This is a genomic window from Bradyrhizobium sp. BWA-3-5 (assembly GCF_032917985.1).
Classification (GTDB): Bacteria; Pseudomonadota; Alphaproteobacteria; order Rhizobiales; family Xanthobacteraceae; genus Bradyrhizobium.
In genome coordinates this window covers 4,063,606-4,287,248 of record NZ_CP136626.1, presented here as the reverse complement: position 1 = coordinate 4,287,248, position 223,643 = coordinate 4,063,606, and the positions used below count along the sequence as shown (strand labels likewise).

Annotated in this window: 225 protein-coding genes and 3 tRNA genes (2 of these 228 only partly in view); 107 read left to right on the top strand and 121 right to left on the bottom strand. The window is 63.6% G+C overall.

Translation table 11 applies throughout. The features are described from left to right. Together RX331_RS20720 and RX331_RS20715 are read left to right on the top strand one after the other, a co-directional pair. Window positions 1-364, top strand: partial view of a DMT family transporter gene (locus RX331_RS20720; protein ID WP_317251770.1) — the 3' portion only. The gene continues 533 nt to the left of window position 1, outside the view; 364 of the gene's 897 nt are visible here — the last part of the coding sequence; the start codon falls outside the window, past its left edge; its stop codon occupies window positions 362-364. Window positions 365-548: 184 nt separating this feature from the next. Then, window positions 549-1,613 carry a ketopantoate reductase family protein gene (locus RX331_RS20715; protein ID WP_317251769.1) on the top strand — a complete coding sequence of 355 codons (1,065 nt, stop codon included), beginning with the start codon at window positions 549-551 and terminating at the stop codon, window positions 1,611-1,613. Window positions 1,614-1,747: 134 nt separating this feature from the next. On the opposite strand, the gene RX331_RS20710 is transcribed toward RX331_RS20715, so the two are convergent. The 5 genes from RX331_RS20710 to RX331_RS20690 all read right to left on the bottom strand — a co-directional run bounded on the left by RX331_RS20710 (window position 1,748) and on the right by RX331_RS20690 (window position 5,420). Next, the gene (locus RX331_RS20710) at window positions 1,748-2,041 is read right to left on the bottom strand and encodes a type II toxin-antitoxin system RelE/ParE family toxin (RefSeq protein ID WP_317251768.1); all 294 of its coding nucleotides are present in this window, start codon (window positions 2,039-2,041) and stop codon (window positions 1,748-1,750) included. Beyond that, window positions 2,038-2,268, bottom strand: coding sequence for a hypothetical protein (locus RX331_RS20705; protein ID WP_317251767.1), 231 nt, complete (start codon window positions 2,266-2,268; stop codon window positions 2,038-2,040). The genes RX331_RS20710 and RX331_RS20705 overlap by 4 nt, the downstream gene beginning before the upstream one ends. Window positions 2,269-2,336: 68 nt before the next feature. Further along, window positions 2,337-2,675 (bottom strand): HNH endonuclease signature motif containing protein, encoded by a 339-nt coding sequence (locus tag RX331_RS20700; RefSeq protein WP_317251766.1) that lies wholly within the window; start codon window positions 2,673-2,675, stop codon window positions 2,337-2,339. A 96-nt stretch (window positions 2,676-2,771) separates the two neighbouring features. Then, entirely contained in the window at window positions 2,772-5,006 is a 2,235-nt protein-coding gene (locus tag RX331_RS20695; protein WP_317251765.1) for a CHASE3 domain-containing protein, read from the bottom strand. A gap of 9 nt (window positions 5,007-5,015) precedes the next feature. Continuing rightward, complete coding sequence (locus RX331_RS20690) at window positions 5,016-5,420, bottom strand: response regulator (RefSeq protein ID WP_317251764.1); 405 nt, start codon at window positions 5,418-5,420, stop codon at window positions 5,016-5,018. 280 nt (window positions 5,421-5,700) lie between these two features. Here RX331_RS20690 and RX331_RS20685 point away from each other — a divergent pair, with 280 nt between their 5' ends. Then, the gene (locus RX331_RS20685) at window positions 5,701-6,498 is read left to right on the top strand and encodes a DMT family transporter (protein WP_317251763.1); all 798 of its coding nucleotides are present in this window, start codon (window positions 5,701-5,703) and stop codon (window positions 6,496-6,498) included. 61 nt (window positions 6,499-6,559) lie between these two features. On the opposite strand, the gene RX331_RS38865 is transcribed toward RX331_RS20685, so the two are convergent. Next, window positions 6,560-6,931 carry a BA14K family protein gene (locus RX331_RS38865; protein WP_410707917.1) on the bottom strand — a complete coding sequence of 124 codons (372 nt, stop codon included), beginning with the start codon at window positions 6,929-6,931 and terminating at the stop codon, window positions 6,560-6,562. Window positions 6,932-6,966: 35 nt separating this feature from the next. Continuing rightward, the gene (locus tag RX331_RS38860; RefSeq protein WP_410707915.1) at window positions 6,967-7,101 is read right to left on the bottom strand and encodes a hypothetical protein; all 135 of its coding nucleotides are present in this window, start codon (window positions 7,099-7,101) and stop codon (window positions 6,967-6,969) included. Between the two features lie 379 nt (window positions 7,102-7,480). On the opposite strand from RX331_RS38860, the gene RX331_RS20675 reads away from it, so the two are divergent. Continuing rightward, entirely contained in the window at window positions 7,481-7,891 is a 411-nt protein-coding gene (locus RX331_RS20675; protein ID WP_317251761.1) for an NADH:ubiquinone oxidoreductase subunit NDUFA12, read from the top strand. A 498-nt stretch (window positions 7,892-8,389) separates the two neighbouring features. Here RX331_RS20675 and RX331_RS20670 read toward each other — a convergent pair whose 3' ends face one another. Then, entirely contained in the window at window positions 8,390-9,091 is a 702-nt protein-coding gene (locus RX331_RS20670; RefSeq protein ID WP_317251760.1) for a DJ-1/PfpI family protein, read from the bottom strand. Window positions 9,092-9,222: 131 nt separating this feature from the next. On the opposite strand from RX331_RS20670, the gene RX331_RS20665 reads away from it, so the two are divergent. The 3 genes from RX331_RS20665 to RX331_RS20660 all read left to right on the top strand — a co-directional run bounded on the left by RX331_RS20665 (window position 9,223) and on the right by RX331_RS20660 (window position 10,691). Then, window positions 9,223-10,161: a GlxA family transcriptional regulator gene (locus RX331_RS20665; protein ID WP_317251759.1), complete on the top strand. Its 939-nt coding sequence runs from the start codon at window positions 9,223-9,225 to the stop codon at window positions 10,159-10,161. Window positions 10,162-10,282: 121 nt separating this feature from the next. After that, entirely contained in the window at window positions 10,283-10,369 is an 87-nt protein-coding gene (locus RX331_RS38855; RefSeq protein ID WP_410708299.1) for an Lrp/AsnC ligand binding domain-containing protein, read from the top strand. Window positions 10,370-10,400: 31 nt separating this feature from the next. Then, on the top strand, window positions 10,401-10,691 hold the full coding sequence (locus RX331_RS20660) for a Bug family tripartite tricarboxylate transporter substrate binding protein (protein ID WP_410708298.1): 291 nt from the start codon (window positions 10,401-10,403) through the stop codon (window positions 10,689-10,691). Window positions 10,692-10,773: 82 nt separating this feature from the next. Here the strand turns inward: RX331_RS20660 and RX331_RS20655 are convergent, their stop codons facing one another. From RX331_RS20655 to RX331_RS20615, 9 genes are all read right to left on the bottom strand, one after another. After that, window positions 10,774-11,283 (bottom strand): hypothetical protein, encoded by a 510-nt coding sequence (locus tag RX331_RS20655; protein WP_317251757.1) that lies wholly within the window; start codon window positions 11,281-11,283, stop codon window positions 10,774-10,776. Between the two features lie 105 nt (window positions 11,284-11,388). Further along, window positions 11,389-11,799 carry an endonuclease/exonuclease/phosphatase family protein gene (locus RX331_RS20650; protein ID WP_317251756.1) on the bottom strand — a complete coding sequence of 137 codons (411 nt, stop codon included), beginning with the start codon at window positions 11,797-11,799 and terminating at the stop codon, window positions 11,389-11,391. Continuing rightward, window positions 11,790-12,224 carry an endonuclease/exonuclease/phosphatase family protein gene (locus tag RX331_RS20645; RefSeq protein WP_317251755.1) on the bottom strand — a complete coding sequence of 145 codons (435 nt, stop codon included), beginning with the start codon at window positions 12,222-12,224 and terminating at the stop codon, window positions 11,790-11,792. Before RX331_RS20645 ends, RX331_RS20650 begins: the two co-directional genes overlap by 10 nt. A gap of 104 nt (window positions 12,225-12,328) precedes the next feature. Continuing rightward, the gene (locus RX331_RS20640; protein ID WP_317251754.1) at window positions 12,329-13,213 is read right to left on the bottom strand and encodes a hypothetical protein; all 885 of its coding nucleotides are present in this window, start codon (window positions 13,211-13,213) and stop codon (window positions 12,329-12,331) included. A 175-nt stretch (window positions 13,214-13,388) separates the two neighbouring features. Then, window positions 13,389-13,685, bottom strand: a complete 297-nt coding sequence (locus RX331_RS20635; RefSeq protein ID WP_317251753.1) for a hypothetical protein — start codon at window positions 13,683-13,685, stop codon at window positions 13,389-13,391. A gap of 184 nt (window positions 13,686-13,869) precedes the next feature. Continuing rightward, entirely contained in the window at window positions 13,870-15,090 is a 1,221-nt protein-coding gene (locus RX331_RS20630; protein WP_317251752.1) for an SLC13 family permease, read from the bottom strand. A gap of 59 nt (window positions 15,091-15,149) precedes the next feature. Further along, window positions 15,150-16,097: an alpha/beta hydrolase gene (locus RX331_RS20625; RefSeq protein ID WP_317251751.1), complete on the bottom strand. Its 948-nt coding sequence runs from the start codon at window positions 16,095-16,097 to the stop codon at window positions 15,150-15,152. A 110-nt stretch (window positions 16,098-16,207) separates the two neighbouring features. Then, window positions 16,208-16,987 (bottom strand): SDR family oxidoreductase, encoded by a 780-nt coding sequence (locus tag RX331_RS20620; protein ID WP_317251750.1) that lies wholly within the window; start codon window positions 16,985-16,987, stop codon window positions 16,208-16,210. 237 nt (window positions 16,988-17,224) lie between these two features. After that, on the bottom strand, window positions 17,225-18,967 hold the full coding sequence (locus RX331_RS20615) for an adenylate/guanylate cyclase domain-containing protein (protein ID WP_317251749.1): 1,743 nt from the start codon (window positions 18,965-18,967) through the stop codon (window positions 17,225-17,227). 499 nt (window positions 18,968-19,466) lie between these two features. Between RX331_RS20615 and RX331_RS20610 the strand changes: the two genes are divergently transcribed. Beyond that, window positions 19,467-20,456, top strand: coding sequence for a DUF2155 domain-containing protein (locus tag RX331_RS20610; protein ID WP_317251748.1), 990 nt, complete (start codon window positions 19,467-19,469; stop codon window positions 20,454-20,456). A gap of 41 nt (window positions 20,457-20,497) precedes the next feature. On the opposite strand, the gene aat is transcribed toward RX331_RS20610, so the two are convergent. The 7 genes from aat to RX331_RS20575 are packed head-to-tail and all read right to left on the bottom strand — an operon-like array spanning window position 20,498 to window position 25,836. Continuing rightward, on the bottom strand, window positions 20,498-21,172 hold the full coding sequence (gene aat, locus RX331_RS20605; RefSeq protein WP_317251747.1) for a leucyl/phenylalanyl-tRNA--protein transferase: 675 nt from the start codon (window positions 21,170-21,172) through the stop codon (window positions 20,498-20,500). Window positions 21,173-21,224: 52 nt separating this feature from the next. After that, on the bottom strand, window positions 21,225-22,100 hold the full coding sequence (locus RX331_RS20600) for an amidohydrolase family protein (RefSeq protein ID WP_317251746.1): 876 nt from the start codon (window positions 22,098-22,100) through the stop codon (window positions 21,225-21,227). A 20-nt stretch (window positions 22,101-22,120) separates the two neighbouring features. After that, window positions 22,121-22,504 carry a RidA family protein gene (locus RX331_RS20595; protein WP_317251745.1) on the bottom strand — a complete coding sequence of 128 codons (384 nt, stop codon included), beginning with the start codon at window positions 22,502-22,504 and terminating at the stop codon, window positions 22,121-22,123. A gap of 26 nt (window positions 22,505-22,530) precedes the next feature. Continuing rightward, complete coding sequence (gene hpaH / locus RX331_RS20590) at window positions 22,531-23,334, bottom strand: 2-oxo-hept-4-ene-1,7-dioate hydratase (RefSeq protein WP_317251744.1); 804 nt, start codon at window positions 23,332-23,334, stop codon at window positions 22,531-22,533. Window positions 23,335-23,337: 3 nt separating this feature from the next. After that, a complete protein-coding gene (locus RX331_RS20585) occupies window positions 23,338-24,192 on the bottom strand; it encodes a fumarylacetoacetate hydrolase family protein (protein ID WP_317251743.1) in 855 nt (284 codons plus the stop codon). 41 nt (window positions 24,193-24,233) lie between these two features. Then, entirely contained in the window at window positions 24,234-24,851 is a 618-nt protein-coding gene (locus RX331_RS20580) for a flavin reductase family protein (RefSeq protein ID WP_317251742.1), read from the bottom strand. A 7-nt stretch (window positions 24,852-24,858) separates the two neighbouring features. After that, a complete protein-coding gene (locus tag RX331_RS20575) occupies window positions 24,859-25,836 on the bottom strand; it encodes a tripartite tricarboxylate transporter substrate binding protein (RefSeq protein WP_317251741.1) in 978 nt (325 codons plus the stop codon). A gap of 170 nt (window positions 25,837-26,006) precedes the next feature. Here RX331_RS20575 and RX331_RS20570 point away from each other — a divergent pair, with 170 nt between their 5' ends. Beyond that, entirely contained in the window at window positions 26,007-26,798 is a 792-nt protein-coding gene (locus tag RX331_RS20570) for an IclR family transcriptional regulator (protein ID WP_317251740.1), read from the top strand. Here RX331_RS20570 and RX331_RS20565 read toward each other — a convergent pair. From RX331_RS20565 to RX331_RS20525, 9 genes are all read right to left on the bottom strand, one after another. Continuing rightward, window positions 26,795-27,886, bottom strand: coding sequence for a sensor histidine kinase (locus RX331_RS20565; RefSeq protein WP_317251739.1), 1,092 nt, complete (start codon window positions 27,884-27,886; stop codon window positions 26,795-26,797). The genes RX331_RS20570 and RX331_RS20565 overlap by 4 nt on opposite strands. After that, window positions 27,883-28,323 carry a response regulator gene (locus RX331_RS20560; RefSeq protein WP_317251738.1) on the bottom strand — a complete coding sequence of 147 codons (441 nt, stop codon included), beginning with the start codon at window positions 28,321-28,323 and terminating at the stop codon, window positions 27,883-27,885. The genes RX331_RS20565 and RX331_RS20560 overlap by 4 nt, the downstream gene beginning before the upstream one ends. After that, a complete protein-coding gene (locus tag RX331_RS20555; RefSeq protein WP_317251737.1) occupies window positions 28,320-29,864 on the bottom strand; it encodes a sensor histidine kinase in 1,545 nt (514 codons plus the stop codon). The genes RX331_RS20560 and RX331_RS20555 overlap by 4 nt, the downstream gene beginning before the upstream one ends. A 98-nt stretch (window positions 29,865-29,962) precedes the next feature. Continuing rightward, window positions 29,963-31,324, bottom strand: a complete 1,362-nt coding sequence (gene accC, locus RX331_RS20550) for an acetyl-CoA carboxylase biotin carboxylase subunit (protein ID WP_317251736.1) — start codon at window positions 31,322-31,324, stop codon at window positions 29,963-29,965. A gap of 83 nt (window positions 31,325-31,407) precedes the next feature. Beyond that, a complete protein-coding gene (accB, locus tag RX331_RS20545) occupies window positions 31,408-31,902 on the bottom strand; it encodes an acetyl-CoA carboxylase biotin carboxyl carrier protein (RefSeq protein WP_317258196.1) in 495 nt (164 codons plus the stop codon). Between the two features lie 83 nt (window positions 31,903-31,985). Next, a complete protein-coding gene (gene aroQ, locus RX331_RS20540; RefSeq protein ID WP_317251735.1) occupies window positions 31,986-32,465 on the bottom strand; it encodes a type II 3-dehydroquinate dehydratase in 480 nt (159 codons plus the stop codon). Window positions 32,466-32,844: 379 nt separating this feature from the next. After that, window positions 32,845-33,648, bottom strand: a complete 804-nt coding sequence (locus tag RX331_RS20535; protein WP_317251734.1) for a DUF1236 domain-containing protein — start codon at window positions 33,646-33,648, stop codon at window positions 32,845-32,847. Between the two features lie 253 nt (window positions 33,649-33,901). Then, window positions 33,902-34,669 (bottom strand): DsbA family protein, encoded by a 768-nt coding sequence (locus tag RX331_RS20530; protein ID WP_317251733.1) that lies wholly within the window; start codon window positions 34,667-34,669, stop codon window positions 33,902-33,904. Window positions 34,670-34,817: 148 nt separating this feature from the next. Then, complete coding sequence (locus RX331_RS20525) at window positions 34,818-36,224, bottom strand: M48 family metalloprotease (protein ID WP_317251732.1); 1,407 nt, start codon at window positions 36,222-36,224, stop codon at window positions 34,818-34,820. A 226-nt stretch (window positions 36,225-36,450) separates the two neighbouring features. Here RX331_RS20525 and RX331_RS20520 point away from each other — a divergent pair, with 226 nt between their 5' ends. The 3 genes from RX331_RS20520 (at window position 36,451) to RX331_RS20510 (ending at window position 39,754) form a co-directional block, all read left to right on the top strand. After that, window positions 36,451-37,638, top strand: a complete 1,188-nt coding sequence (locus RX331_RS20520; protein ID WP_317251731.1) for a pyridoxal phosphate-dependent aminotransferase — start codon at window positions 36,451-36,453, stop codon at window positions 37,636-37,638. A gap of 70 nt (window positions 37,639-37,708) precedes the next feature. Further along, complete coding sequence (locus tag RX331_RS20515) at window positions 37,709-38,311, top strand: biotin transporter BioY (RefSeq protein WP_410708297.1); 603 nt, start codon at window positions 37,709-37,711, stop codon at window positions 38,309-38,311. Window positions 38,312-38,422: 111 nt separating this feature from the next. Then, window positions 38,423-39,754 (top strand): dicarboxylate/amino acid:cation symporter, encoded by a 1,332-nt coding sequence (locus tag RX331_RS20510; protein WP_317251729.1) that lies wholly within the window; start codon window positions 38,423-38,425, stop codon window positions 39,752-39,754. A 71-nt stretch (window positions 39,755-39,825) separates the two neighbouring features. On the opposite strand, the gene RX331_RS20505 is transcribed toward RX331_RS20510, so the two are convergent. Next, on the bottom strand, window positions 39,826-42,915 hold the full coding sequence (locus tag RX331_RS20505) for an Rne/Rng family ribonuclease (RefSeq protein ID WP_317251728.1): 3,090 nt from the start codon (window positions 42,913-42,915) through the stop codon (window positions 39,826-39,828). 839 nt (window positions 42,916-43,754) lie between these two features. On the opposite strand from RX331_RS20505, the gene RX331_RS20500 reads away from it, so the two are divergent. The 6 genes from RX331_RS20500 (at window position 43,755) to RX331_RS20475 (ending at window position 53,651) form a co-directional block, all read left to right on the top strand. Continuing rightward, entirely contained in the window at window positions 43,755-44,984 is a 1,230-nt protein-coding gene (locus RX331_RS20500) for an N-acetylmuramoyl-L-alanine amidase (RefSeq protein WP_410708296.1), read from the top strand. 252 nt (window positions 44,985-45,236) lie between these two features. Then, the gene (locus RX331_RS20495; RefSeq protein ID WP_317251726.1) at window positions 45,237-47,756 is read left to right on the top strand and encodes a penicillin-binding protein 1A; all 2,520 of its coding nucleotides are present in this window, start codon (window positions 45,237-45,239) and stop codon (window positions 47,754-47,756) included. A 204-nt stretch (window positions 47,757-47,960) separates the two neighbouring features. Then, complete coding sequence (locus RX331_RS20490) at window positions 47,961-50,495, top strand: penicillin-binding protein 1A (RefSeq protein WP_317258195.1); 2,535 nt, start codon at window positions 47,961-47,963, stop codon at window positions 50,493-50,495. A gap of 176 nt (window positions 50,496-50,671) precedes the next feature. Next, window positions 50,672-51,803 (top strand): peptide chain release factor 2 gene (prfB, locus tag RX331_RS20485; RefSeq protein ID WP_317251725.1). Its coding sequence is split into 2 segments (ribosomal slippage): window positions 50,672-50,740 and window positions 50,742-51,803, totalling 1,131 coding nucleotides; the frame shifts between segments, so codons are not numbered across the junction. A 3-nt stretch (window positions 51,804-51,806) separates the two neighbouring features. Beyond that, window positions 51,807-52,676: an NAD(P)-dependent oxidoreductase gene (locus tag RX331_RS20480; protein WP_317251724.1), complete on the top strand. Its 870-nt coding sequence runs from the start codon at window positions 51,807-51,809 to the stop codon at window positions 52,674-52,676. 72 nt (window positions 52,677-52,748) lie between these two features. Continuing rightward, on the top strand, window positions 52,749-53,651 hold the full coding sequence (locus tag RX331_RS20475) for a DMT family transporter (protein WP_317251723.1): 903 nt from the start codon (window positions 52,749-52,751) through the stop codon (window positions 53,649-53,651). Here the strand turns inward: RX331_RS20475 and RX331_RS20470 are convergent, their stop codons facing one another. Further along, window positions 53,652-55,715, bottom strand: coding sequence for a carbamoyltransferase C-terminal domain-containing protein (locus tag RX331_RS20470; RefSeq protein ID WP_317251722.1), 2,064 nt, complete (start codon window positions 55,713-55,715; stop codon window positions 53,652-53,654). Window positions 55,716-55,990: 275 nt separating this feature from the next. On the opposite strand from RX331_RS20470, the gene RX331_RS20465 reads away from it, so the two are divergent. After that, on the top strand, window positions 55,991-57,214 hold the full coding sequence (locus RX331_RS20465) for an ABC transporter substrate-binding protein (RefSeq protein WP_317251721.1): 1,224 nt from the start codon (window positions 55,991-55,993) through the stop codon (window positions 57,212-57,214). Between the two features lie 40 nt (window positions 57,215-57,254). On the opposite strand, the gene soxR is transcribed toward RX331_RS20465, so the two are convergent. Beyond that, a complete protein-coding gene (soxR, locus tag RX331_RS20460; protein WP_317251720.1) occupies window positions 57,255-57,701 on the bottom strand; it encodes a redox-sensitive transcriptional activator SoxR in 447 nt (148 codons plus the stop codon). Window positions 57,702-57,754: 53 nt separating this feature from the next. Between soxR and RX331_RS20455 the strand changes: the two genes are divergently transcribed. Next, on the top strand, window positions 57,755-59,164 hold the full coding sequence (locus tag RX331_RS20455) for an MFS transporter (RefSeq protein WP_317251719.1): 1,410 nt from the start codon (window positions 57,755-57,757) through the stop codon (window positions 59,162-59,164). Between the two features lie 79 nt (window positions 59,165-59,243). On the opposite strand, the gene RX331_RS20450 is transcribed toward RX331_RS20455, so the two are convergent. The 3 genes from RX331_RS20450 to RX331_RS20440 form a co-directional block, all read right to left on the bottom strand. Further along, entirely contained in the window at window positions 59,244-59,693 is a 450-nt protein-coding gene (locus tag RX331_RS20450) for an SRPBCC family protein (protein ID WP_317251718.1), read from the bottom strand. Between the two features lie 214 nt (window positions 59,694-59,907). Continuing rightward, the gene (locus RX331_RS20445; RefSeq protein WP_317251717.1) at window positions 59,908-61,257 is read right to left on the bottom strand and encodes a M23 family metallopeptidase; all 1,350 of its coding nucleotides are present in this window, start codon (window positions 61,255-61,257) and stop codon (window positions 59,908-59,910) included. A 99-nt stretch (window positions 61,258-61,356) separates the two neighbouring features. Continuing rightward, window positions 61,357-62,136, bottom strand: coding sequence for a peroxiredoxin (locus RX331_RS20440; RefSeq protein WP_317258194.1), 780 nt, complete (start codon window positions 62,134-62,136; stop codon window positions 61,357-61,359). Window positions 62,137-62,352: 216 nt separating this feature from the next. Here RX331_RS20440 and RX331_RS20435 point away from each other — a divergent pair, with 216 nt between their 5' ends. After that, window positions 62,353-66,018: a DUF3971 domain-containing protein gene (locus RX331_RS20435; RefSeq protein WP_317251716.1), complete on the top strand. Its 3,666-nt coding sequence runs from the start codon at window positions 62,353-62,355 to the stop codon at window positions 66,016-66,018. A 52-nt stretch (window positions 66,019-66,070) separates the two neighbouring features. Here the strand turns inward: RX331_RS20435 and RX331_RS20430 are convergent, their stop codons facing one another. Together RX331_RS20430 and bla are read right to left on the bottom strand one after the other, a co-directional pair. Continuing rightward, window positions 66,071-66,487 carry a hypothetical protein gene (locus RX331_RS20430; RefSeq protein WP_317251715.1) on the bottom strand — a complete coding sequence of 139 codons (417 nt, stop codon included), beginning with the start codon at window positions 66,485-66,487 and terminating at the stop codon, window positions 66,071-66,073. 7 nt (window positions 66,488-66,494) lie between these two features. Next, window positions 66,495-67,388: a class A beta-lactamase gene (gene bla, locus RX331_RS20425; protein WP_317251714.1), complete on the bottom strand. Its 894-nt coding sequence runs from the start codon at window positions 67,386-67,388 to the stop codon at window positions 66,495-66,497. Window positions 67,389-67,501: 113 nt separating this feature from the next. Here bla and RX331_RS20420 point away from each other — a divergent pair, with 113 nt between their 5' ends. Continuing rightward, on the top strand, window positions 67,502-68,398 hold the full coding sequence (locus RX331_RS20420; RefSeq protein ID WP_317251713.1) for a LysR family transcriptional regulator: 897 nt from the start codon (window positions 67,502-67,504) through the stop codon (window positions 68,396-68,398). An 8-nt stretch (window positions 68,399-68,406) separates the two neighbouring features. Here the strand turns inward: RX331_RS20420 and RX331_RS20415 are convergent, their stop codons facing one another. Both RX331_RS20415 and tyrS read right to left on the bottom strand, forming a co-directional pair. Continuing rightward, window positions 68,407-69,654, bottom strand: coding sequence for an MFS transporter (locus RX331_RS20415; protein ID WP_317258193.1), 1,248 nt, complete (start codon window positions 69,652-69,654; stop codon window positions 68,407-68,409). Window positions 69,655-69,724: 70 nt separating this feature from the next. Continuing rightward, a complete protein-coding gene (gene tyrS, locus RX331_RS20410; RefSeq protein WP_317251712.1) occupies window positions 69,725-70,978 on the bottom strand; it encodes a tyrosine--tRNA ligase in 1,254 nt (417 codons plus the stop codon). A gap of 178 nt (window positions 70,979-71,156) precedes the next feature. Between tyrS and RX331_RS20405 the strand changes: the two genes are divergently transcribed. Together RX331_RS20405 and RX331_RS20400 are read left to right on the top strand one after the other, a co-directional pair. Beyond that, complete coding sequence (locus tag RX331_RS20405; RefSeq protein WP_317251711.1) at window positions 71,157-72,257, top strand: anhydro-N-acetylmuramic acid kinase; 1,101 nt, start codon at window positions 71,157-71,159, stop codon at window positions 72,255-72,257. Window positions 72,258-72,476: 219 nt separating this feature from the next. Beyond that, window positions 72,477-73,154 carry a glutathione S-transferase family protein gene (locus RX331_RS20400; RefSeq protein WP_317251710.1) on the top strand — a complete coding sequence of 226 codons (678 nt, stop codon included), beginning with the start codon at window positions 72,477-72,479 and terminating at the stop codon, window positions 73,152-73,154. A gap of 160 nt (window positions 73,155-73,314) precedes the next feature. On the opposite strand, the gene RX331_RS20395 is transcribed toward RX331_RS20400, so the two are convergent. Continuing rightward, on the bottom strand, window positions 73,315-73,962 hold the full coding sequence (locus tag RX331_RS20395; protein WP_025589847.1) for an alpha/beta hydrolase: 648 nt from the start codon (window positions 73,960-73,962) through the stop codon (window positions 73,315-73,317). A 274-nt stretch (window positions 73,963-74,236) separates the two neighbouring features. Here RX331_RS20395 and RX331_RS20390 point away from each other — a divergent pair, with 274 nt between their 5' ends. The 8 genes from RX331_RS20390 (at window position 74,237) to RX331_RS20355 (ending at window position 81,880) form a co-directional block, all read left to right on the top strand. Further along, on the top strand, window positions 74,237-75,388 hold the full coding sequence (locus RX331_RS20390; protein WP_317251709.1) for a cysteine desulfurase family protein: 1,152 nt from the start codon (window positions 74,237-74,239) through the stop codon (window positions 75,386-75,388). A gap of 86 nt (window positions 75,389-75,474) precedes the next feature. Beyond that, window positions 75,475-76,971 (top strand): Fe-S cluster assembly protein SufB, encoded by a 1,497-nt coding sequence (gene sufB / locus RX331_RS20385; RefSeq protein WP_317251708.1) that lies wholly within the window; start codon window positions 75,475-75,477, stop codon window positions 76,969-76,971. Between the two features lie 62 nt (window positions 76,972-77,033). Next, a complete protein-coding gene (gene sufC / locus RX331_RS20380) occupies window positions 77,034-77,786 on the top strand; it encodes a Fe-S cluster assembly ATPase SufC (protein ID WP_317251707.1) in 753 nt (250 codons plus the stop codon). Window positions 77,787-77,803: 17 nt separating this feature from the next. Continuing rightward, window positions 77,804-79,129, top strand: a complete 1,326-nt coding sequence (sufD, locus tag RX331_RS20375; RefSeq protein ID WP_317251706.1) for a Fe-S cluster assembly protein SufD — start codon at window positions 77,804-77,806, stop codon at window positions 79,127-79,129. Next, the gene (locus RX331_RS20370) at window positions 79,126-80,373 is read left to right on the top strand and encodes a cysteine desulfurase (protein ID WP_317251705.1); all 1,248 of its coding nucleotides are present in this window, start codon (window positions 79,126-79,128) and stop codon (window positions 80,371-80,373) included. Before sufD ends, RX331_RS20370 begins: the two co-directional genes overlap by 4 nt. Next, window positions 80,370-80,741, top strand: coding sequence for an SUF system Fe-S cluster assembly protein (locus tag RX331_RS20365; RefSeq protein ID WP_317251704.1), 372 nt, complete (start codon window positions 80,370-80,372; stop codon window positions 80,739-80,741). The genes RX331_RS20370 and RX331_RS20365 overlap by 4 nt, the downstream gene beginning before the upstream one ends. Window positions 80,742-80,873: 132 nt before the next feature. Then, window positions 80,874-81,260, top strand: coding sequence for an iron-sulfur cluster assembly accessory protein (locus RX331_RS20360; protein ID WP_317251703.1), 387 nt, complete (start codon window positions 80,874-80,876; stop codon window positions 81,258-81,260). Between the two features lie 176 nt (window positions 81,261-81,436). Further along, window positions 81,437-81,880 (top strand): TfoX/Sxy family protein, encoded by a 444-nt coding sequence (locus RX331_RS20355; protein WP_317251702.1) that lies wholly within the window; start codon window positions 81,437-81,439, stop codon window positions 81,878-81,880. A 6-nt stretch (window positions 81,881-81,886) separates the two neighbouring features. Here the strand turns inward: RX331_RS20355 and RX331_RS20350 are convergent, their stop codons facing one another. Both RX331_RS20350 and RX331_RS20345 read right to left on the bottom strand, forming a co-directional pair. Continuing rightward, complete coding sequence (locus RX331_RS20350; protein ID WP_317251701.1) at window positions 81,887-82,954, bottom strand: GGDEF domain-containing protein; 1,068 nt, start codon at window positions 82,952-82,954, stop codon at window positions 81,887-81,889. A 129-nt stretch (window positions 82,955-83,083) separates the two neighbouring features. Then, window positions 83,084-84,574, bottom strand: coding sequence for a DEAD/DEAH box helicase (locus RX331_RS20345; RefSeq protein ID WP_317251700.1), 1,491 nt, complete (start codon window positions 84,572-84,574; stop codon window positions 83,084-83,086). Window positions 84,575-84,958: 384 nt separating this feature from the next. On the opposite strand from RX331_RS20345, the gene RX331_RS20340 reads away from it, so the two are divergent. Beyond that, window positions 84,959-86,458 (top strand): caspase family protein, encoded by a 1,500-nt coding sequence (locus tag RX331_RS20340; protein ID WP_317251699.1) that lies wholly within the window; start codon window positions 84,959-84,961, stop codon window positions 86,456-86,458. A gap of 171 nt (window positions 86,459-86,629) precedes the next feature. Here RX331_RS20340 and RX331_RS20335 read toward each other — a convergent pair whose 3' ends face one another. Further along, on the bottom strand, window positions 86,630-87,862 hold the full coding sequence (locus RX331_RS20335; protein ID WP_317251698.1) for an NAD(P)/FAD-dependent oxidoreductase: 1,233 nt from the start codon (window positions 87,860-87,862) through the stop codon (window positions 86,630-86,632). A gap of 139 nt (window positions 87,863-88,001) precedes the next feature. Between RX331_RS20335 and RX331_RS20330 the strand changes: the two genes are divergently transcribed. Then, window positions 88,002-88,748: an alpha/beta hydrolase gene (locus tag RX331_RS20330; RefSeq protein WP_317251697.1), complete on the top strand. Its 747-nt coding sequence runs from the start codon at window positions 88,002-88,004 to the stop codon at window positions 88,746-88,748. A 37-nt stretch (window positions 88,749-88,785) separates the two neighbouring features. Here RX331_RS20330 and RX331_RS20325 read toward each other — a convergent pair whose 3' ends face one another. Together RX331_RS20325 and mddA are read right to left on the bottom strand one after the other, a co-directional pair. Next, window positions 88,786-89,772, bottom strand: a complete 987-nt coding sequence (locus RX331_RS20325) for an NADPH:quinone oxidoreductase family protein (protein ID WP_317251696.1) — start codon at window positions 89,770-89,772, stop codon at window positions 88,786-88,788. A gap of 1 nt (window position 89,773) precedes the next feature. Beyond that, complete coding sequence (mddA, locus tag RX331_RS20320) at window positions 89,774-90,538, bottom strand: methanethiol S-methyltransferase (RefSeq protein ID WP_317251695.1); 765 nt, start codon at window positions 90,536-90,538, stop codon at window positions 89,774-89,776. 116 nt (window positions 90,539-90,654) lie between these two features. On the opposite strand from mddA, the gene RX331_RS20315 reads away from it, so the two are divergent. Continuing rightward, window positions 90,655-92,190, top strand: a complete 1,536-nt coding sequence (locus tag RX331_RS20315; protein ID WP_317251694.1) for an alpha/beta fold hydrolase — start codon at window positions 90,655-90,657, stop codon at window positions 92,188-92,190. Window positions 92,191-92,232: 42 nt separating this feature from the next. After that, the gene (locus tag RX331_RS20310) at window positions 92,233-93,453 is read left to right on the top strand and encodes an FAD-dependent oxidoreductase (protein ID WP_317251693.1); all 1,221 of its coding nucleotides are present in this window, start codon (window positions 92,233-92,235) and stop codon (window positions 93,451-93,453) included. 165 nt (window positions 93,454-93,618) lie between these two features. Here the strand turns inward: RX331_RS20310 and RX331_RS20305 are convergent, their stop codons facing one another. From RX331_RS20305 to RX331_RS20295, 3 genes are all read right to left on the bottom strand, one after another. Next, on the bottom strand, window positions 93,619-94,425 hold the full coding sequence (locus tag RX331_RS20305) for a porin family protein (RefSeq protein ID WP_317251692.1): 807 nt from the start codon (window positions 94,423-94,425) through the stop codon (window positions 93,619-93,621). A 279-nt stretch (window positions 94,426-94,704) separates the two neighbouring features. Further along, the gene (locus tag RX331_RS20300) at window positions 94,705-95,475 is read right to left on the bottom strand and encodes an SDR family NAD(P)-dependent oxidoreductase (protein WP_317251691.1); all 771 of its coding nucleotides are present in this window, start codon (window positions 95,473-95,475) and stop codon (window positions 94,705-94,707) included. Between the two features lie 119 nt (window positions 95,476-95,594). After that, the gene (locus RX331_RS20295; RefSeq protein WP_283027884.1) at window positions 95,595-95,780 is read right to left on the bottom strand and encodes a hypothetical protein; all 186 of its coding nucleotides are present in this window, start codon (window positions 95,778-95,780) and stop codon (window positions 95,595-95,597) included. Between the two features lie 410 nt (window positions 95,781-96,190). Here RX331_RS20295 and RX331_RS20290 point away from each other — a divergent pair, with 410 nt between their 5' ends. After that, window positions 96,191-96,592, top strand: a complete 402-nt coding sequence (locus tag RX331_RS20290; RefSeq protein ID WP_317251689.1) for a hypothetical protein — start codon at window positions 96,191-96,193, stop codon at window positions 96,590-96,592. Window positions 96,593-96,684: 92 nt separating this feature from the next. On the opposite strand, the gene RX331_RS20285 is transcribed toward RX331_RS20290, so the two are convergent. Continuing rightward, a complete protein-coding gene (locus RX331_RS20285) occupies window positions 96,685-97,491 on the bottom strand; it encodes a porin family protein (protein ID WP_317251688.1) in 807 nt (268 codons plus the stop codon). A gap of 234 nt (window positions 97,492-97,725) precedes the next feature. After that, window positions 97,726-99,774, bottom strand: a complete 2,049-nt coding sequence (parE, locus tag RX331_RS20280) for a DNA topoisomerase IV subunit B (protein ID WP_317251687.1) — start codon at window positions 99,772-99,774, stop codon at window positions 97,726-97,728. Between the two features lie 363 nt (window positions 99,775-100,137). On the opposite strand from parE, the gene RX331_RS20275 reads away from it, so the two are divergent. From RX331_RS20275 to RX331_RS20250, 6 genes are all read left to right on the top strand, one after another. Continuing rightward, on the top strand, window positions 100,138-100,668 hold the full coding sequence (locus tag RX331_RS20275; RefSeq protein WP_317251686.1) for a DedA family protein: 531 nt from the start codon (window positions 100,138-100,140) through the stop codon (window positions 100,666-100,668). 188 nt (window positions 100,669-100,856) lie between these two features. Then, on the top strand, window positions 100,857-101,846 hold the full coding sequence (locus RX331_RS20270) for an MBL fold metallo-hydrolase (RefSeq protein ID WP_317251685.1): 990 nt from the start codon (window positions 100,857-100,859) through the stop codon (window positions 101,844-101,846). 343 nt (window positions 101,847-102,189) lie between these two features. Then, window positions 102,190-102,876, top strand: coding sequence for an FMN-binding negative transcriptional regulator (locus tag RX331_RS20265; RefSeq protein ID WP_317251684.1), 687 nt, complete (start codon window positions 102,190-102,192; stop codon window positions 102,874-102,876). After that, on the top strand, window positions 102,873-103,853 hold the full coding sequence (gene argC / locus RX331_RS20260; protein ID WP_317251683.1) for an N-acetyl-gamma-glutamyl-phosphate reductase: 981 nt from the start codon (window positions 102,873-102,875) through the stop codon (window positions 103,851-103,853). Before RX331_RS20265 ends, argC (RX331_RS20260) begins: the two co-directional genes overlap by 4 nt. Window positions 103,854-103,865: 12 nt before the next feature. Then, window positions 103,866-104,915: an N-acetyl-gamma-glutamyl-phosphate reductase gene (gene argC, locus RX331_RS20255; RefSeq protein WP_317251681.1), complete on the top strand. Its 1,050-nt coding sequence runs from the start codon at window positions 103,866-103,868 to the stop codon at window positions 104,913-104,915. Between the two features lie 14 nt (window positions 104,916-104,929). Then, window positions 104,930-105,523: a class I SAM-dependent methyltransferase gene (locus RX331_RS20250; RefSeq protein ID WP_317251680.1), complete on the top strand. Its 594-nt coding sequence runs from the start codon at window positions 104,930-104,932 to the stop codon at window positions 105,521-105,523. A gap of 38 nt (window positions 105,524-105,561) precedes the next feature. Here RX331_RS20250 and RX331_RS20245 read toward each other — a convergent pair whose 3' ends face one another. After that, entirely contained in the window at window positions 105,562-106,107 is a 546-nt protein-coding gene (locus RX331_RS20245; protein ID WP_317251679.1) for a hypothetical protein, read from the bottom strand. A gap of 575 nt (window positions 106,108-106,682) precedes the next feature. Between RX331_RS20245 and RX331_RS20240 the strand changes: the two genes are divergently transcribed. Next, on the top strand, window positions 106,683-108,089 hold the full coding sequence (locus RX331_RS20240) for an outer membrane protein (protein WP_317258192.1): 1,407 nt from the start codon (window positions 106,683-106,685) through the stop codon (window positions 108,087-108,089). A gap of 82 nt (window positions 108,090-108,171) precedes the next feature. Here the strand turns inward: RX331_RS20240 and RX331_RS20235 are convergent, their stop codons facing one another. Together RX331_RS20235 and RX331_RS20230 are read right to left on the bottom strand one after the other, a co-directional pair. Beyond that, on the bottom strand, window positions 108,172-108,570 hold the full coding sequence (locus tag RX331_RS20235) for an MAPEG family protein (protein ID WP_317251678.1): 399 nt from the start codon (window positions 108,568-108,570) through the stop codon (window positions 108,172-108,174). Between the two features lie 70 nt (window positions 108,571-108,640). Continuing rightward, window positions 108,641-110,446, bottom strand: coding sequence for a class I poly(R)-hydroxyalkanoic acid synthase (locus tag RX331_RS20230; protein WP_317251677.1), 1,806 nt, complete (start codon window positions 110,444-110,446; stop codon window positions 108,641-108,643). A gap of 323 nt (window positions 110,447-110,769) precedes the next feature. Here RX331_RS20230 and RX331_RS20225 point away from each other — a divergent pair, with 323 nt between their 5' ends. The 5 genes from RX331_RS20225 (at window position 110,770) to RX331_RS20205 (ending at window position 115,878) form a co-directional block, all read left to right on the top strand. Continuing rightward, a complete protein-coding gene (locus RX331_RS20225) occupies window positions 110,770-111,072 on the top strand; it encodes a hypothetical protein (protein ID WP_317251676.1) in 303 nt (100 codons plus the stop codon). A gap of 278 nt (window positions 111,073-111,350) precedes the next feature. Then, on the top strand, window positions 111,351-112,571 hold the full coding sequence (locus RX331_RS20220; RefSeq protein ID WP_317251675.1) for an LL-diaminopimelate aminotransferase: 1,221 nt from the start codon (window positions 111,351-111,353) through the stop codon (window positions 112,569-112,571). Between the two features lie 27 nt (window positions 112,572-112,598). Beyond that, on the top strand, window positions 112,599-113,918 hold the full coding sequence (locus tag RX331_RS20215; RefSeq protein WP_317251674.1) for a homoserine dehydrogenase: 1,320 nt from the start codon (window positions 112,599-112,601) through the stop codon (window positions 113,916-113,918). Between the two features lie 79 nt (window positions 113,919-113,997). Further along, on the top strand, window positions 113,998-114,999 hold the full coding sequence (gene glpX / locus RX331_RS20210; RefSeq protein WP_317251673.1) for a class II fructose-bisphosphatase: 1,002 nt from the start codon (window positions 113,998-114,000) through the stop codon (window positions 114,997-114,999). A 159-nt stretch (window positions 115,000-115,158) separates the two neighbouring features. Then, window positions 115,159-115,878: a haloacid dehalogenase type II gene (locus tag RX331_RS20205; protein WP_317251672.1), complete on the top strand. Its 720-nt coding sequence runs from the start codon at window positions 115,159-115,161 to the stop codon at window positions 115,876-115,878. A 12-nt stretch (window positions 115,879-115,890) separates the two neighbouring features. Here RX331_RS20205 and RX331_RS20200 read toward each other — a convergent pair whose 3' ends face one another. Continuing rightward, a complete protein-coding gene (locus RX331_RS20200) occupies window positions 115,891-117,405 on the bottom strand; it encodes a PLP-dependent aminotransferase family protein (protein WP_317251671.1) in 1,515 nt (504 codons plus the stop codon). 74 nt (window positions 117,406-117,479) lie between these two features. Between RX331_RS20200 and RX331_RS20195 the strand changes: the two genes are divergently transcribed. After that, window positions 117,480-118,109 carry a pyridoxamine 5'-phosphate oxidase family protein gene (locus RX331_RS20195; protein WP_317251670.1) on the top strand — a complete coding sequence of 210 codons (630 nt, stop codon included), beginning with the start codon at window positions 117,480-117,482 and terminating at the stop codon, window positions 118,107-118,109. A 48-nt stretch (window positions 118,110-118,157) separates the two neighbouring features. On the opposite strand, the gene RX331_RS20190 is transcribed toward RX331_RS20195, so the two are convergent. After that, on the bottom strand, window positions 118,158-119,255 hold the full coding sequence (locus RX331_RS20190) for a methyl-accepting chemotaxis protein (RefSeq protein WP_317251669.1): 1,098 nt from the start codon (window positions 119,253-119,255) through the stop codon (window positions 118,158-118,160). 259 nt (window positions 119,256-119,514) lie between these two features. Here RX331_RS20190 and recJ point away from each other — a divergent pair, with 259 nt between their 5' ends. Then, a complete protein-coding gene (recJ, locus tag RX331_RS20185) occupies window positions 119,515-121,353 on the top strand; it encodes a single-stranded-DNA-specific exonuclease RecJ (RefSeq protein WP_410707899.1) in 1,839 nt (612 codons plus the stop codon). A gap of 33 nt (window positions 121,354-121,386) precedes the next feature. Then, a complete protein-coding gene (locus tag RX331_RS20180; RefSeq protein ID WP_317251668.1) occupies window positions 121,387-122,181 on the top strand; it encodes a glucose 1-dehydrogenase in 795 nt (264 codons plus the stop codon). A gap of 131 nt (window positions 122,182-122,312) precedes the next feature. On the opposite strand, the gene RX331_RS20175 is transcribed toward RX331_RS20180, so the two are convergent. Then, a complete protein-coding gene (locus tag RX331_RS20175; RefSeq protein ID WP_317251667.1) occupies window positions 122,313-123,542 on the bottom strand; it encodes a lytic murein transglycosylase in 1,230 nt (409 codons plus the stop codon). Window positions 123,543-123,696: 154 nt separating this feature from the next. On the opposite strand from RX331_RS20175, the gene RX331_RS20170 reads away from it, so the two are divergent. Further along, window positions 123,697-124,176: a carboxymuconolactone decarboxylase family protein gene (locus RX331_RS20170; protein ID WP_317251666.1), complete on the top strand. Its 480-nt coding sequence runs from the start codon at window positions 123,697-123,699 to the stop codon at window positions 124,174-124,176. Between the two features lie 102 nt (window positions 124,177-124,278). Here RX331_RS20170 and RX331_RS20165 read toward each other — a convergent pair whose 3' ends face one another. Beyond that, the gene (locus RX331_RS20165; RefSeq protein ID WP_317251665.1) at window positions 124,279-125,214 is read right to left on the bottom strand and encodes a LysR family transcriptional regulator; all 936 of its coding nucleotides are present in this window, start codon (window positions 125,212-125,214) and stop codon (window positions 124,279-124,281) included. Window positions 125,215-125,421: 207 nt separating this feature from the next. On the opposite strand from RX331_RS20165, the gene RX331_RS20160 reads away from it, so the two are divergent. Then, on the top strand, window positions 125,422-126,405 hold the full coding sequence (locus RX331_RS20160; RefSeq protein ID WP_317251664.1) for a tripartite tricarboxylate transporter substrate-binding protein: 984 nt from the start codon (window positions 125,422-125,424) through the stop codon (window positions 126,403-126,405). A gap of 125 nt (window positions 126,406-126,530) precedes the next feature. On the opposite strand, the gene RX331_RS20155 is transcribed toward RX331_RS20160, so the two are convergent. The 3 genes from RX331_RS20155 to RX331_RS20145 are packed head-to-tail and all read right to left on the bottom strand — an operon-like array spanning window position 126,531 to window position 128,932. After that, window positions 126,531-128,090: a M23 family peptidase gene (locus tag RX331_RS20155; protein ID WP_410708295.1), complete on the bottom strand. Its 1,560-nt coding sequence runs from the start codon at window positions 128,088-128,090 to the stop codon at window positions 126,531-126,533. A 48-nt stretch (window positions 128,091-128,138) separates the two neighbouring features. Beyond that, window positions 128,139-128,705: an elongation factor P gene (efp, locus tag RX331_RS20150; RefSeq protein WP_317251662.1), complete on the bottom strand. Its 567-nt coding sequence runs from the start codon at window positions 128,703-128,705 to the stop codon at window positions 128,139-128,141. Continuing rightward, window positions 128,702-128,932: a hypothetical protein gene (locus RX331_RS20145; protein WP_317251661.1), complete on the bottom strand. Its 231-nt coding sequence runs from the start codon at window positions 128,930-128,932 to the stop codon at window positions 128,702-128,704. The genes efp and RX331_RS20145 overlap by 4 nt, the downstream gene beginning before the upstream one ends. 203 nt (window positions 128,933-129,135) lie before the next feature. Here RX331_RS20145 and epmA point away from each other — a divergent pair, with 203 nt between their 5' ends. Genes epmA through RX331_RS20125 form a run of 4 tightly spaced genes read left to right on the top strand, consistent with a single transcriptional unit; the run spans window position 129,136 to window position 131,778 of the window. After that, a complete protein-coding gene (gene epmA, locus RX331_RS20140; RefSeq protein WP_317251660.1) occupies window positions 129,136-130,188 on the top strand; it encodes an EF-P lysine aminoacylase EpmA in 1,053 nt (350 codons plus the stop codon). Next, the gene (locus tag RX331_RS20135; protein ID WP_317251659.1) at window positions 130,185-131,276 is read left to right on the top strand and encodes a lysine-2,3-aminomutase-like protein; all 1,092 of its coding nucleotides are present in this window, start codon (window positions 130,185-130,187) and stop codon (window positions 131,274-131,276) included. Before epmA ends, RX331_RS20135 begins: the two co-directional genes overlap by 4 nt. 6 nt (window positions 131,277-131,282) lie before the next feature. Next, window positions 131,283-131,489 carry a hypothetical protein gene (locus RX331_RS20130; protein ID WP_317251658.1) on the top strand — a complete coding sequence of 69 codons (207 nt, stop codon included), beginning with the start codon at window positions 131,283-131,285 and terminating at the stop codon, window positions 131,487-131,489. A gap of 28 nt (window positions 131,490-131,517) precedes the next feature. Then, complete coding sequence (locus RX331_RS20125) at window positions 131,518-131,778, top strand: hypothetical protein (RefSeq protein WP_283027854.1); 261 nt, start codon at window positions 131,518-131,520, stop codon at window positions 131,776-131,778. Window positions 131,779-131,829: 51 nt separating this feature from the next. On the opposite strand, the gene RX331_RS20120 is transcribed toward RX331_RS20125, so the two are convergent. Continuing rightward, a complete protein-coding gene (locus RX331_RS20120) occupies window positions 131,830-133,020 on the bottom strand; it encodes an MFS transporter (protein ID WP_317258190.1) in 1,191 nt (396 codons plus the stop codon). Window positions 133,021-133,162: 142 nt separating this feature from the next. Further along, on the bottom strand, window positions 133,163-134,065 hold the full coding sequence (locus RX331_RS20115; protein WP_317251657.1) for an SDR family oxidoreductase: 903 nt from the start codon (window positions 134,063-134,065) through the stop codon (window positions 133,163-133,165). 99 nt (window positions 134,066-134,164) lie between these two features. On the opposite strand from RX331_RS20115, the gene RX331_RS20110 reads away from it, so the two are divergent. Beyond that, a complete protein-coding gene (locus tag RX331_RS20110; RefSeq protein WP_317251656.1) occupies window positions 134,165-135,001 on the top strand; it encodes a helix-turn-helix transcriptional regulator in 837 nt (278 codons plus the stop codon). A gap of 94 nt (window positions 135,002-135,095) precedes the next feature. Then, window positions 135,096-135,473 (top strand): Plug domain-containing protein, encoded by a 378-nt coding sequence (locus RX331_RS20105; RefSeq protein WP_317251655.1) that lies wholly within the window; start codon window positions 135,096-135,098, stop codon window positions 135,471-135,473. Between the two features lie 35 nt (window positions 135,474-135,508). Here the strand turns inward: RX331_RS20105 and RX331_RS20100 are convergent, their stop codons facing one another. The 7 genes from RX331_RS20100 to RX331_RS20070 all read right to left on the bottom strand — a co-directional run bounded on the left by RX331_RS20100 (window position 135,509) and on the right by RX331_RS20070 (window position 142,551). Continuing rightward, window positions 135,509-135,838 carry a hypothetical protein gene (locus tag RX331_RS20100; RefSeq protein WP_317251654.1) on the bottom strand — a complete coding sequence of 110 codons (330 nt, stop codon included), beginning with the start codon at window positions 135,836-135,838 and terminating at the stop codon, window positions 135,509-135,511. 288 nt (window positions 135,839-136,126) lie between these two features. Next, complete coding sequence (locus RX331_RS20095) at window positions 136,127-137,215, bottom strand: 3-deoxy-7-phosphoheptulonate synthase (RefSeq protein ID WP_317251653.1); 1,089 nt, start codon at window positions 137,213-137,215, stop codon at window positions 136,127-136,129. Between the two features lie 219 nt (window positions 137,216-137,434). Beyond that, window positions 137,435-138,019, bottom strand: a complete 585-nt coding sequence (locus tag RX331_RS20090; RefSeq protein ID WP_317251652.1) for an HdeD family acid-resistance protein — start codon at window positions 138,017-138,019, stop codon at window positions 137,435-137,437. Window positions 138,020-138,136: 117 nt separating this feature from the next. Further along, window positions 138,137-139,180, bottom strand: a complete 1,044-nt coding sequence (locus RX331_RS20085) for a PrsW family glutamic-type intramembrane protease (RefSeq protein ID WP_317251650.1) — start codon at window positions 139,178-139,180, stop codon at window positions 138,137-138,139. Between the two features lie 161 nt (window positions 139,181-139,341). Beyond that, window positions 139,342-140,562 (bottom strand): MFS transporter, encoded by a 1,221-nt coding sequence (locus RX331_RS20080; RefSeq protein ID WP_317251649.1) that lies wholly within the window; start codon window positions 140,560-140,562, stop codon window positions 139,342-139,344. Window positions 140,563-140,580: 18 nt separating this feature from the next. Then, a complete protein-coding gene (locus tag RX331_RS20075; RefSeq protein WP_317251648.1) occupies window positions 140,581-141,813 on the bottom strand; it encodes a Zn-dependent hydrolase in 1,233 nt (410 codons plus the stop codon). A 507-nt stretch (window positions 141,814-142,320) separates the two neighbouring features. Then, on the bottom strand, window positions 142,321-142,551 hold the full coding sequence (locus RX331_RS20070; RefSeq protein ID WP_317251647.1) for a hypothetical protein: 231 nt from the start codon (window positions 142,549-142,551) through the stop codon (window positions 142,321-142,323). A gap of 454 nt (window positions 142,552-143,005) precedes the next feature. On the opposite strand from RX331_RS20070, the gene RX331_RS20065 reads away from it, so the two are divergent. Next, window positions 143,006-143,155 carry a hypothetical protein gene (locus RX331_RS20065; RefSeq protein WP_317251646.1) on the top strand — a complete coding sequence of 50 codons (150 nt, stop codon included), beginning with the start codon at window positions 143,006-143,008 and terminating at the stop codon, window positions 143,153-143,155. 91 nt (window positions 143,156-143,246) lie between these two features. After that, window positions 143,247-143,531, top strand: coding sequence for a hypothetical protein (locus RX331_RS20060; protein ID WP_317251645.1), 285 nt, complete (start codon window positions 143,247-143,249; stop codon window positions 143,529-143,531). A gap of 105 nt (window positions 143,532-143,636) precedes the next feature. Here the strand turns inward: RX331_RS20060 and RX331_RS20055 are convergent, their stop codons facing one another. The 4 genes from RX331_RS20055 to RX331_RS20040 form a co-directional block, all read right to left on the bottom strand. Beyond that, window positions 143,637-143,861: a hypothetical protein gene (locus RX331_RS20055; protein WP_317251644.1), complete on the bottom strand. Its 225-nt coding sequence runs from the start codon at window positions 143,859-143,861 to the stop codon at window positions 143,637-143,639. A gap of 467 nt (window positions 143,862-144,328) precedes the next feature. Next, complete coding sequence (locus tag RX331_RS20050) at window positions 144,329-144,628, bottom strand: DUF2061 domain-containing protein (RefSeq protein WP_317251643.1); 300 nt, start codon at window positions 144,626-144,628, stop codon at window positions 144,329-144,331. Between the two features lie 464 nt (window positions 144,629-145,092). Continuing rightward, window positions 145,093-145,650 carry an RNA ligase family protein gene (locus RX331_RS20045; protein ID WP_317251642.1) on the bottom strand — a complete coding sequence of 186 codons (558 nt, stop codon included), beginning with the start codon at window positions 145,648-145,650 and terminating at the stop codon, window positions 145,093-145,095. An 88-nt stretch (window positions 145,651-145,738) separates the two neighbouring features. Next, complete coding sequence (locus RX331_RS20040) at window positions 145,739-146,092, bottom strand: hypothetical protein (RefSeq protein WP_317251641.1); 354 nt, start codon at window positions 146,090-146,092, stop codon at window positions 145,739-145,741. Window positions 146,093-146,209: 117 nt separating this feature from the next. On the opposite strand from RX331_RS20040, the gene RX331_RS20035 reads away from it, so the two are divergent. Both RX331_RS20035 and RX331_RS20030 read left to right on the top strand, forming a co-directional pair. Beyond that, window positions 146,210-146,395 carry a DUF3606 domain-containing protein gene (locus RX331_RS20035; protein WP_317251640.1) on the top strand — a complete coding sequence of 62 codons (186 nt, stop codon included), beginning with the start codon at window positions 146,210-146,212 and terminating at the stop codon, window positions 146,393-146,395. A gap of 805 nt (window positions 146,396-147,200) precedes the next feature. After that, complete coding sequence (locus RX331_RS20030; RefSeq protein WP_317251639.1) at window positions 147,201-147,455, top strand: DUF6894 family protein; 255 nt, start codon at window positions 147,201-147,203, stop codon at window positions 147,453-147,455. Here RX331_RS20030 and RX331_RS20025 read toward each other — a convergent pair. Beyond that, window positions 147,449-147,637 carry a hypothetical protein gene (locus RX331_RS20025; RefSeq protein ID WP_317251638.1) on the bottom strand — a complete coding sequence of 63 codons (189 nt, stop codon included), beginning with the start codon at window positions 147,635-147,637 and terminating at the stop codon, window positions 147,449-147,451. The two genes, RX331_RS20030 and RX331_RS20025, sit on opposite strands and share 7 nt — an antisense overlap. A 9-nt stretch (window positions 147,638-147,646) precedes the next feature. Continuing rightward, window positions 147,647-147,850: a hypothetical protein gene (locus RX331_RS20020; protein WP_317251637.1), complete on the bottom strand. Its 204-nt coding sequence runs from the start codon at window positions 147,848-147,850 to the stop codon at window positions 147,647-147,649. 243 nt (window positions 147,851-148,093) lie between these two features. On the opposite strand from RX331_RS20020, the gene RX331_RS38850 reads away from it, so the two are divergent. Next, the gene (locus RX331_RS38850; RefSeq protein WP_410708294.1) at window positions 148,094-148,393 is read left to right on the top strand and encodes a DUF2934 domain-containing protein; all 300 of its coding nucleotides are present in this window, start codon (window positions 148,094-148,096) and stop codon (window positions 148,391-148,393) included. 268 nt (window positions 148,394-148,661) lie between these two features. Here RX331_RS38850 and RX331_RS20015 read toward each other — a convergent pair whose 3' ends face one another. The 3 genes from RX331_RS20015 to RX331_RS20005 form a co-directional block, all read right to left on the bottom strand. Next, window positions 148,662-149,324, bottom strand: coding sequence for an SOS response-associated peptidase (locus RX331_RS20015; protein ID WP_317251636.1), 663 nt, complete (start codon window positions 149,322-149,324; stop codon window positions 148,662-148,664). Then, window positions 149,317-149,739, bottom strand: a complete 423-nt coding sequence (locus tag RX331_RS20010) for a hypothetical protein (RefSeq protein WP_317251635.1) — start codon at window positions 149,737-149,739, stop codon at window positions 149,317-149,319. Before RX331_RS20010 ends, RX331_RS20015 begins: the two co-directional genes overlap by 8 nt. 132 nt (window positions 149,740-149,871) lie before the next feature. Beyond that, window positions 149,872-149,946: transfer RNA gene (locus RX331_RS20005), tRNA-Glu, on the bottom strand. 218 nt (window positions 149,947-150,164) lie between these two features. On the opposite strand from RX331_RS20005, the gene RX331_RS20000 reads away from it, so the two are divergent. Continuing rightward, on the top strand, window positions 150,165-150,425 hold the full coding sequence (locus RX331_RS20000) for a PilZ domain-containing protein (protein WP_410707892.1): 261 nt from the start codon (window positions 150,165-150,167) through the stop codon (window positions 150,423-150,425). A 95-nt stretch (window positions 150,426-150,520) separates the two neighbouring features. On the opposite strand, the gene RX331_RS19995 is transcribed toward RX331_RS20000, so the two are convergent. Then, on the bottom strand, window positions 150,521-151,342 hold the full coding sequence (locus RX331_RS19995; RefSeq protein ID WP_317251634.1) for a phosphotransferase: 822 nt from the start codon (window positions 151,340-151,342) through the stop codon (window positions 150,521-150,523). 209 nt (window positions 151,343-151,551) lie between these two features. Between RX331_RS19995 and RX331_RS19990 the strand changes: the two genes are divergently transcribed. After that, a complete protein-coding gene (locus RX331_RS19990; protein WP_317251633.1) occupies window positions 151,552-151,803 on the top strand; it encodes a hypothetical protein in 252 nt (83 codons plus the stop codon). A 6-nt stretch (window positions 151,804-151,809) separates the two neighbouring features. Here the strand turns inward: RX331_RS19990 and RX331_RS19985 are convergent, their stop codons facing one another. The 3 genes from RX331_RS19985 to RX331_RS19975 form a co-directional block, all read right to left on the bottom strand. Further along, window positions 151,810-152,457: a glutathione S-transferase gene (locus RX331_RS19985; protein WP_317251632.1), complete on the bottom strand. Its 648-nt coding sequence runs from the start codon at window positions 152,455-152,457 to the stop codon at window positions 151,810-151,812. 328 nt (window positions 152,458-152,785) lie between these two features. Further along, entirely contained in the window at window positions 152,786-153,001 is a 216-nt protein-coding gene (locus RX331_RS19980) for a hypothetical protein (protein ID WP_317251631.1), read from the bottom strand. 4 nt (window positions 153,002-153,005) lie between these two features. Beyond that, entirely contained in the window at window positions 153,006-153,458 is a 453-nt protein-coding gene (locus RX331_RS19975) for a VOC family protein (RefSeq protein ID WP_317251630.1), read from the bottom strand. Window positions 153,459-153,776: 318 nt separating this feature from the next. On the opposite strand from RX331_RS19975, the gene RX331_RS19970 reads away from it, so the two are divergent. Further along, on the top strand, window positions 153,777-153,947 hold the full coding sequence (locus tag RX331_RS19970) for a hypothetical protein (protein ID WP_317251629.1): 171 nt from the start codon (window positions 153,777-153,779) through the stop codon (window positions 153,945-153,947). Window positions 153,948-153,954: 7 nt separating this feature from the next. Here the strand turns inward: RX331_RS19970 and RX331_RS19965 are convergent, their stop codons facing one another. Continuing rightward, window positions 153,955-154,113: a Flp family type IVb pilin gene (locus RX331_RS19965; RefSeq protein ID WP_317251628.1), complete on the bottom strand. Its 159-nt coding sequence runs from the start codon at window positions 154,111-154,113 to the stop codon at window positions 153,955-153,957. Between the two features lie 250 nt (window positions 154,114-154,363). Here RX331_RS19965 and RX331_RS19960 point away from each other — a divergent pair, with 250 nt between their 5' ends. Both RX331_RS19960 and RX331_RS19955 read left to right on the top strand, forming a co-directional pair. Beyond that, complete coding sequence (locus RX331_RS19960) at window positions 154,364-154,519, top strand: hypothetical protein (protein WP_317251627.1); 156 nt, start codon at window positions 154,364-154,366, stop codon at window positions 154,517-154,519. 61 nt (window positions 154,520-154,580) lie between these two features. Further along, the gene (locus RX331_RS19955; RefSeq protein WP_317251626.1) at window positions 154,581-154,877 is read left to right on the top strand and encodes a putative quinol monooxygenase; all 297 of its coding nucleotides are present in this window, start codon (window positions 154,581-154,583) and stop codon (window positions 154,875-154,877) included. Between the two features lie 41 nt (window positions 154,878-154,918). Here RX331_RS19955 and RX331_RS19950 read toward each other — a convergent pair whose 3' ends face one another. The 4 genes from RX331_RS19950 to RX331_RS19935 form a co-directional block, all read right to left on the bottom strand. Further along, on the bottom strand, window positions 154,919-155,146 hold the full coding sequence (locus tag RX331_RS19950; protein WP_317251625.1) for a hypothetical protein: 228 nt from the start codon (window positions 155,144-155,146) through the stop codon (window positions 154,919-154,921). A gap of 189 nt (window positions 155,147-155,335) precedes the next feature. Next, window positions 155,336-155,530 (bottom strand): hypothetical protein, encoded by a 195-nt coding sequence (locus tag RX331_RS19945; protein ID WP_317251624.1) that lies wholly within the window; start codon window positions 155,528-155,530, stop codon window positions 155,336-155,338. 138 nt (window positions 155,531-155,668) lie between these two features. Next, window positions 155,669-155,815, bottom strand: coding sequence for a hypothetical protein (locus tag RX331_RS19940; RefSeq protein WP_317251623.1), 147 nt, complete (start codon window positions 155,813-155,815; stop codon window positions 155,669-155,671). Window positions 155,816-156,556: 741 nt separating this feature from the next. Continuing rightward, entirely contained in the window at window positions 156,557-156,727 is a 171-nt protein-coding gene (locus RX331_RS19935; RefSeq protein WP_317251622.1) for a hypothetical protein, read from the bottom strand. Window positions 156,728-157,116: 389 nt separating this feature from the next. Between RX331_RS19935 and RX331_RS19930 the strand changes: the two genes are divergently transcribed. The 6 genes from RX331_RS19930 (at window position 157,117) to RX331_RS19905 (ending at window position 160,450) form a co-directional block, all read left to right on the top strand. Further along, window positions 157,117-157,878, top strand: a complete 762-nt coding sequence (locus RX331_RS19930) for an SIR2 family NAD-dependent protein deacylase (RefSeq protein ID WP_317251621.1) — start codon at window positions 157,117-157,119, stop codon at window positions 157,876-157,878. 209 nt (window positions 157,879-158,087) lie between these two features. Then, on the top strand, window positions 158,088-158,753 hold the full coding sequence (locus tag RX331_RS19925; protein WP_317251619.1) for a cold-shock protein: 666 nt from the start codon (window positions 158,088-158,090) through the stop codon (window positions 158,751-158,753). A 127-nt stretch (window positions 158,754-158,880) separates the two neighbouring features. Further along, a complete protein-coding gene (locus tag RX331_RS19920) occupies window positions 158,881-159,372 on the top strand; it encodes a DUF192 domain-containing protein (protein ID WP_317251618.1) in 492 nt (163 codons plus the stop codon). A gap of 67 nt (window positions 159,373-159,439) precedes the next feature. After that, a tRNA-Pro gene (locus tag RX331_RS19915) sits at window positions 159,440-159,516 on the top strand. A 75-nt stretch (window positions 159,517-159,591) separates the two neighbouring features. Then, window positions 159,592-160,167 (top strand): CAP domain-containing protein, encoded by a 576-nt coding sequence (locus RX331_RS19910; RefSeq protein ID WP_410707888.1) that lies wholly within the window; start codon window positions 159,592-159,594, stop codon window positions 160,165-160,167. A gap of 55 nt (window positions 160,168-160,222) precedes the next feature. Then, a complete protein-coding gene (locus tag RX331_RS19905) occupies window positions 160,223-160,450 on the top strand; it encodes a hypothetical protein (protein WP_317251617.1) in 228 nt (75 codons plus the stop codon). A gap of 379 nt (window positions 160,451-160,829) precedes the next feature. On the opposite strand, the gene RX331_RS19900 is transcribed toward RX331_RS19905, so the two are convergent. The 6 genes from RX331_RS19900 to RX331_RS19875 form a co-directional block, all read right to left on the bottom strand. After that, window positions 160,830-161,222, bottom strand: a complete 393-nt coding sequence (locus RX331_RS19900) for a UbiX family flavin prenyltransferase (RefSeq protein ID WP_410708292.1) — start codon at window positions 161,220-161,222, stop codon at window positions 160,830-160,832. A 66-nt stretch (window positions 161,223-161,288) separates the two neighbouring features. After that, window positions 161,289-162,056, bottom strand: coding sequence for an ABC transporter permease (locus tag RX331_RS19895; protein ID WP_317251616.1), 768 nt, complete (start codon window positions 162,054-162,056; stop codon window positions 161,289-161,291). Continuing rightward, window positions 162,053-162,817 (bottom strand): ABC transporter permease, encoded by a 765-nt coding sequence (locus tag RX331_RS19890; protein ID WP_317251615.1) that lies wholly within the window; start codon window positions 162,815-162,817, stop codon window positions 162,053-162,055. Before RX331_RS19890 ends, RX331_RS19895 begins: the two co-directional genes overlap by 4 nt. After that, a complete protein-coding gene (locus RX331_RS19885) occupies window positions 162,814-163,617 on the bottom strand; it encodes an ABC transporter ATP-binding protein (RefSeq protein ID WP_317251614.1) in 804 nt (267 codons plus the stop codon). The genes RX331_RS19890 and RX331_RS19885 overlap by 4 nt, the downstream gene beginning before the upstream one ends. Before the next feature lie 4 nt (window positions 163,618-163,621). Beyond that, a complete protein-coding gene (locus RX331_RS19880; protein WP_317251613.1) occupies window positions 163,622-164,317 on the bottom strand; it encodes a GntR family transcriptional regulator in 696 nt (231 codons plus the stop codon). Window positions 164,318-164,326: 9 nt separating this feature from the next. Further along, window positions 164,327-165,250: an ABC transporter substrate-binding protein gene (locus RX331_RS19875; RefSeq protein ID WP_317251612.1), complete on the bottom strand. Its 924-nt coding sequence runs from the start codon at window positions 165,248-165,250 to the stop codon at window positions 164,327-164,329. An 87-nt stretch (window positions 165,251-165,337) separates the two neighbouring features. Between RX331_RS19875 and RX331_RS19870 the strand changes: the two genes are divergently transcribed. From RX331_RS19870 to RX331_RS19860, 3 genes are read left to right on the top strand one after another with little or no spacing between them, the layout of a single operon-like run. Next, window positions 165,338-166,321: a fumarylacetoacetate hydrolase family protein gene (locus RX331_RS19870; RefSeq protein ID WP_317251611.1), complete on the top strand. Its 984-nt coding sequence runs from the start codon at window positions 165,338-165,340 to the stop codon at window positions 166,319-166,321. A 46-nt stretch (window positions 166,322-166,367) separates the two neighbouring features. Next, a complete protein-coding gene (locus tag RX331_RS19865) occupies window positions 166,368-167,144 on the top strand; it encodes a cyclase family protein (RefSeq protein WP_317251610.1) in 777 nt (258 codons plus the stop codon). Between the two features lie 41 nt (window positions 167,145-167,185). After that, window positions 167,186-168,283: an amidohydrolase family protein gene (locus RX331_RS19860; protein WP_317251609.1), complete on the top strand. Its 1,098-nt coding sequence runs from the start codon at window positions 167,186-167,188 to the stop codon at window positions 168,281-168,283. Between the two features lie 121 nt (window positions 168,284-168,404). Here the strand turns inward: RX331_RS19860 and RX331_RS19855 are convergent, their stop codons facing one another. After that, complete coding sequence (locus RX331_RS19855; protein WP_317251608.1) at window positions 168,405-168,686, bottom strand: hypothetical protein; 282 nt, start codon at window positions 168,684-168,686, stop codon at window positions 168,405-168,407. Window positions 168,687-169,020: 334 nt separating this feature from the next. Between RX331_RS19855 and RX331_RS19850 the strand changes: the two genes are divergently transcribed. Then, window positions 169,021-170,832, top strand: a complete 1,812-nt coding sequence (locus RX331_RS19850; RefSeq protein ID WP_317251607.1) for a carbamoyltransferase — start codon at window positions 169,021-169,023, stop codon at window positions 170,830-170,832. A gap of 16 nt (window positions 170,833-170,848) precedes the next feature. Here RX331_RS19850 and RX331_RS19845 read toward each other — a convergent pair whose 3' ends face one another. Continuing rightward, entirely contained in the window at window positions 170,849-172,006 is a 1,158-nt protein-coding gene (locus RX331_RS19845; RefSeq protein WP_317251606.1) for an OpgC domain-containing protein, read from the bottom strand. Window positions 172,007-172,233: 227 nt separating this feature from the next. On the opposite strand from RX331_RS19845, the gene RX331_RS19840 reads away from it, so the two are divergent. Beyond that, window positions 172,234-172,539 (top strand): ETC complex I subunit, encoded by a 306-nt coding sequence (locus RX331_RS19840; RefSeq protein ID WP_317251605.1) that lies wholly within the window; start codon window positions 172,234-172,236, stop codon window positions 172,537-172,539. A gap of 41 nt (window positions 172,540-172,580) precedes the next feature. Here RX331_RS19840 and RX331_RS19835 read toward each other — a convergent pair whose 3' ends face one another. Next, the gene (locus tag RX331_RS19835) at window positions 172,581-173,072 is read right to left on the bottom strand and encodes an Lrp/AsnC family transcriptional regulator (RefSeq protein WP_317251604.1); all 492 of its coding nucleotides are present in this window, start codon (window positions 173,070-173,072) and stop codon (window positions 172,581-172,583) included. Between the two features lie 7 nt (window positions 173,073-173,079). Continuing rightward, on the bottom strand, window positions 173,080-173,748 hold the full coding sequence (locus RX331_RS19830) for a TetR/AcrR family transcriptional regulator (protein ID WP_317251603.1): 669 nt from the start codon (window positions 173,746-173,748) through the stop codon (window positions 173,080-173,082). A gap of 186 nt (window positions 173,749-173,934) precedes the next feature. Here RX331_RS19830 and RX331_RS19825 point away from each other — a divergent pair, with 186 nt between their 5' ends. From RX331_RS19825 to RX331_RS19810, 4 genes are all read left to right on the top strand, one after another. Then, on the top strand, window positions 173,935-175,107 hold the full coding sequence (locus tag RX331_RS19825) for an isovaleryl-CoA dehydrogenase (protein ID WP_317251602.1): 1,173 nt from the start codon (window positions 173,935-173,937) through the stop codon (window positions 175,105-175,107). A gap of 112 nt (window positions 175,108-175,219) precedes the next feature. Continuing rightward, window positions 175,220-176,824: a carboxyl transferase domain-containing protein gene (locus RX331_RS19820; RefSeq protein ID WP_317251601.1), complete on the top strand. Its 1,605-nt coding sequence runs from the start codon at window positions 175,220-175,222 to the stop codon at window positions 176,822-176,824. A 2-nt stretch (window positions 176,825-176,826) separates the two neighbouring features. Further along, on the top strand, window positions 176,827-178,833 hold the full coding sequence (locus RX331_RS19815; RefSeq protein WP_317251600.1) for an acetyl/propionyl/methylcrotonyl-CoA carboxylase subunit alpha: 2,007 nt from the start codon (window positions 176,827-176,829) through the stop codon (window positions 178,831-178,833). Continuing rightward, entirely contained in the window at window positions 178,830-179,738 is a 909-nt protein-coding gene (locus tag RX331_RS19810; RefSeq protein WP_317251599.1) for a hydroxymethylglutaryl-CoA lyase, read from the top strand. The genes RX331_RS19815 and RX331_RS19810 overlap by 4 nt, the downstream gene beginning before the upstream one ends. A gap of 5 nt (window positions 179,739-179,743) precedes the next feature. On the opposite strand, the gene RX331_RS19805 is transcribed toward RX331_RS19810, so the two are convergent. The 4 genes from RX331_RS19805 to RX331_RS19790 all read right to left on the bottom strand — a co-directional run bounded on the left by RX331_RS19805 (window position 179,744) and on the right by RX331_RS19790 (window position 183,641). Continuing rightward, complete coding sequence (locus RX331_RS19805; protein ID WP_317251598.1) at window positions 179,744-180,670, bottom strand: dihydrodipicolinate synthase family protein; 927 nt, start codon at window positions 180,668-180,670, stop codon at window positions 179,744-179,746. A gap of 73 nt (window positions 180,671-180,743) precedes the next feature. Then, entirely contained in the window at window positions 180,744-181,727 is a 984-nt protein-coding gene (locus RX331_RS19800; RefSeq protein WP_317251597.1) for a TRAP transporter substrate-binding protein, read from the bottom strand. A gap of 25 nt (window positions 181,728-181,752) precedes the next feature. Continuing rightward, window positions 181,753-183,018, bottom strand: coding sequence for a TRAP transporter large permease (locus tag RX331_RS19795; RefSeq protein ID WP_317251596.1), 1,266 nt, complete (start codon window positions 183,016-183,018; stop codon window positions 181,753-181,755). Continuing rightward, a complete protein-coding gene (locus RX331_RS19790; protein ID WP_317251595.1) occupies window positions 183,018-183,641 on the bottom strand; it encodes a TRAP transporter small permease in 624 nt (207 codons plus the stop codon). Before RX331_RS19790 ends, RX331_RS19795 begins: the two co-directional genes overlap by 1 nt. A gap of 177 nt (window positions 183,642-183,818) precedes the next feature. Here RX331_RS19790 and RX331_RS19785 point away from each other — a divergent pair, with 177 nt between their 5' ends. Further along, window positions 183,819-184,493 (top strand): GntR family transcriptional regulator, encoded by a 675-nt coding sequence (locus RX331_RS19785; protein ID WP_317251594.1) that lies wholly within the window; start codon window positions 183,819-183,821, stop codon window positions 184,491-184,493. Between the two features lie 70 nt (window positions 184,494-184,563). On the opposite strand, the gene RX331_RS19780 is transcribed toward RX331_RS19785, so the two are convergent. The 3 genes from RX331_RS19780 to dctP are packed head-to-tail and all read right to left on the bottom strand — an operon-like array spanning window position 184,564 to window position 187,506. Further along, a complete protein-coding gene (locus RX331_RS19780; protein ID WP_317251593.1) occupies window positions 184,564-185,922 on the bottom strand; it encodes a TRAP transporter large permease in 1,359 nt (452 codons plus the stop codon). 10 nt (window positions 185,923-185,932) lie between these two features. Then, window positions 185,933-186,487 (bottom strand): TRAP transporter small permease, encoded by a 555-nt coding sequence (locus RX331_RS19775; protein ID WP_317251592.1) that lies wholly within the window; start codon window positions 186,485-186,487, stop codon window positions 185,933-185,935. Continuing rightward, window positions 186,484-187,506 carry a TRAP transporter substrate-binding protein DctP gene (gene dctP / locus RX331_RS19770; RefSeq protein WP_317251591.1) on the bottom strand — a complete coding sequence of 341 codons (1,023 nt, stop codon included), beginning with the start codon at window positions 187,504-187,506 and terminating at the stop codon, window positions 186,484-186,486. The genes RX331_RS19775 and dctP overlap by 4 nt, the downstream gene beginning before the upstream one ends. A gap of 399 nt (window positions 187,507-187,905) precedes the next feature. On the opposite strand from dctP, the gene RX331_RS19765 reads away from it, so the two are divergent. Further along, window positions 187,906-188,145: a pentapeptide MXKDX repeat protein gene (locus tag RX331_RS19765; protein ID WP_317251590.1), complete on the top strand. Its 240-nt coding sequence runs from the start codon at window positions 187,906-187,908 to the stop codon at window positions 188,143-188,145. Between the two features lie 151 nt (window positions 188,146-188,296). Here the strand turns inward: RX331_RS19765 and RX331_RS19760 are convergent, their stop codons facing one another. Beyond that, entirely contained in the window at window positions 188,297-188,650 is a 354-nt protein-coding gene (locus RX331_RS19760; RefSeq protein ID WP_317251589.1) for a DUF6481 family protein, read from the bottom strand. Between the two features lie 216 nt (window positions 188,651-188,866). Next, complete coding sequence (locus tag RX331_RS19755; RefSeq protein ID WP_317251588.1) at window positions 188,867-189,097, bottom strand: hypothetical protein; 231 nt, start codon at window positions 189,095-189,097, stop codon at window positions 188,867-188,869. Window positions 189,098-189,296: 199 nt separating this feature from the next. On the opposite strand from RX331_RS19755, the gene RX331_RS19750 reads away from it, so the two are divergent. The 4 genes from RX331_RS19750 (at window position 189,297) to RX331_RS19735 (ending at window position 192,071) form a co-directional block, all read left to right on the top strand. After that, window positions 189,297-189,545 carry a hypothetical protein gene (locus RX331_RS19750; RefSeq protein WP_317251587.1) on the top strand — a complete coding sequence of 83 codons (249 nt, stop codon included), beginning with the start codon at window positions 189,297-189,299 and terminating at the stop codon, window positions 189,543-189,545. 95 nt (window positions 189,546-189,640) lie between these two features. Then, a complete protein-coding gene (locus tag RX331_RS19745; RefSeq protein WP_317251586.1) occupies window positions 189,641-189,898 on the top strand; it encodes a hypothetical protein in 258 nt (85 codons plus the stop codon). A 1,403-nt stretch (window positions 189,899-191,301) separates the two neighbouring features. Next, the gene (locus RX331_RS19740; RefSeq protein ID WP_317251585.1) at window positions 191,302-191,436 is read left to right on the top strand and encodes a hypothetical protein; all 135 of its coding nucleotides are present in this window, start codon (window positions 191,302-191,304) and stop codon (window positions 191,434-191,436) included. A gap of 311 nt (window positions 191,437-191,747) precedes the next feature. Further along, window positions 191,748-192,071, top strand: a complete 324-nt coding sequence (locus RX331_RS19735) for an H-NS histone family protein (RefSeq protein ID WP_317251584.1) — start codon at window positions 191,748-191,750, stop codon at window positions 192,069-192,071. Between the two features lie 617 nt (window positions 192,072-192,688). Here RX331_RS19735 and RX331_RS38845 read toward each other — a convergent pair. Continuing rightward, on the bottom strand, window positions 192,689-192,940 hold the full coding sequence (locus RX331_RS38845) for a PilZ domain-containing protein (RefSeq protein ID WP_410707880.1): 252 nt from the start codon (window positions 192,938-192,940) through the stop codon (window positions 192,689-192,691). Between the two features lie 259 nt (window positions 192,941-193,199). On the opposite strand from RX331_RS38845, the gene RX331_RS19725 reads away from it, so the two are divergent. Further along, window positions 193,200-193,475: a hypothetical protein gene (locus RX331_RS19725; RefSeq protein WP_317251582.1), complete on the top strand. Its 276-nt coding sequence runs from the start codon at window positions 193,200-193,202 to the stop codon at window positions 193,473-193,475. 18 nt (window positions 193,476-193,493) lie between these two features. Here RX331_RS19725 and RX331_RS19720 read toward each other — a convergent pair whose 3' ends face one another. The 3 genes from RX331_RS19720 to RX331_RS19710 form a co-directional block, all read right to left on the bottom strand. Further along, window positions 193,494-193,772: a DUF3551 domain-containing protein gene (locus tag RX331_RS19720; RefSeq protein WP_317251581.1), complete on the bottom strand. Its 279-nt coding sequence runs from the start codon at window positions 193,770-193,772 to the stop codon at window positions 193,494-193,496. A 95-nt stretch (window positions 193,773-193,867) separates the two neighbouring features. Continuing rightward, window positions 193,868-194,125, bottom strand: a complete 258-nt coding sequence (locus RX331_RS19715; RefSeq protein ID WP_283027786.1) for a hypothetical protein — start codon at window positions 194,123-194,125, stop codon at window positions 193,868-193,870. Window positions 194,126-194,727: 602 nt separating this feature from the next. Next, window positions 194,728-194,804 (bottom strand) — tRNA-Arg (locus RX331_RS19710). A 343-nt stretch (window positions 194,805-195,147) separates the two neighbouring features. Between RX331_RS19710 and RX331_RS19705 the strand changes: the two genes are divergently transcribed. The 6 genes from RX331_RS19705 (at window position 195,148) to RX331_RS19680 (ending at window position 206,332) form a co-directional block, all read left to right on the top strand. Beyond that, the gene (locus RX331_RS19705; protein WP_317251580.1) at window positions 195,148-200,358 is read left to right on the top strand and encodes an alpha-2-macroglobulin; all 5,211 of its coding nucleotides are present in this window, start codon (window positions 195,148-195,150) and stop codon (window positions 200,356-200,358) included. Then, window positions 200,355-202,511, top strand: coding sequence for a penicillin-binding protein 1C (gene pbpC, locus RX331_RS19700; RefSeq protein WP_317251579.1), 2,157 nt, complete (start codon window positions 200,355-200,357; stop codon window positions 202,509-202,511). Before RX331_RS19705 ends, pbpC begins: the two co-directional genes overlap by 4 nt. 79 nt (window positions 202,512-202,590) lie before the next feature. Beyond that, entirely contained in the window at window positions 202,591-204,333 is a 1,743-nt protein-coding gene (locus tag RX331_RS19695) for a glycosyltransferase family 39 protein (protein ID WP_317251578.1), read from the top strand. Continuing rightward, complete coding sequence (locus RX331_RS19690) at window positions 204,334-205,179, top strand: phosphatase PAP2 family protein (RefSeq protein WP_317251577.1); 846 nt, start codon at window positions 204,334-204,336, stop codon at window positions 205,177-205,179. 71 nt (window positions 205,180-205,250) lie between these two features. Then, complete coding sequence (locus RX331_RS19685; protein ID WP_317251576.1) at window positions 205,251-205,994, top strand: glycosyltransferase family 2 protein; 744 nt, start codon at window positions 205,251-205,253, stop codon at window positions 205,992-205,994. Next, complete coding sequence (locus RX331_RS19680) at window positions 205,994-206,332, top strand: lipid-A-disaccharide synthase N-terminal domain-containing protein (RefSeq protein ID WP_283027780.1); 339 nt, start codon at window positions 205,994-205,996, stop codon at window positions 206,330-206,332. Before RX331_RS19685 ends, RX331_RS19680 begins: the two co-directional genes overlap by 1 nt. On the opposite strand, the gene RX331_RS19675 is transcribed toward RX331_RS19680, so the two are convergent. Then, window positions 206,333-208,021 (bottom strand): Na/Pi cotransporter family protein, encoded by a 1,689-nt coding sequence (locus RX331_RS19675; protein WP_317251575.1) that lies wholly within the window; start codon window positions 208,019-208,021, stop codon window positions 206,333-206,335. Window positions 208,022-208,279: 258 nt separating this feature from the next. Between RX331_RS19675 and RX331_RS19670 the strand changes: the two genes are divergently transcribed. Together RX331_RS19670 and RX331_RS19665 are read left to right on the top strand one after the other, a co-directional pair. Next, entirely contained in the window at window positions 208,280-208,528 is a 249-nt protein-coding gene (locus tag RX331_RS19670; protein ID WP_317251574.1) for a PilZ domain-containing protein, read from the top strand. 191 nt (window positions 208,529-208,719) lie between these two features. Continuing rightward, on the top strand, window positions 208,720-209,496 hold the full coding sequence (locus RX331_RS19665) for a tetratricopeptide repeat protein (RefSeq protein WP_317251573.1): 777 nt from the start codon (window positions 208,720-208,722) through the stop codon (window positions 209,494-209,496). Window positions 209,497-209,532: 36 nt separating this feature from the next. On the opposite strand, the gene RX331_RS19660 is transcribed toward RX331_RS19665, so the two are convergent. The 5 genes from RX331_RS19660 to RX331_RS19640 all read right to left on the bottom strand — a co-directional run bounded on the left by RX331_RS19660 (window position 209,533) and on the right by RX331_RS19640 (window position 214,821). After that, window positions 209,533-210,819 (bottom strand): CpaE family protein, encoded by a 1,287-nt coding sequence (locus RX331_RS19660; protein ID WP_317251572.1) that lies wholly within the window; start codon window positions 210,817-210,819, stop codon window positions 209,533-209,535. After that, entirely contained in the window at window positions 210,816-211,559 is a 744-nt protein-coding gene (locus RX331_RS19655) for a CpaD family pilus assembly protein (RefSeq protein ID WP_317251571.1), read from the bottom strand. Before RX331_RS19655 ends, RX331_RS19660 begins: the two co-directional genes overlap by 4 nt. 40 nt (window positions 211,560-211,599) lie before the next feature. Continuing rightward, complete coding sequence (locus RX331_RS19650; RefSeq protein ID WP_317251570.1) at window positions 211,600-213,060, bottom strand: type II and III secretion system protein family protein; 1,461 nt, start codon at window positions 213,058-213,060, stop codon at window positions 211,600-211,602. Between the two features lie 17 nt (window positions 213,061-213,077). After that, window positions 213,078-213,875, bottom strand: a complete 798-nt coding sequence (gene cpaB / locus RX331_RS19645; protein ID WP_317251569.1) for a Flp pilus assembly protein CpaB — start codon at window positions 213,873-213,875, stop codon at window positions 213,078-213,080. Between the two features lie 283 nt (window positions 213,876-214,158). After that, entirely contained in the window at window positions 214,159-214,821 is a 663-nt protein-coding gene (locus RX331_RS19640; RefSeq protein ID WP_317251568.1) for a GntR family transcriptional regulator, read from the bottom strand. 122 nt (window positions 214,822-214,943) lie between these two features. On the opposite strand from RX331_RS19640, the gene RX331_RS19635 reads away from it, so the two are divergent. From RX331_RS19635 to RX331_RS19610, 6 genes are read left to right on the top strand one after another with little or no spacing between them, the layout of a single operon-like run. Then, on the top strand, window positions 214,944-215,744 hold the full coding sequence (locus tag RX331_RS19635) for an enoyl-CoA hydratase/isomerase family protein (protein ID WP_317251567.1): 801 nt from the start codon (window positions 214,944-214,946) through the stop codon (window positions 215,742-215,744). Between the two features lie 8 nt (window positions 215,745-215,752). After that, window positions 215,753-217,003 carry a CoA transferase gene (locus RX331_RS19630; protein ID WP_317251566.1) on the top strand — a complete coding sequence of 417 codons (1,251 nt, stop codon included), beginning with the start codon at window positions 215,753-215,755 and terminating at the stop codon, window positions 217,001-217,003. Between the two features lie 54 nt (window positions 217,004-217,057). Continuing rightward, on the top strand, window positions 217,058-218,050 hold the full coding sequence (locus RX331_RS19625; RefSeq protein WP_317251565.1) for a Bug family tripartite tricarboxylate transporter substrate binding protein: 993 nt from the start codon (window positions 217,058-217,060) through the stop codon (window positions 218,048-218,050). Between the two features lie 13 nt (window positions 218,051-218,063). Beyond that, window positions 218,064-218,546 (top strand): tripartite tricarboxylate transporter TctB family protein, encoded by a 483-nt coding sequence (locus RX331_RS19620; RefSeq protein ID WP_317251564.1) that lies wholly within the window; start codon window positions 218,064-218,066, stop codon window positions 218,544-218,546. Window positions 218,547-218,557: 11 nt separating this feature from the next. Continuing rightward, window positions 218,558-220,084, top strand: a complete 1,527-nt coding sequence (locus RX331_RS19615; protein WP_317251563.1) for a tripartite tricarboxylate transporter permease — start codon at window positions 218,558-218,560, stop codon at window positions 220,082-220,084. After that, complete coding sequence (locus tag RX331_RS19610) at window positions 220,081-221,112, top strand: 4-hydroxythreonine-4-phosphate dehydrogenase PdxA (protein WP_317251562.1); 1,032 nt, start codon at window positions 220,081-220,083, stop codon at window positions 221,110-221,112. The genes RX331_RS19615 and RX331_RS19610 overlap by 4 nt, the downstream gene beginning before the upstream one ends. Before the next feature lie 126 nt (window positions 221,113-221,238). On the opposite strand, the gene metC is transcribed toward RX331_RS19610, so the two are convergent. After that, complete coding sequence (metC, locus tag RX331_RS19605) at window positions 221,239-222,432, bottom strand: cystathionine beta-lyase (protein ID WP_317251561.1); 1,194 nt, start codon at window positions 222,430-222,432, stop codon at window positions 221,239-221,241. Between the two features lie 341 nt (window positions 222,433-222,773). On the opposite strand from metC, the gene RX331_RS19600 reads away from it, so the two are divergent. After that, on the top strand, window positions 222,774-223,643 hold the 5' portion of the coding sequence (locus RX331_RS19600) for an amino acid ABC transporter substrate-binding protein (protein ID WP_317251560.1). Its footprint extends 147 nt past the window's final position; only the first 870 of its 1,017 coding nucleotides appear in the window; it begins with the start codon at window positions 222,774-222,776; its stop codon lies off the right edge, out of view.

The following is a 223,643-nucleotide window of genomic DNA, read 5'->3' as shown; positions in this document are numbered from 1 at the left end:
GCTGGCCAAGAAATTGCCGGTGCCGCTGCCGCCGATCCCGGCTGCGGCCTGGCAGATCGGGCTGGGATGTTTTCCAATCGTCATCATCGGCCTCGTCTTCGAGACCACGCATATCGAGAAGGTGACGACGCTCGGCTGGTGGCTGCTGATCTATTCGACCGTGATCCAGTTCTGCATCGCCTATGTCAGCTGGTTCGCCGCGCTCGCCCGCCTGCCGGCATCAGTGGCGGCGATCGGCACCATGGCCGTGCCGGTCATCGGCGTCGTGGCGTCGGCGATCGCGCTTGGCGAGCCGCTCGGGCTGGTCCAGATCGTGGCGCTCGTGTTCACGCTGGCGGGGGTGGTGCTGGCGACAAGGTCGTGAGCGCCAATAAAAGGAAATCTCTCCGCATCGTCATGCCCGGGACAAGCCCGGCCACGAGGGAGAGAGGGGAAGCCCTCCTATCCAATTGTAATCCTTCCCGCTTTGCAGTACGCATCGGGGCGGAAAGTTCTGGTATAATGGGTGCCAGGCCTGACGGCCCGGCTTGATAGGTGAAAGAGAGAGTATGGCGCACAACATTCTGATCCTCGGGGCCTCCTATGGCTCGCTGCTGGGGACCAAGCTTTTGATGGCCGGTCACAACGTGACCCTGGTGTGCCGGAAGAAGACGGCCGAGCTCATCAACCGCGACGGCACCGAGGTCCGTATCAAGCTGCGCGACGAGGCGGTGCACCGTGCGATCTTCTCGCGCGATTTGCCGGGCAAGCTCGATGCGGTGACGCCGCAGGACGTCGACATCGCCCGCTACGATCTGGTCGGCTTGGCGATGCAGGAGCCGCAATACACCAACCACACGATCCGCGTGCTGATGATCAAGATCGCCGCGGCGGGGTTGCCCTGCCTGTCGATCATGAACATGCCGCCGCTGCCGTACCTCAAGCGGATCCCGGCGCTGGCGGACATGGATCTCGAGGAGGCCTACACCAACGCCCGGGTCTGGGAGCGCTTCAAGCCGGGGCTGGTGTCGCTGTGCTCGCCCGATCCGCAGGCCTTCCGTCCGCCGGAAGAGGCGGCGAACGTGCTGCATGTCGGCCTGCCCACCAACTTCAAGGCCGCCGCTTTCGAGAACGAGAAGCACAACAAGCTCCTGCGCGAACTGGAAGCATCGATCGACGCGGTGACGCTCGACGGCCACGATGTGCCGGTGAAGCTGAAGGTATTCGACTCTCTGTTCGTGCCGCTGGCCAAATGGTCGATGCTGCTGACCGGCAATTACCGCTGCATCACTCCGCACGAGCCGCAATCCATCCGCGACGCCGTGCACGGCGACCTCAAGCTGTCGCAGTCGATCTACGAGCATGTCGACGGCATCGCCCGCCGTCTCGGCGCCGATCCGGCCGACCAGGTGCCGTTCGGCAAATACGCCAAGGCGGCGGAAAGCCTGCTCAAGCCGTCCTCGGCGGCCCGCGCGGTCGCCGCCGGCGCACCGTTCATCGAGCGCGTCGATCTGCTCGTGAAGTTGATCTCGCACCAGCTCGGCGTGCCCAGCGCCGAGATCGACCGCACGGTCGACACCGTCGATCAGAAGCTGAACGAGAAGATCGTTGCGGGCGGATCAGGGGCGCAGTAGCGGGGGGCGGTCGGCCCCGAGTTCGAATTGCCACGGTGTATTGAGGATTAGCGCTCGTTCGCCGCGATGATTTGGTTTCCAACTTTGTGAGGCTGTGACGGATAGGTTCTTCCTGAGTTCGGCTGCATCGAGATTTACTCCGATCGCATCTCCTCGGGAGGTTCGCGTGCGCCGTGTCGCGCAGCGTGAATAACAATCTCATTATCGGTTATTTCGTAGAAGATGAGACATGGGTAGGGTCTCGCGATCATGCGCCGAATGGTAGGATCGTCTGTCGCTGCGCCAGCCAGCGGATAGAGCGGCAGCAGATCGATGACTGCTCGAATTCGAGCGTGAACGCGCGCGGCTCCTTGTGGAGAGCGATCTGCGAGGTAGTCTAAAATCAACGTAAGGTCGGTAAGCGCAGGAAGTGTGTAGCGCAACCTCATAGGCCGTGTTTGGCCCATACGGCACGCACCTGTTCGTCAGTTGCGAACTCACCCCGCTCGGCAGCAGCTTTGGAGCGCGCAATCGCCTCTCGCTCGTCCGGAGAAAGCGCCACCGGTCCAGCAAGATCAGAGCCCGCAAGGCGCATAATGGCCCGGGCGATATCATCCTGCTCGGCCGACGGCAGGCGACGCACGGCCTCCACAGCCTCATCGAGGAGCTTTGTCATGGCCATAATATACGATGTAGACGGGTCTAAGTCGAGCGAACGCGATGATCAGCGGCCAGGGCCGCGGCTCACCCCTCTATCCCAAGCTGCTTCACCAGTTCCGGAACAAGCTGTCTGAGCTTACCGTGACTGAGCATCGGTGACGCCGCGATGGCGGCGAGCCGGCGTTCGACCTCGGGCCATTGGTTGGTCTCGCGCGGGTCGGTGTCGCCCTTGGCGAGGTTGCAGGGGTAGCAGGCCAGCACGCGGTTGCTTCGGCCGTTCGGGCCGCCCTTCGAGAGTGGGATGAAATGGTCGATGCTGGCCTTGATCTTGCCGCCCGTCTTGCACCGGGACAGGCCAACGTCGCAATAGGCGCATCGTCCGGCCCAGTCGAAAAAGAGGCGCTTGTAGATCACGTCGGCCATCCGTCCTGGCTCTTCCCGCGAATCCTGTGGTTCAACGACTCACTTATCCATACATCAAGGAGACATCGAAAACGACGACGCGCGGCGCCGCCGTGCTCACGCGGACAGCGCGCGGCGGACCATGTTGGCCAGCTGTGACTTGCGGTACGGCTTGGTCAGCAGCAGCACGCCGGCATCGAGCCGGCCCTGGTGCACGATCGCGTTATCGGTATAGCCTGATGTGTACAGCACCTTGACGCCGGGGCGGCGCTTGATCGCTTCGTCAGCGAGTTGCCGGCCGGTCATGCCGCCGGGCATGATCACGTCGGTGAACAAGAGGTCGAACGGCTTGTCGTCGGCGATCAGCGCCATCGCCGCCGGCCCGTTGGCGGCAGCGACCGTCCGATAGCCGAGGCTCTGCAACTGCGCGATGACGAAGTTGCGCACCAGCGCGTCGTCTTCCACCACCAATATGGTCTCGTTGCCATGTGGCAGCGCCGCGGCCGCGGCCGGGGCAGCCTCGATCTCGCCGCGGGCCGGGGGCAGATAGAGCTTGATCGTGGTGCCGTGGCCGACCTCGCTATAGATCCGGATATGCCCGCCGGATTGCTTGACGAAGCCGTAGACCATGCTCAGCCCGAGGCCCGAGCCCTTGCCGACCTCCTTGGTGGTGAAGAACGGCTCGAACACCTTGTCCAGCACCTCCTGCGACATGCCCGCGCCATTGTCGCTGACCGCGAGCATGACGTAGGGGCCGGGCTTCACGCCCGGGTTGGCCTGCGCATACGCCTCGTCGAGCACGACGTTGCGCGTCTCCAGCAGCAGCTTGCCGCCGTTCGGCATCGCGTCGCGGGCGTTGATCGCCATGTTGAGCAGGGAGTTGGCGAGCTGCGAGGCGTCGATATGGGCAACCGCCACCTCCTGCTCGAGGATCGAGTTGACCTCGATCTGCTCGCCAAGGGTCGGGCGAAGCAGTTTTGCAATATCGACGACGGTGGCGTTGATGTCGACATTGCGCGGCTGCAGCGGCTGGCGGCGGGCGAAGGCGAGCAGATGCTGGATCAGCTCGCTGCAGCGTTCCGCCGCCTGGTCGATCAGTTCGGCGGTCTTCTGTAGTTCCGGCTCGTGGGCAAGGCCGGCGACCAGCGTCTCGGTCGTGCCGGTGATGACGGTGAGCATGTTGTTGAAGTCATGCGCGACGCCGCCGGTGAGCTTGCCGATCGCGTCGAGCTTTTGCGATTGCAGCAGCTTGTGCTCGGTTTCGCGCGAGGCGGTGGCATCATGGTAGACCAGCGCCGCGCCGCTGATCGCGCCCGAGCTGTCGCGCAGCGGCCGGCCGCTGATGATGAGATGAACGGGCGGATTGCCGCTGACCGGGCGCACCACCATTTCGCTGGCATCGAAGGTTTCGCCACGCAGCGCGCGCGAGGCCGGCATGTCCTCGACCTTCAGCGGCGTGATCCCGTCGGCTTGGAAAACCGTGCTGAGCGAACGCAGCAGTTCGACCGTCATGCCCGGCCGGAAGCGCAGCATCTTTTGGGCCGCCGGATTAGAGAGCAGGACCTCTCCCTTGGTGTCGATGACAAGCACGGCCTCCGCCATGCTGTGAAAGGTGCTGCGCAGGACGGCGGCCGAAAGACGAAGTTCATCATGCGCGGCGACCAGGTGCTCGGTGCGTTCGGCGACCGCTTTCTCCAGCGCCTCGTTGGTTGCCTGGGTGGCGCTGAGCGAATCCTGCAGTTCCCGGCGAGAACGGCGGGCCGCCAGCGTCAGAACGGTCGCCAGGATCAGGATTAGCAGGACCCCGGCGAGATCGATCGCCAGCAGGACTAGCCCGCTGGTTTCGGACTCGGCGCGCCTGGCAAAAAGCAGCCGGCGCTCTTCTGCTACCGCCTTCGCCAGGTTTGCCCCGATCGTCGCGGTCGCCTCGCGATCTTCCTGGCTGACGAGCGCTGCGACACCGGCGCTGTCTCCGGCATTCCGTAGCCTGATCAACTCGCCATTGACGGCAATCTGACGCTCCACCAGCGCCTTGGTCTGTTCGATCAACTCCTTTTCGGTGGCATTATCCTTGACGGCGTCGATCAGCAGCGCCAGCGCTGGCAGGATGGCGTCGCTGGCCTCGTGATATTCGCGAGCGAATTCCTGATTTCCGGTCAGTGCGAAGGCGCGCGCAGCGCTTTCCGCCCGCTGCAGCATCGGGCGCATATCGGAGAGCTTGCTGAGAATTCCGAGCGCGCGGTCGACGGTAGCGGAGTCGGCCCGAGACTTGAGGTCCAATCCAATCGAGGCAGCGCCGATAACAAGGAGGATCGCAAGACCAATTCCGAGAATGATACGCTGCGAGGGCATTGCAAATCGTTATTTCGAGTGGCGCGCGGATGCTTCTGGTTTGGTGATGCATTGATTGACCGAGGTCAACAGCGCGTCGGGCGTGAACGGCTTGCGCAGACAGCATGCCGCGCCGAGCTCGATGGTCATGCGCAGGAAATCCGGTGCACGTTCGGTATTGGCAAAGGCGTAGCCGGACATGGCGACGATCGGTATGTCCGGCTTGCGCTCGTGGAACATCCGGATCGACTCGAAGCCGCGCATATGCGGCATGAACACGTCGATCAGCATGACGTCAAAAACGGCGGTTTCGAGCGCGCGCATTCCTGCCTCACCACTGTCGGCGACGGTGACCTCGAAACCCTTGCGCGTCAGACAGACCTCGATGGCGACGCAGACCATCGGGTCGTCATCGACCACGAGAACGCGCGGCACGATGCTTCCTTCCTTGGGCGGCGGACGGACAGGTCGCACATCCCATGTGACGATTAAGTCGAAACGCCGACAGGTCGTCTGTAAGATAGAGTGCACATAAAAGTTGCCGAGGGCAATTCCGTTTCGCTGTATCAGAACGAGAACAACGATAACAAATGTATTTCCGGTTCCGGATCTAAGCCTGCGATGACACCGATCAATGACACGGGGCGGCCGTCGCCGCTCGGGCTCATCCTGCTTGCGATTACGTCGGTGGGGTGGGGCCTCAATTTCCCGATTTATGAAACTTTTACTGACCGAATGGCCGCCTTTGTCGTCGCGGGGCCTGGCCGGTGTTGCCGGTGCCACGGCGCTGGCGCTCGTCGCGCTGGTGCGGAAGCAAAAATTGAGCGTGCCGCGGCCGATGTGGTCGCGGCTGCTGCTGGTCTCCATGCTGTCGATCAGCGGCTGGGTTGCATTCATGGGGCTCGCGCTGCTGTGGCTTAGTGCCGGCGAGGCCGCGGTGCTTGGCATATCGATCCCGGTCTGGGTGGCATTTTTGGCATGGCCGATCCTGGGTGAGCGGCTGTCGCCGCTTCGCGCCGTCTCGCTGATGATAGCGCTGGCCGGCATCGTCGTGCTGATCGGCGGCAATGGTTTCGAGGCCTCAATCGAAAAACTGCCGGGCGTTGCGCTGGCGTTGGCGGGCGCGATCGGCGTCGGCCTCGGCACCGTGCTGACCAAACATTTTCCGCTCAAGATGCCGCCGCTGGCGCTGGCCGCCTGGCAGGTCGGGCTCGGCTGCCTGCCGGTCGCGCTCGTCGGCCTTGTGGTCGAGCAGCCGCAACTGGCGGCACTGTCGTGGGTCGGCTGGGCCGCGCTCCTCAATATGACGCTGATCCAGTTCTGCCTCTGTTACGTCTGCTGGTTTGCGGCGCTGGAACGGCTGCCGGCGGCCACGGCTTCGATCGGAACCTTGCTGGTCCCCGTCGTCGGCGTGCTTGCGGCGGCCGCGATGCTGCGTGAGCCGCTCGGCCTGCGCGAGATCGCGGCACTGACGATCACGCTTGGCGGCGTCGCGGTGGCGCTGCGGTCCTGATTCCAAAAATGAAAAGGGCGGCGCACCGAGATGCGCCGCCCTTCTAACTCACGATATTGTGTTACTGCGCCGGGCAGGGGTGACGCTGGCCGTCATAGCCGAGATACGTTCCCGATGCCGGGTCATAGGATTTGTACCGGCGCATGCAGTAGGCGACGGCATCATCACCGACCGGAGGCGCCGCGGCGACCACCGTATCGTCGTAATAATAGGGGTCGTCGTAATAGTAGTTATTGCCGTAATAGCCGTAGGCTGAACCAATTCCGGCGCCGATCGCGAAGCCCGGCCAGAACCCGCCATGGTGATGATGGCGACCACCATGCCAGCCACCACCAGACCAATTGCCGCGGCCAGACCAATTTCCGCCACCTGCTACGACGCCTCCTCCAGCGCCCGGGCGAACGCCCGGTGACGCGACAGGGGCTCCGGCCATTCCACCGCCTCTGATCCCAGCGCCGCCACCGGCCGCTACGGCGGGGCCACCACCTCTAAAACCGCCACCTGCACCGATTGCCGCACCACCGCCGCCGCCGCCTCTGCCGCCGCCACCGCCGATAGCCGCGCCACCACCGCCACCACCACCACCGACAGCTGCGCCGCCACCGCCGCCGCGGGCGCCCATACCTTGCGCCTCAGCGGCGTTGAAGCTTGGTGCGGCGAGCGGCAAGACAAGCGCTATCGCTGCCGCTGTACTCAAAACCTTAAGACTGATCATTGTCGGCTCCATTTGCGGGAATACAGGGGCCTAACCCCATCGCGGGATGGTGGTTCCCAGGCCCGTACATTCATTGCCTGCCACCTTCAGCCTGCCGGATCGGAACTGTATCCGGCATGAACGGATTGCGCCGATTCCGCGGCCATGGCGCTGCTATCGGGCGGGGCAAAATCCGCGCGGCAAGGCAGGAATATCAGCCTTTGTCTGGACAATCCGGCCCTCGGATGGCATCAGAGCGGCACGTTATTCTCGAACCGGCCGAGTCCCATGAAGCAGTTTTTGCTGAAGTTTTTCACCTGGTGGAACGGCCAGACGTTCGGCACGCAATTGTGGACCTGGCGATTTGGCGAACTGGTCGGCGAGGACGAGCAGGGCAACCGCTACTATCGCACCAAGGGCCGCAAGATCGATCCGACGCTCGGCTTCGAGCGGCGCTGGGTGATCTATAATGGCTATGCCGAGGCGAGCCGCGTGCCGCCGTCATGGCATGGCTGGCTGCATCACGTCGTCGATCTCCCGCCCACCGAGACCAGCTACACGCCGCGCGAATGGGAAAAGCCGCATCAGCCGAACCTGACCGGTACGCAAGCGGCCTACCGCCCGTCCGGTTCGACGCTGGCCAGCGGCCGCCGTCCGCAGGCGACCGGGGACTACCAGGCCTGGACGCCGGGAAGCTGACGCAATCGTCATTGCTGCGGTTCATCGCTGCCGAAGGCGTGGCGGCGTCCGTTGCATGCGCTTCGGCTTACAACCATCCCTGTGAATAACGGGATCAGCGGGGACATCCGCGGCCGCCTTCTTGTGCCTTCCGCGCTGTCGCGGCTTAATGAAGCCATCTTACGGAGATGGGAAACCATCGCGTCGGTGTCGGGCTCCAGTCGCGACTGCCCCGATTTGCAGCGGTCACCGAGTAGGACACGGCCGGGAGATAGGCCCCTGGTGCGGAGGTTCTGAAATCGCCCGCTAATGTGTGACTGCCGTAGGACAGGAAAGGCCGCTTGGGCAACCAGGCGGCCTTTTTCTTGTGTCCCGGTTTCATGTCCCGGACACGGTGCCGCGTGCAACGCTGCTCCGCAGAGCCGGGACCCAGCAGAACCGTAGGTCCCTGCGGATCGGCACTTCGTGCCGCGTCCGGGACACGAACGTTCCGTGCCGATGTTTAACGAACTCTCGGTATCACCCCAGCCGCGCCGCGGCGCGGTCGATCATCTCGGTGCGGCGGGCCTGCGCCTGCGCGATCCGCTCCCTCATAATGGCCAGCACTTCCGGCGGCGCGGTGTCGGGCGAGCCGGAATTGAATGGCGGCGCCGGATTGTATTCGAGGCGGAGCTGGATCGCTTCCGCCGTCCGCTGGTCGCGCAGGAGCGAGACCAGCGTCAGCGCGAAATCAATGCCGGCGGTGACGCCGCCGCCGGTGACGCGGTTGCGGTCGACGCAGACCCGCGTCTTGGTCGGGATCGCGCCGAAGGCGCTCAGGAAATCCATCGCCGTCCAGTGCGTCGCCGCGCGATAGCCCTTCAGGAGGCCGGCGGCGCCGAGCACAAGCGAGCCCGTGCAGACCGAAGTGATGTATTTCGCAGCCGGCGCCTGCCTGCGTAGAAAGGCCAGCATCTCCTCGTCGTTGATCATGTCATCCGTGCCGAATCCGCCGGGCACGCAGATGACGTCGAGCTGCGGGCAGTCGGCGAAGGTCGTGGTCGGCGTCAGCACCAGCACGGAATCGCTGGTGACCGGCTCGATGCGCTTCCAGATCAGATGCACGGTGGCGCCGGGCAGGCTGGAGAACACCTGCAACGGCCCGGTGAAGTCGAGCTGGGTGACGCGCGGGAACAGCACGAGACCGATTTGCAGCGGCGTCGGCGTTGGCGATGCGGACATCGTGACCTCCGGAAAATTTGCCTTGACGGAACGCATCCTGCCATGGTCGCCTCATGTCCGAAACGGCATATTTCCCTCATTTTAGGACATCGGCCAAAGATCCGGCCGGAGCTCAACACAGGATCAGCACGATGATCGGCGTTCTCATCTTTCCGGATTTCCAGTTGCTCGATGCGGCCGGGCCGATCTCGGCCTTCGAGATCGCGGCGCGCTATGCCACCGGCGCGCCAGCGATCAGGGTTCTGGCGGTCACGCCGGGCCCGGTGCGCTCGTCGTCGGGCGTCGAAATCGTGGCGAGAGGATTGAAATCGGCGGCGGCGATCACGACGCTGATCGTCACGGGCGGTGAGGGCGTGCGCGAGGCGGCAAGGTGCGAGAAGACGCTCGGCTTCGTGCGCGCGGTCGCACGGCGCGGCATCCGCATCGCCAGCGTCTGCTCCGGCGCCTATGTGCTGGCGGAAGCCGGCCTGCTCGACGGCCGCCGCGCCACCACGCATTGGCAGCGCACGCGGCATTTCGTGAAGACTTATCCGCAGGTGAGACTGGAGCCGGACCGCATCTTCGTGCGCGACGGCGACGTCTGGACCTCGGCCGGGATTTCGGCCGGCATCGACCTTTCGCTCGCGATGATCGCGGAAGATTATGGCGAGGAGATCGCGCAGAACACCGCCAAGCAACTCGTGCTGTACCACCGCCGCAGCGGCGGGCAGTCGCAATTCTCCTCGCTGCTGGAATTGAAGGCGCCGAACGGCCGCTTCGGGCCGCTGCTCGCCTGGGCGCGCGAAAATCTCGACGCGCCGCTGACGGTCGAGGATCTCGCCGAGCAGGCCGGCATGAGCTCGCGGCATTTCACCCGCGCCTTCATGGCGGAGACCGGCACCACGCCGTCCAAGGCGGTGGAGCGGCTCCGCATCGAGGTAGCGCGGCAGCGCGTGCAGTCCTCCAGTGAGGCAATCGAGCGCGTCGCGCAGACCACCGGCTTTCGCGATCCGGAGCGGATGCGCCGCGCCTTCATCCGAGCCTTCGGCCAGCCGCCGCAATCGCTGCGCCGCGCAGCGCGGGCAGGGTAGGCCGGCAAGAGCCGGGATTCGAGCTTATGATTTCACCTTGATGTAGCTGGTTGGGACGTCAGCTTCTGCGCGATAATGCGAGCGACGCCGTCGGGCCGCGTGGCTGCAGGCATTCCGCCGGGTGATCGCCGATATCCCCGAGATTGTCGAAGCCTGGCGGCTCACTGGAGAAGCCGACTATCTCCTGCGCACGCGATGGACGAGTTGACGTCGAAACGTACGATGCGGTCTACCAGCGGATGATCAAGCGGCTGGAATTCTCCGACGACGTCGCCGAATCCGGCATGAAGGGTTTCGATTTCGCCTCCTGGTACGGGTTGTGGGCGCCGAAGGGTCTTCCCGCTGATCTGGTGACGAAGATTCAAGGCGAGGTGGCGAAAATCGTGGAGCGGCCGGACCTCAAGGAAAGGCTCGGGGTGCTCGGCTTCGAACCGATCGGCTCCACGCCGGATTACTTCGCCAAATACATCAAGGACGAGATGACGAAATACGAGCAGATCGTCAAGGACGCCAACATCAAAGCCGAATGACGGCAGCAAGAGCCTGATGGCCTCATGCGGATCGCGCAGCTGACATCGTCGTCGCGCGATGCGAGCAGGGTGGGCGGATGTGCTATCTGCGGAAATCCACCCGGCCTTGCGAGAAGTAGCCGTCGACTCGCCGGTAGTTCACGACAAGGCCGACCCAGGGCACGGTGATCTCCGGATTGTTCAGGTTGATGTACTTGCCAACCAGCCGGTGCGCGCCTTCGCGCCGCGCCTCGATCAGGCCGCGGCGCTTGCCCGAATCCCAATCGAACAGCAGGTAGACGCGGTCGCCGACGATCCGCGCTTCGCCGAGGCCCTGCTTCCAGTTGTCCGGCGTATCGCCCGGCATGGTCGGGTCCGCGGCGCCTTTCCAGCGGCTGGACCACTGACCCTCGATCGAACCGCGCGGATAGCTGCCGCCGCTGCTCCACGGCGTCGCATTTTCGTCGGTCGACAATTCTTCCGGCATCGTGGTGCGGGCGAACCGCATCACGTCGTCGTCCTCGGGATGCGGAACGTCCATGACGCCGAACGGATTGCGGCAGACAGCATCATTGTCGGATGCCAAGTATAGTGTGGCGCGTTCGGATTTCATGGATGACTCCAGCTGCGATGGTGTTGCCGTTGAATGACTGGAATCGCAGGTTGGAAGGGTGGCGGCCACCCGATTTCCGCGAGGAACCGTAAGCCGCACAATGGTTCAGGACGTGGCGCCGATTTCGAGATCAGCAACGACGCCGAAATGATCGCTGAGCCAGACGCCGTCCACCGGCCGGTCGAAGGCCAGCGAAACGGTCTGAACTTCACAAATTGCCTTGGGATGAGCGTCCCAAGAGCCGACGAATATATAATCGACGCGGCGGCGATGATGCGGCTGGCGGACGATCGCGCCGATCTCCGATTTCGCGTTCGGATTGTCGACGCTCCAGGTATGGCCCGGGCCCTCGCCGGCGACCTCCCACGCGTCGTGATACCTGACGCTGCGTCCGCTGAGCGATTGCAATCCCCTTAGGTAGCGAATGCTGGCTGCGTCCGGCGTCGCGTTGAAATCGCCGGCGATGATGCTGGGAAGCGTCCGGCGGTGGCGCGCATCGAGATCGGTCAGCGCCACCGTCTGACGCTCTCGGGCCGCTTCCGCCGATAGCCGCCACGACGTTGTTGTGGCGATGAACAGAAGCTCGCCTGCGCCGGCAACGACACCGTGACCGCCAGCGAGCACCAGGGGATGTCGCTTGCATCCGACATGCGCAGGTCCAGCACCTCTTCGACGCGATGCGGCCATCGCGTCGCGACAGCATTTCCGCCGAAGCGATCGGCATGAGGCGGCGCGCTGCGCAGAATGTCGGCCTGATGCGTCCCGTGCAGTCCGGTGTCGTGGATCAGTTCGTCGAGCTGCGACCGCTCCGGCGATTGGACGACCTCCTGGAACGATACCAGATCGGGCGCGAGCTTGCGCAGTTCGCGGTTGATCAGGCCGGTTCGTTTCGGGTCACCTTGCCGGTTCCAGACGTTGAACGTGACAACGCGTAGCCGCATGGCCTGCTATCCGGTTTCAGGAATGAACCCAGACAACGTTTCGCGGAGGGGTTTGGTTCAGCACTGGCTCGCAATCCGGCGCCCCGTGAGCGAGCGCCTATCGCTCAGGCAACGTCGGCTTGTGCGCTCGGCTGTTCCTCTGCCAGCAGGGCATCGAGATCGACGAGCTGCGGATCGTCGTCCTGCGGTTCGCCATTCTGGCCGGCACTGCCGTGAAGATGCATCAGCGTCTGCACGCGACGGGCGTTGAGATGGTCGACATGCTGATGCTGCAGCGCTACCGCCAGCAGCGCCTTCGGCAGCCCGACCAGCGCGAAGGCCGGAGCCTTACGCACCTCCTCTCCCTCGCGCCAACGCAGGGGATGCAGCGTGTAGATCAATTGCCGGTCGATCTCTGCCGATGCGGTCTGCCCGGCTTCGGCGAGCGCGATGCTGGCAAGGTTGGCGTTGCCGGCGCGGGTGCGTACCGCAGCCGAGCGTAGCTCCCAGCAGATCAGGTCGGTCGCGGCGCGGACTTCGCTGCGTACCGCATCTATGCTGCTCGAGAATCGGGTGGCCTCCGGTATCGACAGCGTGCTCGTGGTGACGGCCTCGACCAGCGAAGTCGCCCCGGCTTCGAATCCAGGCGCGGCCCGTTCGATCGCGGTTGCCATCGCTTCGATCTGGTCGGCCAGCGCGTCGCGGTCGCGCTGCGCCTTGGCGTCGGCGAGGGCGCGCTCGGCGGAGGCGACCTGATCGTCGACTTCGACCAATTCGGCGCGCAGCGTCTTGGCGCGGTCTTCAACCGTGCGCATGCTGGCTTCGGCGCGATCGAGCCGGGAATTATTGGCACCGGCGACCGCCAACTGTTCGGCAGCCGCGCGCTTTTCAGCAAGTTCCGCCTCGGTGACGCTGAGCCGATCGGCCAGCTTCTGCCGCGCGGAGAGTTTCTCTTTCAGCGCGACCTCGAAGCGCTCGATCGGGCTGAGTTCGCGCTTGAAAAATAACATGGCGGTTCCTCGCGAGGTTGCGGCCATCCGCCAGAATCACCTGGCAGATTCGGTTGCGTGCCAGAACTAGTGCGAAACTTGGATAACATTGCGGCCTGAGTCGGACCAGTTGCGACGACCGGGATAAACCGGCCGTCGCAGATACCGTGGGCAGTCGTGATCCGTGCGGTGCGAATCAGTGCCGCTTCAGGAAGATGCGCGAGCTCTGGATGTTCTGCGCGGCGTGGATGCGGGCGCGCTCCAGCGGGGTGATGACGCCTCCGCTGGCGAGCGCCTTGTTCTTCATGTTCTGGACGCGCATCTGGCCCTTTTGGAGCTTCAGCGCGTCGTTGAAGTTCAGGTCGCCCTGCTGGATGCCCTTGAAGATACGATGCTGCTGGGCGTTCTGGCGCGCGTCGATCAACGGCGTTGCGGCGAAGCCCGAGGCCGTGGTCACGGCCAGAACCAGCGAAGCAAGAATAATAGTCCTCATCACAATTCTCCTTTGCGTTGCTGCCCGCGGCGGCGACGACACCATGTCGGCGCTCAGTCCCGCGAACCCGCAAAGGATGCGTGAGGCGGGCCCAAACGAATGCGCGTGCCGTCACGAAATCACGTTGAATTACAAAGGTTTAATGGCCATGAAGATGAATGGATCTTCAGAATTGAACGTGGCCTTAGAGCGGCCTGTCGGGATGCCAGCCGAGCACCGCCAGCATCACGAAAAATCCGGCGACATAGGCTGCTACCACCGGCCAGCCTTGGGCGATCCAGTGGCCGACCGACTTCGCCTCCGGGTACATGTTCGATAGCGCGACGCCCGCCGACGATCCGAACCAGATCATCGATCCGCCGAAGCCGACCGCATAGGCGAGATAGCCCCAGTCGTAGCCGCCCTGTTTCAGCGCGAGCGCGGTGAGGGGGATGTTGTCGAATACGGCGGAGACGAAGCCGAGACCGAGCGCGGTCGGCCATGATGCGGCCGGCAGCTTTTCGACCGGCATCAGCGAGGCGGCGGCGACGAGCGAGAGCAGGAAGATCGTGCCCTTGAAGGTTTCCGGCATCACCTTCCAGTCCGGCGCGCGCAGTCCCGCTGTCAACAGGATAGCCGCCCAGACGGCGATGCCGAGCACCGGAACGGTATCCAGCAGCGCAGGAAATTTCAGGTTTGCGGTGACGTTGGCCACGAGCGCTGCGAGGAGAATGACTGCGACGATGAATACCCGGGTCGGGTCAATGCTCAGGCCCTTTGCCGCATCTTTCTGAATCGGCGAATAACGCTGCTGCTGGATGGACGCCGGGATTGCAAAAACCAGCATCGCAACGACCGCGGCGATGTAGGCTTCGACGACGCTGAGCGGACTGACGCCGGCAATCCACATCATGGTGGTGGTGGTGTCGCCGACGACGCTGCCCGATCCGCCGGCGTTCGAGGCCGCGACGATCGCGGCGAGATAGCCGATGTGAACCTTGCCGCGGAACACGTGCCGCGCCACGGTGCCGCCGATCAGGGCGGCGGCGATGTTGTCCAGGAAGCTCGACAATACGAACACCAGAACCAGCAGCAGGACGCCGCCCTTCCAGTCGTCGGGCAGCAGCGCCGGCATCTCGTCCGGTATCCGGCTCTCCTCGAAGTGCCGGGACAGCAGCGCGAACCCCATCAGCAGCAGGAACAGGTTGGCAAGCGTGACCCATTCATGCGCCATGTGATGGCCGAAGCCGCCGAGGCCCGTGCCGTATTTAAAGCCGGTGAAGATCAGCTTGTAGATGACGATCGCTGCAAGGCCGGTCAGCGCGACCTGCAGCGTCTTGTGATGGAACAGTGCGACGCCGAGCAGCGTCAGTGCAAACAGGACGAAATCGACGGGTATGCCGAATACAAGGATTGGTTCGATCACAGCGGCCTCAAACACACGCTGGAGACATTCACGAATTCACGCAAGAGCGGCAATCTGCATCATTTCAGTGTCTTGAGCCAATCGGCGATTTCGCTGACCGCGACATTGGCCTGCTGCAGCAATTTGCCCATGGTGAAGAAGCCGTGGAACTGGCCGGGGAAGTGCCGGTAGGTCACGGGCACGCCGGCTTCCTTCAGCCGGGCGGCATATTCGGCGCCTTCGTCGCGCAGGGGATCAGCCCCCGCGGTCAAGACATAGGCGGGCGGCAAGCCTGCGAGCGTTTTGGCGCGCAAAGGCGAGGCTTTCCAGTGATCGATGTCGGCGGTGCTGCTCAGATAATGATTGCAGAACCATTTGATGACGGAGTGCGTCAGCAGGATGCTGGTCTCCGGCTCGCTGTGCGAGGGGTGCTTCATCGCGAAGTCGGTGGCGGGATAGACCAGCACCTGGCCGGCGAGCTTTGGGCCGTCGCCGTCGCGCGCGGCCAACGCCACCACGGCGGCGAGATTGCCGCCGGCGCTGTCGCCGCCGACCAGCAGATGTCCGGCGTCGATGCCGAGCTGGCCGGCGTTGGCGGCAATCCATTTCGCCGCGGTAATGGCGTCATCGGCGGCGGCGGGAAATTTGTGCTCGGGTGCCAGGCGGTAGTCGACCGAGATAACGATCAGTTCGCCCTCATGGGCCAGCTTCTGGCAGACCACTTCGTGGGTATCGAGATCGCCGATCACCCAGCCGCCGCCGTGAAAGAACACCAGGCACGGCGCGATGCCGTTATTCTTGCGCAGCGTCTTCGGCGTGTAGATGCGCGCGGCAAGCGCGCCGTGCGGCGCGGGAATATCGATCGGCGTGGTCGATTCAAGCGTGGGCGGCTCGGGGTTCATGACGACACGGGCGGCCCGATAGTACTCGCGCGCTTCCGGTGCGCTCAGCGTCTCATAGGCGGGACGACCTGCTTCCTGGAAGGCCTTGTAGATGGCGGCGGCATCGGGATCGAGCGTGACGGGCATGAGACCTCTCGTTTTAGGTTGTCATTCCGGGGCGCATCGGAGATGCGAACCCGGAATCTCGAGGTTCCGGGTTCAATGCTTCGCTTCGCCCCGGAACGACGAGTGTGGGGTTAAGCAGCAGTCCGGCCGCCGTCGACCGTGTAGGCGGATCCTGACACGTAGCTCGCTTCATCCGAGGCGAGGAACGCCACGATGGAGGCGACTTCGGAGGCCCGACCGAGCCGCCGCGCCGGAATCCGGTCGACGATCTTGTCGATCGGCGGCGGCTCGTTACCGGGATTGCGGCCCTGCAGAATCGTGCTCAGCATCCGGCTGTCGATCAGGCCGGGGCAGACGCAGTTCACCCGCACGCCGGTGCCAGTGCATTCCCAGGCGGCGCTCTTGGTCAGGCCGATCACGGCATGCTTGCTGGCGCTGTAGACCGCGATCATCGGCGATCCGATCAGGCCGGCGATGGAGGCGGTGTTGATGATGCTGCCCTTGTTTTGCTTCAGCATCACCGGCAGTACGTGCCTCATGCCGAGGAAGACGCCGACCACGTTGACGTCGAGCACGCGGCGAAAGCTCTCCAGCGAATATTCCGGGATCGGCTTGATGTCGCCCTCGATGCCGGCGTTGTTGTAGAAGACGTCGATGGTGCCGAACCTGTCGACGGCAGCGCGGACATATTCCGCGACGTCTTCTTCCCGGGTGACGTCGGCCGTGATCGCGAGCGCTTCGGCGGAGGCGGGCAGGCCGCTGATGGCGGCCTTGAGGTCGTCTTCGCGGCGGTCGACTGCGACAATCCGCGCGCCACGTTCGGCGAGCAGGCGCATGGTCGCGGTTCCAATGACTCCGGCGGCGCCGGTCACGACGGCAACCCGGCCATCGAGGCGAATTCGATCGGGCATAGCTTAAGGTTTCCTCTGGCTCGTCCGGTTGTCCCGGATTTTGATGGTTTTCGCGCGTGGCCGCGCCGACGGATGCGACTATTTCATCTGAAGCGGGGCATGGCTAGATCACGTTTCCCTGGTCTGAAAGCGGGTTTCGCGTCATTCCGGGCCGGAATTCACTACGGCGGAAGGGGGCAGCAAGCGCCCTTTTCGTGGCGTTATCTCGATGATTGGCCGCGAAGCGCCGCGTGGTGGTCATTCAGGTAGACCTGAGGCGCGCATTGCTTCGATAAGAGGCCCAGCGAGCATCGGCACGCAACCGATGGCGGAGCACTGACCGGTGCTGCTGAAGTTGGGTTGGAGTTGCATTACGCGGTCGGCAGCCACTTTCGCATCTTCCATTCGACCGAGTTTAGCAAGCGCTGCTGCCAGGAACATGTGGGAGACACTGAAACCCGGTTTGCTACGAATGGCCCGTTGCGCTGCCACCGCAGCATCTTCATAGCGTCCTCGAAGAAAGTGACCCATGCAAATGCCGTGCAGCGCCGCCGTAATCCACGGATCGAGTGGGCTAAGGCGGATGCCCCGCTCGCCCCAGTCGATTGCATGCTCGGCTTCCCCGCCCCAGCCCAAAATCAACGCGCCCCAAGAATATGCCCATGCTGCCGATGGGGAGATTGCAAGAGCGGCCTCGAACGTCTCCTGAGCCAAGGCACGGTTATGTTCTACAAGACCAATCGCGATCGCGGCATAAACAAGTGCGGGAGCATCGTCGGGGCCAAGCGCCACCGCAGTATGCGCGTGCCGTATCGCAGCTGCGCGATTCTCTTCACGCCTTCCCGCTCGGAGATATAGTATCTCATTGCAAAACGCCGTTTGGCCGTGCGCAAGCGCGTAGTTCGGCTCAAGCAAAAGCGCGCGCTCAAGGAGTGGCACTGCCTGCGACGCGCCTTCCGGCATTCCAGTATCCACTAAAGGCGTCGCACGTAGCAGAAGGTCGTAGGCGTCGAGATTTTCGGGCCGTTTGCGCTTGGCCCGTTCTATTTCGGCTTGGCGCACGCTGGGCTCAATTGCGGCGACGGTGCTTAGTGTAATCTCATCCTGCAAGGCAAAGATGTCATCGACCGCGCGGTCGTAACGATCTGCCCAAATATGTGCGCTGGTCTCTGCATCAATGAGCTGCGCCGTGATCCGTACCCGTTCGGTCGCCTTTCGCACGCTTCCTTCTAGCACATAACGAACGCCTAGTTCCCGTCCAACTTGCCTGATGTCGACGGACCGTCCTTTGTATGCGAACGTTGAATTGCGAGCGATCACGAACAGCCATTTAAAACGAGACAGCGCGGTGATGATGTCTTCCACCATACCATCAGCAAAGTATTCCTGTTCTGGATCACCGCTCATATTTTGGAAAGGCAGCACGGCAATGGAGGGTTTGTCAGGGAGTGATAGCGGTTTGAAAATGTCTGTGGATCGCTTTGTAACCAGGCCGACAGTTTCACTGAGCCCAGTTGCTGTGTACGCCCTCACTGGCTCTTCGATGTTCTTGACCTGCTGTGCCCCAAGATCAGTGAAGGCGACGGGCAGAACCTTTCTGACTTGCCCGTAGGTCTCGCCAGAGACGCAAACGCCTCCCGGTTGGGCCAAGGCTTGCAACCGTGCCGCGATATTCACGCCGTCCCCGAACAGATCGCCAGCGCGTACCATCACATCCCCCACGTGAATGCCGATACGGAAGTTGATGCGTTTGTCGGGTGACAGCCCGGCATTCTCTTCCGCCAAGGCGGCCTGCGCCTCGACCGCGCACTGCACGGCGTCGACAGCGCTCCCGAACTCCGCAAGCACACTGTCGCCGGCCGTATTTGCGATGCGGCCCCGGTGCTCAGCAATGGCCTTGTCGAGGATCGCGCGGCGATCGGTCAGCCCCCTCAGCGTCCCGACCTCGTCAGCACCCATCAGGCGGCTATAGCCTTCCACGTCTGCCGCGAAGACCGCCACTAGCCGCCGCTGGACGTCATTTAAGTCCGACAGAGCAATGCTCCCGAGTGTGGAGGACTATTCTGCGGCTCGCCTTACAACCCCGTCAACGGGAACAGGCACACCGCCAAGGGGAAAATAGATGCCTGCTTAATACCAGTGGCAACGCCGCCGCTCAGGGTCACCTGCGACGACGGCGGATGTCACTTTCGCCGAATGGCGCCTCCAAACTCGAGGCTATCGCTGAGGACTGGTCAGAGAGGGGACACTGCCGTCGACAAGCGGCAAAGAACCATGTTTCTTTGGGTCGGATCGCCTTTGCGCCTGGATGCCGCACTAGAAACGTACCGGAAACCCCGGTAAGAGATGAGACGAAATGGCGTCGGACTCGTTGAAATGACAGCACAAATTGCTTCGGTCGCAAACCCGCCGTATTCGCCGTGTTAACCGGAGGGCACGCGAGCGGCGGATTAGTCTGTACTATGTCGCGAGCCCGATTCGCCCTTTAAAGCCGCGCGAGATGCTTCGAACCATTGCCCTGACCGGACTTGCGGCCCTGATCGCCGCCACCACGGCCTCGCTTGCGCCGCCCGCGCAGGCGCAGATCGGCAATATCTTTTCCGATCCGCCGCTGCGGCCGCCGGGCGCGATTCCGCGCGGCACTCAGCAGCAGCAACAAATCCCTGACGACGACGAGGAAGTGCCGGAACTGCCGCGCGGCAGGCTGTTGCCGACCCCGAACCGGCCGCCGCCGGGGCAGGGTGCGCCGCCGCCGGGCAGCTTCCAGTCGCAGCCGCTGCCGCCGCCGCCCGGTACACCCCAAGGTACGCCTCAAGGCACCCAGCCCGGGGTTGCCGTTCGACCGCCGCCCCCCGGCGGTCCCGGTGTCGCCAACGCGCCGCCCGCACAGGGCCAGCCGCCGGCCAAGGGCGTGCCGAGCTCGCCAGCGACGCTGCAGCCGGGCGACGAGGTCGTCTCCGAGCCGCCGGCCACCAAGATCACCAACAAGAAGGCGAGCTTCTCCGGTCTCGACAAGATCACCGGCCGCATCATCAATTTCGACGAGGATATCGGCGAGACCGTGCAGTTTGGCGCCCTGCGCGTGAAGACCAGTGCCTGCTACACGCGCCCGTCGACGGAAGCCGCCAACACCGACGCCTTTGTCGAAGTCGACGAGATCACGCTGCAGGGCGAGGTGAAGCGGATCTTCTCGGGCTGGATGTTTGCCGCCAGCCCCGGCCTGCACGGCGTCGAGCATCCGGTCTACGATATCTGGCTGACCGACTGCAAAGGGCCGGACCAGACCATCGTCAGCGCGCAGCCCGATCCGCCGAAACCGGCTGCGCCGCCACCGGGCGCCAAGCGTCCGCCGCCATCGCCGAAGCAGGCCGCGCCGCGTCCACCGGGACAGCCGCCGCAGCCGCAATTCCAGCAGCCGCAACAGGCGCCACCGCCGCCTCCGCCGCAGCAGCGTCCGGGCGGGCTGTTCGGCGGATTGTTCGGGAATTAAGCCTTTGAAACGTAGCCCGAAGCGAAATCCGGGCTACGCGCTCAGCCGCGCTTCGCGATAATCGCGAGCGCCTCCGCGCCGTTGATGCTGGGCGCCAGCCGCATGAAATCCGCAGGCTCGCCGGTAATCGCCTTGTCGAGCAGGGCGCGATAGCGGCGGCGCGGAATTTCGACCGCGCCAAAACTGCGCAAGTGTTCGGTGACATATTGCGTGTCGAGCAGCTCGAATCCGCCGGCGATCATCCGCGCCACCAGATGCACCAGCGCTACCTTCGAGGCGTCGCGGGCGCGGTGAAACATGCTCTCGCCGAAGAAGGCGCGTCCCAGGCTGACGCCATAGAGGCCGCCGGCGAGATCGCCGTCCTGCCAGACTTCGACGCTGTGACAGTGCCCGAGCTCGTGGAGCCCGAGATAGAGGTCGCGGATGCGCTTGTTGATCCAGGTGTCGTCGCGGCCGGGCTGCGGCGCCGCACAGCCGGCAATCACCGCCTTGAAGGCGGTGTCGACGGTGACGCTAAACGCGTCCGAGCGTACGGTGCGGGCAAGCCGCGAGGCGATGCGGAAACCGTCGAGTGGAATGACGCCGCGCATTTCCGGCTCGACCCAGAACAGCGTCGGATCGCCGGCGCTCTCGGCCATCGGGAAGATGCCGCAGGCATAGGCCCGCAGCAGCACTTCGGGCGTGATTTCGGAAGCAGCGGACTCGCGCGAGGTCATGGAGCGATGATAGCAGGACGCGCGGGGGCTATGCTACTCGCCGAAATGACCGCTAGTTCTCGAACCCGAACAGTTTTGCCGGATTGCTCACCAGGATTTTCTTAAGTTCCGCCTCGTCGTTCACGTAACGATAGAGTAGCTCGAGCAGGTCCGCATCGTTCGGCGGCTGCACCACCGAGACCGGATGCGGCCAGTCGCTGGCCCAGACGCAGCGGTCGGGGGCGGCCTCGATATAGGCGCGCGCGATCGGAATAACGTCGTCCCAAGGCGGGCCCTTCTTTGAAGTCTTTTCGCCGAGCGAGAGCATCACCCAGAAATTGCCCTTCGACAGAAGCTCCAGCATCTTCTTCAAGTTCGGATCGTCCTTGCCGCCGGTCGGGTCAGGGCGCGCCATGTGATCAATCAGCACGGGGACGTCGAGGTTTTCGTACTTGGCGGCGCTGGAGACGATGCCGTCCTTCTCCGGCTGGATTTTTGCGTACCAGCCGAGCTCGCGAATCCGCGCGATGGCGCGGGCGAAATCCTTGTCTGACAGCACTGCGCCCAGTTCCTGCCGGAAGCTGAAGCGGGCGCCGCGCACGCCGGCATCGTGCAGTTTTGCGAGATAGGTATCATCGGCTTCGGCGAACACCAGCGCATTGGCACAGCCGCGGTAGTCCGGTCCCATCGCCGCCAGGCCGTCGAGCACCACGGCATGGTCGGCGCCATAGGTCGTGGTCTGCACGATGATGCCGCGCTCGATGCCGAGCGCCTTGTGGACGCGCAGCGCCGCTTCCCAGGTCGCTGACGGCATTTGATAGGCAGCGCCCGGCCGCACCGGGTATTTCTCCAGCGGGCCCAGCACGTGAAACTGGCTGTCGATGCTCTTCGGCGGCGGCAGTTTCGACGGGCGGCGCGGGTTCGGGTCGAACGGCAGATAGGTCGGCATGTCAGGTTCCTCGGTAGCAGTCAGCCGATCACGGCGGTGAAATCGCATTGCACGAGCGCGCCGTTCTCCATCTCCATCTGCAGCGCATGGCGGGCGGGGCGGGAATGCTCGTCGGGAAACATCTTTAGCCACTCGACATTCACAGGCGCGCGCTGCTTGCGGTCCTGCAGCCACACCGTCATCTTGATGATGTCGTCGGTGGTGCCGCCGCCGGCTTCAACGATCGCTTTCATGTGCGCGAACATGTTGGCGCACTGGTCCTCGATCTTCTCCGGCATCGCGCCGGTGGTTGGATCGCGTCCGAGGATGACGCCCGATATCAGGAGGTTGCCGATGCGGCAGGCGTTTGGAATGGGATTGGCGTGCTTGAACTCGCCGATATGAATGCTCTTGCGCCTTGTCATCTCTTCCTCCGCGGACGCTTTCTTGTTCAGACGAACTGGCAGGACACCGATCCGAACCGGCCGTAATCGGCATGAAAGGTATCGCCCCTGGTGATCTCGACCGGGCGCGTGAACGAACCGGCCAGCACCACTTCGCCGGCTTCGAGATATTCGCCCTGGGCGGCGAGCCGGTCGGCGAGCCAGGCCACGCCGTTGGCGGGATGGTTGAGGACGCCGGCGGCGATGCCGGTCTCCTCGATCTGGCCGTTGCGGAACAAAAGCGCGCCGATCCAGCGCAAATCCGCGTCGAGAGGGCGGATCGGCCGGCCGCCGACGACGAGGGCCGCATTGGCGGCATTGTCCGAGATCGTATCCATCACCTTGCGCGGCGCCTTGGTAACGGGGTCGACGCGGTGCATTCGCGTTTCCAGGATTTCGAGCGCCGGCGTGACGTAGTCGGTGGCGTTGAGCACGTCGAACAGCGTGCAATCCGGCCCCTTCAATGGCGTCTTCAGCACGAAGGCCAGCTCGACTTCGATGCGCGGTGCGCGAAAGCGGTCGAACGGGATCGGCAAGGCGTCGGGATAGAACATGTCGGCGAACAGCACGCCGTAATCAGGCTCGGAAATGCCGACCGCGTTCTGCATCGCCTTCGACGTCAGGCCGATCTTGTGGCCTTTGACGACGCGGCCGCGCGAGAGCTGCAGCCTGGTCCAGGCGCGCTGAATGGCGTAGGCGTCCTCGATGGTTAGGTCAGGATATTCGCACGTGAATGCCGAGATCAGCGACTTGCTGCGCTCGGCCTCATCCAGCCGCTGCGCCAGAACTTCGACCGTTTGCTGATCGAGCATCTTCTATCGCTCCGCCGCGACGGTGTTGCGGAGGATGCCGATCTTGCCGGACTCGACCTCGACGACGTCGCCGACCTTGAGCCAGCGCGGCGGGGTGAAGCGGGCGCCGGCGCCGGTCGGGGTGCCGGTCGCGATCATGTCGCCGGGCTTCAGGGTGGCGAAGGTCGAGAGATAGGCGATCAGGAAATCGAACGGGAACATCAGCCGCTCGGTGGAATCGCTCTGCCGCACCTCGCCATTGACGCGGGTGATGATGTCGTGCGGGCCGCGCGGATCGCATTCATCTGCGGTGACGATCCACGGCCCGATGCTGCCGGAGCGGTCGAAGTTCTTTCCTTGCGTGACGTTGAACTTGCCGTGGTGCAGCCAGTCGCGAACGCTGCCCTCGTTGCACAGCGTCATGCCGAAGACGTGCTCAAAGGCGCGCTCGCGCGGGATGTGCCGACCTTTCTTGCCGACCACGATCACCAGCTCGCCTTCATAGTCGAGCTGTTCGGAGATTTTTGGCTTCTCGATCGGCTGGCCGGAGCCGACGACGGATGAGGGGTTGCGAACGAACAGGCTCGGATATTTCGGCAGGTCCGAATTGTCCTTGTACTCGGCGTTGCGATCCCTGTAGTTGACGCCGATGCACCAGAGCTTTTCCGGGGCAGGGACCGGCGGCAGCAGAACAATTTCTTCGAGCGCATGGTCCGGCTTCTGACCAGCCACGGCCTGGCACGCGATATCGAGACCGTTCCCGGCAATCAGGGCGCGCAGGTCGACAAACTTCGTTCGTTCGGTGAGGTCGACGACCCCGCCTGCGATGTGCGCGCCAAAGCACGGCTTGCCATTGAAGAGATAGCTCAGAAGGTGCATGCGATCGGTCTTTCGGATCAGCGCGGCGCGAAAAGCGCGCTTCAGGATTCGGTTTTGGAGGTCTGGAATACGGGTTTCAAGGTAACGATCTCGCCGAGCCTAGCGTAACGCGGCCCCGCGATGCGCGCGATCGGATCGAGCGCCTCGGTTTCGATCTTGCCGTTGTTCAGGAGTCCGTCCCTGATGTGGAAGACCAGCACCTCGCCGACGATCAGCCGAGAGCGGGTCTCGCCGAATTCCAGGCATTGCCGGAAACGGCATTCCATCGCGATTGGCGCGGCGGCCAGACGCGGCACCTTGATGCGTTCGCCCGGCAGCGTCGACAGCCGCAGTTCCTCGACCTCGCTGACCTCTGGCGGATGCTCGGTGGAGCTCTCGTGCACCGCGTTCATCAGGCTGGAATCCACGATGTGAACGACATATTCCTCGTTGTTGAGGATGTTCTGCGCGGTGTCCTTGTAGGTCTTGCCCTTGCGGCCGACGCTGATCGCCAGCATCGGTGGCTTCGGCGCGACAAAGGTGAAGGCCGAGAACGGGGCGAGGTTGAGGACGCCGCCGTCTGACAGGCTGGTCACCCAGGCGATGGGGCGGGGCACCACGACGCCGGTGATCAGCCGGTAGGCTGTTTCGGCGTCGAGATATGCAGGATCGATCCGCATCGGAGCTTCAATCGGCCTTGATGTTGGCTTTGCGGACCACCGGGATCCACTTGGCGTCCTCGCGCTCGAGGTAGCTCGTGAACTCCGCCGGCGTCATCGACACCGCCTCGGCGCCGAGCGCGTTGAACTTTTCGACGATGGCCGGATCTTTCAGGATCTCCGCCAACGTTTCGTGCAGCTTGGTCACGATCTCGGGCGGCGTGCGCGCAGGCGCGAACAGGCCGGTAAAGGTCTGGCCGTCGAATTCCTTGTAGCCGAGCTCGGTGAAGGTCGGCACATCAGGCAGCCAGGAGGCGCGGTGGCTTCCGGTGACAGCGAGCGCGCGCAGCATGCCGCTCTTGATGGACGGCAGGCCGACCGAGATCTGGTCGAGGGCGAACTGCACCTGTCCGCCGATCAGGTCGTTCAATGCCGGCGCGTTGCCGCGGTAGTGCACCGTCAGCCATTCCAGGCCCAGCGTCGACTGCATTAACTCGCTGAGCAGATGGTTGGTGGTGCCCTGGCCTGGCGAGGCCATCGTCAGCTTGCCGGGATCGCGGCGGGCCAGATCGAGGAACTCCTTGAGATCCTTGGCCGCCAGCGACGGATGTACCTCGAGCACCAGAGGGGTCATCGTGATCGAACTGATCGGAACGAAATCGCGCTTCCAATTATAGGCCTCGCGCTTGGCGATTTCGGGGGCGAACAGCACCGGGCCGTTGGCGCCGACGAATAGCGCATAGCCGTCGGGCGGCATTTTCGCGAACGCCTCGCCGGCGATCAGGCCGCCGGCGCCCGCCTTGTTTTCCACGATGAAGGGTTGGCCGAGTTTGGCCTGAAGACGGTCGGCGATAACGCGCGCCGCGCTGTCGACATTGCCGCCCGCGGGGTAGGGCACGATCAGGCGGACCTGCCGCGCCGGCCATTGCTGCGCGTCGGCGGTGGTGCTGAGCGAAGCCGTGAACAGTGCCGAAATAGCGACGCCTGCGATTGCGAAAAACTTCATCGCATTCTCCCGAAGAGCGGCCGATCTGCCGCTGATTTTTTGCTTTGCGCGCGCCCTGTCCCAGCAGCACGCGCATTGATTGTTCCGCGCTGCGGATTTTGCGCGAGGCCCTTTCGCTGTCGACCAAATTGTGGTGTTTCTGTCCACATTGTGGACGCAGGGTGGCGCGTATGACAAACAGTCGGTTAAGGGTGCACAGGCGCGAGCCACTTCAGGGAGGGCAGGCGATCCGCCGCGCGCTGACGGTGCTGCGTACGCTCGCAATTGGCGGAGAAAGAGGCGTACCCCTGGCTGAAATCGTGCAGGCGACGTCGCTGACGCGGCCGACGGTGCATCGCATCGTGCACGTGCTGATTGAGGAGGGCATCGTCGAGCGCAGCGAACGCACCGGCAATTACATCGTCGGCCGCCAGGTGCCGGAACTGGCGCTGGCGCGTCCCTCACGTTCGCCGTTGATGATCGCGGCCGAGCCGCATCTGGCCGCGGTATCGGCAGAGCTCGGCGATACCCTGTTCCTGACCGTCCGTACCGGTCTCGACACGCTGTGCGTGGCGCGCCGCATCGGCAGCTATCCGATCCAGGTCCTATCGATCGAGGTCGGGGTGCGGCGTCCGCTGGGCGTCAGCAGCGCCGGGGTTGCGATCCTGGCCGCCATGCCGGCCGCCGAGGCGCGCAAGATCGTGCTCGCCAATGAAGCGCGGTTTGGCGCCTACCGGACCGACGCGGCAACGGTGCTAGGGCAGGTCCAGCTTGCCCGCCGCAGAGGCTACAATCTGCGGGAGATCGGGCTCGTGCAGGGGACGAAGTCGCTGTCGGCTTGGATCAGGACGCCCGACGGCCAGCCGGCGGCGGCGATCACGCTGTCCGCCATCCGCAACAGAATGAATCCGCGCCGCGCGATCGAAGTGGCTGACGTTCTCGTCGCGGCTGCCCGCGCGATCGAAGCGGCGACGCCGGCCTAGCCCGCCGCAGCGGTGGCCGGCTTTGCCGGTGCTGCGGGGACGCGACTGAAGCGAAGCACGATCCGTGTCCCGCCGTGGCCGGGATCGCGCTCGGCCGTGGCATCCAGCTTGGCTGCCATGGCGCTGACGATGCGTTGCCCCATGCCGGTAGAGCGCGGATCAGACTTGACGTTGAGGCCGACGCCATCATCCGCGATCGCGACCACGAGGTCTTCGCCGTCCGCCTTGAGCTCGACGTGAATCGGGCCGGCGCCGTCGGGATAGGCGTATTTGACTGCGTTCATCACCAGCTCGTTGACGATGATGCCGATCGCCACGGCGCGGTCGGGATCGATCTCGATCGGCTCGGCATCGAGCGTCAGGCGCGACATCTTGTTGCCCTCGGCCGAACGCCGCAGGTCCTCCAGCAGCGCTTCGAGATACTGGTTCAGCAGCACGCTCTTGAGGTCGTGCGAGGTGTAGAGGCGGCGGTGCACCTGGGCTACCGCGGCGACGCGGCCCATCGCGTTGGTCAGCGCCGCCTTGACGTCGTCCTGGGTCGCGGAGTTGGCCTGCAAATGCAGCAGCGACGCGATGATCTGCAGGGAATTGCCGACGCGGTGGTTGACCTCGCGCAGCAGCACTTCGCGTTCGGCGGCCAGTGCCGCATAGCGGTCACGCGAGGCATGGACTTCGGCTTCGGCCTCATCGCGGGCTTTCTGAAGCGCGGCCTGGCGCAGTGCGCCGTCGATTGCGACCTGGAGCAGCGGAATGAATTCGCCCCTGACGTCCTTGACCAGATAGTCGGCGGCACCGGCCTTCAGCGCGGTGACGGCGATCGCCGAATCCTGCGCGGCGGTGACGAACACCACGGGCGGGGCGTCCGCGATCGCCATGATCCGCTCCAGCGTTTCGAGGCCGTCAAGGCCGGGCATGAATTGGTCGAGCGCAACGACGTCGATGCCGCCCTGCGCGAGCCGCGCCAGTCCGTCCTCACCGCTGGCCGCATGCACGACCTTGAATCCTGCCCGCGTCAGGCCGCGATCGACCAGCCGGGCGAGACCGGCGTCGTCGTCGATATACAGCAGTGTGGGCGTTGCAAGTTTCATAGGGCGGCCGGAGGGACCTGAATGACGGAGAAGAACAGACCGAGCTGGCGAATGGCGTTGGCGAAGCTCTCGTAGTTCACGGGCTTGGTAATATAGACGTTGCAGCCGAGTTCGTAGCAGCGCTTGATCTCCTGTGAATCGTCTGTGGTGGTCAGGACCACGACCGGAGTGGCCTTGAGGTACTTGTTTTCCTTGACCCGCTTCAGGATGTCGATGCCGGACGTGTCGGGCAAGTTGAGATCAAGCAGGATCAGGAGCGCGCTGCCCTTGTGGTCGAGGCCCGTCCCATCCTTGCCGAACAGGTAGTTCAGCGCAGCTGTACCGCTGGTGAACGGGATGATCTCATTGTTGACACCGGATCGGCGGATGTTCCGTTCGATCAGGCGGGCATGGCCCTCGTCGTCCTCGATCATGATGATGGTGACTGGATTACTCATTTCCGTGTGTTCCGGTTGGCAGACCAATTTATGGGCAACGTGATCGTGAACGTGCTGCCCTGGTTAAGTTCCGATGCGACCGACATGGTTCCTCCCAAGCGTCGCACCAAGGCGCGGACGTGGGCAAGTCCAATTCCCTGTCCCGGCTTGTCCTGGGTGCCTGCGCGGCGGAACAGATCGAAAATGCGCTGATGGTCCTTGGGATCGATGCCGCGCCCATTGTCCGATATCTCGAAAATCGCAAAGCCAAGCTTGGTGCGGCCGCGCACCGCGATTTCGCCGGGAACCCCCGTCTTGAGGTATTTAAGTGCGTTGTCGATCAGATTGGAGAAAATCTGCTCCAGCGCAAGGCGGTCACTGACGATATTCGGCAGCGCGTCGATCCGGATCTGCGCCTGGGCTTCCGCCGCCTGATGCGCCACGGTGGTGACGATGGCCTCGATCAGCTCCTTGGTGTCGATCCAGACCGGCTCGAATTCGCGGCGTCCTTCGCGGGTCAGGTTGAGGATCGCCGAGATCAGCCGGTCCATCTTGCCGATCGACGATTTGATGAAAGCGAGCGCTTCTGAGAAGTCTTCCGAGAGCTGCTTGTCGGTACCCTCGAGCTCCGGCTCGGCGGTGTCGGTGGCATTCTCCGCAGTCGCCGGCGCGGCGGACTGGACGCGGGAGAGCTGTGCGATCCGCCTGAAGATATCGCCGCGCAATTCCTCCAGCTCGCTGGTGAACCCCATGATGTTCACCAGCGGCGAGCGCAAATCGTGGCTGACGATGTAGGCGAAGCGCTGGATCTCGTCATTGGCTTCGCGCAGGTCGGCGGTGCGTTCGTCGATCGTGGCCTCGAGGTTGAGGTGACTGTCGCGCAGCCTGGCGTCGGCCCGGTCGCGCGCTTGCGACGAACGCCGGACTAGGAAAATTGCGATGCCGGCCAGCGCGATCACGAGGCCCGATCCCGCCACCGTCACCAGCGCGGCAAATTGCTGCGTGCGATCGGCGGTTGCGGTGCGCGTGATGAACAGCCGGTCTTCCTCGGCGCGCATTGCCTGCGCGACCTCGCGGATTGTGGTGTTGGTGTCGGCGGATGCGGCTTCGCGCACCAAATTGGTGGCCTTGGCGGGCTGGCCCTGTTTGACTAAATTCATTTCCTCGGCGAATTGTCCGAGCCGGATCTCGATTGCGGACCGCAGCTTTTTCACATGCTCCATCTGCGCGGCATTGTCGCTGACCGATTGCGTCAACCTGTCGAGGTACGGCAATACGTTCGCGACGGCGGCTTCATGACTGCGCAGAAATTCCGGTCCCGACGTGAGCAGATAGCCGCGTGCGTTGCTCTCAGCGCGACGGAGCTCGAGCAGCAGCTCGTTGATGTAATTTTCTACCTCGACGGTATGGACCACACGCGCGCTATCCTTGCGCGCCTCGTTGACGAGGACGACGGAGGTCGCGCTGATCGCCACCAGCACCAGAAATGCCGCGGCGAGCAGCAGGATTTGTCCCACGGCGCGGCGTCGGCGCTGAGCGTCAGCAGTCACGATGGTCGTCATGAAACGGAATAAGCCGCCCTGCCAGAAGGGACCCAACCCATCTCAACGCCGGCGGAGGCGATGGGTTCCATGCCGGCCGGCGGGGTTTTGGCAGCTTATCAGCCTTTATTGGCGTCCACCGGCTGGCCGGCGAGATACTGCTCGAGCCAGTGGATGTGGTAATCGCCGTTGATGATGTCGGTCTCCCGCACCAGGGCACGGAACAGCGGCAGCGTGGTCTCGATGCCGTCGACGACCATCTCATCCAACGCCCGGCGCAGCCGCATCAGGCATTCGGCGCGGGTCTTGCCGTGCACGATCAGCTTGCCGACCAGCGAGTCGTAGTAGGGCGGAATCACGTAGCCCTGGTAGACGGCGGAATCGATCCGCACGCCGAGCCCGCCGGGCGGGTGGAATTGTGTGATCTTGCCGGGCGAGGGACGGAAGGTCTGCGGGTTCTCCGCATTAACGCGGCATTCGATGGCATGACCGATGATGGCGATCTCTTCCTGCTTCGCCGGCAGGTCACCGCCGGCGGCGATGCGGATCTGCTCCAGCACGAGGTCGATGTCGGTGATGCTCTCGGTGACGGGATGCTCGACCTGGATGCGGGTGTTCATCTCGATGAAGTAGAACTCGCCGTCCTCATAGAGAAACTCGATGGTGCCGACGCCGAGATATTTCATGTCCCGCATTGCCTTGGCGCAAGTCTCGCCGATCTTGGCGCGGGCGGCGGCAGCGAGAACCGGCGAGGGGCCTTCTTCCCAGACCTTCTGATGGCGGCGCTGCAGCGAGCAATCGCGCTCGCCGAGATGGATGGCGCCGCCGCGGCCGTCGCCGAGAATCTGAATCTCGATATGGCGCGGCTTCTGCAGGTATTTTTCCAGATAGACCGAGGCGTCACCGAAGGCCGACTTGGCCTCGTTGCCCGCCGTCGTCAGCGCCATCATCAGATCATCGGCGGTTTGAGCGACCTTCATGCCGCGGCCGCCGCCGCCGGCAGCCGCCTTGACCAGCACCGGGAAGCCGATTCCCTTGGCGATCGCCATCGCGTCGTTGTCGGAGGAGACTGCGCCGTCGGAGCCGGGCACCACGGGGATGCCAAGCCGCTTGGCGGTCTTCTTGGCCTCGATCTTGTCGCCCATCAGGCGGATGTGCTCGGCCTTCGGGCCGATGAAATGCAGATTGTGCTCGGCGAGGATTTCGGCGAAGCGGGCGTTCTCCGACAGGAAGCCGTAGCCGGGATGCACGGCGTCGGCGCCGGTGATCTCGCAGGCCGCGAGCAACGCGGGGACGTTGAGATAGGAATCTTTCGACGGCGGCGGGCCGATGCACACGCTCTCGTCGGCGAGCCGCACATGCATGGCGTCGGCGTCGGCGGTGGAATGCACCGCGACGGTGGAGATGCCGAGCTCCTTGCACGCGCGCAGCACGCGGAGCGCGATCTCGCCGCGATTGGCTATGAGGATCTTGTCGAACATGTTTTTCCAAGCCGCGAGTAGCGAATGGCGAATAGCGAGGATGCTCTCTTGTCCATTCGCTATTCGCTACTCGCCATTCGCCTCTACTCGATTATCACCAACGGCTCGCCGAATTCGACCGGCTGGCCGTCCTCGACGAGAATTTGCGTCACCGTGCCGGCGCGCGGCGAGGGGATCTGGTTCATCGTCTTCATCGCTTCGATGATCAAAAGCGTCTGCCCGGCCGATACCCTGGTCCCGACGTCGATGAACGGCTTGGCGCCGGGCTCGGGCGCCCAATAGGCGGTGCCGACCATCGGCGAGGGGACGACGCCCGGATGCTTGGCGAGATCGGCGACTGCCGCGGGCGCTCCGGAAACGGCGACAGGCGCGGCCGCCGGCTGGAAGCTCGCGGGCATCGCCGCTGCCACGGTGACGTTGCGCGCGACCCGCAGCCGGAGGCCGGCGCGCTCGATCTCGATTTCGGTCAGGCTGGTCTCATCGAGCAGCAGCGCGAGTTCGCGAATGAGCGCTGAATCGTCGCTCTTCAGATTTGCGGCTGGTTTGTCCGCTGACTTGGTATCGGGCTGGCGGGCCATGATCTCGATCCGGAATTCTCGGGTGTGGGTGCTCAACGTCAGGCTTGTCGTTCGACGTCAGGTTTTGAGGTCAGTGTTTGAAGTCAGTTTTGCGCCTTGATGCTGAGCTTGGCGGCAAGGCCTGATATCGCGAGGCGGTAACCGTCGATGCCGAAGCCGCACAGCGATGCGAAGGCGGCCTTCGCGGTGAAGGAATGATGACGGAAGCTCTCGCGGGCGTGGATGTTGCTAATATGCACTTCGATGGTCGGAATCTTCACCGCGACCAGCGCGTCGTGCAGCGCGATCGAGGTGTGCGAATAGGCGCCGGCATTGATGATGATGCCGGCCACCTTCTTCGCGTGCGCCTCGTGGATGAAATCGATCAGCTCGCCCTCGCGGTTGGACTGCCGGCAATCGGCTTTCAGGCCGAACTGCGCGGCAGTTTCGACGCACAGTTTTTCGACATCGGCCAGCGTTGCATGGCCATAGGTTTGCGGCTCGCGGATCCCGAGCATGTTGAGGTTCGGGCCGTTGAGCACATAGATCGTCGCAGCAGAGGCTGGGGTATTTCCTTGGACCATCCGGATTCCAGCAAAGAGGGGCGGGCAAGTCGCGGCGTTATAGGTAACAACGCGGCCAAGGGGAAGCCTTTAGGCCGCGCCAAGCCCTTTCAAGGGCCTCATCCTGTTCATAAAAAGGCGGGTAGAACCCGCTGATTCCACTGATTAACCAAGGCCGCCGAATCGCCGCAGGGCCGGTCCGAGGCCGCGATTCTCCAACGACTGTTGCCGTCCGGCCGGTCGCGCAGGCCGAACGCGGCGAAGACAATGCTGCTCAAAGGCGAAGGTTGGGCCTGACGCGTCAATCAGGTTGTGGCGCCATTCCGGCCGCAGCCGTCACAGCCCCGCGCAACGAAAGGGCGGGCATTGCCCGCCCTTTCTTGGGTACGAAAGTCTGCGATCAGGATTCAAGAACGGCCACGATCTCGTAGGTGTTCGGGTCCACGATCACGATCTGCTCCTTGACCAGGATGAACTTGTACCTGCGCCATTCCGGATAGATCGTCACCACCCGCTCTGGCAGGGTATGGAACGTGACGTCGCGCGGCACGCGGGTACCGACCGACACCGAGAAGTTCACGTTGGTCACCGGCTGCACGTGCTGCTCCTTGATCACGCTCGTGATCTGGGTGCGCTGCTCGGTCGAGAGCTTGGCGCCCGCGCCGGCCTGACCCGTCGTTGTGGTGCTCTGGCCCGCGGCTCCACCCTGGGTCTGGGTCTGCGACTGGGTGCGGTCCTGTTGGCCCTGAGCCTTCTGGTCGCGGTTCTGCATCTGGTCGCGGTCGCGGCCCTGGGTCGTCTGGTCACGATGCTGCATCGTGCCCTGATCCTTCTGCATCGTGCTCGAGCCGGTGCCCTGACCAGTCGTCTGGCCCTTTTCGGACTTCATGCCGCCGCGGTCTTCCTTGCCCTCGGCCTTCATGTCCTTGCCGCCCTTCATGTGGTCTTCGGCGCGCTGGCTCTTTTCAGCGCCCATCGACTTCGGCTCGGACTGCGCCCCCTTCATGCCGGACTTGCTGCTATCATCGCGATGCATGGCACCACCGGACGAGGCGCCGCCGCCGCGCTCAGAAGAAGGCGCGCTCTGCTGCGCTGCGGAACCGGCCGATCCCGCGCCGCCGCCAGGCGCCTGCTGCGCACTGGCAAGCCCGCTGCCGGCGATCAGGGCCGCGGTAGCGACCGAAATCAGAAAGCGATTACTCATTGAATGTCTCCTCACGTATCTGCATTGCCCGCGCCGACAACGAAAGGAATTGCCCGATGTTCCGATTTATCCCAGGTTCCTGCAGTTTTGTTTTCTGAATGCGGGATGAATATGGACCTCTGCAAATACACGGGTTTGCCGAGATGGGGCGCTTCGCGGAAGCCTGGCGTTTCTCAGCGCTCCAGTCAGCGGCCAACAAAAATCCGGCTGCGCCGCAGCCGGATTTTTATCACGGGAACGAATTAGTCGTGCTTCAGCAGGTCGCCTTGCCGCAGCGCGCGTTGCTGATCTTTTCGCGCAGGCTCTCGACGCCGACCGCGCCGACCACGACCTGCTTGCCGATCACGTAGCTCGGCGTGCCGTTCATGCCCATCGCCTCGGCGAGCTTGAAGTTCTCCTCGAGCGTATTGCGCACCTCGGCGCTCGAGAGGTCCTTCTCCAGCTTCGCCATGTCGAGCCCGGCTTCCTTTGCGGCCGCCATCGCGCGCGCCTTGTCGGCGGCGCCGCGGCCGGTCAGCAGCTTCTGGTGGAAGTCGAGATATTTCTTGCCGGTCGGATCCTGCATGCGCACGGCAACGCCGACCTGGGCGGCTTCGACCGAACCCGCGCTCAAGACCGGAAATTCCTTGAGCACGATCTTGAGCTTCGGATCGGCCTTCATCAGCTCCATCATGTCGGCCATCGCGCGCTTGCAGTAGCCGCAATTGTAATCGAAGAACTCGACGAAGGTGACGTCGCCGTCCTTGTTGCCGAGCGTGACGCCGCGCGGCGAATTGAAGATTGCCTCCGCGTTGGCGGCGACGCCGGCCTCGTGCTTGGCGGCTTCCGCGGCGGCCTGGCGCTTGCTGAGCTCGGCCATCGCTTCTTCGAGCACCTCGGGATGTGCGAGCAGGTAGTTGCGGACGATGGTCTCGATGTCGCCGCGCTGCGCGTCGGTGAAGCTCTGTGCGGAAGCGGCATGCGGTGCGCTGCAAAGCGTCAGGGCGAGCAATGCGGGGGCGAGAAGGCGGAACGAGGGCATCGGTAAGTCCTTATGCGGCGGTTTCCGGGCAATCCTGCTGAAGGCCGGCTCCTGGAGAATATCTGTTCGTCGTAGCCAAGGGGCGCCGAATGCTGGTACTTCAAGTGTTCGGCGACCCGGTCCGATTATAGCCGAATGCGGTTGATTTCTAGTTGCTCTTCTGGCCGGGCAGCGGCTTGGCGCTCACAATGTCGTCAGCTTTGACCCAACCCGGCGTGCCGATCGCGAAGCGCGTTTTGGCGCGCGAGGCGAGGTCGCGCGCGGTCTTGCTGTCGCCGCGCAGGTAGGCGGCCTGGGCGGAGGCCAGATCGGCCTGCGCATAGTCGCCCTTGCGGCCATAGGCGATCGCGAGCTGGGTGTAGCCGATCGGCGCTTCGCTCTCGCGGGCGACCGCCGCACGCAGGATCGCGATAGCCTCGTCGGTATAGGCGTTGTTGCCGGTGGCGACGAGGGCCTGCCCGAGCATCATCTCGATCAGCGGTGAGTTATTGGAGAGCGCCACGGCCTTCTTCAGCGGCGCAATCGCCTCCTGCGGCTTGCCGCCCTCCAGCAGCGCCTGGCCGCGCACCTCGTGGAAATAGGGATTGTTGGGCTGCTGCTGGATCAGGCCGTCGATCTGTGCAAGCGCGCTACGCAGGTCGCCGTGCCGATAGGTGGCAATGGCGTGGGCATAACGCGCCGGCAGACTGTTGTTGGACATCGGATAGCGCCGATACACGGTATCCTGTCGCTCCATGAACGCCGAGATCTTGGCCCGCACCATGTCGTGGCGAAGCTGCAGGGCAGGGTCGTCCTTCTTGTCCCAATAGGGGCTCGATCGCGCCAACTCCTGCAGCGCGGCGACGCGCTCGGATGGCATCGGGTGCGACTGCACGTAAGGGTCGGAGCCGCGCGCGGCGAACAGGCTCTCGTCGGTGAAGCGCTTGAACGTCTCCCACATGCCGCGTGAGGATTGGCCGGTGGCGTTCAGGAATTTCACGCCGGCCTTGTCGGCGTTTTCCTCCTGCTGGCGCACATAGGAGAGCAGGTTACGGCGGATCACCTCGCCCTGCGCTGAGAACATCGCCGCGCCGGCATTCGTCAGTCCGCTGTTGCTGCCGCCGCTTCGCGCGCCCGCGACCATGGCGCCGGCACCGAGCAGCATGGCAATGATCATCTGCGTCTGGGCCTGCGCCATCTGCTCGCGCATCTTGGAGAGATGGCCGCCGGCGAGGTGACCAGTTTCGTGGGCCATCACGCCGATGATCTGGTTCGGCGTCTCCGACTGCAGGATCGCGCCGTAGTTCACGAAGATGCGCCGGCCATCGGCAACGAAGGCGTTGAACACGCCCTGGTTGATGATCACCATCTGGATGTTCTGCTTTTCCAGACCGGCGGCGCGCAGGATCGGGCGGGTATATTCGCGCAGCAGCTGCTCGGTCTCGGCATCGCGCAGCACAGGCGGACCCCTGTTCTCCTGCGCCGTCGCCGCCAGGGGCGCAGCGGCGAGCGCAAGGGCCGTGGTCAGCGCGGTCAATTTCAGGAATTTCTGGCGGAGGGCGATACGGAGCAGCATGAGCGGTCTTTGGTGATGGGCGACGCATCCGGAGTTGCCCGGATGCCGATTCGGCTTCCGATCAGATCGGATACGAGCCAGTTGGTGTTTCAACGCGTTTCTTCATCCGAGCCGGTATCACTTCGCTTGAAAACGCTATAACAAGCGACCGAATACGGCCAGTCCGGGGCGCCGGCCGGTTCGGGAACCCGAATTCGGGCGGCGCCCGTGCACATAGCAGATATCGATGCAGGAATCGACACTTAGAGACCGCGCTAAAGCACTGCTCACGCCCTCGGCGCGGAGCGATGTTCCGCCCTTCATGGTGATGGACGTGATGGCGGCCGCCGCCCGCATCGAGGCGGCGGGCGGCCACGTGATTCACATGGAAGTCGGGCAGCCGGCGGCGCCGGCGCCACGCTGCGCGATTGCTGCCGCGCACCGGGCGCTCGATGAGACGCGGATCGATTACACCTCGGCCCTCGGCATGCCCTCGCTGCGCGAGCGCATCGCCAGGCACTACCGCGATAGTTACGGCTGCACGGTCGACGCCGACCGCATCGTGGTCACGACCGGCTCCTCCGGCGGATTCATCCTGGCGTTTCTGTCGATGTTCGAGCCGGGCGATCGGGTTGCGGTGACGGTGCCGGGCTATCCGCCGTATCGGCATATCCTGACCGCGCTGGGCTGCGAGCCGGTGCTGATCGAGACGTCGAGCGCGACGCGCCATGCGCTGACCGGCGAGGCATTGCTGGCCGCGCATCGCAAGGCGCTGCTGAAGGGCGTCCTGGTCGGCAGCCCGGCCAATCCCACGGGCACGATGATGTCGCGCGAGGCGCTCACCGGGCTGATCCATGCGGCGGAGAGCGCGGGCATCCGCTTCATCTCTGACGAGATCTATCACGGCCTCGACTATGCGTTTCCGGCGGTGACAGCGGCGGAACTGTCGCCGCAGGCGCTCGTGATCAACTCGTTCTCGAAATATTTCTGCATGACGGGCTGGCGTGTCGGCTGGATGGTGGTGCCGGAGCCGTTGGTGCGGCCGATCGAACGGCTGCAGCAGAACCTGTCGATCTCGGTACCGACGCTGTCGCAGATCGCGGCCGAAGCGGCGTTCGAGGGCCGCGAAGAGATGGAAGCGATCAAGCACGGTTATGAGGAGAACCGCCGCATTCTGATCGAGGGATTGCCGAAGGCTGGCCTCACCAAGTTCTTGCCCGCGGACGGCGCCTTCTACCTCTACGCCGATGTTTCGGATTTCACGTCAGACAGTTTCGAATTTGCCGGCCGCATGCTGGAGAAGGCGCATGTGGCGGCAACCCCGGGCGTCGATTTCGATCCGATCCACGGCCGCAACTTCATCCGCTTCTCCTATGCGCGCTCAGCCGACGAGATGCGCGAAGCGGTGACGCGCATCGCGCGCTGGCTGCGCTAGCGCAGCCACAATCTTCATCCACGTCAATCCTGTCTTCTTAACCGGGGAGCTATCCGTGTCCGCCAGAACCATGCCCGAAGCGGCCGTCCCGTCGCATTTTCCGCTCGCAGCCGTGCTGTGGCCGCATCGTGCGGACGGTTCATCCGGCGTGTTCCGTAGCGTGATCCTGATCGCGCTGGGAACGGCGCTGCTGACCTTGTCGGCCAAGGTCAATCTGCCGTTGCCCTATGTGCCGATGACGCTGCAAACGCTGGTCGTGCTGATCATCGGTGCGGCCTATGGCTGGCGGCTCGGCAGCGCCACGCTGCTCGCCTACCTCGCCGAAGGGGCGATCGGATTACCGGTCTTCGCCGGCCCTGTCGGCGGCCTTGCGCCATTGGTCGGTCCGACCGCAGGATATCTCTTCGGTTTCGTCGGCGCGGCCTTCATCACGGGATGGCTCGCCGAGCGCGGCTGGGACCGGTCGGTACTATTTCTGTTCGTTGCAATGGCACTCGGACACCTTCTCATCCTCGCCGCCGGATTCGGCTGGCTGGCGTTCGGCATGAAGCTTGGCGTGGAAAAGGCGTGGCTGGTCGGAATTGCACCGTTCATTGCGGCATCGCTGATCAAGAACGCGCTTGGCGCTGCACTGGTGCCGGCGATCAGACGGATGTTCGATTCCCGCGATTAGGCGGGGGTCACTTCCCGGACGCCATTGACTCCGCTCGCCCAAAGGATTTTGGCTGTGTGCGACGGATTGGCGCATGTCGACCAAGCCGCACACCTGAGGGGAGTAAGCGTCATGGCGGCAACGATTGCGACCGAAGCACCCGCGAGCGCGGCAAAAAAGCCCTGGTATCGGGTTCTTTATGTCCAGGTCCTGATCGCCATCGTGCTGGGCGCGCTGGTCGGCTGGCTGTGGCCGGCGCTCGCAACCAACGACTGGATCAAGGCGCTCGGTGACGGCTTCATCAAGCTGATCAAGATGGTGATCGCGCCAATCATCTTCTGCACCGTGGTCTCAGGCATTTCGCATATACAAGATGCCAAGAAAGTGGGCCGTATCGGCGTCAAGGCGCTGGTCTATTTCGAGGTCGTCTCGACCTTCGCGCTGGTGATCGGCCTTCTCGTCGGCAACGTCGTCCGGCCCGGGCACGGTTTCGGCGGCAGCATGGCGAACGCGCAGGCGGTCGCCGGCTTCGCCAAGCAGGCCGAAGCTCAGAAGTCGGTCGATTTCTTCCTGCACATCATTCCCGACACCGTGGTCGGCGCCTTCGCGCAGGGCGAAATCCTTCAGGTGCTGCTGTTCTCGATCCTGTTCGGCTTTGCGCTGATGGGGCTCGGCGAGCGCGGCCATACCATCCGCGCCTTCATCGACGATGCTGCGCATGCCGTGTTCGGCGTCATCGCCATCGTGATGAAGGCCGCGCCGATCGGCGCGTTCGGCGCGATGGCCTTCACGATCGGCAAGTTCGGCACCGGCGCGATCCTGAACCTGCTCGGACTGATCGCGACCTTCTACTTCACTGCGGCGCTGTTCGTGTTCGTGGTGCTTGGCGTGATCGCGCGGATTGTCGGTTTCTCGATCTTCAAGTTCCTGGCCTATATCAAGGACGAATTGTTGATCGTGCTCGGCACGTCATCGTCGGAAAGCGCGCTGCCGTCCTTGATGGAGAAGCTTGAGCGGCTCGGCTGCTCCAAGTCGGTGGTGGGCCTCGTGGTGCCGACCGGCTACTCCTTCAACCTCGACGGCACCAACATCTACATGACGCTCGCGACTTTGTTCATCGCGCAGGCACTCAACTTCGATCTCACCTTCGGCCAGCAACTGACCATCCTGCTGGTGGCAATGCTGACCTCGAAGGGCGCCTCCGGCATCACCGGCGCCGGCTTCATCACGCTGGCGGCGACGCTCGCGGTGGTCGACCCGCGGCTGGTGCCGGGAATGGCGATCCTGCTCGGCATCGACAAGTTCATGAGCGAATGCCGCGCGCTGACCAATCTGTGCGGCAACGGTGTTGCCTGCGTCGTGGTGTCATGGTGGGAGGGCGAGCTTGATCACGACCGGCTGCTCGCCAATCTCAACAAGGAGATCGATCCGACCGACGTCGAGACCGCGATCACCACCGGCTGACGAGCGCAGCGTTTCGCAAACAAAAGAACCGCCCGGTTTTCGCCGGGCGGTTTTCTATTGGTTCGATTGCTCTACTCGCCGCCGCCGAAGCGCCGCGACCACCAGCCGGCCTTGCGTGGCGCTGCTTCGTCCGATGCCGCCGGCGCCGGCTCGGCCGGAGCGGGCGCGGGCGTTGCAACCGGCTCCGGTGCACTCTGGCTGACGGCGGGTGCCGGTTCGGCCGGCGCGCTGGTCACGAAGCTAACCTTCTCGCGCACGGTCGAGCGCCGCCGCGCCGCTGCGCGTTCGGTCTCTTGCGCGGTTTCTTCAGCGGCCGGGGCGGGTGCGCTGGCAACTGGCTCCGGCTGGACGTCGGACGCAGGCTGCATCGGTGCCGGTTCGGCGACCGGTTCGGGCTGAATGTCGGTCTGTGCCAGCGACGGCGCGGGCTCGGCCGAGCCACCGTCGAAATCGGCAACCGCGCTGGTTGCTTCCGGCGCCGAGGTCGGCCCGAGTTCGTCGGCGATCGATCCGGCAAGGCCATCTTCCAGACCGCCACGCCGGCGGCGTCCGCCACGGCGACCGCGGCGGCGCGGACGCCGCTCGCCGGGTGGCTGATCGCCACGGGCCTCGCCCACGTGTTCGTCGCCTTCGTCCTCGTCGGCTTCACCGTCCTCGACGGCCGCGCCTTCGACCAGCTCGCCGGACGCGCGAACCGCATCACCGTCCTCGCGCGGGGCTCCGCCTTCGCGCGGCTCGCCGCGGCCACGGCGGCGGCGGCGCCGCCTGCGGCGATGACCGTCGCCTTCGCCGGACGCCGCTTCAGCGCCATCCTCGGCCAGGCCCTCCGTCTCCTCAGTCTCGACCTCGGATTCGGTTTCGATGTCGTACTCGTCCTCATCATAGGCTTCCTCGACCTGCGGCGGGGAAGCGGCGGCCTGCGCTGCCAGCAGTGCCTTGGCGGCCTCTAGCGTATGGACCTGCTCGCCGCGGTCGATGATGTAGGACTGCTGGCCGCTGACGGTGGCGTCGGCCACGACGGCCAGCGATACCTTGAAGGCGTTCTCGAGATCGCGCAGATGGCCGCGCTTGTGGTTAAGCACATAGAGCGCGACATCGGTACGGGTGCGCACCACGAGATTGTGGGTCGCGCCCTTCATCAGGATTTCCTCGATGCCGCGCAGCAATTGCAGCGCAACCGAGGATACCGAACGCACGTGGCCCGAGCCGCCGCATTGCGGGCAGGGCTCGGTGGAGCTCTCCAGCACGCTGGCGCGGATGCGCTGGCGCGACATTTCCAGGAGGCCGAAATGCGAGATGCGGCCGACCTGGATGCGCGCGCGGTCCTGCCGCAGGCAGTCGGAGAGCCTGCGCTCGACCGCGCGGTTGTTGCGCTTCTCGTCCATGTCGATGAAGTCGATGACGATCAGGCCGGCGAGGTCGCGCAGACGCAATTGCCGGGCGACTTCCTCGGCCGCCTCCAGATTGGTCTTGAGCGCGGTGTCCTCGATGTGGTGCTCGCGGGTCGAGCGGCCGGAGTTGACGTCGATCGAGACCAGCGCCTCGGTCTGGTTGATGACGACATAGCCGCCGGAACGGAGCTGCACGGTCGGCGAGAACATCGCGTCCAGCTGGCTCTCGACGCCCATCCGCGAGAACAGCGGCTGGCCGTCACGATACTGTTTCACCGCCCGCACGTTCGAGGGCATCAGCATCTTCATGAAGTCGCGGGCTTCCTGGTAGCCGGCTTCACCGGCGACCTGGATCTCGTCGATTTCCTTATTGTAGAGGTCGCGCAGCGAGCGCTTGATCAGCGAGCCTTCCTCATAGACGAGGGTGGGGGCCTGCGAGCGCAGCGTCATGTCGCGCACCGTTTCCCACATCCGGATCAGATATTCGAAGTCGCGCTTGATCTCGGGCTTGGTGCGCGAGGCGCCGGCGGTGCGCAGGATGATCCCCATGCCCTCGGGCACATCGAGGTCCTGCACCACTTCCTTCAGCCGCGAGCGGTCCTGGGCCGAGGTGATCTTGCGGCTGATGCCGCCGCCGCGGGCGGTGTTGGGCATCAAGACGGCGTAACGGCCGGCCAGCGACAGATAGGTCGTCAGCGCCGCGCCCTTGTTGCCGCGCTCTTCCTTGACGACCTGAACCAGCATGACCTGGCGGCGCTTGATGACTTCCTGAATCTTGTACTGGCGGCGCGGACGGAACGGCCGCTCCGGAACTTCCTCCAGAACGTCGTCGCCACCGACGGATTCGACGACTTCCTCTTCGGCGTCCTCGTCGTCCTCGTCGTCATGGCCCTCGTCACCTTCCGGCGCGGGGGCGAATTCATCCGTTGCAGCCGCGGCATATCCTTCGCCGGCGTGCTCGACATGCGGCGGCTCATCGGCATCGGCCTGGTGTTCGTGCACCTGATCCTGCTCATGATGCTCGTCCTGCGCGGCGTCGGCAGCGGGTGCCTGCTCGGCCGCCGCCTCCTCGGCAATCGGCGTCACGGATTCCGGGGCGGCTTCCGCGACAGGTGCGGCGCTGACCCTCTCCGCAGCCTCGTTCGAACGCGGCGCATCGTCCTCATGATGATCGTGCGGATGATCCGCGTCGTGGCCTTCCGCCGTGTATTCATGCGCCTCGTATTCATGCCCTTCATGGTCATGATGGGGCGCATCATCGCCATGTCCGGCGTCGTGCGCCTGCGCCTCACCGGCATAAATGCCTTCGTGGTCATGCACCTCGCCTTCATAGGGCTGGGGCGCCTGCGAGGGATCCTGGCCCGCACTCTCGATCACGTCGCTCTGGACGCGGTCGCCATGGCCGCGGCGGCGGGCGTTGCGGTGACGCGAGCGGCGACGATGGCTGGAGCGGTTCTCGCTCTCTTCCTCGGCCTCGCGGTGAGCGCGCTCGTCGGCCTCGATCAGCGCCTGACGGTCGGCGACCGGGATCTGATAGTAGTCCGGATGGATTTCGCTGAAGGCCAGGAAGCCATGGCGGTTGCCGCCATACTCGATGAACGCCGCTTGCAGCGACGGCTCCACCCGCGTGACCTTGGCGAGATAGATATTGCCGCGCAGCTGCTTGCGCTGGGCGGTCTCGAAATCAAATTCTTCGACGCGGTTGCCGCGGACCACAACGACCCGCGTCTCTTCCGGGTGGGTCGCGTCGATCAACATCTTGTTGGGCATTTTGGAACTCTTGACGGCGGGCGCGGTGCATGGCGCGCGCAAATTGCGCGGCCCGGTGACGCGACGGTCCACCTGATTCGGGGGTGAGGGGAAGGCCAAAACGCACTTCTAGGCGCCGAGCCGAACGGGGGCCCACCAGAACAACGCAACGTGCGAAGCTTTCGCCTCGCGTCGGCGCGATCGTTCCATGGATCCTGGTCGGCAACACAGTCTGGCGCATCAAGCGTCGGCCCGTCTGAACATGTTGGCGGAAAATGATACCGCCGTATCTATCGCTGAAAGCCCGGTTTGGCGCCGAAGCACCTGCCGGCCATCGCATATCGGACCGTTTGGGGTCCGGATAATCAGTTTTGCCGTGTTCTCAAACCGTCCCTGGAAAAAGACCTGGGACCGGACGCCGCTCGGGCTCGAAACCGCCGCTCCATGTCAGCCGCGCGCGGCGCTGGCTGGGGAGGGATCGGGAAAGACGCAGGTTCCTCCTGTCAGGAGGTTCCGGCGCTGCACCGGGAGGCTGAACGCGACACAACCGGGAGTATTAGCCGTCAGCCCCCCGTACATACGTGGATTGGGGGCTGCGTGCAAGGGAAGCGCTTCGGAACCGCAAGGACCGCGTCGCACTGCGGCAACACTAGCTTCTTTTCGCCAGTCATGGCTTAAGGTCCGATTAACCGTATGGTCCTAATGCGGTAAGGGAAGGCTCCTCCGGAGGCACCGAATCGTTGGCGAGCCGCGCAAACCATCTTGTTTTGCTGGGATGTGGGCTATTATGCGCCGCAACATTGCCGTGCACCCCCGTGATCGGCCCCAGTGTAGCCCAAGGGACGGCTTTGCCGCCGGCGGTGCAAGGGCCGGCCACCGTTCCTGCCGTTCCCGGTCTGGCAGCGGTACCTACTTTCCCGATCGCCTCCGATGCCCGGCTGGCGGGTGATAGCAGGCAGACCCGTTTCATCCTCGACCTCGACAAGCCGGTCCAGTTTCGCGCCTTCACGCTGGCCGACCCTTATCGCGTCGTGGTCGACCTTCCCCAGCTCAATTTCCAGCTTCCCGGCGGGGTCGGCACCGCGGGGCGGGGCCTGGTCAAGGCGTTCCGCTATGGGGTCGTCATGCCGGGCGGGTCGCGGATCGTGTTCGACCTGACCGGGCCGGCCAGAATCGCTAAATCCTATGTGCTTGAGGCGGCCAACGCCCAGCCGCCGCGGCTGGTGCTCGAACTCGAGCAGGTCGACCGCACCGCCTTCGTCCAGGCGCTGGCGCCGGAAAGCCGTCCCGAATTGCGGCCCGCGATCGCGGAGGCGAACGCTGTCACCGCGCGGCCGGAGGAGCGGGCCGTGTCGCCTGCGCCGCCACAAACGGCCGACAAGCGGCCGGTGATCGTGATCGATCCCGGGCACGGCGGCGACGATAACGGCACCCAGGCCGGCGGCGCCGACGTCATGGAAAAGAATCTGGTGCTGACGTTCGGCCTCTCGCTGCGCGACCGGCTCGAGAAGTCCGGTAAATATCGTATCGTTATGACCCGGACGGACGATACCTTCATTGCGCTCGCCGACCGCGTCAAGGTCGCCCGAAGCGAGGGGGCGGCGTTGTTCGTCTCGATCCATGCCGACGCGTTGCCGCGCGGCGAGGGCGACGCCCAGGGTGCCACCATCTATACGCTGTCCGACAAGGCCTCGGACTCCGAGGCCGAGCGGCTGGCGGATGTCGAAAACAAGTCGGATGCGATCGGCGGCGTCAGCCTTGCCGACGAGCCGACCGAGGTTGCCGATATCCTGATTGACCTCGTGCAGCGCGAGACCAAGACCTTCTCGAACCGTTTCGCGCGAATCTTGATGAATGAGATGAAGACAACAGTGCGGATGCACAAGCATCCGCTGAAATCGGCCGGTTTCCGGGTGTTGAAGGCGCCGGACGTACCCTCGGTCCTGGTCGAGCTTGGCTACGTCTCGAACAAGGGCGACCTTGAGCATCTGGTGTCGGAAAATTGGCGGAACAAGACGGTCGGCTCGATGGCGCAGGCGATCGATACGTTCCTGGCGAAACGGATGGTAACCGCCGGGCCCGGCAAGTGAATTGCCGGCGTGCGAAATGTATAAAGTCGCCTGAAATGCCGGCCATCCGACGGCCCAAGCCCTAGTTTGGCCACAGCGGCGACGGTATAGAAACGGTATAGAAGTTGACTGCTGGTCTTCGGAATCGGTCAGTATTGTCCGCCGGACCTTATTTGGATTGTTCGACCGCGTAGCGGCAGGCCGTTTGGCCGGATTGCCGTGCTAGGATAGCCGCTGAGTTCGGCGCTTGAGGGTTGGAACGGAACTTCGAACATGCGCTTGCTGGTCCGGTTTTTTGGTTTCCTGTTTGCTGCCGGGACGGTCGTGTTCCTGGTCGGCGTTGCCGGCGTCGCGGGCGCGATCTGGCACTTCTCCAAGGATCTGCCGGACTATTCACAGCTTCAGGATTACGAGCCGCCGGTGATGACGCGCGTGCATGCCTCCGACGGGGCGCTGCTCGGCGAGTATTCCAAGGAACGCCGGCTCTATCTGCCGATTCAGGCGGTGCCGAAGCTGGTCATCAACGCGTTCCTGGCGGCCGAGGACAAAAACTTCTACGAGCACGGCGGCATCGACTTCACCGGCATGGCGCGCGCGGCTGTCCTCTATGCGCAGAATTTGGGCTCCAACAAGCGTCCGCAGGGCGCCTCGACGATCACCCAGCAGGTCGCGAAAAACTTTTTGCTGACCAACGAGGTCTCCTTCACCCGCAAGATCAAGGAAGCCCTGCTGGCGATGCGCATCGAGCGGGCCTACTCGAAGGACCGCATTCTCGAGCTCTATCTCAACGAAATCTATCTCGGCCTCGGCGCCTACGGCATTGCCGCGGCGTCGCTGGTCTATTTCGACAAGTCGGTGAACGAGCTGACGATCGCGGAAGCCTCGTATCTCGCGGCGCTGCCGAAGGCGCCCGCGGCGCTGCATCCGGTGCGCAACCGCGACCGCGCGGTGGAACGGCGCAACTACGTGGTCGACCGCCTGCTGGAGAACGGCTGGATCAAGCAGGCTGACGCGGACAAGGCGCGCAAGGAGCAACTCAACGTTACCAGCCGCGGCAACGGCGCGCATATCTTCGCCGGCGAATATTTCGCCGAGGAAGTCCGCCGCGACATCTTCGAGCGCTACGGCGAAAAGAAGCTGTATGAAGGCGGCCTGTCGGTTCGCGCGACGCTCGATCCGAAAATGCAGGTGATGGCGCGCAAGACCATGGTGGCCGGTCTCGTCAGGTATGACGAGGCGCAAGGCTGGCGTGGCGCGCCCTCGAAGCTCGACATAGCGGGCGACTGGGGCGTCAAACTCGCCGATGTCAAATCGCTCAACGACATCTCGCCGTGGCGGATGGCGGTGGTGCTGGAGACATCCGACCAGTCGGCGCGGATCGGTTTCCAGCCGGGCCGCGAGCTCGGTGGCGCCGTGAGCAAGCAGCGGCAGACCGGCATCATCACGCTCGAAGGCGTGCGCTGGGCCAAGGCGGCCTCGGGGCCGGCAAAAGGCAGGACGCCGACCTCGGTGGCGCAGGTATTGTCGCCGGGCGACGTGATCTATGCCGACCCGCTGTTCGACAAGGAGGGCAAGCCGGTCGAGGGCCAGTATCGCCTGCGGCAATTGCCGGAAGTCTCGGGCGCGATGGTCGCGATGGACCCCTGGACCGGCCGCGTGCTGGCGATGGTCGGCGGCTTCTCGTTCGACCAGAGCCAGTTCAACCGCGCCACCCAGGCCTATCGGCAGCCGGGCTCGTCGTTCAAGCCGCTGGTCTACTCGGCGGCGATGGACAATGGCTATACGCCCTCGACGGTCGTGGTCGATGCGCCGATCGAAATCGACCAGGGGCAGGGCGCCGGCGTGTGGCGTCCGGAAAACTATTCATCCGGCAAATACGGTGGGCCGACGACGCTGCGCAATGCGCTCCGCCAATCGCTGAACACGGTGACGGTGCGCCTTGCGCAGGACATCGGCATGCCCTTGATCGGCGAATACTCGAAGCGCTTCGGCGTCTATGACGAGCTGCCGAACTATCTGTCCTATGCGCTCGGCGCCGGCGAAACCACCGTCATGCGCATGGTCACGGCCTATTCGATGTTCGCCAATGGCGGGCGCCGCGTGAAGCCGACCCTGATCGACCGCATCCAGGACCGCTACGGCCATACGATCTACAAGCATGACGCGCGCGAGTGCCGCGGGTGCGATGCGCCCGGCGGTTGGAAGAGCCAGGCCGAGCCGCAGCTCGTCGACCGCCGCGAGCAGGTGCTCGATCCGATGACCGCCTACCAGATCACCTCGATGATGGAATATGTGGTGCAGGCCGGCACGGCGACAGTGGTCAAGGAGGTCGGCAAGCCGATCGCGGGCAAGACCGGCACCACCAACGATGAGAAGGACGCCTGGTTCATCGGCTTCTCGCCGGACCTCGTGGTCGGCATCTATGTCGGCTTCGACAAGCCGCGCAACCTCGGCCGCGGCATGACCGGCGGCCATCTCGCCGCGCCGATCGCCAAGGATTTTCTCAAGCTGGCGCTCGCCGACAAGCCGCCGATCCCGTTCAAGGTGCCTGCCGGCATCAAGCTGGTCCGCGTCGATGCCAAGAGTGGCATGCGCGCCGGGCCGGGCGAGGGCGGCCGCACCATCCTCGAAGCCTTCAAGCCGGGCACCGCGCCGCCGGATAACTACTCCGTCATCGGTGTCGCCGACGTCGATGGCCGGGCGCCGCAGGGATACCCGCAAGGGTATCAGCAAGGCTATCAGCAGCCCGAAGGCGGCTACATCATGCGTCCGGGGACCGGCGGGCTTTACTAGCGGACTGCCCCACGACAATCTCAGGCGGTGCCTTGGCGCGCCCTGAACTTGACGGGGCGTGCTCGGCGGGTAACACGGGAAGCGAATTGCCCGATTTCGACCATGTGAGCATGGGATAGCGTCAGAGGGCGAATCTCTCGGCAGAGAGCCTCCGCACGGCAGTGCACGTCAGGATGACGCAACAGTTGGAATGAGACTTTGATAATACGCTTTCTGTTGCGGTTTACCGGCTTCCTGTTCGCGGCCGGAAGTGTGGTGTTTCTGGTGGGCGTCGCCGGCGTTGCAGCCGGGATCTGGCATTTCTCCAAGGACTTGCCGGACTATTCACAGCTCCAGAATTACGAACCGCCTGTCATGACGCGGGTGCACGCCGCTGACGGCGCGCTGCTCGGCGAATACGCCAAGGAGCGGCGCCTCTATTTACCGATCCAGGCAATGCCGAAACTCGTCACCAACGCCTTCCTCGCGGCCGAGGACAAGAATTTCTACGAGCACGGCGGCCTCGACTTCACCGGCCTGGGACGGGCCGCCGTTCTCTATCTGCAAAATCTCGGCTCCAACAAGCGTCCGCAGGGCGCCTCGACGATCACCCAGCAGGTCGCGAAGAACTTCCTTCTGACCAACGAGGTCTCCTTCACCCGCAAGATCAAGGAAGCCCTGCTGGCGATGCGCATCGAGCGCGCCTACTCGAAGGATCGCATTCTCGAGCTCTATCTCAACGAGATCTATCTCGGCCTCGGCGCCTACGGCGTCGCCGCGGCGTCGCTGGTCTATTTCGACAAATCGGTGAACGAACTGACGATCGCGGAAGCCGCCTATCTTGCCGCGCTTCCGAAAGCGCCGGGCACATTGCATCCGGTGCGCAACCGCGACCGCTCGACCGAGCGGCGCAACTACGTGATCGACCGTCTCCTGGAAAACGGCTGGATCAAGCAGGCCGACGCGGAGAAGGCGCGCAAGGAGCCGCTGGTCGTCACCAGCCGGTCCAACACCGGGCATACCTTCGCCGGCGAATATTTTGCCGAGGAAGTCCGCCGCGACATCTTCGAGCGCTACGGCGAAAAGAAGCTGTACGAGGGCGGCCTGTCGGTCCGCACCACGCTCGATCCGAAGCTGCAGGTCATGGCGCGCAAGGCCGTGGCTGCCGGCCTCGTGAACTTTGACGAGGCGCAGGGCTGGCGCGGCGCCATGAGCAAGCTGGACATTTCCGGCGACTGGGGCGTGAAGCTCGCCGAGATCAAATCGCTGAGCGACATCTCGCCCTGGCGGATGGCCGTGGTGCTGGAGACATCCGACCAGTCGGCCCGCATTGGTTTTCAGCCCGGCCGCGAACTGGGCGGCGCCATCTCCAAGGAGCGGCAGACCGGTCTGATCACGCTGGACGGTGTCCGATGGGCGAAGCCGGTCGCCGCTGCGGCGCGCGGCAAACCGGCGACGGCTTCGGTCTCGCAGATTTTGTCGCCGGGTGACGTGATCTACGCCGATCCGCTGTTCGACAAGGAAGGCAAGATGGTCGAGGGCCAGTATCGCCTGCGGCAATTGCCGGAAGTGTCCGGCGCGATGGTCGCGATGGACCCGTTGACCGGCCGCGTGGTCGCGATGGTCGGTGGCTTCTCGTTCGACCAGAGCCAGTTCAATCGCGCGACCCAGGCCTATCGGCAGCCGGGCTCGACCTTCAAGCCGCTGGTCTATTCAGCGGCGATCGACAATGGCTACACGCCGGCCTCGATCATGATCGACGGCCCCATCGAGATCGATCAGGGGCAGGGCAACGGCGTCTGGCGGCCGGACAATTTTTCGGTGGGCAGCTATAAGGGTCCCATCACACTGCGCGATGCCCTGAAACACTCGCTCAACACCGTCACGGTGCGGCTGGCGCAGGATGTCGGCATGCCCCTGATCGGCGAATATGCCAAACGCTTCGGCGTTTATGAGGAATTGCCGAACTATCTTTCCTATTCGCTCGGCGCCGGCGAAACCACGGTGATGCGGATGGTGACGGCCTATTCGATGTTCGCCAATGGCGGCCGGCGGGTGAAGCCGACCCTGATCGACCGTATCCAGGATCGCTATGGACGCACGATCTTCAAGCATGACCAGCGCGAGTGCCGCGGTTGCGACGCGCCCGGCGGTTGGAAGAGCCAGCCCGAGCCCCAACTCATCGATCGTCGGGAGCAGGTGCTCGATTCGCTGACCGCCTACCAGATCACCTCGATGTTGGAGGGAGTGGTGCAGGGTGGCACGGCGACGATCCTGCGCGAAGTCGGTAAGCCAATCGCAGGCAAGACCGGCACCACCAGCGACGCAAAAGACGTCTGGTTCGTCGGCTTTTCGCCCGATCTCGTCGTCGGTCTCTATCTTGGCTATGACAAGCCGCGCACGCTGGGCAGGGCTGCGCAGGGCGGCCGCATCGCCGCGCCGATCGCCAAGGATTTCATGAAGCTAGCGCTGGCCGACAAGCCGCCGACCCCGTTCAAGGTTCCTCCCGGGATCAGGTTGGTCCGCATCGATTCGAAGAGCGGCATGCGCCCAGCACCCGGCGACACCGGCCGTACCGTTCTGGAAGCCTTCAAGCCGGGCACCGCGCCGCCGGAAAATTACATGCCGGCCCCCGTCGGTGTCGCGGATGGAGAAGGACGGGTACCGCAGGGATACCCGTCGGAATCCGGCAGCATTCAGGGGAATTTGCCTCCCGACGCCGGCAATATCACGCGGCCGGGTACTGGGAGGTTTTACTAAAGCGCGATGAACCGTCATCGCGCTTTAGGTCTTTGTTTGAGCATGATCTTTTCGGAAAACCGCTTCACACTTTTCCGGATCATGCTCTAGCGGATTGCGCTTTGTTGCGTACGTCGCTACATCCGCCCGGTCGAACGTTTATCCAGCAGCGGTTTGAACCGCAGACAGAAGAGACCATGCGCGCGGAAGTCGAACGCCTCGTAGAAGAGATCAAGCAGTCGGTCGGGCTGCTGAGGAGGCATCTTTGACGTCGAGAAATCCACGGCCCGGCTCGCCGAGCTGAACTCGCTCGCCGAAGATCCCAATCTCTGGAACGATCCCCAGAAAGCCCAGAAACTGATGCAGGAGCGCACCTCGCTGGTGGATGCGCTCGAGGGCATCGGCAAGGTCGAGCGCGAGCTCGACGACAATGTCGAGATGATCGCGCTTGGCGAGGCCGAGAACGACGAGGGCGTCGTCGTCGAGGCTGAGAACGCGCTGAAGGCCCTGAAGAAGGAAGTCGCGCGCCGCGAGCTGGAAGCGCTGCTATCCGGCGAGGCCGACAAGTTCGATTCCTATCTCGAAGTGCATGCCGGCGCCGGCGGCACCGAAAGCCAGGACTGGGCCGCGATGCTGCTGCGCATGTATACGCGCTGGGCAGAAAATCACGGCTTCAAGATCGAATATCTCGAAGAGTCCCAGGGCGAAGAAGCCGGCATCAAGTCCGCGACGATCCAGATCAGCGGGCACAATGCCTATGGCTGGCTGAAGACCGAGGCCGGCGTGCATCGCCTGGTGCGGATTTCGCCGTTCGATTCCAACGCGCGGCGCCACACCTCGTTCTCGTCGGTGCAGATTTTTCCTGTGATCGACGATTCCATCAAGATCGAGATCAAGGAATCCGACGTGCGCACCGACACCATGCGCTCCGGCGGCGCCGGCGGCCAGCACGTCAACAAGACCGAATCGGCGGTGCGCCTGACCCACATTCCGACCGGCATTGCGGTGGTCTGCCAGGCCGGCCGCTCGCAGCACAAGAACCGCGCGCAGGCCTGGGACATGCTGCGCGCGCGGCTCTATGAAATCGAATTGAAAAAGCGCGAAGAGCAGGCCGCCGCCGATCAGGCCGCCAAGACCGATATTGGCTGGGGCCATCAGATCCGCTCCTACGTGCTGCAGCCCTACCAGATGGTCAAGGACCTGCGCACCGGCGTGCAGACCTCCGACACGTCAGGCGTGCTCGACGGCGACCTCGACGAGTTCATGGCGGCGACGTTGGCGCAGCGCGCATTCGGCACCGGCCCGGGCAGTGTCGAGGACGTGGACTAGCCGATGGCCAAGGTCGGCTTCATCGGGCTCGGCCGGATGGGTCATGGCATGGCCGGCCGTTATCTTGATGCCGGCTTTGACGTCGCGGTGTCGAATCGCAGCAAGGCAAAAGCCGACGATTTGATCGCGCGAGGCGCGCGTTGGGCGGCGTCGCCGGCGGAGGCGGCCGATGGCGCCGATGCCGTCGTGAGCATGGTCGCTGACGATGAGGCATCGCGCGCCGTCTGGCTTGGCGACAACGGCGCAGCCGCCAAGATGAAGCCGGGCAGTCTCGCGATCGAGTGTTCGACCGTCTCGCACCAGCATGCGCTCGACATGGCACGAGAACTGCGGGGACGCGGTTTGATCTATATCGATTGCCCCGTTACTGGCCTGCCGCAAGCGGCGGCGGCCGGCAAGCTGACCCTGCTCGTTGGCGCTGACGCGGCCGATCTCGCTTCCGCAGAGCCATATCTCGCGCCGATCGGCGACGTGATCAGGCATTTTGGTGCTGTCGGCACTGGCACGGTGTTCAAGCTGATCAACAATCTGATGGGAGCGGTGCAGATCGCGAGCCTCGCCGAAGGCGTCGCCATGGCTGAACAGGCCGGGCTCGATATGAAGCTGGTGGCCGAAGCGCTCTCGAGCGGCGCAGTGGCATCTCCACAGGTGATCCGCCACTCAAAGCGCATGGTGGCGCGGGACTTCGCTGGCGCGTCCTTCACATCCGCACTCCGTCACAAGGATGCGGCCTATGCGGTGAGGCTGGCCGAAATGCTACTGCCCGACGTGCCCGTCAGCCGCGCCGCGCTTGCCGCCTATGAAAAGGCGAAGGCAAACGCGCCCGACGATGACGAAGGAAAGATGATCGAGATCGTGTCGCGGCCGAAATAGTCTTCGGAAACCGGGTGGACGGCGACGAGCGTCTGGCCTAGCTGTTGCGCGACTTCACCGGATTCTTGCGAAATGACAGTCAGTGATGGCCGGATCGACGCCCGCGACTGGGTGTTGCTCGCCGCATTGTCGGTGCTCTGGGGCGGATCGTTCTTCTTCAATAGCGTGGTGCTGCGCGAGTTGCCGCCGTTCACGCTCGTGTTGTTGCGCGTAGCGCTGGCCGCCATGATCCTGCTACCAGTGCTTTGCGCGCAGCGGCTGCCGTTTCCGAAGGGGTGGGCGGGCTGGCGGCCATTCTTCCTCATCGCCTTGTTCAACAATGTGCTGCCGTTCTCGCTGATCGTCACCGGACAGGTGTACATCCCGAGCGGGCTGGCTTCGATCCTCAATGCCACCACGCCGTTATTCACGGTGGCGGTGATGGCGACCGCAGGCGAGGAGAAGCTTATCGTCAGACGTGTCGCCGGTGTGATCGCCGGCCTCGCCGGCGTCGTGATCCTGCGCGGCGGGCTCGGCTTTGCCAGCGGGCAGGGGCTCGGCGTCCTGCTCTGTCTTGCGGCGGCGCTGGGCTACGGCATCTCCGCGCTGATCGCCCGGCGCGCGCTCTCGAAGTCGCCGCCGCTTGCGACCGCGACGTTTCAACTGATGGCATCGAGCCTGATGATGGCGGTCGTCGCCGGCATTTTCGAGCGTCCCTGGCGATTGCCCATGCCTGAGGCCGCGACATGGCTCGCCGTGCTCGGTCTCGCCGGCCTGTCGACGGCGCTGGCCTATATCGTTTTCTTCCAGATCTTGCGGCGCTCCGGCGCCACCAATGTCATGCTGGTGACGTTGCTGGTGCCGGTAACGGCCATCCTGCTCGGCGCGCTCGTGCTCGGCGAGCAGATTTCGCCGCGCGAGATCGCTGGTGCGCTGGTGATCGGCAGCGCGCTGCTGCTGATCGACGGTCGCGTGCTGAAGTTCTTTCAGAGGTGATTACGCCCGGCGAGCCTTCCATTCCGCACGCCAGCCGGTGAACCTGCCGCTGTCGCGCTCGCCGCCATGCCAAGCCGCGGTCACCGTGCCGTCGCTGGCGACCAGCACCACGACATCGAGCCCCTTGGAGCGGCGCAGCGTGTCGATCGCCTGCTGCGGCGTCTGGGCGATCGGACCGGCGACATTGAAAGACGTGTTGACTGATAGCTCGACGCCGATATGGCGGCCGAGCGCCTTCAAATAAGCGTAGGTGAGGGGATCGTCGCCCGCACGCACGATCTGGATGCGGCCGGTGCCGTCGGCGTGGACGACGGCCGGAATTTTTTGCTGCGCATGCGACTTCGAATGCGCCGTCAGCACCATGTAGTTGTAGGCGTTGTAGTCGCCGTCGGAGGCGCCGGGCAGCAGCTCGAAATATTCCTGCGCCGCCTCCGGCGTCGCCATCGGCGCCAAGGGGCGAATCGCCTCGCGGTATTTGACGCGGGCGTTCAGGAGTTCGCGCACGGCGGGGTCGCAGGGGTTGGCGAGGATCGAGCGGTGGCCAAGCGCGCGGGGGCCGGTTTCGGCTGCGCCCTGATACAGCGCGATCACGCCGCCTTTCGCCACCATGAACGCCATCAGGTCGGCGACGGCGTCGCGGCCTTCAGGTGTCGAGATGTCGCCGATCTGTTGCGAGGCAATGTCGTCAGCGGCAATCGCGCTAACGATGTCATCCTGCGAGGCCGGCGTGCCGCAATAGAAAGCGTGTGTCATCGGCGCGCCGCGCGGAGCACCCGCCAGATGCGCGAAGAGAAAGGCCGCGCCGATGGTGACGCCGGGATCGCCGGGGACCGGCGGCACCCACAGTTGCAGGCGAGCATTGCGCCGCTGCGTCTCGGCGAACCAGGCTTCATCGAAATGTTCGAGCAGCCGCATGTTGCCGACCGCATTGAGCGCGACACCGCCGGTCAGCACCAGGCGATTTGCGCCGGTCGTGCGCAGTAGATGATCGACGACATGGCGCATGGCGTCCTCGAACACCAGTTGCGTCGCCGCGGCCTTGTCGAGCCGGTCCTTGGTGTCGGGCCGGTGGTGGATATCCTCCACGCGCAGCACCGCGTCCGGATTCCAGAGTTGCTCCGGCCGGAGCGGCTCACCGAGGGTGTCGGTCAGCGCCTGCTTGTAGGGATGATCGAAGGGATCGCAATACCAGTTGGCCAGCGCGCGATTGAGCCGGACCTCGCCATTGGCACCGAAATGCAGCACCTCGCGCAGCCGCGCATAATAGGGATTGCTAGCGCGGCTCATGTCGCCCCAGGCGGCCGCGCCCATGTAGCGGCCCTCGCAGGAAAGCCAGGTCCAGCCTCCTTGCGTCGACGAGATCACGCTGTAGAACGCGCCGAGCGAATCGAACATGCTGTCATTGCAATAGAGCCGGCGCATGGCGCCGTGCTCGACGACATAAAGCGAGATCGAGCCCTGGTCGCCGGTACCGTCGAGCACCGCGATCGCTGTCGGTTCGCCGTCGTCGGCGAACGGCGAGGCGGCATAAGAGAACCAGGCGTGGTTGTCGTGGTGCGGCAGGCAGATCAGCGGCACGCGTTCGGCGAGCCCGAGCTGGCGCGCCAGGATCTTTGGCGTCCGCGTCATCTGATCGAGGCGGCGGCCATCGAAGCCGGCGGCCTCGGTGGTGCGCAACAGCTTCAAACTCTGCGGCAGTTCCTCGAGCACCGAGCGCGCCAGCGTGCCGGCGAGCATTGGGTAATCCCAGCTTGTCAGCCAGGCATCGATATCGCCGATGTCGCGGCCCATACCCCGCAGCGTTGCCACCGCGGCATCGATCGAGAGTTTTGGATACTCCGTCGTGTGCTTGTTGCCGGAAAAACGCTCTTCCTCGTTGTTGACGATCAGCCGCGGCCCATGCGCCTGCGTCACCTCGACCAGTGCCAGGCCGGAATTATGCGTGCCGGGCGCGCCAAGGCCGGCGAGATAGGCGGTTTCACCGCGCGACAGTTTTTCCCTGACATGCGCGAGCCGCGCGTCGGCGAAGGCGGAGCCGAGCTGGTGAAATCCCGCGGCACGCATGGTTTTCGCCGCGAGCCAGCGCGCGAAGCTGTAACCGGCGGCCGCGAGCCTTCGATGTCGCGGAGCAATTCGTAAGTTCTGTTTCAACCCGATCAAACCTCTGGGCGTGCCATCACGCCGGGGGATGGCGCCAGGGTGCATCAACCACAATTGGCGCTCGCCAACAATCCCGTTTCGTCATGCGGAATAAGCACATGCTTGCAAGCATTGAAGCGGCTTGCGAGACTTCATCGGAACAAGGCTTGATCAGAACAAGAAACGATGGGGAGAAGACGATGCCGGTTCGCGTGAGAAACCTTGTTGCCCTGACGGCGTTCACTGTGGCAGCTGCACTCGCCACTACGGCGAACGCGCAGAAAAAATACGATCCCGGCGCCAGCGACAGCGAAATCAAGATCGGCAACATCATGCCCTATAGCGGCCCGGCGTCGGCCTATGGCACGATCGGCAAGGCGCAGGCGGCCTATTTCAACAAGATCAATGCCGAGGGTGGCATCAACGGCCGCAAGATCAACTTCATCAGCTACGACGACGCGTTCAGCCCGCCGAAGGCGGTCGAGCAGGCGCGCAAGCTGGTGGAGAGCGACGAGGTGCTGCTGATTTTCCAGCCGCTCGGCACGCAGTCCAATTCCGCAATCCAGAAATACATGAACGCCAGGAAGGTGCCGCAGCTCTTTGTCGCAACCGGCGCGACCAAATGGGGCGATCCGCAGAACTTCCCGTGGACGATGGGCTGGCAGCCGAACTACCAGAGCGAGGGCCGCATCTATGCCGCCTACATTCTGAAGAATTTTCCGAACGGCAAGATCGCCGCGCTCTGGCAGAATGACGATGCCGGCAAGGACCAGATGAAGGGCCTGCGCGATGGGCTTGGCGCCAAGGCCAGCATGATCATCGCCGACAAGTCGTACGAGGTCTCCGATCCCACCATCGATTCGCAGATCGTCGCGCTGAAGGATTCCGGCGCAGACATCATGATGACCTGGGCGGCGCCCAAGGGCGCGGCGCAAGCGATCCGCAAGGTCGCGGAGCTCGGCTGGAAACCGGTCTTCTTCATCGGCAACGTTTCGACGTCGGTCGCGGCGGTGCTGAAGCCGGCCGGCCTCGACAATTCCAAAGGCATCATCTCGACCGCCTATCTGAAGGATCCGACCGACCCGCTCTGGAAGGACGATGCCGGCATCAAGGCCTGGCTAGCTTTCATGGACAAATATTTCCCCGACGGCGATAAGACCAACGTCAACAATATCTATGGCTATGCGACGGCACAGACCATGGTCCAGGTGCTCAAGCAGTGCGGCGACAACCTCACCCGCGAAAATGTCATGAAGCAGGCAGCCAGCCTGAAGGACGTCACCAGCGATGTGCTGCTACCCGGCATCAAGATCAACACGGCGGCGAACGATTTCTTCCCGATCGAGCAGATGCAGCTGATGAAGTTCAACGGCGAGGCGTGGGAGGTGTTCGGCGACATCATCACCGGCGAGGTCGGGCATTAGTCGCGCGTTGGAAGGCAGACAATCGATACTTTCTCTCGGTTCAATGGGAAAGGGGGCGCCGTGCCTTCAGCCGCGCCGGGCCGGCGCCTTTGCTTGAAAGCCTGTCGTCCGGGTTGAGCAGGTTGCAGCGATCGAGCGAGAGACAGCCGCAGCCGGTGCAGTCACCGAGGTTCGCTCGCAGTTTCTGCAAGGTGACGATTCGGCGGTCGAGATCATTGGCCCAGAGTCTGGAGATGCGTTCCCAGTCCCGCCTTGTGGCGTGGCCTCCTTTGGGCAAACTGCCGAAATGGTGGGCGACTTCCGCGAGCGGGATGCCGACCTCCTGCGCGATCCTGATGATGGATATGCGGCGCAGCACATCCGTCTCATAGCGGTGCTGGTTGCCGGTTGTGCAACGGCTGGCGATCAGCCCCTTGCGCTCATAGAAGTGAATGGCGGATATGCTGATGCCACTCCGTCTCGAAAGCTCGCCGACGGTCCATTCCATGTTGCAGGTTCTCCTTGACCTCAACCATGGTTGAGGTTGTAGCACCAGCCTGCATGATTGACGAAATCCCTCCTGAGGCTGCGCCTGGCCGCTGGCGTGAGCTGCTTTCCCGTCGGCATCTCTTTGCAACGGTCACCGTCTCGCTCGGTATCGTGCTGTTTGCGTTCAATGCCTTTCTGGTGGGGACGGCGTTGCCATCCGCCATCACCGGCCTGGGCGGTGCGGAACTGCTCTCCTGGGCGACGAGCCTCTATCTCATCTTCTCGATTGTCGGCGGGTCGAGCACCGCCACCCTCATGCACAGGCTGGGACCACGGAGGCTTTTCAGCCTTGGCGCGCTGGCCTTCCTTGCCGGAACGCTGGCGGCGGGGCTTGCGCCATCCATGCCGGTATTGCTGGCGGGCCGGGCCTTGCAGGGGCTTGCGGCAGGCGTGATCGAGGCGGGCTGCTATGTACTGATACCCCGCCTGTTTCCGTCCCGCCTCATTCCCAAAGTGTTTGGCGTTGAAGCCATCGCCTGGGCGCTCGCCGCCTTCGGCGGGCCCGTGCTCGCGGGGTGGCTCGCTGTATCAGTTTCATGGCGGGCTTCCTTCCTTGCCGCGGTTCCCATGGTGCTGGTGTTCTGGGCGATGGTGCCGATCGTGGTTCCGCCGGGAAGAGGCGAGAAGAGCGAGAGGCAAGTGCCTTGGCTCGCGCTTGCGGCCCTCGCGCTCGGCATGCTGCTGGTCACGCTCGCCAGCATCGTGACCAGCAATGCCGGCAAGATGGCCGTGCTTGCCGTCGCAGCGGTGGTGTTCTGGGTCACCGTGGCGGGTGACGGGCGCGGCGGAATCCGGCTGTTTCCGGCGACCGCATTTCGGTTCACTTCAGCGGCGGGCCTTGGGTATTGGACTGCGTTCATCATGCCGATGGCGCAGGCATCCGAAAGCGTATTCCTGATCTATAGCCTGCAATATCTCTGGGCTTATTCTCCGCTCGAGGCGGGGCTGGTGGCTTCCGTCATGGCTCTTAGCTGGAGTGGTGCACAGTTTCTGCAGGCCAGCTTCGGATCGCCGGCGTTACGGCGCCATTTCATCTGGCTTGGGCCCGTCCTGCTGATCGTTGGGCTTGCTGGCGTCATGCTTGCATTGCCGCTTGGCAGCCTGCCGCTCATTGTGATGGCGCAGGTAATGGTCGGGGGCGCCTTCGGTCTGAACTGGAGCGCGCTGAGCCAAACGATGATGGAGGCAGCAAGCCTTGACGAGCGGGATGCCACGTCTGCGCTGCTCCCTACCGTGCAGGCCGCCGGCTATGGAGTTGGGGCTGCGGTGTTTGGCGTCATCGGAAACATGCTGGCCTATGCGCAGGCAGATACTGCCGCCTTGCTCGGCGACATGATGGTTGTCTTTGCGGCCGCCACCGCACTCTCCGCGCTGGCACTGGTGACGGCGGCCGGCATGGTCAAACGGCTGGTAAGGCCATAACGCGCAACAGTGCCACTGCCGACCTGATGCCTTAGTAGAAAAGAGGCACCTCGGCGTGGTGCCTCTTCCTCGATTGATCTTAGCCGGGAATTTCCGGCTCGACGAGCAGCGCGAGCTGGGCGAGCGATTGCTGCCAGCCGAGATAGCAGGCCTCGACCGGGATAGCCGCCGGCAGGTTCGACTGTTCGATGTTGATTTCGGTTCCGACCAAGACCGCCTTCAGGATCACGGTGACCTCGATGACGCCGGGCAGATTGGGATCGTCGAACCGGTCCGTATAGCGGATGCGCTCGTTGGGCACGATCTCCAGATATTCGCCGCCGAACGAATGGCCAGTATTCGTGGTGAAATTCGAGAACGACATCCTGAATGTGCCGCCGACTTTTCCCTCGAAATGGTGGACCTTGCAGGTGAAGCCATAGGGCGGCAGCCACTTGGCGAGGGCATCCGCATCGAGGAAGGCGCGAAAGACCTTTTCGGGTTTGGTGGCGAGGACGCGATGCAAACGAACCGTATTGCCTTGGGACATGACGTTATATTCTCCATTACCGAGCGGAGGCGCCGGATTTGGCTGGATGAGCTCAGTCTATGCCACAAGGACGGCTGGCCTGCATGTGAGCCGACATGTGGCCGAAAAGAATTTTGCTGTTGTCGGTTTCAGCTTCGACGATGGTCAGGCGTGGAGAGAGTCAGATGATGCGCGCGCGATGCAGGTCCGCACGCTAACTGAAGTTCGCGATGTGCTAGCCAGCGCTGAGCCTGACGCCCGCGCGCAAAAACTTCTGCGGGTCGACGGCGTCGCCGTCGATCCGCGTTTCATAATGCAGATGTGGGCCCGTCGAGCGGCCGGTCGAGCCGACCGCGCCGATCACCTGGCCGATCTTGACCACATCGCCGACCCTGACGTGAATTTCCGACAGATGGCCGTAGCGGGTCGACAGCCCGTTGCCGTGGTCGACCTCCACCATGCGGCCGTAACCGCCCTGCCACCCCGATGAGACCACCTTGCCGTTGGCGGTCACACGAACGGGATCGCCGGTGGCGGCGCGGAAATCTAGACCGGTATGCATGGCGGGGCGGCCGAGGAAAGGATCGCTGCGAACACCAAAGCCCGAGGTGAATTCGACCTCGCCGACGACGGGCTTGCGGTAGGGCACGAGGGCCAGCGTGGCATTAAGGCGCTGCATCTGGAAGCGTGCGATGTTGATCCGGTAGAGCTGGCGCTCGAACGCGCCGGCATCGGCCGATAGTTTCACCGGCACGAATGGGCCGCCGATCGCCGAGCGCGGCGTTGCCGCCTCGAGTTGCGCCATGTCGAGACCGAGATCGGTGAACACGCCGCGCATGCGGCGGACACGCGATTCCATGCCGTCCTCGACCGCGCTCAACGCCGCCATCTGGCGCCGCTCGACGGTGTCAAGCGAGGTTTGCAGGCGCACCAGCACGTTGTCGACGCCTTGAACCTTGGCGAATTGATTCGGCTGCGGCTTGACGACGGGCGTGCGCGATTCGAGTCGCGCTTCTCGGTCCGGAGGAGCGACGAAAATCACGGTGTCGCTAATCGGCGAGGGTTTTAGGGTGCCGGAGGCGGGCGTCTCCACTGCCGCACCGCGCGCCGGCGGACGTATAGCGCCAGTGGCTGCCGCATCGGGAATCGTGCCAAGCGCCGTGGCGCGCGATTCGAGCGCGGTCTGGCGGCGCATGATCTGGTCGAGCTTCTGGTCGAACTGTTCCTGATCGAGCAACTGGCGGCTGGTGGTGCGATCGACCTTGGCGCGCAGTTCTGCGATGCGGTCCTCATAGGCGTATTGCATCTCGGCCTGACGGGCGATCAGCCGGGTCAGGACGTCATCGCGAAACGCAAAATAGGTAGCGGTCGCCGCCGACCACATGCCGAGCAGCACGATGGTGCCGACCACGATCCAGAACACGACGGGGCCGAGCCGGACCTGCTTGCCGGCGTGGACAATGGTGTAGCCATCCGCGTCCAGCGTGGCGGCGCGGGCGGCCTGGGGAGCGGGACGGCGCGGCGGCGTCCGGCCGTAATCCTGGGGATGGTGGTGATCAGAATAATGACCGGAACGGTACGACATCGGCACTCCCGCGCCGGTCGGAGGTGTTCCGTACGGCTTGATTTGCGAGGCCGATTTGACCTTCTCATGGTTAATTTTTGGAAAAGGGAACCGGTACAATCATAGGGCGCGGACGGCTTCCAGCACCTCGTCGGCATGGCCATCGACCCGCACATTGCGCCAGATCCTGCCGATGCGCCCGTCGGCGCCGATCAGCACTGTCGTTCGAATAATTCCCATGAAGGTCCTGCCATACATCGATTTTTCGCCCCAGGCCCCGAAGGCTTCCAGCATTTCATGCTGCTGATCCGAGATCAGAGGAACCGATAGTTCATGCTTGTCGCGGAACGATTCCTGGGCCTTTACGGTGTCGGCGGAGATGCCGAGCACCACCGCTCCCGCCTCGGCAAAGGCGTCGTTCAGCCGCGTGAAGTCGATCGCCTCCCGAGTGCAGCCGGGCGTATCGGCCCGGGGGTAGAAAAACAGCACCAGTTTCCTGCCGGCATAGTCGGCCAATGACACGGTGCCGCCGCCGTCGCGCGGCAGGCTGAAGGCGGGCGCCATGGCGCCTTCGGTCAAGGAGGTTCCGCCAGCTTCGGCCGGGGCCGGTCGGTTGGATTTTATTAACTGTTTAGGTGTCCGCTTATGCGAAGATTTGGATGATGTGGTTTTGGTCGCCGTTTTGGCCGCCTTGGGCGGTTTTTTGACGGTTTCCTTGGCGGCGGGTTTCACAGCCTTGGAGGCTCCCTTTGTAGCTGCCTTGGCGGGTTTTTTGACAGCTGCTGCCGTGTCAGGGCGGCTGGTCTTGCGGGCGGCCTTGGCCGCGGCCGGTTTTCGGGCGGGCGTCGTGCGGCTTTTGGAGGATGGCTTGGAGGATTTCTTGCGCGTTTTCTTGGACATACGCCTTCCTTTCGTCGCTTTCCGCAGATCAACCATTAGGGTATTGCGGGTCTCGCCTTTGACCGTCGGATTCGCTCCGGCTGCCGGGCAAGTTTGATGACCCCGGAGTATGGTACCAAGGAATTCGACGCTACACCCGTCCGCTCGTCGATGGGGCCGCCTAATCAGTCCTTGGGCCCGACCACGAGTAACAGTAATAATCGAGGATTGGCAGCGATGCCGGCACAGGAGCGCTCGATACGAATCGATGGGCGCGGCCTTGGCGGCGATCAACCTCAGCGCCCGCACCGAGAGGCAATGGCTAGGAATACTTCGCCAAACGGGTCGAATCGGCGTGCCGAGGCCCAGCAATGGGATGACGCGGCGGGCTGGGAGCAGGAAGAGGCGGCGGGCCATCGTGCGCGGCGGCTGCTGTCGCGCTCCGATTCTAAGCTTCACCGCGTCGGCGACCGCGTCTCGGCGCTGCAGCTCTGGATGAGCGGCGAGCGCTGGGTCAAGCGGCTGGCGATCGTCATCGCCATCCTCGTGATGATTTTCGCCGGCTGCTTCGGCGGACTGTGGTGGCGGCTCGGTGCCGGACCCATCAACCTCGATGTGGCGACGCCCTGGCTCGCGGCCGCGATCGAGGAAAATATCGGCCACGGCAATACGGTTGCCGTCGGCGGCACGCAGATCGAGCGCGCCGGGCGAATTCGTATCGCGGTGCGTATACGCGACATCGTCGTGCGCGACCGCGACCAGGTCGTCGTTGCGACGGCGCCGAAGGCCGAGGTGAAACTGTCAGGCACGGCGCTCTTGATGGGCCGGCTGCGCGCCGAGAGCCTCAATCTGGTCGATGCCGAACTTTCGGTGCGCATCACGCCGGACGGTCAGGTGACGGTGTCCACCGGCGATACGGCCAAACCGCTGGCGACCGGCGTTGCCTCCAAGCGCGATGCCGGCCTGGCACCGACATTCCCGCGCCAGCAGCCGGCGCCGGCCGCCGACGTCGCCGCGATGTTGCCGGATACGACGCAGAGCGGGTTGCTGGCGGGCCTCGACTGGCTCGACAGCCTCAGCCTGACCGGACTCGACGGGCAGAATCTGAATGAGATCGGCCTCAAGAACGGCAATCTCGTCGTCGACGACCAGCAGCGCGGCAACAAATGGACGTTCGAGAATATCAGTCTCAGCATGCGCCGGCCGAGCGGTGGCGGCGTCGCGGTGAGCCTCGGCGAGGAGGGTGCGCGCCCATGGTCGCTCAAGGTCGTGGTCGGGCCGCCGCAGAACGGCGTGCGCTCGGTCGATCTGCGCGCCGACAAGGTGCCAGCCGCCAACATCCTGCTGGCGATGCGGGTCAAGGATCTGACCTACAGCGCCGACCTGCCGCTCTCCGGCGAGCTCAAGGGTGAATTGGGCCGCGACGGCGTGCCGACCTATTTGCGCGGCAAGGTCACGGCGGGCGCCGGACACCTCATCGACAGTGATACGCCTGACTATCCTATGCCGATCGATTCGGCGGAGATGAGCGTCGAATGGGATGCCGGTCGGCGCGTGCTGGTGGCGCCCTTCAAGGTCGTTTCCGGCGCGAACCGGATTACGCTGCTCGGCCATCTCGAGCCGCCGAACGGCGCCACCACCGAGTGGCAAGCCGGCCTGAGCGGCGGCACGATTCTCCTGGCCGGCACCGACAATGAACCGCCGCTGATCTTCAACCGCATCGCGATCGGGATGAAATTCGACACCGACCGCAAGCGCGTGACGCTGACGCAGGCCGATATCAGCAACGGCGAGATCGGCATCGCCGGTACCGGCAGCATCGATTATGCGAACGAGGCGCGCCTCCAGCTCGGCTTCGCGGGCACGCCGATGTCGGCTTCGGCGCTGAAGCGGATCTGGCCGATCCTGATCGTGCCCGAAGTGCGCGAATGGGTGATCGAGCGGATAGAGAAGGGTACGCTTCAGCGCATCGAGGTCGGCGTCAATTCGCCGGTGCGTAATCTACCGCGCAAGGGGCCGCCGATTCCGGATGACGGCCTCGCGGTCAACATCGTTGCGTCGGGCGTCACGGTTCGCCCAGTCGACGGCATGCCCGCGGTCCGCGACGCGGATTTGAAAGCGCGTGTGACCGGCCGCACCGCCACGGTGACGATCGGGCAGGGCGTTGCCGACACGCCCGCCGGCCGCAAGATTAACATTTCCGATTTCAGCTTCGAGGTGCCGGACATGGCGCCGAAGCCGTCGCCGTCGAAGGTCAGATTCCGGGTGGATTGTCCGGTGCCGGCAGCGGCCGAGATTCTGGCTTCCGACCGCATCAGCGATCTCTCCGGCACGCTGGTCGATCCGAACGCCAGCAAGGGAACGGTTGCCGCCACCATCACGCTGGCCATGCCGGTCAAGGGCTCGATGACCAAGGCAGACACCGTCTACACGGTGATTGGCGACCTCAACGGCTTTGCCGCCGACAAGCTCGTGATGAACCAGAAGCTGGAAGCCAACGCGCTGAAGGTGCTGGCCAACAATGCGGGCTACCAGGTCAGGGGCGACGTCAAGATCAACGGGCAGGCGGCGTCGCTCGACTATCGCAAGCCGAGCGAAGGCGACGCCGACATCCGCCTGCAGGCGACGCTGGATGATGCCAGCCGTGCACGCCTCGGCATCGATCTCGGACCCGCCGTGAGCGGCTCGGTCCCGATCAAGGTGATCGGCAAGATCGGCGAAAATGACAGCCGCGTCGGCATCGAGGCCGACCTGACGTCACTGCGGCTCGACAACATCCTGCCCGGCTGGGTCAAGGTGCCCGGCAAATCGGGCAAGGCGACCTTCAACGTCGTGAAGAAGGAGCAGTCGACGCTGTTTCAGGACATCGTGGTCGAAGGCGGCGGCGTGTCGATCAAGGGATCGCTGGAGGTCGACCAGAACGGCGACCTCATGACGGCGAACTTCCCGGTCTACGCGCCGTCGGATGGCGACAAGACGTCCTTGAAGGCCGAGCGTGGCGCTGACGGAGTCGTCAAGGTCTCAATGCGCGGCGAGGTGTTCGATGGCCGCGGCTTCCTCAAATCGGCGATCTCGGGTCGAGACGATCCCAAGAGCAAGTCAAGGAACGTCGATCTCGACATCGATGTGAAGCTCGGCGCGGTCGCGGGTTTCAACGGTGAGGCGCTGCGCAGCGTCGACAGCAAGTTCTCGCGCCGCAACGGCATCGTCAAAAACTTCACGCTGTCCGGCAAGGTCGGGCGCGACACGCCTGTGACGGCGGACCTGCGTGGCCGCGGAGCGGGGCAGGGCCGCGACATCATCATCCTGCAGACCAACGATGCCGGCGCCTTCTTCCGCTTCACCGACATGTATTCCAAGGTGATCGGCGGGCAATTGTCGCTCGCCCTGGAGCCGCCGACGGTTGAACCCAGCGCCAAGGAAGGCCTGATCAACGTCCGCGACTTCTCCATCAAGGGCGAGACTTCGCTGGACCGTGTGGCCGCGGGTAATTCCACCGGCACGCAAAGCGGCGTTTCCTTTACCGCATTGCGTGCCGAGTTCACCCGGCAGAACGGTCAGATGTCGATCCGCGATGGCGTCGTGAAAGGACCGATGATTGGCGCGACCATCGAAGGCAGTATTGATACCGTCGCCAATCAGGTGCGGATGAGCGGCACCTTTGTTCCGATGTACGGATTGAACAACATGTTCGGCCAGATTCCCGTGCTCGGCCTGTTCCTCGGCAACGGAAACAATGAAGGGCTGATCGGCGTGACCTATGAAGTGGTCGGCACGCCCGGTCAGCCCGTGCTGCGGGTCAATCCGATTTCGGCGATCTTCCCGGGCGTGACGCGGAAGATCATGGAATTCAACACCGGCAAGCAGAACAACAACCCGGTCGAGCTTCCGCCGAACAATTAGCCGCGCTGCGCGCGAGCAGGGCCGAAGCTGGATCACACCGGCATCTCGGAGATCACTGCTCTGGCCGGTTTGCCAGGCAAGGATCCAACTGGACATGGTTGGCGTCGAGCCGCCGATAGCCGCCCTTGACGATGACCCTGTCGCCGACCGCCATGCCGTTGGATTCATAGGTCACGCACATGATCCTGATGTCCGGCGACGAGCACAGCACGAGATACCACAGCACGCCGTCGGTCTGCACCGCCATGAGGCTGCCTATCGCCGAGAGATCGATCCGGTAATCGAGCACGGGAAGGCCATCCCCCATCCGCCTGACATCGCTGCATTCGGCCGGCCGCTGCACCGGCTGCTCGGCTTCGGAAAATGCAGGCCTGCCGGCGAATACATCGCCGGCCGCGATCGATGGACCGGACGCCGCAAGGCACAGCACGATGGTTGCGACAAGCGAGCCTTTTGTTGCAGGCTGCATTCCGCACCTAGCCAGACAGCATCGCCGACACCGCCCGCGCGACCGAAGCCACGGTCGCGTTTTGCTCCGCGGCTGAAACGGTGGCCCCCGTCAGGTAGGCGGTGATCACGATGGGAGCCTTGTTGGGCGGCCAGATCACGGCGATGTCGTTGTTGGTGCCGCGGGCGCCGGTGCCGGTCTTGTCGCCGATACGCCAGTCCTTGGCGAAGCCGGCGCGCAGCCGCGTGTCGCCGGTCTTGTTGCCGAGCAGCCATGCCGTCAGTTGCTCGCGGGAAGGGGCCGACAGCGCCTTGGTTCCGAGAACGAGGGCTTGCAAAGTCGAAGCCATTGCATTCGGCGTCGTGGTATCTCGGGGATCGTCGGGCAAAGCTTCGTTGAGCGAGGGCTCATTGCGGTCCAGGCGCGTGAATTGATCGCCGAGACTTCGTAGAAAGGCCGTCAGTCCCGAGGGGCCACCGATGGCGGCGAGCAGCAGATTGCCGGCGGTATTGTCGCTCAGCGTGACGGCCGCCTCGCAGATTTCGGCGACCGTCATACCGTCGCCGACGTGCTTTTCGGTCACGGGCGAGTAGGTGACGAGCGCGGAGGCATCATAGGTTACGCGTCGCGTCAATTGCTCGTTGCCGGAATCCACGCGCGCCAGAACGGCCGCGGCGGCGAGCGCCTTGAACGTGCTGCACATCGGGAAGCGCTCATCGCCGCGATGGGCGTGACGGCCACCCGTCGCGGTATCGAAGACGCAGACGCCAAGCCGGCCGCCACTCTTGCCCTCCAGGCGCTTGATCTCATCGATCAGTTGTTGATCGGCGATCGATGCGCGCATTACTTTCGGCCGGATCGTCAAAGCCGTCGCTATCAATGCCGTGCCAAGTCCCAACTGGAACTGTCTTCTGCTGATCATTGTAAATCCCCTTCGTGCGGTGGTGGGAAAGTGACGACGCGCCGCAGTCTTGACAAACGATCAGTTCTGCGGGCAGGCATAAGAAAAACTAGGGTCATATCATGCGGCGCCCGATGAAGCTTTCGCACCTTCCGCTCAATGCGCTGCGGGCCTTCGAGGCGACGGCGCGCCATCTCAGTTTCACCCGCGCTGGCCTCGAACTTCGCGTCACGCAGGCAGCCGTCAGCCAGCACGTGAAAGGGCTGGAAGACCGGCTCGGCATGCAGTTGTTTCGACGGCTGCCCCGCGGCGTCGCGCTCACGGATGAAGGGCAATTGCTGCTGCCCAGCATTGTCGAAGCGTTCGGCCGGCTCACCGAAACGCTCAACCGCTTTGAAGACGGCCGCTATCAGGACGTCATCTCGGTCGGCGTGGTCGGCACCTTCGCTTCCGGATGGCTGCTGCCGCGGCTCGACGCCTTCCGGAAGGCCCATCCGCGGATCGATCTGCGCCTGTTCACCAACAACAACCGGATCGACATCGCTGGCGAAGGGCTCGATTACGCGATCAGATTCGGCGACGGCCTCTGGCACGGCACCGAGGCGACCCATTTGATGGGCGCGCCTTTTTCCCCGTTCTGTGCGCCTTCGTTGGCGCGAAAGCTGAGCAGGCCGGCCGATCTCAAGCGCGAGGTGCTGCTGCGTTCCTACCGCCAGGATGAATGGCCGCGATGGTTTGCCGCCGCGGGACTGCAGAGCCCGGTGCTCAAGGGAATGGTGTTCGATTCATCCGTCACGATCGCCAGCGTGGCCGCGCGCGGGTTCGGTGTTGCGCTGTTGCCGGCGGCGCTGTTTCAGGACGAGATCCGTGAGCGCCGGCTGGTGCGTCCGTTCAAGATCGAAGTCGCGCTCGGCGATTACTGGATTACGTCGCTGCATTCCCGGCAGCCGTCAGCGGCGATGCTCTCCTTCAAGAACTGGCTGCTTGAAACGATCGCAGCACAAGCGGGAAATCCTGACGGGCAGGGCTAAATTTAAAGCTAGCGCCGCAGTGCCGGTACGACCAGGAACGGAATCATCCCGAGTACCACCGCCACCAGCGCGAACGCGATCACCGGGTTGTAGCTGTGGGTCCAGTCGTGGATCAGGCCGCCGGCCCAGGCGCCCAGGCCCGAGCCCAGGCCGCTGCCGATCGAGATCGTGCCGTAGATGGTGCCGACGCGCTCGCCGCGAAAGATCTTCATTGCAGTTGCCGTGATCAGCGGTCCGCGCGAGCCGATCATGCTGCCGAAGGAGACGACGAACGCCGCCAGCAGCCAGAAGTTCGGATGGAATTGCAACAGCCAGAGCAGGATGATTCCAAGGATCGAGATGGCATAGCTGAGCAGCACCGACGGCCGCCGTCCGATGATCGTATCGAGTTGGGTCACGCCAAGCATGCCGAACAGCAGCACGACGCCGGAAAAACCCCAGGCGGTCGCGGCCTGCAGCGGCGGGAAGCCAGCATCGATCAGATAGGCAACGATCTGCGCCGAGATCGCGTACATGCCGACGGCGGTGAAGAAGAAGGTCGAGAATAGCGCCCAGAACGCGTGATGGCGCATCGCGCTGCCAAGCGTCCAGCCGCCGTCGACGAAATCGGGATCGGCCTTTTTGGCAACGTGCGGCGAACCTGTGGCGAACAGCCGCCACGGCAGCAAAAGCAGCGGCACCAGCAGGCACAGCGCGATGATGCCGAAAATCTGGTGGGCGCCACGCCAGCCGACATGATCGATCAGGAGCTGCGACGCCGGCAGCAGCACCAGCACGCCGGCGCCGGTCGCGGAATAGACGATCGCCATCGCGGTCGGCAGGCGAGGGCCGAACCAGCGGCCGAGCAGGATCGAATTCGGCACGTTGCCGATGAAGGCGATGCCGATTCCCACGCAAAGGCCGATGCTGAGCTGTAATTGCCATAGCGCCTGCGCGCGCGAGGCAATCAGGAACGCGCCACCGAGCAGGAGCAGCCCGAGCGAATAGACGGTGCGGGGGCCGTAACGGTCGAACAGGCGGCCGACCACTGGGGCCATCAGTCCGCCGGCCAGCCAGGTCAGCGAATAGACCGAGACGATTTCCGCGCGGTCCCAGCCGAAATTCTCCGTGACCGGTTTCAGGAAAACCGTAAAACTCTCGCCGAGGCCGCGGCCGAGCAGCGCCAGGGTAAAGCACAGCGCCAGCACGTTGAGCGCAACCCGCTCCGGCTTGAGCGGCCGGTCGAGGGCGTCTTCCTCTGGCGTCTTGTTATCCATGGCCATGCAGGGAGCGCGTTTCCGCATCTTCCTGCAAGCCTCAAAAGCGAATGCGCCTATGCACGCCTGATCAGGCCGGCTTGAGCAGGACGTGCTTTTTCTTCCCCATGGAAAGCTTGATGACGCCTTCCGGCGTGAGGTTGGACGGTGTCAGCACCATCTTCTCGTCGGTCACGGCCGCATCGTTGACGCGGAGGCCACCGCCCTTGATCTGGCGCCGTGCCTCGCCATTCGAGGCGACGAGGCCCGCCTTGACGAAGAGCCCGACCACGCCGGCACCGGCCTCGAGCTCGGCGCGCGAAACTTCCACGGTGGGCAGGTTCTCGGCGATCGCGCCTTGCTCAAAGGTCCGGCGTGCGGTTTCGGCGGCCGTGTTGGCGGCGTCGCGGCCGTGCAGCAGCGCGGTCGCTTCCGTCGCCAGCACCTTCTTGGCCTCGTTGATCTCGCCGCCTTGCAGCGCCGCCAGCTTTGCGATCTCGCTCATCGGCAGGATCGTGAACAGCTTTAGGAACTTGATGACGTCGGCGTCCTCGACGTTGCGCCAGTATTGCCAGAAGTCGTACGGCGAGAACTGGTCGGCGTTGAGCCACACCGCGCCCTGCGCGGTCTTGCCCATCTTGGCGCCGGACGCCGTCGTCAGCAGCGGCGTGGTTAGCGCGAACAATTGCGGCGTGCCCATGCGGCGGCCGAGATCAACGCCGTTGACGATATTGCCCCATTGATCGGAGCCGCCCATCTGCAGCCGGCAGCCGGTGCGCTTTGCCAGTTCGACGAAGTCATAGGCCTGGCAGACCATGTAGTTGAACTCGATGAAGCTCATCTCCTGCTCGCGCTCGAGCCGGAGCCGCACCGAATCCATCGTCAGCATGCGGTTGACGGAGAAATGCCGGCCGATGTCGCGCAGCATTTCGATCCAGTTCAACTTGGTCAGCCATTCGGCGTTGTCGAGCATGATCGCGTCGCTCGGGCCGTCACCATACCGCAGCACCTTCGAAAACACGCCGCGGATCGAGGCCTTGTTGGCCTCGATTTCCTCGACCGATCGGATCGCACGCGTCTCGTCTTTGCCGGAGGGGTCGCCGACCATGGTGGTGCCGCCGCCCATCAGGGTAATCGGCTTGTTGCCGCTCCGCTGCAGCCAGTAGAGCATCATCATGGTGAGGTAGTTGCCGATGTGCAGCGAGGGCGCCGTGCAGTCGTAGCCGACATAGGCGGTCGCCTGGCCCTTGGCGGCCAGCGCGTCCAGGCCCTCGAAATCGGAGCATTGGTGGATGAAGCCGCGTTCCTGTAAAATGTTCAGGAAATCTGATTTAAATGCGGTCATTGGCCGGCTGCTCTGATCATTCTATTTTCACTGTAATTGTAACTGTCTGCGGGAACCCTGCCGGAACGGGCTGCCGCATCAGGGTCTGCTGTGGCATTATAAGATGTCCGTGTTTGGCACAAGCTGATCGTCGTCGGCGGGACGGTTCGAGCAGGGCGTTGCGAAGGCACGAATTGCCATGATGTTGACGGCACTAGGTCTGATGAGCGGCACCTCGCTGGACGGGGTCGATGTCGCTTTGATCGAGACCGACGGCCGTCGGGTGAACGCCCTCGGGCCGTCCGGATACCGGCCCTATACCGACACCGAGCGCGGCCTGCTGCGGCAGGCGCTGTATGAAGCCACCGACCTGCCGGATCGCGCGGCGCGGCCGGGCTGCCTGCGCGAGGCCGAGCGGGTGGTCACGGCAGCGCATGCCGAGGCGGTGGCCGCCTTCACCGCGCAGCACCGGATGCGTTTCGACGACATTGATATCGTCGGCTTTCACGGCCAGACCGTGCTGCATCGGCCCGAGAAGAAGCTGACGGTCCAGATCGGCGACGCCAACACGCTCGCCAAGCTGATCCACATTCCAGTGATGTACGATTTCCGCGCGGCCGACGTCGAAGCCGGCGGGCAGGGCGCGCCCTTCGTGCCGGTCTACCACCGCGCGCTTGCCCAATCGCTGGACTGGGAGGGGCCGACCGTCGTGGTCAATATCGGCGGGGTCGCCAACATCACCTATATCGACGGCGACACGCTGATCGCCTGCGACACCGGCCCGGGCAATGCGCTGCTCGACGACCACATGTTCCGCCGCCTGAACCAGCGCTTCGATACCGAGGGCCGCACGGCGGCGCTGGGCAAGGTCGACGCGGCCTGGATCAGCCGCGCGTTGCAGATGCCGTTCTTCGCGCTGCCGCCGCCAAAATCGCTCGATCGCAACGATTTTGCGGGACTGAAGCTCGGCGATATGCCGCCCGAGGACGGCGCAGCGACGCTGACGGCATTTACGGTGGCCGCAATCGCCCGCGCGGTGCCGCTGCTGCCGAAGGAGCCAAAGAACTGGATCGTGGTCGGCGGCGGCGCACGCAACCTGACCATGCTGCGGATGCTACGGGAATGCCTGGCGCCGGCGACGGTCCGCGCGGCGGATACGCTGGGCTGGGCATCTGACGCAATCGAGGCTCAGGCCTTCGGCTTTCTGGCGGCGCGTGGCCTGAAAGGCCTGCCCCTCAGTTACCCCGCCACGACGGGCGTGCCGTTCCCGATGACCGGCGGCATCATCGTACGGCCCTAGCTCAGATAACCGCTGGGCGGACCCCGCGGGCTCAATCCCAAAATATCGAAAACAACCCCATGCACAGTAGCAATGGGCCGCTTCCTGCCGCCTGCGTCCCAGGCGCGAGCCAGTCCGTCGTGCAGCCGTGACCCGATCCTGCCCTGCGGGCGCCGGGCGGTTGACAGATCAATGCACTTGCATCTAAATAGATGCAGTTGCATTAATTGGAGGATGGCCATGGCCGCTGCCCTGAAACTGATCAGCCACAAGCTCTGTCCCTACGTGCAGCGCGCGGTGATTGCGCTGACCGAAAAGGGCGTTCCGTTCGAGCGGATCGATATCGATCTCGCCAACAAGCCGGACTGGTTTTTGAAGATTTCGCCGCTCGGCAAGGTGCCGGTGCTGCTTGTCCAGACCGGAGAGGGCGAGGTGGCGCTGTTCGAGAGCAACGTGATCTGCGAGTACATCGAGGAGACGCTGGGCGGCGCAAGACTGCACCCGCAGGATGCGCTGGCGCGCGCGCAAGCCCGCGCGTGGATGGAATTCGGATCGACGATTCTGAGCGAGTTATGGGGCCTGGAGACGACGGGCGACCCTGCGATCTTCGAGAGCAAGCGGCAGGCGATTGCAGCGAAATTCGCCCGCGTCGAAGCGGCCTTGGGCGCCGGGCCGTATTTCGCCGGAGAAACGTTCAGCCTGGTGGATGCGGTGTTCGCGCCGATCTTCCGCTATTTCGACGTGTTTGATCAGCTCACCGATCTATCGGTGTTTGCCAAGACGCCGAAGGTTCGCGCATGGCGAAAGGCATTGGCGCGGCGGCCGAGCGTGCGCACGGCGGTCGGGCCCGACTATCCGCAATTGCTGCATGCATTCCTGGTGCGCCATGATGCGCATATGCTGAAACTGGCAGCATAGCGCTTTGCCGGCATGTCGCATGTCCCGGGCACGATGCGGCGCGCAGCGCTGCTTCGCAGAACCGGGACCCATGCCGCCAGCGGAAACAACAGAAAGGATAGGCCCCGGCTCTGCGGTGCATCACTTCGTGATGCACCGCGTCCGGGGCACGGGCCGGACGTCAGCGCACGTTCGCGAGGCGCATGTCGAGATAGCCGGTCACCGTCTCCATCAGCGGCTCCAGCTTGCCGTCGAAGAAATGGTTGGCGCCGGGAATGATCTGCTGATCGATCACGATACCCTTCTGCGTCTTGAGCTTCTCGACCAGCGTGTTGACGTCCTTCGGCGGCACCACCGCGTCCTTCTCGCCGTGCACGATCAGGCCTGAGGACGGGCAGGGCGCGAGGAACGAGAAGTCGTAGAGGTTGGCGGGCGGCGCGATCGAGATGAAGCCTTCGACTTCCGGCCGGCGCATCAGGAGTTGCATGCCGATCCAGGCGCCGAACGAGAAGCCGGCGACCCAGCAGGCGCGCGCTTCGGGATTGATGGTCTGCGCCCAGTCGAGCGCGGAGGCCGCATCCGACAGTTCGCCGGTGCCGTGATCGAACGAGCCCTGGCTGCGGCCGACGCCGCGGAAATTGAAGCGCAGCACCGAGAAGCCGCGATGCGCAAACGCGTAGTAGCACTGGTAGACGATCTGGTGATTCATCGTGCCGTGAAACTGCGGATGCGGATGCAGGATCATCGCGATCGGCGCGTTCTTCTGCTTGGCCGGATGATAACGGCCTTCGAGACGGCCCGCGGGGCCGGTGAAAATAACTTCAGGCATTTTTATCCCTGGGCAGCGGACGTGATCCGGCGGAGGAGGATGTCATCTGGCGTCGCTGGGCGATGCGCGAACGACGCTTCTGTGAACTGGTGCGGCCTTCTAGCATGAGGCGAGGGGCAAAAAGCAAGCATCTTGAACATCTCAAAGGCAGTTCAAGGCGTTACGCTGCAATTGTAGAAGACGGCGCGATCCCCAATTGCCATAAGGCGTGCAGCGCCGGGACGTGGCAGAGATCGCAGGGGTTTCGGGGCCGGATAGGTAGTATTTTACTGAAATGCCTGAAAGAATCTATCTCGACTGGAATGCGACGACGCCGCTTCGGCCCGAGGCGAGGCAGGCGATGGCGGCTGCCTGGGACATCGCTGGCAATCCGTCCTCGGTGCATGCGGAGGGACGGCAGGCCCGGCGGCTGGTTGAGGACGCGCGCGCCGCGGTCGCGGCCACCGTCGGTAGCCGTCCGCAGGACGTGGTGTTCACTTCGGGGGGGACCGAGGCGAATGCGCTGGCGCTGACGCCAGGTGTGCGTCGAGGCTCGGGGCAACCGGCGCGTCGGCTCCTGGTCTCGGCGATCGAGCATACGTCGGTGCTCTCAGGCGGGCGGTTCCCGCCGGAGGCGTTCGGTACGATCGAGGTCACCGCATTGGGCTTGGTCGACGTCGACCACTTGCGGGCGCTGCTGGCTGAGGGACCACCCGCACTGGTTTCGGTGATGCTCGCCAACAACGAGACCGGCGCCATTCAGCCAATTTCACAGGTTGCTGACGTCGTGCATGAAGCCGGCGGGCTGCTGCATGTCGACGCGATCCAGGCGCTTGGAAAAATACCGTTTGAGATCAAATCGATGAAAGCCGATTTGATCACGCTGTCTGCGCACAAGATCGGCGGCCCCAAGGGCGTCGGGGCGCTGGTCCTGGGCGACGACGTGCAGGTCGAGGCGCTCTTGCGGGGCGGTGGCCAGGAGCTTGGCCGCCGGGCCGGCACCGAGAACGTCGCGGGGATCGCCGCCTTCGGCGCAGCCACGTCGGCTGGCATGGCCGCGCTGGCGCCGCACGCCCCGCGGCTACGGTCCCTGCGCGCACGGCTAGAGAAGGGGTTGATGCAAACCCCTGGTATGATTGTCTTTTCCGCCGATGCGCCGCGGTTGCCAAATACCACTTTGTTCACGGTTCCGGGCCTGAAGGCCGAAACCGCGGTGATCGGCTTCGACCTGGCCGGAATTGCGGTATCATCCGGTTCCGCCTGCTCATCCGGCAAGGTCCAGCCCTCGCACGTGCTGGCAGCCATGGGGGTGCCTAAGGATCTGGCGCAGGGAGCGGTGCGGCTCAGTCTGGGCTGGTCTACCTCGGAGGCAGACATAGATTTGGCCCTTCAGGCTTGGCGAAAGCTTGCCGATGGCTTACTTAGAGGGCGACGAAACACGGCTTGAACCGTTCTAAGCGCGTTTCGTTGGTAGACCGAATTCGACTTTGATTGTTCCACCGCGGTCCTTGAAACCGCGAGCGGAGGATGTGAATGCCAGCCGTACAAGAGACGGTCGAGCGCGTCAGGCGCATCGACGTCGACCAGTATCGATATGGGTTTGAGACTCTTATCGAGTCCGAGAAGGCGCCGAAGGGACTCTCGGAAGAAACTGTCCGCTTCATCTCCGCCAAGAAGAACGAACCGGCTTGGATGCTGGAATGGCGCCTGGAGGCGTATCGCCGCTGGCTGACCATGACCGAGCCGACCTGGGCGCGCGTCAACTACCCCAAGATCGACTACCAGGACATCCACTATTACGCAGCGCCGAAGCCGAAGAAGACGCTGTCGTCGATCGATGAGATCGACCCCGAAATTCTCAAGACCTACGAGAAACTCGGCATTCCCTTGCGAGAAGTCGCCATTCTTGAGGGCGTTGAGCCGCCGCCCGGCGGCGAGCCGTCGGCCAACCGCAAGATTGCGGTCGATGCGGTGTTCGACTCGGTTTCGGTCGCGACCACGTTCCAGAAGGAGCTGAAGGCCGCCGGCGTGATCTTCATGCCGATTTCGGAGGCGATCCGCGAACATCCCGAGCTGGTAAAGCAGTATCTCGGCTCGGTCGTGCCGACCTCGGACAACTATTTCGCGACGCTTAACTCGGCGGTGTTCTCCGACGGCTCGTTCGTCTACGTGCCGCCGGGCGTGCGCTGTCCGATGGAGCTGTCGACCTATTTCCGCATCAACGAGCGCAACACCGGCCAGTTCGAGCGCACGCTGATCATCGCCGACAAGGGATCTTACGTCAGCTATCTCGAAGGCTGCACCGCGCCGCAGCGCGATGAAAACCAACTCCATGCCGCCGTGGTCGAACTCGTTGCGCTCGATGACGCCGAGATCAAGTATTCGACAGTGCAGAACTGGTACCCCGGCAACTCCGAAGGCGTCGGCGGCATCTACAATTTTGTCACCAAGCGCGGCGACTGCCGCGGCAACCATTCGAAGATCTCCTGGACCCAGGTCGAGACCGGCTCGGCGATCACCTGGAAATATCCGAGCTGCATCCTGCGCGGCGACAATTCGCGCGGCGAGTTCTACTCGATCGCGATCTCGAACGGCCACCAGCAGGTCGATAGCGGCACCAAGATGATCCATCTCGGCAAGAACACGTCGAGCCGAATCATCTCCAAGGGCATCGCGGCCGGCGTCTCGCAGAACACCTATCGCGGCCTCGTCACCGCCCATCGCAAGGCGACTGCCGCGCGCAACTATACCGCCTGCGACTCGCTCCTGATCGGCGACAAGTGCGGCGCGCACACCGTGCCTTACGTCGAGGCGAAGAACTCGTCGGCGACCTTCGAGCACGAAGCGACGACCTCGAAGATCTCCGAAGACGTGCTGTTCTACTGCACCCAGCGCGGGCTTTCGCAGGAAGAAGCCATCGGCCTCGTAGTCAACGGCTTCGTCAAGGACGTGCTGCAGCAACTGCCGATGGAGTTCGCGGTGGAGGCGCAGAAGCTGATCTCGATCTCGCTGGAAGGATCGGTCGGTTAATTGCCGATCCTCGCGGTGCGCTTCGGCGCTCTATGCAACATTTGAATAGACTGGAAACCAAAATGGCGTTGCTTGAAGTGAAAGATCTGAAGGTCCGTGTCGAGGAGCGCGAAATTCTCCACGGGCTGACGCTGACGGTGAACCCCGGCGAGGTGCACGCGATCATGGGGCCGAACGGCTCCGGCAAATCGACGCTCTCCCACGTCATCGCGGGCAAGCCGGGCTATGAAGTCACCGACGGCCAGATCCTGTTCAGGGGTGAGGACCTCCTGGAAATGGAGCCGGACGAGCGCGCCGCCAAGGGCGTGTTTTTGGCGTTCCAGTACCCGGTCGAAATCCCCGGCGTCACCACCTGGAATTTCCTGCACACCGCATTGAACGCGCAGCGCAAGGCGCGCGGCCAGAGCCAGCTTTCGTCGCCGGAATTTCTCAAGAAGGTCCGCGAGGTCGCCAAGTCGCTCAACATTCCGCAGGACATGCTCAAGCGCGGCGTCAATGTCGGCTTCTCCGGCGGCGAGAAGAAGCGCAACGAGATCTTGCAGATGGCGCTGTTCGAGCCGGCCGTCTGCATTTTGGATGAGATGGATTCCGGCCTCGACATCGACGCGCTCCGGATTGCGGCCGATGGCGTCAATGCGCTGCGCTCGCCCGAGCGCGCGATGGTGGTCATCACGCACTACCAACGGCTGCTCAACTACATCATCCCTGACTTCGTGCACGTGATGTCGAAGGGCCGGGTGGTCAAAAGCGGCGGCAAGGATCTGGCGCTGGAGCTCGAGGCTTCCGGCTACGCCCAGTTCGAAGACGCAGCCTGACGCAAAGCGGATTTGTGATGAACCTGGTTTTGGCAAAGAACGAGACGGGACGCGCGCTGAGCGACAGCTTTGCCGTCGCGCGCGACCGGCTGCCCGGCACCGGCACAGTGGCGGAGGCGCGAAGCGCCGCCTTCGAGGCCTACGAGCGCGTCGGCCTGCCGCATCGCCGGATCGAAGACTGGAAATATACCGATCTGCGCGCGCTTGTGCGCGAGGTGCTGCCGCTGGCGCCTGCGCCGGATGCTGCCGCGCTGAAGCGAGCTGCCGCGGCCGTCAAGCTGCAGGCGATCAAGGGCGCGCGTCAGCTCGTCCTCGTGGACGGCGTGTTCGTGCCAAAGCTTTCCGACGTCGGCGGTCTGGAGAAGGGCCTTACGGTCCGCACGCTGCGCGACGTGCTGGAGGCGGGCGATGTCGCGCTGCAGGCGCAGCTCCTCACGCCCGACAACGCCAACCCGATGGTGGCGCTCAATAGCGCGATGATGACCGACGGCGTGGTGATCGAGATCGCTGATGGACTCGTGCTGAAGCAGCCGCTGCAGATCATCCATGTCGCCAGCGGGCCGGCGCCGGCGGCGATGTTCACGCGCTCTCTGCTGCGCCTCGGCAAGGATGCCGGCGCGACGCTGGTCGAGAGCTACATCGCGGCCGATGGCGCCAAGGTCTATCAGACGCATGATTCGCTGGTTGTCGCGATCTCTGATAATTCGCGGCTCGATCATATCAGGCTGGTCGAGGATAGCCGCGAGGCCATCAACGTCTCCTCCGCCGTCGTCACGCTGGGCGCGCACGCGCATTACAATACGTTCGGCATGACCTCCGGCGCGGCTGTCAGCCGCTACCAGGCGACGATTGCGTTCGCCGAAGAGCACTCCCGGGTCGAGACCAACGGCGTCAATCTGCTCAACGGCCGTCAGCACGCCGACACTACGCTGTTCATGGACCACGCGGTGCCGCATTGTGCCAGCCGCGAGGTGTTCCGCGCCGTCGTCGACGACCGCGCCCATTCGGTGTTCCAGGGCCGCATTGTCGTGCGCCCCGACGCGCAGAAGACCGATGCCAAGATGATGACGCGGGCACTGCTGCTCTCCGACGATGCTGAGGCTGACAACAAGCCGGAGCTCGAGATCTTTGCCGACGACGTCACCTGCGGCCATGGCGCCACCACCGGCGCGCTGGACGAGAGCCTGCTGTTCTATCTGCGCGCCCGCGGCCTCTCCGAGAAGGAGGCACAAGCGCTGCTGATCCAGGCGTTTGTAGGTGAGGCGATCGAGTCCATCGTCAACGACGATTTGCGCGAACTCGCAATTGCAGCCACGCAGCGCTGGCTGGAGGCACGGTCATGACGCAGCATCCAGCGGTCAAGAACGGCGCCTATGACGTCCAGCGCGTGCGCGAGGATTTCCCTGCACTTGCGATGAAGGTCTACGGCAAACCGCTGGTCTATCTCGACAACGCGGCGTCCGCTCAGAAGCCGACCGCCGTGCTCGACCGCATGACGGAAGCTTATAAAAGCGAATACGCCAACGTGCATCGCGGGCTGCATTACCTCGCCAACGCCGCGACCGAGGCTTACGAGGGCGCCCGCGCCAAAGTGGCGAAGTTCATCAATGCAGGGCGCAGTGAAGAAATCATCTTCACCCGCAATGTCACCGAGGCCATCAATCTGGTGGCATCGTCCTGGGGCGAGCCCAACATCAAGCAGGGCGACGAGATCGTGCTCTCGATCATGGAGCACCACTCCAACATCGTGCCCTGGCATTTCCTGCGCGAGCGCCATGGCGCCGTGATCAAATGGGCGCCGGTCGACGACGACGGCAATTTCCTGATCGAGGAATTCGAGAAGCTGCTGACGCCGCGCACCAAGCTCGTCGCCATCACCCAGATGTCGAACGCGCTTGGCACCTTCGTCCCGGTCAAGGAAGTCGTGAAGCTCGCCCATGACCGTGGCATTCCGGTGCTGGTCGATGGGGCGCAGGGCGCCGTGCATTTGGCGATCGACGTGCAGGACCTCGATTGCGATTTCTATGCCTTCACCGGCCACAAGGTCTATGGCCCGACCGGGATTGGGGCGCTCTATGCCAAGCATGAGCACCTGGTCGCGATGCGCCCCTATAATGGTGGCGGCGAGATGATCCGCGAGGTGGCCAAGGACTGGGTCACCTATGGCGACCCGCCGCACAAGTTCGAAGCCGGCACGCCGCCGATCGTCGAGGCGATCGGCCTGGGGGCTGCGATCGACTACGTCAGCTCGATCGGCAAGGAGCGGATTGCCGCCCACGAGCACGATCTTCTGACCTATGCCCAGGAGCGGCTGCGCGAAATCAATTCGCTGCGCCTGATCGGCACCGCCCGCGGCAAGGGGCCGGTGATCTCCTTCGAGATGAAGGGCGCGCATGCCCATGACGTCGCGACCGTGATCGACCGGCAGGGCATCGCGGTGCGCGCCGGCACCCATTGCGTGATGCCGCTTTTAGAGCGGTTCAATGTCACAGCCACCTGCCGAGCCTCGTTCGGCATGTATAATACAAGGGAAGAAGTCGACGATCTGGCACAGGCGCTGATCAAGGCGCGGGATTTGTTCGCATGAGTGACACGGCCGAAATCAAGTCAGCCAACATGGAAACCCATTCGGCGCTGCCGCCGGACGAGACCGAGCGGCTCGGCACGGAGATCGTCGCCGCGCTGAAGACGGTGTTCGACCCGGAAATCCCGGCCGACATTTACGAGCTCGGCCTGATCTACAAGGTCGACCTCAAGGACGACCGCAGCGTCGACGTAACGATGACGCTGACCACGCCGAACTGCCCCGCGGCCGGCGAATTGCCGACCATGGTGGAGAACGCGATTGCCAGCGTTCCCGGCGTCGGCGTCGTCAATGTCAATCTGGTGTGGGATCCGGCTTGGACGCCGGATCGGATGTCCGACGAGGCGCGCCTTGTCCTGAACATGTGGTGAAGAGGCCCGTTGCAAACCGTCCGGTGTCATTGTCGGGTGTCATGGAGACCGCACCTTCACAGCTGGAATTTCGTTGTTATTTTAGTGCCATGATAACTCGTCGCCTTGAACGACGCTGGAGATCAAACTGCCATGGATACCACCGTCCAGTCCAAGCCGAAGCCGAGGCCCCGGCCGCAGGTCATGAAGCTGACCGACGCGGCGGCGGCGCGGATCACCGAGCTGACCAGGCGCGCCGATTCCGAGATCGTCGGCCTGCGCGTCGGCATCAAGAATGGCGGCTGCGCCGGGCAGTCCTACACGGTCGAATACGCCCATGAGATCCGCCCGACCGACGAAGTGGTCGAGGACAAGGGCGTCAAGATCCTGGTCGACCCCAAGGCGGTGCTGTTCCTGCTCGGCACCGAGATGGACTACAAGGCCGACAAGCTGCAGGCCCAGTTCATCTTCAACAATCCGAATCAGATTTCCGCCTGCGGCTGCGGCGAGTCGGTGCAACTGACGCCGGCGAAGGTTTAGGTCTCGTGTCCCGGACGCGCTGCAGCGTGCTTACGCTGCTGCGCAGTGCCGGGACCCACGATTACTGTCTGCCCAGTGATGGGCTCCGGCTCTGCGGCGCACCGCCATAGCGCGTCAAAGACGCGCGTGAACGCGCTTATGGCGCTGCGCCGCGTCCGGGGCACGAGCCGTAAGCCATGGATCGCGATTTCCTCATCGACCTCTTCGCCGATTTCGGTCCAGTCACCATCCGCCGGATGTTCTCCGGCCATGGCATCTCCGCCGACGGCACCAACTTTGCGCTGTCGCTGCGCGCCGGCCTCTATTTCCGCGCTGACGAGTCGACCATTCCGCAATTTGAAGCGGAAGGCTCGAAGCCGTTTCAATATCAGACGCGGACCAAAACGGTCACCGTGAACTCGTACTGGCAATTGCCGGCTCGGCTGTTCGATGATTCCGAAGAACTGGCTGAGTGGGCGCGGGCCGCGCTCGCCGCGGCGCAGCGCGCGGCCGTTCGCAAGCGGCCCAAGGCGCGCAAGGTGGCGAGGCCGAAGGTGTCGAAGAAGGCTGCGAAGAAGCCCGTTGCTAGCCGCAAGCCCGCAGCAAGGCAGCGTACGGTGAAGAAGGCGCGGCGCAAATAGCCGGCGTCAGGCGACCTGGCTGCGGGTCTCGTCGGCGTATTCGGGATCGACTTCGCAGACCACGCGGTTGCGGCCGTTGCGTTTGGCGGCGTAGAGGCAGCCGTCGGCACGTTCGATCAGCGAATCCGTGTCGTCGTCCGGCTTGAGCATGGAGACGCCGACCGAAATGGTAACCCGGCCGAGAATCTCGCCGGTCGATTTCTTCTTCAGTTCCTTTGCCATCACCGCACGGCGGATGTGGTCGGCGACCGTCAGCGCCTGGCGCAGGCCGGTGTTGGGCAGCACGACCGCGAATTCCTCGCCGCCATAGCGAGCCGTGATGTCCTGGCCCTTGATGGTCTGCTTCAGCGATTGTGCGACGAGCCGCAGCACCTGGTCGCCGGTGAGGTGGCCGTAGGAATCGTTGAACGATTTGAAGTGGTCGATGTCGAACATCATCAGCGACAGCGGTTCGCCATTCGCCAGTGCCGTCCGCACCGCCATCTCGATCGAGCGATCGAAATATTTGCGGTTGCCGAGCCCGGTCAGCGGATCGGTCAGGCTCTCGGCGCGGATCGCCTCCAGGCTGTGCTGAAGGTTGCTGATCTCGGTCTTCGACAGCGCCAGCCGATTCTCCAGCGCCTTGTTGGTTTCCTGCATTTCGCGCGTCGATTTCATCAGGCCGTCGACGACGGCCTTGATCTCATCGCGGGTCTTGGCGTTCCTCAGCTTCTCGCTCGCGCCGGACAGCTTGGCGTCGTAGTTCTGCGACTTGCCGAGCGCCTCGGTGATCAGCGTCATCACGTCGTCGATTTCGCCGATTACCCGCGCGCCGACCTTGTCGATGCGGTCGGAGGCCTTGATATGCGAGAGATAGGTTTCGTAGATCTGCTCGAGATCGGACTCGCTGAGCTTGCCGTTGCGCGCCAGCGTCTCGTTGATGATCTTGTTGAGGGGAGCGTTGTATCCGGTCGCGTAGACGTACCAGATTTCATAGTTGCGCGGGACGGCGGTCTGACGCAGGGATCTGATCTGGCCCATTGCTACTTCGGCAAACGCCATCGTGCGTTCGTGTTCGTCCAGCAGCTTGACCACTGATCCGTCCCCAATATCCGAGCAGCGCCGGTCGTTGCCGTGCAGCAATGACTAAATTATCGGCGCCACGGTAGTGGAGGAGGATGAACGGCCGGTAAACACTTCCGGCCGCAGGTCATCGAGGACAGGTCAGACGCGGGCGCGAACGGGCCGCAACAGAAATGCGGGAAGGTGCGAGTGATCGCCGGGCTCCGATTCGACCTCACGCTGCGTGCGCCGCGGCTCGGGACGGCCGATCGAGGGCACGCGCGAGGACGGTGCGGCTGCCGGCGGCGTGAAGAGTGCAGCCGGCGCCTGCGAACCGCCGTTGCGGTTCGCGCCCTTGCCCGGCCGCGGTTCGCGATTGTTCTGTCGCGGTTCGCGATCAGCGCCCTTGGCGTGGCGCGGCTCGCGTTCACGTCGCTTGCGTCCGCCGCGCGAACCGTCCCGGGAGCCCTCGCGTGCGCGATGTTCGCGCGGCTGCTCGCCATCCTCGGAGGCGTCCGAATGCACGGTATAGTCGCCTTCGGCAGGCGGAATGGTCTTGCCGATCAGCCGTTCGATCGCGGCGATCGACTTGCTGTCGAGCGAGGTGACGATCGAGATCGCGGTGCCGGCGCGTCCGGCGCGGCCAGTGCGGCCGATGCGGTGCACGTAATCGTCGGCATGGTGCGGCACGTCGAAATTGAAGACGTGGCTGACGGCGGGAATGTCGAGGCCGCGGGCGGCGACGTCGGAGGCCACGAGCAGCGGAATCTCGCCCTTGCGGAATTGATCGAGCGCCGCGGTGCGCGCCGACTGGTCCATGTCGCCGTGCAAAGCGCCGACGCTGAAGCCGTGCTTCTGCAGCGACTTGTGAACGATCGCGACCTCGCGCTTGCGGTTGCAGAAGATGATCGCGTTGTTGAGGTCCTTGGCGTCGCGCAAGAGGCGGCGGAGCAGTTCGCGCTTCTCATGCGGCTCGCGGCCGCCGGTGACCTTGAATTGCGATACGCCGGTCGCCGTGGTTGCCGGCTTGGAGACTTCGATGCGTTCGGGATTGTGCAGGAAGGTTTCGCTGATGCGGCTGATTTCCGGCGGCATCGTCGCGGTGAAGAACAGCGTTTGCCGCGTGAATGGCACCAGCTTGCAGATGCGTTCGATGTCGGGGATGAAGCCCATGTCCAGCATGCGGTCGGCTTCGTCGATCACCAGCAGTTCGACGCCGGTGAGCAGAAGGCCGCCGCGCTCGGTGTGGTCGAGGAGGCGGCCGGGGGTTGCGATCAGGACGTCGACACCACGGGTCAGTTTGGAGTCCTGATCGCCGAAGGAGACGCCGCCGATCAGGAGGGCGACGTTGAGTTTCTGGCCGGCGCCGTATTTGTCAAAGTTCTCTTTGACCTGGGCGGCGAGTTCGCGGGTCGGCTCGAGGATCAGGGTGCGGGGCATTCGGGCCCGGGCGCGGCCCTTTTCCAGAAGCGTGAGCATGGGCAGGACGAAGGCGGCGGTCTTGCCGGTTCCGGTCTGGGCGATGCCGAGGACGTCGCGGCGGGCCAGAACGTGCGGAATGGCCTGTTCCTGGATGGGGGTAGGGGTGGTGTAACCGGTGGCCGCGACTGCGGCGAGGACCTTATCTGAAAGGCCGAGATGGGAAAAAGACATTGAGCCTCTGGTCGACACCGCCGTTCGGAATCGAGGGTAAAAAGGCTGTCGCGTTTTGCCCCGAAACGGCGCGCTTTTAAGAAGCTGGGGGCTCTGACTTACGCAGACGAGCGGCTAACGATGAATCGCGCTTCGATCCAGGGCCGCGTTGAGCGCGAACATAGGGTCGAAATCGCCAAAGTCAATCTTGGAACAGGCATTGGAGCCCAAAAAGCTTAATGTTTTCGCACAAATAACGGCAAAAACCGCCGTTTGGCGGCCAAACAGGGCCGCAGTCCTGCTATCAATCGACGCCGTTGAACCGCCGGCTTTCCGCTGCCGACTATGGCAATAAGCGGCTATGCACGGCCCGGAAGAGGACCATTGGTGCACTTGGGGAATTCGATGAAGGGTTGGCTTTCCAGACTGCTCGTGGTGACGAGCCTAGCCACGTGCATCGCGGCCTTGGCCGCGCCCGCCTACGCCGAAAAGCGCGTGGCGCTCGTAGTCGGTAACAATGATTACCGGAACGTGCCCAAGCTGCAGAAGGCGGTCAACGATGCCCGCACCATGGGCGATACGCTCAAGCAGCTCGGCTTCACGGTGATGGTGGCGGAAAACCAGAACCGGCAGGCGTTCAGCCAGACGCTGCTGGCCTTCGACAAGGCGGTCGAAGCCGGCGACACCGCGTTCTTCTTCTATGCCGGCCATGGTTTCGAAATCGCCGGCCAGAACTTCCTGCTGCCGACCGACGTGCCGGCGGCGACCGAAGGACAGGAAGAGCTGGTGCGCGACGCCTCGGTTCTCGCCGACCGCATCATCGAGCGGCTGCAGAACCGCAAGGTGCGCACCGCGATCCTGGTGTTCGATGCCTGCCGCAACAATCCGTTCGAACGGCCCGGTACGCGCGCGGTGGCCGGCGGCGGCGGCTTGGCGCCGATGACGCAATTGCCGGAAGGCGTGTTCTCGATCTTCTCGGCGGGGCCGCGGCAGACGGCGCTCGACCGGCTTTCCAATGACGACACCAATCCCAATTCGGTGTTCACGCGCACCTTCGCCAAGGAGCTGACGCAGCCCGGCGCGAACCTCGTTCAGGTCGCGCAGCGCACGCGGCGCTCGGTCAGCGAGCTCGCCGAGACTGTCCGTCACAAGCAGATTCCGGTTTACTTCGACCAGATGGTCGACGACGTGTTCCTGAATGGCGTGATCAAAGGCCAGCCTGAAGTTGGGGCGAAGCCGGCCGAGCCGGCGCAGCAGCTCGCGGCACTGTCGCCGGTGCAGCGCCTGCAGCCGCAGAAGGAATCGCTCAATGCGCCGATCGCATCGTTCTCGCGCCATAATGGCGGCTGGTCGGTCGTGTTCTCGTTTGCCGATCCGACGCTTAGCATTTCCTGGCGGCTCGGCGAGGCCGGCGACTTCCGCGAGACCGGTTTCATCGACACGCTCGATCCGCGCACCCGCAAGCGGATGCCCAATCCGTCGATCGAGCTTCCGGCCGATGCTCCGGCGGGCAACATCCAGGTGCGCTATGTCGATACCAATGGCGATCTGCAGGGGCCGTTCCCGATCCGCTTCGATCCCGAAGCCGCGCTGATCCGTGACCAGCGCAAGATCCTCGACATGACCGCGACGAGCTGGCTGTCATTCCGCGAGTTCAATGGCCTGCTGGTCTATTACACCCACCTGATGTCGTATCGCTGCGCGATCCGCGAAGTGCGCGTTGGCATCGACTCTGCGGTGCCCGACAAGGTGTTGAAAATGCCGCCCTGCGATATCAGAGATCCAAGCGTCATCCCGCACGACGCCAACCCCTATCTGAAGCTCGCACCGCAGACCAGATCGGTCTCGGTGGAGCTGACCTATCGCGACGGCAGCGTCTCGGAGATCAAGAGTTTTCGGCGGTAGGAAGCTGTACGATCTGGCCGCCGTCGACGGCGTCATCCCTCTGCGCGGGGGATCCAGCACGCCGCGACTTATCGGGTCAATCATTGCTGTCTCTGGAATACTGGGCCACCCGCCCCAGTGCGCAATTGCGCACAAGACGGGTGACGACAGCTGAGGACGAGCAGCAACGGCCTACGGCGCGATCAAGAGGTTGATCGTTTCGGGGGTGTAGGCTTCGGCTGGCAGCCGTTCCGGGCCGATAATTGCCGCCGGCAAGGGAGAGAGCTGACGTTCCAGCATTCTGTTGCTGACCCTTGCGCGCCGCTGCCTGGCAGCCTCGCCAAATTCGACGCGTATCCTGGTTGCGAAGCCAGCGGCGATCCTGAGGCGACGCATCCGCTCCCGTCGTTCGTCGGCATAGGGTGCGAAGTCGATGCGGTCCCAGTCTTTTGTTGAAAGCAGAATATCGGAGACGATGCGTACGTCCCTGATGGCAATGGACAACCCTTGCCCCATGATCGGATCATTGTGGCCAGCGGCGTCGCCAATGAGCACCGCGCCGGGCATCGCCGGATCATCGATCCAATGATCTTCGTTCGAGTAGGCATGGAATGGACTAACCGGCGTTCCCTTTAGGATTGCCTCTGCGTAGGGCAAACACTTCAAGCGAAAGGCCTGCAACAACCGGGCTTCTCTTTCCGGGCCGGCGAATCTTTGCCGGTCCTCGAAATCAAAGCAAGCATAAAGCCGAACCAGGTCCTTCCCTTGCGGAAAGACGAAATAATGAAATCGATCCTCCGTTCCTATCGCCTGCACTTCACGAGGCCATTCGGGAACGTTTGCGACGAGCATCCCGCCGAGAAGATTATGTGGTTCGTCGGCCTGCACGGAAAACCCGAGCTGTCTTTTCAGAACGGAGTTGCGCCCATCGGCTCCTATGACGAGTCGCGGCCTGAGCTGTAATCGCTCGCCATTTAATAAGCAGGATACGGCAGGTCGTGCACCGGCCGTCACCTTCACGTCGCTAACGCCCGTCAATACCTGCGCGCCGGCCGCTTCCGCTGACGCTGCAAATGCACGGCACATGGCCGGATGGCCGATGCAAAGAGGAAGCGGGAGATCGGGTGGCAATGCGCTGAAATCAAGCGCGCGCTTTTCCGCAACGTCCGGCGCCCAGTTCTCGTCGTAGGGCACGTTTCGCTTTACGGGAATGGCGCCAGTGTCATGAAGCAGTTCGAGTAGTCCCAGGCGTTTGAACTCGACGACCCCCCAAGGGGCAATCCATTCCCCTCGCACGCGATCCGGATAGATGGTTTCGCGCTCCAACACGGAAACTTGCAAACCGCGTTTGGCAAGCACCGTGGCCATGGTGCCGCCTGCAATCCCGCCACCAACGATCACGACATCCGGCGCCAGATTTGTCATGCACGCCCCCCCGGGGGAAAAAAGGAAAGCAAAAACAAAAAAGCAATGGTCGAGTATGGCCATTGGCCGCGGTAGAATTCAAACATAAAATGGCAAGAACCGCGCCCGTAGGGCAAACTCTGTCGGGGAGAAACTCGTCATGGCTATCGTTCTCGTCCACGGAAATCCTGAGACCGAAGCGGTCTGGGACGATCTCGTTCCGCATCTGCGCGACCAGAACATCATTCGTCTCTCTCCACCCGGGTTCGGGTCGGCGATCCCTCCCGGCTTCGACTGCTCTGTCGATGCTTATCGCGACTGGCTTGCGGGCGAGCTCAGGAAGCTGGCGCAACCGGTCGATCTCATCGGGCACGATTGGGGCGGAGGACATGTCGTGCGCATCGCGATGGATCATCCGGATCTCATACGGTCCTGGTCGTCAGATATTCTCGGCGCATTCGATCCTGATTACGTTTGGCACGAAATGGCGCAGGTCTGGCAGACGCCAGAGGCCGGCGAGCAGGCGATCGCGCAGATGGCGGGCGCTCCGGCCGAGGCCCGGGTCGAGCGTTTTGAGAGCCTGGGTATGACCGCGGCGATCGCCCGGAAAGTGATTGCCGGTACGAACCCGGATGTGGGCAGGGCGATCCTTGCGGTTTACAGATCGGCCGCGCAGCCGGTGATGCGAGATTTCGGGACCGGTTTGTCACGCGCCTCCGCAAAGCCCGGTCTGGCCGTGATCGCGACGGAAGATCATTACTGCGGCGGGGAGACGCTCGCTCGCCGCAGTGCCGAGCGAGCCGGCGCTGAGGTCGCCATTTTGAACGGCGCGGGTCATTGGTGGATGTGCCAGCAGCCGAAGCTAGGTGCGGACGCGATCAACGCGTTCCTGGCAAAGCTGAACTAGGTAGCTTCGCTCGGCGGTAATATCCCGTCTCGACCGGTCACGCCCCGTTTCTTACCTCCAACACAATTCGTCCCATCGCGCTGCGGTTGGCAACCAGGCTCATCGCCTCGCCGGCGCGCTGGAGCGGAAGGATCCGGTCGACCTGTGGGCGGAGCTTGCCTTCGCCGACCCTTGCCATGATAGCCTGGCTCGCGCGGGCGGCTTCGTCCGGATAGCGCTCCATCCAGGCGCCGACGAAGACGCCGACGACCGAATAGTTCTTGAGCAGGGGCAGATTCATGGCGAGCGAGGGAATCTCGCCACTGGTGAAGCCGATCGGGAGCAGCCGCCCGTTCCAGCCCATCAGCCTCGCAAGCGTGGCGAAGAGCGCGCCGCCGACATTGTCGATGCAGACGTCGAGGCCTTTGTCTCCGGCCAGCGCCTTCACGCGATCGCGCACGTCTTCGCAGGAATGGTCGACGGCTTCACTGGCACCATGCTCGCGGACCATGGCCGCCTTCGCAGCGCCGCCCACGACGGCAATGACGCGCGCGCCGATCATATGCGCAATCTCGACGCAGGCGAGGCCAATACCGCCTGCGGCCCCTGTCACCAGCACCGTCTCACCGGCCTGCAGCCGCGCCCGCTCAATCAATGCGTACCAGGCCGTGAGATAGGTGTGCATGATCGTCGACCCTACGGTGAAATCAACGCCGGCCGGCAGCAATGCGACGCTGGTTTCCTTGGCGACCATGCGCTCCGCAAATGCGCCGAACCAGTTTCCGCAACTGACCCGATCGCCGGGCCGGAAGCGTGTGACGCGCTCGCCGCAGGCCAGCACGACGCCGGCGGCGTCCGTTCCCGGCACATAGGGAAGGGCCGGCCGCATCTGATAGCCGCCACAACTCATCAGATAGTCCATATAGCTGACGGACGCAGCGTGGACATCGACGAGAACTTCGTTCGCCGCCGGGCGCGGTTCGGCGGCCTCGGCGAATTCGAGGGCTTCGACGCCTTTGAAGGCCTTGCAAAGGATGGCGCGCATCTCAGCCTCCGCGACGGGCTTCTGAAGCAGTGGCGCCGCGGCCGAAGAGACGCGGCAACAGCATCGGAACACGCTCGCGATAGTGCTCGTAGCTCGCGCCGAATTCCGCGACCAGGTCTCTTTCCTCGAGCCTGACGCCGATGAGGATGTAGGCGGTGTTCATGACGGCAAACAGCAGATGGCCAGCTGTCATGTGCGGCGTCGCCCAGAAGGCGAGCAGGAGACCCAGCATCAGCGGGTGACGCACCAGACGGTACAGCAGCGGCATCTTGAGCGCTTGCACGCGGCCGGCTGCTCCGCGCCATACGTCGGCGACCTGGCGCAATCCGAACAGCTCAAAATGGTCGATCTGGAACGTCGAAGCGAGCGCGATCACCCAACCCGACCCGAAGATCGCCGTCAGCATGGCGGCCGGCCAGCCCTCGACGCGCCAGATGGTCGGCGCGATCGGGCGCCACTGCCAGAAGATCAGGATCAGCAGAAGGCTCGAGATCAGCACATAAGTGCTGCGCTCGCAGGGCGCCGGGATGATGCGCGTCCACCAGCGCTTGAACGCCGGTCGCGCCATAATGCTGTGCTGGATCGCGAACAGGCCGAGCAGGATCATATCGATCAGGACCGCTTGCGCGCGCCCGCTCTCCGGTCCGACGTCAATCGTCTTCGGGACGAGGAAGTTGCCGATAAAGGCTGGCGTGTAGGCAAATGAAAGCGAGAAGATGAGATAGCTCGCGAGGCCGTAGATGAGCGCGGCGGCGCGTCCGGTCATGACGTTTCTCCAGAAGGTGACGGTGCGATGCCGCCGGTGCTATCATCGCAGCGTCCCCTCAGCGTCCCCGGGCCCCTTGGGTGTCGCGGACGCCATTACCGAAGATCGCACCGCCAATGGTTTCGTTCAGCGTCCGGACGCTCGGGTTCCCGGAGGTACGTTGTGATGATCGCCCGTGCCAGTTGGCCCTGCGCAAGGGCCTAGCGCTGCTGGTCTATCTGGCTGAAGCGAAAGGCCCGGTCGGGCGCGATGCGATTGCCACCATGCTGTGGCCGGATAGCCCAGCGGAGGTGGTCAAGGCACGGCTGCGCCGGCTGTTGCACCGCCTCCAGCTCGCGCTCGGCGATGTCCTTACATCCGACAGATCCACGGTCCGGTTGTCGGCGGCGATCCATCTGGTCGTCGATTCACGCCAGTTTGAAGAGGCCTGTGACAGCGGCGAGTTCGAGCGTGCCTGCGGTCTCTATCAAGCGGACTTCCTCGACGGCTTCTCGCCCGGCGACTGTCCAGAGTTCGACGAGTGGGCGTTCTTTCGGAAGGAGGCCTTGCGCGGCCGCGCGATCCAGGCACTCGAACGGGTGGTGCAGGAGAAGCACGCGGCGGCCGATTACGCCTCCGCCGCCGCGCATGCCGGCCGCCTGGCAGCGCTCGATCCGCTCAGCGAAATCTATGCCCGCCACCTCATCCGCAACCTCATCCTGAGCGGCGATCGGGCCGGGGCCGCGCGCCAGCTCGAGGCGCTGAGCCAGCGCTTGCGCGAAGAGCTCGACGTCGCGCCCGAGGCCGAGACGCGCGCGCTGCTCGAGGCCGGCACGGCAGAGCCGCCTCCGACGCAATATGTCAGCGGCGACGGCGTGCATCTCGCGTTCCAGACCTATGGCAGGGGCAAGACCGACATTCTGATGCTGCCCGGCTTCGTGTCCCATGTCGAACGCGCCTGGGAGGACAAAGGGTGCCGCGCCTTCCTGGCCTCGCTTGCTGAGATCGGCCGTCTTGTCCTGTTCGATCGCCGCGGCGTCGGCCTGTCCGACCGGGTCGGGTCCAGCCCCAGCGTGGAAGCAACGGCGCAGGACGTCTGCACGGTGCTTGATGCCGCGGGCTCGAGCCGGGTCGTGCTGTTCGGCGCATCCGAAGGCGGACCGGCCTGCATCACCTTCGCGGCTGATCATCCCGACCGCGTCGCCGGGCTGATCCTGTTCGCCTCGCTCGCGAAGGGAAGTGCTGCACCGGATTATCCGCACGCGTTGCGCGCCGATCAGTATGCGGCGTGGCTGCAGCAGCTCGTTTCGGCCTGGGGCGGGCCTGCCGGCATCGAAACGTTCGCGCCCAGTCTCGCCGGCGATGCCAAAGCGCGAGCCTGGTGGGCTGGCCTGCTTCGTGCGGCTTCGAGCCCGGGCGCCATCAAAGGCGTGCTGGAGGCCTTGCGCGATACGGATGTGCGGCACCTGCTGGGGCGTATCGCCGTGCCGACGCTGGTGCTCCATCGCCGCGGCGACCGCGCCGTCCGCATCGGCGCCGGCAGACATCTCGCCGACCACATTCCGCGGGCGCGATTCATCGAGCTCGACGGAGACGATCACTTTGCCTTCGCCGGCGATCAGCAAGCGGTGCTTGATCGCGTCAGGCAGTTCGTTCACGGTCTCAGGGGGTGACGTTGTCAGGCTGGTTGTCTTTGCGGCGTTGAGGAGCGAGCTATGAAAACACGTTGTTGCATCGTCGGCGGCGGGCCGGCCGGCATGATGCTCGGATATCTGCTCGGACGCGCCGGCATCGATGTCGTGGTGCTGGAGAAACACGCCGATTTCTTCCGCGATTTTCGCGGCGATACCGTGCATCCATCGACGCTGCAGGTGATGGACGAACTCGGGCTGATCGACGGATTTTTGAGGCTGCCGCATCAGCGATTGCAGAAGATGGAGGGAAAGTTCGGCGGCGAAACGGTGCGGATCGCCGATCTGAGCCGGCTGAACGTGAAGTATCCCTTCATCGCCTTCATGCCGCAGTGGGACTTTCTCAATTTCCTCCGCGAGGCCGGCAAGCGGTTCACCTCGCTGAAAGTGATGATGTCGACGGAAGCGGTCGATCTGTTGCGGGACGGCGAGCGCGTCGCTGGCGTGAGGGCGAGGACGGCCGATGGCGTGATCGACATCGAGGCCGAGCTGACGGTCGCCTGCGACGGCCGCCATTCGCTGCTGCGCGAGCGCGCGGGCCTTTCTGTCGAGGAAATCGGTGCACCGATGGACGTGCTGTGGTTTCGCGCCGGCAAGCGGGCAGATGACAACGAAAGCCTGTTTGCCCGCGTCGATCCCGGCAAGATGATGGTGACCTTCGATCGCGGCGACTACTGGCAATGTGCGTTCGTCATTCCCAAGGGCGAGTACGACGCCGTGAAGGCGAGAGGGCTGCCCGCGCTGCTCGATGACGTCGCGCGAATGGCGCCGGTCCTCAAATCCGGACTATCCGAAGTGAAGAGCTGGGACGACATGAAGCTGCTGACCGTTGCAATCAACCGGCTGAAGCGCTGGACACTGCCGGGGCTGCTCTGCATCGGCGACGCCGCGCATGCGATGTCGCCGATGGGCGGCGTCGGCGTCAACCTGGCGGTGCAGGATGCGGTGGCGACCGCAAACCTCTTGGCGGCGAAGCTTGAGCGTGGCTGTCCATCGGAAGACGAACTCGACGCGGTCCGCCGACGCCGCGAATTCCCGGTTAAGATGACGCAGCGGATGCAGGTGATCGCGCAGGACAACATTGTTAGGGCCGCACTGAGGGGCGGCGATCAGGCGCTGAACGCGCCGCTGGTCATGCGTCTCGTCACCGCTATCCCGTGGTTACAGGGGATTACCGCGCGATTCGTGGGCGTAGGCGTGCGGCCGGAGCATGTGCAGTCGCCACTCGCTGTCAGAGTCGAATAACGTCGTTACATTGCAAAAGCGACTGGAAGGCCAGGCAACAGCAGCCCAGTTGCGGCTGTAGCGCTCACAGCACGACCCAGAGCGCGCGGGAGGTTGATTCTGCAATCGCAACGAAAAAACCCCGGGCAGTGCCGGGGCTTTTGTTTTGTCGGAGAATATCGCAGATCAGTACCTGGCGACGACCGGACCACTGAACTGGTAGTTAATACCAGCGCGGGCGATGCTGCCGCGGGTGTTGAAGCTGTAGGTTGCGAAGTCCACGCCATTGACCGGGTTGGTCTGATTGCCCCGGATCGTGTGGCTGCCGAGATCGTAGTAGAGATATTCGCCCTTGATGCTCCAGTTCGGGGCGAACTTCCACTCCGCGCCGGCACCTACCGTCCAGCCATAACGAATTTCATCCGCACTGGCCCGGAACTGGCGGCCGATTCCGAAGAACTCGTCGACGTTGGCGTTGCTCTTCACATTGGCATAGGCCAGACCGCCGGTCACGAACAGCAGCAACTGGTCGGTAGCAAGACCACCGAGACGGCCGCGGACCGTGCCGAAGAAGTCAATATTTTGGCTGGCCGACGTTCTCACAGTCGGACCGGCGGCCGGAAGATCGATGAAGCGCGAATCCCTAATGTCGGCCCAATCGAAGTCAGCCTCTATGCCGACCAAGCCGCGTCCGAACTGCCAGTTGTAGCCAACTGTGCCGCCGGCCAAGCCACCCTCAGGCTTCAGACCGCGCACGGCGAAGGGGACCGTAAGAGGCTGCGCAGCGGTAATGAGTGGGCTGCCCGAGACGGCCACGTCCTGGGAGTCATTCCATGCATAGCCGCCGTTAACGCCGATGTAGAAACCGGTCCAGTTGTAGACGGCAGCGACCGGCACAGGCGCCTTGGTATAGGGGCGGGCCGCGAGATCGGCGGCTGAGGCACTGGCAGTGCCAAGAACCAAGGCAGTAGCGGTGATAGCGAGCTTTTTCATTATCTTCCCCAATCCAGACAAGTAATGCGCGGAACTAATGTGCATGCAATATAGCCTAGGAACCGCAGCGGGGCTGTCACTTGCACGCCACAGTCGTGGAGCTTCGACGCCTTCGACGCCTTTGCACCAATAGATTGCCGAGGAACGGCCGCGATTCGGCTCGGAAGATGAGAAAACGGCGAGATTTGAGAGACTAAGCAGCTCGGTTGACACCGGGAACCCATCTTCCCGGCGAATCGCTTTCCCTCAGCATTAAGGGCCGCCTAACGACCAGCACGCCTATCCCATAACAGAATACCCGCCGTCCACTGGAATCGCCGTGCCCGTGAGGAAGTCCGAGGCAGATGAGGCGAGGAATACGGCGATGCCGGCAAAATCCTCGATGGCGCCCCAGCGGGCCGCGGGCGTGCGGGCCAGCACCCGCTCGTGCAGGCCGCCGATCTCCTGGCGCGCGCGCTTGGTGAGGTCGGTGTCGATCCAGCCCGGCAGCACGGCATTGGCCTGGATGTTGTCGGCGGCCCAGGCGCAGGCGCAGGAACGGGTGAACTGCACGATGCCGCCCTTGCTGGCGGCATAGGCCGGCGTGAAGCTAGCGCCGAAGATCGACATCATCGATCCGATATTGATGATCTTGCCGCCTCCCGCGGCCTTCATGGCAGGATAGACCGCCTGCGAGCACAGGAAGGCGCTGGTGAGGTTGGTCTGGATCACGCTGTCCCACTCGGCGATGTCGAGGGCATGCGGCGGCTTGCGGATGTTGACGCCGGCATTGTTGACGAGGATGTCGATCCGGCCGAGCTCGGCGGCGACGCGGCTTGCCATGGCGGCGACAGCCGCCTTGTCGGTGACGTCGGTGGTCACCGCGATCGCCCTGGCGCCGCCCTGCGCGAGCTGGGCGACTGCGGCAGCCGACTTCGCTTCGTTGCGCCCGACGATCGCAACCGCTGCGCCGGCCTGGGCAAGGCCGCGGGCCATGCCGAGCCCGATGCCGCCATTGCCGCCGGTGACGATCGCGACCTTGCCGGAGAGGTCGAAGAGTTTTGTTGCCATTGTAGTTCCTTTCCTTGCGATGCGGGAGCTTGTCCCGGACATCCATACGTTTCTTATCGGGTGTGGCTGAAGACGTGGATGGCCGGAACAAGCCCGGCCATGACGAGAGAGGTCCGCGTCTAGCGATTGCCTTGCCAGATCAGGATCAGGCCGACGGCGCCGAGCACCGCGCCGTATCCGGCCCATTGCAGCTGATTGATCATGAAGCTCGACCGCGGCCAGGCAATCGCGCCGGTGCCCTGGCCGATCCACAACAGACCGATCGCGAGCGCCAGAAAGCCGATGATCGAAAGCGATCTGGCCATGGCTTCCTCCCTTGTTGCCGTTTCGCGGAGGCATGATGCTGCCTCATCTTTGGGCGACCGCGAGAAACCATTGCCGGTGGCGGCCGTAGCTTCCGATCGAACAGAAAGCCGGCCGGCTACGCAAGGCCGGAAATTCCGCTGCATCGCATCCTCAAGGGCCGTCCTGAACCGCCGAACGGTCAGTCACAGGCTCGGATTTGGCGTAGCGCTCGTCCAGGGCGCCACGATCGCTTGCGCGTCGTGGCCGCGGAGGGCGGATCTGCGCGGCTTCGAGCCGGCGGAATCGCACGGCTGGAGACGGCGATGTGGCGCGACTATTACGACAAGCACTATGGCGCGCTGTTCTATCACCTCTACGCGCTGTCGAGGACGCAATTCGGCTTCTCGCCGCTCGACAGCCTGCGAATCGCATGGGCGGCGCCCAGGCCGCGAAAGCCTTCCAGCCAACGCGTTCGCGCGAGGCGGCCAATGTCGCGCTGCCGCCACTCGTGACCCACTACCGCCTGCTGGCTTCCGCCGCGCCCGGCGGTTTCGGCGTTGAAGAGGCGGCGCGCCTCGAGCTCGACTGGTGGCAGGCGCGGCGCGAAGCCGTCGGCCCGGAGCAGTACGGCGTGACGGTCGCCCGCGTGGCCGCGATCACCTATTGCAAACAGCCGGACGAGCCGTCGCTCCTGATCTCGGGAATCGGTCGCACCGAGGCGACGGCCTACCGCGATGCGCGCGCAGGCGATGACGATCAGGACTGGAGCAAGATCGAATGTAGACTGCGTCGCGCGTATGAATCGCTGAAAGCAACGGTGGCTGGAGGCTGAGGACCGCTGTCTGGAACTGCTGCCCGCAAGGCAACAAAAAAGCCCCGGACAATGCCGGGGCTTTTGAGCTCCTGAATTCGCTTAGACCGAGATCAGTACTTGGCTTGGATCGGAGCACCGCCCCAGTTGAAGCGATACACCAGCGAGGTGCTGATGGTCTGTGTCCAAGGCTTGAAGGTAACAGCTTGGCCCGTCGGTCCAACAACACCGCAACCTGCAACCGTACAGGTCTCCGGGAGAGTGACCCGGTCGTAGAACGCAGACCGATATTCGGTCTTCATGAACCAGCCGGGCGCCGAAATACCAAAGATGTCCAGATTGTTCTCGACGCCGCCGCCAATGAACCAGCCATTACGCTGGAAAGAGCCCGTGGTGGCGAGAGTCGGGCCGCCGCCTGCAGCCAGAGTCGACATGCTCGTGCCTGACCACTCTGAACCCGAATAACCGCCGTTCACGTAGGACAAGACGTTCGGAGCAACCAGGTAACCAAGTCTGACGCCAGCAGCGTAGCTGGTCTCAAGCTTCGCGCGGCCTTCGATAAAGTTAAACGGATCACTCAGGGAACCGCGAATGTCGCCGAACTGCCCGTCACCGAAGATACCAGCCACCCACCGGCCGCCGAATTGCCAGTCGTAACCGATACCGACAGTACCGAACCAGCCGCTGCCACCCAGACGCTGATCCCGGGTAATGGGAACGCCGCCGGGGAAGGTCTGCACATTGCTGTCGGCATTCCACAGGCCGCCGCCGCCACCGCCGAAGATGTAAAACCCGGTCCAGTTATAGGTCGGCGCGACCGCGACCGGAGCCTTGGTGTAGGGACGCGCGCCGAGATCTGCGGCCGAAGCCGATCCGGTGAACGCCGCCAGCGCGGTCAGAGCGAACAGCACCTTTTTCATTTTCGAATTCCTCACCCTAAATGCCCCAGTTAGACCCCTCTAACGGGGTGCGCGAGCGCCGATTCCCAAAGTCCAGTAAGGCGACTATACGCACTTCAAGGGAAAATGCTGTTGCGGGCGGAACACAGGTGCCGGAAAACGAATGCCGGGAATTTGCCCGGGAAACGGGCAAATCCGAGCGATTTCAGGCCTGAAATCCCCGAAATTGCCCGAAAAATGCCTGTACCGGTAAAATCAAACGTCCAGCAGCTCGTCGCTGGCGAATTCCGCCTTGTCGGAGATGAAGGCGAATCTGGCCTCAGCCTTGGTTCCCATCAGCCGCTCGACAGAATCGGCCGTACCTTCGCGGTCATCGGCCAGCAGTACCACCTTCAGCAAGGTTCGCTTGGCCGGATCCATGGTGGTTTCCTTGAGCTGCGCCGGCATCATCTCGCCGAGGCCCTTGAAGCGGTTGACCTCGACCTTGGCGTTGGCGTTGAACTCGCTTTTGAGTAGCGCGTCCTTGTGTGCATCGTTGCGGGCATAGACCGACTTGCTGCCGTGCGTCAGCTTGTAGAGCGGCGGCACCGCCAGGTAGAGATGCCCTTCGTCGATCAGCCGCGGCGTCTGGCGATAGAAGAACGTGATCAGCAGCGATGCGATGTGGGCGCCGTCGACGTCGGCGTCGGTCATGATGATGATGCGCGAGTAGCGCAGATCCTCTTCGCGATAATGCGCGCCGGTGCCGCAGCCGATCGCCTGCATCAGGTCGGCGAGCTGCGCATTCTGCATCAGCTTGTCCTTGCCGGCGGAGGCGACGTTGAGGATTTTTCCGCGCAGCGGCAGCACCGCCTGGGTCTTGCGGTCGCGCGCCTGCTTGGCGCTGCCGCCGGCCGAGTCGCCTTCGACGATGAAGAGCTCGGAGCCTTCGGTCGCGGTGTTCGTGCAGTCGGCGAGCTTGCCGGGCAGGCGCAGCTTCTTCACCGCGGTCTTGCGCGAGGTCTCCTTCTCGGCGCGGCGGCGCAGCCGCTCGTCGGCGCGCTCGATGACGAAATCCAGGAGCTTGTTGGCCTGCAGCGGATTGCCCGACAGCCAGTGATCGAACGGGTCCTTGATCGCTTGCTCGACGATCTTCTGCGCCTCAGCGGTCGCCAGACGATCCTTGGTCTGGCCCTGGAATTCCGGCTCGCGCACGAACACTGAGAGCATTACGGCGGCGCCCACCATCACGTCTTCCGACGTCACGGGCGCGGCGCGCTTGCCCTGGCCGATACGTTCGGCGTGATCCTTCAGGCCGCGCAGCATCGCGCTGCGCAGGCCGGATTCGTGCGTGCCGCCGTCGGGGGTCGGCACCGTGTTGCAGTAGGAGGAGAGGAATCCGTCGGCATCCGCCGTCCACGCGACCGCCCATTCGCAGGCGCCATGCGCCCCGTTGCGGCCGGACTTGCCGGAGAAGATGTCCGGGTGCACCAGCGTGTCGGCATGAATGGCGGCGCCGAGATAGTCCTTCAGGCCGCCCGGGAAGTGGAAGCTGTCCTCGGCGGGCACGTCCTCGATGCCTTTCAGCAACGCGGGATCGCAGCGCCAGCGGATCTCGACGCCGCCGAACAAATAGGCTTTCGAGCGGGTCATCTTGAACAGGCGCTGCGGCTTGAAGGCCGCCTTGGCGCCGAAGATGTCGGTATCCGGCTTGAAGCGGATGCGGGTGCCGCGGCGGTTGTTGATCTTGCCGAGGTCTTCCAGCTTGCCCTTGGGATGGCCGCGCTCAAAGCTCATCCGGTAGAGCTTTTGGCTGCGCGCGACTTCGACCTCGAGCCGCGAGGAGAGGGCGTTCACGACGGAGACGCCGACGCCGTGCAGGCCGCCTGAGGTCTCATAGACTTTGGAGTCGAACTTGCCGCCGGAATGCAGCGTGCACATGATGACTTCGAGCGCGGACTTCTTCGGAAATTTCGGATGCGGATCGACCGGGATGCCGCGGCCGTTATCGGTCACGGTCAAAAAGCCGTCGGCGGTCAGTTCGACCTCGATGAAGGAGGCATGCCCGGCCAGCGCCTCGTCCATCGCATTGTCGATGACCTCGGCGAACAGATGATGCAGCGCCTTCTCATCGGTTCCGCCGATATACATGCCCGGACGGCGCCGTACCGGCTCCAACCCCTCCAGCACCTCGATGTCGGCCGCGGTGTAGCCGGCCTCGGCGCTACTCGCCCGTGAGGCTGCCTTGGGCGCGACCCGGCCCTTCGGTTCCGCGCCGAACAGATCTGGCTTGGATTTTGCTGCTGATTTCAATGGTTTGGACATGGCTCTTTAGATGTTGCGCGCGAGGTCGCGCGAGCGAATCGGTCGCTCTGACTATGCCACGGATGGGCTTAAAAGGTGACGATGGGCAAGACGCCAGGCGCCTTCTCCGCCCTATCGTGCCTGGTTGCAGCGCTGTACCAGCCCGCAGCGGCGTTGAACAGATGACAGAGGCACCCCAGCTATGATCCGGATTGATCACGGTTTTTTGCTGGGCATTAATCGTTGGCGCTGGTACCGGGATGACGGCTATCCCGGTGCTGCAACCTTTGTGACTTGATGTCACGCAACTGGCTGGCTTAGCTGTCGCGACCTTGAACCAGCTGAAATTCATCAGCGCGAACGAGGCGGGAAGGCACTTCGGACATGCAAGACTTTGCGCGCGCTCTGGCTGATTTCGTGCGCGACAATCAGGCCTGGGCCGCTCCGATCGTCCTGGTCCTGGCATTCGGCGAGTCGCTGGCCTTCATCTCGCTGCTGGTGCCGGCCTGGGGGGCGCTGGTCGCGATCGGCGCGCTGATCGGCGTCAGCGGCATCAGCTTCTGGCCGGTGTGGCTCGCCGGCGGCATCGGCGCGGCGCTCGGCGACTGGGTCTCGTACTGGTTCGGCTACCGCTACAAGGAGCGCGTCGCCGAGATGTGGCCGCTGTCGCGCTATCCCGAGATCCTGCCGCGCGGCGAAGCCTTCGTGAAAAAGTGGGGCGTGCCTTCGATCTTCATCGGCCGCTTCTTCGGGCCGCTGCGCGCCTCGGTGCCGCTCGCCGCCGGCATCTTCGAGATGTCCTACTGGCCCTTCCAGATCGCCAACTTCGTTTCGGCGCTGATCTGGTCGGCGGCGCTGCTCTTGGTCGGCGACGTCATGGGCAAGCTCGCCGAATGGGTGTGGCGGGTGGTGTAGCGCAGGCTGGAATAAGCCGACGGTCAGGGTGTTAGCGCTCAGGATACTGCCATCTTTGCGGTCCCGACGCTTGGCCGACTTCGCGCGATCGCCGAATCGCTGATAGGTGCGGCAACAACCGAATCGGCGGCAAGCAACAGGACATCCCGCAGAACCGTATCCATCGTCTCAACTGGGAGGACATCACCATGGAATTGACACGTCGTCACGCACTCGCCGGGGGCGCGGCACTCGCCGCTACGCCGCTGTTGCCGCATGCGCCGGCCAAGGCCGCCGCGCCGGTCGCGGACAAGCAGGCGCCGAGCTTCTATCGCTACAAGGTCGGCGATGCCCAGGTGACGGCGATCTCCGACGGCGTCAACAATTTCGCGCTGCCCGACACCTTCGTGCTCAACGCGAAGAAGGACGAGGTCAACGCGGCGCTGGAAAAGGCGTTCATGCCGAAAGACAAGATGTCGATCCAGTTCGCGCCGCTCGTCATCAACACGGGCGGAAAGCTCGTGGTCGTCGACACCGGCAACGGCGCCGCCGCGTTTGCGTCGAGCAAGGGCAATGTTGGGCAGTTCGGCGCCAACATGGTCGCCGCAGGCTTCGATCCCAATGCGGTCGACATGGTTGTGATCTCGCACTTCCACGGCGATCACATCAACGGCCTGCTGACCGCCGACAACAAGCCGTCATTCCCCAATGCCGAGGTGCTGGTGCCGGCGGCGGAGTGGAAATACTTCATGGACGACGGCGAGATGAGCCGTGCGCCGGAAGGGCGGATGCAGACCGTGTTCAAGAACGCCCGCCGCGTGCTCGAGGCGGGCTTGAACAAGAAGGTCACGCCCTATGAGTGGGGCAAAGAAGTCGCGCCCGGGCTGACGGCGATGGAAACCATCGGCCATACGCCGGGCCACACCTCCTACGTTCTGGCGTCAGGCTCCGACAAGGTGTTCATCCAGTCCGACGTCACCAACCTGCCGGCGCTGTTCGTCACCCATCCGGGCTGGCACCTGATGTTCGACCAGGATCCGGCACTGGCGGAAAAGACCCGGCGGCGGGTCTACGACATGCTGGTGGCCGACAAGATGCGGGTCCAGGGCTTCCACTATCCGTTCCCGGCCAACGGCTTCGTCGAGAAGGATGGCAATGGTTACCGGCTGATCCCCGCGCCGTGGAATCCGGTGATCTGACCCCATAGGCGTCATTCCGGGGCGCCCGCAAAGCGAGCGAACCCGGAATCCAGAGGTTGTAGCTCGAGATTCTCAGGTGCGCGATTGCGCGCCAGGGTTCGATGCGCCGCATCCCCGGAATGACGGTGCATCTCTTGACGCCAGGCGGGCGCGGCCTTATAGCCGCGCCCATGATCAACGCTTCGACCATGTTCGCCGCTCGCCGCCGCCGCATCATCGCGGTTCGGGCGGTTGTCTGCGTTTAAGATCATCGCCCCTGCCGCCGGATCCGGTCCCGCGGCTTCTTCCTCTTCCAGAAAACGCGGTCTGAACTGGCGGCTCCTACGTCAAGCAGGAGTTTGAGATGTATACGCCTCCACCGTTCAAGTCCGACCGCGCCGCGAGCCTCGCGTTCGCGGAAGCGCGCGGCTTTGGGCTGGCCTGCGCGTGGGACGGCGACAAGCCGGTCGCCTCGCCGCTGCCATTTTACCTGACATCGGCCAATGACGGCACGCCGCGCGCGGCGTTTCACGTCGCCCGTCACAATCCGCTGGTAAAGCTTGCGAACGGAACGACCTCCTGGATGCTGGCCGTTACCGGCTCGGACGCCTATGTATCGCCGGACTGGTACGTCTCGCCGGACCAGGTGCCGACCTGGCTCTATCAGTCGGTGCATCTGACCGGGCCGGTGCGGGCGATGTCGGACGACGAACTCGCCGCGCAGATCGAGGCGCTGAGCGCCAAGTTCGAGGCGCGGCTGTTGCCGAAGAAGCCCTGGCTGTCATCAAAAATGACGGCCGGGCGGCTGGAGGCGATGAAGAAAGCGATTGTGGGCCTCGAGATGACGGTTGAAGAGGTGGAGGGCAGCTTCAAGCTGAACCAGCACAAATCCGAAACCGACTATGCAGCGGTTGCCGGCGCGCTTGCTGCGCAGGCCGATGCCGGCGCACGGCAGATTGCGCATTTGATGCGAGAGGCGCGGCCCAACGTATTTGCAGACCAAGCGGCCTTTGCCGGCGAAACGAACCAGATCGAAAGGACCGTCCCATGACCCTCACCGATAGCCGCGAGCACAAGACCGCCGGCGTCGCGACCAAGCCCGCCGTGTTCGTTGACGGCGCGTCCGGAACGACGGGCCTCGGCATTGCCGAACGCCTGCGGCAGCAGAACGACGTCGTCGTGAAGAGCATTGCGGAGGACAAGCGCAAGGATGCCGGCGCCAAGCGGGCGCTGATGGAGGAGGTCGATCTCGTCATCCTCTGCTTGCCTGACGATGCGGCGAAAGAGACGGTCGCCCTGATCGACAGCATGGGCGCCTCGGCGCCTAAGGTGCTCGACGCCTCGACGGCGTTCCGCGTTGCACCTGACTGGACCTACGGGTTTCCCGAACTCGCGCCTGACCAGGTCGACAAGATCCGGGCGGCGCGAAAAGTCTCCAATCCCGGCTGCTATCCGACCGGAGGCATTGCGCTGCTGCGGCCGCTGGTCGATGCCGGCCTGCTGCCTGCGGACTATCCCGTCACCATCAATGCGGTGAGCGGCTATTCGGGCGGCGGCAAGTCGATGATAGCCAGTTACGAGGACGGCAGCGCGCCGTCGTTCGAGCTCTATGGCCTCGGCTTCGAGCACAAGCATCTACCGGAGACGCAGCTTTATTCGAAGCTGACGCGGCGGCCGATCTTCGTGCCGTCGGTCGGCAATTATCGGCAGGGCATGCTGGTCTCGGTGCCGCTGCATCTGGACACGCTGACGGGCAAGCCTGGCGGCGCCGATCTGCACGCCGCGCTGGCAAAGCGCTATGCCGGGAGCACCTACGTCTCGGTCATGCCGCTGGAGAATGCGGCGACCAAGAGTGGGCGGCTGGAGCCGGAAGCGCTGAACGAAACCAACAAGCTCGAGCTTTATGTCTTTGCCAGCGACAAGCATCGGCAAGCCGTGCTGATTGCGCGGCTCGACAATCTCGGCAAGGGCGCGTCCGGCGCGGCGGTACAGAACATGCGGCTGATGCTGGGCCTGGCCGATAAATAGTAGGAACGCGCAATGAGCTCGAAGAAGATCGGCATTCTCGGCGCGTCTGGCTACACCGGAGCCGACGCGGTGCGCCTCTTGGCACGGCATCCGAATGCCGAGATCACGGCGCTCACCGCCAACAGCCATGCCGGCAAGGCCATGCGCGATGTGTTTCCGCATTTCTTCATGCTCGATCTGCCAGAGCTTGTGGAATGGGAAAAGGTCGATTGGACCAGCCTCGATGCGGTGTTCTGCGGGCTGCCGCACGGCACCACACAGGAAATCATCGCCGCCGTCCTCAGGGCCAACCCCAAGATCAAGGTCCTCGACATGTCCGCCGATTTCCGGCTGCGCGACAAGGACACCTATGCGCAATGGTACGGCCATGAGCACCGGGCGCTCGAACTGCAGGCCGAGGCGGTCTACGGCCTGACCGAATTCTACCGGGATAAGATCACATCGGCGCGGCTGGTCGCCTGTCCCGGCTGCTATCCGACGGCGGTGCTGCTCGCGCTGGTGCCGCTGGCGAGAGCAAAACTGATCGACATCGACGATATCGTCATCGACGCCAAGTCGGGCGTCACCGGCGCCGGCCGCGGGCTGAAGCAGAACACGCTGTTCGGCGAGGCGGGCGAGGGGCTGTCACCCTATTCGGTCGGCACCCACCGGCACGCGCCCGAGATCGAGCAGGAGATCGGCGTCGCGGCCGGGACGGCAGTGACGGTGAACTTCACGCCGCATCTGATCCCGATGGCGCGCGGCGAGCTGTGCACGTCCTACGTAAAGCTCGCCGGCGGCGCGACGCCGGATGATCTGCGGGGTGCGCTGGAGAGGGCCTACGCTAACGAGCCGTTCGTGCATGTCGCCAGGAAGGGCGTGCTGCCGCAGACGCAGAACGTGCGCGGCTCGAACTATGTCCAGATCGGCGTCATCGCCGACCGCATCAAGAACCGGGCGATCGTGATTTCCACGCTCGACAATCTGGTAAAGGGCTCGGCCGGACAGGCGATCCAGAACATGAACCTGATGTTCGGCCTGCCCGAGACGGCGGGGCTGGAGCAGATCGCGCTGTTCCCGTGATGTGAGGTGCTGCGGTGGACCAAGCGACGCTGCAATTCTACCAGACCAATGCCGAAGCCTATGCCAAGCGCACATTCACCTCGCGCCAGGCGCGGCTGATGGCGTTTCTGGCGCTGCTGCCGCCGGGCGCCGCCATCCTCGAACTCGGGTGCGGCGCAGGCGGCGACACCGCGGAAATGCTGGCGCGGGGCTTCAACGTCCGCCCGACGGACGGATCGCCGGAAATGGCCGCGGTGGCCGCCAAGCATCTCGGTCGCCCGGTCGAGACGCTATTGTTCCACGAACTCGATGAGGTCGGGGCCTATGAGGGGGTCTGGGCCAACGCCTGCCTGCTGCATGTTCCGCGCGACCAGCTTGCCTCCGTTCTGTCGCTGATCCGGCGCGCGTTGAAGCCGGGCGGCGTGTTCTATGCCAGCTACAAGGAAGGCGAGACGGCCGGACGCGACACGCTCGATCGCTACTACAACTATCCCTCGCAGGACTGGTTGCGTGCGACCTACGCCGAGGCGGGAAACTGGAACTCGCTGGCGATGGAGCGCGGCGAGGTGAGGGGATTCGACGACAAGATGGCGCCGATGCTCTTCGTTGTTGCTCGAAAAGCCGGCTGACGATCGGCTTCCGGGGAAGAGCACGCCGCTGACAGCGATCAGTTTCCAAAGAAGGTGCCCGCGCCGCGAGATTGATCGTCGTCACGGCCAAACGCCAGGATCCCTGGCTGCTGCCGGGATGGTTGCTGCTCCTGCTGCTGCTGTGCTGCGAGTCGGGCGGCTTCGCGCCTCGCTTTGCGTTCCGCGTATTTCCGGCGGCGCGTCCGTTCCTCGGCTTCCGCTTTGTGGCGCTCGGCCCGCCCTGCCTGCTTGTCTTTTTCCGGAGCCCGCTGCGCTTCCTTGACCGGCGCGGTCGGGGCGGGCGCTTCGGAGGCAGCTACGGCTTGATGCGGCACCTGTTGTTGTGTCGCGCGTCCTTGGTCGGCCACAGCGCGAGCGTCTTCTGGCTGCTGAGAAGGCGTCGCGGCTTCAGCGGAGGCCGGAAGAATGATTCGCGCAGGAGGCAAACGGTCGACCAAGGAGCGACTGGGCGCTGCGGGTTCCACGGCGGTCTTTGCCAGCATGAGACCGGCACCGAAGCCAATCGCTAGAATGAAGAAGGTCGTGCCGACCCCTGCGAAGAAAATGCGCGCGCTCGATGCCATTGCCCGTCTCCAAATTATTCCGAAACGAACGCGCGAATCCGGGCCCGCGTTCCCGACAACAGAACAGGCAGCAAGACTTTTGCGGCACCAGCTATCGATGCCGATGCCGATGCAGGAACGATTGCCAAGTTTTCCCGTTTTCTTTAGAGGCGCTCCTGGCCGCCTCCCGAGCCTTGCGCAAGCGACACGAGGACGAACTGGCATCAGATGAAAGACAGGCTGCCCAGCGTACGCAACGCCACGTTGCTTCTAGCGGTGATAGCGGGCTTGGTCGCGTGGATCGTCACTCAATGCTGAGGCAGTTTTTGGTTGATCGGCGCATGGCCGAAGAGACGCCAGGTTAGCCGTCCATTGCGCTGTTCGCGGTGGTCGAAAAAGGGCTAAAGATTGGCGGTCAACGTCATAGTATTGTTAGGAAATCACCTCGCCTGTCGTGGCGATTGAATCTGCGCAAAGATGTGGCCGACGCGCTACAGCATTCACATGCGAATCCAGTAGAAACACGGACCAAGTACCGGCAGCACCTGTGTCGGCACGTTGTTTGAAATGCCGGACTGGGAATGCCGTTAATGAAAATGAAGAAGTTTCTGCTGGCCGCCGCGCTCGTTGGCCTGGGCTCCGCCCCGACGCTCGCCGCAGACCTCGCCGCCCGCCCTTACACCAAAGCCCCCGCACTGGCCGCCGTCTACGACTGGACCGGCTTTTACATCGGCGTCAACGCCGGCGTCGGGCTTGGCCGTGATCGTTTCCAGCACGATTGGCTCGGCGTGGGATCGGTCAATTCCTTCTACGCCTCGCCGCAAGGCGGCTTTGGCGGCGGCCAGGTCGGTTACAACTGGCAGACCGGTTCGGTGTTCGGGCCGATCGTGTTCGGTGTCGAGGCCGATATTCAGGCTGCCGACCTCGGCGATAATCGCACGACGTTCGGCGAGGGCGGCGTCCTCAGAAACTACAGCCAGAAGCTGGATTGGTTCGGGACGGCGCGCGGACGCGTCGGCATCGCGAATGGTCCGGTGCTGAGCTACGTGACCGCCGGCTTCGCCTACGCCAACGTCAAGACCAACGCGACCGCGTCGTTCGGCGGCCTCACCAACACGTTCTCGAACGAGCGCACGGCCGGTGGCTGGGTGGTCGGCAGCGGCGTCGAAGCCGGGCTGGGCGGCAACTGGACCGGAAAGATCGAGTATCTCTACCTCAATCTCGGCAACAGAAGCGACCTTGCCACGCTTGGCGCCACCACGCCGATCCAGACCGAACTTCGCGAGAACATCTTCCGGGTCGGTCTGAACTACCGGATCAACGGCAGGCCTTACGCGCCGGTCGCGGCGGCCAACTGGGCCGGGTTCTATCTCGGCGGCAATTTCGGCTCCGGCACCGGGCGGGACCGCAGCACGTTGAGCATTCCCGCGGTGCCGATCGCCACGAGCTTCAACCTCGCGCCCGACGGCATCAATGGCGGTGTCCAGGCCGGCTACAACTGGCAGGCGGCCAACTGGGTGTTCGGTCTCGAGGCCGATATCCAGGGCAGCACGCAGCAGGATAACAAGACCTGCATCCTCGGCTGCACGCCCGGGCTTACGGTGGCCTATGATGCCACGCTGCCGTGGTTCGGCACGGTGCGCGGCCGTCTCGGCTATACGGTCGGCTCGACTCTGTTCTATGCGACCGGCGGTCTCGCCTACGGCAGCGTCAAGACCAAGATCAACACGACCTCCTTCGTCGGTCCGGTGACGCAATCGTTCGAGCATACCAAGACCGGCTGGACCGCGGGTGCGGGCATCGAGACGCCGTTCACGCTGCTCGGCCTGCTCGGCCCGAACTGGACGACCAAAACGGAGTATCTCTACGTCGATCTCGGCTCGACCTCGGACAGCTTCATTCTGGGCGCCGTCCCGACGACGTCGACGCGCTCGGTCACCGAACATATCTTCCGCACCGGCATCAACTACCACTTCAACTCGCCGGTCGTTGCCAAGTACTGAGCGCCGTTTCAGAGGTGCCTATGAAAAACCCCGGAGCCGAGCTCCGGGGTTTTTGCTTTCGTCTCGCTGATGAAGGGCCTTTTCAAACCACCCTGAAGATCGCCAGCGCCAGCACGGCCTGGGCGAGGAAGCCGACGGTAAAGGCGAGTGTGCGGAACACTGGCAGGCCGAGCGTGTAGACGATCAGGTGGGCGACGCGCGCCCAGAAATACACGGCGCAGGCCATCGCCGTCCATTTGTCGGAATAGTCGATGGCGTTGAGGATCAAGACCAGCGGCGCGAAGATGATCAGGTTCTCGACCGCGTTGTCATGCGCGAACATCAAGCGGTTGGCCCAGTCCGCATGCGGCTTGTCGTTGCGCGAGGGGTTGGCCATGGCGCCGGAGAGGCCGCGCACCTGGCAGCGGTTGATGATGTAAGGGACCCACATCAGCCCGGTCAAAATCACGGTCAGCGTCAGCCAGAACAATTCACGCGTCATTGTCTCCCCCTCAACTGATTTCAAATCCCGGCGCGGGATATCGGGTTATAGCGAAGAGCGCGCGGCGGCGCTATGCGCGGACCTTGACGTAGCTGCCGGGGGCATCCTCGATGGGCGGAAGTTCCTCGGAGCCGACGGCGCGCGCGGGCACCCGCTCGGCATCGAGGCTCTCCAGCCATTGCAGCCAGTCGGGCCACCACGAGCCCTTGTGCTCGGTGGCGTTCTTCATCCAGTCGGCGAGCGAGACGTCCTTGATCTTGTCGTTGGTCCAGTACTGGTACTTGCCGGCCGCCGGCGGGTTCACCACGCCCGCGATATGGCCGGATCCGGACAGCACATATTTGACCGGGCCGCCGAAGAACTGCGAACCGTAGAGCACCGAATCCGCCGGCGCGATGTGATCTTCCTTGGTCGCCAGATTGTAGACGGGGACCTTGACCTTCGAGAGGTCGAGCAGCGTGTTGTCGAGCACCATGCTGCCGGAGGTGAGGCGGTTCTCCAGATAGCAGTTGCGCAGGTAGTAGGAATGGTTGGCCGCCGGCATCCGCGTCGCGTCGGAATTCCAGTGCAGGAGGTCGAAAGCGGAGGGCGGCTGGCCCTTGAGATAGTTGCTGACCACATACGACCAGATCAGATCGTTGGAACGCAGCATGTTGAAAGCCATCGCCATCTTGCTGCCTTCGAGCACCCCCCGCGCCTCCATCTCGCGCTCCAGCGTCGAGATCTGGTCCTCGTCGACGAACACCAAGAGATCGCCGGCATGGGTGAAGTCGACCTGTGCCGCAAAGAATGTTGCTGACGTCACGCGCTGGCGCCGCTTCTCGGCGAGCCAGGCCAGCGTCGAGGCGAGCAGGGTGCCGCCGACGCAATAGCCGGCGGTATGGACCTTCATCTCGCCCGTCACCTTTTCGATGATGTCCATCGCGGTGAGCGGGCCTTCCTTCATGTAGTCGTCGAAGGTCTTCTTGCCGAGTTCCTTGTCGGGGTTGACCCAGGAGATCACGAACACCGTGATGCCCTGGTCGACGCACCATTTGATGTAGGATTTTTCGGGCTTGAGATCGAGAATGTAGAACTTGTTGATCCAGGGTGGCACGATCAGGAGCGGCGTGCGCAGCACCGTCTCCGTGGTCGGCGTGTACTGGATGAGCTGCATCAAATCATTCTGGAAGATCACCTTGCCCGGTGTCGTCGCCATGTTGACGCCGACGACGAGGTTGGACGGGTCGGACTGGCGGATACGCAGCGTGCCGCGGCCGGCCTCGATATCCTCGGCCAGCATCTTCATGCCGCGAACCAGGTTGCTTCCGTTGGAGGCCAGCGTCTCGCGCAGCACTTCCGGGTTGGTGAGCACGAAATTCGACGGCGCGATCGCGTTGGTGATCTGCTGCACGTAGAACTCGGCCTTCTTGCGCGTGTGCGGATCGATGCCTTCGGCATTCTTGACCAGCTCATTCGCCCACTGAGTGGTCAGTAGATAGAGCTGAAGAATGAAATCGAAAAACTGATTCGATTTCCACTCCGGATCCTTGAAGCGCTTGTCGCGCGGCGACGGCTCGATCGCGGGCTTGGCCGCTTCGCCGGCCATCCGGCGCGCCGCCGATCCCCAGAGATCGAGATAGGCTTTGCCCAACTTGGTCTGCAACTCCGCGGCGCGCTCTTTGTCGGAGAACCAGTATTCGGCGACCGCGGAGAATGTCTTCACGACTTCACCGATTTCGCTGGGCGGCTTGTCCTTTGGTTCCCCGTCCTCGCGCGGCTTGAGATAGGCCGCGAGCGCTTGCCCGCTCGACTCCATCGCTTTCGCGATGTTCATGGCGAAGGCTTCGGCGTTGAAAGTCTTCGGCGCTTGGGTTTCGGTGTTGACGTCACTCATGACAGGGACACTATAGCTTCATTTCGCGTTCGTCACCGCGCGGATTGATGCAAGAGGTTTTGGCGTTAACCACCCTGTTGCACTGCGATAAAGTTTGCGTGTTCAGACACATTGCGGCCGCACCGGCTCGATTTGCTCTTCGGGCTCTAATCGTTTTTGGGCTCTAATCGTTTCAGGCAACATTGGTGCAACATTGGTTTGAAACGTTACAGCGAAATCACCGCGCGGGACGATTTGGCGTTGCAAAGCTCGTACCAGCGTATCCATATGATGCCGGGATACGCAGGTGGGTGGCGTTAAGGTAGTTGGGGATTGTCGGACGGATGCCGGTAAGCCGGATCACAAGGCTGTGGCCGATGGCGGCGCTGTGCGCAGCAACAATTGCGCTTGGCGGCTGCTCGAGCCAGATCGCGGATATGCCCTCGCTTGGCCTGCCGGCGGACGCCCCCGAGCGTCCGAAGGAAGCCGGTGGTTATTTACCGGTCCACGACCTGCCGCCTGACCGTACCGAGGAAGCGATGAAGCCGGCCGAGCTGGCTAAAATCCAGGCAGATTTAACCGCCGCCCGGGACCGCCAGGCGGCCGCGGCGAACCCGGCTGCCTCGGCAAAGCCGACCAAGAAGTGAGAAGGCTCTGCTTTAACGCGCCTCTCCGCTGCTCGCGGCCACCTCGGAATCAGGTCCGGAGCGGGCTTGAAAACCCTATAAAAACTGGCGCTGCCGGGCTCCCGTGGTAAAAGAACCCAATTCAACCGCATTGCGGGCCCAGAGCCTTAAGACCTCGTGCCTGAATTCGCTCTAAATCATTGATTAAGCGCGATTTCTAAACGAAGCCGCTGAAGCGGTTTCGTTTCCTCACGGGAGTTCCCCGATTCTGTCCTGCCGGTTGTCGGAGCAAGGGTCCCATGGAAGATTTTTATCGCATCCGCCGTCTGCCGCCTTACGTGTTCGAGAAGGTCAATCAGGCCAAGGCGGCCGCGCGGAACGCCGGGGCCGACATCATCGACATGGGCATGGGCAATCCGGACCTGCCGACGCCGCCCCATGTGCTCGAGAAGCTGAAGGAAACGCTGGGCAAGCCACGGACCGACCGCTACTCGGCCTCGCGCGGCATCAACGGCCTGCGCAAGGCACAGGCCGCCTATTACGGGCGCCGTTTTGGCGTGAAGCTCAATCCCGACACCCAGATCGTCGCGACGCTCGGCTCGAAGGAAGGCTTTGCCAACGTCGCGCAGGCGATCACCGCGCCTGGCGACGTCGTGCTGTGTCCGAACCCAAGCTATCCGATTCATGCTTTTGGTTTCCTTATGGCCGGCGGCGTGATCCGCTCGGTGCCATCTGAACCGACGCCGCAATTCTTCGAAGCCGTGGAGCGCGCGATCATCCATTCGATCCCGAAGCCGATCGCGCTGATCGTCTGCTATCCCTCGAACCCGACCGCCTACGTCGCCGAGCTTGATTTCTATAAAGACCTCGTGGCGTTCGCCAAGAAGCACGAGATCTTCATCCTGTCGGATCTGGCTTATGCCGAGGTCTATTTCGACGATCGCAATCCGCCGCCTTCGGTGCTGCAGGTTCCCGGTGCGATCGACGTCACCGTCGAGTTTACCTCGATGTCGAAGACGTTCTCGATGGCCGGCTGGCGCATGGGCTTTGCCGTCGGCAATGAGCGGATCATCGCAGCTCTGGCGCGGGTAAAATCCTATCTCGATTACGGTGCGTTCACGCCGATCCAGGTGGCGGCGACCGCGGCGCTGAATGGGCCGGACGACTGCATCAAGGAAATGCGCGACACTTACCGCAGGCGGCGCGACGCACTGGTCGAATCGTTCGGCCGGGCAGGGTGGGAAATCCCGCCGCCGCAGGCCTCGATGTTCGCCTGGGCGCCGCTGCCGAAAGCCTTCGAAGGCGTCGGCAGCATGCAGTTTGCAACCCTGATGGTGGAGAAATCCGGCGTGGTGGTTTCGCCCGGCGTCGCGTTCGGCGAGCATGGCGAGGGCTTCGTCCGCATCGCCATGGTAGAAAACGAGCAGCGCATTCGCCAGGCTGCGCGTGGGGTGCGGCGCTTCCTTGAAAGCGGCATTGAAACGTTGCACAACGTGGTTCCTCTCGCCAACCGGCGCTAATTCCTTTTATTGCAGGTTCTCTCATCCATGGTCGCACCCCTGAGAGTGGGTATCGCGGGGCTCGGCACCGTTGGCGCCGAAGTGGTCCGCCTCATCGAGGAACAGTCGCGAACGCTGTCGGAGCGCAGCGGCCGCGGCGTCCGCGTCGTTGCCGTCACCGCGCGCTCGAAAGCGAAGAAGCGCTCGGTCGACCTCAACGGCGTCGACTGGGCCAAGAGCCCGCTCGATCTGGCTGAAAATCCCAATGTCGATTGCTTCGTCGAACTGATGGGCGGCTCCGGCGAGCCGGCGCTGTCGGCGATCGAGGCCGCGCTGAAGGCCGGCAAGTCGGTCGTCACCGCCAACAAGGCGCTGATCGCCAAGCATGGCGTCCGCCTGGCGAAGACCGCCGAGAAGCATGGCGGCGCGTTCAACTATGAGGCGGCGGTCGGCGCGGCCATTCCCGTCATCAAGACGCTGCGCGAGGGGCTTGCCGGCACCGGCGTCAACCGCGTCTACGGCATCCTCAACGGCACCTGCAACTACATCCTGACCCGGATGGAGCAGGAAGGCCTGTCGTTCGCCGAATGCCTGAAGGATGCGCAGCGGCTCGGCTATGCCGAAGCCAATCCGTCCTTCGACGTCGACGGCCACGATACCGCGCAGAAGCTGGCGATCCTGGCGAGCCTCGCCTTCGGCACCAAGGTGGCGCAGAGCGCGGTCTATGTCGAAGGCATCTCCTCGATCGCGCCGGAAGATCTTCGCGCGGCAGAGGAGCTGGGCTACCGCGTGAAACTGCTCGGCGTTGCCGTGCGTACCGCCAAGGGCATCGAGCAGCGCGTGCATCCGACCATGGTGCCGAAATCGTCCTCGATCGCGCAGGTGATGGGCGTCACCAATGCCGTGACCATCGACGGCGATGGCATTCCCCCGATCACGCTGGTGGGACCCGGCGCCGGCGGTGCGGCAACGGCGTCCGCTGTGGTCGCCGATATCGCCGACGTCGCGCGCGGCATTCGCGCCAAGCCGTTCGGACGCCCCGTGGAGCGGCTGCGCGAGACCACCAAGGCGCCGATGGAGCGGCATGAGGGCGGCTATTACATCCGCCTGATGGCCCGCGACCTCGCCGGCACCGCCGCGACCATCGCCAAGCGCCTTGCCGAACAGAAGATCTCGCTGGAATCGATCGTGCAGCGCCATCCCGAAGGCGTCGACTTGAACGGCGCCGCGAAGAAGGCCGCACCGGTTCCGGTCATCCTGATCACCTATGCCACCTCCGAAGACGCGGTCTATCGCGCGCTGGAGAAGGTTCAGCGCGACAAGGTGATCAGCGGCCGACCGCAGGTGATACGAATCGAGAAGAACTGACGCGCAGATCCGAACGGATTGCGCGCCAAAGCATTGATTGCGGGCAACAACGTCCGCGCAGGTTTACAAGGAGTGAGCGATGTCGACCCATATTTCCGTTCCGCCGCAACTATTGCTCGAGCGCATCCTGACGCTTGAAATCGTGCGGGTGACGGAACGTGCAGCGGTTTCGGCCGCGCGTCTGCGCGGCCATGGCCAGGAGAAAGCGGCGGACCAGGCCGCGGTCGATGCGATGCGCCGCGAGCTCAACAAGCTGCCGATCGAAGGCACCATCGTGATCGGCGAGGGCGAGCGCGACGAGGCGCCGATGCTGTTCATTGGCGAGAAGGTCGGACTCAACGCCGGACCCCAGGTCGATATCGCCGTCGACCCGCTGGAAGGCACCACGCTGTGCGCCAAGAACATGCCGGGCGCGATCGCGACCATGGCGATGGCCGATGGCGGCACGCTGCTGCACGCGCCCGACGTCTACATGGAAAAGCTTGCGGTCGGCCCGGGCTACGACAAGGGCGTCGTCGAACTCGATGCATCCCCGGCCGACAATGTCCGTCGCCTCGCCAAGGCCAAGGGCGTCGAGCCCGGCGCCATCACGGTGCTGGTGCTGGATCGTCCGCGGCACGCCGACATCATCGCCAGCATCCGCTCGACCGGCGCGGCGGTACGGCTGATCACCGACGGCGACGTCGCCGGCGTGATCCATTGCGCCGACCCCGACAACACCGGCGTCGACATGTATATCGGCACCGGCGGCGCGCCCGAGGGCGTGCTGGCCGCGGCGGCGCTGCGCTGCATCGGCGGCCAGATGCAGTGCCGGCTGATCCTCGACAGCGAAGAGAAGCGCGCCCGCGCCCACAAGATGGGCGTGACCGATCCGAAGATGATCTACGGCATCGAGGACATGGTGCGCGGCGACTGCCTGTTCGCCGCCACCGGCGTCACGACCGGCTCGCTGCTGTCAGGCGTCAAATTCCGCAAGGATGGCGTGATCGAGACCGAAACGGTGGTGATGCGCTCCGTCACGGGCACGGTGCGTTATATCAAGGCCGAGCATAGGCAGCTGGATAAATTTCATTTGGATTGATCGTGACGACGCCGTTCCGGGGCGCGAAGCGAACTACGATGCGCAATTGCGCATCTGAGAACCTCGAGATTCTCTGGTGCGCAATTGCGCACCATAGTTCGATGCTTTGCATCGCCCCGGAATGACGGTGTTCAAAAAATAAAAACAAGGGGAAGCGCGATGTCCGACGTATCAGCCGTAAAGGCCCTCGTGTTCGACGTGTTCGGCACCGTCGTCGACTGGCGCACCAGCCTCATCAAGGATTTCACCGAGTGGTCGAAGACCTCCGGCATCAAGGCCGATTGGACCGCGCTCGTCGACGGTTGGCGCGCGGTCTACACCGCCTCGATGGACGAGGTACGCAAACATCCCGAGCGCGGGTACCAGATCCTCGACACGTTGCACCGGCGTTCGCTGGAACAGCTGGTCGCTGATTTCGGAATCAAAGGGCTGAGCGAGGCCGATCTGCATCATCTCACCATGGGCTGGCATCGCCTGCATCCGTGGCCGGACAGTGTGCCAGGGCTGACGCGGCTGAAGAAGAAGTACATCATCTCGCCGCTCTCCAACGGCAACGTCGCGCTGCTCACCAACATGGCGAAGTTCGCCAGCCTGCCATGGGACCTGATCATGTCGGCGGAGTTGTTCGAGCACTACAAGCCCGATCCCGAAACCTATCTCGGCGCAGCAAAACTGCTCTGCCTGCCGCCGGAGCAGGTGATGATGGTCGCCGCTCATAACCATGACCTGAAGGCCGCGCAAAAGCTCGGCCTCAAGACCGCGTTCGTAGCCCGCCCGACCGAATATGGTCCGCACCAGAAATATGATTTCGAGGCCAAGGGCGATTGGGACATCGTCGCCAAGGATTTCGGCGGCATCGCCGACCGACTGGCGTGCTAGCGGCAAGCCACTTCAGCGCTTTGGGCTTGCCTTAGCGCGTGGAACGAATTTGGACTGCATCTCCACGGCCCGCGCCAGGCGGTCGACCGCCGGCACGATCGTTCGTCGCGGGTGGCCGCTGAAGCCAAGCACAAGCGCAGACCGGGATTTCGCTTCGAGATACAGGCGGCTCATCGGCCGGACGATGACGCCGTGCTCGCGTCCGGCGCGCTCGATGGCGAGGTCGGAGAGACCTCGCCGCGCGAAGGCCACGAGATGCATGCCCTGGTCGGGCGCATCGACCGTCAGGTCGTCGCCGAGCCGCGTCTTCAGGGCGGCAACCAGTTCGTCGCGCTGATCCCGGTACAGTAGACGCATCCGGCGGATATGCGCCGCGAAGTGTCCTTCTTCCATGAACGCGGCAACCACCGCCTGGCTCAGGGTCGAGGGCTGCCGGTCCATCAGATAGCGAGCGGCAACGAACGACTTGAGCAACGCATGCGGGATGACGGCATAGCCGATCCGCAAGCCCGGGAAGAGCGCCTTGTTGAGCGTGCCGATGTAGATGACGCGTTCACCTTCATCGAGCCCCTGAAGCGAGGCGAGCGGCCGGCCGCCATAGCGGAATTCGCTGGCGTAGTCGTCCTCCACGATCCACGCATCCTTCTTCCTTGCCCAGGCGAGAAGCTCGAGGCGGCGGGCCATCGAGAGCACGACGCCCATCGGGAATTGGTGAGAAGGCGTCACGAACACGGCGCAGGCGTTCGGCGCCGATCTGATACCGGCAACGACGTCGATGCCTTGCTCGTCGACGGGGATCGGACGAACCGTCGCGCCCGCGGCGAGCAGCGCCTGACGCGTCAACGGATAACCGGGGTCCTCAACCCAAACTTCCCTGTTACGGTTGGGTAGAATCCGGATGATGATATCGATCGCCTGCTGCGTTCCTGCGGTGACGACGATCTGTTCCGGATCGCACTTCACCGCCCGGGCGGCCTGCAAATAGTCGCAGATCGCCTTTCGAAGTTCGCTCGTGCCGCGCGGATCGGAATAGCCAAAATGACTTGGCGCCAGCGAGCGAAAGGTCCGGGCACTCAGCTTGCGCCACAGTTCAAGCGTTCGCTCATCGATCAGCGTGCGCCCCAGATTGAACGGGCGGTCATCGCTTTGCACCGTGACGTCGACGAAATCGCCGACGGGCTGCATTGGCTCAGCCTTGGCCGCGGCTCGCGGAGCAGGTTTCTTGTGTCGAGGCGGCGGGGCCGCGATCGGCTCGGGAAGATCAGGCGAGATGTAAGTGCCCGAACCGTGGCGGCCGGACGTATAGCCCTCCGCGAGAAGCTGTTCGTAGGCGGCAACCGCGGCAGAACGCGACACGCCGAGCCGCGAGGCGAGTTGCCGCGTCGAGGGCAGTTTCGTTCCCGGCCGCAAGCGCCGTGACAGGATCGCAACACGAAGCTGCAGATAGAGCTGACGGAATAGCGGGGCTTCGCCCTCGCGGTTGATCTCGAACGCATAAAGCTCTGCCCAGCTCGGTCGGCTTTTCATGCAAGTGCCCGGCTCTGTATCGCTGCAAAAGTGGTATCTCACTTTTCGGGAAGTGGACCTTTTCGGAAAACCACTTGGCAGGCTATGCCGGCATGGAGATCGGTTCAAGCCGGCGCGATCGCCGGGCGTTGCGATCCGATCTCGTGGAGGTCAACATGAGTTCGCCACGACTGCGCCGCGCCGACCGCGCGATGTCCGAGCAACGGGCCTATGCCATGCTGGAGCAGGGGTTCAGCGGACAGCTCGCCACCGTGGGGACCGACGGCTATCCCTATTGCATTCCGCTGCTCTACATCTGGATGGACGGAGAAATCTACGTTCACACCGGCAGTGCCGGGGGCCATTTGCGGGCGAACGTCGAACGCGAGCCGCGCATCTGCTTTGAGATCGACGAGCCGGATCGGGTGTTCGACTATGGCCGCTTTGAATGCGATTCAGGTTTGGCGTACCGGAGCGTGGTCCTGTTCGGCAAAATTCGGATTGCCGAGGAGAGGGCGGTCAAGCAGCGCTTCTGCGAGGCGCTGATGGCAAAATACGGCAAGCCGGATAGCACGCGGCCCAAGGGCTTCTTTCCGCGCATCGACGGGATTACGGTTTACGTGATTGCCGTGGAGCGAATGACGGGCAAGGAAATGGCTTTACCGCCCCTCTCCGAGCAGTGGCCTGCGAAAGACCGAACCAAAACGCCGAACGCGCGTCCTTGATGAAGTGGCGGCGCCGTCGCCGGTCATTCTGTGGCGCGCCCTTTGGCGTCAGGCCCCCCCACCTGCCTGGATCACGCCGAACCAGCCGAGGCCCTTATAGGTCTCGTAACCCGGCGTGGCGTGGAAGGCGACCAGGCCGCCCGTGCGGTCCTGGTAGAAGCCGGAGCGTCTGCCTTCGAGTTGCAGCGAGATGCGTTCGGTGAGCAGGCCTTGGCCATCGGACGCGGCGATCACCCGGAAATTGGAATCGACCAGCAGCACGCGGGCCTTGTCGGCGGCGCTGACGCGCACGCCTTGAACGATGGTGCGGGCCTGCGGCTCCCAATCGAAATGGATCGCCAAGACGCCGGTCGGCTTGCCGTTTGCCTTGCCGCCCTCGCGAACACTGGCGCAATAGGTCACGACCTGGGCATTGCCGAGCAAGGGCTGGCATTCGACGTCGCCGACGGCGTAGTCGTCGCCGGAGCGCAGGGCCCGTGCGGCGCGAAACCATTTGGTCTGCGCCACGTTCTGGCGGGTGACGCCGAACTGATTGCTGCGGCCGTTGGCCAGCACATTGCCGTCGAGGTCGCAGAGCCAGAGATCGAGATAGACGGTATAGGCGCCGAGGATCACGGCCATCCGCTCCGACACATGGCTGACGGCGGCCGCATCGGGCGCCGCCGCGCAATCGACAACGGCCGAGTCGGTCGCCCACCAGCGCACGTCGCAGGTGCGCTCATAGAGGTTGCGGTCGATCAGCTCGATGGCGTTCAGCGACAGGTCGACCATGCGCTCGCCGCGCGAGCGGTCAGCCATCTGCGCGATCGAGTTCATGAGGTTGCCGGTGCGGTTGGTAAGCTGGCTTTCCAGCTCGCGGGCGATGGTCTCGACCTGCTGCCCGACATTGCGCACTTCCTGCGCCACCACCGCAAAGCCGGCGCCTTGCGCGCCGGCGCGCGAGCTTTCGATCAGCGCGTTCAGCGCCAGCATCTTCATCTGGTTGGTGATCTTCTGGATCGACTTGGTCTTCTCGCAGGCGACCTGATTGACCTCGGCGGTCAGCCGCGCGATCAGCGCCGAGACGTCGGCTTCATCCTCGGTGCCCGCCGGCTTGGCGTTCAGCTTCGAAATCGGTGCGGTCTGGGAGCGAAGCGCGACGGACATTGGCAGGAATTCCCCAGGCTTTGTGCGGCTGCCGGTCTTCTGGCGGATCGGCAGGGACTCAAGGCGAGCGTGTCCATTCCTTTGTCGGGGATCATGGCTAACGATTGGTTTATGTTCCGGCGGCCTCAGGGTAGTTTTACCCCATCGAGTTGCACGTTCTTTGTGCACGTTGTTTTTGGCGGCAGGATTCCGGCTGGCCGTCGCTCCCGGTGTTTGCGTTTGCTGAGCAGACGCTTTGCCCCTATGTCTCGAAGGTATCATGACGCCCGCATCCGCTTTGCCCGTTGAACCGCCGCCGGCCTTTCTGGGCGTTCAGCGTTCGGCAACCGGCAAATTGTGGCGCGACCGGCTCGACGCGCGGGGCGCGGCGCGCGCGCTGGCGATCACCCAGCGCTACCAGTTGCCAGAAATGCTGGCGCGGGTCTTGGCGGGGCGCGATGTCGGGATCGACGAGGTTCAGGACTACCTCGATCCGACCATTCGCAAGCTGATGCCCGACCCCCACACCGTGACGCAGATGGAGACGGCGGCCAAGCGGATCGCGGATGCCGCCCAGCGCGGCGAGAAGGTCGCCATCTTCGGCGATTACGATGTCGACGGCGCGACATCGGCGGCGCTGCTCGCCTGGCACTTGCGCCATTGCGGGCTCGACCCGCTGATCCATATCCCCGACCGCATCTTCGAGGGCTACGGCCCCAATACCGAGGCGGTGAGGGCGCTCGCCGGCAGAGGCGCGACGTTGCTGATAACAGTCGATTGTGGCACCACCAGCCTCGAGCCGCTGGCGGAAGCGCGCAAGCTCGGGATGTCGGTCGTCGTCATCGACCATCACCAATGCGGGGAGGAACTGCCTGAGGTCGATGCGCTGGTAAATCCGAACCGGCTCGACGATCTCTCCGGCCTCGGTCATCTCGCCGCGGTCGGGCTGGTGCTGATCACACTGGTTGCGGTGAACCGGGAACTGCGCGGGCGCAGCTTCTGGAACGCCGAGCGGCCGGAGCCGGATCTGCTCGGCATGCTGCACCATGTGGCGCTCGGCACCGTGGCCGACGTCGCGCCGCTAACCGGGCTGAACCGCGCCTTCGTCGCAAAAGGCCTGATCGCGATGCGCCGGCGCGACCATGTCGGCCATACCGCGCTGATGGATGTGGCGCGGTTGAACGGGCCGCCGGAGGCCTGGCATCTCGGCTTCATGCTGGGGCCGCGCATCAATGCCGGCGGACGGATCGGGCGCGCCGATCTCGGCGTGCGGCTGCTCCTGGAAGGCGACGTTTCGGAAGCGGCGCGGATCGCGGCCGAGCTCGACCGCCTCAACAGCGAGCGCCGCGTCATCGAGCAGGCGGCCGAAGCGCAGGCGGAGGCCGAGGCACTGGCCTCGCTCGGGCTGGAGGACAAGGGCGCTGTCATCGTGACGGCCGCCGAAGGCTGGCATCCCGGCATCGTCGGCCTGGTCGCCTCGCGGCTGAAGGAGAAATTCGCGCGGCCGGCCTTTGCCATTGCGCTGGAGCCGGGCGGCATCGGCACCGGCTCCGGTCGTTCGATCTCAGGCGTCGATCTCGGCAAGGCGGTGCGCCAGGCGGTCAAGGATCGTATCCTGATGAAGGGCGGCGGCCACGCCATGGCCGCCGGCGTCACGCTGCGGAAGGAGAAGCTCGCCGAATTCCGCGCCTTCATGGAGAACGCGCTGGCCGAGGATGTCGCCAATTCCCGTCACGAGAACGAGCTGTTCATCGACGGTGCCATTAGCGCGCGGGGCGTGACGGTGGAGTTCGCCAATATGCTGAACCGCGCCGGACCGTTCGGGGCGGCCAATCCGGAGCCGGTGATCGCGCTGCCGGCGCATCAGCTCGTCTATGCGGACGAGGTCGGGCAGGCGCATCTGCGCGTCCGCTTCAAGGCGGGCGACGGCGCCATCGTCAACGGCATCGCGTTCCGCGCGATCGGGCAGAAGCTCGGCCATGCGCTGACGCAGAACCGCGGCCAGCCCCTGCATGTCGCAGGATCGCTTGCGGTCGATCGCTTTCAGGGGGCGGAGCGTGTGCAGCTGCGCGTGGTCGACGTCGCGGTGCCGGACCCCGGGCCGAAAGTCATCAGGTAATTCGACAACCAAGAACAACAAACGGGAGAAGAAATGACGGGGCAGGTTCAGGGCAAGGTCGCGCTGGTGACGGGTGGTGCGTCCGGTATTGGCGAAGCGATCTGCGAATTGCTGGCGCGCGAGGGCGCTTCGATCGCCGTGACCGACGTCGACGATCTCAGGGGCCCCGAGGTCGTCGCGAGGATCAAGAAGGCCGGTGGCGAGGCGAGCTTCTGGCATCACGACGTCACCAGCGAGGAGCGCTGGATCGAGGTCGTGGCCGAGGTCATGAAGCGCTATGGCCGGCTCGACGTGCTGGTCTCGAATGCCGGCATCGGCATTGCCGTGCCGACTATCACCGAGATGTCGCTCGCCGACTGGCGGCGGCAGACGGCGATCAATCTCGACGGCGTGTTTTTATCTGTTAAGCATTGCCTGCCGCCGATGCGCAAGACCGGCGGCGGCTCCGTCATCATGATGTCGTCGCTCGCAGGCCTGCGCGGTGCCGCCGGGCTTTCGGGCTATTGCGCCACCAAAGGCGGCGTGCGGCTGTTTGCGAAAGCGATCGCGATGGAATGCGCCACCTTCGGCGACGGCATCCGCGTCAACTCCGTGCATCCCGGCATCATCGACACGCCGATCTGGGGCAAGATCACGGGCAGCGGGCAGAATGCGCCGATCGATCCCGAGGAACGCGCGAAATTGGCGACGCCGCTCGGCCGGGCCGGCCACGCCGAAGAGATCGCGCAGGGTGTGCTGTATCTGGCGTCCGATGCATCGCGCTACGTGACGGGGACCGAACTCGTCATCGATGGCGGGATGTTCGCGGGCGGGGTGGCGCGAAGATAGTAGCGACTGTCATTGCGAGCGCAGCGAAGCAATCCATGTCTCGACTCGGGGATAGACGGATTGCTTCGTCGCTTCAGCGCAAAATTGCTTTGCAATTTTGTCGCGAGCTCCTCGCAATGACGGCGGACGCGTTACCCGCCTTGCCTTAACCGCGCAAGCACCTTCAACCCGCCATAGCCGTCGGCTGGCAATAGCCCGATCTTGGTCTGATAGTCCCTGACCGCCTTCATCGTGTCGTTACCGACACGGCCATCGGTGCCGCCGGTGTCGAAGCCAGCCTTTGTCAGCCGCGTCTGCACCTCTTGCACTTCGGCGAGCGTCAGCGCGCGCTCGGAGCCGGGGAAGGGCTGGATGAAGGGCGGTGCGCCCAGGATGCGGTCGCCGAGGTGGCAGATCGCCAGCGCGTAGTTCATGGACGGGTTGTAGCTTTTCACCGAATAGAAGTTGGGGCCGAGCAGAAACGAGGGGCCGCCGGCGACCGGCACCCACATCTGCGCTGACGCATTCGGCTGCGGGAACGGCTTGCCATCGGCGCGCGTCACGCCGGCACTGGCCCAGGCAGCGTAGGTGCGGTTGCCGCTCGCAGCGCCACCGGATGTGCGGACTTCATAGCCCCAGTGCTCGCCGCGGTGATACTTGCCGCGGTTGAGCAGGAAGCGCGCGCTGGAGCCGAGCGCATCGTCCGGCTTGCCGAACGGCGAGACGCGGCCGTCCTTGTCGTAGTCCATGCCGACATTGAGCCAGACTTCCGGCATCCATTGCGTATGGCCCATCGCGCCGGCCCAGGAGCCGCGCATCTCCTCCGGCGTGCCCCAGCCGCGGTCGACGATCCTCAGCGCATTGATCAGTTCGGTTTCCCAATAGGCGCGGCGGCGCGGCTCGTTCCAGGCGAGTGCGGCGAGCGCGGGAAAGACCGGGCGCATATGGTTCTGCTGCACCAAGGGATCGCCATAGGCCGATTCAACGCCCCACAGCGCCAGCAGCGTGCCGCGCTCGACGCCAAAGTCCTGCTCGATCCTTGCGAACAGGGCCTCGTGCTTTTTCAACGCCTCGCGGCCGTTGATGATGCGCCAGTCCGAGACGCGGCGGTTGATGTATTGCCAGATTTGCTCGTGGAATTCCGGCTGCTTCTGCATCTGCCGGAACACGGTCATATCGGGCTCGATGCGGCCCATCACCCGCGTCCAGGTCGCGTCCGAAATGCCTTTGGCGAGCGCGCGCGGCCGGAAATTATTGCGCCACTCGTCGAAGCCGGGCGGGGCGGCAAGCGCGGATGGCGCGGCGAACACTGCGCTTGCGGCGATGCCGGCCTGCAGCACGGCGCGGCGGGTGGGGGCTGTCTTGGAATCAGGCTGTTTCATGCCGGCATTCTAGCGGTGCGGCGGCCCCGAGCCAAAAGCCTTGACGCCGCGGGAACCGCCATTTTGCCGCGATTTCGCAGCCGCTCCCGGCCATGGACGGGGGGCGATCGCCTCTTATAATGATCCGGAGCACGATAACAAAAGGCCAGGAGAGATGTCACACGCCCGCAAGGAATACAAAGATTTCATGTCGCTGACGCCGGACGCCTACGCGGCGGTGCTGGCGCTCAGCCAGATCGCGGGCAAGGCGGGGATGGACAAGCAGCTGCTCGAACTGATCAAGCTGCGCGCCTCGCAGATCAATGGCTGCGCTTTCTGCGTGCAGTATCACATCCTGGAGGGCGAGAAGCTCGGCGTATCAGCCGACAAGCTCAATCTCGTGGTGGTGTGGCGCGAGGCGCCGCAGTTTTCGCGGCGCGAGCGGGCAGCGCTGGCGTGGACTGAAGCATTAACGCTACTCAGCGAGGGCGTCAGTGACGAAATCTACGCGCAGGCAAGCGCCGAGTTTTCGGAGAAGGAGCTTGCCTATCTCACCTCAGCGGTGGCCGCGATCAACGTCTGGAACAGGTTCGGCGCAGCGTTCCGCTGGACGCCGCCGGCACGGAAGCCAGCCGTGGGCGCGGCGGCGTCGTAGGGCCAGTGACATACGCATTGAAGGCGCCGCGTGGGCGGCCACGAAATGACGCGATGAGCTAACCCTTGCGGCGCCGTGCTGAGGCATCGCCCGCAGTGTGATTTACGTTCTGCGCAGCGGCTTCATGGCTGCCCTGACATGGTCCGCAAAGAGATGCGCGAGCGGATTGAGCGTCCTATTCTTCAAAGTTATGAGGGCCAATGGTCTTGCTGTTCCCGACAATTCTACTGGCAGCATCTTGAGCAATCGCTTCTTGGGCGGAAACTGCATGACCACGCGAGGAACGATCGACAAGAATCGGCCGGTCACTAGTAAGGTGGTCCGGAGAGGTAGCGTTGAACCAGCGACGGTCGAAGGAACCTGTAGTCCTTGCGCCTGAAACGCCTCAAGCACGAGTTTGCCGTACGGCTGATCCGGCAGCGGTAACACCCAAGGTTCGCCTGCCAGTTGCGCTAAGCTGAGCTTGCGCCGGCGCGCAAGGGGATTGTGGGCGCCCGCGACGACCACCTGCGGATCGTCCAATAGTGGCTCGACATCCATTAAGTCTCCTCCCGGAGGGTCGATGATATGCACGACTGCAAGATCTACCCTGCGATCGAGCAGCGCTCGATACGCCGTAGCTGTATCCGTGGCGTGGACTCGAAAGCTCAGACCGGGGTGAGTTCTGGAAAGGCGAGTGATCACGTTGGCAACAAGGCCCTCAGCTATTGCAATCGACGCGCCGATCGTCACCTCTCCGTGAGTCGCATCCGAAAGGAAGCGAACGTCTTTGATGCCGTGTGAAAGCTCGTCGAAGATGGCAATTCCCCGCTTCAAGAGCGCGCGGCCAAACGGTGTAGGCTCGATGCCCTTTGCGCTGCGATCCAGGAGGCGAACACCTAACGCGTGCTCAAGCTCTCCAATAGACCTCGAGACAGCTGGTTGCGAGGTGGCGAGCAGTCTGGCGGCCTCGCTCATACTGCCGGCCTTAGCCACGACGATCAAAATCCGCAGGTTGTGAAGGCTCAGGCGGTGTTCGATGCGCTGGATCTCGTCCATGATCGAGATTCCCTTATCCCATATCAATTGTGATATGGCGCCATCGAACAATAGCATTACGTGACTTGGCTGAAAACCGTTACGGTATCAGCAGAAACGTGCTGCTCCAGAGTTTCAGAGGTCAGTGCCAGCAATTTCTCCTCGCTAGGTTGCCATAGAGTTGAATAGGCCGCCCTTGCAACGACTTGTCGTACAAGGAGCAAGAGCATGATTGCGCGCGGAACAATTATCGCTTCTCTCGCCATTGCCGTCGTCTCGGCCCAGTTCGCGGATGCCTCTGCGGAACTCTATCCATCGCGGCCGATCACCATGGTCGTGCCATTTCCCGCGGGCGGACCAACCGACGCGATTGCACGCATTGTGTCTGAACAGATGAGTGCATCTTTGGGTCAGCCGATCGTCATGGAGAATGTGACTGGCGCCGCGGGAGCGATCGGCGCTGGCCGCGTGGCTCGGGCAGCGCCGGACGGATATACGCTCTGTACTGGCTTTCTGGGAACGCATGTGTTGAACGGCGCCATCTTTAGCCTCCAATACGATGTCGTGAAGGATTTCGAGCCCGTCGCTCTGTTGGCGAGCAATCCGCAGCTCATCGTGGCAACCAGGGCCGCTCCTGCGAAGGACCTCCTGGAATTTATCGCCTGGCTCAAGGCAAATCCGGGAAAGGCTACGCAAGGAACCGCAGGTGTGGGAAGTCCCTCACACGTCAGCGGAGCGTACTTCCAGCGTGCCACGGGCACGACGTTTCAATTTGCCCAGTACCGCGGCGCGGCCCCGGCGATGCAGGACTTGGTGGGCGGGCATGTCGATCTGATGTTCGATCAGCCGCCAAACTCCCTACCGCATGTTCGCGCCGGCAACATCAAGGCGTTCGCGGTCACCGCCAAGAAGCGCCTTGCCTCTGCGCCTGATATCCCCACGGTGGATGAGGCTGGATTGCCGGGCTTCTACATCTCTGTTTGGTCCGGCATATGGGCCCCAAAGGGCACATCGCGGGAGATCATCTCCAAGCTCAACGCCGCAGTGGTTGCTGCGCTGGCGAATCCGGATGTGCGACGGCGGTTGGCAGATCTGGGTCAGGACGTTCCAACGCGCGACCAGCAAACTCCTGCTGCCCTTGCCAGCTTTCAAGCGGCTGAAGTCGAAAGATGGTGGCCGATCGTCAAAATGATGGACTTGCAAGCAAAATAAGGTCTTTAGCGTCTGTGAAAAACGGGAAGGGGGCTGGTGTTGCGCCTTTGGCTGCTGAGAGCCTTCGGTCACCAACACTAGTACGACATGATCGCCGCCGTTTGCTTTGCCTTTGTCCTCGCGTTTTACCGCGCACTGTGACGCAGCACATCCTCCGGCAGCACATGCGCGACGGCGGCCACCGGCGGATCGGTGCCGAGCTCACGGCCGCGGGCGCGGATCAGCCGTTCATAGGCCGCGATCAGCGTGGTGTAGGGGTTGACCCAGATCCAGCCGTCGCGCGTGAACACCTGCACGTCGAAGTGCAGGTGATATGAGGTGCCGTTGGGGAAGTCGAGATAGTTGGAGACCACGCCGATCTTCTCGCCCTCGGCGACGTGTCGGCCGTTGAGAACGCCGTCTGCATCCATCGCCGACGGGTTCATATGCATGTAGCGGAAACGGATATGTTCGGTGCCGGTGTTGATCTGCAGCGTCGCCGCCTGCTGCCGGGGTGAACGGATCAGCATGCCGTCGCGTACGGCCAGGACAGCCTGCTTTCTCGGATGGCAGGCGCTCTCGCTGACGCTGTGCGGCGGGCAGGGTACAGGGCGGATGTCCTGGCCCTGATGCCCGAAGCCGGCGGAGCATTGCCCGACCTGGAAGCTGCGGGCTTCGCAAAAATTGTCGCGCCAGGGATACACGCTTTGTTGGCCGCGCTTGCCGAACTGCTGCGAGCTGACCAGGACCAGGGCTTTCGCCAGCGGAAAGCGGATCTGCGAATAGGCGATGAGATCGGCGCGGCCGCCGCGGTTGCGGGCGCTGCTGTTGGCGATGATGTCGCCGCTCGGGCGATAGCTGAAGTCGGGCGACCGATCGACCGGCCGTTCCGCAACCTGGGATTCCATGTCAACGCGCGGGCGCGCGGGCTGGCCGCCGGCGATGCGCAGCGCCTTCAGGAAGCGCTCGGCAATCGGGTAGGCCTCGCGGCAGGCCAGCCGCCGCGGCCGCGGCGCCGAGTCCAGGCACTGGATCGACACGACATAGGGCACGCCGAAACGGGTGAAGGCGTAGCGCACATAGCCTTCGCGAATGAAACGGCGGATATCCGGGAATTGCCCCGCCAGCGCCTTGACCGGCACGCCCCTGCCGCCGAGCGGATCGGCCAGATCGTAAATCAGGAGCGAACCGGTGATCTGCACCTCGACCGGTCGCACGAAAGTTCGTGGCGGCAGGCCGGCGCCTGCGCCCGGATCAAGCGAAAACACCGCGTCATAGCCGGATGGGCCGGCGTGAAAGAAATCGGCGGGGCGAAAGTCAGCTTGGTGACGCACAACGGCGGGAGCGGGCGTGCCGCCGGCCTGTGCCTCGAGATAAGCAGCGGTATCGAATGGCAACAGCACCGGAACCGGGCTGCGTCCGATGCTTTCGAAAATCGACGAATTGATCGCGTTCAATTGCACCAGCGCGGGTGTTGTGCGGGGATCGCTTGCCACCATCCGCTGCCGGATCGCGAAGCTGAAGCGCGAGGCGATGGCGGGCCGCGAACTCATCTCGCCGCGCAATTGATCAAGAACGGCGCGCCATTCGACGCGAACCGCCGTGATCGACGGTGTCCTGAACTCGCTGGCGGAAACGCCTGAGTTCCCGGCGAGGAGCAAACAAAAGGCTGCCAGCCATCGCGCGAGCAAGCTGACAGCCCCGATTTCCAATGCACCGCCCCCCCGGCGTGCCCCGTATTCTAAGGCGCGGTCTTAATCCTTCGCGCGCTCGACGTAGGAGCCATCCTCAGTCATGACCACGATACGTGTTCCGGTGCCGATGTGCGGCGGTACCGCCGTGCGAACACCGTTGGAGAGGATAGCAGGCTTGTAGGAGGAAGACGCGGTCTGGCCCTTGGTGACCGGCTCGGTCTCCACAACTTCCAGCGTCGCGCGCTGCGGGAGCTGGATCGCGACCGGGTTCAGGTCGTGCATCGACAGCTTCACGGTCATGTTTTCCTGCAGGTAAGGCGCGGCCGAGCCGACGATCTCCTTGGACACCTGCACCTGGTCGTAGGTTTCGGCGTTCATGAAGTGGAAGCCGTCGCCATCCTCGTAGAGATAGTTGAAGTTGCGGTCCTCGACGGTCGCCTTCTCGACCTGGTCGGTGGTCTTGTAGCGTTCCGACACCTTCACGCCGTCGCCGATGCGGCGCATTTCGATCTGGCTGACCGGAGTTCCCTTGCCGGGATGGATGTTTTCGGCTGACAGGACGACATAGAGCCTGCCGTCCTGCTCGATGACGTTGCCCTTGCGAATAGAACTGGCGATGACTTTCAAAGCTTGTTTTCCTGAATTTTCGGGCCTGCGGCCAAATCGGGACATAAGCGTCCTTCGGCCGTCGAGGCAGTTTCGGGCTGCAACATACTGATTTTGCCCGTCGATGCCAGTGTTTTAGGGCCATTTCGGCAGGTCTGCTTGAGGCCGGAACGGCCCTGATTCGCCGGTTTTACCGGCTGGCCGGATCGCGCCGTTTGAGCCTTGGCATTGTGTTCGATGCGCCGCAAGGTTCAGCGCTTTGGCATCGCTTGCTCAAGCGGAATGGACAAGCTGGGGCGGTTTCGCCATGAAGGGCGGGATGCGGCGCTGGAGGTCGCTGCCGCTTGCGCAATAGGGAAAGTCCAACAATTTCAATGGCGTTTTTCGATTTCTTGAATACCCTCTCAGACGCTGCGGAAGATGCTCCGCGGAGGCTGGGCGAGGATCGCTGATGGCTGAAACCGACCAGCCGTCGCCATGGTGGTCGGCCGCGCGGCACGCGGACCGCAAACCGTTCTTGCTCGCGCGGAACGCGATCACCCGCGCGCTGCGGGCCTGGTTTGACGAGCAGGGTTTTACTGAGGTCGAGACCGGCGTGCTTCAGGTATCGCCAGGCAACGAAACGCATCTGCATGCGCCGCGCACCGAAATGACAGGCAATGACGGCAGCCGTGCGGTGCGCTATTTGCGCACCTCGCCGGAATTTGCTGCCAAGAAGCTACTCGCTGCCGGTGAAACCAAGATATTCGAATTCGCGCGGGTGTTTCGCGACCGCGAGCGCGGCGATCTGCATCTGCCCGAGTTCACGATGCTGGAGTGGTATCGTGCCAATGCGCCCTATGACGCCATCATGGCCGACACCATTGTCGTGATCGCCCATGCGGCGCAGGCCACCGGCATCGGCCAATTCGCGTTCCGCGGCAGAACGGCCGATCCCTTCGCCGAACCGGAACTCCTGACGGTGGCGCAGGCATTCGAGCGCTTTGCCGGAATCGATTTGCTTGTCACCATCGCGGATGGCGAGGGTGATCGGGAAGCGCTGGCGGCTGCGGCCGCCAAGCGGGTGCGGGTCGCCGCCGACGACACCTGGTCGGATATTTTCAGCAAGGTGCTGGTCGAGCATGTCGAACCAAATCTGGGGCAGGGGCGTTTGACGGTCCTGTTCGAATATCCGGCGCCGGAGGCCGCGTTGGCGCGGGCGAAAGCGGGCGATTCTCGCGTTGCCGAACGTTTCGAGGTCTATGCCTGCGGCGTCGAGCTCGCCAATGGCTTTGGCGAACTGACTGACGCCGTCGAGCAGCGCCGCCGTTTCGCCGGTTCGATGGACGAGAAGGAACGGCGCTATGGCGAGCGTTATCCGCTGGATGAGGATTTTCTTGCCGCAGTCGCCGCGATGCCGCTATCCAGCGGCGTTGCCCTCGGTTTCGACCGGCTGGTGATGCTGGCAAGCGGTGCGCTGCGGGTCGACCAGGTGGTATGGACGCCGCCGGCAGGAGAGAGATGAACAGGATCGATCCGAAACTTCTGGCAACGCTGCGACAGCCCGCCGATCTCGTCGCGCGCGGGCTGACGAAGCCTGCCGATCTCGCCGATCTCGAACGGGTCGCCGCGCGCTATGCGATCGCCGTGACGCCTGACATCGCCGGCCTGATCGACACGGAAAACCCCAATGATCCGATCGCGCGGCAGTTCATTCCGAGCGCGCTGGAGCTTAAGGAAGCGCCTGGCGAGAATGCCGATCCGATCGGCGACGATGCGCATTCGCCATTTCCCGGCATCGTGCACCGCTATCCCGACCGCGTGCTGTTCAAGCTGGTGCATGTCTGCGCGGTCTATTGCCGGTTCTGCTTCCGCCGCGAGATGGTCGGGCCGGGCAAGGCGACCGCGCTGTCGGAAGCCGCCTATCAGGGCGCGCTGGACTATATCCGCGCGCACACCGAAATCTGGGAAGTCATCCTGACCGGCGGCGATCCGCTGATGCTGTCGCCGCGTCGGCTGTCCGAGATCGTGGCCGACCTCGCCGACATCGATCATGTCAAGATCGTACGGCTTCACACCCGCGTGCCGGTGGTGGCGCCGGCGCGAATCGACGGCGACATGATCGGGGCGCTGCGCACCCGCGGCGTAACCACCTGGATTGCCGTTCATGCCAATCATCCGCGCGAATTTTCCGGTGAGGCGCGCAGCGCCTGCGCGCGGCTGGCAGACGCCGGCATTCCGCTGGTGAGCCAGACGGTGCTGCTGCGCGGCGTCAACGACGATGCCGCGACGCTGGAAGCCTTGATGCGGGCTTTTGTCGAAAATCGAATCAAACCCTATTATCTGCACCATGGTGACCTCGCGCCGGGGACTGCGCATCTGCGCACTGGCATCGCTGAGGGGCAGGAACTGATGCGTCACTTGCGGGGCCGCGTCTCGGGCCTGTGCCAGCCGGAATATGTGCTCGACATTCCCGGCGGTCACGGCAAGGCGCCGATCGGACCGAATTATTTGTCGCATACAAGTTCCAGGGAATGTGATCTATCCTCGGAAGCGCAGTATCGTATCGTCGACTACTGCGGTGACGTTCACCTCTATCCGCCAAAGCCGTAACCAGCGATGACGGACGACGGCGACGAGAAGCGGGAGCCGCCGGAAGACGAGCGCCATCGCGGAATTGAAAATGCGGTATTGCTCGGTTTCTTCGTGGTGCTGGTGGCGGCCGGAATCTGGCTGCTTGGCACCATGGCCGATGTACGAAAGGCGCAGGACTGCGCCGCCCAGGGACGCCGGAACTGTGCGATAATCGACGTGCCGGCGCGGTAGCAACAGACAGGAAGACGGGAGAACCGACATGCGAACCACAATCCTTTCGATAGCGCTGACGGTTCTGATCGGCGGCGCGGATGTGCTCGCGCAGGGGTCGTCGTCCGTTTCGAAGAATTCCGGCGGCGGTGGCGGCGGGGCAATACAGGCGCCGGTCGGTCATCGCCAGCCGCGTCCGAGCGACCTGCCCAATGACGGCAAGAACCAGTACAACGACCCGAACGATGCGTTGAGCAAGGAAAACGCCGCGCTCGATCGCAAGATCAAGAGCATCTGCCGCGGCTGCTGACGACGAGATGTGAAACACGGCGGCGAGCGCTGCGCTCGCCACCGTCCGGCATTAACCGGGCCTTGCCGTACGGCCATAAAGCACAGCCAGACAGACAAGGAGCGTCGCGGCCGACAGGCCAAGCGACCAGTGAATGCCGATCGCGGCTCCCGCGAGGCCGACGGTGATGCCGCTGAACGCCCGCATGCCGAGCCCGGCCATGTTGAACAGGCCGACGACGCGGCCGCGGCTGTCGGCGGGGGCGTTGATCTGGACCAAAGCCTGCGCCATCGTGTTGAACGACAGTTCGAAGAATCCGGCGGCGAACAGCAGCGCGATCGTAACCGCGTAGATGCGTGACGATGCAAAGGCGAGCAGGGACAGCGCCCAGAGAATGGCGAGCGCGATTGCTGTCCGCGGAGTTGGCCTGAGGCGCCCCCATGCTTCCAGTGCGATGGCGGCAAGGACCGCGCCGGCGGCGTCGGCAGCCAGCAGCACGCTGTAGGACACGCCGGGATCGCCGTGCCCGAGGTCGCCGGCGAAGCCCGGCATCTGGGCATGATAGGCGTTGCCGATCATGAAGGAGGTCAGACCGGCGAGCAGCGTCATCGAGGTCAGCACACGCTGCGTGGCGATGTCGCGGATAGTCTGCACGATGTCGGCAAGGCCGCGGACGGCGAAGCGCTTCACCGCCTGGCTCTTGTCGCGGGCGGGCGCCCAGAACAGCCAGAGCAGCATCGGCAAATAGAACAGCGTGTTGACGATGATGCCATGGGATGGGCCGAGTGCCAGCATGATAATGCCGCCCATCGCCGGTCCGACCAAAATGCCGAGATAGCGCGCCATCGCATTCAGCCGCACCGCGCTCGGCAGATCGGCGGGGCCGACGATGTCATAGAGCAGCAACTGGTTCGGCGTCTGCCACAGCACGCCGGCGCAGCCGTGAATCACCAGAAGCAGCATCGCGTGCCACATCTGAAGCGTGTCGGTGAGGAAGAAGACTCCCCATCCGGCGGACGCCACCATGAACAGCAGCATGCCGCACTGGATGATGCGGCGCGGATCGTAGCGGTCGGCGAGGCCGCCGACGGCGACAGAGAAAAACAGGAAGGGCAGCCAGTGCGACAGCACCGCAAACCCCGCAAGCGCCGGCGAATGGAATTTCTGGAACACCACCCAATAGCTGATCACATGCTCGACATTGTCAGCCATCATGGCCAGCACGTAAGCTGAGAACTGGGCGCGATAGGGCACTGACTTCATGGCTGCAAACGAACTCGACGCAGCCACGGGGTTCGTCGAAGGTTTTGAACTCAATCGATCACCTGGGCAAAACTTGACCTGCCCGGATGCCGACGCGGCATCCGGACGCCGCTCGCGCCGATACACGCTTGTTGCCGGCCGCTCAAGACGCAAGCGCCCGCGTCGGACCGAAATAGCCGGGCTGATCGAGGTCGGCGAGCAGCCCCGGCTGCTCCGGTTGCCACGACAGCGCCGAACGTGTCCGCGCGCTCGAGGCCGGCATATCCATGCTCGCCATTCTGACAAACCAGCCGAAATGCGCGGCGGCCTCGTCAGGGGTTTTCGACACGACGGGCACGCCGAGCCTGCGGCCGATCACGTCCGCAATCGCTTTGAACGGAACACCCTCCTCGTCGACCGCGTGATAGGGACCGCTCTCGACGCCCTCTTCGAGCGCCATCCGATAGAGGCGGGCGGCATCGAGCCGGTGCACGGCAGGCCAGCGGTTCTGGCCATCGCCGACATAGGCCGAGACGCCCTTTGCGCGCGCCACACTGATCAAATGCGGGACAAAGCCATGATCGCCAAGGCCATGGGTCGATGGCGCCAGACGCACCGCTGTCGCGCGCACGCCGCGGGCCGCGAGCGCAGCGGCTGCTGCTTCGGACGCGCGCGGCGAACTCGGAGCCGGCCGGTCGGCTTCGGTCGCGATCCGTCCCGGTGCCAGCGATCCGAATCCGGAGCTAACGAGCATCTGCCGGTCGGAGCCCTCCAGGGTGGCGCCCATCGCTTCGATCGCGCGCCTGTCCGCGGCGCAGTTCTCCGCGAACCTGGAGAAGTCGTGGTTGAACGCCGTATGGATCACGGCGTCAGCCTGGCCCGCCCCGTCGCGCAGACTGTTCAGATCCTCCAGCGATCCGCGATGGATGTCAGCACCAATGGCAGCAAGCGTCTCGGCGCCGCGATCGGAGCGGGCGAGACCCAGCACGGCGTGGCCCGACGTGATGAGTTCGCGCACGATGGCGGAGCCGACAAAACCGGTCGCCCCGGTGACGAAAATTCGCATGAGAGAGGTCTCCGATTATTGTTCGGAGACCGATATCGGCCAGACTCTCATCATGTTAAAGTAGTGACGTTATCATGGTATAGTAACCAACAGGATCGGATGGCCGAAGCTACGAACAATCTGCTCGGGGATTACCTGAAGGACCGCCGCACCAGGCTCGATCCGGCGGCGTTCGGTTTTGCAGTTGGGCGAAGACGGACGCCGGGGCTGCGCCGCGAGGAGGTTGCCCAGCGCGCCAATATCAGCCCGACCTGGTACACGTGGCTGGAGCAGGGCCGGGGCGGCGCGCCTTCGGCCGATGTGTTGAACAGGATCGCCGGCGCGCTGATGCTGACCGACATCGAGCGCGAGCATGTGTTCCTGCTCGGGCTCGGGCGCCCGCCCGAAGTCCGCTACAAGGCGGCTGAGGGCGTCACGCCCCGTTTGCAGCGCCTGCTCGACGCATTCGAGGTCAGTCCCGCCATCATCAAGACCGCGACCTGGGACGTCCTGGCGTGGAATCGTGCGGCTGCCGTTGTGCTGACCGACTACGGCACGCTGCCTCCGGGCGAACGCAACATCCTTCGCCTCATCTTTTGCGATCCGCGGGTTCGCGCCGCGCAGTACGACTGGGAAAGCATCGCCCGCTTCGTGGTCGGCGCATTCAGGGTCGACGCGGCGCGCGCCGGCGCCGTATCCGAGGTCGGCGAACTCGTGGATGAACTTTGCCGGCGCAGTCCGGAGTTTGAAGCGCTATGGCGCGATAACAACGTGCATGTGCATGGCGAGGGCATCAAGCGCCTGCGGCATCCGATCCTCGGCCCGATCATGATGGAATATTCCGCCTTTGCCGTCGACGGCCGGCCCGACCTCAGCATGATCGTCTACAATCCGGCGACGGCTTCCGATGCCGAGCGTATTCGCTCGCTCGTAGCCTCGCAACCGGTGGCAACGTGAACGGTCCGTCCCCGATCACAAGTTGGTACATTGCATGGCCGCGCGGCAACATCGGACATATACTGGGTCAGCCGATTGTTGATCGGGAGGCCGCATGCCCATTGCCCCGTTGCGAATGATTGCGATGATCGCCGTCTTTGTTTGCGACGGCGCATTGGCTGTCGCTTCCGCACAGCCGCACCATGCGCCGGCGCAGGGCGCCGCCAATTCCACGCGGTCCAGTGAGACGACGTTGCGTGCATCGCGGCTGAAGCACAATATCGCCCGGATGCCGGTTGCCACCCGCGATCGCTATGTCGATCCGGCGGCGCCTTACAAGGCCAATCGGCTTTCATCGCCGTGGGCGAGCGAACCGATCCTCAACATTCCCGGGCAGACCACCGTTCTCACGCGGCAAGTGCTCGACGACATGAACGCCACGAGTGTTCGGGGCGCGCTGGGCTCCGTCGCCGGCGTGACGATTGGAAGATAGCGCGGCTCGCGCCTGCGGCCTGCAGCGTCGCGATGTTAATAGTCAAGATCCGACAGAAATGTCGTATTCACGATTTCGAACTCGGAGTCCCGCCAGTCCTTCATCAATCGCGCACGCGTCACAACATGCGTTGCCTGGTCTGACGTTGTGCAATTGACCGCGTTATGATCGATGCCGGAAATCTCGAGCAGCGCGTCGAAGCTCGCCTGCCGATCCTCGCGATTCTCAACTTCGGCAAAGTAGATCGTGTGGTCGAACTTTCCCATCGCCCAACAGAACTGAACATTGGCCCGATCAGCGGCAAATGCTGAAATTGGCGCAAGCAGAAGCCCCGCCAACAACAATCGACCGACCGAGTTAATCATCGCGCTGCTCCAAAAGATGCTGAAATATCTGTTCGAATTGCCCGGACCACGAAGGGCCGGTCCGCTGCGGGAACGTATAATTCGAAGTGCAATTTCTTCATGTGACATATCCCACAGGCCGGTCGCCTCTTGCAAAGCCTATGCCGCGGGTTCGTCGGTGAAGTCAGCCGTTTGGAGGAGGAGTGCCGGATGATGCGTCCATTCTTCCGGCCGTGGTTGCCATTCTTTTAGCTGAAGCAGGGCGCGCGCCGCCTGCGTGCCCTGCTTCGCCGTTATGCGCGTGTGGCTTTATGCCGAACGCTCCTCTCGAAACTTGTGTGACTGCGCGCTTCGTCGCGTCTTCACCGCATCGGCCAGCCCATTCAACACCGACACCGTCGTTTCCCAGTCGATGCAACCGTCGGTGATGCTCTGGCCATAGGTGAGCTTCTTGCCCGGCACCACATCCTGGCGGCCGGCCACCAGATTGCTTTCGATCATCACGCCGATGATGCGCTGCTCGCCGGCCGCGATCTGCCGGGCGATGTCGGCGGCGACCAGCGGCTGGTTCTCCGGCTTCTTGGAGCTGTTGGCGTGACTGGTGTCGATCATGATGCGCGGCGCGACGCCGGCGCGAACCAGCTCTTGGCACGCCGCATCGACGCTTTCCCGATCATAGTTCGGCTTGTTGCCGCCGCGCAGGATGATGTGGCAATCCTCGTTACCGGTGGTTGCGGCGATCGCCGAGCGGCCGCCCTTGGTCACCGCCATGAAATGATGCGGATGCGAGGCTGACTTCACGGCGTCTGCCGCGATGCGGACATTGCCGTCGGTGCCGTTCTTGAAGCCGACCGGGCAGGACAGACCGGATGCGAGCTCGCGATGGATCTGGCTCTCGGTGGTGCGCGCGCCGATCGCCGCCCAGGCCATCAGGTCGGCGATGTATTGCGGCGTCGTCATGTCGAGGAATTCAGTGCCGGCCGGCAGGCCGAGATTGTTTACCGCCGACAGCACGTTGCGGGCGAGTCTCAGGCCCTTGTTGATGTCGAAAGAGCCGTCGAGATTGGGGTCGTTGATCAGCCCCTTCCAGCCGACCGTCGTGCGCGGCTTCTCGAAATAGACGCGCATCGCGATCTCAAGGCGGTCGGCGAGCTGTTCGCGCAGGGCGGCGAGGCGCTCGGCGTAGTCGACGGCCGCGGCGGGATCGTGGACCGAACAGGGGCCTACGACGACCAGCAGGCGGTCGTCGGTGCCGTTCAGGATGGCGTGGATGGCGTTGCGCCCTGCCATCACCACCCGCGTCGCGGTCAAGGTGCGGGGTATCTCGCCCATCACCTCCTGCGGCGTGCTCAGTTCTTTCAGTTCACTAATTCGAAGGTCGTCGGTGGTGCTCAACACGGCTCTGGCTCCTGGTTAGGAAACCTGCCGGCCAATAAAAAAGCCGCCAGGTTTGGCGGCTGTTTGGACTTGGTGCTTCAATTCATCAGATTGAGCGCGATCCTCCCACCGCCAGCGAGCTGTCGTAGCTAAAATACCAAAAGTTGCTGGCGGCGAAGGTGATCATGGCGGGCTCTATAGCGTAGCCCCGCCGACTTGTCACCCCCATAATCGGCGACCTCAGGTCTTGCGCGCCGCGAGCGCCACCCCGACCAGCGACGCGCCGCCGAGCACGAGATTGATCCCGACCAGGAGGCCAATCGCCCATTCCGCCGATCCCGGTAGCCCCGAGATGATGATGAAGGCGATCAACAGGTCCATCACGCCTGAGATCAGCAGCCAGGACCAACGCTCCGACAATTCGCGGCGATGCTCCAGCGCATACATGATGGTGACGACGCCTTCGGCGAGAAAATAAGCGCCGACCACGATGGTGAGCGTGAGGATGCCTTGCACCGGCCGTGCCAGCAAAATTCCGCCGGCGAGAACGGCGAGCGCCGCTGAAAAAAGCGACCACCAGAAGCCCGGCATCTGGCGCGCCCAGTAGGTCGCGAACAGCCCGGCGACGCCGCTGATCAGAAACATCCAGCCGAGGAAGATGGTGACGGCAAGGCTGGCCAGCGGCGGAACGATCATGGCAGCCAGCCCGAGCACGGCGAGCACAATGCCTTCGAACAGAAAGGCCTTCCAGTGCGCCTTCACCGCGGCGTTCATTTGAGTCTGCAGTTTGCTGAAGTCTGGCGGATTATCCTGGGGAAGGGTCATTGGAAGCTCCCGATGCCTGCCGCGCCGATCGCGTATCCAATATAGCCCGTGCGCAGCCTGCAGGTGAAAATTGTTCGCCGGCCTTTTTGAGCGATATCAACGACGGACGGATGACGTTCAGCCTGGCTCGGGCGCGGAGGAGAATCCGTCCCCAGAGGTTCTGATGCGGTTGCGGCCGAATACATAAACCGCCGAGGTTGCCAGCAACAGCGCGAGGCCGATCAGAATGGAGCTCATGCCGAGCGGAATGAGAAGCAGCGAGGCGTTACGCTCGGGATTGACGAACCAGTGATGCAGCGAGGTCAGCACGAAAGCCGCGCCGGCGAAGCCGGCGCCGCTGCCAACGAGCAAGAGCGCCCACATCCGCCGCAACTGGCTCAGCCGCTCACGCGCAATCTCGGTGCGCGGCGCATGATGGCGGCCGACGCGCCGTACCAGGCGGATCGCAAATCCGATCGAGCTGAAGCCGATCAGCAGGCTCGCTGCGCCCAGCAGCAGTCGCGCGTTGGGACCGAGTTCGCCATGCTTCTGCAGGGTCAATAGCGGAAAATCGAAGGCCGCATGGAGCGCGATCGGTGCGAACAGCGCCAGCGCCCAGCTCGATATCCGCGCCCAGTCGCGGTGATGGCGGTGTGCGCCGAGCGCCGTGCCGGCGCGTGCGATCGCGATATAGGCGCCGGCGATGATGCCGAGCGCGCCGTGAAACGGCACCGTCAGCACGCTGCGCAGCGCCGCAAGCGAGCGCCACATGTCGGAGTGCTGAACGAGATAGGCGAGGTTTTCGTAAGCGGCGAAACCGAGGCCGGCGGCTGCGCCATAGACCACGGTATCCATCGGGTCGGCAAAGGTGCGGCGGCGCACCGAGGCGGCGACCAGGACGATGACGAGGACCTTCACGATCTCTTCCGGCGCGGCAACCCCGAACACCGAGCGCAGGCCCTGCGTCATCCATGGGTTTCCCGGCACCGCAAGGATCGCGGCAAACGGGGCCCGCGCGATGCCCAGCAGCGAGATGCTGGCGGCCCCCAGGATGAAGGCGAGCCAGACCCGCCCCGGCGGTCCGGGCCGCTCGTCGGCGGCGATGACGAGCCACAGCAGCAGTAACGCCGGCGCGATCGCGGCAACGCCGATCGATGTGGGGAGGGCCTGAAGCAACAACATCTTGCGGAACTTTACCTCAATTCGCGAAATTGGCCGTATCTTCAGCCGTTTGCAAGGATGTCAAACGCGACTCCTTGTCATCAGGCGGGTTTTGAACGTCACGCCGTCTGCCATCAACATTTCGGGCGCCGCGCGGGTCCGGTCAACGGCTTCACGCTTGTTCAATCAGGCAGCGGCCTGGAATTGGCGATCTTGCCATTGACCATCAGCAATCCCGCCAGCGCGATCGCCGCGAAGCCGGCGCCTGCCAGGAATGTTGCTTGCGGTCCGGCGCTGTCCCACAGCGCGCCCGCAATGACGCTGGCCGCGAGCATGGCCACCCCGCCGAGCAGATTGAAAAATCCGAAGGCTGTGCCGCGCAATTCCGCCGGCGCCGTGTCGGCGACGAGGGCGGCCAGCAATCCCTGCGTCAGCCCCATATGCAGCCCCCAGAACACGACGCCGAGCGCAACGCCACTGAGCGACGGCAGTATGGCCAGCACGATATCGGCGGCAACCAGCAACAGAATGCCGCCCGCCAGCACGCCCGTGCGGCTGATGCGGTCGGAGATCACGCCGGCCGGATAGGCCGCGAGCGCATAGACGACGTTCATGCCGACCAAGACGGCAGGCGTCAGGGCAATCGGCAGCCCGACATTCTGCGCGCGCAGGATGAGGAATGCCTCGCTGAAGCGCGCCAGCGTGAACACGCTCGCCACCGCCACCACCCACCAATAGGCGGCGCCGAGATTTCGGATCTCGACCAGGCTGATCGGATTACGCACAGCGCGGAGTGCCTCCGGCCGTTCCGGCTCGCGGACGGCGAAGACGATCAGCGCCAGGGCCAGGAAGGCGGGAATCACCGCGAACCAGAACACCGTCTTGAAGTTGTCTGCGGTCCACCACATCAGGGCGATCGCGAGCAGCGGACCGACGAAGGCACCGACCGTGTCGAGCGATTGCCGCAGCCCGAAGCTGGCGCCGCGCAGATCGGCCGGCGCGATATCAGCTATCAGCGCGTCGCGCGGCGCGCCGCGAATGCCCTTGCCGACGCGGTCGACGAAACGCGCAGCCACCAGCCAGCCGATCGTCGGCGCCAGCGGAAAGACCGGCTTGGTGAAGGCGGCAAGGCCGTAGCCCATGGCCGCCAGCCATTTGCGCTTACCGAGCCAGTCCGAAAGCGCGCCGGAGAATATCTTGGTGATCGAGGCGGTCGCCTCGGCGATGCCCTCGATGACGCCGACCGTCACCATCGACGCGCCAAGCACGGAAACCAGGTAGATCGGCAGCAGGGCGTGGATCATCTCCGACGAGATGTCCATCAGCATCGAGACGAAACCGAGCACCCATACGCCTGGTGGAATGCCCTGGCCGGAACGGACCGGCCCGATATTAGCGGCCATGTCGCTTCTCGCGCCGCCTCACCGCATCAATAGCCGCCGGCAGGCTTCGACAAAGATCTCCGCGCCCGTGACGATGTCGGCGTCCGCGGTGTTCTCGGTCCAGTGGTGCGAGATGCCGCCGATAGAGGGCACGAACAGCATGCCCGATGGCATGATGGTGGCCAGGGTCTGGGCATCGTGCCCGGCACCGCTCGGCATGCGCAGCGATTTGCCGTGCGCCAGGGCGGCGCTCGCGGCCTCGATGGCATCCTGGAACGAGGCATCCATTCGTGCCGGCGCGCCGGTGCGGATCCGCTCCACCGCGACGCGGCAGCGGCCCTGCCTGTCGACCTCCGCGGCCATGCTGCGCAGCAGATCCTCCAGCCGCGCGATCACCGCGGGATCGTCATCGCGGATCTGAAACAGCATCTCCGCCGCGCCCGGGATGATGCTGGGTGCACCGGGATCGAGGGTGATGCGGCCGGTGGTCCACACCGTGCGCGGTCCGCAGGCGGCGGGAAAACGATCGTCGATGGCGACGCAGAATCTGGCCAGCGCGAGGCCGGCGTCGCGCCGGACGGCCATCCGCGTCGTGCCGGCATGGTTCTGCTCGCCGGTGAACGTGATGCGGTATTGCCAGATCCCGACGATGGAGGTGACGATGCCGATCTTGAGGCCGCTGCTTTCCAGCGTTTCGCCCTGTTCGATATGGGCTTCGAGATAGCCGATGTGACGCCCGCGCTCCGCCTGCACGCGCGGACGGCCGGCGAGACCCGCGCTTGCCAGCGCATCGCGCATGGTCCGGCCGTCGCTCCGATCGCGCGCCGCATCGATTTCGGCTTCGCTGACCGCGCCGACATAGGAACGGCTGCCGAGGAAGTGCCCGAAATGCCCTTCCTCGTCGCACCACGCCGCAACTTCGACGGCGCCGCGCGTCGCCGGATCGCGGTTGATCACGCGGGCGGCCTCGAGCGCGTAGACCACGCCCAGCGGCCCATCGAGCCAGCCGGCCTGGTTCTGGCTTTCCAGATGCGAGCCGGCCAACAGTTTCGGACCTGATTTGGGGCTGGTCGAGATCACGTTCCCGATGCCGTCGATCTCGCCGGTGAGGCCAGCATCGGGAAGGCGCTGCATCAGCCAGTGCAGCGATCGCAGATGCGGTTCCGAAAATGTCGGCTTGTGGACACCGGATTTATACGGTCCTATTGCGCGCAGCGCGTGCAGATCGGCGAGAACACGCGCGCCATTTGCACGCGGAAGATGATCAATCATGAAGGATACGCGTTCGTTTATCCGTAGTTCTCCGGGGTAGAACAAAGTTCCTCACGTTTTCGCGAGGGTAGAACAAAGTTCCGTGAACGAGGCAGTTAGCGTGAGTTTATCCCATGAGCAGCGCAAGCCCGATGACCGCAAGCCATGCCACAACCACAAGTGCCGCCACCGCGCCGGCTGTGATCTTGGCTTTTTCCCTTAGCGTGTAGTTTTGCATTGCTCTCGCAAAAAGTGTGAGGGCCTGGCCGGTGTGAGGGCCGGCTGCGGGTGGAACTGTAGCCGCCTAGTCATACCGGAGGAAATGGGTTTGTCGTGAAGGGGCGGCGCAGGCCGGCCGGGCGAGGGCGTGCAATGCAGGTTCCGGCACGTTGAGAGAGCGCTGAATCAGGCGAATAGAAGGAGCTTCACCGGCTATCAGGAACGATTGCATCGCGCATACCGGCGGTCGAGTGACCCTCGCTCATGCGGCGGCGATAAGCCACAACCCGACGCCGGCGAAGCCCAGGATCATGGCCCAGGGGGATGGCTCGGGACGGCACTGACCGCCTCGAAGCCTCCGAGCCGGACTTGCCGCACATCCTGGAACGTCGCGCCATTAATCGCTGTGAGCGAAACGTCCGCCATCAGCCGTCCGTTGATACTGGTGACGGTGACGAAGTTTTGGCCGTTGGCGTCAGCCGTGAAGTCGGTCTTCGAGAAGCCGCCAGTGATGTTGATGTCCTCCACGTGGATAAGCACGCTCTCATCGCTGGCGCCGGAAAATTAATGGCCGGGAAACCCGGCCACCACGAGATCATATTCAGGCAAGCAGCCAAACGCCGGTGCCCGGCGCTTGCGTCCTATCAGGTATCCGGGGGGAAGTAGGACCGCAGAGTATAGCGGAGAGCGAGGTAGATCCCGACACAACCCGTAATCGCGATGGCAGCTATATCCATTCCCTGTACCTCATTACTTACGCCGTGTCCGTTTGACGGATCACGTTAACGACTGAGATATTGGAACTCGAAAGTGGTTCCCTTAAGCCCCAAAAATGGTTCCGTTGGGATTTGAACGTGGTTGTAACGTGGCGGCCGGGTCCTAAGCCACAGAGTAAGCTCGCGAAATAGGCATTCTGCCGCCTCGCACTGCCGAAAGCTGATGCATTGAGGAACGGCGCGTTCTCGACATCGTTGGCTTGCCAGAGGAGCCGCCGATGACCGGAAAGCCCACGCCGCAACAGCTCGATGAACTGAAGAGGCTTAGCAGGGAGGCCCGCGTGCCTGACGAGTCCGAGATCGTGACCTCCAGGGAAGAAGCCGAAATTCGCATCCGCGACCTCAAGGAAAAAGCGCGCATCGAATAGACTGACGGCCTGCTGTCGCGTTTCGTGCGGAGGGACGCATGCGTTCCCTGATGGTTCACCGCCAGCAGGGACGAATCCAGAAGGCTTACCCATGCGACGCCTTGACCCAATGCTAAGACTTGGCCCCGGACAAATCGCGCTCATCCTGGTCCTGGTGGCCCTGCTCATCCTCACTGGCGTCTGGGCGACGACCGTATGGAACGCGACGGGCGACGTCGTGATGGATCGGCACGGCTGGATCGCCCTTGGGCTCGGCACGTTTTTTTCGCTTCTCGTCGGATGCGGCCTGATGGCCCTGATGTTCTTCAGCAGCCGTAGCGGCCACGACGAGGCCGCTGATCCGTTCCGGGAGAAGCAGGAGCCACCCGTCGAGTAAAACCCGTCGAACGCGACTTGCCGTGCCGCCGGATGCTGCCCGCGCCGCGGCAAACGAAAGGTCTCGAGCGGCGACGCTGGAGGCTTTCTCGCATTCACATGCCCGCTAAATGGCGTCGGCTATTTCCTTGATTGCCTGAGCAGAAATGTCAGCGGGTTGGCGGATGCCAGTCTGTGCGACTTCAAGGATTTTCCTGGCGACCAATTCAGCCAGCGCGTCCCCCCGGTCAACAATGCCGATGGTGCGCAATGTTCGCTCATAGGCGGTAGTCAAACGGCTGATCTCTTCTGATCCAATCGGCACATTTTGCAGCAGGCGATAGATGGTCATTTTTGTCCCCTGGCGTCTGGCTTCTATGAACATAACGGACTCGCGCGAGAAGGGTGACGTTGCCATCTTTTCCCAAGATGGTGGGACGCCGGCCCGACTATAAGGAAGCGATTTGATGGTCTCTGCGGGCCATTTTTGCGTCAGCGGCTTGAGCAGAAATGTCCGCCGGCTCGCGAATTCCGGTCTGTGCATCCTCAATGATTTTCCTGGCGAGTAGTTCGGCTAACGGGTGCCTTGCGGCGGGCGCGCTATCAATCTTCTGTTCAGTATGGGACAGACATTGCCACTTTATCCCGTTTATATGGCAGTGCCAGACGATGCCCACTACCTGTCTGGTTATTCGAAATTGAATACTTTGATGGCCTCGGCGCATGCTCGCGCCGGGGCATTTTCATGACCTCGCTGGCGCGCGTCAGAACGCGTTTTTGCAGCGCCACCGGCTGGCAGTCATCGGAGCATTCTGTCAATCAGAGCGAGGGGCCATTCTGGGAAGGATTGACGACGCCCGAGTGCCGATTGGTGATCTGTGTCGAGAGCCCAATGATGCGAAGGGCAACTGTCGCACCGCATTCTGCAACTCGATCTCGTGAAAAGGAGCCATTCCATGCTAACTCGTGGACTATGTATGTGAGGAACGAGGCGATGGCCGCGAACCCGGCTGTATGGCCGGCCGTCGTGATGTGCCCCGTCATCCAAAAGGAGATCGCAAAAATCTCGGCGGTTCCGATCAGCCGCCACGTCACAGCCTTCGCAATAGTCTTGCGCATTGGCATGCTCTGCTGAGTTTTGGGGAGGTTAAGCGGGTGCACGCACCGCTGAACTGCCAATCATCATAATAGATAAAATTTTATCGACAATCGAAAGAGATTGTTAACCTTACCGCTGGCGGATCACAGGATTTGAAGGAGCATTCCCGCCATGCGCAAGTCAGCGCGGCGCCCGTCGCTTAGTCTTCCTTCCGATGAAGGCCGTCGGCGTTTGCCATGCCTTAACGGTGCACCGCGAGTGCCGATGTTTCCAAACCAATGGGATCGTCACAGTGGCTGTCCCCCTAAGCGGCGGGCTCCAGCCCCGGGAGTCGAGAGACGGCACAAGGAGCTGGAGCCGCGGTAGCGTTTATAGACGCCACGCGATTCCTACGTCGGCAGGCCAGGATCGTTCCTCCGCGCGTGCCGGGTCGCGCATGACGGCTACTCGGGAACAGCCCCAAATCTGGTATTTGGTTCAGCGATTAGGAAAATGCTTCCTTGACGCGGTCAATCGAGTGATGGGTTCGGTTCTTGACCTTGATCCAGTGAGGCGAGCGGCCGCCGCGGTAGGGTCGTTCGCGGTGCTTTGAAACCAAGCCCTCGAGTCCAGTCATGCAGGCATGCCTGAAGAGGTCCGGCCCGATCTCGCCTTGTTCGAAGTCAGAAACAAAAATGCCGTCGACAGGACGCGCGAGTAGTCGCGCCAGATTGTTCTTGCGGAGGTGCAACGGCAGCGGCCGCAGGTCCTCACCCTGCATCGCGAGGATGTCGAAAGCGTAAAACTGCACTTCGTCATTGTGCTTGCGGCTGTGCAGGCCATTAAAATCGGATCGACCGTCGACGCCGAGCAGCACGGCCTCACCATCGATGACAAACGAGCTGATGCGGTTGCGCAGCGCAGCCTCGGTGATTAGCGGAAAGCGGTCGCTCCAGTCGTTGCCGTTACGCGTGAACAGCCGCACGCGCTTGCCCTCGCGCTGGATGATTAGGCGGTAGCCGTCGTGTTTGATTTCGTGGATCCAGTCGGGACCCGCCGGCACCTTCGTTCCAGGGGTCGGGATGCAAGGTTCAATATCCGTTTAAGAATCCGGAAAAAATAGGCATTCCCGCCGGGAATGCGAATCGAATTCAGGCCAGCCGCAGGGTCAATTGACGTCGATTGGGCTCATCGTGCTGATTTACGAAATCGAAGAGCGAAGCGGGGAGCTCGCACATCTGTAAATCGCAGCGCCGGCGCAATTCACGGGCGACTTCTTCGGAAACGTCTTCCGACCAGCGTTCGGCGGTATTGAAGGCGATGACGCGGAAGGGATTACTGTACTGACCGCTGAGCAGGTCCTGGATGACCGTCTCCAGATCGGTGGCTTCGTAGTCAGCCTCCCGCCAGGCGCGGCCTAGTCGACCGAAATCATTCGCCACCAGGTAAACCGTTTCGTCAGTGCCGCTCGGGACGATCGAGGGCGTCCAACTGGACCTGCGCATAATCAACTCCACGCAATGCAGGACTCAAAGTGACTTCGACCAAATCGTTCCGGCCGGGAAGAAACGGAACCGGAAACATTATGCCGCGTTGCTTGCAGCATCAGGAGGTATCGCAGGATGGCGATGGCAAAGAAGAAATCCAGCCGCGGGCGCAAGCAGGACGGAGCGCGCGTGGCGGGCGGTCAGGACTATGAGGTGCGCTACGAGTCCAAGAAAACTGGACGATCAGCGAGCGCGGTAAAGAAGGCGGTTAAGAAGGTAGGCAGCAGCCGGAAGCGCGTTGAGCGGCAGCTGGGACGTTAGGAACGCAATCGAAGGAAGTGGGTTGATCCGCGTCGCATCCCCCCGCTGCGACACCGTAGCCCGAGAGGGCCTCAGCGCCGCCGCTGGGGCCCTCTGCCGTGAGGAGCTACATAGCGAAGAAAAGGACGCCTATCGCGCCCACCGCAAGTGTCAGTGTGGCCGCAAGGAGCAGCGCGTCATTCCAATCGATCCGCGACATCGGAATACCACAGCCCGCGATAGCATTGATCTGTTGATTTGGATCAAGGCTGAAGGCGAGCGATCAAGAGGATCTGATGCAATTCTGCATGAGGTGCAACAACAGCCGTTGGGTTTGTGAGAATCCCAAGCGGCCATTTCTCGGCGAGCAGGGCTGCGAGTGCGGCGGCGCCGGCGCGCCGTGTCCGACCTGCAACAGGACGGATCCCGTGGATCCAGCCGACATCCCCGAAATGCCGCCAGGCTTCACTGCGACAAAAGATTAGCCCTGGGCACGAGAAGTCGGCTGATGAATAATGCGTGGCGGTGGACTCGGAGGTGGCAGGCCGTATCTGGCTGCCCGTTCGGCCACGAGCTTACGGTACGCAGCGGCTTGCGCTTCGAAGCGAAGCCGTAGCTCTACGTTTTCTTCTTCGGAAGCCATGCGTTCAAAGGTGAGCGCATGCTCCAGATATTCGGTAAGCAGCCTCATCGTGGTCGCTCAACGCCGGCTCGGTGACCTTGTTCCTTTGCTGGACCTGCTTTAATTTCGGTTTCCGTCGTTTCCCGGACAGACAAAAACGACTGTTCTGTGCAAAGCGTCGCGGTTTTTCGGTGTGAGGATTCGATGCGCCGCTACTACTTCGACGTCCGCGACGGCGACAAGTTGCAAACTGACGATGAAGGTCGCGATTACTCGTCGTTTAAGGCCGTTCAGGAAGAGGCCGCCATGTCTCTGGCTGAACTGGCCGTGGACACGATGGCCAAACGTGGCGCGGACCATCGTATGAGCGTTGAAGTGCGGAATGAAAGGGGGCCACTTCTGAACGTCACGTGCACGTTCGCCTTCGAGCGGCTCCAGCAAAGCGAAGAAGATCAGTGATCTAGGTTGGTCCGCTCCCCTTCGATGGCGCCGGTGCTAATCAGCCATTCTCGATCTTTGGCGAGCAGGCGATAACATGCCGCGATATCGGCATATCGCTTCCGTAGAACCTCAACGTTCGCGGACGCCGCCAGCTCGTCGAACTCTGCTGCCTTCTCCAGATATTCCGCAACGCTACGCATATTCTCCCCTCATGGTTTCGGCGGTTGCAAGCCGGGCGATTTAAGCCAGTCATCCATGTGGGCAGCGGTTTCGGCCTGGCGCGCTTTTCGCTCCAGTGCGGCCCGCTCCGTGCTGCCGGGCGGCAATTTTTCGGCTTCCATGCGCCAGCGCTCGGCCTCTTTCGATAAACGATCGGGAAACGAAAGTACGTTTCTAAAGGTGCGTCGCTGCATCTTCCTACTCGGCTCGAGGGGCGCGAGCGCAACCGGCGTTCTCCATCACCGATGCCACAGACCGCGCTGACGGGACATTCTCGCCGGGCCGAACACCGGCCGCCACACGTATATTTTGTTCCTATACGGGAACTTTTTCGTTTTGGCTCATGTGAGGGAACTTGAGTAACGACCTCGCCCGGCGGCACTCGGCGGCGATTTGCGGTGTTTTGAACAATAGTCGGCCAAAACCGTCTAACCTTGATGGAGAGGCCTATAGATCAGACCGATGACGATCCCCGTGAGCTGCAGCGGAGAATCGAGCAGGCCAGCCGCATCGCTTCGAGAGTGAGCGACCAGACCACGGTCGGACGTCTCACTGCTTGGATCGACGAGTTGAAGCGGACGCTACGGCAACACATGGAGGCGCGTCGTGCTAAGGACGCGATCAGGACCCGCGCCCGCGAGTTGTGGGAGCAAAACGGTCGGCCAGAGGGCCGCGACCTGGAGTTCTGGCTGCAGGCCGAGACGGAAATCACTAACCGCCGATTGTCGGAAATGTAGAAATTTGGTTGGAACTTGCGTGCTGTGTGTTACTCGTCGGGTGCCTGTTCCCGGGCAGAACCACAATGAGCGAGTTTGACCATGGGCGACGAGCAGCCGACGCCCAACCAACAGCTACAGCGCAAGTGTATAGGCTGCGGCGGTATCACTCGGCCCATGGCTATCCTGGACAGCCAGAGAGGCAGAACATTTCGCCTACTCCGGTGCGAGGAATGCGAGAAGATGACCTGGGCTAAAGAATAAGGACTCATTCCCACCAGGCTGTATTTCATGCGGCGGCCTTGTCTTCCTTGTCGGCGCCACGGGCGACGATTCTGATCGCATCGTCGGACAGCTGCCGCTGCAGTGCCTTGGCCTCATCCCACGGCGCGCGCATCCAGACGTCGCGCTCCTCGTCGGTGGTCAGGATCACTGGCATGGCCTTCGGGTGGATCGGCTCGACGATGGCGTTAGGTGACGTGGTGAGAAAGCCGTAGACATTGTGCGGCCCGGGGATCGGCTTCGATTTCGTCCCGCGGTCGCCCTTGAACTCGGTCCAGATGCCGGCAAAGCAGGTCAGCGGCCGATCGTCATTGATCGCGAACCAGACGACGTCCTTTTTCTTGGTCTCCGGGTTCGGCTCCGGCGCGTACTCGGCAAAACTATTGAACGGCACCAGGCAACGGTTTTCGGGTTTCAACCAGCCGCGCCAGTGGGGGGAGGAAGTGTTGCGGATATTGGTCGCTGGCGGCCCGCCGGTTCGCGGCGGAGGCGGCATGCCCCAGCGCATCAGGACGAGCTCGCGCTCGGCGCCGGCGTTGCGGATGACGGGGGCGGGATAATCCGGAAACACGCCCGGCATCGGCGGCAGGTTGCCGACATAGCGGTTCATCACGCGGAATAGCGCGCGAATGGCTTCCTGATTGGTGGTGATCGAGTAGAGGTTACACATTGGCAGGTTGGACCATGTGGGCGGCTGCGACGTGGCTCTCAGTGCCGCAAAAGCATCTGGAGCGGCCTTCCGGTACTTGTGTCGGCATCTTGTGTCCAGTTTCCCACATTCTGTACTTCCAGGCGTTCCAGGCGCGATCAAACCGATAAGCTGCGAAGTCATCCTCGGTAAAGCGGGGCAACAGCTCGCGCCAGGGGGCCTCGAATTTTTGGCGCGCTTGGGGGAAGTCAGGGGCCGTGCCACCGGCCCACAAGCGGCGCTGCGCCGGCGGATCAAAGCCGCAGTACCAGCCCCATTGATCGAGCTTCGTTGGAATGCCAGCTCGAGGCCCGATGTCGCCGACGCGGACGTCGCCAAAATAGATCATCCAGCGGTCAGGGCAGTCGCGATCGCGGCGGCGGGTGAGGGCGGCCATTGCGGCATTGTAGGCAAGAACATGCCGTGAACAAGTCATCCTGACCGAGTGTGCAACAAACTGTGCAACAGCAAATCGGGCCGTTTTATAAACGATTGTAATTTATGGGGAATTTCTTGCGGATTTGCGCAGTGGCGCTCCCTAGCGGAATCGAACCGCTCTCTCCACCGTGAAAGGGTGGCGTCCTAACCGATAGACGAAGGGAGCAAAAACAACCGGAAAATCAACGCGTTATGCGCTTGATGGCCGTGTTGGCCGCCGGCCGTCCATGGCTCATGGCGGCGGCGACGGGCGAACGTATAGTGGCGTTTGGCTGGAGGGGCAAGCCGCTCGAAACGCCGATCTTGTGGGTTGCACGTTACGCCGCGCCGCGCAACGGAATGTAAAGCCGGCCGGTGTAGGGAAATGGTGGGGGGATTTCCGACATGGCCTTGCGACCGAGCAAAAAGCGCGAGACGCGCAAATCATTGAGCCAGCCCGGCTGGATCACGCTGGAAGGCGGCTTTGCCGCGCGCCAATGCGTGGTGCAGGACATGTCCACGACGGGGGCGAAGGTCACGATCGACGATCCGAACTCGCTGCCGGCGAAATTGCTGCTGGCGTTTTCGCGCGACGCGCGAACCGGCCGCCGCTGTGAAGTGGTCTGGCGCCGTGGCAAGACGGTGGGCGTCAAGTTCGTCCGCTAGGACGCGGACTCGCTAACGCGCAGCCACGGCCTGATCGACACAAGTTGAACGAAGCAAGATAGTTCGCGGCGAGCCGGCCACGCGCGATGAAGGATTCAGTCCTGCGGGCGCAAGGCCGCTTCGGCGCTCTGCATCATCCGCCGCCATCGCTCGCTTGTCGGCCCGCCCATAAGCAGGAAGTAGCGGACGATCGCGATCGGCAGCCAGGTCTCCATGGCTTGCTTCAGCGCCGCTAACGGCATGCCGGACAGCCGCGCGTATTCGGATTGCGCGGCCGCATGGACCGCAAGCGGCCGCTGCGGATTGTCGGTGACGTCGAGGGCGAGCTCGGTCAGGTTGATGTGAAAGTGCCCATGATCGAAAGCGGCAGGCGCGCGGATCGAGAAGGTCCAGTCGATCAGCCGCGGACCATCCGCCGTCATGACCACGTTCTCAGGATGGATGTCGCCATGGCACAGCCCGTCCCCCGGATGCTGCAGGCGGTCGATCAGCGCGAGGATGCCGGAGGCGACGTGCTTCGGCACGATGTCGCCTGAGAGTCTGAAGGCGGTGTCCATCCAGCGGCGCAGATAGATCGCCTCCGGCGGCGGCGACATCCTGTGAACGGATAGGGCGAGGGACGCCAGTATCGCGCCCGCCTGGGCGAACGTCACGCCGCCGCTGCGCGTGAGCTGCAGCAGTGTCGGTCCGTCGAGGCGGCCGAGCACGATGCCGAAGCGTCCGTCCAGCGTCACTTCGTCGAACACCTCCGGCGCCGGCGCGCCAGCGGCGAAGACCGCCCGGGTGATCCGCTCCTCTTGCCGGCCGAGCTGCGGCGGGAAACCTTCCTTGAACAGTTTTACGACCTGACCTGGCGCCCAGACGTGGATGTCCGCCGTGCCGCCCTGGTTGATCTTCTCCCCGAGGGATCCCCGCATCGCCCGTCCTCCCGCCGGTCGCGACCAAACACCGGCGGCGGGCAAAAGAGAACGCTCCCACGATCTTGGCTGCCAGCCATGATTGTGGCTTGTCCCCGGCCGCGGCGTTTGCCAGAATCGCGAAGCGACGCGCGGTTTGAGACAAGTCCGGTTCTGGTCCACCGTCTGCTGCTCTGGCGCCGACCGGCAAGCGGCAGTAAAAAGCGGGGATGCAAAAACTCCTCCTGCTGGCAATAGCCCTCATTTTGTCTTCGGTTGCCGCGGTTGCGGAACAACCTCGTCCTCACAAGCCCTACAAGGTCGCGCCATCGGGCAAAGAGCTTCCATTGAAGCGCCCGAATTCGACCAATGCCTGCGCGGAGTACGGCGCGGGCTTCGTCAGGGTCGAAGGCACCGGCACCTGCGTGAAGATCGGCGGCGCCGTGAGTATTGGTGCAGGTGTTTCCAGCGGCCCGCGCTAACGGCCGTCACGTCATCGGCGACGAGAGATGTTGCACGAAGCCGGGACGCTCGGCGAGCTGCGCAAACCAGCGCTCCAGGTTCGGCAGTTGCGGCTTTGTCACGCCTTCGACGCCGAGCCAGCGCCGCGCAAAGGCGCCGATCGCGATGTCGGCGAGCGTGAACTGCTCGCCTTCGATGAAGCGCCGGCTTGCCAGTTGCGCCTCGGCGATCCGCCACACCACGGCCTCGGCGTCGACGTCCTGCTGGATTGCGACCATGTCGCGCTTTTCGGGCGGGGTGCGCACCAGTGCCCAGAACACCGGACGGTCGACCGGCTGCAGCGTCGAGAGCGTCCAGTCGAGCCAGCGATCGACGCCGGCGCGCGCCTTCGGCTGCGCGGGGTAGATCGGCGAGCTCGCGCCATAGGCCATGCAGAGATAGCGCATCACGGAATTGGATTCCCACAGCACGTAGTCGCCGTCGACCAGGGTCGGGACGCGGCCGTTCGGGTTCATTGCCAGATAGGCCGGCTCGTTGTTCTTGCCGAACTGCATGCCGGCGTCGATGCGCTCGTAGGCGAGGCCGAGCTCGGCGAGGCACCACAGCACTTTTTGAACGTTGACCGAATTGGCCCGGCCCCAGACGGTGAGTTGTTGCTTGTCGTTGTCAGCCACGCGCGTTGCTCCCGCTGATTTTCGTTGCTGCGTTTCATAGCCGAAGATCGGCGGGCAGGGCAAAAAATCCTGCGCCGGAATACAAGCCCTCAAAACAAATCAGGCCCCGCCGCGATGCGACAGAGCCCGACCTTGCGCTGCATAGCGTTCGGCGGCCGGTCAATGACCGAAGAACAGCCACAGCAAAATGATCACCGGGATAGGCACGCCCAGCAACCACAACAGGATTCCTCGTCCCATCATCTTCCTCCTCAACATGAATCGAGGAGAAAACGCCGAACATCGACGCCTGTTCCGGCGCAATAACAGGCCGGCGCGACGGAACGATTTATGATTTGGGAATTTCCGAGAGCGACAGTCCGATCCGAAACAGCGAATAGCCGCACCGTTCGACGGCTTCGCGCACCTCGGCGTTGACATCGTCGGAATGGCGGCTGCGCGTCAGCCGCCATTCGCTTTCGTTCGTGTCGGACGGAAACGGCGCGTCGGCGCGTATCACGAGCCGATAGCTCGGATGGCGGACGTGCACGAAGAATTGGTACAACGCCTCACCAGTGGCCGGTGTTCGGCATCGAGGTCCATGGCTCTGCCGGCGGCTTCGGCTCGCCCTTCTGCAACAGCTCGATCGAATGCAGATCCGGCGAGCGCACGAAGGCCATGTTGCCGTCGCGCGGCGGCCGGTTGATGGTGATGCCGGCCTTCATCAGACGGTCGCAGGTCGCGTAGATGTCGTCGACCTCGTAGGCGAGGTGGCCGAAATAGCGGTCCTCGCCGTAGTTCTCCTCGTCCCAATTGTAGGTGAGCTCGACCAGCGGCGCGCCGCGGTTCTGCGGCGCCGCCTTGAACAGGCCCTCGTCCTCGGGCGCGCACAGGAACACCAGCGTGAACCGGCCCTTGTCGTTGTCGACCCGGCGTACTTCCTTCAGCCCCAGCGCATCGCGGTAAAACTTCATCGCGGTATCGAGATTGCGGACGCGCAGCATGGTGTGGAGGTATCTCATTTTGCGAACTCCTTGAGAACGAGTGCGGATTTTCCCTCGTTATAGGCGGGGCAGGGCACTAGATAGCAGCAAATCGCAGCAATGGGCAGTCGCCACGGGCGACTCTGCTCTGTTGCCGTTCGCGCGCTCATGCCCTTTGAACTCTTCACTTGTGGCCTTGTGCGCACGAAGGCGTCCTTGCCGGGTAGGTGAACCGGAGCGGCGCGCAGGGTGACTAATGGCCAGCAGTAGAAGGTACCAATGACGTGAGCTGGACAAAGCGATACGCAATCGGCTGCCCGGCTCAGTGGCCATGCACCACTTCGGATCGGAGACCTGATGCTCGACCGGCTCCTGAACCTGTTTCTCGAAATTCTCTTCTACGCCACCGGCGCGTCGGTCCTTTCCCTGTTCGGCTACAAGGACCCCAACGACTTCGCGATATGGCTGACCGGCTTCGCGCTGTGGGCGCTGGCTATCCTCGCCATTTTCGTCCTGGCGGGGCTTTGACCGCGCCCTAGAGTGTCAGGGCAGGGATCAGGCTTTGGAACAGCTCGACGAGCCTCTGTCCGGTCAGTCCGACGGCGGCGATGATGGCGAGGGCGATAAATCCGGCGATGAGGCTGTATTCGATGGCGGTTGCGCCGCTCTCGTCACGCAGAAACTTTCCGAACATGCATTTCACTCTCGAATTCCCAGAACACATGTGGCACGCCCAAGTTGCCGTCAAGACAACCAAAAGCGTAAAATTGCAAGCGTTGCGAGCCTGGGACAAAGTTCGGGCTTTTACTTTGATGGGGCTGTTTTCGCGATTTTGTGCCCAGCATCCCGGAACGAAGCAAACCGGCGCTTTCCATCCGGCGTGATCCCTCACACATACGCGATTGCCTCCGCGGTCCATCCTGTAATCAACGGAGGGATCGACGATGTACCTGCTCTATGGCGCGCTCATTCTCGCGATGCTGTTCTTCCTCGTGCTGCCGATCACCGACGCCAGGACGGCCCGGATGAAGCTGTCGGTCGTGGGCAGCCTCGGCGCCTTGCTGGCGGTATCCGTGCTGCTGCCGCGTCTGATACACTAGCCGGATTGGCCCGCCTCGACGCGCGCTTGCCGAGGGCGGGCGCCGGTGCGAAGGGGATGGCATGATTATCGTAACGGGCAGCATTCTGGCGCGCGAGGATATGTTCGACAACGTGCTGCGCTCGTGCCTTGAGCATGTCGAGCGCTCCCGCACGGAGCCCGGCTGCATTTCGCATGATGTGCATGTCGACTGCCAGAACCCGATGCGGCTGTTCTTCTTCGAGCGATGGGCGGATGAGGCAGCGCTGCGGACGCATTTCGCCGTCGAAGGGTCCAAGGCGTTCGTGAAATCGCTCAAGGGCCGTATTGTGGAGACGACGGGAACGCAGATCTACCGCACGGAAGCGATCGAGCGATAGCAGGCGCCATCGCCTGCCTGAAGGGCTCGCAGGTCGGGCGATCAGAGGAGGGGATTGTATGTCCAGTCCTCCGGCCAGTATCTGCTGCCAAGCCATCCGAGACCGGCCGCGGCCGCGAAGAAGACAAGCGCGGTCGGGATCAGTTCGTGGATGGCAAAGGCGCTCGCCAGCAGCGGGCCGAGCAGATGCGCCGCCAGGCCCGCGGTGCCGATCCCGATGCCGAACAGCAAGGCTTGAATGAACCAGATCAGGAGGGTGCGAAGCAACATCATGCCGCAACGATAGCGCGGCCGACGGGGTGCCGATGTGACTGCACGCACAGTGCCGTTCAGGGGAAAGCCCCAGCTTCACACATCCGCAGCACCCGTGAGCGTCGTGCACGCGCGGCAGCTCGCATGGCGCGTAAAGACGGAGTGGCCCATCCGGCCCTCATGTGCAGGATCAGGATTTTCGTCAGCTCAGACCTTGACGTCCACCAGCGGCGGCTCTTCGGGCTTTGCCGGAGCAAGGGCCGCTTCTACGGCGGCTGCCTTGGCATGGTCGACGGCCTGAAGATCCTGATTGATCGTATGCTGCGGCGCCTTCGCGGTCTGATCGACCACGAGCTGAACTCTGGCTTGTGTCACTTCAACCGGTATTGGGTAAATGACCATGGTACAACCCTCCTTACCAAACCCTGTCAGGCGCGTATTTACGTCTTGTAAAGAGGTTCGGTTAACGGCAGGGCGCTTCTACAGGAAAAGGTAAACAGAGGCTTACGCTCCGCTTCAATTCCCCCGTAGCACAATGGCCTAATGCGTCTCTTCCAGCCGCTCGGCGTAGAGGCGGAATTCATCGGCCATCTCGATCAACTTCTGCGAAGCTTCGGGATCCTTGACGGCTTCGGCTAGACGGCGGGCGCGGTTGGCCTGCTCGCGATAGTGGTCGGCTTGGGTCATGGCGGCACCTTTTTCGATGAGTCTGGATGCCACCAAAAAGGTTCGACGCGCGCGCACGGGTAACGGTATCTTAAGAGGGAGCCGGGCCGGAAAATTCGCCCCCTGTTCGTTCCAAAAGAACAAAAGGAGTCTTTCCTCAAGAGGTGCGGTTGGGTGCGCGATGGTGCCGAGAGACAGCGGGATCAGCTGCGTCGGAATAAGCAACACATCGCAATGTTTTTTCGAAAGCGAAGATAACCCTGTTGGGTTGGGTTGAATCGCAAAACGCGTTGTAAACTCGTTCGCACGACAGGCGGGCTGCAGCAGGCGAACTTACGTAACCGCGGCAACCTTCAGCGGTCCGGCAATTTCTCGCCCGGCGATTTGTGATAGGTCGCGACGGCAATGAAGCCGGCGTAACCGATCACATTGATCAGAATTTCCATCCATACGGGCATGACGCACCTTTCCCCTTAAATAAACCCCGACGGTCAGGTGCTAGTTCCTGCGCAATCCGACCATCAGACCCGCGAGATCGCATGGCTCGCGGTTAGGTTGAAAGGCGAATCCCAAACAAAAATCCGCCCACATCCGAGGATGGGGACGGGGTCTTTCGTGCGTTCACCTCTCGCAAGGTTGTCGCACTTGACTAAAAACGTTGATAGCGCGGCGCCGTTCCTGTGCTTTTGCAATTACTCGTCAGTTCCGCGCGCCATATTCAGCCGGCGACGACGCAATGCCGAGCGCTTGCGCGGTTCCGCATCAGCGCCAGAACGAGGGAGCGGATCCATTCACCGCGTTGGCCAAGGTCGTATCGCAATATTGTTCGCGTTCACGCTCGAACTTCTGTTGGGTTTCCCTGAAGCTTGCCACGCGTGCTTCGATTTCGGCGCGATCGCGCGCGAGTCGTTCTTCCTTTTCCGTCTTCGCCATTCCGTCTTCTCGGTTGATTCGCCCCGCAGCGATTGGCACGCGCGAATGGGGCATGTTTGTGATTGTCTGCGGCTTTGCAGCGAAGGTCGTGGATAGTGCGTGGCGCATTCTTGTCGGTTGCTTGTCGTCCTCTCGGGTTCCCGAGAGCGCACCCGTGCCCTAGGCGAAGGAGAGCGACGGAGCCAGGGAATCCAAAGAAAAAAGAGCCCAGGGGAAAGCGTCGCCAAGGCGGCGTGATGGGGAAGAATGAGGCGAAGGCAGTATAAGGCGATTTGATGAGGCCGCCTGCGACGACGAGGCGGTGCGCCCTTTGGCAGGCGCATCGATCTGGTAATCCGAATGGCGGTGCTTATAGTCGGCGCGGTCCAACCATTCGGAAAATATCAGCGGTGATCGCCAAGGATTTGCGCAGCGGCGTCGAGCAGCTCGGCAACATGATCGCCGAAGCCCGCTGTATCGTTCCCTTTACCGGAGCCGGCATTTCGACCGAATGCGGCATTCCGGATTTCCGTTCGCCCGGCGGCCTGTGGACACGCAACCGTCCGATTGCGTTCGACGAGTTCGTCGCCAGCGCCGACGCACGGGCCGAGGCCTGGCGGCGGCGCTTTGCGATGGAGGAGATCTTTGCGGCGGCAAGGCCCGGTCGCGGGCATCGCGCGCTCGCCTCGCTCTACAAGGCCGGCAAGACCCCGGCGATCATCACCCAGAACATCGACAATCTGCATCAGGCGTCAGGTTTCAAGGCCGACGATGTGATCGAGCTGCATGGCAATACGACCTATGCCCGCTGCATCGGCTGTGGACAGGCCTATGATCTTCCCTGGGTGAGGGCGCGCTTCGAAGAGGCCGGCACTGCACCCGATTGTACCGTTTGCGAGGAGCCGGTGAAGACCGCGACGATCTCGTTTGGACAGTCGATGCCGGAAGATGCGATGCGCCGCGCCACCGAACTGGCGCAGAGCTGCGATCTGTTCCTGGCCATCGGTTCATCGCTCGTCGTTTGGCCTGCCGCGGGCTTTCCGCTGATGGCCAAGAACTGCGGCGCCAAGCTCGTCATCATCAATAATGAGCCGACGGAACAGGATGATGTGGCCGATCTGGTGATCCGTTTCGACATCGGCGAGACGCTCGGACCGTTTGTAGGCAATTGATCTCCAACCGATTCGAGTGATTCGCGGTTATGCAAGCTTGTTCACAGCCGCCGCAATTTTGTTTTTTTTAGCTATGCGGCACAATCGAGAGTGTTATCTTTTGATTCGAGAGATTCGCGCTGCGTTATCATGATGGTCATGGTTGGGCGCGTGTTCCGGTCCGCTTCGGCGACAGCGGGCCGCTTTTTTGAAGTGTGAGGTCCGGGGTCATGGGGTCGGACGAATTTGGGTCCAAGAAGCTCGGGGGGCCGCCGCCAGGCGGGACAGGGCAAAACAGACTTGGACCAGGTGAATACACTGCCGGCGCGCAGCGCGATCCGGCGGTGGATGCATTCTCGGGGCTCGGCGATGCCGCAGCCAATCTGGTCGAAATATCAGGCGTCATCAAATGGTTCGACGCGTCAAAGGGGTACGGCTTCATCGTACCTGATAACGGCTGGCCGGATGTGCTGCTGCACGTCACGGTGCTCAGGCGCGACGGTTTCCAGACCGCCTATGAAGGTGCTCGCGTAGTGGTTGAGTGCGTGCAGCGCGCAAAAGGCTATCAGGCGTTCCGGATCGTTTCGATGGACGAATCCACCGCGATCCATCCGGCGCAGATGCTGCCACCGCGAACGCATGTCAGCGTCACGCCGACCAGCGGCCTGGAGCGGGCCCAGGTCAAATGGTTCAATCGGCTGCGCGGTTTCGGCTTCCTGACCTGCGGCGAGGGTACGCCGGACATTTTTGTCCACATGGAGACGCTGCGCCGTTTCGGTATGACCGAGCTGCGCCCCGGCCAGTATGTGCTGGTGCGCTTCGGGCCCGGCTCCAAGGGCATGATGGCGGCCGAGATCCATCCCGAGACCGGACCGTCGGCGCTGTCCTCGCACTGATCCGCCACGCCGCTGACGGAAACGTGAGCCGGACGCCGTGCACCCGCACGGCGGCCTGTGGTATTTGCCGCCATCCCTGGGTTAGGTTCCCGGCCAATTCCCCGAGATTTCAGGCGTGAGTGCTTCAATGAATTTCGCTGTAGTGGTTGCGCGGCTCCGCATACCGGTCCCCCTGGTGATATCGCTTGTCTTTGCCGTGCTGATTGCGCTCTGCGTCGCGCCGGCCGCGCGGGCGGCGAGCGTCCAGCCGCTCGAGATCGCAACCAAGTCCGGCGTGCACGTGTTCTCCGTCGAGATGGCGACGACGGAGGAAGAGAAGCAGACCGGGCTGATGTACCGGAAGGAATTGCCCGATGGAAAGGGCATGCTGTTCGACTTTTCGCCGGAGCAGCAGATCTCGATGTGGATGAAGAACACCTACATCCCGCTCGACATGATCTTCATCCGCGCCGATGGCCGCATCCTGCGGATCGCGGAAAATACCGAGCCGCTCTCCACCAGGATCATCTCTTCGGGTGGCCTTGCCCGAGGCGTGCTGGAAGTGATCGCTGGCACGGCGCAGAAGTACGGCATTCAGCCCGGCGACCGGGTCGCGCACCCGCTGTTTGGCAAGCGCTGACAGTATAGCGCTCGTCTTGCTGGCCGGGGCTTTAGCGTGTATCGACGCATTTCCTGAAGTATCGGATCGGGGTATAGCGCAGCCTGGTAGCGCGGCAGTTTTGGGTACTGCAGGTCGTTGGTTCGAATCCAGCTGCCCCGACCAATAAAATCAATGACTTGTTGCGTCCTTTTCGGCTTGAATCTTCCCGACGCGGTTGGGAGGGGCAGGGGAACAATAGTGGCTGGTAGGAAAACAGTCATTCTGGTGCGGCGGGCCCTTCTGCTGGGGCTGGTCATTTGCTTCGCCGCGACCGTCGGCAGCCGGACGGCCGCGGCCAATCCCGCGCAGCTGATATCCGACTTTCGCCTGAAGCATGGGGAGAAGCGCGTTACCCTGGATGCGACGCTGACGCGGATCGCGCATGATCAGGCCCAGGCGATGGCCGCCAAGGACCAGTTGGATCACAACGTTCTTGGCCACTTCAATACGCGCATGAGTCCGGCGAGCGCAGGGCGGGCCGCAGAGAATATTGCGTATGGCTATGAGAGCTTTCCAAAGACCCTCGACCAGTGGATCAACTCCTCGGGGCATCGGAAAAACCTCCTGCTGCCCGGCGCAACGCGCGTCGGTGTTGCCAGCGTGAAGAGTGCGAAGACCGGCCGTACCTACTGGGCGATGGTGATCGCAGGCGACTATGAGCGTCCCAAGCCGCCAAAGGCCTCGCCGAAGGAGTCGAAGCAGGCGCACGCGGCGAAGCCGAAATCGCGCGCGGCAGAATCGTGCCGGTTCAAGATTCTGAGCCTCTGCCTCTAAACGGCTTGCAATATCGTTCCTGTTATGTTCCCATGGTCATCTTCGGAGGTGCCCAATGGATGTCGATAAGCAACGCGAAATCATCCGGCTCTGGAATCGCATGCGCCAAGTCGAAGGTCCGCTCGCGGAAGAGATCCGTATCCAGATTCTTGAGTGCTTTGCGCAGCCGGACGCCCCTGGCACGCGCATGAAGGAGCGGTGCGAGGTGCTGGGCCGGATGCCGGCCCGGACCGCGCAGATCTATCGGATCGGCGAACACCGCAGCAACAACGCAACGCTCTGACGGCTTTCGCACTCCGGCGCGGCTGATTCGACGGCCGTCAAGATTGACGGAATCGGCGTGCGATGCATGCTGCGTGCATGTTGTCGCGTGTGCGCAATCATTTTCGAGGTGCGAAGTTCGCTCGCATGAGCAGCGGGACGTACTGCGTTATCCGCGATCTCGGGCTGGTAAAGGGTGGCAAGGGCATGCGGCACCATGAGGTGCTGGTGACCTTCAGCTTTCGGGCGGCGTGGCGCGCGACCGGGCGCTTTGGCGGTTCTCTTCTGAGCGCTGGCAAGCGGCGCGTTCTGTTGCTTCGGCGCGAGGCGGAGACTTCGTCCGCCGTCGCGGAAGTTCCTTCAAGCCATAGCGTTGACCGGCTCCCGGTTAGGATTGCGGTTCAGCCTTCCCATTCGCGGCTTGAGATACCGACTTCCACATCGAGCAAGCCGATGGCGCGGCGGGCCATCTGATCAACGGCCTCCGCTAACGTCGCGGGCCGGGCGTAGAACGCCGGAACCGGCGGCGCCACGATGGCGCCGGATTCCGTTACCGCCGTCATCGCCCGCAAATGTCCGAGATGAAGCGGGGTCTCTCGCACCATCAGCACCAGCCTGCGCCGCTCCTTCAACTGGAGGTCGGCGGCGCGCACCAACAAATTGTCCGTGGCGCTGGATGCGATCGCGGACAGGGTCCGGATCGAGCACGGTGCGACGATCATGCCTGCCGTTCCATATGAGCCGCTGGCAATGCTGGCGCCGATAAAGGTATTCGAATGATGGTACGCGGCCAGCGGCGCGATGCGGGGCAGGGCATTCGTAGGTACGGGATCCAGCGGGCTATTGGTCGCATCGCTTGGTCAGCGCTGCGCCGCCTGCCACGCCAGCAGCTTGTGTTCCGCGAGCGACATCGCCACCGACGTCACGTAGCCGGTGACGCCGAGCAGGATCACGCCGGCAAACAGGTCGGCAGAGCGGAATGCGCGGGCCGACAGCAGCACCCAATGGCCGAGCCCGTCGAGGCCGGCGAGGATTTCGCACACCACCGACAGGATCAGCGCCACCGTCAGGCTGAGCCGCATGCCGGCGAGAATGTCGGGACTGGCGGAGGGCAGCGCGATCTTGAAGATCACGGCAAAGCGCGACATCTGCAGCGACCGCGCCACCTCGTAGAGACGCGGCTCGACTGCCGCGAAGCCATGGATGGTCGCCAGCATGATCGGCCAGATCGCGCCGAAGGCAATCACGAACAGCGCCATCGCCTGGGTCAGCCCGAGCATGGCGATCGCCACCGGAATGATGGCGGAGACCGGCAGCGGCCGCAGGAACTCCAGCGACGGCGCGACATAGGTGCGCATCGTGCGCGACGAGCCGATGATGGCGCCGATCGCGATGCCGGCGATCGAGGCGGCCAGCCAGCCGTAAGCCATGTGCTCGACCGTGCCGGCGAGCTTGCTCCAGAGATCGCCGGAGGAAAATCCGCGCACCAGTGCCGCCCAGGCGCGGTCCGGTCCCGGCAGGAATACCGGCGAGACCAGTTTGAGATTGGCGATCAGTTGCCAGAGCGCAATGAATCCGGCAGCCACCGCAAAGCTCGCCACGCGCCAGAGGATGACGGCCCGGTTCATCTTCCGTCTCCGCTGAGCGCAGCGCGCCCGAACAGGCGGTTCTGGGCGATGACCAGAAGGACATTCAGCGCGTAGCCGATGACGCCGATCCAGACCAGATAGGCCAGCATCAGGTCGGGGCGGAGCGCCTGCTGCGCCAGCATGATGCCGGCGCCGAGGCCTAGTGGATTGATCGCGATTTCCACGGTCACGGCGACGATCAGCGCGATCCCTGCCGACAGGCGGAAAGCGACGAAGATGCGCGGCAGCGCCGCGGGGATGATGATCTTCCAGACCCGCTGTAGCGGCGGCAGCCGCAGCGCCCGTGCCACTTCCATCAGCCGCGGCTCGATGCCGCGCACCGCCGCGCGGGAGAGGATCAGGACCGGCCAGACGCAGGCAAACGCCACGATCACGATTTCCATGCGATAGCCGAAACCAAGCGCGATCAGAGCGATCGGCAACAGCGCAATCGAGGGGATCGGCCGGATCGCTTCGACCGTGACTTCCATCAGGCGGTTGAGCGTGTCGGAAATTCCGAAGGCAATGCCGAGCGCAAGGCCGATGACGGTGCCGATCGCAAGCCCGGCGAACGCGGAAAACAGCGTGTCGCGCGTCGCCGCCAGGATCGAGAGATCGGCGAAGGCTCCGACCAGCGCCGTCACGACCTGGCTCGGCGGCGCAAGGCTGTCGCTTTGCAGGTGCGTCGCGCGCGCCCAGATTTCGAACGCCACCAGCAGGCCGAGCGGCAGCACCAGTGCCTTGGCGGACTTCGCCGTCACTGCTCGGTCGCCTTGATGAAATCGAACAATTGCCGCCGCAGCCGCAGGAATTCCGGATGCTCGCGGGTCGAGAGCTGGTCGCGTGGGCGGGGCAGGTTGACCGAAAGTTCGATGCCGATCCGTCCTGGATGCGGCAACAGGCCGATCACGCGGTCGCCGAGATAGATGGCTTCGTCGAGGTCATGGGTCACGAAGATCACGGTGGCGCCGCTCGCGGCCACCAGCGACAGCACCTCGTCCTGCAATCCCTGCCGCGTCATCGCGTCCAGCGCGCCGAACGGCTCGTCCATCAACAGCGTCTTCGGCTCCTGCGCGAGGCAGCGCGCGATCTGCAGGCGCTGCTGCATGCCGCCGGACATTTCGGTGGGGTATTTGCCGGCATGGCCGGGCAGGCCGACGGTGCGCAACAGTTCCTCGATGCGGGCAGGGCGCTCGGCGGAGGGCATGCCGCCCGCTTCCAGCGCCAGCGAGACGTTGCCCGCCGCCGTGCGCCAGGGCAGGAGCGCCTTGCCGTAGTCCTGGAACACGATCGCAATTTCGCGGCGTGGCTCACGCATCGGCTGGCCGTCGAAATTCACCTTGCCACCGGTCGGCTGGTAGAGACCGGCGGCCAGGCGCAGCGCGGTGGTCTTGCCGCAGCCGGAGGCGCCGACGATGCAGAGGAATTCGCCGGGGCGCACCCCGAGGCTCAGATTCTCGATGATGGTCTTGCCGCCGAGGACGAGGGTGACGCCGTCAAATGCGATCTGCGGTGCGGCAGTGGCGGAGACGGCTTCGAGACGTTTTGCGGCGCTGGCCATGCTGTCAGTTCTCGTTGCTCGGGGGATAGACGAAGTCCATGGTCGAACGCAGGTGCGCGCTCAGCATCGCCTGCGAGCCAGCAATGTCGCGCCCGATCACCCGGTCGGCCAGCAGTTGATGGGCGCGAACGAACTTCTTGCCGCTATCGAAGGACCGCATCATCACGCGCCGGTAGCGATAGGCCTGGTCGTAGAGGTCGGAGTGAGCCGCCAGCAGGCGCTTTGAGCCGCAGGCCGCCAGCAGCGCCGTGTGAAAGCCCTTGTGCAACCGGTCGAAATCCTCCGCGCCCTCGCGGAATTCATCGCCGGTGCGCTCGATATGGCGGCGCATCTGGTGCAGCGCGCTGACAATGCCGGCCTCCCAGGCGTCGTCGCCGCTGAGAATCGCGAGCCTGATGGCTTCGACCTCGATTGCCGTGCGCATGGTGGTGATATCGAGCAGGTCCTCGCGGCTGATGTCGGCGACGCGAAAGCCGCGCTGTCCGATACCGACGATCAGCCCGCGCGACATCAGCCGCGACAGGCCTTCGCGCAGCGGCGTGGCGCCAATCTCATAGCGCTGAACGAGATCGACAATGCCAAGCCGCGATCCCGGCGCCAGATGACCGGCCAGGATGTCCTGCTCGACGAGGAGCGCCGCGCGCTCGCTCAGGGTTGCGGCCTCGGTCGATCGGTTCGGTTGGCGCTCGGAGGCTGGCATCGCGGTCCGTTACTTCAAGACAAGCTTCGCTGGGTCGAGTTTCGACTGCAGCATCTTCTGTGTCGACATCACCTCGATCCACCAGGCGAGTTGCTCGGGCTTGAGCACCGGCTCGGAACGGTTCGGCGGCGTCGCCTTGACCAGTTCGATCGGCTGCTTGGTGAATTTGGCAATCGAGTTCGAGGCCTTTTCGCGGTCGTTGTTGACGATCTCGGCGGATTCGGCGAGCGCTTCGCGGAATTTCTTGATCGCAGCGGCGTTCTTGTCGGCCCATTCGCGCGAGGCGGCATAGAAGATGATCGGATCGGTACGCGCCAGCTCGACCGCATAGCGCGCGCCGACCGAGCCCAATCCGGCATTGGTCATGCGCGTGACGAACGGTTCGGCCGTCAGCACGGCATCGACGCCGCCGGACTTGATGATGTCGGCCATGGTCGGGAAGGTGACCTCGACGAAATTGACGCCCTTGGGATCGACGCCTTTCTCCACCAGCCATTTCACGAAGAGCACGTGGAGGAAGGCATTCAGCCCCGGGGCGCCGACTTTCTTGCCGACGAAATCCTTCGGCTCCTTGATGGTGATGCCGTTGCGGACAAAGGCGGTAATATTGCCGTTCGACACCGGGCTCATCACGGTCGCACCGGCAATCGCGACGAGATCTAGCCCGCCATCGGCCGCCTGCAGGAACACGGTCGAAGTCGGCCCGCCGATCTGGATCGAGTTCGACAGGATCGCCGCCGGGATATTCGAGTTGATCGCGATCGGCGTCATCTCGACTTCGAGCCCGTGCTTTTTGAAAATGCCTTCGTCAATCGCGACCATTGCCGAGGCGCAGTCGGAGGTCGCCGTGCAACCGACCTGGATCTTGGCTTGGGCATAAGCAGTGCCGGTCAGCGCCACGCTGATGGCAAGGGCGGCAAGGGCCTGTTTCACGGTGTTCTCCCCAGTCACATTTTTCTGTCTTGTTTATCGATATTTTTTTTGATCATATATTTCGACTGAAAACAAGGGGCTCATCCAGTGAAACTCGCAACATTCAAATCCGGCGGACAGGAAAAGATCGGGCTCGTGCATGGGGGCGATACGCTTCTTTTCGATCTGGCGGCCGCCGCCAGTCGGGGCGGCGGTACTAATCCGGCCTTCACATCGATGCTGGCATTGATCGACGCCGGCGAAGTCGCGCTCGAACAGGCGGCAAAACTGTTCGACCAGCATGGCAAGGACGAAAGCCTGTCGGTGCCAGTGGCCGGGGCGGACATTCTCGCGCCTGTCCCCGAGCCGCGGCAGATGCGGGACGGCATGTCGTTCCCGCTACACATCCTGCAGGCCCCGCGCGGCCAGCTCAAGCTCGCCGCGCGCGCCAGGAACGACATGGCGGAGCTGGCGCGGATCGAGGCAGAAGCGCTCGGCGAATTGCCGGAGGTCTATCGCAAGCAGCCGATCTACTATATCACCAACCGCTTCAGCGTGCGCGGCACCAACACCACGGTGAAATGGCCGCGCTACAGCGAGGTGATGGATTACGAGCTGGAATTCGGCATCATCACCAAGAACAAGGGCGCCAACATCTCCGCCGCCAAGGCGAAAGATCACATCTTCGGCTACACGATCTTCAACGATTTTTCCGCGCGCGATGCCCAGCGCATCGAAATGGAAGGCCGGCTCGGCCCCGCGAAAGGCAAGAGTTTTGACGGCGGCAATGTGATGGGGCCGTGGATTGTCACGCCAGACGAGATCGGCGATCCCTATAAGTTGAAGATGGAAGCGCGCGTCAACGGCAAGACACGTTCGCAAGGGATAAGCGAGGGCATGCTGTTCCCGTTCGAGGAGATCATCGCCCATGTCAGCCAGGACGAAACGCTGATGGCTGGTGAGTTCATCGGCTCCGGCACCGTCGGCAATGGCTGTGGTCTCGAACTCGGCTGGTATCTCGAGCACGGCGACACGATCGAGCTCGAGGTTGAAAAGATCGGAATTCTGAAAAACCGGGTCGAGCGGCAGTAGCGGCCTTTCGGATCACGCAACAAGAAACATCCAGAGAGGAAACGCCATGGCGCGCAAATTGATCGACATTTCCGTTCCGCTGCAAAACGACGTGCCGGCCGATCCGCCCGGCAACCACCCGACCATCCAGTACATCGATCACCAGCAGGGCCTGCCGCGCATGCTGCAGTTCTTCGACGGGCTGAAGGCGGAGGACTTGCCGGATGGGCAGGGCTGGGCGGTGGAGCAGGTCTCGCTCTCCACCCACAACGGCACGCATCTCGACGCACCCTGGCACTTCCATCCCACCATGAACCGGGGCGAGCGCTCCTGGACCATCGACGAGGTGCCGCTGGAATGGTGTCTTCAGCCCGGCGTGAAGCTGGATTTCCGGCATTTCCCGGACGGCTATGTCGTGACCGCCGCCGATGTCGAGGCCGAGCTCAAGCGGATCGGGCACACGCTGGCGCCGCTTGAAATCGTCGTGGTCAATACCAGCGCCGGCGCCAAATATGGCAGGCCCGACTACGTCGTCTCCGGCTGCGGCATGGGATATGAGGCGACGATGTATCTTCTGGAACGCGGCGTGCGGCTGACGGGCATCGACGGCTGGAGTTGGGACGCACCGTTCGTCTACACCGCGAAGAAATATGCCGAGACCAAGGACGCCAGCCTGATCTGGGAAGGCCACAAGGCGGGGCGCCATATCGGCTATTGCCACCTTGAGAAGCTGCACAATCTCGAGCAGCTGCCGTCGACCGGCTTCATGGTATCGTGCTTCCCGGTGAAGATCGAGCGCGCCTCCGCCGGCTGGACCCGCGCGGTTGCCATCCTCGACGGCTGAGGGCGGCACGCGACAACAAACAAAAATTGGGGAGAGAACGAATGACGGATCTGCGTATACCCCCGTTGCGGGGATGCTTCTGCTGCGGCCCAGCCAATCCGTCAGCCTCCGCAACAAGCCGGCGCGGCTTCATGCTCGGCGTCGGCGCGCTGGCGCTGACGACTGCGGCCGGCGGCAACCGCGCCGCGGCACAAACCGCCAACGCAAAGCCGCTTCGAATCGACGTCCACCATCACCTGTCGCCGCCGACCTATGTGACCGCGTCGAACGACGCCGGCTTCGGCGATCCCCTGATGAAGAACTGGACGATCGAGAAATCGATCGATGACATGGACAAGGCCGGCATCGCGACGTCGATGCTCTCCGTCACGACGCCAGCCGTCAATTTCACCAAGGGCGATGCGGCGCGACGGCTCTGCCGCGAGGCGAATGAGTATGCCGCCAAGCTCGTTGCCGATTATCCGGGACGATTCGGCAATTTCGCCATGCTGCCGCTCACTGATGCCGAAGGCAGCCTGCGCGAACTCGCCTATGCGCTCGACACCCTCAAGGCGGACGGCATCGCGCTGATGACGAGCTATGGCGACAAGTGGCTTGGCGACCCGCTGTTTCTGCCGGTCATGGAGGAACTGAACCGGCGCAAGGCGCTGGTCTACACCCATCCGACCGCGGCCAATTGCTGCGTGAACCTGGTGCCGACGCAGCCGCCCGTGATGATCGAGTTCGGCACCGATACGACGCGCACCATCGCCGATATCGTCTTCTCCGGCAACGCGCGGCGCTTTCCCGACATCCGCTGGATATTCTCGCATGCGGGCGGGACGATGCCGTTTCTGATCGAGCGTTTCGTGCGCCATCCGCTGCTGGCGCCGAAAGCCAAGGAGACGGTGCCGGACGGCACGCTAGCCGAGTTGAAGCGCTTCTTCTACGACACCGCGCAGACCTCGAACCGCAGCGCGATGTCGGCGCTGGCGGCGATCATCCCGCCGTCGCAGATCGTGTTCGGCACCGATTTTCCGTACCGCACCGGAATCGATCATGTGAAGGGATTGCGCGAGGCCGGCGTTTTCACCGACGAGCAGATCGCAGCGATCGAGCGCGGCAACGCGCTGAAGCTGCTTCCGCGACTGGCGAGCTAGTTTGCGCGTGGGCCAATCCGTTCGGACATCGCTGCGCGTCCCACAAAAATAAAGGCACGCCGCATATCCGGCGCGCCTCTATCTTGGTTCGATCCCGTCTGAAGCGACGGGGTCGGCTATATCACCACCTGCAGACGCGGACGCCGTAGGCGTTCCACCAGCAACGCGGGCCGACCACCGGGGCGCCATAGTAACCGTAGCCTCGGCCGTAGAAGCCGCGACCGCGATAGAAGCCACGGCCGCCGCGATAGAAGCCACCGCCGCGATAGCCTCTGCCCCCGCGATAGGCCTGCGCCGGCGAAGTCGTTGCGCCCACCAGAATGGCAGAGGTGCTGGCGACGTAGACGAACAACAAAGCCAGCGCTGCGAGGCAGCGGGTCAGGATATTGTAGCGTTTAGCCATTCGAGAATCTCCGGTCACTTCCAAACATCTGGACGTCAGCACTATCTCACTTAGACGCGCGAGAAAGCTATCGGTTCAGATGCGCTAAGACAATATTTTCAAGGTTCTATCGAGCTTTCGGGACTTTATTAAGAAGGGCAGGTAAGGTCAAGTTAAGGCAGGAGGCTGCGAATTTCTGGACGCCGCGCCGTTCATGTTCCTGAATACTTGCTGAACGCCGATGGTTGTGCGCTGCAGAAATCTCATGGAAGCTACGGCTCGGCCACGCCTGCAACTTGATCTCGACATGATTTCCATTTCTCAGCGTAAGACGATCTCGCTTTAACGAGTAAACATGCCCAAAAAACACACTTACGTCCTTGGCCTGAACACCTACGACCACGATGTGAGCGCCTGCCTGTTGCGCGATGGCGCCATCGCCTTTGCGATCGCCAAGGAGCGCATCACGCGCGCCAAGCACGCCTCCGGCTTCTACAAGGAAGTGATCGACTACGTTCTCGAAGCCGAAGGCATCACGCTCGACGACGTCGATCTGGTGGTGCGCAATTGCTACATTCTTCCGGTCCCGGAGATGGAGGAGCGGCTGGTCTATTTCGACGCGCCGGGCTTTCTGCCGGACTTCGAGCGCGGCGATGCGGCCAAGCACCCGCTGTATCTGAAGCATTCGGACAAGGTGGTCACGATCTCGCACCACCTCGCGCACGCCTACAGCGCCTTCGCGGTTTCGCCGTTCGAGGAAGGCGTCGTGATGATCGTCGATGGCGTCGGCAGCTACCGCTCCGATGTCATGGAATCCTTTCCCGCGGAAGATACAGCTACGCCGCTGGCGCGTGAATCGGAGAGCTACTACAAGTTCAACGGCACGACGCTGGAGTGCCTGAAGAAGGTCTGGATGGAGCCGGACCGCGGTTTCCTGAGCGACGAATTCTACAACATGCCCGGGCTCGGCGCGCTCTACAGCCGCGCCTCGACCTACATCTTCGGCGACTGGAATAAATGCGGTGAGCTGATGGGGCTGGCGCCGTATGGCCGCCGCGACCAGGTCAAACATCTCCTGGAGATGCATGACGGCAAGCTGGAGGTGCCGCACTGGACTGCCGAGTTCAAGCAACCCTACGTGTTCGATGGTGCCGCCAACTGGGAGAAGAACCCGGCGATGCGGCATTGGGAGGACCTTGCCTGGCGTACGCAGGACGACACCGAAAACGTATTGCTTGCCCGCGCCCGCTGGCTGCGCGAAACCACCGGCGCGAAGAATCTCACCATGGCCGGCGGCGTTGCACTGAATTGCGTGGCGAACGGACGCCTCGCCCGTGAAGCCGGCTTTGAGAACGTCTGGATCCAGCCCGCCGCCGGCGACGACGGCATTGCGATCGGCTGCGCCTATTATGGCTGGCTCGAGATCCTCAAGCAGCGCCGCGGCTTCGTGATGGACCATGCCTATGTCGGCCGGCGCTACAGCGATCGGGACGTCGCCAAGGAATTGCAGAAGTTTCTGGTCAAAATCCAGGCCGATGTCGTCAGGAGCGACAATGTCTGCCGCGACACCGCAAAGCTGCTTGCCGACCAGAAGGTGATCGGCTGGTTTCAGGACCGTTCGGAATTCGGTCCGCGCGCGCTCGGCAACCGCAGCCTGATTGCCGATCCGCGCAAGGCCGAAATGAAAGACATCCTCAACAGCCGCGTCAAGCACCGGCAGGCGTTCCGTCCCTTTGCGCCGATCGTACTGTTCGAACGCATGAAGGAGATTTTCGAAGGCGAGGAGGACTCGCCGTTCATGCTGATCGCCAAGCCGGTACGATCAGAATGGCGGGACAAGATTCCAGCGATCGTGCATGTCGACGGCACGGCGCGGGTGCAGACCGTGCGCGAGGAAACCAATCCGATGCTCTATCGGCTGCTGAAGGAGTTCGAGGCGCTGACCGGCGTTCCCGTGCTGATCAACACCTCATTCAACATCAAGGGCGAGCCGATCGTGGAGACGCCGCAGGACGCCGTGAACTGCTTCCTGACCACCGGCGTCGATCATCTGGTGATCCACGATACGATCGTCTCGAAGAACAGGATGTACAAGGTGGTCTCGCCGGTGCTCAACGTCTACGCCGACGTGCGGACCCTGGTGGCCTCGACGGCGCAGCCGGCCTAAAGGCCGACCGCCGCGCTCAGCCGGAAGCCGCCGGGGTGGCTTTCGGCGCGGGCTTCAGCGGCTTATCCTGCCGCTTCGACCAGGAAATGTAGTAGGCGACGATGGTCATGATCGCGATGCCGGTCACGCTGACGAAAATCTGCGCGAACAGCGAGCCAGAGCTCAGCGACAGTTCGAAGTGCCCGACGAACGACAGGAACACGCCGACGCAGAACACGGCGAGCGACTGCTGACCGCACACCACCAGCGGATCGAAGATCTTCCATTCCAGTCCGGGCCATTCCTTCGGTACGAAGCGGATCACCAGGATCACGATCGCGGCGAAGTGCAGGAAGCGATAGGGCGCAAGATTGGTCTTGTCGTTGGGGTTGAACGCCGAAAACAGCCAGTGCGGGAACATTTCGCCGAACGCCGGGAAGCGGCCAGCCATCGTCATGATCAGCGAGAAGATCAGGTAGCCGATGCACAGATACAGCGTGACGGGCGCATTGATGATGGCGAGGTTGTTGCGGGCGCCGCCAAGCGCGCACCAGGCGCCGAACACGAACAGCACCTGCCAGGCGAACGGATTGAAGTACCAGGTGCCCACCGGATAGGCGGGCAGGTTCCAGCCGGTCTGCCGCGACACCAGCCACAAGGCGATGGCGGCCAGCATGGTCCAATTGGGCTGGCGCAGCATGAACCACAACACCGGTGGAAAAAGTCCCATCAGCACGATGTAGAGCGGCAGCACGTCGAGATTGACCGGCTTGAACTTCAGGAACAGCCCCTGCCGCAGCGTTTCGGTCGCGTTGTCGATCAGGCCGACCACGTTGAACTCGTTGACCAGTTCGGAATCGCCAAAGCGCAGCGCCAGATAGCTGATCGAGGCGATGTAGATCACGAACAGGATGATATGGGCGACGTAGAGCTGCCAGACCCGCTTGGTCAGCCGGGTGGCGCCGACGATGAAGCCGCGTTCCAGCATCATCCGCGCATAGACAAACGAGGCGGTATAGCCGGAAATGAAGACGAAGAGGTCGGCCGCGTCGCTGAACCCGTAATTCCGGGTGGTGATCCAGTTCACGACGTTGTCGGGAATATGGTCGAGGTAGATCGCCCAGTTTGCGACCCCGCGAAACAGGTCGAGCCGGAGGTCGCGTCCTTTGTCGGGCAGGGTGGCGTTGATTTTCATGGGTGCCGCTTCGTGATGCCTTCGGGGAGATCGCGCCGCAAGCCGGGGTCCCGGGCGCCGGATAGCCCTAGATTGTCACAGTACGGCATAATGACTATACCGGTACGGAAATGGTACATCCGGGTTTCTGGAATCACCGCTCAATCTCTGAAAAGTGTCTCTATACTATCCCGGCCGTTTCCACCAACCGTTACCATGTCGCAGATCGATCGAGGACCCGACCATCCATGACCGCACGGATTTTCAAGCCCGCCAAGAACGCGATGCAATCGGGCCGGGCCAAGACCCGGGAATGGCAGCTCGACTATGAGCCGGAGCAGCCGCGGGCCGTCGAGCCGCTGATGGGCTGGACCTCGTCAACCGACATGAAGCAGCAGCTCACCCTGCAGTTCGACACCAAGGAAGACGCGATCGCCTATTGCGAACGCAAGGGCATTGCCTACCAGGTGATCGAGCCCAAGGATTCGGTGCAGCGGACGGTCGCTTACGCCGACAATTTCGCCTTCAAGCGCGTCGAGCCCTGGACTCACTAGGGCCAGTCGTGCCGTGCCGTGCGCCCGCGTTGCGGGCGATGCTATTGCGACGGATCCGATGTCGCCGGCGGGATCGGCAGCGGCGCATCCTTGGCGGCGCCGAGCACCGGGAAGGTCCTGATGTTGCGGACCTCGGGCATTGCGGAGAACTGCAGAAGCTGCTGGTGCATGCCCTCGACGTTTCGCGCCACACATTTGAGCAGATAGTCGGCGTCGCCCGAGATCCGCCAGGCCTGCAGGACCAGCGGAATTGCGGCGATCGATTTCTCGAACGCAAGCAGGGGGGCCTGGGCCTGGCTCTGCAACTGAATCAGGACAAAGGAAATCACCTCATAGCCGAGCAGCTTTTCGTCAAGCGTGGCCCGGATGGCGCTGACGTAGCCGCGCTCCCGCAAGGCGCGGACGCGGCGCCGGCATGGCGGCTCCGATAGGCCGACCCGCTCGGCCAGCTCGTTGTTGCGGATGCGCCCGTCCCGCTGCAGCTCCGACAGTATTTTCAGGTCGAGCTCGTCGAGGGGCGGGCGTTCCGTCATGGGCACCTCACCGGCGCACCGGCTTGCCGCGCGCTGCGATGCGCGGGGAGGGCGCGCGCTTGGTTGGGGCTCGCCTGGCTGCTGCGCTGGAGGCGACGCCCGACAATACCAGCTTCTCATGGGCGGCGACGATTGCCTCCCTGGTGAGACGGCCGCCCGGCCGGTACCAGGTGGTGAGACCGGTCAACAGAGCCAGAATAGCAAAAGTCGCCACCTGGGTGTCTACGACATCGAACTCGCCCTCGGCTACGCCTTCGCTGAGTATTTCCGCCAGCCGCCGCTCATAGGCGCCGCGTAGCGCCACGATCGCCTCGTAATTCTTCGGCTCCAAGCTGCGCAGCTCGGAATTGGCGATGAACACCTCGCGCTTCTTGGTCATGTGGTAGGTGACGTGGAAGGCGGTGAAGGCGCGGAGCTTGTCGGCCGCCCGCTGCTTGCCCTCCAGGGCGCGGTCGAGCTGGCGGAGCAGCTCGTTAATGTGGTCCCGTATCAGGTCGAACAGCAATTCCTGCTTGGTCGAGATGTGGTTGTAGAGCGAGCCCGATTGGATACCGACTTCGGCCGCGAGCTGGCGCAGGCTCATTGCGGCGTAGCCATGCTCGAAGATCAGGCGCAGCCCCGCCTTGCGGATCGCTTCCATCGTCTTGGGGCCGTGTGAGCCGATCGTCCGCGCCATGGAGGCCTCTTGAAAGTGGCGTTCGCCAGCCCCGTGGAAACAAGCAAGCGATCGTATAATGATGACATGAAAATATAGCAATTTCAATTGTCTGTAGCGTTCATTAAGGCTTTCACAGGTTTCTCTTGCGATGGCATTAAAAAAACGTATGATCGTTTAATTCCAGGGACGATATCGGGGGAAATGATGGCCTCAAACCGGGCGCTGCTGCTGAACTTCGACCTCGGCGAGACCGCGGACGCGATCCGCGAGACGGTGCAGGCGTTCTCGCAGAACGAAATCGCCCCGCGCGCCGCCGAGATCGACCGCAGCAATCAGTTTCCGCGCGACCTCTGGCCGAAGATCGGCGCGCTCGGCCTGCACGGCATCACGGTCGAGGAGGAGTATGGCGGTGCCGGCCTGGGCTATCTCGAGCACTGCATCGCGGTCGAGGAAATATCCCGCGCCTCCGCCGCGGTCGGGCTGTCCTATGGCGCGCATTCCAACCTCTGCATCAACCAGATCCGCCGCAATGGCAACGCGGCGCAAAAGCGCAAATACCTGCCGAAGCTAATCTCCGGTGAGCATGTCGGCTCGCTCGCGATGTCCGAGCCCGGCGCCGGCAGTGACGTGGTCTCGATGAAGACCCGCGCCGAGAAGAAGGGCGGCCACTTTGTGCTCAACGGCAACAAGATGTGGATCACCAACGGCCCGGTCGCCGATACGCTGGTGGTCTACGCCAAGACTGATCCCAACGCCGGCCCGCGCGGCATGACGGCTTTCCTGATCGAAAAGGGCATGAAGGGGTTTTCCACCGCGCAGAAGCTCGACAAGCTCGGCATGCGCGGCTCCGACACCTGCGAACTCTTGTTCGAGGATTGCGAGGTGCCGGAGGAGAACGTGCTCGGCGAGGTCGGCCGCGGCGTCAACGTCTTGATGAGCGGCCTCGACTATGAGCGCGCGGTGCTGGCGGCCGGCCCGATCGGTATCATGCAGGCCTGCATGGACGTCGTGCTGCCCTACGTGCACGAGCGCAAACAGTTCGGCGAGCCGATCGGCACGTTTCAACTGGTGCAGGGCAAGATCGCCGACATGTACACCACGATGAACGCCTCGCGCGCCTATGTCTATGCGGTGGCGAAAGCCTGCGACCGCGGCGAGACCACGCGGGAGGACGCCGCCGGCGCCATTCTCTATGCCGCCGAGAAGGCCACGCAATGCGCGCTCGACGCCATCCAGCTCTTAGGCGGCAACGGCTACATCAACGACTATCCGACCGGGCGGCTGCTCCGCGACGCCAAGCTCTACGAGATCGGCGCCGGCACATCCGAAATCCGCCGCATGCTGATCGGCCGGGAGCTGTTTGAAAAGACGGCTTGAACTTCACATTCGGCCGAAGATGGTACAGGCTGTCGCGTCTCCTTCAAGGCCACGGTTCCGCTGCTCCTGAAAGCCGTCGCAAGGCACTCCAGCATCCAAAGAAACGCCAATCATGCCGCTCCATTCCACCATTGATCCCACATCATCAGAGTTTGCCCGCAACGCCGACGTGATGCGGGGTCTTGTGGCCGAGCTGCGCGACAAGTTGAAGGTGGTTTCCGGCGGCGGTGGTGAGGCGTCGCGCAAGCGGCACACCTCGCGCGGCAAGATGCTGGCGCGCGAACGCGTCGACCTTCTGGTCGATCCCGGCACCGCCTTCCTCGAACTGTCGCCGCTGGCCGCCAACGGGCTCTATGGCGGTGACGTCCATTCGGCGAGCGTGATTACCGGCGTGGGACGCATTTCCGGCCGCGAATGCGTCATCGTCGCCAATGATGCCACCATCAAGGGCGGCACCTACTATCCGATGACCGTGAAGAAGCATCTGCGCGCGCAGGATATCGCGCGGCAGAACAATCTGCCCTGCGTCTACATGGTCGATTCCGGCGGCGCCTTCCTGCCGATGCAGGACGAGATCTTTCCGGACGAGCGGCATTTCGGCCGCATCTTCTACAACCAGGCGCAGATGTCCTCGCTTGGTATTCCGCAGATCGCGATCGTGATGGGCTCCTGCACCGCCGGCGGCGCCTATGTGCCGGCGATGTCGGACGAGAGCATCATCGTGCGCAACCAGGGCACCATCTTCCTCGGCGGGCCGCCGCTCGTGAAGGCGGCGACCGGCGAGGTGGTTTCCGCCGAAGAGCTCGGCGGCGCCGACGTGCATTCGCGGCATTCCGGCGTCACCGATCATTACGCGCAGAACGATGCGCATGCGATCGGGATCGCCCGCCGCATCGTTGCGACCTTGAAGCAACCCACCAAGGCCACGCTCAACATGCGCGAGCCGCGGGAGCCGCTGTTTCCGGCCAAGGAAATCTATGGCGTAGTCTCCGCCGACGGGAGAAAGCCGTTCGATGTCCACGACATCATCGCGCGCATCGTCGACGGCTCGGAGTTCGACGAATTCAAAAAACTCTATGGCTCGACGCTGATCTGCGGCTTCGCCCACATCTGGGGCTATCCGGTCGGCATCATTGCCAACAACGGTATCCTGTTCAGCGAAAGCTCACTGAAGGGCGCGCACTTCATCGAACTGTGCTGCCAGCGCAATATTCCGCTGGTGTTTTTGCAGAACATCACCGGCTTCATGGTCGGCAAGAAATACGAGGCCGGCGGCATCGCGCGCGACGGCGCCAAGCTGGTGACGGCGGTGGCGACCGCGGGCGTGCCGAAATTCACCGTCGTGATCGGCGGATCCTATGGCGCAGGCAATTACGGCATGTGCGGGCGATCCTACAGCCCGCGCTTCCTCTGGCTGTGGCCGAACGCCCGCATCTCGGTGATGGGCGGCGAGCAGGCTTCGATGGTGCTCAGTCAGGTGCGCCGCGACAATATCGAGGCCAAGGGCGAGACCTGGTCGGCGGAAGAGGAAGAGAAGTTTCGTGCGCCGATCCGCGCGCAGTATGAAAGCCAGGGCAATCCCTACTATGCTACTGCGCGGCTATGGGATGATGGCGTCATCGACCCCGCCGACACGCGGCTGGTGCTCGGCCTTGGCCTTTCCGCCGCGGCCAATGCGCCGATCGAACCCACGAAGTTCGGCCTGTTCAGGATGTGACGATGGACCGCGCAAAGCTCTACCGGCGTTTTCGCACGCTCCTGATTGCCAACCGCGGCGAAATCGCCTGCCGCGTCATCCGCTCCGCGCGCGCCATGGGGCTGCGGGCGGTTGCCGTCTATTCGGAGGCCGACCGCGATGCGATGCATGTCGCGATGGCCGACGAGGCCGTGCTGCTCGGGCCGGCGCGGGCGCGCGACAGCTATCTCAACATCGCGCGCGTGATCGAGGCTGCGCAAAAGACCGGCGCGGAGGCGATCCATCCCGGCTACGGCTTCCTGTCTGAAAATGCCGAGTTTGCAGACGCGTGCCGGAAGGCTGGGCTGGTGTTCGTCGGTCCCACGGCCGAAATGATGACCGCGATGGGCTCGAAGTCCGGCTCGAAGGCGCTCATGGAAAAGGCCGGGGTGCCCTTGGTGCCCGGCTATCATGGCGAGGCCCAGGATGAGGCGACGCTTGCCAACGCCGCCAACGAGATCGGCTTCCCCGTGCTGGTCAAAGCCTCGGCCGGCGGCGGCGGGCGCGGCATGCGCGTGGTGAATTCGGCCACAGAGCTTTCGGCAGCAATCGTCAGCGCCAAGCGCGAGGCCAAGGCCGCGTTCGGCGACGACCGCATGCTGATCGAGAAGTATGTGCAGAATCCCCGGCATATCGAGGTGCAGATCATCGGCGACAGCCACGGCAATCTGCTCTCGCTGTGGGAGCGCGAGTGCACGCTGCAGCGGCGGCACCAGAAGGTGATCGAGGAGGCGCCGTCGCCGACGCTCGACGCTATCGAGCGTGAGAAGGTCTGCGAGGCCGCGCGCAAGGCGGCGGCTGCCGTGAACTATGTCGGCGCCGGCACGATCGAATTCGTCTCCGATGGCAAGGAAGTGTTCTTCATCGAAATGAACACCCGCCTGCAGGTCGAGCATCCCGTCACCGAACTGATCACCGGGGTAGATCTCGTGGAATGGCAGTTGCGGGTGGCGTTCGGCGAGAAGCTGCCGCTCAAGCAGGACGAGATCAGGCTGAACGGCCATGCGATCGAGGCGCGGGTCTATGCGGAAAATCCGCAGAAGAACTTTATGCCCTCGGTCGGCCGGATCAGGACCTGGAATACGCCTGATAGGGTCGACGGCTTGCGGATCGACGCCGGCTATCGCGCCGGCGATGCCGTGTCGCCTTACTATGACGCCATGCTGGCCAAGGTGATCGCCTGGGCGCCGACGCGCGAGGCCGCCATCGAGCGGCTCAACCGCGGGCTGGAGGAGACCGACGTCCGCGGCATCGTTACCAACATCCCGTTCCTGTCGGCGCTGATTACGCATCCGAATGTGCGGGCCAACACCATCGACACCGGCTTCATCGAGCGCGAGCTGAACAAGCTGACGGAAACCTCGCCGACGCCGGGTGATCTTGAACTCTGCGCCGCGGTCGCTGCGATCGTCAACGACGAGCAGAAGGCCGCACGCAGGCAAGCGCAATCGCCGTGGCAGACTTTTGGCTGGATGCCGGTCGGACAGCGGCAACGGGTGTTCTCGTTCCGCCAGGGGCAGGGGCCCGAGCACAAGGTGACACTGCGCTATGGCCATGGGCCGTCGATGATTTCGATCGGCAAGCACCACTTTGCATGTGCGATCTCGCCGGCGGATGGCGACACGTTCGACCTCACGCTCGACGGCGTGAAGACGCGGATCACCGCCGTGATCGAGGGCCATGAGCTCTACTTGCGCACCCGGAACGGCCGCTTCGATCTGCACTGGGTCGATCCATTCGGCGGCGAGACCGAAGAGCAGGTCGGCGAGGACAAGATCGTGGCCCCCCTGCCGGGAACGGTGGTGGCGCTGTTGGCCGAGGAAGGCGCCAGACTGGAGAAGGGCGCGGCGATCCTCACGCTGGAAGTCATGAAGATGGAGCAGACCTTGCGCGCGCCTTTTGCCGGCACCTTGAAGAAGATCAGGTGCAAGGTCGGCGATATCGTCGGCGAGGGCGTCGAACTCGCCGAAGTCGAACCGGCGGCATCATGAGCGATCGCGTCCACATCGTCGAAGTCGGCCCGCGCGACGGGCTGCAGAACGAAAAGACGCCGATTAGCGTCGCTGACCGGATCACGTTCGTCGAGGCGCTGATCGGCGCCGGCCTGAAGGCAGTCGAGGTCGGCGCGTTCGTCTCGCCCAAGGCGATCCCTCAGATGGTGGGATCGGCCGAGGTGCTGCAAGGCGTAAGCCATCATCGTGATTGCGACCTCCCGGTGCTGGTGCCAAACGAGAAGGGTTATGAGGCCTCGCAAGCCGCCGGCGCGAAACTGATCGCCGTGTTTGCCGCCGCGTCGGAAAGTTTTTCGCGCGCCAATATCAACTGCTCGATTGCGGAGTCGATCGAGCGCTTCAAGCCAGTGCTGGCCCGCGCCAAGGCCGATGGCGTCAGGGTGCGCGGCTATATCTCGACCGTGCTCGGCTGCCCGTATGAGGGCGAGATCAGGCCGCAGGCGGTGGTCGATGTGGCAAGAGTGCTGTGGGATCTCGGCTGCTACGAAATCTCGCTCGGCGACACCATCGGCGTCGGCACGCCCTTGAAGGCGCGGCAGCTACTCCGCGCCGTCGCCGGCCACGTGCCGATGGCCAATCTCGCGATGCATTTCCACGACACCTATGGCCAGGCCCTCGCCAATCTCTATGCCGGAATGGAGGAAGGCTGCCGCGTGATCGATTCCGCGGCCGGCGGTCTCGGTGGCTGCCCCTACGCCCCCGGCGCGACCGGCAATGTCGCGACGGAGGATGTCGTGTACATGCTCGAAGGCATGGGCGTTGCGACCGGCATCGATATGACAAAGCTGGTCGCCGCGACCAATGTCGTGAGCTCCCTGATCGGCCGTCCCCCGGTCAGCCGCGTCGCGGCGGCGTTAAATGCGAAGACGCGGGCGGCGAAGTAGGCCGCTTACGCGGCCTTCAGCCCGACATTCGGCAGCACCGGCCGGTTCTTCAGCGCCTTCGCCATCATGGCTTCGACTTCCGCCTTCTCGTGGGGCAGCAAAGCGAGGCGCGGCGGGCGGGTGAGCGCGGTGCCGCGGCCCATGATGTGCTCGCACAGCTTGATGCATTGGACGAGATCCGGACGAGCATCGAGATGCAGCAGCGGCATGAACCATTCGTAGAGCGGCATCGCCTCGGCATAGCGCCCCGCCTTGGCCAGGCGAAACAGCGTCTCGCCCTCGCGCGGAAAGGCGTTCGACATGCCCGATACCCAGCCGACCGCGCCCATCGCGACACTCTCGACAATGACATCGTCGAGGCCGGCAAACAGGACAAAACGGTCGCCGACCATGTTGCGCGTGTCGATGAAGCGCCGGGTGTCGCCGGACGAATCCTTGAAGCAGACGACGGTTTCGACGTCGGCGAGCGAAGCCAGGATGTCAGGCGTGACGTCGTTCTTGTAGATCGGCGGGTTGTTGTAGAGCATGACCGGCAGGTCGGTCGCGCTGGCGACGGCGCGGAAATGCGCGGCGGTCTCATGCGGCTTGGAGGAATAGACCAGCGCCGGCATCACCATCACACCATCGATGCCAACCCGCGCGGCTTCCTTGGCAGTCTCGATGGCGAACGCCGTGGTGAACTCGGCAATGCCGCACAGCACCGGCACGCGCCCCGCGGCGACGGATTTGGCCGCTTCCATGATCGCGACCTTTTCCTTGCGTTCCAGCGAGGTGTTCTCGCCGACGGAGCCGCAGACGATCAATCCGGAAACGCCGTCGCGGATCAGGCCATCCATGACCTTGGCCGTTGCATCGATGTTGAGCGACAGATCGTCGTTGAATTGCGTGGTGACGGCCGGGAAGACGCCTTCCCAGGAAATGCGTGGGCTCATTATTGGCTCCAATTGGATATGCCGGCGGATGCCTTGGCTCCGCCGGGCGCTGGTTTTCAAACGATGGGTGGGGCTAGAGCGTCGCGCCGACCTTGCGCAGCTCGGCGAGGACGGGCGCCTTGGGCAGCCAGACCTTGTCGAACTCGGCAATGACGGCCTCGGTGTCCTTGGCGTCGACCTGCCGGATCGGGATCGGCGCGTTCTTGAAATTCTCGATCAGCTTGGGCTCGTTGCCGGCCAGCTCGTCGATCTGGGTGTCGAGCACCGACTTGACCGTCTTGGCGATCAGCTCGCGGTCGGCGGCCGGCAGCGACTGCCAGACCCGGCCGGAGACGACCGCGGCCATCGGCATGAAGACCGCGTTCATCTGCAGGATGACTTTTGAGACCTTGTCGAAGCGCTGGTTCCAGGAGAATTCCAGATCCGCTTCCAGCCCGTCGACCTGGCCGTTCGCCATCGCGTCGAACACCTGCGGGGTCGGGATCGGCGTCGGCGCTGCGCCGAGCGAGGAATAGAAATCGCGATAGACCGGCGTCGGGTTGATGCGCAGCTTCATGCCCTTGATATCGGCAAGACCGTTCAAGTCCTTCGCCGAGAATACCGCGCGCATGCCGGTGATGCCCCAGCCGAGGCCGATCGTTCCGGTTTCCTGCGGCAGCACCTCGAACAGCTTGATCGCCGCGGGATGGCGGACAAATTTGGCGACCGACGGCGTCGAGCGCACGATGTAGGGCGCGTTGATCGCCGCGATGTGCGGCACGCGCGAGCCGAGCTCGGCGGCCTGAATGAAGCCCATGTCGAGCGCGCCCGACTGCAGCTGCTGCATCATGGCCGGCTCGTTGCCGAGCTGGCCGGAGTGAAACACGGTCATGGTCAGGCGGCCGTTGGTCGCGGCCTTCAGATCGTCGCCGAGTTTGAGCGCCGCCTTGTTCCAGGAATGGCCGTTGGGGGTGATGAGGCCGAGCCGGAACTCCTTGGCCTGCGCCAGCGCGAGCGACGGCGCGAACAGCGGCACGGCCGCGCTGGCGGCAAGGAAGCGGCGACGTGAAAGCGACATGACTGGGCTCCTTGAGGGTTTGGACCTACTTGATGAGGACGAGGGAGAGGGATGGGTAAAGCGAGAGCAGCACCAGCAGGATGCAGGAGATGCCGAACAGCGGCAGCGTCACCATGAACATCTTGCCGGGCTTGGCGCCGGTCACGGCGGCGGCCACGAAGAAGCAAAGGCCGACAGGAGGCGACAGCAGCCCGAGCACAAGATTGATCACCACGACGACGCCGAATTGACGCGGATCGATGTGATAGATGTCGGTTGCGACCGGCAGCAGGATCGGCACCGTCATGATCAGGCCGGGAATGCCGTCGATGACCGTGCCGATGACCAGGAGGATCACGTTGCACAGGAGCATGAAGCTGACGGGATCCTTGGCGACGGACTGGATCCAGCGCGCCGTCTCCTGCGGCACCTTGCCGAAGATCAAGACCCAGGAGAACACGGCGGCCGCGGCGACCAGGAACAGCACGATGGCCGAGTAGATGCCCGAGCGCAGCATCATCTGCGGCAATTGGGAAAACTCGAATTCCTTGGTCCAGTATTTTCCAACCAGGGCCGCGGCGACCGCGCCGACGGCCGCGGACTCGGTCGCGTTGGCGAACCCGCCCAAAATGCTGCCGACGATCACGATCGGGATCAGCAGCGTCGGCGATGTCCGCAGGATCGTCGCCAGCCGCTGCCGCGGGGTCTGATAATCGGCCCTGGGATAGTTGTAGACGTATCCCATCAACGCGATGACAATGCAGAACATCACCGTCAGGATCACGCCCGGCACGATGCCAGCGATCAGCATGTCGCTGACGGACACCTGCGCCAGCACGCTGTAGACCACGAACATCACCGAGGGCGGAATGATCGGCCCGAGCATACCGCCATAGGCGGTCAGGCCCGCCGCAAAGGTCTTGTCATAGCCCTTCTTTTCCATCTCCGGGACCATGATCTGCGCCATGATCGCGACCTGCGCGGTTGCAGACCCCAGGATGGAGGAGATGAACATGTTGGCGAGGATGTTGACGTAGGCGAGCCCGCCCTTCAGCGAGCCGACAAACGCCATCGCCATGTCGACGATGCGCCGGGTGATGCCGCCGCCATTCATGATCTCGCCGATCAGGATGAACAGCGGGATGGCGATCAGGCCGTAGCTGTCGACGCCGCCGAACAGCTGCAGCGGATAGGACTGGAACAGCACCGGATTTCCCGATGCGATGATGTAGACGAAGCCGGCGAGGCAGAGGCAAAGGCCGATCGGCACGCCGACCAGCATGATCGCGATGAAGGCAGCGGACGTGATCACTAATTGACCCCGTCGAGTTCGGAGAGCTGAAAGCCTTTTAGCGGTGTGCGCGGCACCAGCCCGAGATCCTCCAGCAGGTTCGCAAGACCATGGATGGTCATCGATACCGCGAAGATCGGCAGCGTCAGGTAGAGCACCCAGGTCGGCCAGTTCAGCGTCTGCGTGCGCTCGGTGTAGAGAAAGTTGAAGGTCTCTGCGGCGAGCTTGCGCGCGTCGAAGCCGGCGCGGGCGAGTCCGATCGGGTCCATCCAGAGGAAGCAGGTGATGATCAGGGCCACGCCGAACACCACGACCATACCGGTCGAGGTGACCTTCGCGATCTTTTGATTCCGTGGGGAAAGGCGCTCCGTCATCATCGTGACGGCAAAATCGAGCCGTAGCCTCGTCATGGCGGACGCGCCGATGAAGGTCAGCCAGACCACGCAATAGACGGCCGATTCATCGATCCAGTAGATCGGGAAGTGGGAGTAGCGGGTGACGACGTTTACAAGGATCAGGCCCGTCAGCAGATACATCAGCCCCATCAAGGCGATACGCTCGAAGGCGAGCAGCAGGCTGGAAGCCCTGACAATCAGCTGCCGGACGCTGAACGCCGGCGCATCCGTCATCGTCTGCTCGATCATGAAGAGCCCCGCCGCCCCTTGAAATTCAACGTGCTATTTCAAAATGTATAATTTATACAATCTTGTCAAATGGAGATTCTGGGGCGCCGACAGCTTTTGCTGGGTTGGGGCCACATCGACATGCGAAATTGATGCCGCCTCGATCCCGAAAGGCCGGCAATGACGATGGAAGATCAAATGAAGGGCGCTCTGAAGCATCGCACGCTGTCGGCTGCGATCGTCGACCAGCTCCGGCAGGCCATTCTCGACGGCACCTATCCGGCCGGCACCCAGCTTCGGCAGGATGCGCTCGGCGATACCTATGGCGTCAGCCGCATCCCGGTGCGCGAGGCGCTGTTTCAGCTCGAGGCGGAAGGGCTGGTGCGCATCGTCCCGCAAAAGGGTGCGATCGTTTCCGAACTGTCGCTGGACGAAATCAACGACGTGTTCGATCTCCGCCGGATCATGGAGCCGCGACTGCTGGCGCAATCGGCGCCGCATTTTGCAGAGAAGGACTTTGCGGGGCTCGATGACATCCAGGCGCGCTTCGAGAAGGCGATCAAGGCACGCAACGTCAGTGAATGGGGGCAGCTCAATGCCGACTTCCACATGGCGCTGTATGTGCACGCGCGGCGGCCGCGCACCAAGGCGATCGTGGTAGCGCTATTGCAGACCAGCGACCGCTACACGCGCCTGCAGCTTTCCAACACCAAGGCGATGGGAACGGCCGAGCAGGAGCACGCCCATCTAATCGCGCTATGCCGGGCCAAAGAGATCGACGAGGCCTGCCGGTTTCTGGAGCAGCATATCGAGGCGGTCAGAGCCGATCTGTTGCAGGTGGTGGGCGGAGGGATGATCGCGGCGCGGGCTTGAGGCGAATAGCGAATGGAGAGTAGCGAATAGAATCGTCCATTCGCCATTCGCTACTCACCATTCGCCGGTTTCACCTTCCTCCGTCCGGGCCCATCACGAGATCCGGCAGCCAGGTCGAAATGCCCGGGAAGAAGCAGAGCAGCAGCACCGCCAGCATCATCAGCAGCACGAACGGCAGCGTCCCCCAGATCACCTCGCTCAGGGGAATGTCGGGCGCGACGTTGCGGATGACGAAGATATTCAGCCCGACCGGCGGGTGGATCAGGCCCATCTCCATCACGATGGTCATGACCACGCCGAACCAGATGATGTCGAAATTGGCAGCGCGCAGCGGCGGCAGGATGATCGGCGCGGTCATCAGGATGATCGACACCGGCGGCAGGAAGAAGCCGAGCACCACCACCATCACAAGGATCGCGGTCAACAGCTCCCAGCGCGGCAGGTGCATGGCGACGATGGATTCCGCCGCCGATTGCGAGATGTGCAGATAGCTCATCACATAGGAATAGAGCAGCGACATGCCGATGATCATCATCAGCATGGTGGATTCGCGGATGGTGGATTTCAGGATCGGCGATAGATCGCTCGGCCGCCACACGCTGTAGATCACAGCGATCAGCATCAGCGCCAGCAGGCCACCGAGGCCTGCGGTCTCCGACGGCGTCGCATAGCCGCCATAGAGCGCGATCATGACGCCGGTGAGCAGCAGCACGAACGGGATTACCCGCGGCAGCATGGTGAAGCGCTCGGCCATCGTGAACTCGTCGCGCTGCAGGATCGCGGACTCCGTTCCGGTCTTCTCATAGAGCGCGTGGGCCGCCGCATATTCCTTGCGGAAGCGCAGCACCGCGTAGACGCCGAACAGCGTCACCAGCAGCAGTCCCGGGCCGATGCCGGCAAGAAACAGTCGCCCGAGTGACTTCTCCGCGGCGACGGCGAACAGGATCATGGTGATCGAGGGCGGCAGCAGGATGCCGAGCGTGCCGCCGGCGGCGATGATCCCGGCGGCAAAGCCGCCGGAATAGCCGCGCTTGCGCATCTCGGGAATGCCGGCCGAACCGATCGCCGAGCAGGTCGCGGGCGAGGAGCCCGCCATGGCCGCGAACAGCGCGCAGGCGAACACGTTGGCGACGCCGAGACCGCCGGGCACGCGATGCAGCCAGGCATGCAGCGCCGAATAGAGATCCTGGCCGGCGCGGGATTTGCCGATCGCCGCGCCCTTGAGGATAAACAGCGGGATCGACAACAGAGTGATCGAGGCCATCTCCTCGTAGACGTTCTGCGTCACGGTATCGAGGGAGGCGGTCGGCATGTAGATCGCCATGAAGACGACGGCGACGGCGCCCAAAGCAAAAGCAATCGGCATTCCGGAAAACATCGCAAACAGGGTGGCTACGCCGTAACTGATACCAATTCCAAGAACACTCATAGAAGAACGCTCATCGCCGTGAAGCACCAACAAAGGGAACAATGATCTGCAACAGAATCTGCACGCAGAGCAGCGTCATGCCCGCGGCCATCAGCACATACGGGATCGCCAGCGGCGGCGACCACATCGAGTTCGACACCTGGCCGTCGACATAGGCCTCGTGGGCCAGCGTCCAGGATTTCCAGGCGAAGAAGGCGCAGAACAGCAGGCTCGCGACATCGACCAGCCACAGCCGGATGCGGTTGGCGAGCGGCGACATCAGTCCGACAAAGGCCTCGATGCCGATATGGCCACGCTCACCCTGCACATAGGCCGCGGTCATGAAGGTGGCGCCGACGAGCAGAAATACCGCCGCCTCGTCCTGCCAGTAGTTGGCGCTGTGAAAGAGCGCGCGCCCGAGCACGCTGTAACTGAGGATCACGCAGGCCGCGATTAGCGCCAGCGCGGCAAAGACCACGATGACGCTGTTGCACAGCGCCAGCGCCTGCCCGAGCGCCGCCACGAGCGGATTGCCCGTAGCGACCTCGGAATGGTCTTGCTGATCCGGAAGCGGACCATGCATCATGCGGCAACGTCGCTGGCAAGCTTGAGCAGATTGGCCGACGTCGCCGTCTTGGCGCTGTAGTCCTTCCACGCGGTATCGCGGGCAATGTCGCGCCACTTGCCGACGGTCGCCACGTCGAGCTTGCTGACCTTGGCGCCGGCCTTCTCATAGACCTTGGCGACCTCGATGTCGTCGTCCTGCGCGCCCTTGCGGCCGAACGCTTCGAGCTCGCTGCCGACCGCAAGGATGATGTCCTGCTGGTTCTTCGGCAGCTTGTCAAAGATTGCCTTCGACATCATCAACGGCTCCAGCATGAACCAGTAGGAGGCGCCGGCGCCCGAGGTCAGGCACTTCGCAACCTCTTCGAGGCGGAACGAGATCAGGCTGGTGGAGGAGGTGATGCCGGCGTCGCAGGCGCCGGTCTGCATCGCAGCATAGATTTCGTTCGACGGCACCGACAGCACCGCGGCGCCCGCGGTCTGCAGCACCATGTCCATTTCCTTCGAGCCGCCGCGGACCTTCAGTCCCTTGGCATCTTCGGGCGCGACGATCGGCTTGGAGCGGCTGGCGACGCCGCCGGCCTGCCAGACCCAGGTGAGAAGGATGATGCCCTTGTCGGCGAGGAAGTCGGTCAGCGCCTTGCCGACCGGCTCCTTCTTCCAGCGCAAGCCCTGATCGTAGGTGGCGACCAGGCCCGGCATCAGGCCGATATTGGTCTCCGGCAGCTCGCCGCCGGCATAGGGCATCGGATACAGGCTGATATCGAGTGCGCCTTTGCGCATCGCCGAGAACTGCGCGTTGGTCTTGATCAGCGAGGAGTTCGGATAGACTTCGGCGGCGAGCTCGCCGCCGGAGCGCTTGGCGACTTCGGCCGCAAACATGCGGCAGAGCCGGTCGCGGAAGTCGCCCTTGTCGATCGTGCCGCCCGGGAACTGGTGCGAGATCTTCAGCGTGGTGGCGGCGTGAGCCGTTCCGGTACCGAAACGAAGGATGGCCGGTGCGGCCATCGCGGATGCGATGAGATGACGGCGTGTCAGCATGGTTCTTCCCCTGCAAAATCGGTTCTTGGGTCGGCGATCGTGACCAGCTTGAGCCCATCATAGCCGGTCTTCGACCAAGGTGGCTCTAGTCTGATAGTTCCACTCGGTGTGATAGGTCGAGGCGGTGCACGACGGCAAGCCCTGATCGTAGCCCCCGACCAAAGCTCCGTACGGTTGCGCCGCTCGCCCCGGGAACAGCCGTTCGCAGAAGACTCCGTCAATAATGCGTCGAACCTCGGGCGCTTGCGGCGCGAAGGCGCCATGAATTTGTCCGTTTCAACTAACCGTGACCGGAGAAGAACTTTGGGAGGCGGGCAGTAACAAACCCGCTCGCAGCCTCGTCCTTGGGAAAGCGGCAGACGTCGCATCTCTGAGAACTCAACCCCAAAGGACGCCCCCATGACCACCATGACCCGCATTAGCCTCGGCCTGTCTGCCGCGCTCGTTTCGATCGGCCTTGCGTTCGCGCCCGCCGCCTTCGCTCAGGACAAAATGGGCAAGGACGACGGCATGAAGAAGGAGACCATGTCCAAGGATGCGATGAAGAAGGACGACGGCATGATGAAGAAGGACGGCATGAAGCACGACAGCATGATGAAAGACGGCATGAAAAAAGATGACGGTATGAAGAAGAACTGAGCTTGGTGTCACTCCGGGATGGTCCGAAGGACCAGACCTCAGATGCGCAATTGCGCATCGGGGAATCCCGAAATTCCGGGTCTGGTGCTAACGCACCTCCCGGGATGACCGAGTCTAGGTAGGCGTGCCAGCATTGACCGCGCCTCTCAGCCTACCTCTTCTTGCCCTTGCTCTTGCGGGCGGCGTAGCGGGCGTCGCGCTTGGCCTTCTGCTCGGCTTCCAGCGCGGCCAGCCGGGCAGCCTCTTCTTCCTTTTCGCGCGCAATCCTGGCGGCTTCGGCCGCTGCGGCCTCGGCCTCGCGGCGCTTTTGCTCCGCCTTTTCGGCTTCCTTGGCCTCTTTCGCCTTCGCGCGCGCGGCTGCGATGGCTTCGCGCTCGGCCTGGCGGCGCTTCACCTCGGGATCGTCAGGTCCCGGCTGGGCGCGAAACTTGTTCAGAATGTTCTGCCGCGCCTGCATCGCGGCCTTCTGACGGTCCGCGAAACCCGGTTCCTTGAATCCACTCATATCGAACAGGCCTTGTCGCTTTCACTCTTGGGGTTGGGCGCGCCACGGGCGCGGGATGCGCCTAGGTAAGTGAAGCCGGGACAAAACGCCAGCCTCGAAAGTGGGCCGGCAGAGCAGGGGAGGCTTGCGTGAAAAGCAAATGGCCCGAACTGATCCTGATCAGAGGATTACGTCAGACGGGCTGGTCTACGGCCACGGCGACCGCAGTCCCCCGGGCTAGAAGCTTTCGCGCCGCCCGCCGGGGCCGAGAACGCGTGCCACGGTCATTGCCGTCATCGCGACTCGATCCGCCATCCGCTGCGCCTCCAGCCTCTCGCGGGCATTTTCCTTGATGATGATCTCGATCAGCTCGAGCCGCTTGGTCTCGTTGACCGCTTCCGCCAACAATTGCCTGTAGCGCTGATAGTCGTAGATCGCTTCTTGGTTGCCTGTTTCTTGCTTGCCCATCGCACGCCCCGCACACGCGCTTGCCCTGATTCGTCAATCTCGATCAACGGTTGCATGCGCGCAACGGATTTGCGCGAGTTATACAAGTTTCCGCGCTTCGCCCGGCCTCGCGCACAAGCCCGTGTAGTGTGAAGCCGTTCACAGGGAGCGCGGAGGGCGGCTCCTATCTTCCTGCCAGTCGAAACAGGAGCGACCCGCCATGCCCCCTAATTGGTGGACCCGCAACAGTCTCATTCTCGCCGCTGCCGTGATCGTGCTGGCCTGCACTTTCGGACTTGCCGCATTCGGCCTGTCCGCGCCGGAGCCGGCCGCAAGCGCGGCACTTGGTCCGGACTGGCAGTGCAGCCGATTGATATTCGTCTTCACGAGCTGCAGCCGGATCAAGCACAGCCAGTCCGCAGCCGTCCGGCTTGCCAAAAGCCCGGCGTGCGGACGGCTGCGGACGTAATAGGATCGGCTCCGGAAAACGGAGCTGGCCAGAATTCGAGTTTCCAAATGCGAGGATTGTCCTGTGTCATGGTGGCTGCGTCGGCAGCGGCTCTCGTGTTCCTGCTGACGCGTGTCGCGCTGGCGCAGGGGGCACCGGGCAGCGAGCCCGCCGCAGCGGCGACGCCATCCACCACCGCGCCGGAAGCTTCCGCTCCTGAAAAGGGGAAGGTGGCGCCAAAGAAAAAGAAGCCGGCCAGGATGACTCGGCCGCAGGAGATCAACCGTTCGATCGAACGCGGAACGGTGCCCGCGCGCTACCGGAACTCAATGCCGAAAGAATATCAGCACTACATTCCCTTCGATAAGCGCTAGAACACAGCAATCGGCGCGCGCAATCGCGGCGGAACGCGACGCGCGTTACGCCTGATGACGGCGTTTTGCCTGTCAATGTCAATCAATTTGTCACACAGCACGCGCGTACGTTGTCTTACCCGTACTCGTACGGATTGGCTGTGCGAGCGAGGCGCATCTATAACGGCGGCGCTTGCAGCGGGGGCAGGGCGTTCGTTCATCACAACGGGCGCTACCACTGGAGGCCACGAGGCCCGGACTCCTAGGCACTCCGGGCCTCGTCTACTTTCCATCGCAGCGGCGCGCGGCTTCGCCGCTCGCTGCGCTTCATCGGCACATCGCATCGTAACAATAATGTGGCAGCGCATGGATTGCACGCGGCCGCCGCTCATAGCGAGCCGAGAAATTGCCAGATGATCAGCAGTAGCACGATCACGAGCATCGCATAGATGACCTTCCGGCCGATCCGCTTCATTGTCCCATTTCCTCTGGCCTTCGGCTGAACGCGATCCTGGCCTTTGCCGGCCTCAACGCCACCATCGGTGGCAGCCCATAACCGGCGGTTGAGCCGGGTTCCAAATTCACCTTAAGTGCGCCTTTTGCTCCCATGGCCCGATTTCGGTGCTAAGGGGTTCTCCATGTGGAACGGTAGGAAAAAAGCGGCAATCGGATTGAGCGCGCTGCTCGCCTTCATCCTGCTTGAGCTGATGGCGGTCGTCGGCGGCATTGCTGTATTCCTGGGCGTCGTTCTGGACGTGGATTTGCCGTTTTTCGCGTTCTCCGAGGATTAAAGCCGTTCGGCAACTGCTATCGAAGTGCCGGTGCCCGACAGCCAAGCTTCAGTTCATGACACGGGAACGCGCCAAGGGCGCCGGTCCATATCCGAGGTAATACGGCTGATTTTTGCGTGTTTTCGTTCCCTTCAGGTTCCAGTGATTGTCCGCGAATTCAGGATCCAGATAAAATCGTTATGATTCAACGACTTTTTAAAGCCTCCTTAAATCATAAATGAGTTCCTGTCAGGGCCGCACCGCCGCGCGGCCCGAATAGCCGGGCGCCGACCCTTCACCTACCCCAGGGAGACGAGCGCTCGGCTATTATGGGCGAACCGGCTTGGACCAGCCGCCGCGGATCGCTTCCGCCCACCCCGGTCCCAATAGCCATCGCAAAAACAGATCCGGCGCGACAGCGTTAGCCTCGCCGATTGATTGGGTTATCGGCCCGCCAGCAGTGGCTCAGGCCGACACGCAGGATGTTGTCGGCGATGTGCGAATTGTAATTGCTGTTAGCAGGCCGCTGCGACCCGTGGACCGGCGTAACGAATGCGCCCGAGACAGTGCCAAGTTGACATAGCGATATTCGAGCTTGCCTGGCCGTGTTGCCGCTGACGACGTCCTCGATGCCGACGCAACAGGAACGGAAGGTTGATGCCGGTCACTCATATGCGGCGCGGCATCGTTCTCGAAATCGGTAACGACGAAGGTGATGCCGAATGCCTCGGTGCGATGTGCGCCGAACCGTGGTGTGAGCGTGATGCTGCTGCGGCGGCATTGCGTTAGTCGAACTCCAGCAACGATTCTCCCAAGCGTATGCGCGGTGAAGCCGGTGGTCGCGGTTGCGATTAGGGAACCGTCAACGAAGAGGCGATTAGTCTACGCTCGTCGCAGGCCTTCGCGTTCGATCAACCAATAGTTGTGTGAGCAAGAGAGGAAATTTGATGCACGCTCAAGTCGATTCCGTTATGGTTGCGTTGTTGGACAAACGGCAACTGCAGCGGAACTTTTTGGCCCGAAAGAGGTTCTGAATCGGCCTTATTCTGCTCATGTTTGATGCCAACGATAACCACTTCGAATCATGATTGGGGACGATCGTGAACCGTAATGACTTCAAATCAATGTCCACGGATGAGTTGTGGGCACTCCACCAAGAAGTAGCCGCGAGGCTTGCTATTAGCCTGCTCGCAGAGAAACGTCTGCTCGAAGATCGCCTGAAGCAGCTCAAGGGCGGCATCGAAGCGGAGCGTGCGAAATCACCGACCGGGCGGCGTCCGTATCCGACGGTCGTTCCGAAATTCCGCAATCCCGATCGGCCGTCGGAAACCTGGGCAGGGCGAGGCAAGACGCCGCGTTGGCTCGCTGCCAAGTTGAAGTCAGGCAAGCGGATCGATGACTTCCGAATCAGGGAAGTGGCGTAGGCGCGCAGGCTTTCGATGCGGCTGCGCTGCAGCCTCCGCGAGTTGATGACCTGAGCGCTGCGTCGTCGGAGTTCTGCGGTCCGCCAACATTCTTCGTGACGCCGATCCGTTCAGATGCTGGCGTCACGGTCTCCCTTCAGCTTGCTCCCCTTGTCGGCTTGCTCTCCGTTGGCTGGCCGCGGCGCAAGCTCTGACGCTCGGTATCGAGCGCTTCCTCGATATTCGCCGCGAGCGCTCTGACGATTCCCATCTACGCGAACAGCATCGGTCCACGATCTTCGGCGGCGTCGATCAGCATCTGGATGGCAAGCCGCCATTCCCGACTCTCGCGTTCCGGCGCGGGAAGGCTCCTGATGTAGTCGGCGGCGTGGCGCAGGGTTGCGCGGGCGGTCCCTTCGGGAGCGCGACAGGCTGAGCAAACGGACGATCCCCGGACATGGGCGAACTCCCGTCACCGATTTCGAACTAGCTGTGCGATTCGCCCCGGCGTCGGGTTGCGTACCGTGGAACCGGCAGGCGAGTCGACGCGGAATCCCACCGTTGGTTCCATTCCGCCGCGGCCGTTTCACGCACCCACGGCGCCCGGGAAGTTCCCAGGATTGCGTGCTACCGATCGATCAGTTTTGAAACGCCACGCCGACGAAATCGCCGTGCCGCCAGATCAGGCGGCACTCGCGCACGGTATGAAATTTGTCGAAGCTCAGTTCGAAATTCAGCGGCAACAGGTTAAGGCTCTGCAGCTCGATTCCAGCCCCGGAATTCGTGATGTCCTGAACGCGGCAGGTGAAAACGCCGCGCTGTTTATCGAAGAACAGCAGCGCGTCTTTCGAAATCGTCGTCCTCGTAATGGATCGGCGTTCGGTTTCCATCTCCTATACCAATATTCCGGCCTGTCGCGGCAAGAGACAGGCTATCCAATTGCGCCCGCGTAGCAACGACGTTCGGTCTTTTTCGTAAACAATCAATTTTAATGATCTCGGAAAGCTGTGCGTTCCGAGAACCTGATTGTCACCAAGACCGACAGTTGCGGCTTAAACACAGCTCCTCTGGTTCCGTGCGCGGAACCCACAATCGGGCTTGATGGATCGAGCGAAGCAGTGACCTCTCTATGACATAGAGGGGAATCGGATGAATTTACGTTGGCTGTGTGTGCTGGCGCTGTGTGTGGGGACACCAAGCGCCGGATTTGCGGGTGAGTCCTCTGGCGTCTTGCGACGGATCTCATGCCCCGTCGTGCGCTATTATGTAGCGAAATACAGTGCGTCTGCCGCCGAGCATTGGGCCCGGTCCAAAGGCGCGAGCGATGCCGAGATCGAGGCCGCCCGGCGCTGCCTGGCGTCGGACGGGACGCGGACGGCGAAGGCGCCGCAGCGCCCACTCGCGCTCGGCACCTACGGCTGGTGAGCGGCGACGCTGCCTGATTCAATACCTGTCGTACGATCGTTGGCGCGGGCGCCTGGACTTCGGCCCGCCATAATAGGGATTGACGACGCACTGCGCTGGGCGTCCCGATGCCGACATCTGACATTGCGCCATCGTCCGATAGGCGCACTCGAAATAATAGTCTGCGATGCCGCCCTGGTAGATCTGCAGGCAAACCGGGTAGGCCGGATCGTAGGTCTGGGCGCGCGCCGGGGCCGCAAGGGTGATCGTGGCAGCCGTCAAGGCAATTGCCGCGGCAACGGCATAGGGCAGCTTCATCCTGATGTCTCCAATTCTTTCCGCTTATCGGTCCGGGGCGGAAACAGCGATACTAGCAGCTTGTTCCAGCAAGTGCCCGGCTTGATCTCCGGCCTTCAGACTTCCCAGTCCTCAAAGCCATATTCCCGATAGATCACGGCGCGGTCGGCATGGGGGTTCAGCCGGCACTTGGCCTGGGCAAGGTGCAGGTTGATCGTCCCGGGCTGACAATTGGCCGCCAGCAGTTTCCGGATGTCATCCATCTGCTGCCGCGATTGCTGGGTCGGCTCAAGCGCCTCGAGCGCGACGAGCGCGGTCGCCAGCGCTTCCGTGACGACCCATTCGTCGTGGCCGGTAATTCCCTTTCTTGGCATGACGACCGCATCCTTTTTCAGGGCAACGGAAGCAATTCCCGGCCGGCATCATAGGCCCAGAATCCCAACCCTGACGAGAATGAAGTCGAAATTGCGGACGGGGCGGAGCCGCACTGGCGGTCCCGGCAGGATTCCAGGTGGCAACCAACTTCCATCTCCAAGGGCATTCGATAACCGATCGGAGAGCAGGGGACCGATTAATGGGCTGCTTTTGACTCGAGTTTGCATGCCCCAACATCCCGGCAATTTGATCAGTCGTTAAACTGCTACGCCTTGGGTCGGAGCTCGCCCGCGCGCACATGGTACGTGTGAGCTTAGCAGCGGAGCTGAACGATGCGTTCTTTCTTGGCCCTAGGCCTTTTGCTTGCCCTCGGTACTCCTGCCAACGCCGCAAAGGTCCGACACGCCAAACCGCGCGTTGACCGTTTCCGCCCGGCTCAACCTGTTGCCGTCCCCAAGAGCATCACAGTCCCCGGCTGGACTGCCGAACAGACGCAAAACTGGCTGAACAGTTACGGTTACGGAACGGACTGACGCGTCGGGTCATCACACCAGGAACAGGCGGAAACTGCAGCAAACCCTGATTTGGCCGGTACTTTTGGTGGCGATCCCGGCAGGATTCGAACCTGCAACCCGCGGAGTAGAAATCCGCTACTCTATCCAGTTGAGCTACGGGACCGTCCGGGCGTTTGCCGGCTGGCAATCGCCCTGTTGTTCGCGCTGGCATTCAGCTTGGCCTTGTCTAGCATTGCCAATATGAAAAATCCGCTTTCCCGCCAAGACGGTCGAACCGATTTCCTCAAGCTTGCGACAAAGCCAGACGGTGGGCCATAGCCTTTGCGCCTGCCTCTGACACATGCCTGCCTGCCGGCACTTCGCCGGTCGGGGCGGGCGGGACCTTTCGGACTGCCAAAGCCATGCATGCGACCTTTTCGCAAGCCGATAATGCCGCCATCAGTCCGTCACGTTTTCGCGCCTTTTTTGATCGTTACGCGGCTGATGTCCGCGGCAAGGAGCCCATCATGATCGGTTTGGTTCGCGCCATAGTGATTTGCGCCACGCTGGCGCTCGGCCTGACGGCGGCAGGGGCCGCCGACAAGGCGTTCAAGCGCGACGAGCTGGCCGATTCGGCCGTCAAGCTGGAGGCCCAGATCAAGAGCGAAGCGGGGCCGGTCGCGAAATCCTCCGCGACGCTGCGCACTGACGCCGATGCCGCGTTCAAGCGCTCCGATTTCCGCGTCGGCCTACAGGTGCTGGGGCAGATCGCCGCCACGACGCCGGAAGACAGCGCAAATTGGCTAAAACTCGCCAAGACCATCTTCCAGATCCGCGCCGCCAGCTCGAGCGAGCAGACCTTCCTGTACGAGCGCGCCGCGACCGCCGCCTACATCGCCTATCAGCGCGCCGGCAACCAGGCCGAGGAGGCCGATGCCTTGGCGGTGCTCGGCCGGGCGATGTCCGAGCGCAAGCTGTGGCGCCCGGCGCTGGATGCGCTCCGTATGTCGCTGGACATGCGCGAGGTCGCCGAGGTCCGCGGCCAGTATGAGAAGATGCGGGACCAGCACGGCTTCCGCCTGCTCGATTATACCGTCGATTCCGACAGCGCCTCGCCGCGCGCCTGCTTCCAGTTCTCCGAAGACCTCGCCAAGCGGGTCGATTTCTCGCCCTTCGTGGCGCAGGCCGGCACCGACAAGCCGGCGCTTACCAGCGAGGGCAAGCAGCTCTGCGTCGACGGGCTGAAGCATGGCGAGCGCTACAACATCAATCTGCGCGCCGGCCTGCCGTCCACGGTGAAGGAGACGTTGCCGAAATCGGCCGAATTCATCATCTATGTCCGCGACCGCAAGCCGTTCGTGCGATTTACCGGCCGCGCCTATGTGCTGCCGCGCACGGGACAGCGCGGCATTCCGCTGGTCAGCGTCAATACGCCCGCGGTGAACGTCAATGTGTTCCGGATCGGCGACCGCAATCTGATCAACACGGTGGTCGACAGCGACTTCCAGAAGACGCTCTCCAGCTACCAGCTCTCCGACCTCGGCAATGAACGCGGCGTCAAGGTCTGGTCCGGCGAGCTCGCCACCGCTTCGACATTGAACCAGGACATCGTGACGGCGTTCCCCGTGGACCAGGCGCTCGGCGATCTGCAGCCCGGCGTCTATGTGATGACGGCAGCGGCCAAGGGCCCCGGCAGCGGCGACGATGACGGCACACTGGCGACGCAATGGTTCATCGTCTCCGACATGGGCCTGACGGCGTTCTCCGGCAATGACGGCATTCATGTCTTCGTCAATTCGCTGGCGTCGACGGAAGCCCTGTCGAAAGCCGAGGTGCGGCTGGTCGCGCGCAACAATGAGATCCTGGCCACCCGCAAGACCGACGATGCCGGCCATGTGCTGTTCGAGGCAGGTTTGGCGCGCGGCGAGGGCGGACTGTCGCCGGCGCTGCTGACAGTGATGAGCGAAAAGGCCGACTACGCCTTCCTCAGCCTGAAGACCAACGCCTTTGACCTGACCGACCGCGGCGTCGCCGGGCGCGTGGTGCCTCCCGGCGCCGACGCCTTCGTCTATGCCGAGCGCGGCGTCTACCGCTCGAACGAGACGGTCTACCTGACCGCGCTGCTGCGCGACGGACAGGGCAATGCCATGGCCGGCGGGCCGCTGACGCTGGTGATCGAGCGGCCGGACGGCGTCGAATTCCGCCGCGCCGTGTTGCCGGACCAGGGCGCCGGCGGCCGGTCGATGGCCGTGCCGCTCAATTCGGCGGTCCCGACCGGGACCTGGCGGGTGCGCGCCTTCACCGATCCCAAGGGCTCGTCGGTCGGCGAGACCACCTTCATGGTTGAGGACTACTTCCCTGAACGGATCGAGTTCGACATTTCGGCCAAGGAGAAGATGATCAGGGCCGAGGGATCGGTCGAGCTGAAGGTCGCCGGCAAGTTCCTCTATGGCGCGCCGGCCTCCGGCCTGCAGCTCGAAGGCGACATGCTGGTTGCCCCCGCGGCTTCCGGTCGCCCGGGCTATCCCGGCTACCAGTTCGGCGTGGCGGACGAGGAGACTTCCTCCAACGAGCGCACGCCGATCGAGAACCTGCCGGAAGCCGACACCAATGGCGTGGCGGCATTCCCGGTCTCGCTCGCCAAGGCGCCAACCTCCACCCGCCCGCAGGAAGCCCAGATCTTCATCCGCATGGTGGAGACCGGCGGCCGCGCGGTCGAGCGCAAGCTGGTGCTGCCTGTGGCGCCGACAGCGGCGCTGATCGGCATCAAGCCGCTGTTCGGCGACAAGAGCGTCGCCGAGGGCGACAAGGCCGAGTTCGACGTCGTGTTCGTCAGCCCGGAGGGCAAGCAACTGGCGCGCGACGGCCTGCGTTATGAGCTGCTGAAGATGGAGTCGCGCTACCAATGGTATCGCCAGAACTCGTCCTGGGAGTATGAGCCGGTCAAGTCGACCAAGCGCGTCGCCGATGGCGACCTGACGCTCGCTGCCGACAAGGCGGCGCGGGTGTCGGTCGCGCCCGAGCCCGGTCGCTATCGCCTCGACGTCAAATCGAATGATGCGGACGGCCCGGTCACGTCAGTGCAGTTCGACGTCGGCTGGTATTCCGACGGCAGCGCCGACACGCCCGACCTCCTGGAGACCTCGGTCGACAAGCCGGAATATGCTTCGGGCGACACCATGGTGGTGTCGGTCAATGCCCGCACCGCCGGCAAGCTGACCGTGAACGTGCTTGGCGACCACCTGCTGACGACGCAGACCGTCGACGTCAAGGAAGGCACCCAGCAGGTCAAGCTCACTGTCGGCAAGGACTGGGGCACCGGCGCCTATGTGCTGGCGACGCTGCGGCGGCCGCTGGATGCGGCGGCACTCCGGATGCCCGGCCGCGCGATCGGCTTAAAGTGGTTTGGCATCGACAAGAAGACCCGCACGCTTGCCGTCGCGTTGTCGCCGCCGCCCCTGGTGCGGCCCGGCACGGCCCTGAAGATTCCCGTCAAGCTCGGCGGATTGAACCCGGGTGAAGACGCCAAGATCGTCATCGCCGCGGTCGATGTCGGCATTCTCAACCTGACCAACTACAAGCCGCCGGCGCCCGATGATTACTATCTCGGCCAGCGCCGCCTGACGGCCGAGATCCGCGATCTCTACGGCCAGTTGATCGACGGCATGCAGGGCACCCGGGGCCAGATCCGCACCGGCGGCGACTCTGCCGGCGCCGAGCTGCAGGGCTCGCCGCCGACGCAAAAGCCGCTCGCGCTCTATTCCGGCATCGTTACGGTCGGCGCCGACGGCACTGCCGAGGTCAGCTTTGACATTCCGGAGTTCGCCGGCACCGCGCGGGTGATGGCGGTGGCGTGGACGGCGAGCAAGCTCGGCCGCGCCACCATCGACGTCACCGTGCGCGATCCCGTAGTGCTGACTGCAACCCTGCCGCGCCTCCTGCTCAATGGCGACAAGGGCACGATGAGCTTTGACCTCGACAATGTCGAGGGCGCGCCCGGCGACTACAGCATCAGTGTGAAGACCTCGGGCCCGGTAAAGGTGACGGGCAGCCCGACCACCACTATGAAGCTGGCGGCGAAGCAGCGGACCTCGATGTCCCTGGCGCTCGATGCCGGCGGCGCCGGCACCGCCAATCTCGACGTCGACATCAAGGGGCCGAACGGGCTGACCTTGGCGCGTCACTATGCGCTCGACGTCAAGGCGGCGACGCAGGTGCTGGCGCGGCGCTCGATCCGCACACTGGCCAAGGGCGAGAGCCTGACGCTGAGCCCGGACATGTTCTCCGATCTCGTCTCGGGCACCGGCAGCGTGTCGCTGTCGGTCAGCCTCTCCACCGCGCTCGATGCGGCGACCATTTTGAAGGCGCTGGATCGCTATCCGCACGGCTGCTCGGAACAGATCACCAGCCGCGCGATGCCGCTGCTCTACGTCAACGACCTCGCGGCCGGCGCGCATCTGGCGATGGACACCGCCGTCGACCAGCGCATCAAGGACGCGATCGAGCGCCTATTGGCGCGGCAGGGCTCGAACGGTTCGTTCGGCCTGTGGTCGGCTGGCGGCGACGACGCCTGGCTTGATGCCTACGTCACCGACTTCCTGACCCGCGCCCGCGAAAAGGGCTTTGCGGTGCCGGACGTGCTGTTCAAGAACGCACTCGATCGCATCAGGAACTCGGTGGTCAACGCCAATGAGCCGGAAAAGGACGGCGGCCGCGATCTGGCCTATGGCCTCTACGTGCTCGCCCGCAACGGCGCGGCGCCGATCGGCGACCTCCGCTATCTCGCCGACACCAAGCTGAACAATCTCGCGACGCCGATCGCCAAGTCGCAGCTCGCGGCGGCGCTGGCGCTGGTCGGCGACCGGACGCGGGCGGAGCGGGTCTATACGGCGGCGGTGGAAGCGCTGGCGCCAAAACCCGTGTTCGAGTTCGGCCGTGTCGATTACGGCTCGCAGCTGCGCGACGCGGCGGCGCTGGTCTCGCTCGCCAGCGAAGGCAACGCGCCGCGGGCGACGCTGACGCAGGCCGTCGCACGGGTCGAAGCGGCGCGTGGGCTTTCGCCCTACACCTCGACGCAGGAGAATGCGTGGATGGTGCTGGCCGCGCGGGCACTGTCGAAGGAGACGCTGACGCTCGATATCGACGGATCGCCGGCAAAAACCGCGGTCTATCGCAGCTACAAGGCCGAGGCGCTGGCCGGCAAGCCGGTCAAGATCACCAACACCGGCGATGCGCCGCTGCAGGCGGTGGTCTCGGTCTCGGGCTCGCCTGTTACCCCCGAGCCGGCGGCGTCCAACGGCTTCAAGATCGAGCGCAATTACTTCACGCTCGACGGCAAGCCGGCCGACGTCACCAAGGCTAAGCAGAACGATCGCTTCGCTGTCGTGTTGAAGATCACTGAGGCCAAGCCGGAATACGGGCACATCATGGTGGCCGACTATCTGCCGGCCGGCCTCGAGATCGACAACCCGCGCCTGGTGTCGTCGGGTGACTCGGGTACGCTCGACTGGATCGAGGACGGCGAGGAGCCGGAGCATACCGAGTTCCGCGACGACCGCTTCACAGCGGCGATCGACCGCGCCAGCGACGACCAGTCGGTGTTCACGGTGGCCTACATCGTGCGTGCCGTCTCACCCGGCAAATACGTGCTGCCGCAGGCCTATGTCGAGGACATGTACAACCCCTCGCGCTATGGCCGTACCGGCACCGGCTCGGTCGAGGTGCGTCCGGCGAAATGAGCGAAGAGGGCAACCATACTTCTTCGTCTTGCAAAGACGCGGGTGCCCGGGCCAAACCCGGGCATGACGGTGGCATTGGACGTGGCCGGTTTTTCCGGATCGCGGTGACTCTCGCCTTCATCCTCATCGTCGTGACCACCGCCTTCGCCGGCTGGGTCTTCTCGCTCGGCCCGTTGCCGCTGGAGCAGGCGCGCAAGGTCTCGACGACGATCGTCGACCGCAACGGCAAGCTGTTGCGCGCCTATGCGATGGCCGATGGACGCTGGCGGCTGCCGGTCGATGCGAAGACCGCGGTCGATCCCACCTATCTCAAGCTGCTGCTGACGTACGAAGACCGCCGCTTCCGGTCGCATGGCGGCGTCGATCTGCTGGCGCTCGGGCGCGCGGCGCTGCAATTCGCTGCCAGCGGCCACATCGTTTCCGGCGGCTCGACCATCACGATGCAACTGGCGCGGCTGCTGGAGCCGCGGCGCGAGCGTTCGGTCTATGCAAAGCTCCGCCAGATGGTCCGTGCGGTTCAGCTCGAGCAGCAGCTCAGCAAGGACGAAGTTCTCGATCTCTATCTGACTCTGGCACCGTTCGGCGGCAACCTCGAAGGCATCCGCGCCGCCTCGATCGCCTATTTCGGCAAGGAGCCGAAGCGGCTGTCGCTTGCGGAAGCGGCGCTGCTGGTCGCGCTGCCGCAATCGCCGGAACGCCGCCGGCTCGACCGCCATCCGGAAGCCGCCCACGGCGCGCGCGACCGCGTGCTGGCGCGGATGGTCGAGGATGGCGTGGTGTCGAAAGAAGACGCGGCGCAGGCCACTGCGGCCGCCGTACCGCGGCTGCGCAAGCCGATGCCGATCCTGGCGCCGCATTCCTCCGATGCCGCGATGGCGACGATGAAAGACACACCGCTCATCAAGCTAACGCTGGATTCGAGCTTGCAGAAGACGCTGGAGGCGCTGGCGCGCGACCGCGCCCTGGCGCAGGGGCCGGATATTTCGGTCGCGATCATCGCGGTCGACAACGAAAGCGGCGATGTGCTGGCCCGCGTCGGCTCGGCGGACTATTTCGACGAACGCCGCGCCGGGCAGGTCGACATGACGCGCGCGGTACGCTCGCCGGGGTCGACGCTGAAGCCATTCATCTATGGCCTCGCCTTCGAGGACGGCTTTGTCCATCCGGAAAGCCTGATCGACGACCGGCCCATTCGTTTCGGCTCCTATGCGCCGGAAAATTTCGACATGACGTTCCAGGGCACCGTGCCGGTGCGCAAGGCGCTCCAACTGTCGCTCAATGTGCCGGCGATCGCGCTGCTCGACCGCGTCGGCTCAAGCCGGCTGTCGTCGCGCCTGAAGCAGGCCGGCGGCAGCCTTGTCCTGCCGAAAGATGAGGCGCCGGGCCTTGCGATGGGCCTCGGCGGCGTCGGCGTCACGTTGCAGGACCTGACGCAGCTATATGCCGGGCTGGCGCGGCTGGGCGCGGCGAAGCCGCTGCGCGAGATCATGCTCGCCAGCGACGATCGCGAGCCGCTGCGGCTGATGGATCAGGCCGCGGCTTGGCAGGTCGGCAATGTGCTGCTCGGTACGCCGCCGCCGGAAAACGGCGTGCACAACAAGATCGCCTTCAAGACCGGCACCAGCTACGGCTACCGCGACGCATGGTCGGTCGGCTTCGATGGCCGCATCACCATCGGGGTGTGGGTCGGTCGTCCCGACGGCGCACCGGTGCCGGGCCTCGTCGGCCGCACCGCCGCCGCGCCCATCCTGTTCGATGCCTTTGCGCGAACCGGAAAAATCCCGGCGGCGCTGCCGAAGGCGCCGAAGGGCGCGCTCATTGCCAGCAACGCCAAGCTGCCGCTGCCGCTCAAGCGCTTCCGCCCGGCCGGAGAACTGATCCGCACCGGCAGCGATCAGATGCCGCGCATTCAGTTTCCACTGAACGGCTCACGGATCGACGTCGATCGTTCCGTGAACGGGCAGGGCGCGCCGATGCCGGTCAAGGTGGCCGGCGGCGTACTGCCGCTGACCATCATGATGAACGGCACCTCGGTCGGCGAGATCGATAGCCGCCGCCAGCGCCTGGTCGATCCGCCCGGACCCGGGTTTGCCCGGCTGACGGTAATCGACGCAACGGGGGCCGCCGACACCGTGGTGATCCGGGTACAGTAGGGAAAAAGCGACTGGGGACAGTCGGATAGGGCGAAATTGTGGTGTTGTTTGCAGTGCGGTTTCAGCGTATGCGAGCAGCATGGTCGAAACCTTGCACCAGCCACGCTTCGGAGCGGGCCAACGCCCTGTAAAACCTGCGCATTCCGGCCGCAGGGTGGCCGCCATATTCGACTTTGCGACCGCGAACCATTTTCGCGCCATTGTGTTCCTTGTGCTCTGCGGCATCGTGCTTTTCCTGCCCGGCTTCTTCAACATTCCGGCAATCGATCGCGATGAGGCGCGCTTCGCGCAGGCGACCAAGCAGATGGTCGAAAGCGGCGATTTCGTCGATATCCGCTTCCAGGATGACGTCCGCTACAAGAAGCCGGTCGGCATCTATTGGCTGCAGGCCGCCGTGGTCGAAACGGCGTCCTCGCTCGGCCTGCCGCGGGCGCAGCTCCGCATCTGGCTCTACCGGATTCCGTCCCTGATCGGCGCCATCGGCGCGGTGCTCCTGACCTATTGGACGGCGCTCGCCTTCGTCACGCGGCGCGGGGCCGCGCTGGCGGCGCTGATGATGTGTGCCTCCGTGTTACTCGGCGTCGAGGCGCGGCTCGCCAAGACCGACGCGATGCTGCTGCTCACCGTTGTCGCGGCAATGGGGGCAATGGCACGGGTCTACCTGTCCTGGCAGCGTGGCGAAGATCCGGCGCGTCCGCCCTGGACGGCGCCCGCGATCTTCTGGACCGCGCTGGCCGGCGGCATCCTGCTCAAGGGGCCGCTGATCCTAATGTTCGTCGGGCTGACCATCCTGGCGCTGGCGATCCTCGACCGTTCGGCGGCATGGCTGTGGCGGCTGCGCCCGCTCTGGGGCCTGATGTGGACGCTGGTGCTGGTGCTGCCATGGTTCGTGGCGATCTTTTGGCGCGCGGGCGAGGCGTTCTTCTCCAATTCGCTCGGCGGCGACATGCTGAGCAAGATCGGCGCGCAGGAGTCCCATGGCGCGCCGCCCGGACTTTATCTCCTGCTGTTCTGGGTCACCTTCTGGCCGGGCGCGGCGCTGGCCGGGATGGCGGCGCCGGCGGTGTGGCGCGCGCGGCGCGAGCCCGGCGCGCAATATCTTTTGGCCTGGCTGGTCCCATCATGGATCGTGTTCGAGGCGGTCCTGACCAAGCTGCCGCATTACGTGCTGCCGCTCTATCCGGCGATTGCGATCCTCACCGCGGGCGCGCTCGAGCGCCGCGTGCTGTCGCGGTCCTGGCTGATGCGCGGCGCGGCGTGGTGGTTCGTCATACCTGCCGGCGCGGCGGTGCTGGTGGTGGCCGGCGCGATCAAGCTGACGCATTACCCGGCGTTTCCGGCCTGGCCGTTCCTGGCGGCGTCTATGATCTTCGGCCTGATCGCCTGGTGGATGTTCGAGGACAGCCGCGCCGAGCGCTCGCTGCTCAATGCAGTGGTCGCGGCGATGTTTCTGGCTGTTGGCATCTACGGCATCGTGATGCCGTCGCTGACCACGATGTTTCCGAGCGCCGAGATCGCGCGCGCACTGCGCAACGTGGTCTGCGTCGGGCCAAAGGCCGCGGCGGCGGGCTTCCATGAGCCGAGCCTCGTCTTCATGGCGGGCACCACCACGCTGCTGACCGACGGATCGGGCGCCGCCGATTTCCTGGGGCAGGGCAGTTGCCGCTTCGCGCTGATCGAGTCACGAACCGAGCGCGCCTTTGTGCAGCGCGCCGAAGCGATTGGGCTGCGCTACAACGTGGCGAAGCGGATCGAAGGCTATAACATCTCGCAGGGCAAGGCGATCTCGATCGCCATCTTCCGCTCGGAAGGAACGGAATAGATGGCTGCCAAGCCCGTTGTCGCCGATTCCCAAAACTATGTCGCGCGCTTTGCGACGCTGAGCTGGCTGTCGCTGGCGCAGCTCGTGCGCTCGCCGTCGCATTCGCGGCGGGCGGAAGCCGCGCGGCGCGCAGCGCGGCATGCGTTGTGGCTGACGACGGGGCTCTGCGCTGCAATCATCGTGCTGATGGTTGCGATCGATGTCTGGGAAATCAACCAGATGCCCAAGCGCGGCACGCCGTCGCTGTGGTGGGTTCGCATCCTCACGGATTTCGGCAAGGACGAATATGTGCTGACGGCGCTCGGCGTGCTCTTGATTGCGGTCGCGCTCGCCGCGCCGGCCTTTCGCGGCATCCAGCGGTCGCTGCTGCTCGGCCTCGGCACGCGCTTGCAATTTCTCTTCCTTGCGGTGGCGTTTTCCAATCTGGTGACAGAAGTGCTGAAATATAGCGTCGGCCGTGGCCGGCCCTTTGTCGGCGGCGAGGCCAACGCCTTTCACTTCTCGCATTTTGCCGGAAATCCCGCCTATTACAGCTTCCCCTCCGGGCATGCCACGACCGCCTTCGCGCTCGCCTTCGCGGTATCGTCGGTCTGGCCGGCGAGCCGGTTCGCGATGGCGCTCTATGCCGTGATTATTGCGGCGACGCGCCTGGTGCTGCTGGCGCATCATCCGAGCGACGTCGTCGCCGGTGCGCTGATCGGCCTCATCGGGGCGATGTTCGTGCGCTACTGGTTTGCGGCGCGCCGGCTGGGGTTTGCGATCCAGCGTGACGGCAGCATCGTGCCCCTGGTCGGGCCCTCCTCGGGGCGCCTCAAAAGGGTTGCCCGCGGCGCTTTCGCCCCATAAAAGCGGACGCCGCCAGGCGGCCCGATAGGCCCCGGTTCCAAGCCCTTCAAACCAACCAGACGAGTGCCGATTTGACTTCTGCCGACAGAGATTCGGTCGCCGTTTCCATCGTTGTGCCGGTGCGTAACGAGGCGGAAAACGTCGCTCCGCTGATTGCGGAAATCATCGCTGCGCTCGACGGCCGCTGGAACTACGAGATCATCTACGTCAATGACGGGTCGACGGATGCGACCGCCGACCGGTTGGCCGATCTGATGAAGCAACACCGCCAGCTCCGGCAGTTGAAACATGCCGCCTCGTCCGGGCAGTCGGCGGCGGTGCGCAGCGGTGTTCGGGCGGCGCGCGGCGCCATCGTCGCGACGCTCGACGGCGACGGCCAGAACAATCCGATATTCCTGCCGGACCTGATCGCGGCGGTCGAGAAGGGAGCCGGTCGCATCGGGCTTGCAGCAGGCCAGCGGGTCGGACGCAAGGATACCGGGTTCAAGAAGCTGCAGTCGAAGATCGCCAATGGCGTGCGCAAGGCAATCCTGAAAGACGGCACCCGCGACACCGGCTGTGGGTTGAAGGCGTTCCCGCGCGAGGTGTTCCTGTCGATGCCCTATTTCGACGGGCTGCATCGTTTTCTGCCGGCGCTGGTGCGCCGCGAAGGCTTCGAGGTCGCCTATGTCGACGTGATCGACCGTCCGCGCCGGTCCGGCGTGTCCAATTACGGCTTCTTCGACCGGCTGTGGATCGGGATCATGGATCTTGCCGGCGTCTGGTGGCTGATCCGCCGCAAGAAGCCGACCCCCGTGGCGACCGAGGTTTCCTGATGCTGATTCAATACGGGCAGGCGCTCGGCGATTACCTCTACGACGTCTTCGTCGCGAAGTTCGATTTCTGGCTGGCTTTCGGGCTGATCGCGCAATTGTTTTTCACCGCGCGCTTCCTGGTGCAGTGGATCACCAGCGAGCGCGTCGGGCAGAGCGTGGTGCCGATGGCGTTCTGGTTCTTCTCGATGGGCGGCGGCGTGATGACGCTGATCTACGGCATCGCCAAGCGCGAGCCCGTGATCATCCTCGGCCAGTCGCTGGCCACCATCATCTACATCAGAAACATCATGCTGATCGTGAAGAACCGCGGCTCAGGTTCGAAGACGCTGGACCGCTGATCAGGGGCGGCCGGGCACCGGCGTCGGCAGCCCCGGCAAATCGGTTTCGGTCCTGCGGTAGGCGGCTAGCTCTCCTGCAGCATCAAGCACCGGATAGGCCACCGAGCAGATGTGCGAGTGGATCCGCCGGAGGTCGCGCAGCACGTCGAGATGCAGCGAGGTGGTCTCGATGGTTTCGGGCCGCCCCTCGCGCAGGCGGTCGAGATGCCGCTCGGTGGCGGCGATCTCAGCGCTGCGCAGCGCAGTCTTTTCGGCCAAGAGCTTTCGCGCCTCGTTGACGTCGCCGGACATGAAGACGCCGAACGCGATCCGCAGCGAATCCATCGTGCGCTTGTGGAAGGCGGAGAGCTCCTCGGCGCCCTCGGCCGAGAACTGGAAGCGGCGCTTGATCTTCTTGGTGGCGAGCTCGCTCAAATTCTTGTCGATGATGTCGCCGATATGCTCGAGGTTAATGGCGAACGAGACGATCTCCATCGCCCGCTGCCCCTCGCGCTCGTCGAGACTGCCGCGGGTGAGCTTTGTGACATAGAGCTTGATCGCCTCGTCGAGGCTGTCGACGCGGTTGTCCATCTCCGAGACCTGGTCGACCAGCGCGCGGTCGTTGGTCATCATCGCCGCCATCACCTTGCGCAGCATGATTTCGACGTGATCGCCCATATGCAGCGTTTCGCGGGCGGCATCCGCCAAAGCGAGCGATGGCGTCTCCAGCGCGCTCTCGTCGAGATAGCGCGGGCCCAGCGCACCGGCTTCCTTGACGCGTTCGGGCAGCAGCTTCTTCAACAGCCGCGCCATGCCGTCGAGCAGGCCGATGAAGACCACCACGGTCACGACGTTGAAGGCGATGTGGAACAGGGCGGTCGCCTTGGCGGCGTCCGGTTGCCACGCGGTGAGCACATCGGCGATCGGCTGCAGGAACGGCGCCACCACCAGGATGCCGGCCAGGCGGTTGATGAGGTTGCCCAGCGGCAGGCGGTAGCTCGCCGGGTTGTCGCGGCGCGCGCCCTCAACCAGCGGATTGATGGCGCTGCCGAGATTGGCGCCGAGCACGAGCGCCAGCGCCGCGTAGGGCGTGACGAAATGCGCATAGGCCAGCGACATCACGAGCAGCACGCTGGCGACGCTGGAATGCACCAGCCAGGTCACGGTTGCCGCGAACAGGATGCAGAGCACGGGATCGCCGGTAATGGCGTTCATGAACACGCGCACGCCCGGCGCGTTCTCCGCCGGCGCCAGCGTATTGAGCAGGATGTGCAGCGCCAGCAGCATCAGGCCGAGCCCGATGAAGACGCGGCCGATATCCTTGACGCGCGAGCGGGGCCCCGAGCGGAAGGCGACGAGGCCGATGATGAACAGCACCGGCGCGACGGCGGCGATGTTGAACGACAGGATCTGCACGATCAGCGTGGTGCCGACATTGGCGCCGAGCATGATGGCAAGCGCCGGGACGAGGCTGACAATCCCTTCGGAGGTAAACGAGCTTGTGATCAGCGCGGTGGCGGTGCTGCTCTGGAGCAGCGCGGTCAGGCCGAGGCCGGCGCCGAAGGCGGTAAAGCGGTTGCTCAGGGCCTTTGCCAGCAACAGGCGCAGGTTCGGCCCGAACGCGCGCAGGATCCCGCTGTGAACCATGTGCAGGCCCCACAGCAGCAGCGCGACGCCGCCCATCAGATCGAGAAGAACCAGACTTCCCATACGAATAGTTTTCCGCCAAATCGAGTCGAGGGGTCAGGCTATCGCCTAACGAGGGGGGATCAACCCTTTAATTTGCCGAAAAATTGCGGGAGGGCGGCCCGCTCCGCCGCGCGGTCGCCTCGGCGCGCCGGGTTCGGTAAACGGAATTCGAATGCATCAGTTACATTGCGAGCCGTCGCGCTAGGCCAATTCCAAGGATTCTTCGGTAAAGCTGATCCACCTTCGAGTGAATCCCATCGAACAGGGACAGGGACGGACATGTTGGCAGCGAACCGCCGCGCAAGCGTACGACGTGCGTGCAGAAACTTTGCGAAAATACAGTTTGCGACCGGCGGACTGCCGCGCGACTGCATGATTACGGACATGTCGGACGGCGGCGTGAAGATCATCGCCGAATATCCGGAAATCCCGTCCGAATTCACGGTGATCTTCTCGGAGGGAAGGCCGCGCCAGTGCCGGCTGGCCTGGCGGATCGGCTGCGAGCTCGGCGCGCAATTCCTCGACTAAATCGCGCGCAAGATGCCTCGACGCCGGCGATCAGCCCGCCGGCGAAGGTCGCCCATTACCGCAAATGGGAACAAATTTAACCCGAATTTAGGGTTAAGCTGAGAACACTGCTGGACAGTTGCCGCCGTGAGTCCAGCTACATGTTCCAGAAGTTGCCCCATCCCTCCCGCGCCGCGCGGCTTCTTGCGTGCATGTCTGTCCTGATGTTCGCGGCAGGACTTGGCAGCTGCACGAGCTCGGGACTGTCCGATATCACCGGCTCGATCGACGAAAAGGCCGAGGTCAGCCGCGCCGGCGATCCGCGGCGCGATATCGAAACCTATCAGGAGCAGTATCGCGCCAACCCGAAAGATGCCGACGCGGCGCTGCGATACGGCAAGGCCCTACGCGCGACCGGCCAGCGCTCGCAGGCGGTCGCGGTGCTCGAACAGGCCACCATCGCCCATCCAGGCAACCGGCTCCTGCTCGCAGCCTACGGCCGCGCGCTGGCGGACAACGGCAACTTCCAACAGGCCTTCGACGTGCTCGGCCGCGCCCACAGCCCCGACGATCCTGATTGGCGGCTGCTCTCGGCGCAGGGCGCGACGCTGGACCAGCTCGGCCGCTATGAGGAGGCACGGCAATATTACGCCAGCGCCCTCAAGATCGCGCCCGACCAGCCCGCGGTGCTGTCCAACCTCGGGCTGTCCTACGCGCTTTCGAAGGAGCTGGCCAAGGCGGAGGAGACGCTGCGGCGCGCTTACAGCCTTGCGGGCAGCGACGCGCGCGTGCGCGCCAACCTGGCGCTCGTGGTTGGCCTGCGTGGCAACTTTGCCGAGGCGGAGAAGATCGCCAAGGCCGACCTGCCGCCCGCCGAGGCCGCGGCCAATGTCACACAATTGAAGCGGATGCTGGCGCGCAGGGACAACGAAAACGCCCGCGCCGAAGCCGGCAAGATGCCGATCGCCGCGGCCGGGCGCGCCGACTAGGCGTCGGCGGCCCTACCGCAGAGATCGGCTCCTGCCTTACGCCCGGCGGGCCGTGGTGCCCTGCAGCTTCCTGATGATCGGCGCCAGGAATGAGGGGGTCCGCGACCGCTTGGTCACCGCGTGTCCCGTCATCCGCTGCGCGATCTGCAGGAACATCTGGGTGGTGCGATGCCTGGACGAGATCTGGGCGATCATCTGGCCGTTGTTGGCAGCGGTGCCGAACAGCTTCGAATCGAACGGAATCGCCGCAATCGGCTGGCTCTCGATCGCCTTGGCGAATTCGCGCACCGAGATCTCGGGACGCTTGTGCATGCCGACCTGGTTGAGGCAGTAGAGCGGCGGACGGTCGTTGGGCCGCGCCGCCTTCAGCACGTTCAACATGTTCTTGGCATTGCGCATGTTGGCCAGATCAGGCTCGGCGACGATCAGGATGTCGTCGGCGCCGACCAGCGTGCGCTTGGTCCATGCCGACCATTGATGGGGCACGTCGAGCACGACGCACGGGGTCGTCATCCGCATCGTATCGAAGATCGCATCGAACGCATCGGCGCCGAAATCATAGACCTGATCCAGCGTCGCCGGGGCCGCCAGCAGATTGAGGCGGTCGGAGCATTTCGCCAGCAGCCGCTCCATGAAAGCCGAGTCGGGCCGTTCCGGCTGGAACACGGCGTTGGCGATGCCCTGAACGGGGTCCTGGTTGTAGTCGAGGCTGGCGGTGCCGAAGGCGAGGTCGAGGTCGATCACGACGGAATCGAGCGCGAGATCGCGCGCGATCGCCCAGGCCACGTTGTGCGCGACGGTCGAGGCGCCGACGCCGCCCTTGGCGCCGACGACGGCGACGATGCGGCCAACCGCCACTTCCTCCGAGGCGGCGTACAGACCGCAGATCGCGCGCACCACGTCGATTGGCGCGACCGGTGCGGTGATGTAGTCGCTGACGCCACGACGCACCAGCTCGCGATAGGGGGTGAAGTCCTTCGCGTTACCGATCACGACGACACGGGTGCCCGCGTCGCAGACGGTTGCGAGCTCATCGAGGCCTTCGAGAATGTCGCTCTCGGGATCGCTCTCGATCAGGATGACGTTGGGCGTCGGCGCCTTGTGATAGGTCTCGATCGCGGCGGTAATGCCGCCCATATGCGCGGTGAGGTGAGCCTTGCCAAGACGGCGGTCTTCGCTTGCCGCGCGCACTGCGGCTGCGACCGCGACGCTGGCGCAGAAGGCTTGCACCGATACGCGCGGCGCAGGCGAGATGTATTCCTCGGGCTGCGCCGCCGTGTCGTCCAATTGATCGTCGGAGTTCTGAAAAACGCGGCTGATCATTTGCCTGTATCGCTGAGTTTGGCCTTGTCGGCTTCGGGGTAGGTGGTCGCGGTCGAAGTGCCCTTGCGGTATTTTTCAAAGGCGGCGCTGCGGCGCGGTGTATAGGCCGCCGTCTCGGAACGTGGCTGTTCGAGATCGGCCGGATTGTCGATCATCGCCGCAAGGTTGCGCTGTGTGGCGCAGCCGAAATTGTGGTAGGGGCGGTTTTCATTGTAACCGGCGTTGTCGATGTTCGGGCCGAGATCCTGCGGCCACAGCCCGCACGGGCCGGCGACGGCGGCAATCTTCGGATAGCTCAGCCGGATCGTCGGCAGGGTCCTGCTGTCGTCGGGATGATAGTGACGCAGCGTGATGGCGCGCGAGGGAACGCCGCCCGCCATCAGCACCGTTCGGATTTCCTGGTACGACGCCGCAGCCGCGCGCGCATTCGCCGTTTCGATCGGCACCTCGGCAATGATCGCGCCGGTGCCTTCGCGCATCCAGTTGTAGGCCAGGCCCGCAACGTCGGTGCGCTGCGGCCCGGAGAGGCCGCCGCGCCCTCGGCCCACGAACACGACGATCGACTGGTCGGCTTCGGTTACCGCAATCGGATGACGCTGGCGGTAATCATTCGGTACGCTCGCGGTGGTCACGACTTCCGTGGACTGCCAGTTGCAGGCGCCGAGCATCGTCGCAAGGCCGATCAAGGCGCCAAATAGTCCTGCAGCCTTGAGCCGTTGGAGCGGTGTTCTTGATGTCATCGTTCTGTCCTCGTCCCCGCGCGGTGAACAGTGCTGCGTTTCAATCAATGATGAAGCCGAAATTGCCCTGAACGCCGGCGACGGGATCGATGCGGGCGGCGACGCCATAGATCCGGTTGATACGGCCGAGCAGCGCGGATTGGGAATCGGACGCCGGCGCGAAGCCGTCATCCGGCCGCGACAGTTCCTTCTGCGCGGCGGCGCGCACGACATAGGGCGTCACCAGGACCATCAGCTCGGTCTGGTTGTTGACGAAGTCCTGGCTGCGGAACAGCTGGCCAAAAATCGGAATTTGGTCGACGCCGGGCATACCGTTGACGGCCTGCTTGGTCTGCTCCTGGATCAGGCCAGCCATCGCCATCGAACCGCCCGAGGGTATTTCCAGCGTCGTCTCGGCCCGGCGCGTCTTGATCGAAGGAATGGTCGTTCCGCCCTGGCCGCCCTGCAGGGCGTTTTCGGTCGAAACCTCGGAGACTTCCGTCATCACCCGCAGGCTGATCCTGCCCTCGGACAGAACCACCGGCGTGAAGTTGAGCGAGATGCCGAATTTCTTGAAGCTGACGGTCTGGACGCATTGTCCGATGGTGCCGCCGGTTGTCGTTTGGCAGGTCACACCGGTCGGAATGGGAAATTCACCGCCGGAGATGAACGTTGCGGATTCGCCTGATATCGCCGTGAGATTGGGTTCGGCCAGGGTCTTCACGACGCCGGCGCTCTCCATCGCGCGAAGCGTCGCCTTGACCGACGGCGCCGAACCGAACTGCCCGATAAGAGCGTTGCCGGGGACGAGGGGAGCGTTGTTTGCGGTGAAGGGATTGTTGTTATTGAAGACCACCGAGGTGTTGCCGACATTCAGGCTGGCGCTCAGATCAATGCCCATCTGCTTGATGACATCCCGCCGCACTTCCGCGACGGTGACCTTCAACATCACCTGGTCGCGGCCGCGAACGACGATCGAATTGACGACCTTGTCGGCTCCGCCGACCAGCCGCGCGGCGATCTCGCCAGCCTGCTGGGCTTCGACCGGACTGGATACCGAGCCGGTCAGCAGCACGCTGTCGCCGACGCCCTCGATCTGAATTCCCGGCATCGACTGCCGCAGCGCGGTCCGCACGCCGTTGAGATCGCGCTTCACGGCGATGTCGTAGGAAGCGATCTGCTGACCATCGCCGTCAAAAAATACCACGTTGGTCTGGCCGACGGCGCCGCCGATGATGTAGGCGCGCTGCGGCGAACGGATGACGGCATTGGCGATCTTCGGATCGGCGACCAATACATCTTTCACGTCGCGGGGCAGATCGACCACCATCGACTTGCCGATGCCGAGCGACAGGAAACGCATCTTCGCCGGGCCGAGGGCCGAAGTCGTTACCGGATCCTTCTCGGACTCGGCTGCCACCACAGGCAGCAACGGGCCGAGCGTCAGCACGGCGGCGGCCGACAACAACAGGGTGCGCCCCACCGCGCTCCGCGTCGCCGACTTATTTTCCCCAAACTTCATTTCAGTCGTCCTTTCGGTCACTTCTGTGCCGTCGTTGGATTAGCGACCCCGTAGCGAACCACGTTGACGCTCTCGCTTCGTCTTTGAACCTGCTCCTCTGGGCGCCCTTCGGGCGCGTTGGCATCGGTGATGCTGCGTAGCGCCAGCGACAGCGTGCCGCTCTGGCGCGCGCGCGCCAGCGTTTCGGCCTGCTCGGGCTTCAATTCGAGCGTCGCGGTGCGGCCGACGAGGGAGTTGCTGCCCTCTTTTTCCTTCGGCGCCTGGTCGATCGCGAGCACGCGGATGTTGGAGAGGATGATTTCGGACTGGACGACGTCGGCTCCCTTGCCGTCCGGATTCTTTTCGCGCTTGGAGAGAATGACGTCGACGCGGTCGTTGGGCAGGATAAAGCCGCCGGCGCCGCTTTCAGGCGAGATCTCGGTCGAGAGTGCCCGCGAGCCGGTCGGCAGGATCGCGGCCATGAAGCCGGAGCCGGTGGCCTTGACTAGCTTCTGCTCGCGGATCGGCTCGCCCGCGAAGAAGGGCGAGCGCGCGATCGAGCCGGCGATTTCCTTGATGCCGTCGGCCCTGCCGGCGCGGTTGATCAGACTGGCACCGGCGGCCGAGGCCGGCCAGGTCTGCCATTGCAGGTCCTCGGGTTTGAGCAGTTGGCCGAGCCCGATGTCGGACTTCGCGACCAGGATTTCAACCGTCGGCAATTGTACGACCGGTTCGGCCGCCGGCTTGGTGTTTTCTTCGGTGCCGCGGGCGAGATAGGCAGCAACGCCGCCTGCACCCAACGCGATGATCAGTACGACGATACGTGCGATGTTCATACGCTTACGATCTACTCTTACGCTTACGCAGGGATGCCCAACCGAACACAGCCACCCCCCACAGGAATGACTAGGCATCAAAGGTATAAGGGAACTTGAGGCGTGAAATTTTTGGTTGATCGGAAAGCGGGATTCACCGTCATGGTGAACGGGTGGTTAGCGGTTGCGGGAGGCTTCTCCGCAAAAAACCGGTAGTCGGCCGGGGGAGGGCGCGAACGGTTGAAGTCGTTAATGGAATTGGAGATGCGCTTTAGCTTGCCAAGCCGGCGCCGGCCTGCCGCTATCAGGACGCGCGCGCTTCCTCTTGCGGCTCGGTTTCTGCGAAGCCGGCCTGCAGGACTTCGTCGCGCTTATGGCGCAGATGCGCACGAAGGATATGCGAGAGCCCAACGCCGTCCCGGCGTTGCAGCGCATTGAGGATCGCTTCGTGCTCCTGCACCGCGAGCGCCCAGCGCCGCGGCGTCATCGGCGTGACGTAGCGCGCACGGCGAATCCGGGCGGTGACGGATTCATAGAGGCCCGATAGCACCGGATTGCCGGCGGCGGCGATGATCGCCTCGTGGATGGTGCGATTGCAGCGGTAGTACTGCAGAAGGTCGCGGTTGCCGTAGTGCTCCACCATTGCGGCATGCGCGGCGGCGACCGCGGCGATTTCGGCGTCAGTAATGCGCTCGCAGGCGAGCTCGCCGGCCAGGGCTTCCAGTCCCTGGCACACCTCGAACAGGTCACGCATGTCCTTGTCGGTCAGCCTCGCCGCGCGCGAGCCGCGGTTCGGCAGCAATTGGACCAGGCCTTCCGCCGCAAGCACTTTGAGCGCCTCGCGCAGCGGGGTGCGCGAGATCTGCAGCCTTTCGCAGAGGTCGCGCTCGGGAATCCGCGCGCCCGGCGGAATCTCGCCGTCAAGCAGTATGGCGCGGACGCGGCCTACGACTTCCTCATGCAGCATCGCCGGAAATCCAATTTGAATGCAAAAAGGGCTATACCATCGGAATCTTGACAGTTCCAGCTTGATAAAACGAGTTTTTGCATTCAGAATTGGTAAAAATCGATTAAGAAAGGGCGGCCGGGATGGAGCAGGAGATAGCGGTACGGCAGGATGACCTCCTGTTCGATCTCGATGACGGCATCGGCCGCATCACCTTCAACCGGCCGCAGGCGCGCAACGCCTTCACCTTCGAGATGTACGAGCGCCTGGCCGAGATCTGCGAGCGCGCCAACCGCGACCACGCCATCAAGGTGCTGCTGCTGCGCGGGGCCGGCGACAAGGCGTTTGCCGCAGGCACCGACATCAACCAGTTCCGGGACTTCAAGACGCCGCAGGACGGGATCGACTACGAGAACCGGATCGACCGCGTGCTCGGCATTCTCGAAACGTGCCGGGTGCCGACCATTGCCGCCATCAACGGCGCCTGCACCGGCGGCGGCGCGGGCGTTGCGGCCTGCTGCGATCTGCGTATCGGCACGAAGAGCACCCGGATCGGGTTTCCGATCGCGCGCACGCTCGGCAATTGCCTGTCGATGTCGAATGTCAGCCGCATCACCGCGTTGATCGGCCCGTCACGGGTCAAGGATCTGATCTTCACGGCCAGGCTGGTCGACGCCGAGGAGGCGGCCTCGGTCGGACTGCTCAACGAAATCGTCGATGACCTCACAGCACTCGACAAGCGCGCCGATGAGGTCGCCCGGCTCGTTGCCGGCCACGCGCCGCTGACGCTGAGCGCAACCAAGCAGGCGGTTGCCCGCTTGCAGAAACGGCTGACACGCGAGGAGGGCGAGGACCTCATCGTGATGTGCTACACCAGCCAGGATTTCCGTGAAGGGCTCGACGCGTTTCTCACCAAGCGCGCACCGCAATGGCGCGGCCAATAGGAGCCCTTATGTCCCTTCAAAACGACTCGACACCACGTTCGGGGCCGCTCGCCGGCCTCAAGGTCATCGATCTCACCCACGTGATGGCGGGGCCGACCTGCACGTTGATGCTCGCCGACATGGGCGCCGACGTCATCAAGATCGAGAAATGGCCGAACGGCGATGATACGCGGCACTCGGTGCCGCCGACGATCGGTGACGAGGCGGCTTCCTTCCTGATGATGAACCGCAACAAGCGGGGAATCGTGCTCGATTTGAAGACCGCGGGCGGCAAGGCAGTGCTGCGGCGGCTGATCGCAGGCGCTGATGTGCTGGTCGAGAATTTCGCGCCGGGCGCGATGGAGCGGCTCGGCTTCGGCTATGACGAACTGCACCGGGATTTTCCCGCGCTGATCTATTGCTCGCTGTCCGGCTTCGGCCGCACTGGCCCGTACAAGCATCGCCGCGGCTTCGACCTGGTTGCGCAGGCGATGAGCGGCATCATGAGTTTTACCGGCGAGCGGCCGGACGGCCCGCCGGTCAAATGCGGACCGCCGCTATCTGATATCACGGCCGGCCTGCTCGCCAGCATGGGCATCCTTGCCGCCTATTCGCACCGGCTGAAGACCGGGGAGGGGCAATGGGTAGAGACCTCGCTCTACGAGGCGGCGCTGGTTCAGACCTATTGGCAATCGACGATTGCGCTCGCCAGCAACGTGGCGCCGCGTGCGATGGGCTCGGCCCATCCGCTCAACGCGCCGTATCAGGCGTTTGAGGCGTCCGATGGCTGGCTGGTGGTCGGCGGCGCCAACAAGAAGCATTGGTTGTTGATGCTCGAGGCGCTCGGCGCACCGGAGCTGGCTTCCGACCCTCGCTTCGTCAACGGCTCCGACCGCATGGCGAACCTGAAGGAGCTCGAAGCCGAATTGAGCGCGCGCTTCCGCAAAGAGACGCGGGCGCATTGGCTGGCGGCGCTGGACGAGAAGGGCGTGCCCTGCGGCCCCGTTCATGACATGCTGGAAGCGCTGAACGATCCGCAGACATTGGCGCGCGACATGGTGGTCGAGGTCGAACATTCGACGCTCGGACCGGTCAAGACGATCGGGCTGCCGGTCAAATTCTCGGCGACGCCCGGCAAGGTGCGTTCAGGCGCGCCCGTCTATGGCGAGCATACGCGCGAGGTGCTCCGCGAGCACGGTTTCGATCAGGCGCAGATCGACGCCTTCGAGCGGGAAGGCGCGATCGTTGCCGCCGCCGGCCGCAAGGAGCAGGTCGCCTGACGAGAAAACGACAATAAGAACGACAACAACAATAATGACACTCCGGAGGAAGCCATGAGGATCACGTCGAAACTTCTGCTGTCTGCGGCAGCGTTCATGCTTGTGGGCGCTATTCCGGCCCATGCGGCCTGGCAGCCGCAGAAGCCGATCGAGTTCGTCGCAACCGCGGGGCCGGGCGGCGGCACCGACAATCTCGCGCGCGCCGTGCAGAGCATCATCACCAAGTACAAGCTGACCGAGCAGCCGGTGGTGGTCGTCAACAAGGGCGGCGGCAGCGGCGCGGAAGGCTATGTATACGGCAAGGCGTCCGCCGGCGATCCCTACAAGGTGATCTTCGGCACCTCGAACGCCTGGCAGCAGCCGCTCGTCTCCAAGGTGGCCTTCAACTACACCGATCTCACCCCGATCGCCGCGATGGCGCAGGATGAGTTTCTGCTGTGGGTGAAGCAGGACGCGCCCTACAAGACCGCGGGCGACTTCCTCAAGGCCGCCGCCGCGTCTGAGTTCAAGATGGGCGGCGCGCAGTCCAAGGATACCGACGAGGTGCTGACGCGGATGATCGAGAAGGCGGCGAAGGTCAAGTTCACCTACATCCCCTTCAAGAGCGGTGCGGAGGCCGCCGTGCAACTGGCCGGCGGGCATATCGATGCCCACGTCAACAATCCCTCCGAGAGCCTCGGGCAATGGCGCGGCAGCACGCAGCGCCCGCTCTGCGCGTTCAGCCCGAAGCGGCTGCCGCAGGGGCCGAAGATCACGGCGACCGAAGGCTGGAGCGACGTGCCGACCTGCGTCGAAGAGGGGCTTCCGATTTCGCAGTACGAGCAGCCGCGCACGGTGTGGCTGCCCGGCAAGGTCACCCCGGAGCAGGCGGCGTTCTATGTCGATCTCATGAAGAAGGTGCAGGCAACCCCCGAATGGAAGGAATACATCGAGAAGACCTCGCAGGTTGACACCTTCCTGACCGGCACCGCGTTCGCCGATTTCATCAAGCAGGATCTCGAACACATCAAGCAGGTCGCGGGCGAGCAGGGCTGGCTGGTGAAGTAGGGCGGGCCACGCGATGATATCCCGACGCGCGCTCGAAATCGCCACCGCGGCGCTGACCGGAACGTTCGGCGCTGTGGTTGTCATATCCAGCCTCGACAACGGTATCGGCTGGTCGAGCGCCGGGGTCGATGCCGGCACCTTTCCGTTCCTGACCGGCATCATCATCGTGCTCGGCAGCCTCTACAACGTTGCCCATGGCGCGCTCGGACGCGGCACGCTGGCCATCGTCAGGACAGCCATTACGCCGTCCGAACTGCGCCGCCTCGCCGGGCTGTTCGTGCCGGCCGCGATTTTCGTCGCGGTTATTCCCCTGGTCGGGATGTATCTCGCCTCGGCCGGTTACGTGTTCGCCGTCCTGGCGGTACCGCGGCGGCAGACGGTGTTGCGTGCGCTGGCCATCGCCGCGGCGACGCCGCTTGCGCTCTACGTCGTGTTCGAGCGCATGTTCCAGGTGTCGCTGCCGCACGGCGCGCTCGGCGCGGCGTTCGGTTTCTGAAGGGGCGGGCGATGGAAAACCTTCAATCGCTGCTGCACGGCTTCACTATCGCGGTTACCATTCCGCATCTGACGCTGATGGTGGTCGGCGTCCTGCTCGGCATTCTCGTCGGCGTGCTGCCGGGGCTCGGCGCACCCAACGGGGTATCGTTGCTGCTGCCGCTGACTTTCGGCATGCAGCCGGTGTCGGCCATCATCCTGCTGTCGAGCATGTATTGGGGTGCGTTGTTCGGCGGGTCGGTGACGTCGATCCTGTTCAACATCCCCGGTGAACCGTCCTCGGTCGCCACCACATTCGATGGCTATCCGATGGCGCGCGACGGCCGGCCGACGACGGCGCTCGCCACCGCCTTCGGCTCGGCGGCGTTCGGGGCGCTGGTCGGCGTCATCCTAATTACGTTTCTGGCCTCCTGGGTGGCCCAGGTGGCGCTCGCCTTCGGGCCGCCGGAATACTTTGCGGTCTATTTCCTCGCCTTCGCCAGCTTCGTCGGCATGGGCGGCGCAGCGCCGATCAAGACGGTGGTGGCACTCGCGATCGGGTTTGCGATCGCGGCGATCGGCATCGATACGGTCTCCGGCAGCGTGCGGCTCACCATGGGGATCGACGAGCTGGTGAAGGGCGTCAGCTTCGTCGTGGCCGTGATGGGGCTGTTCGGCATCGGTGAGCTGCTGATCGCGGTCGAGGAGGAGTTTTCCGCCCGCGCGGTCTCGTCGCGGGTAGACTGGAAGGAAGTGTTCCGGGCGCTCGGCCGGCTGCCGGGCCATGGCGTCGCGCTGTTGCGCAGCGCCGCCATCGGCTGCTGGATGGGGATTACCCCGGGCGGCCCGACCGCAGCTTCCTTCATGAGCTATGGCATCGCCAAGCGCTTTTCGCGCAATGGCGCGCGGTTCGGCACAGGCGAGGCCGAGGGCATCGTCGCGCCCGAGACCGCCGACCATGCTGCCGGCACCAGCGCGCTGCTCCCGATGCTCTCGCTCGGCATTCCCGGCTCCGCGACGGCTGCCGTGATGATGGGCGGGCTGATGATCTGGGGATTGAATCCCGGACCGATGTTGTTCGTCGACCAGAAGGATTTCGTCTGGGGGCTGATCGCCTCGATGTATGTCGGCAACATCGTCGCGGTCGCGCTCGTGCTGCTCACCGTCCCGGTGTTTGCCGCCCTGATGCGCATTCCGTTCGCCGTCATTGCCCCGCTGATCGTCATCATCTGCGTCGTCGGCGCCTATTCGGTCTCGAACTCCTATCTCGACATCGTCCTGATGCTCGGCTTCGGCCTGGTCGGCTATCTCTTCAAGAAGCTGCACTATCCGCTGGCGCCCCTGGTGCTGGCGATCGTGATCGGCGACAAGGCCGAGGACGCGTTCCGGCAGGCCATGCTGATGTCCAAGGGATCGCTCGGGATATTCTTTGCGAACACCCTGGTGACGACGCTCGTGCTGGCCGGGATGGCGCTGCTGTTGCTTCCGCTCGTCCTGCAGCTCGTGCGTCTATCGCGCAAACCGGGCGAAACCGCTCGTGAAGAAGTGAGGATCATATGAACCTGCATAGTCCCGGCAAGCCGGTGATCGCGCTGGCGATGGGCGACCCCGCCGGCATCAGCCCGGAGCTGACCGCCAAACTCACCTGTCTCGAGGAAATCCGTTCGCGCGCACGGCTGATCGTGATCGGGGACCGCCGCGTGTTCGATGAAGGCGCGCAGGTGGTCGGCATCGAGAGCAACCTGCCGAATGTATCGCCATCGGCGGACCCTCGAACAATCGGCAGTGACGCCGCCTTTATGGACCTCGGCCATCTCGATCCCGCGACAATCGCACAGGGGGTCGCCAGCCAGCCAGGTGGCGCGTTCGCACTGGAGAATTATCGTCGCGCGCTGACGATGGCGCGTGACGGACAGGTCGACGCCGTCTGCTTCACGCCGTTCAACAAGAAGGCGATGCGGCTCGCGCGCGCCGAGTATGACGACGAGATCGCCTTCTCCGCCGAGATCGCCGGCCTGAAAACCCCGGCCAGCGAATTCAACGTGCTCGAAGGGCTCTGGAATGCCCGCGTCACCTCACACATTCCGCTCAAGGACGTCGCCTCGCGCCTGTCAGTCGAACGTATTCATCGCGCGCTGAAACTGACCGATGCCTGCATGCGGCGAGCCGGCTTTGCCGACCCGCGGATCGCGGTCGCCGGGCTCAACCCGCATGCCGGCGACGGCGGCAATTTCGGCCACGAGGAGATCGACGTGATCGAACCCGCCGTCAAGGCCGGTCGGGCCGAAGGCATAGCCGCGGAAGGACCGTTCCCGGCCGACACCGTGTTCCTGCGCGCCAGGAATGGCGCCTTCGATGCCGTGCTGACGATGTATCACGACCAGGGCCAGATCGCGATGAAGCTGATGGGCTTTGATCGCGGCGTGACGATCCTCGGCGGTTTTCCGTTTCCGATCTGCACGCCGGCCCACGGCACGGCCTATGACATCGCCGGCCAGGGCGTCGCCTCGGTCGGTGCCAGCCGCGCAGCCGTGCTGCTCGCAGCCGAGATGGCTGGCGCGGCCAAGGCGGGAAATCGGGCGGCGTGAGCTAGCGGCCGACAGTGAGGTGAGTCGGATTCAGTCGACAGTCGACCGTCTGCTGCGCCGGCCGTTGCCGGCTACTGTGCATGGGGTTGTTTTCGATATTTTGTTTCGGGTGGTCCAGGCCGACCTTTAGACCGCCGCCTTCAATGCCGCAAACCCGCGCTCCAGGTCGGCCTTGAGATCCTCGACATTCTCCAGGCCGATGTGGAACCGCAGCGTCGGGCCGCCCGGCGACCATTTGGTCGCGGTCCGGTATTCGTTGCAGTCAAACGGGACGACGAGGCTTTCGAAACCGCCCCACGAAAAACCCATGCCGAACAGCTTGACCTCATCGAGCAGGGCGTCGACGGCCTTCTGTGGCACCGGCTTCAGCACAATGCTGAATAGGCCGGAGGCGCCGGTGAAGTCGCGCTTCCAGATCGCGTGGCCTGGATGGCTCTCCAGCCCGGGATGCAACACCGCGAGGACTTCCGGGCGGCCGGCGAGCCAGCGCGCCATTTCGAGGCCCGAGCGGTGATGCTGCGCCAGCCGCACCTGTAACGTGCGGGTGCCGCGCAGCGCCAGGAAGACGTCGTCGGGACCGGCACACACCCCGAGCAGGCGGATGCCCTCGGCAATCAGCGGCCAGGCTTTTGCGTTCGCCGAAATCGTGCCGAACATGATGTCGGAATGGCCGCCGATATATTTGGTCGCGGCCTGCATGCTGATGTCGACGCCCTGGTCGAGCGAGCGGTGAAACAGCGGCGTCGCCCAGGTGTTGTCGTCGATGACGAGCGCGTCCCTGGCATGCGCGACTTCGGCAATGGCGGGGATGTCGGTCATCTCGAACGACTGCGAGCCGGGCGTCTCGACCAGCACCGCCCTCGTGTTGGGCTTGAACAGCTTTTCGATTCCGGCGCCGATCAGCGGATCGAAATAGGTCACCTCGACGCCGTAGCGCGACAGCATGCCATTGCAGAAATTGCGCGACGGCCGGTAGACGTTGTCGGTCACCAGCAGATGATCGTCGGCCTTCAGCACCGAGAGAAGGGTGGTGGTGATGGCGGCAAGGCCGGATGGCGCAAGGCCGACACCGGCGCATTGCGGGCCCTCCAGCGACATCAGGACGTCCTGCAGCGCCCGCGTGGTCGGCGAGCCGTGGCGCCCGTAGGTGAATTCGGCGCGGTGGGCATGCAGGTCTTCGGCCGTCGGATAGAGGACGGTCGAACCGTGGTACACGGCAGGGTTTACAAAGCCCCTTTGGCCCTTGGTGTCACGGCCGGCGGTGACCAGCCTGGTTTCGGGGTTTTGCGGATTCGAGGCGCCGTCGTTCGAAAAGCTCATGCGTTTGCATTATCCAAGACGTTATGCCGCAGCCGCAACTTGATGGCGAAAACACCGACAGGCGGCGGGTCGGGGCCGGTAAGTTAATAACAAGACACAGAAGTCGGCCGTCAACCCCTTGACCCGGCTCGCCAGTCGTTCTGAGATGCGGCTAACAAAACAATCGCTGCAAGTTGAGGGGCCTGCCGCGATATCCGATCCTGCACCTGACCGTATGGCACGCAAAATGCACGGTCAGGATGACGCTTTTCAGGCGAGGGATCAGCGGGTTGGCCCAGCAACGTCAAGCGTTGCCTAAGAAACGATCTCCGGACGACCCGACCTCTTGAAAGGCCTAGCCCATGAAACGCGTATCTCTGGTTGTTACCCTTGCCGCTGTCGCAACTCTTTCGGCCCAGGCCGCCTCGGCGCAAACCCTCAAGACGGTCAAGGACCGCGGCCAACTGTCTTGCGGCGTCAGCCAGGGCCTGCCCGGCTTTTCGACGCCGGATGATAAGGGCAACTGGACCGGTCTCGACGTCGACATCTGCCGGGCGATCGCCGCTGCCATCTTCAACGACGCGACCAAGATCAAGTTCGTGCCGCTGTCGGCCAAGGACCGCTTCACCGCGCTGCAATCCGGCGAAATCGACGTGCTGTCCCGCAACACCACCTGGACGCTGTCGCGCGACACCTCGCTGGGTGCCAACTTCACCGGCGTCACCTATTATGACGGCCAGGGTTTTCTGGTGAAGAAATCGCTGAAGGTGAATTCGGCGCTGGAGCTGAACAGCGCGTCGGTCTGCGTGCAGACCGGCACCACGACCGAGCAGAACCTTGCCGACTACTTCAAGGGCAACAACATGAAGTATGAGGTGATCGCGTTCTCGACCGCCGATGAAACCGTCAAGGCCTATGAATCCGGCCGCTGCGACGTGTTCACGTCAGACGTGTCCCAGCTCTATGCCGAGCGCCTGAAGCTCGCCAATCCCGCCGATCACGTCGTGCTGCCCGAGGTGATCTCGAAGGAGCCGCTCGGACCGATGGTCCGCCATGGCGACGACCAGTGGTTCGACATCGTGAAGTGGACGCTCTTCGGGATGGTCAGCGCCGAGGAACTCGGCATGACTCAGAAGAACATCGATGAGATGGTCAAGTCCGACAAGCCCGACGTCAAGCGCGCCGTGGGCACCGACGGCAATCTGGGCGAGCAGCTCGGCCTGACCAAGGAC

Excerpts from the sequence above, each read along its gene's own strand:
- RX331_RS20715 (WP_317251769.1), top strand. The coding sequence starts at position 549 with ATGGCGCACAACATTCTGATCCTCGGGGCCTCCTATGGCTCGCTGCTG.
- RX331_RS20710 (WP_317251768.1), bottom strand. The coding sequence starts at position 2,041 with ATGAGGTTGCGCTACACACTTCCTGCGCTTACCGACCTTACGTTGATT.
- RX331_RS20705 (WP_317251767.1), bottom strand. The coding sequence starts at position 2,268 with ATGACAAAGCTCCTCGATGAGGCTGTGGAGGCCGTGCGTCGCCTGCCG.
- RX331_RS20700 (WP_317251766.1), bottom strand. The coding sequence starts at position 2,675 with ATGGCCGACGTGATCTACAAGCGCCTCTTTTTCGACTGGGCCGGACGA.
- RX331_RS20695 (WP_317251765.1), bottom strand. The coding sequence starts at position 5,006 with ATGCCCTCGCAGCGTATCATTCTCGGAATTGGTCTTGCGATCCTCCTT.
- RX331_RS20685 (WP_317251763.1), top strand. The coding sequence starts at position 5,701 with ATGAAACTTTTACTGACCGAATGGCCGCCTTTGTCGTCGCGGGGCCTG.
- RX331_RS38865 (WP_410707917.1), bottom strand. The coding sequence starts at position 6,931 with ATGGCCGGAGCCCCTGTCGCGTCACCGGGCGTTCGCCCGGGCGCTGGA.
- RX331_RS20675 (WP_317251761.1), top strand. The coding sequence starts at position 7,481 with ATGAAGCAGTTTTTGCTGAAGTTTTTCACCTGGTGGAACGGCCAGACG.
- RX331_RS20670 (WP_317251760.1), bottom strand. The coding sequence starts at position 9,091 with ATGTCCGCATCGCCAACGCCGACGCCGCTGCAAATCGGTCTCGTGCTG.
- RX331_RS20665 (WP_317251759.1), top strand. The coding sequence starts at position 9,223 with ATGATCGGCGTTCTCATCTTTCCGGATTTCCAGTTGCTCGATGCGGCC.
- RX331_RS20660 (WP_410708298.1), top strand. The coding sequence starts at position 10,401 with ATGATCAAGCGGCTGGAATTCTCCGACGACGTCGCCGAATCCGGCATG.
- RX331_RS20655 (WP_317251757.1), bottom strand. The coding sequence starts at position 11,283 with ATGAAATCCGAACGCGCCACACTATACTTGGCATCCGACAATGATGCT.
- RX331_RS20645 (WP_317251755.1), bottom strand. The coding sequence starts at position 12,224 with ATGCGGCTACGCGTTGTCACGTTCAACGTCTGGAACCGGCAAGGTGAC.
- RX331_RS20640 (WP_317251754.1), bottom strand. The coding sequence starts at position 13,213 with ATGTTATTTTTCAAGCGCGAACTCAGCCCGATCGAGCGCTTCGAGGTC.
- RX331_RS20635 (WP_317251753.1), bottom strand. The coding sequence starts at position 13,685 with ATGAGGACTATTATTCTTGCTTCGCTGGTTCTGGCCGTGACCACGGCC.
- RX331_RS20625 (WP_317251751.1), bottom strand. The coding sequence starts at position 16,097 with ATGCCCGTCACGCTCGATCCCGATGCCGCCGCCATCTACAAGGCCTTC.
- RX331_RS20620 (WP_317251750.1), bottom strand. The coding sequence starts at position 16,987 with ATGCCCGATCGAATTCGCCTCGATGGCCGGGTTGCCGTCGTGACCGGC.
- RX331_RS20610 (WP_317251748.1), top strand. The coding sequence starts at position 19,467 with ATGCTTCGAACCATTGCCCTGACCGGACTTGCGGCCCTGATCGCCGCC.
- aat (WP_317251747.1), bottom strand. The coding sequence starts at position 21,172 with ATGACCTCGCGCGAGTCCGCTGCTTCCGAAATCACGCCCGAAGTGCTG.
- RX331_RS20600 (WP_317251746.1), bottom strand. The coding sequence starts at position 22,100 with ATGCCGACCTATCTGCCGTTCGACCCGAACCCGCGCCGCCCGTCGAAA.
- RX331_RS20595 (WP_317251745.1), bottom strand. The coding sequence starts at position 22,504 with ATGACAAGGCGCAAGAGCATTCATATCGGCGAGTTCAAGCACGCCAAT.
- hpaH (WP_317251744.1), bottom strand. The coding sequence starts at position 23,334 with ATGCTCGATCAGCAAACGGTCGAAGTTCTGGCGCAGCGGCTGGATGAG.
- RX331_RS20585 (WP_317251743.1), bottom strand. The coding sequence starts at position 24,192 with ATGCACCTTCTGAGCTATCTCTTCAATGGCAAGCCGTGCTTTGGCGCG.
- RX331_RS20580 (WP_317251742.1), bottom strand. The coding sequence starts at position 24,851 with ATGCGGATCGATCCTGCATATCTCGACGCCGAAACAGCCTACCGGCTG.
- RX331_RS20575 (WP_317251741.1), bottom strand. The coding sequence starts at position 25,836 with ATGAAGTTTTTCGCAATCGCAGGCGTCGCTATTTCGGCACTGTTCACG.
- RX331_RS20570 (WP_317251740.1), top strand. The coding sequence starts at position 26,007 with ATGACAAACAGTCGGTTAAGGGTGCACAGGCGCGAGCCACTTCAGGGA.
- RX331_RS20565 (WP_317251739.1), bottom strand. The coding sequence starts at position 27,886 with ATGAAACTTGCAACGCCCACACTGCTGTATATCGACGACGACGCCGGT.
- RX331_RS20560 (WP_317251738.1), bottom strand. The coding sequence starts at position 28,323 with ATGAGTAATCCAGTCACCATCATCATGATCGAGGACGACGAGGGCCAT.
- RX331_RS20555 (WP_317251737.1), bottom strand. The coding sequence starts at position 29,864 with ATGACGACCATCGTGACTGCTGACGCTCAGCGCCGACGCCGCGCCGTG.
- accC (WP_317251736.1), bottom strand. The coding sequence starts at position 31,324 with ATGTTCGACAAGATCCTCATAGCCAATCGCGGCGAGATCGCGCTCCGC.
- accB (WP_317258196.1), bottom strand. The coding sequence starts at position 31,902 with ATGGCCCGCCAGCCCGATACCAAGTCAGCGGACAAACCAGCCGCAAAT.
- aroQ (WP_317251735.1), bottom strand. The coding sequence starts at position 32,465 with ATGGTCCAAGGAAATACCCCAGCCTCTGCTGCGACGATCTATGTGCTC.
- RX331_RS20535 (WP_317251734.1), bottom strand. The coding sequence starts at position 33,648 with ATGAGTAATCGCTTTCTGATTTCGGTCGCTACCGCGGCCCTGATCGCC.
- RX331_RS20530 (WP_317251733.1), bottom strand. The coding sequence starts at position 34,669 with ATGCCCTCGTTCCGCCTTCTCGCCCCCGCATTGCTCGCCCTGACGCTT.
- RX331_RS20525 (WP_317251732.1), bottom strand. The coding sequence starts at position 36,224 with ATGCTGCTCCGTATCGCCCTCCGCCAGAAATTCCTGAAATTGACCGCG.
- RX331_RS20520 (WP_317251731.1), top strand. The coding sequence starts at position 36,451 with ATGCAGGAATCGACACTTAGAGACCGCGCTAAAGCACTGCTCACGCCC.
- RX331_RS20515 (WP_410708297.1), top strand. The coding sequence starts at position 37,709 with ATGCCCGAAGCGGCCGTCCCGTCGCATTTTCCGCTCGCAGCCGTGCTG.
- RX331_RS20510 (WP_317251729.1), top strand. The coding sequence starts at position 38,423 with ATGGCGGCAACGATTGCGACCGAAGCACCCGCGAGCGCGGCAAAAAAG.
- RX331_RS20505 (WP_317251728.1), bottom strand. The coding sequence starts at position 42,915 with ATGCCCAACAAGATGTTGATCGACGCGACCCACCCGGAAGAGACGCGG.
- RX331_RS20495 (WP_317251726.1), top strand. The coding sequence starts at position 45,237 with ATGCGCTTGCTGGTCCGGTTTTTTGGTTTCCTGTTTGCTGCCGGGACG.
- RX331_RS20480 (WP_317251724.1), top strand. The coding sequence starts at position 51,807 with ATGGCCAAGGTCGGCTTCATCGGGCTCGGCCGGATGGGTCATGGCATG.
- RX331_RS20475 (WP_317251723.1), top strand. The coding sequence starts at position 52,749 with ATGACAGTCAGTGATGGCCGGATCGACGCCCGCGACTGGGTGTTGCTC.
- RX331_RS20470 (WP_317251722.1), bottom strand. The coding sequence starts at position 55,715 with ATGCGTGCCGCGGGATTTCACCAGCTCGGCTCCGCCTTCGCCGACGCG.
- RX331_RS20465 (WP_317251721.1), top strand. The coding sequence starts at position 55,991 with ATGCCGGTTCGCGTGAGAAACCTTGTTGCCCTGACGGCGTTCACTGTG.
- soxR (WP_317251720.1), bottom strand. The coding sequence starts at position 57,701 with ATGGAATGGACCGTCGGCGAGCTTTCGAGACGGAGTGGCATCAGCATA.
- RX331_RS20455 (WP_317251719.1), top strand. The coding sequence starts at position 57,755 with ATGATTGACGAAATCCCTCCTGAGGCTGCGCCTGGCCGCTGGCGTGAG.
- RX331_RS20450 (WP_317251718.1), bottom strand. The coding sequence starts at position 59,693 with ATGTCCCAAGGCAATACGGTTCGTTTGCATCGCGTCCTCGCCACCAAA.
- RX331_RS20445 (WP_317251717.1), bottom strand. The coding sequence starts at position 61,257 with ATGTCGTACCGTTCCGGTCATTATTCTGATCACCACCATCCCCAGGAT.
- RX331_RS20440 (WP_317258194.1), bottom strand. The coding sequence starts at position 62,136 with ATGTCCAAGAAAACGCGCAAGAAATCCTCCAAGCCATCCTCCAAAAGC.
- RX331_RS20435 (WP_317251716.1), top strand. The coding sequence starts at position 62,353 with ATGCCGGCACAGGAGCGCTCGATACGAATCGATGGGCGCGGCCTTGGC.
- RX331_RS20430 (WP_317251715.1), bottom strand. The coding sequence starts at position 66,487 with ATGCAGCCTGCAACAAAAGGCTCGCTTGTCGCAACCATCGTGCTGTGC.
- bla (WP_317251714.1), bottom strand. The coding sequence starts at position 67,388 with ATGATCAGCAGAAGACAGTTCCAGTTGGGACTTGGCACGGCATTGATA.
- RX331_RS20420 (WP_317251713.1), top strand. The coding sequence starts at position 67,502 with ATGAAGCTTTCGCACCTTCCGCTCAATGCGCTGCGGGCCTTCGAGGCG.
- RX331_RS20415 (WP_317258193.1), bottom strand. The coding sequence starts at position 69,654 with ATGGATAACAAGACGCCAGAGGAAGACGCCCTCGACCGGCCGCTCAAG.
- tyrS (WP_317251712.1), bottom strand. The coding sequence starts at position 70,978 with ATGACCGCATTTAAATCAGATTTCCTGAACATTTTACAGGAACGCGGC.
- RX331_RS20405 (WP_317251711.1), top strand. The coding sequence starts at position 71,157 with ATGATGTTGACGGCACTAGGTCTGATGAGCGGCACCTCGCTGGACGGG.
- RX331_RS20400 (WP_317251710.1), top strand. The coding sequence starts at position 72,477 with ATGGCCGCTGCCCTGAAACTGATCAGCCACAAGCTCTGTCCCTACGTG.
- RX331_RS20395 (WP_025589847.1), bottom strand. The coding sequence starts at position 73,962 with ATGCCTGAAGTTATTTTCACCGGCCCCGCGGGCCGTCTCGAAGGCCGT.
- RX331_RS20390 (WP_317251709.1), top strand. The coding sequence starts at position 74,237 with ATGCCTGAAAGAATCTATCTCGACTGGAATGCGACGACGCCGCTTCGG.
- sufB (WP_317251708.1), top strand. The coding sequence starts at position 75,475 with ATGCCAGCCGTACAAGAGACGGTCGAGCGCGTCAGGCGCATCGACGTC.
- sufC (WP_317251707.1), top strand. The coding sequence starts at position 77,034 with ATGGCGTTGCTTGAAGTGAAAGATCTGAAGGTCCGTGTCGAGGAGCGC.
- sufD (WP_317251706.1), top strand. The coding sequence starts at position 77,804 with ATGAACCTGGTTTTGGCAAAGAACGAGACGGGACGCGCGCTGAGCGAC.
- RX331_RS20370 (WP_317251705.1), top strand. The coding sequence starts at position 79,126 with ATGACGCAGCATCCAGCGGTCAAGAACGGCGCCTATGACGTCCAGCGC.
- RX331_RS20365 (WP_317251704.1), top strand. The coding sequence starts at position 80,370 with ATGAGTGACACGGCCGAAATCAAGTCAGCCAACATGGAAACCCATTCG.
- RX331_RS20360 (WP_317251703.1), top strand. The coding sequence starts at position 80,874 with ATGGATACCACCGTCCAGTCCAAGCCGAAGCCGAGGCCCCGGCCGCAG.
- RX331_RS20355 (WP_317251702.1), top strand. The coding sequence starts at position 81,437 with ATGGATCGCGATTTCCTCATCGACCTCTTCGCCGATTTCGGTCCAGTC.
- RX331_RS20345 (WP_317251700.1), bottom strand. The coding sequence starts at position 84,574 with ATGTCTTTTTCCCATCTCGGCCTTTCAGATAAGGTCCTCGCCGCAGTC.
- RX331_RS20340 (WP_317251699.1), top strand. The coding sequence starts at position 84,959 with ATGAAGGGTTGGCTTTCCAGACTGCTCGTGGTGACGAGCCTAGCCACG.
- RX331_RS20335 (WP_317251698.1), bottom strand. The coding sequence starts at position 87,862 with ATGACAAATCTGGCGCCGGATGTCGTGATCGTTGGTGGCGGGATTGCA.
- RX331_RS20330 (WP_317251697.1), top strand. The coding sequence starts at position 88,002 with ATGGCTATCGTTCTCGTCCACGGAAATCCTGAGACCGAAGCGGTCTGG.
- RX331_RS20325 (WP_317251696.1), bottom strand. The coding sequence starts at position 89,772 with ATGCGCGCCATCCTTTGCAAGGCCTTCAAAGGCGTCGAAGCCCTCGAA.
- mddA (WP_317251695.1), bottom strand. The coding sequence starts at position 90,538 with ATGACCGGACGCGCCGCCGCGCTCATCTACGGCCTCGCGAGCTATCTC.
- RX331_RS20315 (WP_317251694.1), top strand. The coding sequence starts at position 90,655 with ATGGTTTCGTTCAGCGTCCGGACGCTCGGGTTCCCGGAGGTACGTTGT.
- RX331_RS20310 (WP_317251693.1), top strand. The coding sequence starts at position 92,233 with ATGAAAACACGTTGTTGCATCGTCGGCGGCGGGCCGGCCGGCATGATG.
- RX331_RS20305 (WP_317251692.1), bottom strand. The coding sequence starts at position 94,425 with ATGAAAAAGCTCGCTATCACCGCTACTGCCTTGGTTCTTGGCACTGCC.
- RX331_RS20300 (WP_317251691.1), bottom strand. The coding sequence starts at position 95,475 with ATGGCAACAAAACTCTTCGACCTCTCCGGCAAGGTCGCGATCGTCACC.
- RX331_RS20295 (WP_283027884.1), bottom strand. The coding sequence starts at position 95,780 with ATGGCCAGATCGCTTTCGATCATCGGCTTTCTGGCGCTCGCGATCGGT.
- RX331_RS20290 (WP_317251689.1), top strand. The coding sequence starts at position 96,191 with ATGGGCGGCGCCCAGGCCGCGAAAGCCTTCCAGCCAACGCGTTCGCGC.
- RX331_RS20285 (WP_317251688.1), bottom strand. The coding sequence starts at position 97,491 with ATGAAAAAGGTGCTGTTCGCTCTGACCGCGCTGGCGGCGTTCACCGGA.
- parE (WP_317251687.1), bottom strand. The coding sequence starts at position 99,774 with ATGTCCAAACCATTGAAATCAGCAGCAAAATCCAAGCCAGATCTGTTC.
- RX331_RS20275 (WP_317251686.1), top strand. The coding sequence starts at position 100,138 with ATGCAAGACTTTGCGCGCGCTCTGGCTGATTTCGTGCGCGACAATCAG.
- RX331_RS20270 (WP_317251685.1), top strand. The coding sequence starts at position 100,857 with ATGGAATTGACACGTCGTCACGCACTCGCCGGGGGCGCGGCACTCGCC.
- RX331_RS20265 (WP_317251684.1), top strand. The coding sequence starts at position 102,190 with ATGTATACGCCTCCACCGTTCAAGTCCGACCGCGCCGCGAGCCTCGCG.
- argC (WP_317251683.1), top strand. The coding sequence starts at position 102,873 with ATGACCCTCACCGATAGCCGCGAGCACAAGACCGCCGGCGTCGCGACC.
- argC (WP_317251681.1), top strand. The coding sequence starts at position 103,866 with ATGAGCTCGAAGAAGATCGGCATTCTCGGCGCGTCTGGCTACACCGGA.
- RX331_RS20245 (WP_317251679.1), bottom strand. The coding sequence starts at position 106,107 with ATGGCATCGAGCGCGCGCATTTTCTTCGCAGGGGTCGGCACGACCTTC.
- RX331_RS20240 (WP_317258192.1), top strand. The coding sequence starts at position 106,683 with ATGAAGAAGTTTCTGCTGGCCGCCGCGCTCGTTGGCCTGGGCTCCGCC.
- RX331_RS20235 (WP_317251678.1), bottom strand. The coding sequence starts at position 108,570 with ATGACGCGTGAATTGTTCTGGCTGACGCTGACCGTGATTTTGACCGGG.
- RX331_RS20230 (WP_317251677.1), bottom strand. The coding sequence starts at position 110,446 with ATGAGTGACGTCAACACCGAAACCCAAGCGCCGAAGACTTTCAACGCC.
- RX331_RS20225 (WP_317251676.1), top strand. The coding sequence starts at position 110,770 with ATGCCGGTAAGCCGGATCACAAGGCTGTGGCCGATGGCGGCGCTGTGC.
- RX331_RS20220 (WP_317251675.1), top strand. The coding sequence starts at position 111,351 with ATGGAAGATTTTTATCGCATCCGCCGTCTGCCGCCTTACGTGTTCGAG.
- RX331_RS20215 (WP_317251674.1), top strand. The coding sequence starts at position 112,599 with ATGGTCGCACCCCTGAGAGTGGGTATCGCGGGGCTCGGCACCGTTGGC.
- glpX (WP_317251673.1), top strand. The coding sequence starts at position 113,998 with ATGTCGACCCATATTTCCGTTCCGCCGCAACTATTGCTCGAGCGCATC.
- RX331_RS20205 (WP_317251672.1), top strand. The coding sequence starts at position 115,159 with ATGTCCGACGTATCAGCCGTAAAGGCCCTCGTGTTCGACGTGTTCGGC.
- RX331_RS20200 (WP_317251671.1), bottom strand. The coding sequence starts at position 117,405 with ATGAAAAGCCGACCGAGCTGGGCAGAGCTTTATGCGTTCGAGATCAAC.
- RX331_RS20190 (WP_317251669.1), bottom strand. The coding sequence starts at position 119,255 with ATGTCCGTCGCGCTTCGCTCCCAGACCGCACCGATTTCGAAGCTGAAC.
- recJ (WP_410707899.1), top strand. The coding sequence starts at position 119,515 with ATGACGCCCGCATCCGCTTTGCCCGTTGAACCGCCGCCGGCCTTTCTG.
- RX331_RS20180 (WP_317251668.1), top strand. The coding sequence starts at position 121,387 with ATGACGGGGCAGGTTCAGGGCAAGGTCGCGCTGGTGACGGGTGGTGCG.
- RX331_RS20175 (WP_317251667.1), bottom strand. The coding sequence starts at position 123,542 with ATGAAACAGCCTGATTCCAAGACAGCCCCCACCCGCCGCGCCGTGCTG.
- RX331_RS20170 (WP_317251666.1), top strand. The coding sequence starts at position 123,697 with ATGTCACACGCCCGCAAGGAATACAAAGATTTCATGTCGCTGACGCCG.
- RX331_RS20165 (WP_317251665.1), bottom strand. The coding sequence starts at position 125,214 with ATGGACGAGATCCAGCGCATCGAACACCGCCTGAGCCTTCACAACCTG.
- RX331_RS20160 (WP_317251664.1), top strand. The coding sequence starts at position 125,422 with ATGATTGCGCGCGGAACAATTATCGCTTCTCTCGCCATTGCCGTCGTC.
- epmA (WP_317251660.1), top strand. The coding sequence starts at position 129,136 with ATGGCTGAAACCGACCAGCCGTCGCCATGGTGGTCGGCCGCGCGGCAC.
- RX331_RS20135 (WP_317251659.1), top strand. The coding sequence starts at position 130,185 with ATGAACAGGATCGATCCGAAACTTCTGGCAACGCTGCGACAGCCCGCC.
- RX331_RS20130 (WP_317251658.1), top strand. The coding sequence starts at position 131,283 with ATGACGGACGACGGCGACGAGAAGCGGGAGCCGCCGGAAGACGAGCGC.
- RX331_RS20125 (WP_283027854.1), top strand. The coding sequence starts at position 131,518 with ATGCGAACCACAATCCTTTCGATAGCGCTGACGGTTCTGATCGGCGGC.
- RX331_RS20120 (WP_317258190.1), bottom strand. The coding sequence starts at position 133,020 with ATGAAGTCAGTGCCCTATCGCGCCCAGTTCTCAGCTTACGTGCTGGCC.
- RX331_RS20115 (WP_317251657.1), bottom strand. The coding sequence starts at position 134,065 with ATGCGAATTTTCGTCACCGGGGCGACCGGTTTTGTCGGCTCCGCCATC.
- RX331_RS20110 (WP_317251656.1), top strand. The coding sequence starts at position 134,165 with ATGGCCGAAGCTACGAACAATCTGCTCGGGGATTACCTGAAGGACCGC.
- RX331_RS20105 (WP_317251655.1), top strand. The coding sequence starts at position 135,096 with ATGCCCATTGCCCCGTTGCGAATGATTGCGATGATCGCCGTCTTTGTT.
- RX331_RS20100 (WP_317251654.1), bottom strand. The coding sequence starts at position 135,838 with ATGATTAACTCGGTCGGTCGATTGTTGTTGGCGGGGCTTCTGCTTGCG.
- RX331_RS20090 (WP_317251652.1), bottom strand. The coding sequence starts at position 138,019 with ATGACCCTTCCCCAGGATAATCCGCCAGACTTCAGCAAACTGCAGACT.
- RX331_RS20085 (WP_317251650.1), bottom strand. The coding sequence starts at position 139,180 with ATGTTGTTGCTTCAGGCCCTCCCCACATCGATCGGCGTTGCCGCGATC.
- RX331_RS20080 (WP_317251649.1), bottom strand. The coding sequence starts at position 140,562 with ATGGCCGCTAATATCGGGCCGGTCCGTTCCGGCCAGGGCATTCCACCA.
- RX331_RS20075 (WP_317251648.1), bottom strand. The coding sequence starts at position 141,813 with ATGATTGATCATCTTCCGCGTGCAAATGGCGCGCGTGTTCTCGCCGAT.
- RX331_RS20065 (WP_317251646.1), top strand. The coding sequence starts at position 143,006 with ATGACCGGAAAGCCCACGCCGCAACAGCTCGATGAACTGAAGAGGCTT.
- RX331_RS20060 (WP_317251645.1), top strand. The coding sequence starts at position 143,247 with ATGCGACGCCTTGACCCAATGCTAAGACTTGGCCCCGGACAAATCGCG.
- RX331_RS20055 (WP_317251644.1), bottom strand. The coding sequence starts at position 143,861 with ATGACCATCTATCGCCTGCTGCAAAATGTGCCGATTGGATCAGAAGAG.
- RX331_RS20050 (WP_317251643.1), bottom strand. The coding sequence starts at position 144,628 with ATGCGCAAGACTATTGCGAAGGCTGTGACGTGGCGGCTGATCGGAACC.
- RX331_RS20040 (WP_317251641.1), bottom strand. The coding sequence starts at position 146,092 with ATGCGCAGGTCCAGTTGGACGCCCTCGATCGTCCCGAGCGGCACTGAC.
- RX331_RS20035 (WP_317251640.1), top strand. The coding sequence starts at position 146,210 with ATGGCGATGGCAAAGAAGAAATCCAGCCGCGGGCGCAAGCAGGACGGA.
- RX331_RS20030 (WP_317251639.1), top strand. The coding sequence starts at position 147,201 with ATGCGCCGCTACTACTTCGACGTCCGCGACGGCGACAAGTTGCAAACT.
- RX331_RS20025 (WP_317251638.1), bottom strand. The coding sequence starts at position 147,637 with ATGCGTAGCGTTGCGGAATATCTGGAGAAGGCAGCAGAGTTCGACGAG.
- RX331_RS20020 (WP_317251637.1), bottom strand. The coding sequence starts at position 147,850 with ATGCAGCGACGCACCTTTAGAAACGTACTTTCGTTTCCCGATCGTTTA.
- RX331_RS38850 (WP_410708294.1), top strand. The coding sequence starts at position 148,094 with ATGGAGAGGCCTATAGATCAGACCGATGACGATCCCCGTGAGCTGCAG.
- RX331_RS20015 (WP_317251636.1), bottom strand. The coding sequence starts at position 149,324 with ATGTGTAACCTCTACTCGATCACCACCAATCAGGAAGCCATTCGCGCG.
- RX331_RS20010 (WP_317251635.1), bottom strand. The coding sequence starts at position 149,739 with ATGGCCGCCCTCACCCGCCGCCGCGATCGCGACTGCCCTGACCGCTGG.
- RX331_RS20000 (WP_410707892.1), top strand. The coding sequence starts at position 150,165 with ATGGCCTTGCGACCGAGCAAAAAGCGCGAGACGCGCAAATCATTGAGC.
- RX331_RS19995 (WP_317251634.1), bottom strand. The coding sequence starts at position 151,342 with ATGCGGGGATCCCTCGGGGAGAAGATCAACCAGGGCGGCACGGCGGAC.
- RX331_RS19990 (WP_317251633.1), top strand. The coding sequence starts at position 151,552 with ATGCAAAAACTCCTCCTGCTGGCAATAGCCCTCATTTTGTCTTCGGTT.
- RX331_RS19975 (WP_317251630.1), bottom strand. The coding sequence starts at position 153,458 with ATGAGATACCTCCACACCATGCTGCGCGTCCGCAATCTCGATACCGCG.
- RX331_RS19970 (WP_317251629.1), top strand. The coding sequence starts at position 153,777 with ATGCTCGACCGGCTCCTGAACCTGTTTCTCGAAATTCTCTTCTACGCC.
- RX331_RS19965 (WP_317251628.1), bottom strand. The coding sequence starts at position 154,113 with ATGTTCGGAAAGTTTCTGCGTGACGAGAGCGGCGCAACCGCCATCGAA.
- RX331_RS19960 (WP_317251627.1), top strand. The coding sequence starts at position 154,364 with ATGTACCTGCTCTATGGCGCGCTCATTCTCGCGATGCTGTTCTTCCTC.
- RX331_RS19955 (WP_317251626.1), top strand. The coding sequence starts at position 154,581 with ATGATTATCGTAACGGGCAGCATTCTGGCGCGCGAGGATATGTTCGAC.
- RX331_RS19950 (WP_317251625.1), bottom strand. The coding sequence starts at position 155,146 with ATGTTGCTTCGCACCCTCCTGATCTGGTTCATTCAAGCCTTGCTGTTC.
- RX331_RS19945 (WP_317251624.1), bottom strand. The coding sequence starts at position 155,530 with ATGGTCATTTACCCAATACCGGTTGAAGTGACACAAGCCAGAGTTCAG.
- RX331_RS19940 (WP_317251623.1), bottom strand. The coding sequence starts at position 155,815 with ATGACCCAAGCCGACCACTATCGCGAGCAGGCCAACCGCGCCCGCCGT.
- RX331_RS19935 (WP_317251622.1), bottom strand. The coding sequence starts at position 156,727 with ATGGCGAAGACGGAAAAGGAAGAACGACTCGCGCGCGATCGCGCCGAA.
- RX331_RS19925 (WP_317251619.1), top strand. The coding sequence starts at position 158,088 with ATGGGGTCGGACGAATTTGGGTCCAAGAAGCTCGGGGGGCCGCCGCCA.
- RX331_RS19920 (WP_317251618.1), top strand. The coding sequence starts at position 158,881 with ATGAATTTCGCTGTAGTGGTTGCGCGGCTCCGCATACCGGTCCCCCTG.
- RX331_RS19905 (WP_317251617.1), top strand. The coding sequence starts at position 160,223 with ATGGATGTCGATAAGCAACGCGAAATCATCCGGCTCTGGAATCGCATG.
- RX331_RS19895 (WP_317251616.1), bottom strand. The coding sequence starts at position 162,056 with ATGAACCGGGCCGTCATCCTCTGGCGCGTGGCGAGCTTTGCGGTGGCT.
- RX331_RS19885 (WP_317251614.1), bottom strand. The coding sequence starts at position 163,617 with ATGGCCAGCGCCGCAAAACGTCTCGAAGCCGTCTCCGCCACTGCCGCA.
- RX331_RS19880 (WP_317251613.1), bottom strand. The coding sequence starts at position 164,317 with ATGCCAGCCTCCGAGCGCCAACCGAACCGATCGACCGAGGCCGCAACC.
- RX331_RS19865 (WP_317251610.1), top strand. The coding sequence starts at position 166,368 with ATGGCGCGCAAATTGATCGACATTTCCGTTCCGCTGCAAAACGACGTG.
- RX331_RS19860 (WP_317251609.1), top strand. The coding sequence starts at position 167,186 with ATGACGGATCTGCGTATACCCCCGTTGCGGGGATGCTTCTGCTGCGGC.
- RX331_RS19855 (WP_317251608.1), bottom strand. The coding sequence starts at position 168,686 with ATGGCTAAACGCTACAATATCCTGACCCGCTGCCTCGCAGCGCTGGCT.
- RX331_RS19850 (WP_317251607.1), top strand. The coding sequence starts at position 169,021 with ATGCCCAAAAAACACACTTACGTCCTTGGCCTGAACACCTACGACCAC.
- RX331_RS19845 (WP_317251606.1), bottom strand. The coding sequence starts at position 172,006 with ATGAAAATCAACGCCACCCTGCCCGACAAAGGACGCGACCTCCGGCTC.
- RX331_RS19840 (WP_317251605.1), top strand. The coding sequence starts at position 172,234 with ATGACCGCACGGATTTTCAAGCCCGCCAAGAACGCGATGCAATCGGGC.
- RX331_RS19835 (WP_317251604.1), bottom strand. The coding sequence starts at position 173,072 with ATGACGGAACGCCCGCCCCTCGACGAGCTCGACCTGAAAATACTGTCG.
- RX331_RS19830 (WP_317251603.1), bottom strand. The coding sequence starts at position 173,748 with ATGGCGCGGACGATCGGCTCACACGGCCCCAAGACGATGGAAGCGATC.
- RX331_RS19825 (WP_317251602.1), top strand. The coding sequence starts at position 173,935 with ATGGCCTCAAACCGGGCGCTGCTGCTGAACTTCGACCTCGGCGAGACC.
- RX331_RS19820 (WP_317251601.1), top strand. The coding sequence starts at position 175,220 with ATGCCGCTCCATTCCACCATTGATCCCACATCATCAGAGTTTGCCCGC.
- RX331_RS19815 (WP_317251600.1), top strand. The coding sequence starts at position 176,827 with ATGGACCGCGCAAAGCTCTACCGGCGTTTTCGCACGCTCCTGATTGCC.
- RX331_RS19810 (WP_317251599.1), top strand. The coding sequence starts at position 178,830 with ATGAGCGATCGCGTCCACATCGTCGAAGTCGGCCCGCGCGACGGGCTG.
- RX331_RS19805 (WP_317251598.1), bottom strand. The coding sequence starts at position 180,670 with ATGAGCCCACGCATTTCCTGGGAAGGCGTCTTCCCGGCCGTCACCACG.
- RX331_RS19800 (WP_317251597.1), bottom strand. The coding sequence starts at position 181,727 with ATGTCGCTTTCACGTCGCCGCTTCCTTGCCGCCAGCGCGGCCGTGCCG.
- RX331_RS19790 (WP_317251595.1), bottom strand. The coding sequence starts at position 183,641 with ATGATCGAGCAGACGATGACGGATGCGCCGGCGTTCAGCGTCCGGCAG.
- RX331_RS19785 (WP_317251594.1), top strand. The coding sequence starts at position 183,819 with ATGAAGGGCGCTCTGAAGCATCGCACGCTGTCGGCTGCGATCGTCGAC.
- RX331_RS19780 (WP_317251593.1), bottom strand. The coding sequence starts at position 185,922 with ATGAGTGTTCTTGGAATTGGTATCAGTTACGGCGTAGCCACCCTGTTT.
- RX331_RS19775 (WP_317251592.1), bottom strand. The coding sequence starts at position 186,487 with ATGATGCATGGTCCGCTTCCGGATCAGCAAGACCATTCCGAGGTCGCT.
- dctP (WP_317251591.1), bottom strand. The coding sequence starts at position 187,506 with ATGCTGACACGCCGTCATCTCATCGCATCCGCGATGGCCGCACCGGCC.
- RX331_RS19765 (WP_317251590.1), top strand. The coding sequence starts at position 187,906 with ATGACCACCATGACCCGCATTAGCCTCGGCCTGTCTGCCGCGCTCGTT.
- RX331_RS19760 (WP_317251589.1), bottom strand. The coding sequence starts at position 188,650 with ATGAGTGGATTCAAGGAACCGGGTTTCGCGGACCGTCAGAAGGCCGCG.
- RX331_RS19755 (WP_317251588.1), bottom strand. The coding sequence starts at position 189,097 with ATGGGCAAGCAAGAAACAGGCAACCAAGAAGCGATCTACGACTATCAG.
- RX331_RS19750 (WP_317251587.1), top strand. The coding sequence starts at position 189,297 with ATGCCCCCTAATTGGTGGACCCGCAACAGTCTCATTCTCGCCGCTGCC.
- RX331_RS38845 (WP_410707880.1), bottom strand. The coding sequence starts at position 192,940 with ATGGAAACCGAACGCCGATCCATTACGAGGACGACGATTTCGAAAGAC.
- RX331_RS19725 (WP_317251582.1), top strand. The coding sequence starts at position 193,200 with ATGAATTTACGTTGGCTGTGTGTGCTGGCGCTGTGTGTGGGGACACCA.
- RX331_RS19720 (WP_317251581.1), bottom strand. The coding sequence starts at position 193,772 with ATGAAGCTGCCCTATGCCGTTGCCGCGGCAATTGCCTTGACGGCTGCC.
- RX331_RS19715 (WP_283027786.1), bottom strand. The coding sequence starts at position 194,125 with ATGCCAAGAAAGGGAATTACCGGCCACGACGAATGGGTCGTCACGGAA.
- RX331_RS19705 (WP_317251580.1), top strand. The coding sequence starts at position 195,148 with ATGATCGGTTTGGTTCGCGCCATAGTGATTTGCGCCACGCTGGCGCTC.
- pbpC (WP_317251579.1), top strand. The coding sequence starts at position 200,355 with ATGAGCGAAGAGGGCAACCATACTTCTTCGTCTTGCAAAGACGCGGGT.
- RX331_RS19695 (WP_317251578.1), top strand. The coding sequence starts at position 202,591 with ATGGTCGAAACCTTGCACCAGCCACGCTTCGGAGCGGGCCAACGCCCT.
- RX331_RS19690 (WP_317251577.1), top strand. The coding sequence starts at position 204,334 with ATGGCTGCCAAGCCCGTTGTCGCCGATTCCCAAAACTATGTCGCGCGC.
- RX331_RS19680 (WP_283027780.1), top strand. The coding sequence starts at position 205,994 with ATGCTGATTCAATACGGGCAGGCGCTCGGCGATTACCTCTACGACGTC.
- RX331_RS19675 (WP_317251575.1), bottom strand. The coding sequence starts at position 208,021 with ATGGGAAGTCTGGTTCTTCTCGATCTGATGGGCGGCGTCGCGCTGCTG.
- RX331_RS19670 (WP_317251574.1), top strand. The coding sequence starts at position 208,280 with ATGTTGGCAGCGAACCGCCGCGCAAGCGTACGACGTGCGTGCAGAAAC.
- RX331_RS19665 (WP_317251573.1), top strand. The coding sequence starts at position 208,720 with ATGTCTGTCCTGATGTTCGCGGCAGGACTTGGCAGCTGCACGAGCTCG.
- RX331_RS19660 (WP_317251572.1), bottom strand. The coding sequence starts at position 210,819 with ATGATCAGCCGCGTTTTTCAGAACTCCGACGATCAATTGGACGACACG.
- RX331_RS19655 (WP_317251571.1), bottom strand. The coding sequence starts at position 211,559 with ATGACATCAAGAACACCGCTCCAACGGCTCAAGGCTGCAGGACTATTT.
- RX331_RS19650 (WP_317251570.1), bottom strand. The coding sequence starts at position 213,060 with ATGAAGTTTGGGGAAAATAAGTCGGCGACGCGGAGCGCGGTGGGGCGC.
- cpaB (WP_317251569.1), bottom strand. The coding sequence starts at position 213,875 with ATGAACATCGCACGTATCGTCGTACTGATCATCGCGTTGGGTGCAGGC.
- RX331_RS19640 (WP_317251568.1), bottom strand. The coding sequence starts at position 214,821 with ATGCTGCATGAGGAAGTCGTAGGCCGCGTCCGCGCCATACTGCTTGAC.
- RX331_RS19635 (WP_317251567.1), top strand. The coding sequence starts at position 214,944 with ATGGAGCAGGAGATAGCGGTACGGCAGGATGACCTCCTGTTCGATCTC.
- RX331_RS19630 (WP_317251566.1), top strand. The coding sequence starts at position 215,753 with ATGTCCCTTCAAAACGACTCGACACCACGTTCGGGGCCGCTCGCCGGC.
- RX331_RS19625 (WP_317251565.1), top strand. The coding sequence starts at position 217,058 with ATGAGGATCACGTCGAAACTTCTGCTGTCTGCGGCAGCGTTCATGCTT.
- RX331_RS19620 (WP_317251564.1), top strand. The coding sequence starts at position 218,064 with ATGATATCCCGACGCGCGCTCGAAATCGCCACCGCGGCGCTGACCGGA.
- RX331_RS19615 (WP_317251563.1), top strand. The coding sequence starts at position 218,558 with ATGGAAAACCTTCAATCGCTGCTGCACGGCTTCACTATCGCGGTTACC.
- RX331_RS19610 (WP_317251562.1), top strand. The coding sequence starts at position 220,081 with ATGAACCTGCATAGTCCCGGCAAGCCGGTGATCGCGCTGGCGATGGGC.
- metC (WP_317251561.1), bottom strand. The coding sequence starts at position 222,432 with ATGAGCTTTTCGAACGACGGCGCCTCGAATCCGCAAAACCCCGAAACC.